General features: G+C 73.7%; 202 protein-coding genes and 2 riboswitches (2 of these 204 only partly in view). Of the genes, 100 read left to right on the plus strand and 102 right to left on the minus strand.

All coding sequences use genetic code 11. The annotated features are described in order from the left end of the window. On the minus strand, positions 1–1,594 hold the 5' portion of the coding sequence (gene gyrB / locus NF338_RS00510) for a DNA topoisomerase (ATP-hydrolyzing) subunit B (RefSeq protein ID WP_264029368.1). It extends 488 nt beyond the left edge of the window; 1,594 of the gene's 2,082 nt are visible here — the first part of the coding sequence; its start codon is at positions 1,592–1,594; its stop codon lies off the left edge, out of view. A gap of 562 nt (positions 1,595–2,156) precedes the next feature. Between gyrB and NF338_RS00515 the strand changes: the two genes are divergently transcribed. Next, the gene (locus NF338_RS00515) at positions 2,157–3,698 is read left to right on the plus strand and encodes a hypothetical protein (protein WP_264028988.1); all 1,542 of its coding nucleotides are present in this window, start codon (positions 2,157–2,159) and stop codon (positions 3,696–3,698) included. Positions 3,699–3,831: 133 nt separating this feature from the next. Here the strand turns inward: NF338_RS00515 and NF338_RS00520 are convergent, their stop codons facing one another. The 5 genes from NF338_RS00520 to dnaA form a co-directional block, all read right to left on the minus strand. Further along, positions 3,832–4,344 carry a DUF721 domain-containing protein gene (locus NF338_RS00520; RefSeq protein WP_264028989.1) on the minus strand — a complete coding sequence of 171 codons (513 nt, stop codon included), beginning with the start codon at positions 4,342–4,344 and terminating at the stop codon, positions 3,832–3,834. Positions 4,345–4,480: 136 nt separating this feature from the next. Continuing rightward, complete coding sequence (gene recF, locus NF338_RS00525; RefSeq protein WP_264028990.1) at positions 4,481–5,788, minus strand: DNA replication/repair protein RecF; 1,308 nt, start codon at positions 5,786–5,788, stop codon at positions 4,481–4,483. Positions 5,789–5,825: 37 nt separating this feature from the next. After that, a complete protein-coding gene (gene gnd, locus NF338_RS00530) occupies positions 5,826–6,731 on the minus strand; it encodes a phosphogluconate dehydrogenase (NAD(+)-dependent, decarboxylating) (protein ID WP_264028991.1) in 906 nt (301 codons plus the stop codon). A gap of 62 nt (positions 6,732–6,793) precedes the next feature. Next, a complete protein-coding gene (dnaN, locus tag NF338_RS00535; protein WP_204538545.1) occupies positions 6,794–7,924 on the minus strand; it encodes a DNA polymerase III subunit beta in 1,131 nt (376 codons plus the stop codon). Between the two features lie 1,035 nt (positions 7,925–8,959). Next, positions 8,960–10,378 carry a chromosomal replication initiator protein DnaA gene (dnaA, locus tag NF338_RS00540; RefSeq protein WP_087470426.1) on the minus strand — a complete coding sequence of 473 codons (1,419 nt, stop codon included), beginning with the start codon at positions 10,376–10,378 and terminating at the stop codon, positions 8,960–8,962. Positions 10,379–10,923: 545 nt separating this feature from the next. Here dnaA and rpmH point away from each other — a divergent pair. From rpmH to NF338_RS00580, 8 genes are all read left to right on the plus strand, one after another. Next, positions 10,924–11,061, plus strand: a complete 138-nt coding sequence (gene rpmH, locus NF338_RS00545) for a 50S ribosomal protein L34 (RefSeq protein ID WP_013885212.1) — start codon at positions 10,924–10,926, stop codon at positions 11,059–11,061. Between the two features lie 6 nt (positions 11,062–11,067). Beyond that, positions 11,068–11,436, plus strand: coding sequence for a ribonuclease P protein component (rnpA, locus tag NF338_RS00550; RefSeq protein WP_264028992.1), 369 nt, complete (start codon positions 11,068–11,070; stop codon positions 11,434–11,436). After that, the gene (gene yidD, locus NF338_RS20950; protein ID WP_318782929.1) at positions 11,433–11,771 is read left to right on the plus strand and encodes a membrane protein insertion efficiency factor YidD; all 339 of its coding nucleotides are present in this window, start codon (positions 11,433–11,435) and stop codon (positions 11,769–11,771) included. Before rnpA ends, yidD begins: the two co-directional genes overlap by 4 nt. 60 nt (positions 11,772–11,831) lie before the next feature. Beyond that, a complete protein-coding gene (yidC, locus tag NF338_RS00560; protein ID WP_264028993.1) occupies positions 11,832–12,920 on the plus strand; it encodes a membrane protein insertase YidC in 1,089 nt (362 codons plus the stop codon). A 38-nt stretch (positions 12,921–12,958) separates the two neighbouring features. Then, entirely contained in the window at positions 12,959–13,486 is a 528-nt protein-coding gene (locus NF338_RS00565) for a protein jag (RefSeq protein WP_264028994.1), read from the plus strand. A 238-nt stretch (positions 13,487–13,724) separates the two neighbouring features. Next, a complete protein-coding gene (gene rsmG / locus NF338_RS00570) occupies positions 13,725–14,387 on the plus strand; it encodes a 16S rRNA (guanine(527)-N(7))-methyltransferase RsmG (protein ID WP_412845932.1) in 663 nt (220 codons plus the stop codon). Between the two features lie 120 nt (positions 14,388–14,507). After that, the gene (locus tag NF338_RS00575; protein WP_318782930.1) at positions 14,508–15,686 is read left to right on the plus strand and encodes a ParA family protein; all 1,179 of its coding nucleotides are present in this window, start codon (positions 14,508–14,510) and stop codon (positions 15,684–15,686) included. Beyond that, the gene (locus NF338_RS00580) at positions 15,683–17,071 is read left to right on the plus strand and encodes a ParB/RepB/Spo0J family partition protein (RefSeq protein ID WP_264028996.1); all 1,389 of its coding nucleotides are present in this window, start codon (positions 15,683–15,685) and stop codon (positions 17,069–17,071) included. The genes NF338_RS00575 and NF338_RS00580 overlap by 4 nt, the downstream gene beginning before the upstream one ends. A gap of 1,430 nt (positions 17,072–18,501) precedes the next feature. On the opposite strand, the gene NF338_RS00585 is transcribed toward NF338_RS00580, so the two are convergent. From NF338_RS00585 to NF338_RS00625, 9 genes are all read right to left on the minus strand, one after another. After that, the gene (locus tag NF338_RS00585) at positions 18,502–18,822 is read right to left on the minus strand and encodes a hypothetical protein (RefSeq protein WP_264028997.1); all 321 of its coding nucleotides are present in this window, start codon (positions 18,820–18,822) and stop codon (positions 18,502–18,504) included. Between the two features lie 179 nt (positions 18,823–19,001). Beyond that, positions 19,002–19,922, minus strand: a complete 921-nt coding sequence (locus tag NF338_RS00590) for a D-alanine--D-alanine ligase (protein ID WP_264029370.1) — start codon at positions 19,920–19,922, stop codon at positions 19,002–19,004. A gap of 204 nt (positions 19,923–20,126) precedes the next feature. Beyond that, complete coding sequence (locus NF338_RS00595; protein WP_318782931.1) at positions 20,127–21,479, minus strand: PLP-dependent aminotransferase family protein; 1,353 nt, start codon at positions 21,477–21,479, stop codon at positions 20,127–20,129. Between the two features lie 78 nt (positions 21,480–21,557). Beyond that, positions 21,558–21,890 (minus strand): thioredoxin, encoded by a 333-nt coding sequence (gene trxA / locus NF338_RS00600; protein WP_087470418.1) that lies wholly within the window; start codon positions 21,888–21,890, stop codon positions 21,558–21,560. A gap of 47 nt (positions 21,891–21,937) precedes the next feature. After that, positions 21,938–22,966: a thioredoxin-disulfide reductase gene (gene trxB, locus NF338_RS00605; RefSeq protein ID WP_264028998.1), complete on the minus strand. Its 1,029-nt coding sequence runs from the start codon at positions 22,964–22,966 to the stop codon at positions 21,938–21,940. Between the two features lie 195 nt (positions 22,967–23,161). Next, positions 23,162–25,027 (minus strand): protein kinase family protein, encoded by a 1,866-nt coding sequence (locus NF338_RS00610; RefSeq protein ID WP_264029000.1) that lies wholly within the window; start codon positions 25,025–25,027, stop codon positions 23,162–23,164. 97 nt (positions 25,028–25,124) lie between these two features. After that, positions 25,125–27,041 carry a murein biosynthesis integral membrane protein MurJ gene (gene murJ / locus NF338_RS00615; protein WP_318782932.1) on the minus strand — a complete coding sequence of 639 codons (1,917 nt, stop codon included), beginning with the start codon at positions 27,039–27,041 and terminating at the stop codon, positions 25,125–25,127. Beyond that, positions 27,038–29,323, minus strand: a complete 2,286-nt coding sequence (locus NF338_RS00620) for a DUF6049 family protein (protein ID WP_264029001.1) — start codon at positions 29,321–29,323, stop codon at positions 27,038–27,040. The genes murJ and NF338_RS00620 overlap by 4 nt, the downstream gene beginning before the upstream one ends. Next, the gene (locus NF338_RS00625; RefSeq protein ID WP_412845774.1) at positions 29,320–30,039 is read right to left on the minus strand and encodes an NUDIX hydrolase; all 720 of its coding nucleotides are present in this window, start codon (positions 30,037–30,039) and stop codon (positions 29,320–29,322) included. The genes NF338_RS00620 and NF338_RS00625 overlap by 4 nt, the downstream gene beginning before the upstream one ends. Before the next feature lie 81 nt (positions 30,040–30,120). On the opposite strand from NF338_RS00625, the gene NF338_RS00630 reads away from it, so the two are divergent. Continuing rightward, positions 30,121–31,656: a CCA tRNA nucleotidyltransferase gene (locus NF338_RS00630; RefSeq protein WP_412845776.1), complete on the plus strand. Its 1,536-nt coding sequence runs from the start codon at positions 30,121–30,123 to the stop codon at positions 31,654–31,656. Between the two features lie 183 nt (positions 31,657–31,839). Here the strand turns inward: NF338_RS00630 and NF338_RS00635 are convergent, their stop codons facing one another. Next, on the minus strand, positions 31,840–33,381 hold the full coding sequence (locus NF338_RS00635) for an MDR family MFS transporter (RefSeq protein WP_264029002.1): 1,542 nt from the start codon (positions 33,379–33,381) through the stop codon (positions 31,840–31,842). Between the two features lie 400 nt (positions 33,382–33,781). Here NF338_RS00635 and NF338_RS00640 point away from each other — a divergent pair, with 400 nt between their 5' ends. Next, positions 33,782–34,999 (plus strand): epoxide hydrolase family protein, encoded by a 1,218-nt coding sequence (locus tag NF338_RS00640; RefSeq protein WP_264029003.1) that lies wholly within the window; start codon positions 33,782–33,784, stop codon positions 34,997–34,999. 24 nt (positions 35,000–35,023) lie between these two features. On the opposite strand, the gene NF338_RS00645 is transcribed toward NF338_RS00640, so the two are convergent. Further along, on the minus strand, positions 35,024–36,406 hold the full coding sequence (locus NF338_RS00645) for an MFS transporter (RefSeq protein WP_264029004.1): 1,383 nt from the start codon (positions 36,404–36,406) through the stop codon (positions 35,024–35,026). Between the two features lie 179 nt (positions 36,407–36,585). Here NF338_RS00645 and NF338_RS00650 point away from each other — a divergent pair, with 179 nt between their 5' ends. After that, complete coding sequence (locus NF338_RS00650) at positions 36,586–38,304, plus strand: glycosyl hydrolase family 18 protein (protein WP_264029005.1); 1,719 nt, start codon at positions 36,586–36,588, stop codon at positions 38,302–38,304. 171 nt (positions 38,305–38,475) lie between these two features. On the opposite strand, the gene NF338_RS00655 is transcribed toward NF338_RS00650, so the two are convergent. Together NF338_RS00655 and NF338_RS00660 are read right to left on the minus strand one after the other, a co-directional pair. Further along, complete coding sequence (locus NF338_RS00655) at positions 38,476–39,567, minus strand: inositol-3-phosphate synthase (protein ID WP_087470409.1); 1,092 nt, start codon at positions 39,565–39,567, stop codon at positions 38,476–38,478. Further along, complete coding sequence (locus tag NF338_RS00660; protein ID WP_264029006.1) at positions 39,564–40,259, minus strand: PadR family transcriptional regulator; 696 nt, start codon at positions 40,257–40,259, stop codon at positions 39,564–39,566. The genes NF338_RS00655 and NF338_RS00660 overlap by 4 nt, the downstream gene beginning before the upstream one ends. A gap of 414 nt (positions 40,260–40,673) precedes the next feature. On the opposite strand from NF338_RS00660, the gene NF338_RS00665 reads away from it, so the two are divergent. The 5 genes from NF338_RS00665 to rplI all read left to right on the plus strand — a co-directional run bounded on the left by NF338_RS00665 (position 40,674) and on the right by rplI (position 45,025). Next, positions 40,674–43,079 carry a penicillin-binding protein gene (locus tag NF338_RS00665; RefSeq protein ID WP_264029007.1) on the plus strand — a complete coding sequence of 802 codons (2,406 nt, stop codon included), beginning with the start codon at positions 40,674–40,676 and terminating at the stop codon, positions 43,077–43,079. 151 nt (positions 43,080–43,230) lie between these two features. Next, complete coding sequence (gene rpsF / locus NF338_RS00670) at positions 43,231–43,521, plus strand: 30S ribosomal protein S6 (protein WP_172819989.1); 291 nt, start codon at positions 43,231–43,233, stop codon at positions 43,519–43,521. 154 nt (positions 43,522–43,675) lie between these two features. Beyond that, the gene (locus NF338_RS00675) at positions 43,676–44,221 is read left to right on the plus strand and encodes a single-stranded DNA-binding protein (protein ID WP_087470406.1); all 546 of its coding nucleotides are present in this window, start codon (positions 43,676–43,678) and stop codon (positions 44,219–44,221) included. Between the two features lie 101 nt (positions 44,222–44,322). After that, positions 44,323–44,559 carry a 30S ribosomal protein S18 gene (rpsR, locus tag NF338_RS00680; RefSeq protein ID WP_021481584.1) on the plus strand — a complete coding sequence of 79 codons (237 nt, stop codon included), beginning with the start codon at positions 44,323–44,325 and terminating at the stop codon, positions 44,557–44,559. Between the two features lie 19 nt (positions 44,560–44,578). After that, complete coding sequence (rplI, locus tag NF338_RS00685) at positions 44,579–45,025, plus strand: 50S ribosomal protein L9 (RefSeq protein WP_087470405.1); 447 nt, start codon at positions 44,579–44,581, stop codon at positions 45,023–45,025. Positions 45,026–45,088: 63 nt separating this feature from the next. Here the strand turns inward: rplI and NF338_RS00690 are convergent, their stop codons facing one another. Then, a complete protein-coding gene (locus tag NF338_RS00690; RefSeq protein ID WP_264029374.1) occupies positions 45,089–46,399 on the minus strand; it encodes an MATE family efflux transporter in 1,311 nt (436 codons plus the stop codon). A gap of 457 nt (positions 46,400–46,856) precedes the next feature. Between NF338_RS00690 and dnaB the strand changes: the two genes are divergently transcribed. Next, a complete protein-coding gene (gene dnaB / locus NF338_RS00695) occupies positions 46,857–49,448 on the plus strand; it encodes a replicative DNA helicase (RefSeq protein ID WP_264029008.1) in 2,592 nt (863 codons plus the stop codon). Positions 49,449–49,625: 177 nt separating this feature from the next. On the opposite strand, the gene NF338_RS00700 is transcribed toward dnaB, so the two are convergent. Then, positions 49,626–50,150: a DUF1992 domain-containing protein gene (locus tag NF338_RS00700; protein WP_264029009.1), complete on the minus strand. Its 525-nt coding sequence runs from the start codon at positions 50,148–50,150 to the stop codon at positions 49,626–49,628. 73 nt (positions 50,151–50,223) lie between these two features. Between NF338_RS00700 and NF338_RS00705 the strand changes: the two genes are divergently transcribed. Together NF338_RS00705 and NF338_RS00710 are read left to right on the plus strand one after the other, a co-directional pair. Then, positions 50,224–50,826 carry a TetR/AcrR family transcriptional regulator gene (locus NF338_RS00705; protein ID WP_264029010.1) on the plus strand — a complete coding sequence of 201 codons (603 nt, stop codon included), beginning with the start codon at positions 50,224–50,226 and terminating at the stop codon, positions 50,824–50,826. Between the two features lie 173 nt (positions 50,827–50,999). After that, entirely contained in the window at positions 51,000–52,925 is a 1,926-nt protein-coding gene (locus NF338_RS00710) for a glucoamylase family protein (protein ID WP_264029011.1), read from the plus strand. A gap of 126 nt (positions 52,926–53,051) precedes the next feature. Here the strand turns inward: NF338_RS00710 and NF338_RS00715 are convergent, their stop codons facing one another. Genes NF338_RS00715 through NF338_RS00725 form a run of 3 tightly spaced genes read right to left on the minus strand, consistent with a single transcriptional unit; the run spans position 53,052 to position 55,671 of the window. Next, the gene (locus NF338_RS00715) at positions 53,052–54,068 is read right to left on the minus strand and encodes a LacI family DNA-binding transcriptional regulator (RefSeq protein WP_264029012.1); all 1,017 of its coding nucleotides are present in this window, start codon (positions 54,066–54,068) and stop codon (positions 53,052–53,054) included. Next, on the minus strand, positions 54,065–54,724 hold the full coding sequence (locus NF338_RS00720; protein ID WP_264029013.1) for a hypothetical protein: 660 nt from the start codon (positions 54,722–54,724) through the stop codon (positions 54,065–54,067). Before NF338_RS00720 ends, NF338_RS00715 begins: the two co-directional genes overlap by 4 nt. Beyond that, positions 54,721–55,671 carry a sugar-binding transcriptional regulator gene (locus NF338_RS00725; RefSeq protein WP_204538474.1) on the minus strand — a complete coding sequence of 317 codons (951 nt, stop codon included), beginning with the start codon at positions 55,669–55,671 and terminating at the stop codon, positions 54,721–54,723. Before NF338_RS00725 ends, NF338_RS00720 begins: the two co-directional genes overlap by 4 nt. A gap of 150 nt (positions 55,672–55,821) precedes the next feature. On the opposite strand from NF338_RS00725, the gene NF338_RS00730 reads away from it, so the two are divergent. The 6 genes from NF338_RS00730 to NF338_RS00755 are packed head-to-tail and all read left to right on the plus strand — an operon-like array spanning position 55,822 to position 62,276. Then, positions 55,822–56,826 (plus strand): ABC transporter permease, encoded by a 1,005-nt coding sequence (locus NF338_RS00730; protein ID WP_264029014.1) that lies wholly within the window; start codon positions 55,822–55,824, stop codon positions 56,824–56,826. Between the two features lie 26 nt (positions 56,827–56,852). Then, the gene (locus NF338_RS00735) at positions 56,853–57,857 is read left to right on the plus strand and encodes a substrate-binding domain-containing protein (RefSeq protein WP_264029015.1); all 1,005 of its coding nucleotides are present in this window, start codon (positions 56,853–56,855) and stop codon (positions 57,855–57,857) included. Between the two features lies 1 nt (position 57,858). Further along, the gene (locus NF338_RS00740; protein ID WP_264029016.1) at positions 57,859–59,418 is read left to right on the plus strand and encodes a sugar ABC transporter ATP-binding protein; all 1,560 of its coding nucleotides are present in this window, start codon (positions 57,859–57,861) and stop codon (positions 59,416–59,418) included. 32 nt (positions 59,419–59,450) lie between these two features. Further along, positions 59,451–60,110, plus strand: coding sequence for a KpsF/GutQ family sugar-phosphate isomerase (locus tag NF338_RS00745; protein WP_264029017.1), 660 nt, complete (start codon positions 59,451–59,453; stop codon positions 60,108–60,110). 2 nt (positions 60,111–60,112) lie between these two features. After that, positions 60,113–61,588, plus strand: coding sequence for a xylulokinase (locus tag NF338_RS00750; RefSeq protein ID WP_264029018.1), 1,476 nt, complete (start codon positions 60,113–60,115; stop codon positions 61,586–61,588). A gap of 40 nt (positions 61,589–61,628) precedes the next feature. After that, on the plus strand, positions 61,629–62,276 hold the full coding sequence (locus tag NF338_RS00755; protein WP_264029019.1) for a transaldolase family protein: 648 nt from the start codon (positions 61,629–61,631) through the stop codon (positions 62,274–62,276). A gap of 100 nt (positions 62,277–62,376) precedes the next feature. Here the strand turns inward: NF338_RS00755 and NF338_RS00760 are convergent, their stop codons facing one another. From NF338_RS00760 to NF338_RS00775, 4 genes are read right to left on the minus strand one after another with little or no spacing between them, the layout of a single operon-like run. Beyond that, positions 62,377–63,546, minus strand: a complete 1,170-nt coding sequence (locus NF338_RS00760; RefSeq protein WP_318782933.1) for a glycoside hydrolase family 1 protein — start codon at positions 63,544–63,546, stop codon at positions 62,377–62,379. 23 nt (positions 63,547–63,569) lie between these two features. Continuing rightward, positions 63,570–64,475 (minus strand): carbohydrate ABC transporter permease, encoded by a 906-nt coding sequence (locus tag NF338_RS00765; RefSeq protein ID WP_264029020.1) that lies wholly within the window; start codon positions 64,473–64,475, stop codon positions 63,570–63,572. Between the two features lies 1 nt (position 64,476). Then, positions 64,477–65,400: a carbohydrate ABC transporter permease gene (locus NF338_RS00770; RefSeq protein WP_047230920.1), complete on the minus strand. Its 924-nt coding sequence runs from the start codon at positions 65,398–65,400 to the stop codon at positions 64,477–64,479. A gap of 15 nt (positions 65,401–65,415) precedes the next feature. After that, on the minus strand, positions 65,416–66,705 hold the full coding sequence (locus NF338_RS00775) for an extracellular solute-binding protein (RefSeq protein WP_264029021.1): 1,290 nt from the start codon (positions 66,703–66,705) through the stop codon (positions 65,416–65,418). 141 nt (positions 66,706–66,846) lie between these two features. On the opposite strand from NF338_RS00775, the gene NF338_RS00780 reads away from it, so the two are divergent. The 3 genes from NF338_RS00780 (at position 66,847) to NF338_RS00790 (ending at position 71,706) form a co-directional block, all read left to right on the plus strand. Beyond that, positions 66,847–67,590, plus strand: coding sequence for a TetR/AcrR family transcriptional regulator (locus NF338_RS00780; protein ID WP_264029022.1), 744 nt, complete (start codon positions 66,847–66,849; stop codon positions 67,588–67,590). Continuing rightward, positions 67,587–71,024 (plus strand): GH36-type glycosyl hydrolase domain-containing protein, encoded by a 3,438-nt coding sequence (locus NF338_RS00785; protein ID WP_264029023.1) that lies wholly within the window; start codon positions 67,587–67,589, stop codon positions 71,022–71,024. The genes NF338_RS00780 and NF338_RS00785 overlap by 4 nt, the downstream gene beginning before the upstream one ends. A 109-nt stretch (positions 71,025–71,133) precedes the next feature. Next, the gene (locus tag NF338_RS00790; protein ID WP_264029024.1) at positions 71,134–71,706 is read left to right on the plus strand and encodes a hypothetical protein; all 573 of its coding nucleotides are present in this window, start codon (positions 71,134–71,136) and stop codon (positions 71,704–71,706) included. 48 nt (positions 71,707–71,754) lie between these two features. Here NF338_RS00790 and NF338_RS00795 read toward each other — a convergent pair whose 3' ends face one another. Then, the gene (locus NF338_RS00795) at positions 71,755–72,555 is read right to left on the minus strand and encodes a class I SAM-dependent methyltransferase (protein WP_264029025.1); all 801 of its coding nucleotides are present in this window, start codon (positions 72,553–72,555) and stop codon (positions 71,755–71,757) included. 42 nt (positions 72,556–72,597) lie between these two features. Further along, on the minus strand, positions 72,598–73,686 hold the full coding sequence (locus tag NF338_RS00800) for a DUF1080 domain-containing protein (RefSeq protein ID WP_264029026.1): 1,089 nt from the start codon (positions 73,684–73,686) through the stop codon (positions 72,598–72,600). A gap of 144 nt (positions 73,687–73,830) precedes the next feature. Here NF338_RS00800 and NF338_RS00805 point away from each other — a divergent pair, with 144 nt between their 5' ends. Next, positions 73,831–74,487, plus strand: coding sequence for a GntR family transcriptional regulator (locus tag NF338_RS00805; protein ID WP_264029027.1), 657 nt, complete (start codon positions 73,831–73,833; stop codon positions 74,485–74,487). 44 nt (positions 74,488–74,531) lie between these two features. On the opposite strand, the gene NF338_RS00810 is transcribed toward NF338_RS00805, so the two are convergent. After that, positions 74,532–74,969 carry a hypothetical protein gene (locus NF338_RS00810; RefSeq protein WP_087470387.1) on the minus strand — a complete coding sequence of 146 codons (438 nt, stop codon included), beginning with the start codon at positions 74,967–74,969 and terminating at the stop codon, positions 74,532–74,534. Between the two features lie 232 nt (positions 74,970–75,201). On the opposite strand from NF338_RS00810, the gene NF338_RS00815 reads away from it, so the two are divergent. The 6 genes from NF338_RS00815 (at position 75,202) to NF338_RS00840 (ending at position 78,942) form a co-directional block, all read left to right on the plus strand. Next, positions 75,202–76,509: a hypothetical protein gene (locus NF338_RS00815; RefSeq protein WP_264029028.1), complete on the plus strand. Its 1,308-nt coding sequence runs from the start codon at positions 75,202–75,204 to the stop codon at positions 76,507–76,509. 24 nt (positions 76,510–76,533) lie between these two features. After that, positions 76,534–76,608: riboswitch (Fluoride riboswitch) on the plus strand. A 42-nt stretch (positions 76,609–76,650) separates the two neighbouring features. Then, positions 76,651–77,211, plus strand: coding sequence for a universal stress protein (locus NF338_RS00820; RefSeq protein ID WP_264029029.1), 561 nt, complete (start codon positions 76,651–76,653; stop codon positions 77,209–77,211). Next, on the plus strand, positions 77,208–77,645 hold the full coding sequence (locus NF338_RS00825) for a FluC/FEX family fluoride channel (protein ID WP_264029031.1): 438 nt from the start codon (positions 77,208–77,210) through the stop codon (positions 77,643–77,645). The genes NF338_RS00820 and NF338_RS00825 overlap by 4 nt, the downstream gene beginning before the upstream one ends. Continuing rightward, positions 77,642–78,019: a fluoride efflux transporter FluC gene (locus NF338_RS00830; protein WP_264029032.1), complete on the plus strand. Its 378-nt coding sequence runs from the start codon at positions 77,642–77,644 to the stop codon at positions 78,017–78,019. Before NF338_RS00825 ends, NF338_RS00830 begins: the two co-directional genes overlap by 4 nt. A gap of 108 nt (positions 78,020–78,127) precedes the next feature. Continuing rightward, the gene (locus NF338_RS00835) at positions 78,128–78,613 is read left to right on the plus strand and encodes an SRPBCC domain-containing protein (protein WP_264029033.1); all 486 of its coding nucleotides are present in this window, start codon (positions 78,128–78,130) and stop codon (positions 78,611–78,613) included. Next, positions 78,610–78,942, plus strand: coding sequence for an ArsR/SmtB family transcription factor (locus NF338_RS00840; protein ID WP_264029034.1), 333 nt, complete (start codon positions 78,610–78,612; stop codon positions 78,940–78,942). The genes NF338_RS00835 and NF338_RS00840 overlap by 4 nt, the downstream gene beginning before the upstream one ends. A 35-nt stretch (positions 78,943–78,977) precedes the next feature. Here the strand turns inward: NF338_RS00840 and NF338_RS00845 are convergent, their stop codons facing one another. The 6 genes from NF338_RS00845 to NF338_RS00870 all read right to left on the minus strand — a co-directional run bounded on the left by NF338_RS00845 (position 78,978) and on the right by NF338_RS00870 (position 83,343). Then, positions 78,978–79,385, minus strand: a complete 408-nt coding sequence (locus NF338_RS00845; RefSeq protein WP_264029035.1) for a PRC-barrel domain containing protein — start codon at positions 79,383–79,385, stop codon at positions 78,978–78,980. After that, entirely contained in the window at positions 79,382–79,786 is a 405-nt protein-coding gene (locus tag NF338_RS00850) for a hypothetical protein (RefSeq protein WP_264029036.1), read from the minus strand. The genes NF338_RS00845 and NF338_RS00850 overlap by 4 nt, the downstream gene beginning before the upstream one ends. After that, entirely contained in the window at positions 79,783–81,012 is a 1,230-nt protein-coding gene (locus NF338_RS00855; protein ID WP_264029037.1) for an NRAMP family divalent metal transporter, read from the minus strand. Before NF338_RS00855 ends, NF338_RS00850 begins: the two co-directional genes overlap by 4 nt. Then, positions 81,009–81,512 (minus strand): hypothetical protein, encoded by a 504-nt coding sequence (locus tag NF338_RS00860; RefSeq protein ID WP_264029038.1) that lies wholly within the window; start codon positions 81,510–81,512, stop codon positions 81,009–81,011. The genes NF338_RS00855 and NF338_RS00860 overlap by 4 nt, the downstream gene beginning before the upstream one ends. A 74-nt stretch (positions 81,513–81,586) precedes the next feature. After that, on the minus strand, positions 81,587–82,240 hold the full coding sequence (locus NF338_RS00865; protein ID WP_264029039.1) for a response regulator: 654 nt from the start codon (positions 82,238–82,240) through the stop codon (positions 81,587–81,589). After that, positions 82,237–83,343, minus strand: coding sequence for a sensor histidine kinase (locus NF338_RS00870; RefSeq protein WP_264029040.1), 1,107 nt, complete (start codon positions 83,341–83,343; stop codon positions 82,237–82,239). The genes NF338_RS00865 and NF338_RS00870 overlap by 4 nt, the downstream gene beginning before the upstream one ends. Before the next feature lie 168 nt (positions 83,344–83,511). Here NF338_RS00870 and NF338_RS00875 point away from each other — a divergent pair, with 168 nt between their 5' ends. Then, positions 83,512–85,518 carry a hypothetical protein gene (locus NF338_RS00875; protein WP_264029041.1) on the plus strand — a complete coding sequence of 669 codons (2,007 nt, stop codon included), beginning with the start codon at positions 83,512–83,514 and terminating at the stop codon, positions 85,516–85,518. Positions 85,519–85,670: 152 nt separating this feature from the next. Then, the gene (locus tag NF338_RS00880; protein ID WP_264029042.1) at positions 85,671–86,324 is read left to right on the plus strand and encodes a chloramphenicol acetyltransferase; all 654 of its coding nucleotides are present in this window, start codon (positions 85,671–85,673) and stop codon (positions 86,322–86,324) included. A gap of 31 nt (positions 86,325–86,355) precedes the next feature. Here NF338_RS00880 and NF338_RS00885 read toward each other — a convergent pair whose 3' ends face one another. After that, positions 86,356–87,372, minus strand: a complete 1,017-nt coding sequence (locus NF338_RS00885) for a zinc-binding dehydrogenase (RefSeq protein ID WP_264029043.1) — start codon at positions 87,370–87,372, stop codon at positions 86,356–86,358. A 200-nt stretch (positions 87,373–87,572) separates the two neighbouring features. Between NF338_RS00885 and NF338_RS00890 the strand changes: the two genes are divergently transcribed. From NF338_RS00890 to NF338_RS00900, 3 genes are all read left to right on the plus strand, one after another. Then, positions 87,573–88,202, plus strand: a complete 630-nt coding sequence (locus tag NF338_RS00890) for a PAS and ANTAR domain-containing protein (protein WP_264029044.1) — start codon at positions 87,573–87,575, stop codon at positions 88,200–88,202. Between the two features lie 90 nt (positions 88,203–88,292). Next, entirely contained in the window at positions 88,293–88,958 is a 666-nt protein-coding gene (locus NF338_RS00895) for a flavin reductase family protein (protein ID WP_264029045.1), read from the plus strand. Positions 88,959–89,017: 59 nt separating this feature from the next. Continuing rightward, positions 89,018–89,782 carry an SAM-dependent methyltransferase gene (locus NF338_RS00900; RefSeq protein ID WP_264029046.1) on the plus strand — a complete coding sequence of 255 codons (765 nt, stop codon included), beginning with the start codon at positions 89,018–89,020 and terminating at the stop codon, positions 89,780–89,782. Between the two features lie 33 nt (positions 89,783–89,815). Here NF338_RS00900 and NF338_RS00905 read toward each other — a convergent pair whose 3' ends face one another. Continuing rightward, the gene (locus tag NF338_RS00905; protein WP_264029047.1) at positions 89,816–90,688 is read right to left on the minus strand and encodes an alpha/beta fold hydrolase; all 873 of its coding nucleotides are present in this window, start codon (positions 90,686–90,688) and stop codon (positions 89,816–89,818) included. A 164-nt stretch (positions 90,689–90,852) separates the two neighbouring features. On the opposite strand from NF338_RS00905, the gene NF338_RS00910 reads away from it, so the two are divergent. Continuing rightward, entirely contained in the window at positions 90,853–92,838 is a 1,986-nt protein-coding gene (locus NF338_RS00910; RefSeq protein ID WP_264029048.1) for a BTAD domain-containing putative transcriptional regulator, read from the plus strand. A gap of 36 nt (positions 92,839–92,874) precedes the next feature. Here NF338_RS00910 and NF338_RS00915 read toward each other — a convergent pair whose 3' ends face one another. Next, positions 92,875–93,447, minus strand: coding sequence for a TetR/AcrR family transcriptional regulator (locus NF338_RS00915; RefSeq protein WP_264029049.1), 573 nt, complete (start codon positions 93,445–93,447; stop codon positions 92,875–92,877). A 76-nt stretch (positions 93,448–93,523) separates the two neighbouring features. On the opposite strand from NF338_RS00915, the gene NF338_RS00920 reads away from it, so the two are divergent. Further along, complete coding sequence (locus tag NF338_RS00920; RefSeq protein WP_264029050.1) at positions 93,524–94,102, plus strand: dihydrofolate reductase family protein; 579 nt, start codon at positions 93,524–93,526, stop codon at positions 94,100–94,102. A 432-nt stretch (positions 94,103–94,534) separates the two neighbouring features. On the opposite strand, the gene NF338_RS00925 is transcribed toward NF338_RS00920, so the two are convergent. The 5 genes from NF338_RS00925 to NF338_RS00945 form a co-directional block, all read right to left on the minus strand. Next, positions 94,535–95,020 carry a hypothetical protein gene (locus NF338_RS00925; RefSeq protein WP_264029051.1) on the minus strand — a complete coding sequence of 162 codons (486 nt, stop codon included), beginning with the start codon at positions 95,018–95,020 and terminating at the stop codon, positions 94,535–94,537. A 54-nt stretch (positions 95,021–95,074) separates the two neighbouring features. Then, entirely contained in the window at positions 95,075–95,908 is an 834-nt protein-coding gene (locus NF338_RS00930) for an anti-sigma factor (RefSeq protein ID WP_264029052.1), read from the minus strand. Continuing rightward, positions 95,892–96,464 (minus strand): RNA polymerase sigma factor, encoded by a 573-nt coding sequence (locus NF338_RS00935; protein WP_264029053.1) that lies wholly within the window; start codon positions 96,462–96,464, stop codon positions 95,892–95,894. Before NF338_RS00935 ends, NF338_RS00930 begins: the two co-directional genes overlap by 17 nt. A gap of 130 nt (positions 96,465–96,594) precedes the next feature. Further along, a complete protein-coding gene (locus NF338_RS00940) occupies positions 96,595–97,317 on the minus strand; it encodes a class F sortase (protein WP_264029054.1) in 723 nt (240 codons plus the stop codon). Continuing rightward, entirely contained in the window at positions 97,314–98,210 is an 897-nt protein-coding gene (locus tag NF338_RS00945) for a DUF4397 domain-containing protein (protein ID WP_412845800.1), read from the minus strand. Before NF338_RS00945 ends, NF338_RS00940 begins: the two co-directional genes overlap by 4 nt. A gap of 281 nt (positions 98,211–98,491) precedes the next feature. Here NF338_RS00945 and NF338_RS00950 point away from each other — a divergent pair, with 281 nt between their 5' ends. Continuing rightward, a complete protein-coding gene (locus tag NF338_RS00950) occupies positions 98,492–103,621 on the plus strand; it encodes a glycoside hydrolase domain-containing protein (RefSeq protein WP_264029055.1) in 5,130 nt (1,709 codons plus the stop codon). 200 nt (positions 103,622–103,821) lie between these two features. Further along, complete coding sequence (locus tag NF338_RS00955; RefSeq protein ID WP_264029056.1) at positions 103,822–104,535, plus strand: hypothetical protein; 714 nt, start codon at positions 103,822–103,824, stop codon at positions 104,533–104,535. Between the two features lie 6 nt (positions 104,536–104,541). On the opposite strand, the gene NF338_RS00960 is transcribed toward NF338_RS00955, so the two are convergent. From NF338_RS00960 to NF338_RS00970, 3 genes are all read right to left on the minus strand, one after another. Further along, positions 104,542–106,215 (minus strand): ATP-dependent DNA ligase, encoded by a 1,674-nt coding sequence (locus tag NF338_RS00960; RefSeq protein WP_264029057.1) that lies wholly within the window; start codon positions 106,213–106,215, stop codon positions 104,542–104,544. Between the two features lie 221 nt (positions 106,216–106,436). Next, the gene (locus tag NF338_RS00965) at positions 106,437–107,444 is read right to left on the minus strand and encodes a cation diffusion facilitator family transporter (protein WP_264029058.1); all 1,008 of its coding nucleotides are present in this window, start codon (positions 107,442–107,444) and stop codon (positions 106,437–106,439) included. Next, a complete protein-coding gene (locus NF338_RS00970; RefSeq protein WP_264029059.1) occupies positions 107,441–107,848 on the minus strand; it encodes an ArsR/SmtB family transcription factor in 408 nt (135 codons plus the stop codon). The genes NF338_RS00965 and NF338_RS00970 overlap by 4 nt, the downstream gene beginning before the upstream one ends. Positions 107,849–108,051: 203 nt before the next feature. On the opposite strand from NF338_RS00970, the gene NF338_RS00975 reads away from it, so the two are divergent. From NF338_RS00975 to NF338_RS00985, 3 genes are read left to right on the plus strand one after another with little or no spacing between them, the layout of a single operon-like run. Continuing rightward, positions 108,052–108,387 carry an ArsR/SmtB family transcription factor gene (locus NF338_RS00975; RefSeq protein WP_264029060.1) on the plus strand — a complete coding sequence of 112 codons (336 nt, stop codon included), beginning with the start codon at positions 108,052–108,054 and terminating at the stop codon, positions 108,385–108,387. After that, positions 108,384–109,112 (plus strand): cation transporter, encoded by a 729-nt coding sequence (locus NF338_RS00980; protein WP_264029061.1) that lies wholly within the window; start codon positions 108,384–108,386, stop codon positions 109,110–109,112. The genes NF338_RS00975 and NF338_RS00980 overlap by 4 nt, the downstream gene beginning before the upstream one ends. 37 nt (positions 109,113–109,149) lie before the next feature. Beyond that, the gene (locus NF338_RS00985; RefSeq protein ID WP_264029062.1) at positions 109,150–110,334 is read left to right on the plus strand and encodes an SLC13 family permease; all 1,185 of its coding nucleotides are present in this window, start codon (positions 109,150–109,152) and stop codon (positions 110,332–110,334) included. Between the two features lie 71 nt (positions 110,335–110,405). Here the strand turns inward: NF338_RS00985 and NF338_RS00990 are convergent, their stop codons facing one another. Continuing rightward, entirely contained in the window at positions 110,406–110,951 is a 546-nt protein-coding gene (locus NF338_RS00990) for a GNAT family N-acetyltransferase (protein ID WP_264029063.1), read from the minus strand. A gap of 240 nt (positions 110,952–111,191) precedes the next feature. On the opposite strand from NF338_RS00990, the gene NF338_RS00995 reads away from it, so the two are divergent. Continuing rightward, a complete protein-coding gene (locus NF338_RS00995; protein WP_318782934.1) occupies positions 111,192–111,851 on the plus strand; it encodes a SigE family RNA polymerase sigma factor in 660 nt (219 codons plus the stop codon). Next, positions 111,848–112,864 (plus strand): hypothetical protein, encoded by a 1,017-nt coding sequence (locus NF338_RS01000; protein WP_264029064.1) that lies wholly within the window; start codon positions 111,848–111,850, stop codon positions 112,862–112,864. The genes NF338_RS00995 and NF338_RS01000 overlap by 4 nt, the downstream gene beginning before the upstream one ends. Before the next feature lie 86 nt (positions 112,865–112,950). On the opposite strand, the gene dapA is transcribed toward NF338_RS01000, so the two are convergent. Next, the gene (dapA, locus tag NF338_RS01005; RefSeq protein ID WP_264029065.1) at positions 112,951–113,844 is read right to left on the minus strand and encodes a 4-hydroxy-tetrahydrodipicolinate synthase; all 894 of its coding nucleotides are present in this window, start codon (positions 113,842–113,844) and stop codon (positions 112,951–112,953) included. Positions 113,845–113,916: 72 nt separating this feature from the next. Between dapA and NF338_RS01010 the strand changes: the two genes are divergently transcribed. Both NF338_RS01010 and NF338_RS01015 read left to right on the plus strand, forming a co-directional pair. Further along, on the plus strand, positions 113,917–114,807 hold the full coding sequence (locus NF338_RS01010) for a LysR family transcriptional regulator (RefSeq protein WP_264029066.1): 891 nt from the start codon (positions 113,917–113,919) through the stop codon (positions 114,805–114,807). 498 nt (positions 114,808–115,305) lie between these two features. Then, positions 115,306–118,707 (plus strand): CARDB domain-containing protein, encoded by a 3,402-nt coding sequence (locus NF338_RS01015; protein ID WP_264029067.1) that lies wholly within the window; start codon positions 115,306–115,308, stop codon positions 118,705–118,707. Between the two features lie 98 nt (positions 118,708–118,805). On the opposite strand, the gene NF338_RS01020 is transcribed toward NF338_RS01015, so the two are convergent. Beyond that, complete coding sequence (locus NF338_RS01020) at positions 118,806–120,092, minus strand: CynX/NimT family MFS transporter (protein ID WP_264029068.1); 1,287 nt, start codon at positions 120,090–120,092, stop codon at positions 118,806–118,808. Between the two features lie 3 nt (positions 120,093–120,095). On the opposite strand from NF338_RS01020, the gene NF338_RS01025 reads away from it, so the two are divergent. Beyond that, positions 120,096–120,776, plus strand: coding sequence for a FadR/GntR family transcriptional regulator (locus NF338_RS01025; protein ID WP_264029069.1), 681 nt, complete (start codon positions 120,096–120,098; stop codon positions 120,774–120,776). 27 nt (positions 120,777–120,803) lie between these two features. Here the strand turns inward: NF338_RS01025 and NF338_RS01030 are convergent, their stop codons facing one another. Genes NF338_RS01030 through NF338_RS01040 form a run of 3 tightly spaced genes read right to left on the minus strand, consistent with a single transcriptional unit; the run spans position 120,804 to position 122,875 of the window. Then, on the minus strand, positions 120,804–121,241 hold the full coding sequence (locus NF338_RS01030) for a VOC family protein (RefSeq protein WP_264029070.1): 438 nt from the start codon (positions 121,239–121,241) through the stop codon (positions 120,804–120,806). Between the two features lie 9 nt (positions 121,242–121,250). Next, on the minus strand, positions 121,251–122,519 hold the full coding sequence (locus NF338_RS01035; protein ID WP_264029071.1) for an MFS transporter: 1,269 nt from the start codon (positions 122,517–122,519) through the stop codon (positions 121,251–121,253). Beyond that, positions 122,516–122,875 carry a hypothetical protein gene (locus NF338_RS01040; RefSeq protein ID WP_264029072.1) on the minus strand — a complete coding sequence of 120 codons (360 nt, stop codon included), beginning with the start codon at positions 122,873–122,875 and terminating at the stop codon, positions 122,516–122,518. The genes NF338_RS01035 and NF338_RS01040 overlap by 4 nt, the downstream gene beginning before the upstream one ends. 72 nt (positions 122,876–122,947) lie before the next feature. On the opposite strand from NF338_RS01040, the gene NF338_RS01045 reads away from it, so the two are divergent. Then, the gene (locus NF338_RS01045) at positions 122,948–123,595 is read left to right on the plus strand and encodes a uridine kinase (RefSeq protein ID WP_264029073.1); all 648 of its coding nucleotides are present in this window, start codon (positions 122,948–122,950) and stop codon (positions 123,593–123,595) included. Positions 123,596–123,644: 49 nt separating this feature from the next. Here the strand turns inward: NF338_RS01045 and NF338_RS01050 are convergent, their stop codons facing one another. Beyond that, positions 123,645–124,136 (minus strand): glutathione peroxidase, encoded by a 492-nt coding sequence (locus NF338_RS01050; protein ID WP_264029074.1) that lies wholly within the window; start codon positions 124,134–124,136, stop codon positions 123,645–123,647. Positions 124,137–124,252: 116 nt separating this feature from the next. Here NF338_RS01050 and NF338_RS01055 point away from each other — a divergent pair, with 116 nt between their 5' ends. The 4 genes from NF338_RS01055 (at position 124,253) to NF338_RS01070 (ending at position 128,219) form a co-directional block, all read left to right on the plus strand. After that, on the plus strand, positions 124,253–125,857 hold the full coding sequence (locus NF338_RS01055; RefSeq protein WP_264029075.1) for an ATP-binding protein: 1,605 nt from the start codon (positions 124,253–124,255) through the stop codon (positions 125,855–125,857). A gap of 88 nt (positions 125,858–125,945) precedes the next feature. Then, positions 125,946–126,518, plus strand: coding sequence for a DUF6993 domain-containing protein (locus NF338_RS01060; protein ID WP_264029076.1), 573 nt, complete (start codon positions 125,946–125,948; stop codon positions 126,516–126,518). Positions 126,519–126,658: 140 nt separating this feature from the next. Further along, positions 126,659–127,453, plus strand: a complete 795-nt coding sequence (locus NF338_RS01065) for a 3-hydroxyacyl-CoA dehydrogenase (protein WP_264029077.1) — start codon at positions 126,659–126,661, stop codon at positions 127,451–127,453. 70 nt (positions 127,454–127,523) lie between these two features. Beyond that, positions 127,524–128,219 carry a DNA alkylation repair protein gene (locus NF338_RS01070; protein ID WP_264029078.1) on the plus strand — a complete coding sequence of 232 codons (696 nt, stop codon included), beginning with the start codon at positions 127,524–127,526 and terminating at the stop codon, positions 128,217–128,219. 24 nt (positions 128,220–128,243) lie between these two features. On the opposite strand, the gene NF338_RS01075 is transcribed toward NF338_RS01070, so the two are convergent. Then, positions 128,244–129,947 (minus strand): PQQ-binding-like beta-propeller repeat protein, encoded by a 1,704-nt coding sequence (locus tag NF338_RS01075; RefSeq protein WP_264029079.1) that lies wholly within the window; start codon positions 129,945–129,947, stop codon positions 128,244–128,246. Between the two features lie 368 nt (positions 129,948–130,315). Between NF338_RS01075 and NF338_RS01080 the strand changes: the two genes are divergently transcribed. Further along, the gene (locus NF338_RS01080) at positions 130,316–131,302 is read left to right on the plus strand and encodes a sugar phosphate isomerase/epimerase family protein (protein WP_264029080.1); all 987 of its coding nucleotides are present in this window, start codon (positions 130,316–130,318) and stop codon (positions 131,300–131,302) included. 58 nt (positions 131,303–131,360) lie between these two features. On the opposite strand, the gene NF338_RS01085 is transcribed toward NF338_RS01080, so the two are convergent. From NF338_RS01085 to NF338_RS01095, 3 genes are all read right to left on the minus strand, one after another. Continuing rightward, on the minus strand, positions 131,361–132,158 hold the full coding sequence (locus NF338_RS01085) for an alpha/beta hydrolase (protein WP_264029081.1): 798 nt from the start codon (positions 132,156–132,158) through the stop codon (positions 131,361–131,363). Between the two features lie 79 nt (positions 132,159–132,237). Further along, a complete protein-coding gene (locus NF338_RS01090) occupies positions 132,238–133,536 on the minus strand; it encodes an MFS transporter (protein WP_264029082.1) in 1,299 nt (432 codons plus the stop codon). Positions 133,537–133,563: 27 nt separating this feature from the next. Beyond that, positions 133,564–134,520 (minus strand): PhzF family phenazine biosynthesis protein, encoded by a 957-nt coding sequence (locus tag NF338_RS01095; RefSeq protein WP_264029083.1) that lies wholly within the window; start codon positions 134,518–134,520, stop codon positions 133,564–133,566. Positions 134,521–134,691: 171 nt separating this feature from the next. On the opposite strand from NF338_RS01095, the gene NF338_RS01100 reads away from it, so the two are divergent. After that, positions 134,692–138,015, plus strand: a complete 3,324-nt coding sequence (locus NF338_RS01100; protein ID WP_264029084.1) for a family 16 glycoside hydrolase — start codon at positions 134,692–134,694, stop codon at positions 138,013–138,015. A gap of 284 nt (positions 138,016–138,299) precedes the next feature. Further along, entirely contained in the window at positions 138,300–140,594 is a 2,295-nt protein-coding gene (locus NF338_RS01105; protein WP_264029085.1) for an MMPL family transporter, read from the plus strand. An 8-nt stretch (positions 140,595–140,602) separates the two neighbouring features. Here the strand turns inward: NF338_RS01105 and NF338_RS01110 are convergent, their stop codons facing one another. Further along, the gene (locus NF338_RS01110; RefSeq protein WP_087470339.1) at positions 140,603–141,109 is read right to left on the minus strand and encodes an FBP domain-containing protein; all 507 of its coding nucleotides are present in this window, start codon (positions 141,107–141,109) and stop codon (positions 140,603–140,605) included. A gap of 683 nt (positions 141,110–141,792) precedes the next feature. On the opposite strand from NF338_RS01110, the gene atpC reads away from it, so the two are divergent. Continuing rightward, the gene (atpC, locus tag NF338_RS01115) at positions 141,793–142,107 is read left to right on the plus strand and encodes an ATP synthase F1 subunit epsilon (RefSeq protein WP_264029086.1); all 315 of its coding nucleotides are present in this window, start codon (positions 141,793–141,795) and stop codon (positions 142,105–142,107) included. 2 nt (positions 142,108–142,109) lie between these two features. Here the strand turns inward: atpC and NF338_RS01120 are convergent, their stop codons facing one another. Further along, on the minus strand, positions 142,110–142,508 hold the full coding sequence (locus NF338_RS01120) for a VOC family protein (protein ID WP_264029087.1): 399 nt from the start codon (positions 142,506–142,508) through the stop codon (positions 142,110–142,112). Positions 142,509–142,585: 77 nt separating this feature from the next. Here NF338_RS01120 and NF338_RS01125 point away from each other — a divergent pair, with 77 nt between their 5' ends. Further along, positions 142,586–142,834, plus strand: a complete 249-nt coding sequence (locus NF338_RS01125) for a DUF2630 family protein (protein WP_264029088.1) — start codon at positions 142,586–142,588, stop codon at positions 142,832–142,834. 20 nt (positions 142,835–142,854) lie between these two features. Continuing rightward, entirely contained in the window at positions 142,855–143,088 is a 234-nt protein-coding gene (locus tag NF338_RS01130; RefSeq protein ID WP_239576567.1) for a hypothetical protein, read from the plus strand. A 79-nt stretch (positions 143,089–143,167) separates the two neighbouring features. Here NF338_RS01130 and metE read toward each other — a convergent pair whose 3' ends face one another. Continuing rightward, positions 143,168–145,690 carry a 5-methyltetrahydropteroyltriglutamate--homocysteine S-methyltransferase gene (gene metE, locus NF338_RS01135; protein ID WP_264029089.1) on the minus strand — a complete coding sequence of 841 codons (2,523 nt, stop codon included), beginning with the start codon at positions 145,688–145,690 and terminating at the stop codon, positions 143,168–143,170. Between the two features lie 32 nt (positions 145,691–145,722). Continuing rightward, positions 145,723–146,718, minus strand: a complete 996-nt coding sequence (locus NF338_RS01140) for a methylenetetrahydrofolate reductase (RefSeq protein WP_087472612.1) — start codon at positions 146,716–146,718, stop codon at positions 145,723–145,725. A 163-nt stretch (positions 146,719–146,881) separates the two neighbouring features. Beyond that, positions 146,882–146,984, minus strand: a riboswitch (SAM riboswitch). A 148-nt stretch (positions 146,985–147,132) separates the two neighbouring features. On the opposite strand from NF338_RS01140, the gene NF338_RS01145 reads away from it, so the two are divergent. Continuing rightward, positions 147,133–147,396, plus strand: coding sequence for a hypothetical protein (locus tag NF338_RS01145; RefSeq protein ID WP_087470335.1), 264 nt, complete (start codon positions 147,133–147,135; stop codon positions 147,394–147,396). A gap of 69 nt (positions 147,397–147,465) precedes the next feature. Here NF338_RS01145 and NF338_RS01150 read toward each other — a convergent pair whose 3' ends face one another. Genes NF338_RS01150 through NF338_RS01165 form a run of 4 tightly spaced genes read right to left on the minus strand, consistent with a single transcriptional unit; the run spans position 147,466 to position 151,596 of the window. Then, on the minus strand, positions 147,466–148,989 hold the full coding sequence (locus NF338_RS01150; RefSeq protein ID WP_264029090.1) for a cation acetate symporter: 1,524 nt from the start codon (positions 148,987–148,989) through the stop codon (positions 147,466–147,468). Beyond that, positions 148,986–149,525, minus strand: coding sequence for a hypothetical protein (locus tag NF338_RS01155; protein WP_264029091.1), 540 nt, complete (start codon positions 149,523–149,525; stop codon positions 148,986–148,988). Before NF338_RS01155 ends, NF338_RS01150 begins: the two co-directional genes overlap by 4 nt. Then, complete coding sequence (locus tag NF338_RS01160) at positions 149,522–150,397, minus strand: LytR/AlgR family response regulator transcription factor (RefSeq protein WP_264029092.1); 876 nt, start codon at positions 150,395–150,397, stop codon at positions 149,522–149,524. The genes NF338_RS01155 and NF338_RS01160 overlap by 4 nt, the downstream gene beginning before the upstream one ends. Then, positions 150,394–151,596, minus strand: a complete 1,203-nt coding sequence (locus NF338_RS01165; RefSeq protein ID WP_264029093.1) for a sensor histidine kinase — start codon at positions 151,594–151,596, stop codon at positions 150,394–150,396. The genes NF338_RS01160 and NF338_RS01165 overlap by 4 nt, the downstream gene beginning before the upstream one ends. A gap of 86 nt (positions 151,597–151,682) precedes the next feature. On the opposite strand from NF338_RS01165, the gene NF338_RS01170 reads away from it, so the two are divergent. Then, positions 151,683–152,645, plus strand: a complete 963-nt coding sequence (locus NF338_RS01170) for an iron-siderophore ABC transporter substrate-binding protein (protein WP_264029094.1) — start codon at positions 151,683–151,685, stop codon at positions 152,643–152,645. 118 nt (positions 152,646–152,763) lie between these two features. After that, the gene (locus NF338_RS01175) at positions 152,764–153,570 is read left to right on the plus strand and encodes a siderophore-interacting protein (protein ID WP_264029095.1); all 807 of its coding nucleotides are present in this window, start codon (positions 152,764–152,766) and stop codon (positions 153,568–153,570) included. Here the strand turns inward: NF338_RS01175 and NF338_RS01180 are convergent. The 5 genes from NF338_RS01180 to NF338_RS01200 are packed head-to-tail and all read right to left on the minus strand — an operon-like array spanning position 153,560 to position 157,755. Beyond that, positions 153,560–154,219, minus strand: a complete 660-nt coding sequence (locus NF338_RS01180; RefSeq protein WP_264029096.1) for a hypothetical protein — start codon at positions 154,217–154,219, stop codon at positions 153,560–153,562. The two genes, NF338_RS01175 and NF338_RS01180, sit on opposite strands and share 11 nt — an antisense overlap. Further along, entirely contained in the window at positions 154,212–154,742 is a 531-nt protein-coding gene (locus NF338_RS01185; RefSeq protein WP_264029097.1) for a hypothetical protein, read from the minus strand. Before NF338_RS01185 ends, NF338_RS01180 begins: the two co-directional genes overlap by 8 nt. A gap of 5 nt (positions 154,743–154,747) precedes the next feature. Further along, entirely contained in the window at positions 154,748–155,209 is a 462-nt protein-coding gene (locus NF338_RS01190) for a hypothetical protein (protein ID WP_264029098.1), read from the minus strand. An 18-nt stretch (positions 155,210–155,227) separates the two neighbouring features. Continuing rightward, a complete protein-coding gene (locus NF338_RS01195) occupies positions 155,228–155,461 on the minus strand; it encodes a YbdD/YjiX family protein (RefSeq protein WP_318782935.1) in 234 nt (77 codons plus the stop codon). Further along, positions 155,458–157,755: a carbon starvation CstA family protein gene (locus NF338_RS01200; protein WP_264029099.1), complete on the minus strand. Its 2,298-nt coding sequence runs from the start codon at positions 157,753–157,755 to the stop codon at positions 155,458–155,460. The genes NF338_RS01195 and NF338_RS01200 overlap by 4 nt, the downstream gene beginning before the upstream one ends. A gap of 259 nt (positions 157,756–158,014) precedes the next feature. Here NF338_RS01200 and NF338_RS01205 point away from each other — a divergent pair, with 259 nt between their 5' ends. The 3 genes from NF338_RS01205 to NF338_RS01215 all read left to right on the plus strand — a co-directional run bounded on the left by NF338_RS01205 (position 158,015) and on the right by NF338_RS01215 (position 162,019). Further along, the gene (locus NF338_RS01205; RefSeq protein ID WP_264029100.1) at positions 158,015–160,690 is read left to right on the plus strand and encodes a hypothetical protein; all 2,676 of its coding nucleotides are present in this window, start codon (positions 158,015–158,017) and stop codon (positions 160,688–160,690) included. Between the two features lie 75 nt (positions 160,691–160,765). Continuing rightward, positions 160,766–161,407, plus strand: coding sequence for a hypothetical protein (locus NF338_RS01210; RefSeq protein WP_264029101.1), 642 nt, complete (start codon positions 160,766–160,768; stop codon positions 161,405–161,407). A 57-nt stretch (positions 161,408–161,464) separates the two neighbouring features. Next, on the plus strand, positions 161,465–162,019 hold the full coding sequence (locus tag NF338_RS01215; protein ID WP_264029102.1) for a GNAT family N-acetyltransferase: 555 nt from the start codon (positions 161,465–161,467) through the stop codon (positions 162,017–162,019). Positions 162,020–162,032: 13 nt separating this feature from the next. Here NF338_RS01215 and NF338_RS01220 read toward each other — a convergent pair whose 3' ends face one another. From NF338_RS01220 to NF338_RS01230, 3 genes are read right to left on the minus strand one after another with little or no spacing between them, the layout of a single operon-like run. After that, on the minus strand, positions 162,033–162,611 hold the full coding sequence (locus NF338_RS01220) for a TetR/AcrR family transcriptional regulator (RefSeq protein WP_264029103.1): 579 nt from the start codon (positions 162,609–162,611) through the stop codon (positions 162,033–162,035). Between the two features lie 2 nt (positions 162,612–162,613). Beyond that, a complete protein-coding gene (locus NF338_RS01225) occupies positions 162,614–163,207 on the minus strand; it encodes a sugar O-acetyltransferase (protein ID WP_264029104.1) in 594 nt (197 codons plus the stop codon). Further along, complete coding sequence (locus tag NF338_RS01230; protein ID WP_264029105.1) at positions 163,204–164,553, minus strand: MFS transporter; 1,350 nt, start codon at positions 164,551–164,553, stop codon at positions 163,204–163,206. The genes NF338_RS01225 and NF338_RS01230 overlap by 4 nt, the downstream gene beginning before the upstream one ends. A gap of 146 nt (positions 164,554–164,699) precedes the next feature. On the opposite strand from NF338_RS01230, the gene NF338_RS01235 reads away from it, so the two are divergent. Continuing rightward, positions 164,700–165,977, plus strand: a complete 1,278-nt coding sequence (locus NF338_RS01235) for a PIN domain-containing protein (RefSeq protein ID WP_264029106.1) — start codon at positions 164,700–164,702, stop codon at positions 165,975–165,977. Between the two features lie 8 nt (positions 165,978–165,985). Here the strand turns inward: NF338_RS01235 and NF338_RS01240 are convergent, their stop codons facing one another. Further along, positions 165,986–166,828, minus strand: a complete 843-nt coding sequence (locus NF338_RS01240) for an alpha/beta fold hydrolase (RefSeq protein ID WP_087470321.1) — start codon at positions 166,826–166,828, stop codon at positions 165,986–165,988. Between the two features lie 110 nt (positions 166,829–166,938). On the opposite strand from NF338_RS01240, the gene NF338_RS01245 reads away from it, so the two are divergent. Both NF338_RS01245 and NF338_RS01250 read left to right on the plus strand, forming a co-directional pair. Next, positions 166,939–167,508, plus strand: coding sequence for a TetR/AcrR family transcriptional regulator (locus tag NF338_RS01245; RefSeq protein ID WP_264029107.1), 570 nt, complete (start codon positions 166,939–166,941; stop codon positions 167,506–167,508). 236 nt (positions 167,509–167,744) lie between these two features. Then, positions 167,745–169,079, plus strand: coding sequence for a ricin-type beta-trefoil lectin domain protein (locus NF338_RS01250; protein WP_264029108.1), 1,335 nt, complete (start codon positions 167,745–167,747; stop codon positions 169,077–169,079). An 88-nt stretch (positions 169,080–169,167) separates the two neighbouring features. Here NF338_RS01250 and NF338_RS01255 read toward each other — a convergent pair whose 3' ends face one another. Continuing rightward, complete coding sequence (locus NF338_RS01255; protein ID WP_264029109.1) at positions 169,168–170,370, minus strand: cation:proton antiporter; 1,203 nt, start codon at positions 170,368–170,370, stop codon at positions 169,168–169,170. 235 nt (positions 170,371–170,605) lie between these two features. Between NF338_RS01255 and NF338_RS01260 the strand changes: the two genes are divergently transcribed. Then, positions 170,606–171,982, plus strand: coding sequence for an 8-oxoguanine deaminase (locus NF338_RS01260; protein WP_264029110.1), 1,377 nt, complete (start codon positions 170,606–170,608; stop codon positions 171,980–171,982). A 49-nt stretch (positions 171,983–172,031) separates the two neighbouring features. Here the strand turns inward: NF338_RS01260 and NF338_RS01265 are convergent, their stop codons facing one another. Beyond that, positions 172,032–172,526, minus strand: coding sequence for a GNAT family N-acetyltransferase (locus tag NF338_RS01265; protein ID WP_264029111.1), 495 nt, complete (start codon positions 172,524–172,526; stop codon positions 172,032–172,034). A 182-nt stretch (positions 172,527–172,708) separates the two neighbouring features. On the opposite strand from NF338_RS01265, the gene NF338_RS01270 reads away from it, so the two are divergent. From NF338_RS01270 to NF338_RS01280, 3 genes are all read left to right on the plus strand, one after another. Next, a complete protein-coding gene (locus tag NF338_RS01270; RefSeq protein ID WP_264029112.1) occupies positions 172,709–174,352 on the plus strand; it encodes a nucleobase:cation symporter-2 family protein in 1,644 nt (547 codons plus the stop codon). A gap of 156 nt (positions 174,353–174,508) precedes the next feature. Next, positions 174,509–175,963 (plus strand): amino acid permease, encoded by a 1,455-nt coding sequence (locus NF338_RS01275; RefSeq protein ID WP_264029113.1) that lies wholly within the window; start codon positions 174,509–174,511, stop codon positions 175,961–175,963. A gap of 89 nt (positions 175,964–176,052) precedes the next feature. Beyond that, positions 176,053–176,697 (plus strand): lysophospholipid acyltransferase family protein, encoded by a 645-nt coding sequence (locus tag NF338_RS01280; protein ID WP_087470316.1) that lies wholly within the window; start codon positions 176,053–176,055, stop codon positions 176,695–176,697. Positions 176,698–176,700: 3 nt separating this feature from the next. Here the strand turns inward: NF338_RS01280 and NF338_RS01285 are convergent, their stop codons facing one another. Next, positions 176,701–177,444 (minus strand): ZIP family metal transporter, encoded by a 744-nt coding sequence (locus tag NF338_RS01285; protein ID WP_087470315.1) that lies wholly within the window; start codon positions 177,442–177,444, stop codon positions 176,701–176,703. A gap of 111 nt (positions 177,445–177,555) precedes the next feature. On the opposite strand from NF338_RS01285, the gene NF338_RS01290 reads away from it, so the two are divergent. From NF338_RS01290 to NF338_RS01300, 3 genes are all read left to right on the plus strand, one after another. Next, entirely contained in the window at positions 177,556–178,896 is a 1,341-nt protein-coding gene (locus NF338_RS01290) for a sensor histidine kinase (protein WP_264029114.1), read from the plus strand. Then, positions 178,893–179,543, plus strand: a complete 651-nt coding sequence (locus NF338_RS01295; RefSeq protein WP_087470313.1) for a response regulator — start codon at positions 178,893–178,895, stop codon at positions 179,541–179,543. The genes NF338_RS01290 and NF338_RS01295 overlap by 4 nt, the downstream gene beginning before the upstream one ends. Before the next feature lie 86 nt (positions 179,544–179,629). After that, positions 179,630–180,790, plus strand: coding sequence for a hypothetical protein (locus tag NF338_RS01300; RefSeq protein ID WP_264029115.1), 1,161 nt, complete (start codon positions 179,630–179,632; stop codon positions 180,788–180,790). 97 nt (positions 180,791–180,887) lie between these two features. Here NF338_RS01300 and NF338_RS01305 read toward each other — a convergent pair whose 3' ends face one another. The 3 genes from NF338_RS01305 to NF338_RS01315 all read right to left on the minus strand — a co-directional run bounded on the left by NF338_RS01305 (position 180,888) and on the right by NF338_RS01315 (position 185,051). After that, complete coding sequence (locus tag NF338_RS01305) at positions 180,888–181,739, minus strand: hypothetical protein (protein ID WP_264029116.1); 852 nt, start codon at positions 181,737–181,739, stop codon at positions 180,888–180,890. A gap of 80 nt (positions 181,740–181,819) precedes the next feature. After that, positions 181,820–182,845 carry an App1 family protein gene (locus NF338_RS01310; protein WP_264029117.1) on the minus strand — a complete coding sequence of 342 codons (1,026 nt, stop codon included), beginning with the start codon at positions 182,843–182,845 and terminating at the stop codon, positions 181,820–181,822. Positions 182,846–182,987: 142 nt separating this feature from the next. Then, complete coding sequence (locus tag NF338_RS01315; RefSeq protein WP_264029118.1) at positions 182,988–185,051, minus strand: cell wall-binding repeat-containing protein; 2,064 nt, start codon at positions 185,049–185,051, stop codon at positions 182,988–182,990. Between the two features lie 239 nt (positions 185,052–185,290). Between NF338_RS01315 and NF338_RS01320 the strand changes: the two genes are divergently transcribed. Continuing rightward, a complete protein-coding gene (locus NF338_RS01320) occupies positions 185,291–185,872 on the plus strand; it encodes a pyridoxamine 5'-phosphate oxidase family protein (protein WP_264029119.1) in 582 nt (193 codons plus the stop codon). Between the two features lie 36 nt (positions 185,873–185,908). Here NF338_RS01320 and NF338_RS01325 read toward each other — a convergent pair whose 3' ends face one another. The 3 genes from NF338_RS01325 to NF338_RS01335 all read right to left on the minus strand — a co-directional run bounded on the left by NF338_RS01325 (position 185,909) and on the right by NF338_RS01335 (position 192,283). Beyond that, on the minus strand, positions 185,909–189,298 hold the full coding sequence (locus tag NF338_RS01325) for a discoidin domain-containing protein (RefSeq protein ID WP_264029120.1): 3,390 nt from the start codon (positions 189,296–189,298) through the stop codon (positions 185,909–185,911). Between the two features lie 342 nt (positions 189,299–189,640). Continuing rightward, a complete protein-coding gene (locus NF338_RS01330; protein WP_264029121.1) occupies positions 189,641–190,951 on the minus strand; it encodes a serpin family protein in 1,311 nt (436 codons plus the stop codon). A 21-nt stretch (positions 190,952–190,972) separates the two neighbouring features. After that, positions 190,973–192,283, minus strand: coding sequence for a serpin family protein (locus NF338_RS01335; RefSeq protein WP_264029122.1), 1,311 nt, complete (start codon positions 192,281–192,283; stop codon positions 190,973–190,975). A gap of 99 nt (positions 192,284–192,382) precedes the next feature. On the opposite strand from NF338_RS01335, the gene NF338_RS01340 reads away from it, so the two are divergent. Further along, a complete protein-coding gene (locus NF338_RS01340; RefSeq protein ID WP_264029123.1) occupies positions 192,383–192,550 on the plus strand; it encodes a hypothetical protein in 168 nt (55 codons plus the stop codon). Positions 192,551–192,566: 16 nt separating this feature from the next. On the opposite strand, the gene NF338_RS01345 is transcribed toward NF338_RS01340, so the two are convergent. From NF338_RS01345 to NF338_RS01355, 3 genes are read right to left on the minus strand one after another with little or no spacing between them, the layout of a single operon-like run. Then, positions 192,567–193,370: a ferredoxin reductase gene (locus NF338_RS01345; protein WP_264029124.1), complete on the minus strand. Its 804-nt coding sequence runs from the start codon at positions 193,368–193,370 to the stop codon at positions 192,567–192,569. A gap of 27 nt (positions 193,371–193,397) precedes the next feature. Then, the gene (locus NF338_RS01350; RefSeq protein ID WP_087470305.1) at positions 193,398–193,997 is read right to left on the minus strand and encodes a sulfite oxidase-like oxidoreductase; all 600 of its coding nucleotides are present in this window, start codon (positions 193,995–193,997) and stop codon (positions 193,398–193,400) included. A gap of 39 nt (positions 193,998–194,036) precedes the next feature. After that, positions 194,037–194,684: a TetR/AcrR family transcriptional regulator gene (locus NF338_RS01355; protein WP_264029125.1), complete on the minus strand. Its 648-nt coding sequence runs from the start codon at positions 194,682–194,684 to the stop codon at positions 194,037–194,039. A gap of 158 nt (positions 194,685–194,842) precedes the next feature. Here NF338_RS01355 and NF338_RS01360 point away from each other — a divergent pair, with 158 nt between their 5' ends. Further along, positions 194,843–196,147: a glycosyltransferase gene (locus NF338_RS01360; protein ID WP_264029126.1), complete on the plus strand. Its 1,305-nt coding sequence runs from the start codon at positions 194,843–194,845 to the stop codon at positions 196,145–196,147. A gap of 20 nt (positions 196,148–196,167) precedes the next feature. After that, on the plus strand, positions 196,168–196,710 hold the full coding sequence (locus NF338_RS01365) for a DapH/DapD/GlmU-related protein (RefSeq protein ID WP_264029127.1): 543 nt from the start codon (positions 196,168–196,170) through the stop codon (positions 196,708–196,710). A 26-nt stretch (positions 196,711–196,736) separates the two neighbouring features. On the opposite strand, the gene NF338_RS01370 is transcribed toward NF338_RS01365, so the two are convergent. The 5 genes from NF338_RS01370 to NF338_RS01390 all read right to left on the minus strand — a co-directional run bounded on the left by NF338_RS01370 (position 196,737) and on the right by NF338_RS01390 (position 200,886). Beyond that, on the minus strand, positions 196,737–197,609 hold the full coding sequence (locus tag NF338_RS01370; protein WP_087470301.1) for an LLM class F420-dependent oxidoreductase: 873 nt from the start codon (positions 197,607–197,609) through the stop codon (positions 196,737–196,739). Between the two features lie 228 nt (positions 197,610–197,837). Further along, positions 197,838–199,280: an L-serine ammonia-lyase gene (locus NF338_RS01375; RefSeq protein ID WP_264029128.1), complete on the minus strand. Its 1,443-nt coding sequence runs from the start codon at positions 199,278–199,280 to the stop codon at positions 197,838–197,840. 70 nt (positions 199,281–199,350) lie between these two features. Next, on the minus strand, positions 199,351–199,977 hold the full coding sequence (locus NF338_RS01380) for a DNA-3-methyladenine glycosylase I (RefSeq protein ID WP_264029129.1): 627 nt from the start codon (positions 199,975–199,977) through the stop codon (positions 199,351–199,353). A gap of 88 nt (positions 199,978–200,065) precedes the next feature. Further along, positions 200,066–200,428, minus strand: a complete 363-nt coding sequence (locus tag NF338_RS01385) for a winged helix-turn-helix domain-containing protein (RefSeq protein WP_264029130.1) — start codon at positions 200,426–200,428, stop codon at positions 200,066–200,068. After that, positions 200,425–200,886: a hypothetical protein gene (locus NF338_RS01390; RefSeq protein ID WP_264029131.1), complete on the minus strand. Its 462-nt coding sequence runs from the start codon at positions 200,884–200,886 to the stop codon at positions 200,425–200,427. The genes NF338_RS01385 and NF338_RS01390 overlap by 4 nt, the downstream gene beginning before the upstream one ends. Before the next feature lie 160 nt (positions 200,887–201,046). Here NF338_RS01390 and NF338_RS01395 point away from each other — a divergent pair, with 160 nt between their 5' ends. Both NF338_RS01395 and NF338_RS01400 read left to right on the plus strand, forming a co-directional pair. Continuing rightward, positions 201,047–202,588: an AAA family ATPase gene (locus tag NF338_RS01395; RefSeq protein WP_264029132.1), complete on the plus strand. Its 1,542-nt coding sequence runs from the start codon at positions 201,047–201,049 to the stop codon at positions 202,586–202,588. A 16-nt stretch (positions 202,589–202,604) separates the two neighbouring features. After that, positions 202,605–204,314, plus strand: coding sequence for a tetratricopeptide repeat protein (locus NF338_RS01400; protein WP_264029133.1), 1,710 nt, complete (start codon positions 202,605–202,607; stop codon positions 204,312–204,314). A 66-nt stretch (positions 204,315–204,380) separates the two neighbouring features. On the opposite strand, the gene NF338_RS01405 is transcribed toward NF338_RS01400, so the two are convergent. Next, entirely contained in the window at positions 204,381–205,253 is an 873-nt protein-coding gene (locus NF338_RS01405) for a TetR/AcrR family transcriptional regulator (protein ID WP_264029134.1), read from the minus strand. A gap of 120 nt (positions 205,254–205,373) precedes the next feature. On the opposite strand from NF338_RS01405, the gene NF338_RS01410 reads away from it, so the two are divergent. From NF338_RS01410 to NF338_RS01420, 3 genes are read left to right on the plus strand one after another with little or no spacing between them, the layout of a single operon-like run. Further along, complete coding sequence (locus tag NF338_RS01410; protein ID WP_264029135.1) at positions 205,374–206,420, plus strand: ATP-binding cassette domain-containing protein; 1,047 nt, start codon at positions 205,374–205,376, stop codon at positions 206,418–206,420. Next, positions 206,417–207,268 carry an ABC transporter permease gene (locus NF338_RS01415; protein ID WP_264029136.1) on the plus strand — a complete coding sequence of 284 codons (852 nt, stop codon included), beginning with the start codon at positions 206,417–206,419 and terminating at the stop codon, positions 207,266–207,268. The genes NF338_RS01410 and NF338_RS01415 overlap by 4 nt, the downstream gene beginning before the upstream one ends. 40 nt (positions 207,269–207,308) lie before the next feature. After that, positions 207,309–207,905 carry a GNAT family N-acetyltransferase gene (locus tag NF338_RS01420; protein WP_264029137.1) on the plus strand — a complete coding sequence of 199 codons (597 nt, stop codon included), beginning with the start codon at positions 207,309–207,311 and terminating at the stop codon, positions 207,903–207,905. Here NF338_RS01420 and NF338_RS01425 read toward each other — a convergent pair. Both NF338_RS01425 and NF338_RS01430 read right to left on the minus strand, forming a co-directional pair. After that, entirely contained in the window at positions 207,871–208,680 is an 810-nt protein-coding gene (locus NF338_RS01425) for a hypothetical protein (protein WP_264029138.1), read from the minus strand. The genes NF338_RS01420 and NF338_RS01425 overlap by 35 nt on opposite strands. Positions 208,681–208,898: 218 nt before the next feature. Next, on the minus strand, positions 208,899–210,926 hold the full coding sequence (locus NF338_RS01430) for a beta strand repeat-containing protein (protein ID WP_264029139.1): 2,028 nt from the start codon (positions 210,924–210,926) through the stop codon (positions 208,899–208,901). Between the two features lie 424 nt (positions 210,927–211,350). Here NF338_RS01430 and NF338_RS01435 point away from each other — a divergent pair, with 424 nt between their 5' ends. Beyond that, complete coding sequence (locus NF338_RS01435; RefSeq protein ID WP_264029140.1) at positions 211,351–214,416, plus strand: esterase-like activity of phytase family protein; 3,066 nt, start codon at positions 211,351–211,353, stop codon at positions 214,414–214,416. 100 nt (positions 214,417–214,516) lie between these two features. Here the strand turns inward: NF338_RS01435 and NF338_RS01440 are convergent, their stop codons facing one another. The 3 genes from NF338_RS01440 to NF338_RS01450 form a co-directional block, all read right to left on the minus strand. Continuing rightward, the gene (locus tag NF338_RS01440) at positions 214,517–214,735 is read right to left on the minus strand and encodes a PspC domain-containing protein (protein ID WP_053370472.1); all 219 of its coding nucleotides are present in this window, start codon (positions 214,733–214,735) and stop codon (positions 214,517–214,519) included. A gap of 97 nt (positions 214,736–214,832) precedes the next feature. Beyond that, complete coding sequence (locus tag NF338_RS01445; protein WP_047231016.1) at positions 214,833–215,369, minus strand: O-acetyl-ADP-ribose deacetylase; 537 nt, start codon at positions 215,367–215,369, stop codon at positions 214,833–214,835. 10 nt (positions 215,370–215,379) lie between these two features. After that, positions 215,380–216,588: a beta-ketoacyl-[acyl-carrier-protein] synthase family protein gene (locus NF338_RS01450; RefSeq protein ID WP_264029143.1), complete on the minus strand. Its 1,209-nt coding sequence runs from the start codon at positions 216,586–216,588 to the stop codon at positions 215,380–215,382. 202 nt (positions 216,589–216,790) lie between these two features. On the opposite strand from NF338_RS01450, the gene NF338_RS01455 reads away from it, so the two are divergent. Next, positions 216,791–217,546 carry a hypothetical protein gene (locus NF338_RS01455; RefSeq protein ID WP_264029145.1) on the plus strand — a complete coding sequence of 252 codons (756 nt, stop codon included), beginning with the start codon at positions 216,791–216,793 and terminating at the stop codon, positions 217,544–217,546. Between the two features lie 9 nt (positions 217,547–217,555). On the opposite strand, the gene NF338_RS01460 is transcribed toward NF338_RS01455, so the two are convergent. Then, positions 217,556–218,650 (minus strand): amidohydrolase family protein, encoded by a 1,095-nt coding sequence (locus NF338_RS01460; RefSeq protein WP_264029146.1) that lies wholly within the window; start codon positions 218,648–218,650, stop codon positions 217,556–217,558. Between the two features lie 196 nt (positions 218,651–218,846). On the opposite strand from NF338_RS01460, the gene NF338_RS01465 reads away from it, so the two are divergent. From NF338_RS01465 to NF338_RS01490, 6 genes are all read left to right on the plus strand, one after another. Then, positions 218,847–219,734: an SIS domain-containing protein gene (locus NF338_RS01465; protein ID WP_264029147.1), complete on the plus strand. Its 888-nt coding sequence runs from the start codon at positions 218,847–218,849 to the stop codon at positions 219,732–219,734. Positions 219,735–219,863: 129 nt separating this feature from the next. Beyond that, entirely contained in the window at positions 219,864–221,162 is a 1,299-nt protein-coding gene (locus NF338_RS01470; RefSeq protein ID WP_264029149.1) for an ABC transporter substrate-binding protein, read from the plus strand. Further along, positions 221,159–222,079 (plus strand): carbohydrate ABC transporter permease, encoded by a 921-nt coding sequence (locus tag NF338_RS01475; RefSeq protein ID WP_264029150.1) that lies wholly within the window; start codon positions 221,159–221,161, stop codon positions 222,077–222,079. The genes NF338_RS01470 and NF338_RS01475 overlap by 4 nt, the downstream gene beginning before the upstream one ends. Continuing rightward, on the plus strand, positions 222,079–223,020 hold the full coding sequence (locus NF338_RS01480) for a carbohydrate ABC transporter permease (protein ID WP_205205620.1): 942 nt from the start codon (positions 222,079–222,081) through the stop codon (positions 223,018–223,020). The genes NF338_RS01475 and NF338_RS01480 overlap by 1 nt, the downstream gene beginning before the upstream one ends. Then, positions 223,017–224,024, plus strand: coding sequence for a carbohydrate kinase family protein (locus tag NF338_RS01485; protein ID WP_264029151.1), 1,008 nt, complete (start codon positions 223,017–223,019; stop codon positions 224,022–224,024). Before NF338_RS01480 ends, NF338_RS01485 begins: the two co-directional genes overlap by 4 nt. Continuing rightward, entirely contained in the window at positions 224,021–224,956 is a 936-nt protein-coding gene (locus NF338_RS01490; RefSeq protein ID WP_264029152.1) for a 1-phosphofructokinase family hexose kinase, read from the plus strand. Before NF338_RS01485 ends, NF338_RS01490 begins: the two co-directional genes overlap by 4 nt. Positions 224,957–224,969: 13 nt before the next feature. On the opposite strand, the gene NF338_RS01495 is transcribed toward NF338_RS01490, so the two are convergent. After that, on the minus strand, positions 224,970–225,827 hold the full coding sequence (locus tag NF338_RS01495; RefSeq protein WP_264029153.1) for a DeoR/GlpR family DNA-binding transcription regulator: 858 nt from the start codon (positions 225,825–225,827) through the stop codon (positions 224,970–224,972). Between the two features lie 143 nt (positions 225,828–225,970). Here NF338_RS01495 and NF338_RS01500 point away from each other — a divergent pair, with 143 nt between their 5' ends. From NF338_RS01500 to NF338_RS01510, 3 genes are all read left to right on the plus strand, one after another. Continuing rightward, positions 225,971–227,287 carry an alpha-glucosidase/alpha-galactosidase gene (locus NF338_RS01500; RefSeq protein WP_264029154.1) on the plus strand — a complete coding sequence of 439 codons (1,317 nt, stop codon included), beginning with the start codon at positions 225,971–225,973 and terminating at the stop codon, positions 227,285–227,287. Continuing rightward, a complete protein-coding gene (locus tag NF338_RS01505) occupies positions 227,284–228,132 on the plus strand; it encodes a class II fructose-bisphosphate aldolase (protein WP_264029155.1) in 849 nt (282 codons plus the stop codon). Before NF338_RS01500 ends, NF338_RS01505 begins: the two co-directional genes overlap by 4 nt. Before the next feature lie 82 nt (positions 228,133–228,214). Beyond that, the gene (locus NF338_RS01510) at positions 228,215–229,150 is read left to right on the plus strand and encodes an endo alpha-1,4 polygalactosaminidase (protein ID WP_264029156.1); all 936 of its coding nucleotides are present in this window, start codon (positions 228,215–228,217) and stop codon (positions 229,148–229,150) included. 43 nt (positions 229,151–229,193) lie between these two features. On the opposite strand, the gene hrpA is transcribed toward NF338_RS01510, so the two are convergent. After that, on the minus strand, positions 229,194–229,373 hold the 3' portion of the coding sequence (gene hrpA / locus NF338_RS01515; protein ID WP_412845844.1) for an ATP-dependent RNA helicase HrpA. The gene runs 4,590 nt beyond the window's last position; 180 of the gene's 4,770 nt are visible here — the last part of the coding sequence; its start codon lies off the right edge, out of view; the stop codon is at positions 229,194–229,196.

Below are 229,373 nucleotides of genomic sequence, written 5' to 3' on the forward strand. Positions count from 1 at the left end.
CGATGCCCGTGCCGAACGCGGTGATGATCGACTGGACCTCCTGGTTGGAGAGGGCCCGGTCGAGGCGCGCGCGCTCGACGTTGAGGATCTTGCCGCGGATCGGGAGGATCGCCTGCGTCCGAGGGTTGCGACCGCGGACGGCGGAGCCGCCGGCGGAGTCGCCCTCGACGATGAAGATCTCGCACTCCTCGGCGCGGTTCGACTGGCAGTCCCGCAGCTTGCCGGGCATGCCGCCCGACTCCAGCAGACCCTTGCGCCGCGTCGCCTCGCGCGCCTTGCGGGCGGCGAGCCGCGCCTGCGACGCCTGGATCGCCTTGCGGATGACGTCGCGGCCCTCGTTCGGGTGCGAGTCGAACCAGTCCGTGAGCTGCTCGTGGACGACCCGCTGGACGAAGGTCTTCGCCTCGGTGTTGCCGAGCTTGGTCTTCGTCTGCCCCTCGAACTGGGGCTCGCCGAGCTTCACGGAGACGACGGCGGTCAGGCCCTCGCGGATGTCGTCGCCCGTGAGGTTGTCGTCCTTCTCCTTGAGGATGCCCTTGTCGCGCGCGTACCGGTTGACCAGCGAGGTCATCGCCGCACGGAAGCCCTCCTCGTGCGTGCCGCCCTCCGTCGTGGAGATCGTGTTCGCGTACGTGTGGACGGACTCGGAGTACGAGCTGGTCCACTGCATCGCGATCTCGACGGAGATGCGCTTCTCGGTGTCCTCCGACTCGAAGTCGATGACGTCGGGGTGGACGAGCTCGACCTTCTTCGCCGAGTTGAGGTGCTTGACGTAGTCGACGAGGCCGCCGTCGTACTTGTAGGTGACGGTGCGGGCCGCGGCCCTCGGCTCTCCCGAGGACGCGGCGTCGCCGTCACCCTCCGAGACGCCGTCCGCGTCCGCCGTCCCGTCGCCTCCCGTGACCTCGTCGCCCGTGTCGAGGTGGGCGGGACGCTCGTCCGTCAGCGTGATGCGCAGGCCCTTGTTGAGGAACGCCATCTGCTGGAAGCGCGCCCGCAGCGTCTCGAAGTCGTACTCGGTCGTCTCGAAGATCCCGGGGTCCGCCCAGAACGTCTGCGTCGTCCCCGTCTCGTCCGACGGCTCGAGCCGCTCGACGGGGGCCACCGGGTTGCCGCCCTCGGTGAACTCCTGGCGCCACGAGTACCCGTCACGACGGACCTCGGACACCATGCGCGTCGACAGCGCGTTGACGACGGACATGCCGACACCGTGCAGCCCGCCCGAGACGGCGTACCCGCCGCCGCCGAACTTGCCGCCCGCGTGGAGGATCGTCATGACGACCTCGAGCGTCGGCTTCCCCTCGGTCGGGTGGATCGCGACGGGGATGCCGCGGCCGTTGTCGACGACGCGGACGCCGCCGTCGGCCAGGAGCGTCACGTCGATCGTGTCCGCGTGCCCGGCCAGGGCCTCGTCCACAGAGTTATCCACAATCTCGTACACAAGGTGGTGGAGGCCCCGCTCCCCGGTCGAGCCGATGTACATGCCCGGACGCTTGCGGACCGCCTCGAGGCCCTCCAGGACGGTGATGTTGCTCGCGTCGTAGCCGCCGCCCGCCGAGGGTGCCGCCTCCGCGGACGCCGTCGGGTCGGAGATGGCGGTGTCGGTGTGGTCTGCCACGGGCAGGACTGCTCCTCGTCGTCGTGCACGCTGCGCCCGCGTTCGTGCGGAAGCGGTCGCTGCTGCTCAAGGGTTCCGGGCCCGCACCACGATCGGCGTCGGCTCCTCCGCGACGGCGGGCGGCCGACCGCGGACGGTTGGCCGCGCCTCCTCGGAAGGGCTGCGCGCACGGGTGGTGAACAGACCCGGAATGACCTCCCCAGTCTACCCGCCACGAGCCGAATTCCGCGGATTGTGGCCCCCCTGGGGGCGACGTCCCGGGCTATCACGACGCTATCCGCGCCCCGTCGTCGAGACTCCTCCACAAAGTTGTCCACAGGTGTTGTCCACCGCTCGGAGAGACGCCTCGGGACGCGCGCAGCAGCCCGGACGCCGGGCTCGCCGTCCAGCTCGTGGGAACGCTCCCTCTGGTGATAAGTCGGGAATCGGCATTTCACGTGGAAAGTGGTCTAATACCACACACAATCATGATTCGCGCGTCGTCCGCGCAGGAGTGATCCGCGTGCGGGCGGCCTCACCCCGAAGGGACCCTCACCTCGTGAAGAGACTCCTCGCGAGCGCTGCGGCGACAGCGCTCGCACTCGGCGGCCTGCTCGTGGCCACCGCGACCCCCGCCTCCGCCCACAGCGGCCAGCCCGTCGCCGACTGCCAGAGCCTCAAGGTCGATCTCTGGGCGTACGCCTCCGGGAACGGGCTCACCGTCGTCGTCGACGGGAAGACGCTCGAGCCGCGCAGCTTCGACGGCCGGTTCTCGAAGACGTATCAGCTCGACCCGACCGTGGCGCACACGTGGAGCGTCGCCGTCGACGCCTCCGACCACGACCGCTACGACGCGGCCTGGGAGGGCACCACCAAGCCGTGCCAGCCCGCCGACGCACCCGTCCAGGTCGGGGTGTACGTCTACCCCAAGCTCGACCCGAAGAGCCCTGCCGCCTGGGAGAACTCCGGCCCGCAGAAGATCGTCACGAGCGACGAGCTCGCCCTGCCCGAGAAGCCGTGGGACAAGACCTGGCTCGTCGCGCCTCTCGACCTGGAAGAGGTTCGCGCCGTCGCGCGCACCATCGTCCCCGACGTCACCACCGAGGACCTGTGCACCGCGTGGGCCGTGCAGCAGGACCTCGTGGACCTGCCCGGCGGGCTCGACGAGCTCCCGACGGACATCCGCTACTCGCCCGACGGCAAGCACCTCGGCGAGTTCCCCGACGGCACGCTCATCTCGTGGGACCACCAGGACCTCGCGAACCTCTTCCCCGAGGGCGCGTGCGACACCCGCGAGCCGGTCGACGAGGAGGTGGTCGCCCCCGCGACGCCGGAGGTCCCCGCCGCGGTCGAGGTGTGCGGCACCGAGCTGACCGGGGAGAACGTCCCGGCGGAGTCCGAGCAGTTCCGCTACACCGCGACCGCCGAGGGCGTCGTCGCCGAGCCGAAGAACTCCTCCGTCGAGTTCTCCGAGGAGACGGCGCAGCTCGGCTACGTCGTCGCCGAGGACGGGCGCAGCGCCCTGTTCCCGGTGGCGGACCTGCTGCCCGCGGAGGAGGAGTGCGCGCTCGTCCCGGGCGCGATCGAGGCGGTCTGCCAGGGCGACGTGCCCTACCTCGGCTACGAGGTCGCGCTGCCCGAGGGCGTCACCGTCGACGAGGAGAACCCCCTCACGATCACGTTCCTGCACCCCAGCGGCGGCGAGGACTACGTCGTCACCGACCAGCCGCTCAGCGGCACCCTCCTGTGGCCCGGCGCCTCGGCCGAGGAGCCGAAGCAGTGGCCCGGGTTCGTCCGCAACGAGGACGGCTCGTACACGGAGACCGAGGGCAACTACGCGTGGACGCGTGACGGCGTGGAGGTCCTCTTCGAGGTGAACCCGTCCTACTCCACGGTCGTCTCCTACCCGCCCGCGACCAGCGCCTGCGCGAACCCGCCCGTCGCCCCGGTGGCGGTCGAGAACGTCGCCGGTCCCGCCGAGCCCGGCGGCCCCGCGCTCGCCACGACCGGCGCGACCGTCGCCGGTGCCGCGGCGTTCGCCGCGCTGCTCGTCGGCGGCGGCGCCCTGGTGTTCTGGCTGCGTCGCCGCGTGCAGTCCTGACCCCGACGTGGTGACCTGACCGTCACCACCCGCGAGGCCCGCCGTGCCCCGGTCACGGCGGGCCTCGTCGTGTCCGAGCACCCCGCACCCGGCGCGGCCCTCGGGACGGGCGCGAGGACGCACCGTCGGGCACTCAGCCCCAGGTGTCGCGCGGGCCGGGTCCGCGGACCGACTTCTTGCCGCGCCGGAAGCTCGGGCCTGCCGGCCCGAGGACCGTCACCGTCTCCACGACGCCCTCGCCGACCTCGCGCGCGAGCCGCTCGAGAAGCTGTGGTGCGAGCAGGCGCACCTGCGTCGCCCACGCCGTCGAGTCCGCCCGCACCACGAGGACCTTGTCCTCGAACGTCTCCGGCTCGCAGTGGTCCGCCACCTGGTCGCCGACCACCTCGCGCCACCGCCCGACGACGCCCCCCACCGACACGTCGGCGACCCAGTCGCGCTCCCGCAGCAGCCGCGCGACGACGTCGCCCAGGAGCTGCGGGTCGCGACCGCCCGGTCGGGCGCCCGACGTCGGCGGGTCGGCCAGGATCCGGCGGCGCGGCTCCTGCCCCGGCCGCAGCCCCTTCGCCCGCGCCGCCGCCTTCGCCCGGTTGAGCGCCTGCCGCGCCACCTCCGCCGGCGGCGTCAGCTCCACGACGTCCCCCACGGGCAGCCCCGTCGCCCGAGGCTCCGCGCTCTCCCCGTCCGTGGCGCCTCGCCGCGAAGGCTCACCGGCGGCGAACGGCAGGGCCGGATCGTGCTCGAGGTGGTCGTCGCCGTGGTGGGACGACGTCGCGCCACCCTCACTCCTCGACACGGCTCACCGTCCCGTCGTGGACGGCGAACCGCGCCCCGTCCAGGAGGGCGGGGACGTCGTCCGGCACGGCCGCGGTGATGATGACCTGGCCCGCGTCCGCGACGAGCTCGGCCAGCCGCTCGCGACGCCGGACGTCGAGCTCGGCGAACACGTCGTCGAGCACGAGCACGGGCTCGCCGTCGGGACCCCACTGGTCCGCCCACAGGAGGGAGTCGAGCCCCGCCGGGGCCCCATCCCTGAGGAGGCGGTACGACGCGAGGCGCAGGGCGAGGGCGAACGACCACGACTCACCGTGGCTCGCGTACCCCTTCGCCGGAAGGCCGCCCAGGGTGAGGACGACGTCGTCGCGGTGGGGTCCGACGAGGTTCACCCCGCGCTCGATCTCCTTCGCCCGCACCGCCCGCATGGCATCCAGCATGCGCCTCTCGAGCGTCGGCGCGTCGGGGAGGCCCGACGCCGGGCCGTCGCCGTCGGTGCCCGGCTCGCCCCGCGTGGGGACACCGTCAGCGGCCCCGTCCGGGTCGAGCGCCTCGTCGACCGACGAGCGGTACGCGGTCTGTGCCTCACCCTGCCCGGCGCTGACCTGCTCGTACGCCTCCGCGACGTACGGCGTGAGGGCCGCGACGAGCTGGAGACGCAGGGCCGTGATCTCGGCACCGAGGCTCGCCAGCCGTGCGTCCCAGACCTCGAGCGTCGCCAAGGGGGACGACGTGCCTTCGGCCGCGTCGTCGTCGGGAGGTGGCTCCGCGGCCGCGGTGGGGCGGGTCGCACGGCGACCCCGGAGCGCGGTCGCTGACTTGAGGAGCGCCCCCCGCTGGCGCAGCACCCGCTCGTAGTCCGCGAGCAGCGCGGCGACGCGGGGGACCAGGAGGACGGCGAGCTGGTCGAGGAACCGGCGGCGACCGTCCGGGTCGCCCTTGACCAGGGCGAGGTCCTCCGGGGCGAAGAGGACGGTCCGCACGATGCCGAGGACGTCGCGCGGCCGCTTCGCGGGGGACCGGTTGATCCGGGCCCGGTTCGCCCGACCGGAGGCGATCTCCAGCTCGACGGTGCTCGCGCGGTCGCCCCGGACGACCCGGGTCCGGACGACGGCACGCGTGGCGCCGGCCCGGACGAGCGCCGCGTCCCCGGCGACCCGGTGGCTCGCGAGCGTCGCCACGTACCCGATCGCCTCGACGAGGTTCGTCTTGCCCTGACCGTTCGGCCCGACGAGGGCGTTCACGCCCGGGACGAGCTCGACGTCGACGGACTCGTACGAGCGGAAGTCGACGAGGGACAGGTGGGAGACGTACATCGCGGGAGGACGTGCCGGGGGAGGGTCGGCCGACCGGTCAGGCCGGGTCGGCGGCCTTCACCGCGTGCCCGCCGAACTGCTGACGCAGCGCCGCGACGGCCTTGAGCGCCGGGGACTGCTCCTGACGCGAGGCGAAGCGCGCGAACAGCGCGGCTGAGATGACGGGCAGCGGCACGGCGTTGTCGATGGCCTCGTCGACCGTCCACCGGCCCTCGCCGGAGTCGTCGACCCAGTCGTCGATCGCGGCGAGCTGCGGGTCCTCCTCGAGCGCCTTGACGAAGAGGTCGAGGAGCCAGGACCGCACGACCGTGCCGCGCGTCCACGCCTTCATCGTGCCGTGCACGTCCTTGACGAGCTCGCCCTTCGCGGCGAGGAGCTCGTAGCCCTCTGCGTACGCCTGCATGAGCCCGTACTCGATGCCGTTGTGGACCATCTTCGCGAAGTGGCCCGCGCCGACCTCGCCCGCGTGGACGAAGCCCTCCTCGCGGGGACCCTCCGGGCGCAGGGCGTCGAAGACCGGCATGGCGGCCTCGACGTGCGTGCGGTCGCCGCCGACCATGAGGCCGTAGCCGTTCTCGAGGCCCCAGACTCCGCCCGAGACGCCGACGTCGAGGTACCCCACGCCCTTCTCGCTCAGCTCGGCGGCGCGCGCCTGGTCCTCGGCGTAGTACGAGTTGCCGCCCTCGATGACGAAGTCGCCCGCGCCGAGCAGGTCGCCGAGCTCCGTCACCACGCCCCGGGTCGGCTCTCCCGCGGGGACCATGACCCACACGATGCGCGGACCGTCGTCGGGCAGGGCCGCGACGAGCTCGGCGAGGGTCGCGACGTCCGACACCTCGGGCCGCGGGTCGTAGCCCACCACCTCGATGCCGGCGGCACGGATGCGCGCCCGCATGTTGTTGCCCATCTTGCCCAGGCCGACAAGTCCGATGCGCGTGACCATGCGAGTCCTCCGGGGTGCGGTGATGAGGTCGAGGCGGTGGTGCGAGAGCGGTCCTCGCGGTGTCAGCCCGCGAAGCGGATCGGCACGAGCAGGTAGCGGTAGTGCGACGAGTCCTCGCCGTCCAGCGAGTCCTGCCCGGTGAACTCCACGGGCTTGTTCGGGTGCGTGAAGCTCAGGCGCACGAAGTCCGTCCCGAGGGCCCCGAGTCCGTCGAGGAGGAACTGCGGGTTGAAGGCCACCGAGATGTCCTCGCCCACGAGCACGGCCTCCAGCGCCTCGGACGCCTGCGCGTCGTCGCCCTGGCCCGCGTCGAGCACGACCTGCCCGTCCGTGAACGACAGCCGGATCGGGGTGTTGCGCTCCGCGACGAGCGACACACGCTTGGCGGCGTCGATGAGCGGCGCCGTCGGGACGACAGCGTGGATCGGGGTCTCGTCGGGGAACAGCCGGCGCACGGCGGGGTAGTCGCCGTCGACGAGCTGCGACGTCGTGTGGCGACCGCCCGCCTCGAAGCCGACGAGGTCCACCCCGGCGCCGGTGTTCAGGCCGACGTTCACGAGGCCCGAGCTGCCGAGCGACTTGGCCACGTCGTTGAGCGTGCGGGCACGGACGAGCGCCACCGCCGAGTAGCTGGGGGTGACCGGCGTCCAGGTGAGCTCCCGGAGCGCGAGGCGGTAGCGGTCGGTGGCGAGGAGCGTGATCTTCTCGCCCTCGATCTCGACCCGGACCCCGGTGAGCAGGGGAAGGGTGTCGTCGCGGCTCGCCGCCACCGTGACCTGTGCGACGGCGTTCGTCAGCTCGTCGCCCGAGACCGTTCCCGTGAGCTCGGGCATCGCGGGCAGGGCGGGGTACTCGTCCACAGGCATGGTGAGCAGCGTGAAGCGGCTCGCTCCGCAGGTCACCGTGACCTTGTTGCCCTCGAGGACGACGTCGACCGGCTTCGCCGGGAGCGCGCGGGAGATCTCGGCGAGCAGACGCCCGGACACGAGCACCGTGCCAGGCTCGCTCACCTCGGCGGGGATCTCCGAGCGGGCCGAGACCTCGTAGTCGAAGCTCGACAGGCCGATCGTCCCGGACGCGTCCGCCTCGAGCCGTACACCGGCGAGCACCGGGGCGGGCGGGCGGGTCGGCAGGGTCCGCGCCGTCCAGGTCACCGCGTCGGCCAGGACATCACGCTCAACCCGGAACTTCATCCCACACCCTCTCGTCCCAACGTCCTGATCGGACTCGATCTTCACATGTGCCGTCCGGCTGCGCCTCGGCGCACGGCTCGTCGTCGGGCTGAGGACGTCCTGACCGCTCGAGGGAAGGCCCGTGGCGGGGGACGCGAGGAGCTCGGGTCGCAGGTCCGCGCACACGTGTCGTGCATGAACCCTACGCGAGGAGGCGGTCGGGAGGAACTGGAACGACGTCGCTGGGGACAGTCCTGTGCACCGACGTCGTCAGGGCATCGTCGCGAGCGTCCGCGGTGTGCCGACGGGCGATCCGCTGGTCGCCGGTGGGACCGTCGGGCAGGGTTGTCGGAGCGGTGGCGCACGTCGGCCGTCGGAGCCTGATGAAGGCGTGTGGAATTCCCCCTTGATAACACTTTCGTCGTCGTCATAGGGGTTGTGGAATGCGTGGAAAACAGGTGTCATCGCAGGTCAGAGGCCGAAACCGCGTGTGGACGAGCTGGTGGTCCCGCTGTGGGAAAGTCGCACGCCCTGTGGGCAACTGATCTGTCCCCACACGTCGTCCACCGACGGGTGCCATGTCATCCACACCTGAGGGCCCGTCGTCCACAGTTATCCACAGACGCATGCACAACCGTGTCATCGGAGAGCCGTCCACAGACTGTGCACGGTGCATCGTTTCCACAGCTATCCCGGGGAAAACCCTCGTCACTCCGCGGGTTGCGGAACGCTGCCGAGCGCTGTGGTCGATCGTCGATCCCTGGATCACGCCAATGTCACAACTCACAGGCGCCTTGTGGATGACTGTGGACAACTCGACCCACACGCTGTGTACGACACGGTGCTGGAGGAGCCGTTGACCGCGCGGAGACGCTCTGGCGAGCGGTATCCACAGGTTGATGCACCTCGGTGGGCATCTCTGTGGATCTGTGCGGAGGACGACACGGCACGGTGTTCCGGGGCACGCGCCGTCCCCGACACGGGTGCCTGTCGACAGCCCGGACCGGACTCCATGGGCGGGCGGTGGTGGGTACGGGCCGCCCACGGCGACGGGCCTCAGCCCCGGCGCTGCTGCTTGATCCTGCTCGTCAGCTCGGTGACCTGGTTGTAGGTGGACCGTCGCTCCGCCATCTGCTCCGTGATCTTGCGGTTCGCGTGCATGACCGTCGTGTGGTCGCGGCCACCGAACTGCTGGCCGATCTTCGGCAGCGAGAGATCGGTCAGCTCACGGCACAGGTACATGGCGATCTGCCGCGCGGTGACGAGGACGCGCGAGCGCGAGCTCCCGCAGAGGTCGTCGATCGTCAGGCCGAAGTACGCGGCCGTCTGGGCGATGATCGCGGCGGGGGTGATCTCTGCGCTGTCCTCGTCGGTGATGAGGTCCTTGAGGACGATCTCGGCGAGCGGGAGGTCGACCTGCTGGCGGTTGAGGTTCGCGAAGGCCGTCACGCGGATCAGCGCGCCCTCGAGCTCGCGGATGTTCGTCGAGATGCGAGAGCCGATGTAGGAGAGGACGTCGTCCGGGGCCGCGAGCCGCTCGTTCGACGCCTTCTTGCGGAGGATCGCGATGCGCGTCTCGAGGTCCGGCGGCTGCACGTCGGTGATGAGGCCCCACTCGAACCGCGAGCGGAGCCGGTCCTCGAACCCGTTGAGCTGCTTGGGCGGCAGGTCCGAGGTGATGACGACCTGCTTGTTGGCGTTGTGGAGGGCGTTGAAGGTGTGGAAGAACTCCTCCATCGTCTGTTCCTTGCCCTGGAGGAACTGGATGTCGTCGATGAGGAGGACGTCGACGTCCCGGTAGCGGCGCTGGAACGCACCGGCCTTGCCCTCGCCGATCGAGTTGATGAAGTCGTTGGTGAACTCCTCGGAGTTCACGTAGCGCACGCGGACGTTGGGGTAGAGGTTGTGCGCGTAGTGGCCGATCGCGTGCAGCAGGTGCGTCTTGCCGAGGCCCGAGTCCCCGTAGATGAACAGGGGGTTGTAGGCCTTGGCGGGCGCCTCTGCGACGGCGACGGCCGCGGCGTGCGCGAACCTGTTCGACGACCCGATGACGAACGTCTCGAAGACGTACTTGGGGTTGAGCCGGCTCGGCTCGGCCTGCGGGCGAGGCGGGGGAGGGGGCGGGAGGTCGGGCAGGCCGTCGTCCGGCTCGATGTACGGCCGCTCCACGGCGGGGCGTGAGGCAGGTGCCACGACCGGGTCCGAGCTGAGCTCAGGGTCGACCGTGATGCCGAAGCGGACGTCGCGGCCGAGGCAGGAGGACATCGCCGTCACGAGCTCGTCGCGCACGCGGGTCTCGAGATACGTCCGGGTCTGCTCGTGCGGCACCGCGATGAAGACCGTGTCGTCGAGGATCGCGAGGGGCTTGGCGAGCCGGATGAACGCGATCTGCCGCGGCGTGATGTCCGGGCTCGCCTCGAGGATGCTCAGGGTCTGCGCCCAGACGTCGGCGATGTTCTCGTCCGGGTTGGCCACGGGCAGTTCCTCACAGGTCGAGGGTGTGCGTCGGCGCGCGGTGCCGACCGTCGAGCGCGCGCTGACGGGCCGGGCGGGGTGCGCCGACGAAGAAAGGTCACGGGTGTGGTGATGCTGAGGTCGATCGTGCCATGGGAACCCCTCGTCCACATAGTTGTCCACAGGCTGTGGGTTATAGGGTGAGCATGGTCTCAGCGCCGTTCCGGTGCCGGTGGCGCCTCGACGCTGCGGTGCTCGTCCGGGGGCACACCTCACCCGTCCTGGTTTGACCTGGAGGGGTCGCTCAGCGTAACGTCAGACAGCCGTTCCAGGTGATCTTGGCGCGCCCGCGTGGAGGAGACTCGACACGAGGCCTCGCGTCGTGAGCTGCCTGCAAGGATCCGGTGCCCCAGCAATGGCCCACTCGATCTGCGTGCCTGGACGACGACCCGAGCGGGCGACCGCACGGCGCACCACCTGAACCACCGACAGGCTCCAACCGGAACCTGTCACTGCATCGTCGAGGACATAGACGGTGTACCTCCCCGACGTTCTTGGAGTACCTCGTGAGCAAGCGGACCTTCCAGCCGAACAACCGGCGCCGGGCGAAGACCCACGGCTTCCGGCTGCGCATGCGGACCCGTGCCGGCCGCGCCATCCTGGCTGCCCGCCGTCGCAAGGGCCGCAGCGAGCTCTCTGCCTGATCCCACGTGCTCCCCGCGGCGCACCGACTGCGCCGTTCCGTCGATTTCGAGCGGGCGGTGCGCCGCGGCGTGCGTGCGGGTAGGTCGACCGTGGTCGTGCACCTCTCGGAGGATCGTGAGGGGGACGCGCAGCCACAGGTCGGCTTCGTCGTCTCCAAGGCGGTGGGGAACGCGGTGCACCGCAACCTCGTGAAGCGTCGTCTGCGTGCCGCGACCGCGTCACGCCTCGACATGCTGCCCGCGCACGGGCGCGCCGTCGTCCGCGCGCTCCCCTCCGCCGCCGCCGCGTCCTTCGCCGTCCTGAGCGCCGACCTCGACAGCGGTCTCGATCGCGCCGTGCAGCGCCTCCAAGAGCGCGCGGGCGTGGATCGATGACGACCACGCACCCGGTCGACGGTCCCGGCGTCACGTCCCCCGAGGATGCCGACGGCCGCGGAGCTCCCGGCATCGTGCGCCGCGTCGTCGCCGTCCTGCGCCGCGTCCCCGCGCTCACTCTCATCGGCATGATCCGGGCCTACCAGTCGGTGATCTCCCCGATGACGGGGCCCACGTGCAAGTACTACCCGTCCTGCTCCCAGTACGCCCTCACGGCGGTGCGTCGTCATGGCGCGCTGCGCGGAACGGGCCTCGCCCTCTGGCGGCTGCTGCGCTGCAACCCCTGGAGCCTCGGTGGGGTCGACGACGTTCCGCCGGCACGACACACGCACTAGACCGCAGCCCGATCACGGGCGATTCACAAGCTTTGTCCGAAGTTGAGGGAGCAGTCACCGATGGACTTCTTCGCGATCCTCTACCCCATCGAGTGGGTAGTCGCCTGGATCATGTACCTGTGCCACCAGGGCCTGACGTACCTGGGGTTCTCCGACGGTCCGGGCCCGGCATGGGTGCTGTCGATCGTCGGCCTGGTCATCATCATCCGTATCCTGCTGATCCCGCTGTTCTTCAAGCAGATCAAGGCCTCGCGCGGGATGCAGATGCTGCAGCCCGAGATGCAGGCGATCCAGAAGAAGTACAAGGGGAAGACGGACCCGGCGTCCCGCGAGGCCATGAGCCGCGAGACCATGGACCTGTACCGCAAGCACGGGACGAACCCCTTCGCGTCGTGCATGCCGATCCTGCTGCAGTCGCCGATCTTCTTCGCGCTCTTCCGTGTCCTGAACGGCCTGGTGCCGATCTCCAACGGTACGGATGACCCGATCGGTCCGATCAACTCCGCCGTCGCGAGCGACATCGAGAGCTCGTCCGTCTTCGGTGCGAAGCTGTCCGACGTCTTCCTTCAGACGAACGACCTGCAGACGAAGATCGTCATCGCCGTGCTCATCGTCGCGATGTGTGCGACGACCTTCTTCACGCAGCGTCAGCTCACGATGAAGAACATGCCGAAGGCGGCGCTCGAGGGCCCGATGGCGTCGACGCAGAAGATGATGCTCTACGTCTTCCCGTTCATCTTCGCCGTCTCGGGCGTCAACTTCCCCGTCGGTGTGCTCGTCTACTGGACGACGACGAACCTCTGGTCGATGGGGCAGCAGTTCTACACGATCCGGCGGATGCCTGCACCGGGCTCCGAGGCCGAGCGCCTGCTCAAGGAGCGTCAGGCCCGGAAGAAGGCCGCGAAGGGCATCGTCGAGGACTCCACGCCCGTCATCGAGCAGCCTCGCGGCCAGCGCCAGCAGCCGAAGCGCAAGGATCGCCAGAAGGGTGTGGCGCGTCCCGCCGGGACCTCCGACCTGGGAGTTGAGGACGCACCGGTGGAGGACGCGCCCGTCGTCGACGACAAGGCCGGGTCGAACGGCGGTGGGAAGCGCTCGTCGTCGCCCGAGACGCCCAAGCCCGCGCCCAAGAAGAAGAAGCAGAAGTAGACCCGCGCCCGAGCGCGCCCGCCGTGAGGAGCACCGTCATGACGCCTACAGAGACCCCTGCGCCCGAAGAGGCCGCCACCGACGAGTCGACGCGCGAGACCACCAGCCTGGAAGAGGAGGGTGAGATCGCGGCGGACTACCTCGAGGAGCTGCTCGACATCGCCGACCTCGACGGTGACATCGACATCGACGTCGAGCACGACCGCGCGGCCGTCGAGATCGTCGCCGACGACCCCGCGGCACTGCGTTCCCTCGTCGGTGACGACGGTGACGTCCTCGACGCGCTCCAGGAGTTGACCCGACTCGCCGTCCAGGCGCGGACCGGGGAGCGGAGTCGACTGATGCTGGACGTCGCCGGCTTCCGTGCTGCTCGTCGCCGTGAGCTCACCGCACAGGCCGAGGACGCGATCTCGCGCGTTCGGTCCGACGGGGTGAAGGTCTCGCTGGAGCCGCTGAACGCATTCGAGCGCAAGGTGATCCACGACGCGGTGGCCGCGGCCGGTCTGCGGAGCGACTCCGAGGGCGTGGAGCCCCAGCGCTACGTGGTGATCTACCCCGCCGACTGACGCAGTCTCGTGTCGGACGCCCTTCGCCCCCCGTTTCACGTGAAACGGGGGGCGAACGTCTTGTACGGCACCCGAGAAGCCGGTGTCGTGTCGGTGGCAGAGGCCTGGCGGCGCTGGCTGGGCGCGCGCGGCCTGGAGAGTGGCACGGTCGACGGGATCACCTGGTGATCGGGCACGCCGTCGGGCGTTTCACGTGAAACGATGTGGCGTGCCCCATCACGAGGAGACAGAGGAGCCGATGCACGGCCTGGCTGACGGCGACGCCGAACCGCAGATCTCGCGGGAGGCGCTGACCGAGTATTTCGGCGCGTCGTTCCCGACCGTTGAACGGTTCGCGGACCGCCTCCGTGAGGAGGGTGAACTGCGGGGTCTCATCGGACCGCGCGAGGTCCCACGTATCTGGGACCGGCACATCCTGAACTCCGCGGCGGTCGTCCCGTTCCTCCCGAAGACCGGTCTCCTCGCGGACATCGGATCGGGGGCGGGCCTTCCAGGGATCGTGATCGCCGCGATGCGCCCGCAAGCCTCCGTCTACCTGGTCGAGCCGATGGAGCGGCGATGTGCCTGGTTGTCGGAGATCGCAGCGGATCTGGGCCTCGCGAACGTCGAGGTGAAGCGTGGCCGTGCGGAGGAGTACCACGGTGCGTTCGAGTGTGACGCCGTGACCTCTCGCGCCGTAGCAGCACTGGACAAGCTGGCGCGGCTCTCGTTGCCGTTGGTGCGACCGGGTGGCGAGATGATCGTCCTGAAGGGCCGCAACGTGGCGCGAGAGATCGAGCCCGCCCGGAAGGTACTTCGACGGCTCAAGGGGGGCGAACCCGAGATCGTGGACGCACCCACGATTCCTGGTGTGGAGACCACCACGGTCGTGCGCATCGTGCGGCAGACTGGGGCACGCTGAAACCGCCCCTGACGTCAGTACGGATGTACTGAAGACACGGGCATGACGAGCGCCCGACATCCACCGATGAGTGGGCCGGACGGCGCATGCTGGGACGCGACGACGGAGAGGATGAGGCGCGTGACGGAAAGCCCTGTCGACCCTGGAGAGCTCCAGGATCGGTCGGCGACGTCTCTCTCGGAGGACAGGGGAGGGGCCCGAAGCACCGGCAACGAGGATGACCGGCGAGCAGCGCTGATGGCGAGCTTGCCGGACACGGACGAGTCGACACCGCTCGCCGCTCAGCTCGCCGAAGATGCTCGGCGTCGCATCGACCTCCAGGGTCGGCGATTCCCACGGCCAGTGTCGACGCGGATCATCACCGTGGCGAACCAGAAGGGCGGCGTGGGGAAGACCACCACGACCGTCAACCTCGCGGCAGGCCTCGCGCTGGCGGGTCTCAACGTCCTCGTCATCGACAACGACCCCCAGGGAAACGCCTCGACGGCGCTCGGTGTCGAACACCGCGCCGGGACACCGTCGGTCTACGAGGTCCTGGTCGACGGAGACCCCCTCGCCAGCGCGGTCCAGCAGTGCCCGGACATTCCCACCCTCTGGTGCGTGCCGGCGACGATCGATCTGTCAGGGGCTGAGATCGAACTGGTCTCGCTCGTTTCACGTGAAACACGGCTCCGTCGCGCGCTCGACGAGTACCTGGCTGGGCGGGAACGAGAGGGCTTGGCACCCATCGACTACGTCTTGGTCGACTGCCCCCCGAGCCTGGGCCTCCTGACCGTCAACGCCTTCGTCGTCGGACGCGAGGTGCTCATCCCGATCCAGTGCGAGTACTACGCACTGGAGGGCCTGAGCCAGCTCCTGAAGACGATCGAGCTCATCAAGTCGCACCTGAACCCCGGTCTGCACGTCTCGACGATCCTTCTCACGATGTACGACGGGCGCACCAACCTTGCGCAGCAGGTCGCGGCGGAGGTCCGGGAGCACTTCCCCGACCAGACACTGCGGACCACAGTCCCGCGCTCGGTGCGGATCTCCGAGGCACCGAGTCACGGGCAGACGGTCATGACCTACGATCCTGGCTCGACGGGTGCGCTCGCGTACCTGGAGGCGGCGCGTGAGCTGACGCAACGCGGCGCGAACAGGCCCGACGATCGCGACCTCGACGCTCTGTCTGGGCGGGACTCGGCGCAGGAGCAGGACTCCACTCCTGTGCCTGACAGCTTGTCCCCGACGGTCCGAACCGAACACGAGTTTGCCGGCACCATCGGTGGTCCCGGCCTGCGGCAGGAGGAACTGCGATGAGCGAGAAGCGTCGAGGGCTCGGTCGAGGGCTGGGTGCTCTGATCCCGACCAGTTCGGAGGGGAAGCGCCCAGTCGACGTCTTCTTCCCGAGCCCGACCGAGGAGCCGGTGCACGACGACGCCTCGAGCGAGGACGCGCTCGCAGCGCCGGTGGAGGACCGCGGTGCGGCCGAGAACGGCGCTGGTCCCGCTCCGGTCGTGACGCTTGTCGCTGACGCCGGATCGGGCCCGGCCGATCTGGACTCTTTGACGTCGCTGTCCGCGCACGACCTTGCCGAGCTGGACGCGCTGAGTACGGGCGCGCGTGGATCGCTCGGTGCGAGCGACGTTGAGGACGAGCGGTCGGACGCGCAGGTGACCTCAACAGACGGTGACGGCGCGACGCCACGTCCCGCCGACAGCGCGGACGACGAGGTTTCACGTGAAACGGCGCCTCAGCCCGAGAACGGAGAGGGATCGGCGGCGTCTGACGCGAAGTCGACCCTGGAGTCTCCCGCCGATGACGAGGATGCCGTCACTGAGGAATGGGCAGGCAGCGCCGCTGCCGACCTCGTCCCCGTCCCTGGGGCACGCTTCGCCGAGGTGCCGACAGCCTCGATCCGTCCGAACCCCCGTCAGCCGCGCACCGTCTTCGACGAGGGTGACCTCGAGGAGCTGGTGGGATCGATTCGCGAGATCGGCGTTCTTCAGCCGATCGTCGTTCGACCGGTCCCCGGAGAGGACGGCTCCTTCGAGCTGATCATGGGCGAGCGGCGGTGGCGCGCGACGCAAGCCGCCGGTCTCGACGTCATTCCCGCGATCATCCGCGAGACGGACGACGCCGACCTGCTGCGCGACGCGCTTCTCGAGAACCTGCACCGCAGCGCACTCAACCCCCTGGAAGAGGCAGCGGCGTACCGTCAGCTGCTCGACGACTTTGGCTGCACGCATGAGGAACTCGCTGAGCGGATCTCGCGCAGTCGCCCGCAGATCTCGAACACCCTCCGGCTGCTGCGTCTGCCGCCCCTCGTGCAGCGACGAGTCGCGGCAGGCGTCCTCTCCGCCGGTCACGCCCGCGCTCTCCTGGGCCTCACTGACGGCGCGGACATCGAACGTCTCGCCCAGCGGATCGTCGCCGAAGGGCTCTCGGTCCGCGCGACGGAGGAGATCGTCGCGATGGGCGGACTGGACGGTGAGCGTCGCGCGCCGCGCGCCCCGCGGGCGGGTCAACGGTCTGCGGCGATCGACGAGCTCGCGCATCGACTCTCGGACCGCTTCGAGACGCGGGTCAAGGTCGACCTCGGCAAGAACAAGGGGCGCCTCACGGTCGAGTTCGCGTCGGTCGAGGACTTGAACCGGATTCTGGACGTGATGGCCCCGGAAGACCCGGGCCTCCTGCGCAAGTAGCCAGATGCGCACTGCCGACGTGCGAGGCGACGTCGGAACCCGGCCGGGACCGCCATGAGGTGCTCGTGAGTATCCGCGGTGGTCCCGGCCTCATGCTGCGCCGCCACGAGGCGGGCTCCCTGCATGTCGTGTGCGCCACGGCACGCGCTGGCGGTGATTCCGGTGCCGGCGGTACACGTGGTCGGTACGCGGGGGAGGGGCGTCGCGGTGCCCTCCGTGCGAGGAGGTCACGACGGCGATCACGCGCACCAATGAGGTGTCCGGCGGGACTGCGGGGCCGAGTTCTCGACCAGCCGAGCTCTCGACCAGCCGAGCTCTCGACCGGTGCGCCCGACCGCCCGGTTCTCGGCACACGTGCGCACCGCGCCCGCCAGCGCGGCAACGTTTCACGTGGAACGTCCATGGAGCGCGAGGCGGTATCCGCTACCTCATCGATCGCCTCGCGTGCGTGTCGACGGCGCGGAGGCCTTCGCTCACTGATCCCACAGACGGCGCGCCGCAATCGCAGAGCCCTACGGTTCGGGGACGACGGGGAAGACGGTTGTCGCGCGGGGCACCGCTCGCACATCACGAGACAGAGTGGGGTACGCGCGGGGAGAAGCATGTTCCACGTGAAACGTCGCGCCCCAGAGGCCTGCACCAGCAAGGGCACGGCGTTTCACGTGAAACGAGCATGCTTCCAGCGCCACCGGGTCGCCCCGGCATGGTTGAGGAGTGGGACCGCGACCGACGCCGGAGTGCCGAAAGCTGCAGCAGCTCCGCGAGCCATCCGCGCGCAATCCTGCTTCCGTGAAAGTGCCGCACACGCCGCTCGGGCGTCGTTCAGGACAGAATGCGCCACCAACGCGAACCGCCCGGCGGAGCACTCGGGGCCGTTGTCGTCGTAGGACGAGCATCGTGTGGCCCGGATTCATCCACCGTGGCCCACGCATGACCGCATCGGACGGCCGCACGGCGGCCTGACGGGCATGCGTCAACGGTGCCGTCGACGGATGAGGTCAGCGTCAGGCTGGCCGCCTCCCCGGACGCGTCGCTCGATGGGTGAACCGTGGAGTTGATTCCTGCCGACCATCGCACTTCCTCGACTCGGCGTCGCGCGATCCGGAGAATGCCCGACAACGGTGTGCGGGGAGGCGGCACGACCGTTCGTCAGGAAGCGGAGCACGCTGCTTCGGCGCGGACTCCGAGCCGTGACCAATGAAGCGTTCGACCAGCAGGAAGACCCGATCACGTCGCGCACACGTGGTCGCCCGCAGGGGCACGACCGGGCGACCGACATACAGCGCGACATGGTCGGGCAGTCCGGTCACCTGTTCAATCAGTGGCGAGGACCGATGGCCTCAAGGACAGGATCACGATGGCCCGACGTTCGGGGGCGGTCCCCTGCCGCCCTCTTCACGTGACCGCGCGACGGAGGGCTCGCCGAGGACTCAACGCCACTTCTCCCACTGTGTGATCGCCTCAGAGGCCGCTGCCGCATCGCCGAGTCGGGTCCACGCCGGCCACGGTGGACTCTCGACACGACCTGTCCAGGTCGGGCGGACCAGTGCGAACGTCTCGTCGACCAGCCTGACGACGACGTCGTCGGAGGACCGGAACCGGGCCTCGATACCTGCGATCCTGCCGGCCAGCTCGTGGTCGGGGCTCAGTTCCAGCTCCAACTCGCGGAGCACCGCGACACAGTTGCGGTCCGAACGTCGTCCCGAGCCAGGACAAAGCCACCATTCGCCCGAAAGCGTGAGCCCCGTCATGCGCCGATCGTGCCCTCTCCCAGTGAGCCGACATGCCGAGTCGCCCTCCGTATCACCCGAGGGGTCGGTGTCGACGACGAGGATCGAGGGCGGCCGGACGAGCCGGGCGGTCGTCGACGTCGACCCGACGTTCCACGTGAAACATGGCGTGCCGTCGCGCATGCGGCACGCGACGAGGCTCAGTGGCGCACGTGGGCGTTGACGAGCGAGCGGTAGAGATGACCCAGGTCGAGGCCGGCAGCCCGCGCGGCCTGGGGGAGGAGGGACGTCTCGGTCATGCCCGGTGCGACGTTGACCTCGAGGAACTGCACGACGCCGTCCGGGTCGAGGATGACGTCGGTGCGGGACAGGTCGCGCAGGCCGAGCGCGACGTGCGCGCGGACCGCCACCTCGCGGACGATGCCCAGCACGTCGTCGTCGAGGCGCGCCGGAGCGAAGTACTCGGTCCGGCCGGGGTTGTACCGCGCGTCGAAGTCGTACGGGCCGGTCGTGACGATCTCGACCGGCGGCAGCGCCTCCGGGCCCTGACCGAGGTCGACGACGCTGACTGCGAGCTCTACACCGCGCACGGCACGTTCGATCAGGGCGACGTCGCCGTAGGCGAAGCAGTCCACCATGGCGCGCGGGAGCTGGTCGGCACGCTCGACGAGGGTGACGCCGAGCGCCGAACCGCCGTGCGTGGGCTTGACGACGAGAGGGAGGCCCAGCCGCGCGACGACGGCGTCCAGGACGGGCTGGGCGCCGAGCTCCCGGAACAGACTCTGGGGGAGGGTCACGTACTCGGGCGTGCACAGGCCTGCACCCAGCACGACGCTCTTCGCGACCGGCTTGCTCCAGGCCGCGCGGCTCTCCCGCGGCCCGGTGCCCACGTACGGCACACCGACGAGCTCGAGCACGTCGCGGATCGATCCGTCCTCACCGCTCGCGCCGTGCAGGAGCGGCCACACCACGTCGGGACGGGACGCGGCGAGGAACGGGAGGAGATCGGCGTCGACGTCGTGGACCGTCACCTCGAGGCCGGCGGCACGCAGACTCTCGGCGACGCGGCGCCCCGACCGCAGCGAGACCTCGCGCTCGTGGGAGAGGCCGCCCGCGAGGATGGCGACGTGCCCGCCCGGGGGGACGGCGTCGTCGGGACGAAGAAGGTGAAGGTGCTGGTCAGGGCGCTGCGTGTCGGTCTTGGCTGCGGTGGCGGCCTCGCCCGTGGCCGCCGGGGTACCCGTGGTCGTGTCCACTGTTGACGGACTCCTGTTCGGTGCCGGCATCGCCCGGTGAGGGCCGCCTCGGCGTCGTGGTGAGGTGCTTCAGGCCAGGTTGGGCGAGGGGTTCTCGACGTCCGTGACGTCGGGGTCGAGCTCGGCGTTGGTCCCGAAGATCTCGACGAGCTCCTGCTCGGCGTTGACGACCCCGGCGAGGCGTCGGACTCCTTCACGGATCCGCTCGGGCGTCGGGAAGCAGTAGGAGAGGCGCACGTGGCTCGAGCCGGTGCCGTCGGCGTAGAAGGCGGTACCCGGCACGTAGGCGACGCGTGCGGTGACGGCGCGGGGGAGCATGGACCGCGCGTCGAGGCCCTCGGGGAGCTGCACCCACGTGTAGAAGCCGCCGTCGGGCACGGTCCAGCTCGCTGAGGGGAGGTGCTCGGAGAGCGCGCCGATCATGGCGTCCCGGCGTTCCCGGTAGAGCTCGCGGAACTGCTTGATCTGGCCCTTCCAGTCGCACGTGTCGAGGTACGCGGCGATCGCGAGCTGCGAGGCGTTGGAGGGACACAGGATCGCCGACTCGCTCGCGAGCACGAGCTTCTCGCGCACGGCGTGCGGCGCGACCACCCAGCCGACCCGGTACCCGGGCGCGAAGGTCTTGGAGAACGACCCGAGGTACAGGACGCCGTCCTCGTCGAGCGAGCGGAGCGCGGGAAGGGTCTGCCCGTCGAAGCCGAGGAGGCCGTAGGGGTTGTCCTCGATGACCAGGACGCCGTACCGCTGGGCGATCTCCAGGATGCGCGGGCGGCGCTCCGCGGTGAGGGTCACGCCGGCCGGGTTGTGGAAGTTCGGCACGGTGTAGAGCAGCTTGACGCGGCGACCGTCCGCAGCGAGCCGGGCGAGCGTCTCCTCGAGGGCCTCGGGGACGAGACCGTGCTCGTCGAGGGGCACGTGCACGACGTCGGCTTGGTACGAGCGGAACACGCCGAGCGCCCCGACGTAGCTCGGTGCCTCGGCGACGACGACGTCACCGGGGTCGACGAAGATCCTGGTCACGAGGTCGAGCGCCTGCTGGGACCCCGTCGTCACGACGACGTCGTCGGGGTGGCACTCGATGCCCTCGAGCCGGACGACGTCGAGGATCTGCTCACGGAGCGTCTCGTCGCCCTGCCCGGAGCCGTACTGGAGGACCGTCGCGCCACGCGTCGCGACGAGGCGCTGCGTGGTGTCGGCGATCTGGTCGAGCGGGAGTCCTTCGAGGTACGGCATGCCGCCGGCGAGCGACACGACCTCGGGGCGGTTCGCCACCGCGAACAGGGCCCGGATCTCCGACGCTCGCATCCCGTGCGCTCGCTCTGCGTAGGCACCGAACCACGGGTCGAGGCGGGTGCCGCTGGGAGCGGGCTGCTGCGGGGGAGGCGTCGGTCCAGTCACGACCCCCAGTGTGGCACGGTGCATCGGGGGATCCCGTGAAGACGCCGGAGGGCGGACCGCGGTGCTCGCGGTCCGCCCTCCGGGGCGGTGGACAGGTGAGGCTCAGACGGCCGTGGCCAGCACGGCGTCGATCTCCTCGGTGAGCGCGCGCTTGGGGCGCGCTCCGATGATCGACTTCTGGAGCTCGCCGCCCACGTAGACGTTCAGCGTGGGGATGGACACGATGCCGTAGGCGCCGGTCGTCTCGGGGTTCGCGTCCGTGTCGAGCTTGGCGATCTTGATCTTGCCGTCGTACTCCTCGGCGAGCTCTTCGAGGATCGGCGCGACCTGGCGGCACGGGCCGCACCACGTCGCCCAGAAGTCGACGAGGACGGGGACCTCGGACTCGAGGACCTCGGCACGGAAGGTGTCGTCGGTGACCGGAACGGTCGGCATGGTGACCTCCTGCGGTAGGACTCGGTGGTGTGTGGACGGTCGCTGCGTCAGGCCTGGAGCTCGGCGAGCGCCTCGGGCAGCTCGTCGGGGTTCGGCGTGGTCGGCGTGCCGGCGAGGTCCTCCAGGCCGGCGGCGTCGGCGAGCTCGGTGAGGTAGCGCTGCGCGTCGAGCGCCGCGGCGCACCCGGAGCCCGCCGCCGTGATGGCCTGGCGGTAGGTGTGGTCGACGGCGTCGCCGCACGCGAACACGCCCTCGAGGTTGGTCGCGGTGGTGCGCCCGACGACCTGGATGTAGCCCTCGTCGTCCAGGTCGATCTGGCCCTTGACGAGCTCGGTGCGCGGCTCGTGACCGATCGCGACGAACAGGCCGGTCGCGGGCAGCTCGCGCTCCTGCCCGGTCACGGTGTCGCGCAGCGTCACCGCCTCGACCTTGTTCTCGCCGCCGATCGCGGCGACCTCGCTGTTCCAGGCGAACTCGATCTTCGGGTCGTTCAGGGCACGGTCGGCCATGATCTTCGAGGCGCGCAGCTCGTCGCGGCGGTGGACGAGGGTGACCTTGTCCGCGAAGCGGGTGAGGAACGTGGCCTCCTCCATCGCGGAGTCACCGCCGCCGACGACGGCGATGTGCTGGTCGCGGAAGAAGAACCCGTCGCACGTCGCGCACCAGGACACCCCGCGCCCGGACAGGCGCTTCTCGTCGTCCAGACCGAGCTCGCGGTAGGCGGACCCGGTCGCGAGGATGACCGCGCGGGCGCGGTAGGTCTCGCCGTTGCCGGTCACGACGGTCTTGACCGGTCCGTCGAGGTCGAGCAGCGTGGCGTCGTCCCACTCGATGCGCGCGCCGAACCGTTCGGCCTGCTTGCGCATGTTCTCCATGAGGTCCGGGCCCATGATCCCGTCGGGGAACCCGGGGAAGTTCTCGACGTCGGTCGTGTTCATCAGCGCGCCACCGGCGGTGACGGAGCCCGCGAGCACGAGCGGGGCCAGCCCCGCACGCGCCGCGTAGATCGCCGCGGTGTACCCCGCGGGACCGGACCCGACGACGATCAGGTTCTGGACGGCAGACTGCTCGGTCACGTGCTCTCCTCGATGCTCGGTGCGTGGCGGCCGACCACGCGAGAGTGTGAACGCCGCCAGGGCGGCTTCTGTTCCACGGTACGGGTGTTCGCGACGCTACGGCGACCAGGCGCACGGTGCGCGCGCCGTCCACGCACCGCGGCGCGGACGGTCCCGATCCGTGGGAGCCCGCCCACCGGTCGCGGCCGGTGGGCGTCAGGAGACGAGGATCTCGTTGATCTCCGCGCGGAACTCCCCGGAAGGGTTCTGCGGCAGCTCGGTGAACCACAGGACGATCGACTCCGCCTCGACCGGCTGGTCGAACGTGAACTCCACGCCGGGAGCGAGCGGTCCGGAGGCGAGGACGGTGCCCTCGGTCGGGGCGTCCGGGCTCGTGGCGCGGATCTCGACGTTGCCGCCCGTGACGGCGGTGTCGAGCACGACCGTCGAGACCGGTGCCTTCTGCTCGAGCGTGACCGAGAACCCGATCCCGGAGCGCAGTCCGGCGAAGTCCGCGGCGTTGTACCGGCGCGAGAACCAGGTCGTGTCGGGCTTCTGGTCGTAGGCGAGCGGGGCGAGCTCGGGGTGCTCCCCGTCGTTGTTCCCGGAGGCGTCGCCCTCGGGGTCGAGGGCCTGGCCGGAGGCGATCACGGGCCGGATGTCCGTCGCCGGGGGGGCCTGCTCACCCTCTGCGGTGCCACCGTCCCCCTCGGACGTGGCCTCGGACCCGTCGCCGGTCTCCTGCTCGCTCGTCTGCAAGGGGGGACGGAAGCCGTCGAACGCGGTGCCCACCGCCCAGACGACGCCCCAGACGACGAGGCCGAGGACGAGCACGAGGACGATCGGGGTGGCGTTGAACCGGCGCGGGCCTCGCCGTCGCGGTGCGGGCTCGCTCCAGGCCTGCGGTGCGTCCGTGGTCGGGGGCACGGGCGGTGGCGCGGCTGCGTACTGGACGGTCGCGGTCCCGGCGTCGTAGCCCACCGGGGGCGGCGGGACCGCGTACGCCGCGGTCGCGGGGTCCGGCGCGGGCGGCGGGACCGATGCCGTGGCGCCGGTGGCGACCCCGGCGGCGTACGCGACGCCGGGACCGGCGGAGCCCGGCACGTCCCCCACGCGGTGGATGCGGCCCGTCGTCGGGCGTCGGACCGGCGGTGCCGGCGGCGGCGTCCCCGGAGGCGCGGTCGTCGCGCCGTCGAACGCCGTGCGGACCGACTGGCGGCTCACGCCCGCCGTCGCCGGCTGCACGAACGAGGGCAGGGCCGCGACGACCGAGACCTCGCCCCAGGGCTCGACCGCGCCGACGACGTCGGCGGGGGAGCGGGGCGCGTCGCCGGCGGGTGGCGCCGTCCACTCCGCCGCCGTGCCGTGCGTGCCCGCGAAGGCGCGCGCGCAGAGCGTGTCGAGCTCGGTGGGGACGTCGGGGCGGACGGCCGAGAGCGCGAGGACCTCGTCGCCCGCGCGCTGCGCCGGGAGGGGGTGGATGGCCTCGGGGGCGATCCAGGGGACGTCCAAGGACGGTCCGGCCCAGCGCGCCGTCATCGCGTAGTAGAGGAGGGCGACGAGCCCGACGGCGTCGGTGCGCGACGTCTGGTCGGCGTCGTGCTGGTCGTGGCCCGCCACGCCCGCGTCGAGGCCGAGGCCCGTGAGGAGGACGCGGCTGCCGTCGACGCGGAGCGCGTCGGGGCGGAGCGCGAGGTGGTGCACCCCTCGCCGCCGGGCGACCTCGAGCGCGGCCGCGGCCTCGCCGACGATCGCGCGCGCCTGCTGCGGGTCGACGATGCCGCCCGCGACGACCTCGCTCAGCGTGATGCCCGTGTAGCGCTCGGTCACGACGTACGCGACGCCGTCCTCCGTCCCGACGTCGAGGACGCGCGTCAGGCGCGGGTCGACGACGAGCGCGGCGCGGCGGGCGGAGTCGAGGGCGTCGGCGACGTGCGCGCCGGAGACCAACGAGATCCGGACGGGTCGGTCGAGGATCTGGTCGTGCGCCGACCATGCCGTGACGTCCGACAGGTCGGACGCGAGCTGCTCGTCGAGCCGGTAGCGCGCGACGAGCAGTGTTCCTGGGGCCACGCCGTTCACCGGACCTCCTCCGTGGGACTCGTGGTCGACACACCATGGTACGCGGGCCCTGATTGCCCGCGTATCACCCGATTGGTTCTCGCTGGGCGCACGCCGCTCATCTCCGCACGAGCCGGCGGACGCGGCCCACGATCGGACCGGCGAGCTGGTCGAGCTCGCGCACCCGCATGAGCTTGAGCCCGCCCGCGTAGACGAGCGCCATCACGGCCCCGGCGACGGACACCACGACGACGGCCTGCCACCACGAGAGCCCGTAGATGCCGTCCGGGCCGTCGCCGGTGACGACGACGAACCCGCGCAGGACGCCCCAGCCTGCGACGGCGCTGACGAGCGCGGCGATCCCGGCCTTGACGTGCAGGCGCAGGATCCGGGCGCCGTCGAGCCCCCGCAGCGTGCGTCGCAGCCCGACGGTGCGCAGCGCGACGGCCACGAGGTTGGACACGCTCATCGCGAGGCCGATGCCCACGACCCAGAGCTGGGGCGCCAGGACCTGCGTCGCGAGCCAGGAGACGCCGACGAGCACGAGCGTGCCCGGGACCTGGATCCAGAAGACGGTCCGGCCGTCCTCGAACGCGTAGTAGACCCACTTCATGAGCACCATGCCGCCCAGGGGGACGAGCCCGAGCGCCATGGCGCGCAGCACCTCGGAGACGGCCGCGCCGGACGCGGCGTCGACGGAGGGGACGAGGAACTTGGTGATCGGCAGGGCGAGGACGACCAGGACGACGGTCGCGAAGACGGTGAAGACGCCGACGGTGCGCACGCCGCGCGAGAGGTCGTGCCGGACGAGCGCGAGGTCGCCCGCGTGCGCCGCGGCGCTCATTCCCGTGAAGAGCGCCGTCGCGATCGACACCGTCACGAGCGAGTGGGGCAGCAGGTAGATCATGAGCGCCTGCGTGTAGGCGGCGTTGCCCGCCACCGCGAGGGCGCCCGAGAACGCGTCGGGCGCGCCCGTGATCAGCCCGGTGACGGCGCCGAGGGTCCCGGGGTCGTCCCGGTACGGCCCGAACGTCTGCGCGAGCGCGGCGCGGGGGGCCTCGCTCGCGAAGCGGGTGGTGAACAGGACCCCGACCTGCTCGAGGAGGACGGCGGCGAACGTCCACAGCGCCACCTGGCCCGCGGACCGCAGACCGATGCCGTGCAGGCCGAACCGCAGGTGCCAGCGGAAGCCGGCCCGCCACAGCGGGACCACGAGGATGAGCGCCTGCGCCGCGACCCCGAGCGTCGCGGTCCCTGCGAGGAGCGCGATCTTGGACCCGTCCCACTGCGTGAGGTCGTCGACGTTGCCCACCGCCGCCGGGCCGTAGATCGCGATGAACGCCCCGAACCCGACGATCGACACCACGTTGTTGAGCACGGGTGCCCACATGAAGGGACCGAACTGGCCCCGCGCGTTGAGCACCTGCCCGAGCAGGGTGTACAGCCCGTAGAAGAAGAGCTGCGGCGTGCACCAGAAGGCGAAGGCGACCGCGAGCGACGTCTGCGGCGCGGTCCACCCCGGCCCCGTGTAGAGCGCGACGAGGATGCTCGACCCCGCGGTGAGCAGCGCCGAGAGCGCGACCAGCACGACGCCGGAGAGCGTGAGCAGCTTGTCGAGCCGCTCCTGCGTGTTGTGCGCGCGGTAGGCGCGGACGATCTGCGGCACGAGGACGGCGTTGAGGACGCCGCCCGCGAGGATCGCGAAGAGGACGTTGGGGATCTTGTTCGCGACGTCGAACGCGTCCGCGACCAGGCCCGTGGTCCCGATCGCGGCCACGAGGAGGACGTTGCGCACGAGGCCGAGCCCGCGCGAGACGAACGTGCCCGACGCCATGAGCGCGGACGAGCGGCCGAGCCCGCCCGTGCGGGGGGCGGGCGCCTCCGTGGCGCCGGCCTCCGCGGTCTCGTCCGGGGTGCCGGGCGCCGCCGGGTCGCCGGGCAGCGCCCCGGACGGGACGACGTCGCGCGTCGTGCCGGGCCGCGTGCCGTGCCCGGCGCCCGCGGGCCGGACGTGGCGGGGCTGGTCGGGGCTCACTCGACGCGCTCCTCGTCCCGGCGGGCGGGCGGCGTGGGCGGCGCGTCCGGTGCCTGCGCCCGGTCCTGCGCGGGCGGCGCCGGCTGGTCCGCCGTGGCGCCCGCCAGACGGCGGGGCGAGCGACCCCGGCGCACGGTGCGCCAGATACCGGCGACGAGCGTCAGCGCGAGGAGGACCGCGATGACCGCGGTGCCGACCGACTCCCAGTCGGCGCGGACGCGCACGATGAACTCCTGCGGCTCCGCGACGCGGACCTGGGGCTGCGCCGCGCTGACGAGCTCGACCTCGACCGTGACGTTCCCGCTCCCGAACCCCTCGACCGGAACGCCCACGCTCGTCTCGGTCGCCACCAGGTCGCCGTCCGCGTCCCGGGTGGCGGCCGGGATCGTCACCGTCCTGCGCTCGGGGGCGCGCAGCCGGGGGTCGTCCGGCCGCAGCACGACCTCGACCGTCGCGTCCTGCTCGAGGGTGCTGCGCACCCGGACGGGGAGGTCCTCCTCCTCGGCGACGAAGAGGAACGGGGCGCGGGTCTGGACGGACAGGCTTCCCTGGACCGCGGTGGACTGCTGCTCCGCGTGCTGGACGGCGAGCGTGCGCGAGGGCTCCGCTGCGCGGAACGCGACGGCGGTCGGCGTGACGAAGCCGGGCTCGAGCGGGCGCGTGATCGTCGTGGGGTCGGCGGCGACCGTCGCGAACGCGGCGAGGTCCGTGCGCGACCGGTCGAGCGCACGGAGCTGGGCGACGGTGATCTCGCCCTCGGGGGCGCCGGAGTCGGGGAGCGGTGCGCGCTCGACGGCGGGCGGCACCGACGCCAGGAGGTCGTCCACCGGGGCCAGGTCGACCCAGGTGGCCGACCGGAGGGCGTCGAGCCGTGCCGTGAAGAGCGTCGGCTCGGCCTCCCAGCTCCGGGGCAGCGCGACGACGACGTGGCGCTGCTCGGCCGGGCGCTCGCGGGCGATCACCGCGGTCTCGGCGAGGATCCGCTGCGTCGCGGTGACGCCCGACCCGTCGCCGGCGGACAGGAGGGCGGTGAGCACCGCGTCGGCGACCAGCGCCTTCACGGGGCCGGCGGCGGTCGCGACCTCGGCGACGCCGGACGGCGTGTAGGTCAGCGACTCGTCCGGTACGAGCCCGCCGGGACCGACGACCGTCGCGGTCGCGCCCGACGCCGCGGCGAGCGTCGTCGTGGCCAGGTCGGGGACGGCGTCGCCCGGCCAGGCGAGGTCGGTCCGCCACCCGGACGCCGGGTCGGTCGGCTCGCCGGACGCCGCGTTCGTGGCCTTCGTGTCGCCCGTCGTCGCGTCGTCGTCGGTCGTCAGGTCCTGTGCGGTGGGGAGCGGGGTCCCCGCCGGCAGCGCGAGACCGGCGTGCGCGAACGCCGCGACGTCCGGGTCGTAGGCGCGCAGCGCGAACGTCGACCGGCCCGCGGAGCCAGCGCTCACGGCGTCGGCCCAGCCGTTCACCGCCGGGTCGGCCGCGACCGCGGCTGCGGCGAGCAGGGCCGGGTCGGCGACCCACGCGACCTCCGGCGTACCGCCGGTCGCTGCGAGCAGGCGCCCGAGGCGACCGTCCGTCCCCACCGCGGCGGAGAGCGCGTCGTCGTAGGCCTGCGGGTCGGGGTCCACCGGGGGGCCGGTCATGGCGGCGACCACGCTCAGGCGCAGCGGGGTCACCTCGCTCGACGGCTCCCACAGGACGAAGGTGCGCTGCACGGCCAGGCGCGCGCCGCCGTCGGACACCGTGAGGGAGATGCCGCGCGGGCCCCAGTCGCTGCCTGCGTTCAGGGTGAGCTCCGCGACCGTCGCGGTGAGCGTGACCTCCGCGCTCTCGCCCGGAGCGAGGGGGGCCTCGAGGCCCTGGCTGGTGACGCCGACCCCGACACGGCCGTCGAGCCCGGTCGTGGTCCAGCTCTCGAGCGCCGACCGGGTGCTCAGCACGCGCCGGTCGACGCCGAGCGCCACCTCGGGCGCCCCGAGCGTCTCCGCGGTCCCGTTGGTCACGCGCGTGGTGACGGTGAGGGTGGCGCCCGGGCCGAGGACGGTCGGCTGCAGCGAGGACACCTCGAGCGTCACCGCGTCCTCGGTCTCCGTGGCGGCACCCGCCGTCGTGCCCGCCGTCGTGCCCTGGGGCGTGGCCGCCGCGGCGAGGGACCCGCCGAGGACGACGCCGACGGTCAGGACCAGCAGGACGACCAGGGCGACGAGGAGGCGAGCGGACCTGCCGAGGAGCGAGGCTGACGCGGCGCCGCCGAGGCGCGCGCCGCTGCTGGGGGAGGGCGTCATGAGTGGTCGGTCGAGCTCCGTGGGGCGGGCGGTGCCGGGCCGCCGCGGCCGTCGTGCGGACGGCCGGGCGAGCGGACGATCGTCCGGGTCACCCTACTCTCGACCACCCCGTGGAACCGCGCCGGTCTGCCCTCGAGGACGCTCTGCGCGACGACGGCGATCCGGCGCTCGTTCGGGTAGGCGAGCCGGTCGGGCAGGTCCGCCACGGGGATCCACGCGACGTCCTCGGCCTCGCCGTCCGGGTCGCCCTCGACCGTGAGGAACCCGCCCGTCGCGCGCAGGAGGAAGTGGTGCACGACCTTGTGCACGCGGCGGTCGTCGCCGGTGAACCAGTAGTCGATGACGCCGAGCGGCTCCTGCACCGCTCCGTGGATGCCCGTCTCCTCCGCGATCTCGCGGACCGCGGCCTGCTCCGGCGTCTCGTCGCCCTCGAGGTGGCCCTTGGGCAGGCACCACTCGAGGCGCCCGCCCCGGTTGCGCCGCGCGATGATCGCCGCGCACAGGTCGCCGCCCGCGACCGTGACGACGAGCCCGCCGGCCGAGACCTCGTCGACGACGGGCAGCGGCGGCGGCGCGGGGGCAGGACGCGAACGCGGGTCGATGCGCAGCGCGTGCCCGCCGGGCGGGGCGGGGACCGGGAGGGGCTGCCCGCGACCGCTGTCACGCCCGCCCGCCGGATCCCTCCGGGGCTCGTGGGCGTGCGCAGGGGTGGACATGTCCCAACTTTACCGAGTGGACGTCGGCTCCCCGGGACCGGCTCCCCGGTGCGGGCGTCGCATCTGGCAGGCTTGGGTGTCGTGCCCCAGCCTTCGTCGTCCCCGCCGTCACCTCCGCCGGCATCTCAGCCGACGCCGCAGCCGACGCCGCAGTCGCTCGAGCTGCAGCGTCGAGCCCTCGCCGTCCTCACCGAGATGGCGCCCGCGGCGATCGAGCTCGGCGAGGCGTTCCGCGCCGCGGGTCACGAGCTCGCGCTCGTGGGCGGGCCCGTCCGCGACGCGTTCCTCGGGCGGGCGAGCAACGACCTCGACTTCGCCACGTCCGCGTCGCCCGACGAGACCGAGGCGCTCCTCGCGCGCTGGGGCGACGCCCACTGGGACATCGGCAAGGAGTTCGGCACGATCGGGGCGAAGCGGTTCGGCCGTGGTGGCCCGGGCGACGACCTCGTCGTCGAGGTGACGACGTACCGCACCGACGAGTACGACCCGACGTCGCGCAAGCCCGTCGTCGCGTTCGGCGACACGCTCGAGGGCGACCTGTCGCGCCGGGACTTCACCGTCAACGCGATGGCGGTGCGCGTCCCGGAGATGACGTTCGTCGACCCCTTCGACGGCCTCGACGACCTCGCGCGCCGCGTGCTGCGCACGCCGATCGCCCCCGAGCGCTCGTTCGACGACGACCCGCTGCGCATGATGCGCGCCGCGCGCTTCGCGGCCCAGCTCGGGTTCGACGTCGACGGCGGCACGCTCGCCGCGCTCGTCCTCATGACCGAGCGCATCGAGATCGTGTCCGCCGAGCGCGTGCGGGACGAGCTCTCGAAGCTCCTGTGCGCGACGTCGCCGCGCCGCGGTCTCGAGGTGCTCGTGGACACCGGCCTCGCCGACCACGTGCTGCCCGAGCTGCCCGCGCTCAAGCTCGAGATCGACGAGCACCACCGGCACAAGGACGTGTACGAGCACTCGCTCACGGTGCTCGACCAGGCGATCGCCCAGGAGACCGGGCCCGACGGCGCGGTCCCGGCCCCCGACCTCGTGCTCCGCCTGGCCGCGCTGCTGCACGACGTCGGCAAGCCGCCGACGCGCCGCTTCGAGCCCGGGGGCGGCGTGAGCTTCCACCACCACGAGGTCGTCGGCGCCAAGATGGTCGCCAAGCGCCTCAAGGCGCTGCGGTACGACAAGCAGGTCGTCAAGGACGTCGCCCGCCTCGTCGAGCTGCACCTGCGGTTCCACGGCTACGGCGACGGCGCCTGGACCGACTCCGCCGTGCGCCGGTACGTGACCGACGCCGGACCGCTGCTCGAGCGGCTGCACCGCCTCACGCGCGCCGACTGCACGACCCGCAACCGGCGCAAGGCCCAGCGGCTGCGCGAGTCGTACGACGACCTCGAGCGCCGCATCGCCGACCTCCAGGAGAAGGAGGAGCTCGACGCCGTCCGCCCGGACCTCGACGGCCAGCAGATCATGGCGATCCTCGGGATCCGGCCGGGGCCGGTGGTGGGGAAGGCGTACAAGCACCTGCTCGAGCTGCGCCTCGACCGCGGCCCGGTCGACGAGGAGACGGCGCGAGCGGACCTCCTGGCCTGGTGGGCCGACCAGCCGGAGTCGTCCACCTCCTGAGCGGCGAGGCGTCCTGTTCGGTCCGGGCGAGACCTCCGGGGCGGTCGTGCCGGGTCTACCATCCGCGCCGCTCGTTCCTCGCGCCGCTCCCGCCAGACCCGCCACGACCCGGCACGACCGCCCCTCCGGCCTCGCCCTCGGCGGTCGCGTCGCCTCCGGGCGGGCGCGCGACGCGGCGAGGACTCAGACGTCGTCGGTGGCCAGGGCGGCCTCGACCTTGACGTCCTCGACCGGTGCGTCCTGCGTGCGGTCCTGCGCGGGGCCGTGGCCGGCGCCGTGGTCCTGCGGCGCGCTGCGACGCAGGAGGAACGAGAGGCCCACGGCCACGAGCATGACGGCCGTGCCCCAGACGAACGCGTCGCCGACCCCCTCGGCCAGCGCCGCCTGCGGTGACGCGCCCGCCTCGCCGTAGGCGATGGAGCGGGTCGTCATGACGGCGACGAACATGGCCGTGCCCGCGGCGCCCGCGAGCTGCTGCACGGTGCCGATCGACGCCGACCCGTGCGAGTACTGGTGCGGTTCGAGCGCCGAGAGCGCGGACGTGAACAGCGGCGTGAACATGAACGCGAGGCCCAGGCTCAGCGTGACGTGCAGCGCGAGGACGAACCACGGCGACGAGTCCGCGTGGATCGTCGTGAACGCGGCGAGGGCGACGGCGACGACGCTCACGCCGGGGATGACGAGCGGGCGCGGGCCCACCCGGTCGTAGAGCCGTCCGACGGTCGGGCCGAGCAGACCCATGAGGAGCCCGCCCGGGAGCACGATGAGGCCGGTCGCGAGCGGCTCCAGACCCATCGCGTCCTGCAGGAACAGCGGCAGGAGGATGAGCGAGCCGAACATGGCGACCATGCCGACCGCCATGATGCCGAGCGGGACGCTGAAGCCACGGTGCGTGAACACGCGGAGGTCGAGCAGCGCGCGGTCGTCGCGCTGGAGGACGAGCTGGCGCCACACGAACGCTCCGAGCGCGAGAGCGCCGAACGCGATGGGCACCGCCGGCGGGACGACGGGCGTGTGGCGCGCGGCCTCGCCGATGCTGGAGAGCCCGTAGACCAGGCCGCCGAACGCGAACGCCGCGAGGACCAGGGAGAACGGGTCGAGGCGCGAGTGCGTACGGTCGGCGACGTCCCGGATGTACAGGAAGCCGAGGACGAGCGCGACGAGCGCGATCGGGAGGACGATCCCGAACACCCACCGCCAGCTCAGCGAGTTGAGGATGAGGCCGGAGAGCGACGGGCCCAGCGCGGGTGCCGCGGCCATGACGATCGAGATGTTGCCCATGACCTTGCCGCGGATCGTCGGCGGGACCAGGGTCATGATCGTCGTCATGAGCAGCGGCATCATGATCGCCGTGCCCGACGCCTGCACGACGCGGCCGGTCAGCAGCCACGCGAAGCCCGGCGAGACGGCGGCGAGCAGCGTGCCCGCGCTGAACAGGGACATCGCGAGCAGGTACGCGCCGCGCGTCCCGAGGCGCTGGAGCAGGAACCCGGTCGCCGGGATGACGACCGCCATCGTCAGCATGAACGCGGTCGTGAGCCACTGGCCCGTGCTGGCCGTGATGCCGAGGTCCTCCATGAGCGGCGCCAGCGCGACGCTCATGGTCGTCTCGTTGAGGATCACGACGAACGCGGAGCCGAGCAGCAGCGCGATGACGAGGAAGTCCGCCCGGGGTAGCCGGTCGACGGGGGCCGCCGAGGTGTCGTGGGTGGGGGAGGCTGTCACGGGGTGTCTCCGCTCGCGTGGGTGGCGGCCCGGGCCCAGGTTCGGACCCGGTCGGGGCAGGGCGGGCTGCGTGGGGGCAGCACGGGAGTCGCGTGCGGTGCACGCGACGACGGTGTCGGTTCTCGGTCGGCGGGGCCACGGGGGATGGGTGACCCGGGACGATCAGCGCGGCCCAGCCACGTCGATCCGTACCCTGTACGACCATCCACCATCCTGCGTTATTCCCGTCCGACGTGACGACCTCTTTTCGCTCGCGGACTCATCGGTGCTGCCGACAGCAGAAGCCGTGGTCGTGCCGCGTGAGGTGATCGGGGGAGGTGCGACCAGAAGAGGACGGCGGGTGACCGCTACCCGGCCTAGCGTCGAGGACGGACCCGCACCCCGACACCGGAGGCCCCTGATGGAGTTCCGACCGTTCACGATCGACGTCCCGCAGGTCGAGCTCGACGACCTGCGCGAGCGCCTCGCCCGCACCCGCTGGCCCGCCGAGCTCCAGGAGCATGGCTGGGAGCGCGGCACCGAGCTGTCGACGATGCGTCGCCTCGTCGCGCACTGGGTGGACGGGTACGACTGGCGCGCGCAGGAGGCGCGTCTGAACCGCTTCCACCACCTCGTCGCCACGATCGCCGGCCGCGACCTCCACGCGATCCACGAGCGTGCGGTGCGCCCGGACGCTCCGGCGATCCTTCTGCTGCACGGCTGGGCGGACTCGTTCTACCGGTTCGCGCACGTCGTCGACCGCCTCACGGGCCGCGATCCCGCGGTCGGCCCCGACGAGCCGGTGTTCGACGTCGTCGTCCCGTCGCTGCCAGGCTTCGACTTCTCGGACCAGCCCGAGGCCGGGACGGTGAGCGGCGCGCAGAGCGCCGAGGTCGTCGCGAGCCTCATGGCGGGCCTCGGCTACGACCGCTACCTCGTGCACGGCGGCGACTGGGGCGGTGTCGTCGCGCAGGAGGTGGCGCGCGCCCACCCCGACCGCGTCGTCGGCCTCCACCTCACCGACGTCCCGTTCCCCAACCTGTTCCTCGTCGACCGCGACACGGCGAGCGAGGGGGAGCGCGCGATGTTCGCCGCGGTCGACGCCTGGGGCGAGACGCACGGCGGGTACGTCGGGATCCAGTCGTCGCGCCCGCTCACGCTGTCCTACGGTCTGAGCGACTCGCCCGTCGGTCTCGCCGCTTGGCTCGTCGACCACTTCGGCCACCTCTCCGACACCCTGCCGTCCGACGACGACCTGCTCACCAACGTGATGCTCTACTGGCTCGCCAACTCGATCCGCTCCTCGATGCGCCTCTACAACGAGGGGCTCGACGGCGACTGGGGCGGTGAGTCGGGGGGCGACGCAGGGGACGACGCCGCATGGTCGGGCGGGGAGGGCGCCGACGCCGCATGGTCGGGCGAGGAGAGTGCCGACGCCGGCTGGTCGCAGCGCATCGACGTGCCGACGGCGGTCGCCGTCTTCCCGCGCGACATCTCGCAGCCTCCGCGCGAGTACGCGGAGCGGTTCTTCGACGTCCGGCGGTTCACCACGATGCCGCGCGGCGGGCACTTCGCCGCGCTCGAGGAGCCGCAGCTCGTCGTCGACGACCTCCGGGCCTTCGCCTCCGAGCTCGGCTGAGCCCGACGGTGCGGCCGGGCCCTGTCAGGCGCCCGGTCGCCCGGCCGGGACGTCGTCGGTGGCCGACCCCTCGTCGGGCGCGCCGGCCTCGGGGGCCGGCCGCGCGCCGTCGGGCACGACGGCGTCCCCCGCCCCGGCCGGGGTCCGCGCCCCGCGCGTCCACATCACGAGCGCGGCGAGCGCGTAGGCGACCGCGAGGGCGACGAACACGCCGCGCGACCACCCCGTGTCGGGGAGCGTGAACGCTGCCAGGGCGGCCGCGCCGACGAACGCCGCGTTGTACAGGACGTCGTAGAACGCGAAGGCCCTGCCGCGGTACTCGTCGTCGGTGTCGCGCTGGACGATCGTGTCCACCGCGATCTTGGTGCCCTGCGCGGCGAGCCCGAGCAGGGCGGCGCCCGTGTACACGACCGCGCGCGACGGCGTCGTGACGAGGAGGAGCTGGCTCGCCGCGGCGAGCAGCAGCATGATCGCGATCCACACCTGCGGGCCCGTGTACCGGGAGAGCGTGGGGGTCAGCACCATGGCGCCAGCACCGCCCAGGCCCGTCAGGCCGACGACGATCGCGAAGGTCGCCATGCCGGCCGTCTGGCTCCCCGCGTCGAGGAGGTTCCGGGCGATGAGGATCGACGCGATGAAGACCACGCCGTAGAGGAAGCGGTGGGTGGCCATCGCGAGCAGCGCCTGGCCCGGGGTGCGGCGCGCGACGAGGTACCGGGCGCCGTCGGCCAGGCCGCGCGCGACCTTGACGATCTCCGACCGGATCGCCGACTCGGCAGGGCGTTCCGGGCCGAGCTGCGTGCGGCCGAGACGCAGCGCGAGCAGCGACGCGATCCCGAACACGAGCGCCGCGCACACGAGCGCGGACGAGTCCTTGACCCGGCCCGGCTCGAACGCGAGCCCCAGGACGAACCCGATCCCGCCCCCGACGAACGCCGCACCGGCGCCCAGCGTCGGGGTCAGGGAGTTCGCGGTGAGGAGCAGCGGACCGTCGACGACGCGCGGCAGGCCCGCGGACAGGCCCGCGAGGAGGAAGCGGTTCACCGACAGCGCCGCGAGCCCGAGGGCGTAGATCCACCCGCTCACGCCGCCCGAGAGCATGAGCGCCGCCATGCCCAGCGTGATGACCACGCGGACCGCGTTGCCCCAGGCGAGCACCTGTCGGCGCTGCCACCGGTCGAGGAACACGCCCGCGAACGGCCCCACGATCGTGAACGGCGCCAGCATCACCGCGAACGCGCCTGCGATCGCCGCCGCGGTGCCCTGCGACTCGGGCGAGAAGAACAGCAGCGACGCCAGGCCGACCTGGAACATGCCGTCACCCGCCTGCGACACGAGCCGGACGGCGAACAGCTTGCGGAAGCCGCGCAGCCGCAGCAGCGCTCGCAGCTCGGCGACGACACTCACCCCTCAACCCTAGGCGGTCGACGCGGTCGGCCGGGACGTCATCGACGGGCCCGGCCGACGACGTCCCGTTCTCGCATCCTGGGAACGTCTGGGCAAGAACCATTAGGAAGGTTACCTTTGTGTTTTCGTCACGACCCGCCACAGTGGCCGGGCCCAGAGAAGCAGCGAGGCATTCTCGAATGACACGAACCCCCAGGACGGCAGCCGCAGGGCTCGCCTTCGCAGCGACGGCGGCGCTCGTCGCCGGCACGGTCGGCACGGCGTACGCCGCACCCGCGACCGCCGGCGGAGACGGCGCCAACGGCTACAAGACCGTCGGCTACTACCCCGCGTGGGACGCCGGCAACGAGGACGGCTACCAGGTGGCCGACCTCCAGACCACCGGGGCGGCGTCGGACCTGACGCATCTCAACTACGCGTTCGGCAACGTCACGACCGACCTGGTCTGCGACATCACCGACCGGGAGGACCCCGTCGACGGCGGGCTCCAGGGCGACCCCCTCAACGACTACGTGCAGCTCAAGCCGGCCGGGCAGGCCGTCGACGGCGTCGCGGACACCGCCGACCAGGCGCTCGCGGGGAACTTCAACCAGCTCAAGAAGCTCAAGGAGGCCAACCCGGGCCTGAAGGTCCTCATCTCGCTCGGCGGCTGGACCTGGTCGGACAACTTCTCCGACGCCGTGTCCACGCCGGAGAACCGCGAGCGGCTCGTCGAGTCCTGCATCGACGTGTACTTCCGCGGGAACCTGCCCGTCGTCCAGGACGCGGAGAACGGCACCAAGGGTGGCGACGGCGTCGCCGCCGGTATCTTCGACGGCGTCGACTTCGACTGGGAGTGGCCCGGCGCGACAGGCGAGCACCCCACGCCGCGACCCGAGGAGGACGCGGAGAACTTCGTCCAGTTCGCGCAGCTCCTGCGCGCCGAGCTCGACGAGCTCGGCACCGAGACCGGCGAGGACTACCTCCTCACCGGCTTCGCACCGGCCGGCTGGGCCCCGCGCACCTATGGTGGCTGGCTCGACCCGCGCTTCGTCGAGGCGCTCGACTTCATCAACGTCCAGGGCTACGACTACCACGGCGACTGGAACACCACCCGCACGGGTCACCAGGGCAACCTGCACGTCTACGAGGACCCGACGACGGGGGAGCCCGCCAACTGGGGCCTCGCCGCCGACGGTGTCCTCGGCGCATACCACGCCGCCGGGTGGCCCAAGGAGAAGCTCGTGCTCGGCATGGCCGCGTACGGCTACGGCTGGAAGAACGTCACCGACCCGACGCCCGGTGCCGCGGCGGACGGCGCGCTCCCGTTCACGTACTACTCGGAGATCAAGGCGAAGGGCCTCCCGGAGTACTACGACGAGGTCGCCGGACAGGGCTACTTCTACGGCGACGGCGAGTGGTGGACCGCGGACACCCCGCGGTCCGTGACGGCCAAGGCCGAGTACCTCGCCACCAACGGCTACGGCGGCGGCTACTTCTGGGACCTCGCCGGTGACGACGACAACGAGCTCCTCGGGACCCTCCGAGGCACGTTCGAGATCGCCACCCCCGGGCCCCTCGTCCCCGCCGACGCGGCAGCCCCCTGGTACGCGACCGGCGTGTACACCGCGGGAGACGTCGTCTACCACGACGGCGTCGAGTACCGCGCCGCGTGGTGGACCCGGAACCAGGAGCCCGGCCAGCCGAACGGCCCCTGGCGCGCCATCGGCGGCGCCGGCACCGCCCCCGCCGGAGAGGCACCCGCGTGCGGCGACGCCTGGGACGCCGACCGCACCTACACCACGGGCGACGTCGTCACCCGCGCGGGCGTGAACCACACCGCGCAGTGGTGGACCACCGGGTCCCAGCCCGGCACCGATGCGTACGGCGCCTGGGACGCGGGCAGCCCCTGCGTCTGACGCACAGCGCCACGAGCGAGGCCCCTGCCGATCATCGGCAGGGGCCTCGCCCGTGTCTCGACCTGCGATGCGCTCCAGGTCAGCGCTCGACGTTCTTGGTCGCGCTGACCTTGCGCTCCGTTCCGGGCGAGCGCCTCGTTCCTCGGCCCTCACCCTGCACTGCGCTCCAGGTCAGCGCTCGACCTCACCGGCGATGAAGGCCTCCAGCTGCGCACGACCCTTCGTGTCCTCCATCTGGACCGGCGGGGACTTCATGAAGTAGGTCGAGGCCGAGAGGATCGGGCCGCCGACGCCGCGGTCCTTGGCGATCTTCGCGGCGCGCACGGCGTCGATGATGATGCCCGCGGAGTTGGGGGAGTCCCAGACCTCGAGCTTGTACTCGAGGTTCAGCGGGACCTCGCCGAACGCGCGGCCCTCGAGACGCACGTACGCCCACTTGCGGTCGTCGAGCCACGCGACGTAGTCCGACGGGCCGATGTGGACGTTGCGGTCCTCCTTCTTGCCGCCGAGCGGGCCCTCGAGGTTCGAGGTCACGGCCTGCGTCTTGGAGATCTTCTTGGACTCCAGGCGCTCACGCTCGAGCATGTTCTTGAAGTCCATGTTGCCGCCGACGTTGAGCTGGTACGTGCGGTCCAGCACGACGCCGCGGTCCTCGAAGAGCTTGGCGAGCACGCGGTGCGTGATCGTCGCGCCGACCTGCGACTTGATGTCGTCGCCGACGATCGGCACGCCGGCCTCCTCGAACTTCGCGGCCCACTCCGGGTCGGACGCGATGAAGACGGGGAGCGCGTTGACGAACGCCACGCCGGCGTCGATCGCGGCCTGCGCGTAGAACTTCGCGGCCTGCTCGGAGCCCACGGGGAGGTAGCAGACGAGCACGTCGACCTGGGCCTCGCGCAGCGCGGCGACGACGTCGACCGGCTCCGCGTCCGACTCCTCGATCGTCTGCGCGTAGTACTTGCCGATGCCGTCGAGGGTCGGGCCGCGCTGGACGGTCACGCCGAGCGGCGGGACGTCCGCGATCTTGATCGTGTTGTTCTCCGAGGCGTTGATGGCCTCCGAGAGGTCGAAGCCGACCTTCTTCGCGTCGACGTCGAACGCCGCCACGAAGTCCAGGCTCGACACGTGGTAGTCGCCGAACTGCACGTGCATGAGGCCCGGGACGGTGGCGCTCGGGTCGGCGTCACGGTAGAAGTGCACGCCCTGGACGAGGGACGATGCGCAGTTGCCTACGCCGACGATGGCGACGCGGATGGAGGTCATCCTCGCTCCTTGGTGTTCGTTGTTCCAGGGTCCTCGGGACGCCTCGCGCCGTCGGGCTCCTGCTCGGATGGTTCCGCAGGATGCGGGGTGCTGCTGGTCCGCGCACGGGTGGTGCTCCGGGAGTGCCCGAAGCTCCGGTCGCGCTCGGTGGTGATGAGACCGTCGAGCCAGCGCACCTCGCGCTCGACCTGCTCGAGTCCGTGACGTTGCAGCTCGAGCGTGTACTCGTCGAGCCGCTCGCGGGTGCGAGCCGCGGACTCCCTGACCGCCTCCAGCCTCTCCGTGAGCCGGGTGCGCCGGCCCTCGAGGATGCGGATGCGGGTCTCGGCGTCGGTCTGCGCGAAGAACGCGAACCGGACGTCGAAGCTCTCGTCCTCCCACGCGGCCGGCCCCGACGAGGCCAGCACGCTCTGGAGGTGCTCCTTGCCCTCGGCCGTCAGCTCGTAGACGATCCGCGCGCGCTTGCCCGAGAGGGCGGGCGCGAGCGTCGACTGCGCCGCGGACTGCTCCGTGCCGGTGATGAGCCCGCGGGCCACCAGCGACTTGAGGGCGGGGTACAGCGAACCGTAGGACAGCACGCGGAACGACCCGAGCATGAGGTTGAGCCGCTTGCGCAGCTCGTACCCGTGCAGCGGGGACTCCTTGAGGAGGCCGAGGATCGCGGTCTCGAGCACCGGTGTCTTGCTGCGCACGAACCCACCTCCTGACGCACCTCGGGCGTGCCGCGACGGGCTCGCTGTGACCTGATGATCGACTCGATGTATCGAGTCGATACATCGACAGGTTAGGTCGTCTCGATGCGTCGTGCAATCTTCGGGGAGTGTCGCGCATCGCGCCACAGATGTGAAGGACCCGCGGAGGCGGCGGGACGCCACGGCGAATCAATGGCGCACGATCGCGCTGTCAGTGCTGCAGACCCTTGTCCCGACAGGGCGACGCCCTATTGTTCAGGGTGGTCCGGCGTGTGCCGACCCCGTGCCCGACGACGTCCCGCGCCCGAGGCGGGGACGCGCCGTCGGGCAGGTGGTCCGCTCGCGGCGGGCCACGAGCAGGTCCGCGGACGACGTGGAGCCGGCTTCCCGTTGCCCCCCAGAGGAAGGTAGACCGTGGCGCGATCCACGAGGACGAACGGACGGACGACCCCCCGCGGGCGCCGTCGGTTCTTCAACTACCCGCGCTCGCACGTCAAGAGCTTCCGCCGCTGGCTGCCGTCGTGGCGCGTCGTCGTCGGGACCATGCTCACCGGTGTCGCGCTCGTCGCGGGCGTGCTCGTCGCGGCGTGGGTCACGACCGACGTCCCGACGAAGCTGCCGAGCGTCGGGGCGCAGACGTCCACGGTGTACTGGGGCGACGAGACGACCGAGATGGGGACGTACGCGGTCGAGAACCGCGAGATCGTCGACTACGCGTCACTGCCCGACTATGTGGGCAACGCCGTCGTCGCCTCGGAGGACAGCACCTTCTGGACCAACTCCGGCGTGGACTTCCGAGGCATCGCACGTGCCTTCTACAACAACCTCAAGGGCGGCGGCCGCCAGGGCGCCTCGACGCTCACGCAGCAGTACGTCGAGCGGTACTACACGGACACCGTCACGGACTACGCGGGCAAGGCCCGCGAGGCGATCCTCGCGCTGAAGATCACGCAGAAGCAGAAGAAGGAAGACATCCTCGGGAACTACCTGAACACGATCTACTTCGGCCGCGGGGCGTACGGCATCCAGGCGGCCGCGCAGAAGTACTACGGCGTGAACGCGGCGGACCTGACGATCTCCCAGGCCGCGATGATCTCGGGCATCATCCCCAACCCGACGAACTGGGACCCCGCGAACAACCCCGAGCAGGCGCAGCACCGCTGGGAGCGGTCGCTCAAGAACATGCGGGACGACGGCCACATCGACAAGGCCCAGTGGGACGAGGCGATCGCGGCCGGTTTCCCGGAGCCGATCCCGTACGTGAAGTCGGACAAGTACGCCGGGCCGACCGGGTATCTGCTCGCCATGGTCGAGAAGGAGCTGGCGAGCGAGGGCATCGACATCTCGGAGGCCGACCTCACGAGCAAGGGCTACAAGATCACCACGACGATCGACCCGGCGATGCAGCAGGCCGCGGTCGCGACCATCGACTCCCTTCCCCAGGAGGGCCGCGGCGACGACAACCCCGTCTCCCCGAACCTCCGGGCAGCGCTCGTGTCCATCGACCCGAACGACGGCTCCATCCGTGCGCTGTACGGCGGTGCCGACTTCCTCCAGAACCAGTACAACAACGCGACGCTCGGCGCCGCTCAGGGCGGATCGACCTTCAAGCCGTTCACGCTCGTCGCGGCGCTCGAGAACGGCCACACCCTCGACGAGCGCTATGACGGCAACTCCCCGCTCACGTTCGAGGGGGCGAACGACGGCGGCGACTGGAAGGTCCGCAACTTCGGCGACGCGTCGTACGGGAACATCGACCTGGTCAAGGCCACGGCCAACTCGGTGAACACCGTCTATGCCGAGCTCAACATCGAGACCGGGCCGGAGAAGACGGCCGAGGTGGCGCACCGCCTGGGCATCGACGAGGACACCGAGGTGCAGGGCAACGCGGCGAACGTGCTCGGCACCGCGACGGTGACGCCGCTCGAGCTGACGAACGCGTACGCGACCATCGCAGCCGGAGGACAGCGGGCGACCCCGCACATCGTCGCGAAGGTCGTCGACGCACGCGGAAACGTGAAGTACCAGGCGCCCGGTGCGGACAAGCGCGTCGCCGAGTTCAACACCGACACGATGGCGGCGACGCAGTACGCGTTGTCCCAGGTCGTCGAGCAGGGCTCGGGCGAGCCCGCGAAGGCGCTCGGCCGCCCGGCTGCCGGCAAGACCGGTACCTCGAACGAGAACAAGTCGGCCTGGTTCGCCGGCTTCACGCCGGGGCTCGCGACCGTCGTCGGTCTGTACCAGACCGGCCCGAACAACGAGCAGGAGCAGATCACGCCGTTCGGGCGCTGGGCCGACATGCGCAACCCCGAGATCACGGGTGGTTCGTGGCCGGTCGAGGCGTGGACGTCGTACATGCAGGCCGCGACGGCGAACCTGCCGGTCGGCGAGTTCCTCACGTACACGCCGCCCAAGCCGCAGCCGACGGAGACGCCCACCGAGACCCCGACGGAGACCCCGACCGAGGACACACAGCCGGAGGAGCCGGTCGAGCCGGAGCAGCCGGAGAACGTCACCGTTCCGGGTGACCTTCAGGGACGGACCGTCGACGACGCCAAGGCGGCGCTCAGGGCGCTCGGGCTCAAGTGGGCGGTCACCGAGGAGTTCTCGAACGAACCGCGCGGGGTCGTCATCAAGGCGGGTTCGGCGGGTGCGGAGGTCCCACCCGGTTCGACGATCGCCCTCGTGGTCTCCAAGGGAACGGACCCGGGTCAGCAGCCCGAGAACCCTGACCCGACCGAGACACCGACCGACCAGCCCACCGAACCCGGCTCCGGGAACGGGAACGGGAACGGCGGTGGACCGGGCGGAGGCGGCTGACCCGGCCGACCGCAGATTTCCAGGGGCCCGCGCCGAGCGGGTACCCTGGGGAGCTGCCGTCCGCTCGTCGGACGGCAGCAGCACGAATGCATGAACCCTCCTGTCACGGAGAGACCGTGACCGCGAAGACCAGAGGAGGTGGGTTATCCGCATGCGTCAGTACGAACTGATGATCATCCTCGACCCCGAGATCGAGGAGCGCACCGTCGCCCCGTCGCTCGACAAGTACCTGTCGGTCATCAAGACCGACGGCGGCTCCGTCGACAAGGTGGACATCTGGGGTCGTCGCCGCCTGGCGTACGACATCAAGAAGAAGTCCGAGGGCATCTACGCGGTCGTCGACTTCACGTCGACCTCCGACACCGCCAAGGAGCTGGACCGTCAGCTCGGCCTCAACGAGGTCGTCCTGCGGACCAAGATCCTGCGCACGGACGCTCGCTGATCCTCCCCGCGTCCCCCGTTCGACCGTCCCGCACCGGGACGCTCCACGCCGTAGCGCGTGTGGGCGCCGCGTGATGGGATGAGCGACGCGAGAACGTTACGAGCGAGGCGCGCGGCGCCGTCGACGACACAGACGACACACGAAGGAGCTGGCCATGGCAGGTGACACCGTCATCACGGTGATCGGGAACCTCACGGGAGACCCGGAGCTGCGTTTCACCCCCTCGGGTGCGGCGGTGGCCAACTTCACGGTGGCGTCGACGCCGCGGACCTTCGACCGCCAGTCGAACGAGTGGAAGGACGGGGACACCCTGTTCATGCGCTGCTCGATCTGGCGCGAGGCCGCGGAGAACGTCGCGGAGTCGCTGACGAAGGGCATGCGCGTCATCGCGCAGGGCCGCCTCGTCCAGCGCTCGTACGAGACCCGCGAGGGGGAGAAGCGCACCGTCGTCGAGCTGCAGGTGGACGAGATCGGTCCCTCCCTGCGCTACGCCTCCGCGAAGGTCACCCGGGCCCAGCGCTCGGGTGGCGGTGGCGGCGGCTTCGGCGGCGGTGGCGGCTACGGAGGTGGCGCCAACTCCGGCGGTGCCTCCGGTGGCGGATTCAGCTCCGGCGGCGGTCAGCAGCAGAGCGACGACCCGTGGGCCACGGCTGGCCCCGCGTCGTCCGGTGGTTCGTTCTCCGACGAGCCCCCGTTCTGATCGCCCGCCACTCCCAGAACACACACCCGTCCCCGCGGGTGCCGTGCCGTTCGTCGGCACGGACCACGCGCGGGGATCGCACCTTGTAGAGGAGCAACACCATGGCGAAGCCTGTGGTGCGCAAGCCCAAGAAGAAGTCCAACCCGCTGAAGTCGGCCAAGATCGAGTCGGTCGACTACAAGGACACCGCGCTGCTGCGCAAGTTCATCTCCGACCGCGGCAAGATCCGTGCGCGTCGCGTGACCGGCGTCTCCGTCCAGGAGCAGCGCCAGATCGCCCGTGCGGTGAAGAACGCGCGCGAGATGGCGCTGCTGCCGTACACGTCGACGGCTCGCTGAGCGGGAAGGGAGAGAACTCATGGCCAAGCTGATCCTGACCCACGAGGTCACCGGTCTCGGTGAGCCCGGCGACGTCGTCGAGGTGAAGGACGGGTACGCCCGTAACTTCCTCGTCCCGCGCAAGCTCGCCACGCCGTGGTCCAAGGGCGCCGAGTCCGAGATCACCGCGATCCGCAAGGCGCGCAAGGCCCGCGAGATCGCGTCGCTCGACGACGCGAAGGCGATCCGCGACTCGCTGCAGTCGAAGCCGGTCGTCGTCGAGGCGAAGGCCGGCGCTGCCGGTCGCCTCTTCGGTGCCGTGACGACGGCGGACATCGCGTCCGCCGTGACCGCCGCGGGCGCGTCGGTCGACAAGCGCAAGATCGAGATCGGCCAGCCGATCAAGGCGACGGGGGACTACACGGTCTCCGTCCGCCTCCACCCGGAGGTCTCCGCGACCCTCGCGGTGAAGGTCGTCGCTGCCTGATCTGCTGCTGAGCAGTCCTCGAAGGCCCGGTCCCTCCTCGGAGGGGCCGGGCCTTCGTGCTGCTCACGCCGTGCCGGTGACCATCCAAGCGCTGCCCCGGGCGCGGAGTCCGGTGGTGACGGCGCGAGCGGCCATGAAGACCCCCGCGAAGGCGAGCCACAGCCACGCGAGGCCCGCTGCGCCGTCGGGCGCCCAGTGGCGGACGGCGAGCGCGAACGGCACGTAGACCACGAGCGTGAGCATGCCCGCCCAGGCGAGGAAGCGGCCGTCCCCGGCGCCGATGAGGACGCCGTCGAGCACGAACACCCAGCCCGCCATGGGCAGGAGCAGCCCGCACACGGCCATGCCGACGGCGACGGCGGCGCGCACGTCCGGGTCGGACGTGAAGAGCAGCGCGAACCACCAGCCGCCCGCGGCCATGACGACTCCGAGGGCCGCGCCCGCCGCGACGCCCCATTGGAGCGTGCGGCGCAGGACGGCGCGGACGCGCGGGACGTCGTCGGCCCCGAGTCCGTGGCCGACGAGCGCCTGCGCGGCGATGGCGAGCGCGTCGAGCGCGAACGCGGCCAGGCCCCAGACGGAGTTCACGACCTGGTAGCCCGCGAGCGTCACCTCGCCGAGCCCGGTTGCGACGAAGACCGTGAGGAGGATCGCGAGTCGCAGCGAGAGGGTGCGGACGAAGAGCGGCGCACCGGCGCGCGCGTTGGACCAGATGCCGCCGGCCGCGGGGCGCAGGGACGCGCCGTGGCGGCGCGCGCCGCGCACGACCACGACGACGAGCACCGCGCCCATGGTGAGCTGCGCGACGGCCGTCCCGATGCCCGAGCCGGCGATACCGAGGCCCGCACCGTAGACGAGGACGACGTTGAGGACCGCGTTGAACGTCGCGCCGCCTGCCGCGACCCACAGGGGCGTCTTCGTGTCCTGCATGCCGCGGAGCACACCCGTGGACGCGAGGACGAGGAGCATCCCGGGGAGGCCGAGGGCGGACCAGCGCAGGTACACGACGGCGTGCTCGGCCACCTCGCCCGTCCCGCCCATCGCCCCGACGGCCCAGGGCGCGGTCGCCCACAGCGCGGCGGCGAGGAGCACGCCGAGCCCGACGGCGAGCCACAGGCCGTCGACGCCCGACTGGAGCGCCTCGCGTGTGTGCCCGGCGCCGATGCGCCGGGCGACGGCGGCCGTGGTCGCGTAGGCGAGGAAGACGCACAGCCCGACGAGCGTGACCAGGAGCGTCGAGGCGAGGGAGAGGCCGGCGAGCTGCGCGGTGCCGAGGTGGCCGACGACGGCGCTGTCGACGAGGACGAAGAGCGGCTCCGCGACGAGCGCGCCGAGGGCGGGGACGGCGAGCGCGAGGATCTCGCGGTCGAGCAGGGAGCGGGTGCGGCGACCTGTGGACGACGGCGTGGGGTCGGGTGGCGTCCGGGTGTCGCCGACGTGGCCGGGCGGTGTCCGGCGTGTCGTCGGCGTGTCGTCGGACTTTCTTTCTTCCACACCCCTGAGGGTAGTGACGAGGCTGGTCAGAGGCCGCTCAGGCTGATGTACACAGGGAGATCGTGACGTTGTCCACACCGTTATCCACCGGGTGTGCACAGTGACGGGGACTGTGTCCACAGGTTCGGGGGTCGCTGTCCACCGGGCGTGCACAGGGCCGTTTGCGGGGTGTGGAACCGCGATCTAGTGTCGCGTGGTCGTGCTTGTCGGAGGCGGGAGGCGCGGTCACCGGGACAGTCGTGTGGGTGGCCCGCTGTAGAACACGTGTACGACGAAGGTTTGTCCCGGTCGCGCGGTCCCTCGTGGGGCGTGGCGGCTTCGGGGGAGCGAGGGGCGCATGTCGATCGAGGAGCTCGAGGAGAGCTACGGGGGCCCGGGGCCGTCAGGTTTCGACCGGACGCCGCCGCAGGACGTCGCGGCGGAGATGAGCGTGCTCGGTGGCATGCTGCTGTCGAAGGACGCCATCGCCGACGTCATCGAGCAGATCCGTGGCTCCGACTTCTACCGTCCCGCGCACGAGGTCGTCTACGAGGCGATCATCGACCTCTACGGCCGCGGCGAGCCCGCCGACGCCATCACCGTCGTCGCGGAGCTCACCAAGCGCGGCGAGCTGCAGCGCATCGGCGGCGCCCCGTACATCCACGACCTCATGGCCGGCGTCCCGACCGCTGCGAACGCCGGGTACTACGCGCGCATCGTGCGCGAGCGCGCGGTGCTCCGGCGCCTCGTCGAGGCCGGCACGCGCATCGTCCAGCTCGGCTACGCGACCGATGGCGGCGACGTCGACGAGATCGTCAACAACGCCCAGGCCGAGGTCTACGCCGTCACCGAGCGTCGGACCACCGAGGACTACCTCCCGCTCTCGGAGATCCTCGGTCCGACGTTCGACGAGATCGAGGCTGCGCAGGGGCGCGGCGAGGGCATGACCGGCGTCCCGACCGGCTACTCCGACTTCGACCGGCTCACCAACGGCCTGCACCCCGGTCAGATGATCGTCGTCGCTGCGCGACCTGCTATCGGCAAGGCCCTCGCGCTCGACACGCCGCTCCCCACGCCGTCGGGCTGGACGACGATGGGTGACGTCGCCGTCGGCGACCTGCTCGTCGCCGCGGACGGGACGCCCACGCGCGTCGTCGCCGCGACCGAGGTCATGGTCGACCGCCCGTGCTACGAGGTGGAGCTCGACGACGGCACGGTGATCGTCGCGGACGCGCAACACCAGTGGGTGACCTCGACCCGCGCCCAGCGACGCGCGGTGCGCGCCGGCGAGACGCCTGAGTCGTCCGTGCGCACGACCGAGGAGCTCGCCGCCACGCTCCGGACCGCGACGGCCGACAAGCGCGCGAACCACTCCATCGTCACGGCAGCGCCCCTCGACCTGCCCGACGCGGACCTCCCGATCCATCCGTACGCACTCGGGGTGTGGCTGGGTGACGGCAGCTCCCGACGCGCCGAGTTCACGTCCGCCGACCCCGAGATCGCGATGCGGATCGAAGGACTTGGGTACGTCGCACAGGCGAAGGGCAGTGCGGAGGGCCGCGCGCGGGCGTACAACATGCTTCTGCCCGAGGCCGAGCCTCTGGTCCGAGAGTGCATCGTGTGCGGCACCGAGTTCACACCCAAGAGGGCAACCCTCTTGGCATGCGGAAAGGCGTGCGCAGCGCGTTCGCGCGGCATGGAGCGTCCGGCGCTTCCGACGTGCCCCGACTGTGGCAAGCCCGGCTGGGGCTTCCGACGGTGCCAGGAGTGCCACTCCGCGAACGGCACCATGGGCGGTCGGCTCCGGACGCTCGGGGTGCTGTCGAACAAGCACATCCCGGCTGCGTACCTCCGCGCGAGCGAGTCCCAGCGCCGGGAGCTCCTGGCGGGGTTGCTCGACACGGACGGCACCGTCATGCCGCAGGGCAGCGTCCAGATCAGCCTGACGAACGAGCGTCTCGCGCGCGAGACGCGTGAACTCATCCTGTCGCTCGGGTACCGCACGGGGTGGTCGACGAAGACCGTGAAGGGGCGGACCGCGGCGTCGTCGACGGCGTACACGATCACGTTCACGACCGAGGACGACGTGTTCTGGCTGGAGCGCAAGCGCCTCGTCCACAAGGAGCGTCGTCGTCCGGGCACCGCGCGGCTCACGTCACGGTTCGTCGTCGACGCCCGCCGGGTCGAGTCTGTGCCGGTGCGCTGCGTCGAGGTCGACCATCCCTCGCACCTGTACCTGGCAGGACGATCGATGGTGCCGACGCACAACTCCGTGCTCGGCATCAATGTCGCGACTCACGCCGCGGTGCACCACCAGATGGCGTCCGTCATCTTCTCCCTGGAGATGAGCCGCAACGAGATCACCATGCGTCTTCTTGCTGCCGAGGCGCGCGTGCCGCTGACGCGGATGCGGTCCGGGAAGATGGACGAGCAGGACTGGCAGAAGCTCGCGTCGACCATGGGCAAGGTCGCGGAGGCGCCGCTGTTCATCGACGACTCGCCGAACATGTCGCTCATGGAGATCCGGGCGAAGTGCCGGCGCCTCAAGCAGCGGCACGACCTCAAGCTCGTCGTCATCGACTACCTCCAGCTCATGAGCTCCGGCAAGCGCGTCGAGTCGCGTCAGCAGGAGGTCTCCGAGTTCTCGCGTGCGCTCAAGCTCCTCTCGAAGGAGCTCGAGGTTCCGGTCATCGCGATCTCGCAGCTAAACCGTGGTCCGGAGCAGCGCGGCGACAAAAAGCCGCAAATGAGTGATTTGCGCGAAAGTGGATCCATCGAGCAAGATGCTGACGTTGTGATCCTTTTGCATCGCGAAGATGCGTACGAAAAAGAATCACCGAGGGCGGGGGAGGCGGATCTCATTGTTGCCAAGCATCGAAATGGTCCGACCGACACCATTACCGTCGCTTTCCAGGGTCATTATCAGCGGTTCGCTGATATGCAGATGTAGCGAGCGCCTGCGCACGCTTCATCGCTAGCAGGCGGCGGTCGGTGGTGACATCGAGATGCGGCCGTCCCTGCGCAGAGATTCCTCGTCGCCGAGGGGCGGATCCTGTGCGATTGATCCGACGCGTCAAGACGATCCGGCACCCGCGCCGAGCTGTTGGCCAATGGTCGGCGACGGCACCTACCGGCGCCACCGACGGAAACGTCGACGGCGGGGAGGCTTCTTCTCGCCCGTCTCCACGGCTGCTGCCGCCCGTGCCTCCGCGGCGCGTGCCGCCCGGCGCTGTGCCCATGCGGCGACGGTCTGGTCGACGTCCCGCGGCATGGTGACGAGCGGCGGGCCGGCGGGTGCTTGGTAGCGGCCGCGGAGGACGCGGCGGTTGAACTCCTCGACCTCGTGGCGCACGTCGTCCTCGACCCAGATCTCGTCGAGGCGTTCGTCGAGCGCGGCGTCCTCCCTGCGCAGCTCGATGGAGGGTGGCAGCACCACGAGCCGCTCGCGCTTGACGAGGTTCTTGAGCCACCAGTCGGGGTCGTAGCGGTCGGGCATGGGGAGCGGCTTGCCGCTGCCGGGCAGGTCGTCGAACTCGCCGCGTTCGATGGCCTTGCGGACGTGCATGTCGGCCAGCAGGGCGATCGCCACCTCGTGGTCGATGGCGACGGCGTACGGGTTGAAGAACGCGGGGGACGGGTACGGGTCGGCCATCGTCTCTCCCTCCCAGGGTTTGCCATACAACTGTATTGTGTCACGCGTACCGCCAGAAGGAAGGGAGCCCGGGGTGCCGAAGCTGGTGGACCACCAGGAACGTCGCGAGGCGCTCGCGCGGGCGCTGTGGCGGGTCGTCGACCAGCACGGCTGGACGAAGGCCACGATGCGCGAGGTCGCGAGCGAGGCCGGGGTCTCGCTCGGGCACGTGCAGCACTACTTCGCGTCGCGCGCCGGGATGCTGACCTTCGCGATGGAGTTCGCCGCCGAGCAGACCGCGGGCAGGGTCGCGCGGGGACTGGCCGCGCTCGACCAGCCCCCGCACCCGCGGGACGTGCTCCGGCTGGTCCTCGTCGAGATGCTCCCCCTGGGCCCCGACGCGCGGGCGTCGAGCCGCATGAGCGCCGCCTACGTCCTGGAGGCGCTGCACGACCCGGCGCTGCGCGAGCGGGCGAGCCTCGGGCTCCGCGACGGCCGCGCGATGGTCGCGCAGCTCGTCCGCGAAGCGATCGCGCAGGGACGGATCGCACCGGACCGCGACCCGGACGTCGAGACCGACCTCCTCCTGGCGCTGACCGGGTTCACTCCGCTGCTCGAGCTCGAGGTGATCGAGCCGCGGGCCGCGCTGGCCGCCATCGACCAGCACCTGGACCAGCTCTTCGCCCGAGCGTCCTGATCGCGGCTGCCGCGACGCGGCACGGGGAGAGGCTGCGCGCGCACGTTCGCCCGGTGCGGCGTCGTCGCGCGACGCGGCCTCCGTTGACCCCGTCCGGCACCCGGGCTACTCTCTGCGCCCCCATTCGGAAAGTGGGCCCGAAATTTCGGGGTCCCGACACGAAGGAGTGCCTGATGGATGGAACGACCACGACCGCCCGGAGCGGCGCGCACCGCCGCCGCGGAGCCGCGCTCGTCGCGGGCGGACTCGTCGGCGGGCTGGCCCTGGCTGCCGGCCTCGCCGCACCCGCTGCGGCGGAGAGCGTCCCGGCGGCGAGCGTCCCTGCGAAGGCGACGCCCGGCGTCGGGCCGTCCGGCCTGACCGGCGCGCAGCGCGCGACGCTGGAGACGTACCTGGAGGACACCTACACCTCTCTGGTCGCCATGACGGACGAGGAGACCGGCCTGCCCGCGGACAACATCGAGGGCGACCTGGACCCGGCGTCGAGCAGCGCGTACACGTCGCCGACGAACATCGGCGGCTGGCTCTGGTCCACCGTCGTGGCCCGCGACCTCGGCCTGGTCGACGCCGACCAGGCGCGCGACCGCCTCGCGACGACGCTCGACACCGTCGCGTCGCTGGACCGGCACGACGCGAGCGGGATGTTCTACAACTGGTACGACCCCGCGACCGGCGACCGGGTCGAGACGTGGCCGGACAGCGGCGACGTCGTCCACCAGTTCCTCAGCTCGGTGGACAACGGCTGGCTGGCCGCGGGCCTGCGCGTCGTCGCGGAGGCGGAGCCGAGCCTCGCGGACGAGGCGCGCGCGATCTACGACGACATGCACTTCGGCGCCTTCTACAACCCGGACGCGCGACCGGACCTCGGCGTCGGGCTGTTGCGCGGCGGGTTCTGGGACGAGGAGCCGCCCGGCTGCTCCGTGGCGGGCGACTACCTCGGCACGGGCACCGACGTCTACTACACGTGCCACCACTACGACACGACGGTCTCCGAGACACGCATCGCGACCTACCTCGGCATCGCCGAGGGCGAGGTGCCGCCGGAGGCGTACTACGCGAGCCACCGGACGTTCCCGGACACGTGCGACTGGTCGTGGCAGGAGCAGAAGCCGATCGGCGAGACGCGCGAGCACCTGGGCGTCCCCGTCTTCGAGGGCGCGTACCGCTACCGCGACATTGCGGTCGTGCCGGGCTGGGGCGGCTCGATGTTCGAGGCGCTCATGCCGGACATGCTGGTGCCGGAGGCGGAGTGGGGCCCGACGTCGTGGGGCGTCAACCACCCGCTCGTCGTGCGCGCGCACAAGGAGCACGGTCTCGACGAGGCGGGCTACGGGGCATGGGGCTTCTCGCCCGCGAGCAACCCGTCCGGGGGCTACGCCGAGTACGGCGTCGACGCGATCGGGCTCCGCTCCGACGGCTACCTGTCCGACGGCGAGACCGACGTCGACCTCGGGTTCGACGGCTGCCGCGAGGCGACGAACCCCGCGCCGGAGTTCGGCGACGGCGTCGTGACGCCGCACGCGTCGTTCCTCGGGCTCGCGTACGACACCGAGGGTGTGCTCGACAACCTCGCCCACCTCGCCGACGACCTCGGCGCGTACGGGTCGGGCGGGTTCTACGACTCGGTCGCCGTCCGCTCGGGCACCGTCGCCGAGCGCTACCTGTCGCTCGACCAGGCGATGATCGTCGCCGCGATCGGCAACGTCCTCGACGACTCGCGCCTCAAGGACTACTTCGTCGACGACCAGCTCGAGCAGCGGCTGCGCCCGCTCATGGCGGCCGAGACGTTCTCCGCCACGGCCGACCTCACGCCCGGCGTGGGCGCCGACGTGCAGGTCCAGGCACGCTGCCTCGGCCACCGGGCGGCCGTCGCCGTCCGGGCGACGAGCACGGGGGACGGCCGCGCGGACGTCACGCTCGCCACGCCCTACGGGTCGCGGTCGTTCGACGACGTCGTCCCGCACCGCAGCACCTACCAGTCGTTCGCGGCGCGCACGGCGGAGATCCCGTCCGGCACCGCGACGGTGACGGTCACGTCCGACGACGGGTCGACGACCCAGGAGCTGTCCTACCGCTACGCGGGCGTCTCCTGCGGCTGACCGGCCGCCTGCTCGCCGGTCGACCGGCGAGCGACGACGGGAGGGACGCGGACCGTGTCCCTCCCGTCCGTCGTGGTCCCGGCGTGCGCCGGGGCGCGTGCGTCCGGACCGCGCGTCAGGGCCGCGTCACGACCGCGGGGGAGCGGTGGACTCGCGGACGACGAGGCTCGTCGCGAGCTCGGTGCGCAGCGTGTGCCCGCTCGCGGTGCGCGCGCGGTGCACGAGCCCGACGGCCGAGGCGCCCATCTCGACGAGCGGCTGCCGGACGGTGGTGAGCGGCGGGTCGGTCCAGGGCGCGACGGGGAGGTCGTCGAACCCGACGAGCGAGACGTCGCCCGGCACGGACAGCCCCGCCTCGCGCAGCGCCCGCAGCGCGCCGAGCGCCGTGTCGTCGCTGCACGCGAAGATCGCGGTCGGGGGGTCGTCTCGGGCGAGGAGGCGCTGCGTCCCCTCGTAGCCCGCGGGGACGCCGTACGTGCTGAGGCAGACCAGGTCGTCGTCGACGGGCACGCCCGCCTGGATCATCGCGGCGCGGTAGCCGGCGAGCCGCGCGATCGCGTTGTCCTGCTCCGGGACGCCGGTGATCGTCGCGATGCGCCGGTGCCCGAGCGCCAGCAGGTGCGCCGTCGCCTCGAGCGCACCCTGGAAGTTCGCGGCGCCCACGCTGAGCACGTCCTCCGGCGGCCGACGGCGCGGGTCGACGACGACGAGCGGCACCCCGGCCGCTGCGAGCGTCGCGCGTGCCTCGGCGTCGGGGACCGCGACGACGCTCACGAGCCCGTCCGTGCCCCGGGTCAGCGCGTGCCGGACCCACGCGCCGCAGTCGTCGGGGTCCAGCTCCACGGACAGCACGACGTCGAGGCCCAGGCGTCGCGCCTCGGCGACCGCGCCGCGCACGACCGCCTCGGACCACGGACCCTCGAAGTCGACGATGCGGACGTCGACGAGTCCCGTCCGCCGGGGAGTGGGAGGCCGGATCTCGTAGCCGTGGCGCCGCAGGACTGCCGCGACGCGCTCGCGCGTCGCGGCCGAGACGTCGGGCCGTGCGTTGAGCACCTTCGACACCGTCGGGACGGACACCCCGGCATCGGCCGCGACGGCGGCGAGCGGGACGCTCCGCCCACCGGGCTGCGCGGTGCTCATCCGGCTCCCTCGTGCCTGCCCGCCGGGGCGACCCCCGTGGCGCGTGCCGCCGCGAGCCAGCCGTGCGGGTCCTCGCTCGCGACGAGGTCCGTCCCGGACACGAGCCACGTGGCTCCGGCGCGGAGCGCCTGCGGGACGATCTCGCGCGTGACGCCGCCGTCCAGGCCGACGGCGTGACCCGGGCCGGCGACCTGCCCGACCGTGGCGAGCGCGTCGACCTGGAACGTCGAGCCGGCGTGGCCGGGGGTGATCGACATGACGAGGACGTCAGTCCCGGGCGCGACCTCCGGCACCTCGACGCCGGGTGAGAGCGCGACGCCGGCGCGCGCACCTCGGGCGCGGGCGCGGTCGAGGGCGGTGCGCCAGTCGCGGGTGCCCGCGTGGACGACGACGAGCTCGCAGAAGTCGGTCCAGCGGTCGACCTCGCGGAGCGGCTCCTCGACCATGAGGTGCGCCTCGGCGGCCAGCCCGCTGCCCGCGGTCACGGCCGCCGCCTCCGCGGCGGTGAAACCGCCCGCGGCGGCGTAGCGCCCGTCGGTGCGGTCCCAGTGGACGGTGCGCAGCCCGGCGCGCGCGAGCCGGTCGGCCTCCGCGGCGACGCGGTCGCGCGGCGTGGACCAGAACGACGCGGCGACCCGGGTGCGGGGGGCGCTCATCGGTCCGTGCCGCGCGCGACGGGCGGGAGGTCGAGAAGGGCCTCGGCGCAGCGCTGCTCGGTGACGAGCGCGGAGACGAGGCCGGACCGCGTGACGGCGTGGACGGCCGCCGCCTTCTCGTGCTCGGCGGCGACGGCGATCACCTTGGGCACGCGGGCGAGCTGGCGCGCGGAGATCGAGAGGCACCGCTCGGCAAAGTCGGGGACGAGGTCGCCCTCGGCGGTGAGGAGGATGCCCGCGATCTCGGCGCGGACCCCGCGTGCGGTGAGGTCGTCCCGCTCGTCGCGCCCGAGGACCTCGCGGAGCTGGGAGATCGGCGGGTCCCACGAGCCGATCGCGACGACCGCGACGTCGACCCGGTCGAAGAGCGAGAGCGCACGGGCGATGTCGGGCTGGCGGCGCAGCGTGGCCGCGGTCGCCGCGTCCTCGACGACCAGGGGCGCGAAGATCGCGTGCGCGTCGCCCCCGGCGCGCAGGGAGACGCGGCGGATCACCTCGACGGGGGAGTCGGACAGGTCGGAGCCGACCGCGCCCGTGAGCTGGACGACGGTGACGGGGGGCAGCGCGGTGAGGCGCTCCGTCATGGCGGTGAGCGTCCGCCCCCAGGCGAAGCCGAGGGTGTTCCCCGGGCGCAGGGACCGCGTGAGCAGCTCCGCGGCGGCCGCGCCGACGTCCTCGCGCAGCTCGGACACGGTGTCGCGGCCCTGGACCACGAGGCACTCGTCCAGGCCGAGGTGCGAGCGCAGGCGCGCGGAGAGGGCCGGGTCGACGACGCCGGCGTCGTCGATGGTGATGGTCACGATCCCGGCCTCGAGCGCCTGCTCGAGCATCCGGGCGACCTTGAACCGTGAGACGCCGAGCTCCTCGCCGATCTCGACCTTGGAGGCCGAGTCCACGTAGTAGCGGCGGGCCACGTGTGCGAGCTCGTGGCGCGAGAAGTCCGTCATGTCACCCATTCTTGCTCATCTGAGCGCTCGTCTGCGCATGTGTTACCGATCTGTGATCGAGGCGCGTTGCTTGTGACCTCGTGGTGTCCATACTATCGACATACGAGCAATCGAGTGCTCATATGAGCATCGCAAGGAGGCGAGAAGTACATGTCGCGACGACGCGTCCCCGACGAGGTCGGGATCGCGGGGATCTTGGTCCTCGTGGTGGTGGTGATGAGTCTGCTGTCCCCGAACTTCCGCACCGCCGGGAACTTCGAGGTCCTGCTGCTGAACGGTGCCGTGGTGGCGCTGCTCGCGCTGGGCCAGACCTTCGTGCTGCTCACCGGTGGCATCGACCTCTCCACGGGGTCCAACCTCGCCCTCACGGGCATGGCCGCGGCGCTCGGGATGCAGGCCGGCCTGCCCTGGTGGGCCGCCACGCTCCTCGCGCTCGCCGTCGGCGTCGCGGTGGGCCTCGTCAACGGGATCTTCGTGCACTACCTGCGCCTGCCCCCGTTCATCGCGACGTTCTCGATGTTCGGCATCGCCGGCAGCATCCCCATGATCCTCACGGGCGCGGCGTCGGTCACGGTGCGCGACCCGATGTTCGCCTTCCTCGGGCGCGGCGGGGTCTTCGGCATCCCGACGCCGATCCTCATCGTGGCGCTCGTCGCCGTCGTCTTCAGCGTCCTCCTGGCGCGCACGAGCACGGGCGTCCACATCTACGCGCTCGGCGGCAACAAGGAGACGGCGCGGCTCGCGGGCATCCACACCGGGCGCACCACGCTCTTCGTCTACGCGGTCTCCGGCCTGTGCGCCGCGCTCGCCGGCGTCGTGACGACCTCGCGCCTCATGGTCGGGTACCCGTCCGCCGGGTCGGGCAACGAGCTCTTCTACTCGATCGCCGCCGCGGTGGTCGGCGGGGTGAGCCTGTTCGGCGGGGTCGGCTCGATCGGCGGCGCGCTGCTCGGCGCGGTGCTCATCGCGACCGTCTCGAACGGCATGAACGTCGTCGGCGTCGACAGCTTCTGGCAGCCGCTCGTCATCGGCGTGATCATCCTCGCCGGCGTCAGCCTCGACACCTACCGCCGCTCGCTCTCGACCACCGGGGGGAGAGGCCGCCTCTTCCTCCAGCTCCTGCAACCACGGCGCGCCTCGCGCGCCACGTCCTGACCCCCACCGCTCGAAGGAGAGTACTCATGCGACGCAAGATCATCGTCTCGGCCCTCGCCGTGACCGCCCTCGCCCTCGCGGGCGCCTGCTCCGCCGTCGACACCGGCACCGGCGACACGAGCGGGAGCGGCTCGACCGACCAGGCCGAGGCCACGCTGCCCGCGTCGTGCGACGGGGAGAACCCGTACGTCGCGGTCAGCCTCCCGAACCTCACCAACCCGTACTACGTGGCGATGAAGCAGGGCTTCGAGGACGGCGGCGCCGCCAACGGGTTCGACGTCGAGGTCCAGGTCGCGAACGACGACGACGCCCAGCAGCTCGCCCAGGTCGAGGCCATGCTGCAGAAGGACCCGTGCGCGCTCGCGCTGAACCCCGTGAAGTCGGAGCCCGCCGCCGGGATCGTCAAGGCGGCGAACGACGCCGGCGTGCCGGTCTTCACCGTGAACGTCATCGTCGACGAGGACGCGCTCGCCGCCCAGGGGGCGACGATCGTCCAGTACCTCGGCGCGGACAACGAGGCGGGCGGCCGCGCGATGGGCGAGAAGGTCCTCGAGGACCTGGGCGCCGACGCCGCGCTGAGCATCGGCTTCATCACCGAGCCCGACGAGCGCCCGGTCGTCATCCGTGACGAGGGCTTCACCGACGCCGTGTCGGCCAACCCGAACGCGGAGGTCGTCGCCAAGGTCGACGGCAACGTCAAGCCCGACGACTCCCTGCGCGTCACGGGCGAGATGCTCCAGGGCAACCAGGACATCAACGTCATCTGGGCCTCGACCGGCCCCGCCGTCTACGGCGCGCTGCAGGCGCTGGGCAACCGCACCGACGTCGCGCTCTACGGGTTCTGCGCCTCGGAGGAGCCGCTCACCGAGGTGTACCGCGGGTGCGTCGCGCAGGAGCCGGAGAGCTACGGCACCCAGGTGACCGAGCAGATCCGTGCGTACGTGGACGGCGAGGACGTCGAGCCGGAGATCCTCCTGCCGCTCAAGGCGTTCACCGTCGGCGAGACCCCCGCGCCGGGGGAGGTCGGCTGACATGACCGACGTCACGACGTCGGTCCCGCGGGGCGCCGCCGAGGGCGGCGCCCTGCGGGCCAGCGGGATCGTCAAGAGCTTCTCGCACGTGCGCGTGCTCAAGGGCATCGACCTGACGCTCGCGGCGGGCACGGTCACCGGGCTCGTCGGGCACAACGGCGCCGGCAAGTCGACGCTGCTCCGCGTCCTGGCCGGGGCGCACCCCGCCGACGAGGGCACGGTGACCGTGGACGGCGACGCGCTGCCGCAGGGCTCCCCGACCGCCGCGCTCGACGCGGGGATCTCGACCGTCTACCAGGAGCTGTCGCTCCTGCCGAACCTCACGGTCACGCAGAACGTGTTCCTCGGCCGCGAGCTAAACCGCGGGGGAGCGCTCGACCGCCGCGCCATGCGCGAGCAGTCCCGCGCGCTCGCGGACCGGTTCGGTCTCGCGGTGGACGTCGACCGCAAGCTCGGCGCCTACCCCGTCGCGACCCGCCAGCTCCTCGAGATCGCCGTGGCCGTGGCACGCGACGCGCGCTACCTGCTGCTCGACGAGCCGACGACGAGCCTCGAGGGCGCGCAGGTCGAGCGCTTCCTCGAGACCGTACGCGACCTGGCCCGCACCGAGGGCCTCGGGATCCTGCTCGTCGACCACAAGCTCGACGAGCTGTACGCGGTCGCCGACCACGTCGTCGCGCTCGTCGACGGCGAGGTCCGCATCGCCGGCCCGGCCGGCACGGTCGACCGGCAGGCGGTCGTGCACGCGATCGCCGGGGACGAGGCAGTCGCCTCGACGGGCGGGGTCACGGAGGCGGCGCACCGCACCGACGTCGTCCCGCTCGACGCGGGCGCGCGCCCGTCCCTCGTGGTGCGGAGCCTGCGCACGCCCGCGCTCGCCGACGTCAGCCTCGCCGCCCACCCCGGCCGCGTGCTGGGGGTCTACGGGCTCATCGGCGCCGGCCGCACCGAGCTGCTGCGCACGCTCGTCGGCCTCGACAAGGTCCTGGCCGGGAGCATCGAGCTCGACGGCGCGCTGTACCGGCCCGCGACCCCCGCCGAGGCCCAGCGGCGCGGGCTCGTCTACCTGACCGAGGAGCGCAAGGTCGACGGCATCGTCGGCGGGCTGGACGCGACGACGAACGTCGTCCTCCCGGTCCTCGACCGGTACCGCCGGCTCGGCCTGCTCGACAAGCGGCGGATGCGTCGCGAGGCGACGGCCCTCATGGACCGCATGCAGGTCCGCGGGGACCGCGAGGGACCCGTCGAGCGCCTGTCCGGCGGCAACCAGCAGAAGGTGCTGCTCGCCCGGGTCCTGGCGCAGGCGCCCCGCGTGCTGCTGCTCGACGAGCCGACCAAGGGCGTCGACATCGGCGTCAAGACCGAGATCCACCGGCTCCTGCGCTCGCTCGCGCACGACGACGGGCTCACGGTCGTCGTCGTGTCCAGCGAGGAGGAGGAGATCCTCGAGCTCGCGGACGACGTCGTCACCCTCACGGAGGGCCGGTGCGACGGCGACGTCGTCGCGGCCGGCGACCTGTCCTCCGTGGACCTGCGGCACGCGGCCTGGAGCGCCGCGTGACCTCACCGAGAACCCCTGGACGAGGAGTACCCATGACCATCCCCGACACCACGACGCGGCGCCGTGCCGCCGTGCTCGAGACCGCCCGGGCCGTCGTCGCGCACGAGGCGCAGGGGGTCGCGGCGAGCGTGACCGACCTGGGCGACGTGTTCCTGGACGTGGTCCAGCGGGTGTACGAGTGCACGGGCAAGGTCTTCGTCACCGGAGCCGGCACGTCCGGCGCGGTCGCGCGCCGCATGGCGCACCTGCTCTCCGTGTCCGGCACCCCGTCGGTGTTCATCTCGGGCGCGGACGCGCTGCACGGCACGATGGGCGCGATGGCCCCGGGCGACATCCTCGTCGCGATCTCCCGCGGGGGCGGGAGCGACGAGATCAACGACCTGGTCGTGCGCGCCAAGGAGCGCGGCGTCGACACGGTCGTCGCGGTCACGGCGGACGCCGCCTCGCGCCTCGCGCGGAACGCGGACGTCGTGGTCGAGCTGACGATGATCCCCGGGATCGACCCCGGCGAGGTCATCGCGATGGGCTCTACCCTCGTGACGGCAGCGTGGGGCGACGCGCTCGCCGTGGTCCTCATGCGGATGCGCGGGTACTCGTGGGCGAACGTCCTGCACTCGCACCCCTCCGGGGCGGTCGGCAAGATCGACGAGGCGCCCCAGGAGCTGCCGCCCCTCGAGCCCTACTGGAAGTAGCCATGGACCTTGTCGCAGGGGTCGACTCGTCGACCCAGTCCTGCACCGTCGAGCTGCGCCGCCGGGACGACGGCGCGCTCGTCGGGACCGCCTCCGCGCCCCATCCCCGGACCGCACCTCCCGTCAGCCGGCAGGACCCGCGGGACTGGTGGGCCGCGTTCCGGGCCGCGTTCTCGGGCGCCCTGCGCGACGCCGACGCCGACCCGGCGCAGGTCGTCGCGCTCGCCGTCGGCGCGCAGTGCCACGGGCTCGTGCTCCTGGACCGGAGCGGGGAGCCGCTGGCCCCCGCGCCGCTGTGGAACGACACGACGGCGGGCCCGGCGGCGGCGCGGATCGCGGAGGAGTACGGGCTCGAGCCGTGGATGCAGGACGTCGGGATGGCGCCGTCGTCCGCGCTGACGATCATGAAGCTCGCGCACCTGGCGGAGACCGACCCCGCGCTCCTCGGGCGCGTCGCGCACGTCCTCGTGCCGCACGACTACCTCACCTACCGGCTCACCGGGTCGACGGTCACCGACCGGTCCGACGCCGCCGGGACCGGCTACCTCGACGTCCACCGCGGCGTCTGGCGGCCCGAGCTCCTGGAGCGCTTCGTCACGCCGGACGTGGCCTGGGCGGACGTCCTGCCGACCGTCCTCGGGCCCGACACCGCGGCCGGGACCGTGCGCCCGGACGTCGCGGCCGAGCTCGGGCTCGGGCCGGGCGTCGTCGTCGGACCGGGCGGGGGAGACCAGCACCTCGCCGCCGTCGGGCTCGGCCTCGTCGAGGGCGACCTCGGGGTCTCCCTCGGCACCTCCGGCGTCGTGCTCAGCCCCCGCCGCACGTCGGTCGTCGACCCGCTCGGCACGGTCGACTCCGTGTGCGACGCGACCGGCGGGTACCTGCCCCTCGCATGCACGCTCAACGCCGCCAAGGTCACCGACACGTTCGCGCGGCTCCTCGACGTCGACCACGCGACCCTGGAGCGGCTCGCCCTCGCCGCCCCCGTCCGGGGGGAGCGGCCGACGCTCGTCGCCTACCTCGACGGCGAGCGCACCCCGCGGCGACCGGGCGCGACCGGCGTGCTCGGCGGGATCACCGGCGAGACCACCCGGGAGGACCTTGCGCTGGCCGCGTTCGAGGGTGTCGTCGCCGGCCTCGTCGGGGCGGCCCGCGCGCTCGAGCGCGTGGGCGTCGACACGAGCGGGGAGGTCGTCGTCAACGGCGGGGGCGCCCGGTCGCTCGCGTACCGGCAGGTCCTCGCCGACGCCCTCGGCCGCCCCGTCGTGCGTCGCGCGGCCCCCGAGGCGACGGCGCGCGGGGCGTGCGTCCAGGCCGTCGCCGTCCTCGCGGGCGCCACCGTCGCGGACGTCGCCGCGTCGTGGGCGCCCGCCGTGCTCGACGCCGTCCCGCCCCGCGACGTGCCCGCGACGATCGACGCCCCCTACTACGACCTGCTCGCCACGGTCGCGGACCGGCCCCGGCCGGCCGCGCCCTGACCGCACCACCGCGGCCCGACCGCACCACCAGGGAGAACGCATGCTGTACATCGACTCCGCCGACCGCGACCAGGTCGAGCGGCTCCTCGCGACCGGCCTGTTCGCCGGCGTCACCACGAACCCGACGATCCTGTACCGGTCGGGGCTCACGGTCGACGACGTCCCCGCCGTGTACCGATGGGCCCGTGCGGCCGGGGCCGGGACGGTCTTCCTCCAGGCCGTCGGCCCGGACGAGGCGGCGCTGGAGACGCACAGCCGGGAGCTCGTCGACCTGGGGCCGGACGTCGTCGTCAAGCTGCCCGCGACCCGCGACGGCCTCGCCGTCTCCCGCCGGCTGACGCGCGAGGGGGTGCCCGTGCTGGTCACGGCGGTCTACCACGCGTCCCAGGCGCTCCTCGCGGACGCGGCCGCCGCGGGCTGGGTCGCGCCCTACGTGGGGCGGATGGGCGACCTCGGGCTCGACGGCGTCGAGCAGACGGTCGACCTCCACGCGACGCTGCTCGCCTCGGGTCGGGGTTGCCGGGTGCTCGCCGCGAGCCTGCGCGACACGACCCAGGTCGCGGCGCTCGCGGCCCGCGGGATCGAGGACTTCACGCTGTCCACCGCGCTCTGCTCGGCGCTGCTGGAGAACCCGGACACCGTCGCCGCGGCGGCACAGTTCGAGACCGACGCCCGCGCGGCGGGGTGACGACCTCTCCGGACGGACGACGACGCGGGGCGGGGACGTCGTCCCCGCCCCGCGTCGTGACCTGCAGGAGAGTGCGGTGCGCGGCCGTGACCGCGTCGCGTCAGTCGTCGAGCGAGACCGTGCCGCGCGCGACGCCGCCGAGCCAGCCGAGGCTGGGCTTGGGCGTGCGCTCGAAGGTCTCCGGGTCCCACGCGACGAGCCCGAACGTCGGGGCGAACGAGCCCCACTCGTAGTTGTCGAGCAGCGACCAGTGCAGGTAGCCGAACAGCGGCAGACCCGCCTCCATCTCGGCGTGCAGCGCGCGCAGGGCGTCGCGCGTGTAGTCGATGCGCCGCGCGTCGTCGGCCGTCGCGATGCCGTTCTCGGAGACGAGGACCGGCAGGCCGGTGATCTCGTGGCCGAGGCGCGCGGCCTCCGCGATGGCGGCCGGGTAGTACTCCCACCCGGTGAGGGTCTTCTCGGAGTCCTCCGGGGCGGGCAGCGGGCCGTCCACGGTGATGCGCGTGCGCGTGTAGGCCTGGACGGCGATGAAGTCGTCGCCCTTCGCGGCCTCGAGGAAGACGGTCTCGCGCGGGTAGGCGTACTCGCGCAGGACCTCCTCGGCGCCCGGGTCCGCGAAGAACTGCTGCGGCGCGACGGGCCACCCGACCGGCACACCGACGGTCCGGACGAGCTCGACGGCCCGGCGGTGCGCGGCGATGAGGTGCTCGGTCGCGACCGGGTCGGGCGCGTGCATGGTGCCCGCCTGGAGCTGCTCGGCGCCCTTGGCGGCCGTGATCATCATCGCGAGGATGTTCGGCTCGTTGATGGTGAACACGTGCGACGCGCGGTCGAGCAGCGGCAGCACGTGCTCGACGTACCGCGCGAACCGCTCGACGGACCTCGGGTCGGTCCAGCCGCCGTCCTCCGCGAACCAGCGCGGCGACGTGAAGTGGTGCAGCGTGATGAGCGGCGTGACGCCGTGCTCGAGGCAGCAGTCGACCATGCGGCGGTAGTGGTCGACCTCGGCGCGCGAGAAGCGGCCCTCGGCCGGCTCGATGCGCGCCCACTCGATCGAGAACCGGTACGAGGTGAGCCCGGACTCGGCGAGCAGCCGGACGTCCTCGGCGTACCGGTGGTAGGAGTCGGCGGCGTCGCCCGACGGCTCCGCGAGCGTGGAGGCGGGGTCGACCTCGCGCGCCCACCAGTCGCTGTTGACGTTGTTGCCCTCGATCTGGTGGGCCGCCGTCGAGGCGCCCCAGACGAAGTTCTCGGGGAAGGTGATCGACACAGGTACTCCTCGTCGGTCGCCGGTCACTTGATGCCGGTCATGGCGATGCCCTGCACGAAGTAGCGCTGCAGGAACAGGAACAGGATGAGGATCGGCGTCACGACGAGCACGGACCCGGCCATGAGCAGGCCGTAGTAGGTGCCGTTCGAGCCGACCGAGTACAGCGAGAGCGCGACCGGGAGGGTGTACATGTTCTCGGTCTGCGCCACGACCAGGGGCCACAGGAAGTTGTTCCACGACCCGAGGAACGTGAGGATGCTCAGCGTCGCGAGCGGCGGGCCGCACTGCGGCAGCACGATGCGGAAGAAGATCCGGAACTCGCCGGCGCCGTCGATCCGGGCAGCTTCGATGAGCGCGTCCGGGATGCCGAGCATGAACTGCCGCATGAGGAACACGCCGAGCGGTCCGGCCAGGAACGGCAGGATGAGCGCGGGGTAGGTGTTGACGAGCCCCATGTTGGACACGAGCACGAACATCGGGACGAGCGTGACGACGCCCGGGACCATGAGCGTGAGCATGACGAGGGCGAACAGCACGCGCTTGCCGGGGAAGCTCATCTTCGCGAGGGCGTAGCCGACCATCGAGCAGAAGATGATGTTGCCGAGCACCACGGCGACGGCGACGACGATCGAGTTGGTGAAGTACTGCCCGTAGTTGAGCTGGGAGAGCCACCGCTCGTAGTTGTCGAGCGTGGGGTTCTGCGGCCACCACGTGATGGGGCGCTGGAGGAGCTCGCCCTGCGTCTTGAAGCTGCCCAGCGCCATCCAGATGAACGGCATGAGGGTCAGGAGCAGCCCGACGACGAGCGCCGTGTACGTGGCGCCGCGCGACCACCGGATCGGGCGGCGCGGGCGGCGCCGCGTCGTCGTGGTGGCCGTCCCGGGCGTGCCGGGCGTCGCGGGGGTGGTCCGCGAGGACGTGACGGTCATGTCAATCCTCCTTCGACCGCAGCAGGCGGAACTGGACGGCGGCCAGCGCGGCGATCAGCGCGAACAGGACGTACGCGGCCGCGGAGGCGAACGCGTAGTTGCCGTAGCCGAACTGGTTGTAGACGTAGTAGCTGATGGTCAGCGTCGAGTTGACCGGGCCGCCCTTGGTCATGACGAAGGGCTCCTCGAACACCTGGAGGAAGCCGACGGACAGCAGCACCGCGCCGAGCAGCAGGGTGGGGCGCATGAGCGGGACCGTGATGGAGCGGAAGCGGCGCCACGAGCCGGCGCCGTCGACCTCGGCGGCCTCGTAGACGTCGCGCGGGATCGCCTGCAGGCCGGCCAGGAAGATGATCATGAGCGTGCCCATGTTGCGCCAGGCGGCCATGACGATGATCGACGGCATCGCCGTCGCGCTGTCGTTGAGCCAGTCCGGGCCGTCGATGCCGACCCAGCCGAGCACGGTGTTGACGAGGCCGGAGTCCTGGAGGATGAACCGCCAGACGACCGCCACGGCGACGATCGACGTCACGACGGGCGTGTAGAAGCCGACGCGGAAGACGCTGCGGAACTTCTCGATGCCCGAGTTGAGAGCGACGGCGAGTGCGAGCCCGAGCACCATCGTCAGCGGGATGCCGACGAGGACGAAGTAGAAGGTGTTGAGCAGCGCCTTGCGGAACAGCTCGTCCTGGAAGACGCCGGTGAAGTTCTCGAGCCCGACGAAGTTCACCGCGAACGGCGTCTTGATGTCACGGATCGTGAGGTCCGAGAACGACATCCCGAACGACGCGAGCAGCGGCCCCAGCATGAAGACCGCGAAGACCGCGACGAACGGGAGAGCGAACAGCCAGGCGACGAGCGCTTGCCGTCGCCGGTGGACGGCGCCGGCCGTACGCCGGCGCCGTCCCTCGGTGGTGGTGGTCATGACTGACGGGCCCTGTTACCAGCCGAGCCCGAGCGTGTCGGCCTTGGCCTGGATCGCCTTGGCGGCGTCCTCGGACGTGACCTGACCGTTCGCGACCTTCTCGGCCTCGGTCTCGATCGTCGCGGAGAGCTCGTCCCAGCTCGGCACGGTCGGCGGGGCGATCGTGTTGTCGAGCTGCTCCTGGAGCACCTGGGTGCGCGGGTTGGACGTCAGCGGCTCGTAGTCCCACGCGGTGGTGAGGGCGGGCAGGTCGCTCGTGGCGTCGAACCAGGCCTGCTGCGTCTCGGGCTGAGCGAGCCAGCGCACGAGCTTCCAGGCGCCGTCGGCGTTCTTGGCCTCGGCGAACACGCCGAGGTGGGCACCGCCGATGTACGAGTCGTTGTTCGCGGAGCCCGCGGGCACCGGGACGGTCGCGACGTTCTGCTCGACCCAGTCCTCGCCCTGCAGGTCGGCGAGCACGTTGACCATCCACGGGCCGGAGATGAACGCCGGGTCGGAGCCGTCGACGAATGCGCTGTTCTGCGAGTCGCCGTAGCCCGACAGCGGGGACAGGCCCTCGGTGAAGAACGACGCGTAGTAGTCGAGCGCGTCGATCATCGCCTGGTTGTCGAGGTCGAACGCGTCGCCCGCCTCGTTGAGGACCGAGCCGCCGGCCTGCGAGTAGAACGGCAGGATGACCTGCGTGGAGTCCTCCGCGTCGCCCATGGGGAGCTGGAGGCCGTAGGTCGAGCCGTTCGCCTGCATGGCCTGGGCGAAGGCGGTGAGCTCCTCCCACGTCGTGGGCGCCTCGACCCCGGCCGCCTTGGCCAGGTCGGAGCGGTAGTACAGGACACGGGTCTCGACGTACCACGGCACGCCGTACTCGACGCCGTCCGCGACGGTGGACGCGGCCGCACCCTCGACGAAGTCGGCGCTGTCGACGAGGCCGTCCGGGACGGGCGCGAGGCCACCGGTGGCGACCATCGTCGGCATGAAGGACGAGCCGATCATGATGGCGTCGGGCACGGTGCCCGCGGCGACGGCGGTCTGGAACTTCGTCATGACGTCGGCCCACGGGATCGTGGTGACCTCGACGTTCGCATCGGGGTTCTCGTCCGTGAATCCCTGGACGAAGTCGGGCAGCTTCTCGCCCTCCTCACCCATCGCCCAGATCGTGATGTCACCCTCCGCGGGGGCGTCGTCGACCGTCGTGGTGGACCCGGCACCGGTCTCACCACCCGTCGACTCGTTGTCCGCACGACCGCACGCGGTCAGGGCCAGGAGTCCGACGACGCCGATGGCGACCGCCTTGCGTCCGAGCTTCATGAGCAATCCTCCTCATCGAGCAGTCGGCTCGTCTGGTGTGAGCCGCTGTGGAAACTACCTTAGCGTGCGCTCGGTTAGTATTTTCAACCGGGGCGTCCAGGCCGTACCGTTGGCGCCGAGAGACTGGCGAAGGAGACGGTGATGAACGAGAGCGACTCCGCAGGTGGCGGCGCCACGACGGAGACGGCCGGGGGCTCGGGCAACCGAGGGACGACGACGACCGCGACCCGCGGCACGACGGCGGCCGGGCTGCCCGACCGGCGCATCGTCCGGGGCGAGCAGCGCCGCCGCGAGATCCTGCGCACGGCCGTCGAGGTGTTCGGCGAGCAGGGCTTCCGCGGCAGCTCGCTGCGCGAGATCGCGGCGCGCGTCGGCATCTCCGAAGCCGGGCTCCTGCACCACTTCGGCAGCAAGGCGGGCCTCCTGACGGCGACGCTCGAGGAGCGCGACCGGCGTGACCTCGTGCGCCGCACCGAGGACGAGGCCGCCGGCGCGGACCTCCTCACGACCATCCGCGACCAGGTGCGGCGCAACGCCGAGACGCCCGGCCTCGTCTCGCTGCACGTGGTGGTCGCCGCCGAGGCGACGGACACCGCCCACCCGGCCCACGACGTCGTGCGCGACCGCTACCGCGCCCTGCGCCACCAGGACGACACGCGCTTCCAGGACGCCGTCGCACGCGGCGAGCTGCGCCCCGAGGTCGACCCGCAGGCGATCGGCCAGCTCTTCTCCGCCGTCATGGACGGCCTGCAGCTCCAGTGGCTGCTGGACCCCGACAACGTCGACATGGTCGCGCTCTTCGACCAGTTCCTCGCGCTGCTGCGCCCCGAGGACACGACCCCCGCAGCACCCGAGACCCGCACCACCGAGCAGGAGACCGCGTGACCCTCACCGCCAGCCCCGCACGCACGACCCCCCTCGCGGGCGCGACGCTCGCCTCGGGCGAGTTGACCGTCGAGCTCACCGGCGGGGGTGACGTGCGCGCCGTGAGCACGGGCGGCCTGCTCGTCAACCAGTACCTGCCGGGCGAGCACGACCGCATGCCCGGCGGCGTCCTGCTGCGCGCGACCCGCGCGGACGGCGGCGTCGAGGTCGCGCGCCTCACGGGGTCGTCACCCGCGGTGACGTCGGTCGAGGTCGGGACCGACCGCGTCGTGTGGTCGGGCGAGGCGCTCGGGCTCGCCACGCGCGTCGCGCTGACGCTCGACGGGCGCACGCTCGTCTGGCGGGTCGACCTCACGGCCGGGCCCGCCACGCCTGCGGACGTCCGCTACGACGTCGTGCACGCGCAGGACCTCGCGCTCGCGCCGCCCGCCGCGGCGCTGTCGAGCGAGCCGTACGTGTGCCAGTACCTGCTGCACCGCGCGATGGAGCACCCCGACGCGGGCACCGTGCTCGTCAGCCGGCAGACCATGTCCGCCCAGCCGCGCCTCCCGCTGGCCGTCGCGTTCCTCGTCGAGGGCGCGGTCGCGCACCTCACGGACTCGCTCCAGGTCTTCACGGCGCGGTCGCGGCGCGACGGCGTCCCGCACGGCCTGCTCGGGCCCGTGGACTCCGGCGTGCTCCAGTACGAGTACGCGATGCCGACCCTCGTCTCGCGTCCGCTCGACCTGTCCGGCGGGACGGCCCGCGTGCACGCGGTGACCGTCGTCGACCCCGACGCGCCGGGCCCGCTCGCCGCGCACCTCGACGAGGTGTCCGGCTGGGCCGCGGCCGCCGTCGCCGCCGCGGCGGACGAGCGCTCGACCACCCCGCTGCCGCGGACCGGGTCGGTGCTGCGCGACGCGCCGCTCCTCGCGGGCGACGAGCTCGGCGAGGCCGGGCTGCTCGCCGCCGTCGGGCTCGACGCCGACGACGTGCTCCTGCCCGAGCGCGACGCCGACGGCACGCTGCTGTCCTTCTTCACCGCCACCGGGACGCACGTCGTGGACGCGCGCAAGGACACGGTGACCGAGCGCTCGCACGGCCACGTGCTCAAGGCGGGCGACGACGTGCTGCCCACCGACGACGTCCTCTCCACGACGGCGTTCGCGCCCGGGGTCTTCGCCTCGCACGTCGTGCTCGGCAACACCACGGCCAACCGGCTCGCGACCGTGCACCGGCACCACCTCAACCTGCTGCGCAGCAGCGGGCTGCGCGTGCTCGTCGACGACGGCCGCGGCCCCCGGCTGCTCGGCCTGCCGTCCGCGCTCGTCCTCGACGTCGGCGGCGTCCGCTGGGTCTACGAGACGCCGCTCGGCCGCGTCGACGTGCGGACCGTCGCGCACGACCGCGAGAACCGCATCGACGTGGACGTGCGCTGCGAGCAGCCCCTCCACGTCACGGCGACGCTCGAGCTCGACGACGAGGCCGGCGGCTGGGTCGTCGAGCACGTGGCCCCGGCGGCAGGCGTCGGCGAGGCCGTCGTCGTGCACCCGGTCCCGGGCGGCGACGTCGACGCGCACTACCCGGACCTGCGGTACGTCGTGGCGTCGAGCGCCCCGGTCGCGCTCGACACCGAGACCCCCGCGGGCACGTCCGCCGGGACCGCGCGCCGCCTCACGAGCGCGACCGACTCCGGCGCGCTCCGGATCGCGATCGCCGCCTCGCTGCGGGGACCGGACGCCGCGCTCGCCCTCACGGGGTCGGCGCACGACCCGCTCGCGGACCTCGACGCGACGCTCGCGGGCCACCTCGCGACCGTCCGCGGGGTCGTGCGCGGCCTGCGGTTCGCGCCGCACGCGGAGCTCGAGACGCAGGAGCTCGACCTGCTCGTGCCCTGGTACGCGCACGACGCCCTGATCCACTTCCTCGTCCCGCACGGCCTGGAGCAGTACTCGGGCGCGGCGTGGGGCACGCGCGACGTGTGCCAGGGACCGTTCGAGCTCGCGCTCGCAGGCGGGCGGCACGACGTCGCGCGCGCGATCGTGCTGCGCGTCCTCGCGCACCAGCACACGTGGGGCGAGTTCCCGCAGTGGTTCATGTTCGACGCGTACGGCGAGCGCTACAACGACTCCTCGCACGGCGACGTCGTCGTGTGGCCGCTGTTCGCGCTCGCGCAGTACCTCGACGCGAGCGGCGACCTCGCGGTCCTCGACGAGCCGGTCCCGTTCTGGGACCACGCGCACCGGCGCCCCGCCGCGTCGGGGCCCGACGCCGCGGCGACCGTGCGCGACCACGTCGCGCGCCTGCTCGACCACCTCGACCGCGACCGCCTGCCCGGCACCGCCCTGCCCGCGTACGGCGAGGGCGACTGGGACGACACGCTCCAGCCCGCCGACCCGCGCATGCGCACGGACCTCGCGTCCACGTGGACGTCCGCGCTGCTCGTGCAGGCGGCCGACCTCCTCGCCCGGGTGACGTCCGGCAGCGACGACCACGTCGCGCTGTCCGCACGCGCCGGGACCCTGGCCGCCGAGGTGCGCGCGGACCTGCGCGAGCGCGCGCTCGTCGACGGCGTCATGGCCGGGTACGTGCGCCACGGCGCCGACGGCGACGAGCTCGTCATCCACCCGTCCGACACCGTGTCCGGGATGCGCTACCGCCTCATCCCCATGACGCAGTCGATCATCGCGGGCATCCTCACGCCCGAGGAGGCGGAGGACCACGAGCGCCTCGTCGTCGAGCACCTGCACTTCCCGGACGGCGTGCGCCTCATGGACCACCCGGCCGCGTTCGACGAGGGCGTCCCGCACACGTTCCTGCGGGCCGAGCAGGCGGCGAACGTCGGCCGCGAGATCGGGCTCATGTACGTGCACGCGCACATCCGCTACGTCGAGGCGCTCGCGGCCCTGGGCCGCGGCCGCGCGCTCGACGAGCTGCTGCGCATCAGCCCCGTCGACCTGGGCCGCCGCCTCGCGCACGCCGCGCCGCGCCAGCGCAACGCGTACTTCTCGTCGAGCGACGCCGACTTCCCGGACCGCCAGAGCTTCGCGCGCGACTTCGACCGGCTGCGCGACGGCACGGTGGGCGTGCGCGGCGGGTGGCGCGTGTACTCCAGCGGGCCGGGCATCTACCTGCGCCAGCTCGTCCAGGGCGTGCTCGGCCTCACGGAGCGCTCGGGGTCGTCCGGCGCGCTCGTCGTCGACCCCGTGCTGCCCGCGGCGGCCGACGGCCTCGCCGTCGACCTCGAGCTCGCCGGACGGACGCGCCGGGTCGTCTACCGGGTCGTCGAGCCCGGCCAGGGCGTGCGGGTGCGTGCGGGGTCCGACCTCGGCGCGCTCGTCGACGTCCCCACGACCCCGCGGGCGGGTGAGTACCGCGAGCGCGGCGTCGTCGTCGCGACGGGCGACCTGGGTGACGCGACGCTCGTCGAGATCACGGTGCCCGCGGGGTCGTAGGCCGCGAGATCTCGCCGTCCCGAGCCGTTCCCCGCGCGTGGGTCGGAGGCGCTAGCCTTCGGACCACGCCGCCGTCGGGACGGCGACACCCGCGACGAAGGAACACGCCGTGAGCCAGCCTCCGTACCAGCAGCACCCGGGCGGCGACGCCCAGCAGCCCCCGCAGGCCCCCGGGCCGTACGGGCAGGGCCAGCCCGCCTACGGGCAGCCGGCCGCCCCGGGTCCGTACGGGGCGCAGGCGCCCTACGGTCAGGGCCAGCCGGCGTACGGCCAGGTCGCGCAGCCCGAGCAGCACCAGCCGGCCTACGGGCAGATGGCGCCGCAGGCTCCTCCCGCGGCGCCGTACCCGCCGCAGGGCCAGCAGCCCTACGGGGCGCCGTACCCGCCGCAGGGTCAGCCGCCGTACGGCGCGCCCTACGGCCAGCCCGGCTACGGCGCGTACGCGCCCGCCGGCCCGCAGCCGATGACGTGGCGCACGATCCTCGCGTACGTGTTCAGCCCGATCGCGGTGTTCTTCCTGCCGATCGTGTTCGGCGTGCTCGCGATCGTCTTCTCGGCGATCGCGGTCCGCCGGAACGAGAAGACGGCGAAGATCGCGCTCGGGGTCGCGATCGCGTGCACCGCGGTGGGCTTCATCCTGGGCGCGATCAGCGGCTACCAGGCGGCCAGCCAGTACTTCTGACGGCCGTCCGGGCGGCTGGGTCGGGCCGCCCGGGTCAGCTCGCCCGGGTCAGCTCGACCGGTGAGCCACGACCAGGTGGCGGGTCGAGTGCGCCACGAACGGGGTGGACGTCGTCCCGTCGTCGCGCGCGCCCACCCGCACCCGCGCGTCGAGGTCCTCGAGCACGCTGCGGTAGCGGTCGACGGTGAAGTCCGGGACCCACCACACGCACTTGCGCAGGAGCCAGACGACGGCCCCGACGTCGTGGAGCTCCATGCGGCACGTCGCCGTGCGGAGGTCGACGACGTCGAGACCCGCACCGCGCGCCTGCCGAGCCTCGTCCTGCGGGTCCCGGCCGCGGCGGGCCTCGGGCTGCGGGCCGAGGAACGCCTCGATGAGCTCGAACGCCGAGCCCGGGCCCACGTGCTGGGCGAGGTACGTGCCGCCCGGTCGCAGCACGCGGTGGATCTCCGACCACGCCGGGGCGACGGGGTGCCGCGCGGTGACCAGGCCGAACGACGTGTCGTCGACCGGGAGCACGCCGTCGACCGGGACGACGACGCGCCCTCCCCACGGGGCGAGGAGCGCGCGGGCGCGCGCGGCGTTGGGCGGCCAGCCCTCGGAGGCGACGACCGTCGTGGGGACGGGGTCGCCGCGGTCGACGGCGGAGGTCAGGGCCTCCGCCAGGACCTCCCCGCCGCCGGTGTCGAGGTCGAGCGCCGCGTCGGCCCGTGCGAGGTGCTGCGACAGGAGCGACACGAAGCCCCACGGCGGGCGCTCCTCGGTGGCGCGGCCGTCGAGCCAGCCGAACCCCCAGCCGGTGACGTCCGCCTGCTCGGCCTCGGTGATCAGCTCGTCGAAGGGTCGCACGGGCCCACCCTCACAGACGGGACGGGTCGCCGCCCGCCCTTTTCAGCCGCAGTCGACCCCGGCGTACGGCGTCTCGACGACGACCGGGCCGTCGTCGCCCGCGACCGTCAGCGTGGCGGTGCCCGCCTCGACCGACGCGGCCCGTGTGCTGAACGCCTGGTAGGCGTTGCGGCCCGGCTGGACGCCGGCGAACGAACGCTCGCCCGTGGCCGCGCCGAGGGTGAGGTCCACGGCGTCCTGCCCGACGTTGAGCGCGCGCACGGCGACGTGCGCCGTGCCCGCCAGGCAGCGCGCGTCGACCTCGACGTGGACGGGCGGGAGCTCGCGGACCCGCACGTCGCGGTAGGTGACGACGTCGGGCGCGGACCCGTGCGCCTGGAGACCGACGTACCCGACGAGGCCGCGGCTGCTCGAGTCTGGGTCGAGCGGGCGGTCGGGGAACGGGACGCCGGGGAGGTTCTCGTATTCGTTGATGACGACGCCGTCGCGGATCACCGTGTAGTGCTGTCCGACGACGCGTACCTCCAGCTCGTTCCACGTGCCCTTCGCGGTGGGTCGGGCGCGGTCGAGGCCGATGTCGGCGAACCCGTAGACGGACCCGGTCTTGCGGGGGTCGTTCGACCCGCCCTCGGGAGAGTCGTTGACCTGGATCTCGTGCCCGCAGTTGACGGCGATCCACGAGAGGTTGCCCGTCTCGTTGCCGTTGAACGTCGTCGGGCACCCCTCGACGGGACCGGACAGGTCCGGGAACCGGACCTGCACGCCGCTGTTGGCGCGCGCGTCCCCGGGCGCGTCGTCGCGGAACTGTACGACGAGCGAGAAGTCGCCGTACTGGCGGACCGGGTACCAGAGGGTGCCGAACCCGCCGCCCGCGCCCGCCCGGGAGCGGATCGTGCCGTCGTCGAGCAGGTCGAACCCGCCGTCGCCCGCGTACTCCCAGGCCTCGAACGATGCCGCGGTGCCGTCGAAGATCACGTCGTACCCGTCGTCGGGCGCCGCGGTCTCCTGTGCCGCGGGCACGACCGCCGCGGCCGGCGCGGCGAGCGCGACCCCGACGGCGAGCGCGGCCGCCCCGGCGAGGCGGGCACGGTGCGCCCGGTGGAGGACGGGGGGACGGGTGGTGCTCGACATCGGAACTCCCTCGTTCGACGCGTGTCCCTCCACCCTCGCACGGATGCCGTGCGCTCTCCACGGAACGGGGAGCGGGCGCGCACCCGGGGCCGCGCGGCGTCCGCACCCGCATGCGCGCGTCGGGCACGGTGGGAGAATCGACCGGTGGCCGGAGCCGAGGAGCGAGTGCTGGAGTCCGCACGGGTCGCGGCGACGCTCCGCGACGAGATCCTGGACGGGGCGCGTCTCCCCGGGTCCCGGCTGGTCGAGCGGGACCTCGCGGCCGACTTCGGCGTGAGCCGCATCCCCGTGCGCGACGCGCTCAAGGCGCTCGAGGGGGAGGGGCTCGTCGTGCTGCGGCCGCACACGTGGGCCGTGGTCCGGGAGTTCTCCGACGCGGACCTCGCCGACCTCGACGAGGTCCGGGAGGTGCTGGAACCGCTGGCGTTCCGCCTCGCGGCCGAGCGCCACGGCCCGGAAGGGCTGGACCGGCTGCGGAGCGCGCTCGCGAGCGAGCTGGAGGGCGCGCGCACGGCCGACAGCGTCGGGTCGCGCCGGTCCGCGGCCGACTTCCACGAGATCGTGACCGACCTCGCCGACAACCAGCTCCTGCGGGACATGATGCAGGGCATCCGCAGCCGCGTGCGCTGGGCGCTCTCGCAGCACGACGACCTCGCGCACGTCACCGAGGAGCACGCGGAGCTCTTCGAGGCGGTCGCGTCGCGCGACGGCGAGCGCGCCGCCGCCCTGGCCGAGGCGCACGTCGACAGCAGCCGTCGTCAGCGCTCCGCGCACGTCGCAGCGCTGCGCTCGGGGGACTGAGCCGGTCGCTCGTCGCGGACCTCGGCGTGCGCCGCTGGCCCGGATCAGACGGGTCCGGCGGTCCCCTCGTGCGACGTCGCCGGGCGTGCCGGGATCTCCACCGCCTTCTCCCACGACCCGACCAGCCGGCCGTCGCTCGTCTCGAGGCGGAACGGCGCGAGCGGGAGGTTGCCGGCCCGGCGGCGTGCGCGGAGCACGTCGATCGCGTCCTCGTCGCTGTCCGCGCCGAACGGCTCCCCGCGGCGTGCGCCCGTGGCGGTGACCACGCGGTAGCTGGTCATGCTGTCGTCGTCGTGGTGGACCTCGTCGGCGAGCGCGGCGACCTCCTTGGCGACCTCGAGGTTCGGCAGCGCGACCCAGGTGCGTTCGGGGCCGTCGAGCGTCCAGGTGTCGGCGTCGTCGCGCCGGATCACGTACTCGCGCGACGCGTTGCGGGCACGCCAGGTCGCGTCGTCTACGGCAGTCCAGGTGAGCATGTTCATGAGCGCTGGTGCGGGTCGGACGGCGGTCCGGTCTCTCGTCGGTCGAGCGGTAGTTCCCCCTGTCCGTCGTCCGGTGACCCACCGGCAGCGTACGCTGCCCGCCCCACGGGCGTGTCCACCCTGGGGAGGAGATCACCCGCCGGTCACGTCACACGGCGTGGACGGGCGGTGCGGAAGGCGCCGGGCGCTCCGCTACCCTGCACGAGCCGCCCGCGACGAGAGGACCCGTCCGATGTCTCACCCCACCGACCCGAACGAATCGGTCGACGACCACACCGTCATGCGGCCGCCGCGGCGGTACGGGGACGACGGCGGGGCGGGCCCGGGCGGGCAGGCGCCCCCGCCGCCCGGCTACGGGTACCCCCACGCGCAGGTGCCGTACGGCACCGACCCCTACGGCACGGGCGGTCGCCGGGGGCCCGGTCAGCTCGGGGACCCCCACGCGACGCTCCCGCCCGCGGAGACCGGGGCGACCTGGCCGCCCTCGGGTACCGCGCCCGGCTACGCGCCGCCTCCGCCGCCCGGCACGTACCAGGGCCCCCCGCCTCCTCCCGGCCCGACCGGCACCCCGACCGCTCCGTACCCGACCCCGTCGGGCCCCGCCTACGGCGCGCCGGACGACGCGACGGTCGTGCCGGGGCCGCCCGTCCCGCCGTCGGACCCCTACGGCTTCTCCCCGTACGCGACGCCGCCCGGGCGCGGCTCGCGGAAGTGGCTCGTGCCCGTCCTCGCCGGCGTGGGCGCGTTCGTCCTCGTCGCGGGCGGCCTCGGCGTGTGGCTGGCCGTGCGCGACGACGCCACGCCTGCCCCGGAGCCGACCACCGCGGAGCAGGCCCCCGCGACGGACGCCCCGGAGGAGCCGGAGGCGACGGACGAGCCCGAGGCGACCGAGGAGCCGGTGGACACCGACGTCACCGACGACGACCCGTGGCTCGAGCAGCAGTACCGCGCGGGGGCGGAGATGGACCCGGAGTCGGGCCCTGCGCTCGCGCCGATGTCGTGGGACTACTTCTCCGACAACGACTACCTCGTCAACGAGGACCGCATCGCGCTCGTGGCGCGGCGCGACTTCGCGTGCGACGACCTTCCTGCGATCCCCGCGATCGAGGCGCTCGCGGGCTCGTGCCAGGCCGGGTTCGAGGCGCGCGTCGTGTCCGACGACGGACCGACCCTCGCGCTCGACCTGGTCCTGGTGGACGTCGGGTCGGAGGAGGAGGCCGAGCGCGTGGCCGCCGCCTTCAACGACGCACCGGAGGGCGACCCCCTCGCCGACACCTCGGGACCTGCGCACCCGACCCTCGCCGCCGCGGTGCCGCAGCCGGGGTTCCAGGGCTCGTACGCGCTGCTCGACGACGGGAACTCGCCGGGGGTCATGCTCAACACCGGGACCGTCGTCATGCTGTACCGGCTCGGCATCGACGACGGGCTGGAGCGCGACCAGATCCTGCCGGTCGCGCAGGCCGTCGGGTTCGTCATCACGGACCACGAGCTCGCCAAGTCGTTCGGTGAGAAGAAGTGGCTGGACACGAAGGCCGGCTGAGCGGTCGACGGCCGGGCTGGGTACCCTGGGGGCGGTGATGGATCCCGCCGGGGCGTAGCCGCCCGAACCGCCGCCAGGGCTGATGGTTCCTGTCTCGTCGCGCGTCGGCGGGCAGGGTGCTGCCCGCGGGAAGAGGTCCGTATGAGAGCCAGACCCGTGCCGCAGCCCGCGCTCGACCGCATGGTCCCGTTCGCCGGGCACCCCGTGGTCGTGGGCGTCGTGCCGGGCGGCGACCCGCTGGTCGTCCGGACGGCCGCGGCCTGGGCGGTGGCTGCCGGGTCCCGCGTCGTCGCCGCGTACGCCGACACCTCCCGCCACGTGGTCGAGGAGCACCCCGACGGCTCGGTGACGCACGCGCCGCTCGACCCGGACTCTGCCGACGACTCCTGGCAGGGCGTCGAGGCGCGGTTGCGGGCCGAGGTGGGGGAGGGGGTGCAGGGCCTCCAGGGCGACGGCGCGGTGGAGTGGGACCTGCGCTACCTCGCGGGCCGCCCCGACCGCGCGCTGACGCACCTCGCGCGGGCGGTCGACGCCGCGGTGATCGTCGTGGGGACGCGTGCCCCCGGGTCGACGGCGCACCTGCGCGAGCTCGTCGAGGGGTCCGTCGCGGCGCACCTCGCCCACCACCAGCACCGGCCGGTGCTCACGGTCCCGCTCGCGGTCGTGGACTGGAAGGAGCTCCGCACGCCGTGGGAGAGGTGAGACGACGGACCCCGCTCCTCGCGCTCGCGGGCCTCGTCGCGCTGGGCGGAGCCGTCGGCACGACGGCGCGCGCGCTCCTCGAGCAGGCGTTCGCCCCCGGGCCCGGGTCGTGGCCGTGGACGACGTTCTGGATCAATCTCCTCGGGTCGTTCGTGCTCGGCGCGCTGCTCGAGACGCTGCTCCGGTTGGGCCCCGACGCCGGGTGGCGGCGGGGCGTCCGGCTCGGCTGCGGGACGGGCGTCCTCGGCGGGTTCACGACGTACTCGACGTTCGTCGTCGAGGTCGAACGGCTCGCGAGCGGGGGGCACGCCGCGCTCGGCGCCGCGTACGCGCTGGGGAGCGTGGCGCTCGGCGTCGCGGCCGCGGTGGGCGGGGTCGCGCTCGCCGCGGCGGCCCGACGCCGCCTCGTCGCCCGGGGCGGTGGGGCGCGGTGACGGGCGTCCCGGAGCTGGTGCTCGTCGCCGTCGCGGGCGGGCTCGGTGCGGCGTCCCGGTTCCTGCTCGACACCCTCGTGGCGCGGCACAACCGCTGGTCGACGCCGCTGGGGACGGTCGTCGTGAACGTCACCGCGTGCTTCCTGCTGGGGCTGCTCACGGGCTGGGGCGGGACGCACCCGGGGCACGGCGACGTCGCCGCGGTGCTCGGGGTCGGGTTCCTCGGCGGCTACTCGACGTTCTCGACGGCGTCGGTCGAGGGCGCACGCCTCCTGCTCGCGGGCCGCGGCGTCGTCGCGCTGGCGCACGCGCTCGGGATGCTCGTCGTGTGCGTCGCGGCGGCGGTGGCGGGGATCGCGCTCGGGGGAGCGTGAGCGGGTGACCCGCACGTCTGCGCAACCGAAGGGTTGCGTTCAGCCGGACAGTGTGCAACTCTGAGGTTGCATATGTGCCCGTTTCCTTCCCCACGGAGAGGTTGCACCATGACCAGCATCAACGAGCCGGCCGTCGTCGACACCGAGGCGTACACCGTCTCCCGCACCGTGACGATCGAGGCCACGCCCGAGCGCGTCTGGGCGGCGCTCACGCAGGAGGACCTCATCAGCGGCTGGTTCGGCCAGCGGACCGAGCTGCGCGACCTGCGCGTCGGCGGCGAGGGCGTGTTCAGCTGGCCCGACGTCCCCGACGTCCAGGTGCGGATCGAGGAGTACGACCCCACGACGGCGTTCGCGTTCCGCTGGGGGACCCCGGTCGGGCAGGTCATGGACGAGACCAGCTCGACCGTCGCGCGCTTCACGCTCGAGCCGCAGGGGTCGTCGACCGTCCTGCGCGTCGTCGAGACCGGGTTCGACCTCGTCACGGACACCGCAGAGCGGCTCGAGAGCCACCAGCAGGGCTGGACGAGCGAGCTCGACGAGCTCGTCGCGCTCCTCGAGGGGGCGCTCGCGGTCGACGGAGGTCGCGCGTGAGCGCACCCGCGACGGAGCTCGCGCCCGTGTTCTCGGCCCTCGCGGACGACACGCGGTGGCGGATCCTGCAGGAGCTCGGCAGCGCGGACCTCTCGGCGTCCGCGCTCGCCGAGCGCCTGCCGGTGAGCCGCCAGGCCATCGCGAAGCACCTCGCCGTGCTCGCGGAGGTCGGGCTCGTCGAGTCCGTGCGGGTCGGCCGCGAGGTCCGCTACCGCGCGGTCGGGGCCCGGCTGGAGGAGACCGCCCGCGCGCTCGAGGCCATCGGCGCGGCGTGGGACCGCCGGCTCGCGGCGATCAAGCGCATCGCGGAGTCGCCGTCACGAGCGTGAGATCACCGCGGGAGGCCTCGCCGCCCCCCCGGCGCTCAGGGGAGGGCAGCGTCCTCCTGGCGGTACCCCGCGGCGAGGCGGACCTCCTCGTGCCCGACGGCGGCGACGTCGTCCCACGGCACGAGGAACGTGCCGCGGTGCCGGTGGCGGACGAGCTGCGGGACCGGCCACGGAGCGGTGACGCCCGTGCGCTCGTACCCGAGGAACGACGCGCCCGTGCGCGGGCTCACGAGGACCCCGACGACGCGTGCCCGACCGACACGGTCCCGCCGCCGGACGCTCGCGCTCAGCGCCCGGTCCTCGGGGTGCGCGTCGTCGGGGTCGCCGTCGGACGGGGCGTCGTCGGGCAGCGTGTCGAGCGCGAGCCGGACGTCCACGAGGAAGCCGAGGTCCTCGCCGTCGGGCCCGACGACGCGCGCGTCGAGCAGGTCGCCGAGGATCACGACCCCTCCTCGGGATCGTGGCGTCCGCCCGGGACGCGGCCGACGACGTGCTCGCGCAGCCAGTCCTCGGTCCAGTGCAGGTCGAGCGAGTCCGCGCGGACGGTGAGCTCGATCGCCGTCCCCACGTGCCCGACGTCGGACCACGGCACGCGCTCCCAGCGCGACGCGGGCGGTCGGCCGCCGAGGAGGCGCGTCACGAGCACCGGTCCGGTGAGGATCGCGCCGACCTCCGCCGGCTCGCCGGGCACGGCGTCGCGCGCGGTGCCGACCGCGGCGACGAGCTCGAGGTCGTCGACGGTCGTGACCGGCTCGCCGTCGACGTCGAGCACCTGGCGGCTGAGCAGGTGCAGGCGCGCGTCCACGACGCGCACCCCCGTCGGCGTGGAGGCGTCCCGGCTCATGACCCCGCTCCCGTCGCGATCATCAGGGGTATCGCCGCGACGGCCGCGACGACCACGATCACCAGGTACACCATGCCCAGCGCGTTGGTCGCGCGCCCGTTGACGTGCTCGCCCATGTACTCCGGGTCGTTCGCGACGAGGAGGATCGGCACGTACGTGAGGGGCAGCGCGACGGCCGAGAACACGACCGACATCTCGGTGACGGCGACCGGGTCGACGCTCGTCATGAGGATCGCGACGGCCAGCAGGAGCGCGACCACCATCGTCACGTGGAAGCGCGCGGCGCGCGCCGGGCGGCGGAACTTGCCCCACGACCAGCCGAGGTACTGCGCGAGCGTGTAGCCGCTCGACAGCGCGGTCTCGAGCGCGGCGCCGAACGTCGCCGCGACGATCCCGACGATGACGACCGCGAGCAGCAGGGTCCCGCCGGCCTCCGCCACGGGCAGCATGATCTGCGACAGCGACGACACCTCGATCCCCGCCGGCAGGAGCACCACGGCCGCGCACGCGGCGATCGCGACGGACAGCAGCCCGCCGAGCGGGAACCCGACGAGCACGTTGACCCGGTTCTGCGCGAGGTCCTTCGCGGTCCACCCCTCCTCGACGGCGCCGGACGAGAAGAAGAACACCTCGTACGGCGTCATCGCGGCCCCGAACAGCGCGACCGCGTAGTACCAGTAGGTCGCGACGTGCTCCGTCGCGGGCGGCGACGGCGGCACGGCCTGGCGCAGCAGCTCGCCCCAGTCCGGGCCCAGCAGGAAGAGCGCGACCCCGAACCCCACGAGCAGCAGCCCGAGCAGGCCCGCGACGTTCTCCATGATCTGGAACTTCACGCGCCACAGCACGAGCCAGACGGCGAGCGCCGCCACCGGGATCCACAGCCGCGGCTCGACGCTGCTCGCGAGGTGCAGCGCGAGCGCGATGCCGCCCACCTCCGCCGTGAGCGTGAGCAGGTTGATCGCGAACGACGCCGCGAGGTTCGCGCCCGCCGCGCGGGGGCCGAGGCGCTCGCGGATGATCTCGAACGTCGCGCGCCCGCTCACGGGCGCCACGCGCCCGGACATCGACGCGAACAGGCAGATGCCGACGACGCCCACGACCACGACCCACACCAGCGACAGGCCGAAGCGCGACCCGACGACGGCGTTCGTCAGCAGGTCCCCGATGTCGACGAAGCCGCCGATCGCCGTGAGGATGCCGAGCGCGACGCCGAGGAGCTGCTTCACGCGCCACCCGCCAGTGCCAGTGCCGTGTCCACGTCGTCGGCGGCGCGGGAGAGGTCGGCCTCGAGCTCCGACGCCGTGAGCGGGACGGCGCCCGCCTCCGAGAGGTCGCCGCCCGCCTCCCGCGCGACCCAGGCGCGCGCCGCGACGACCTCGCGCGTCGCGTCCGCGACGGCCACGAGACCGGCGTCGCGCTGCGCCGACGAGACGTCGTCGGGCGGGACGAGGGTCGTCAGCGCGGTGGTGGACTCCGCGAGCACGCGCACCTGGTCGAGCACCGCGGCGTCCGCGACGGGCGTGGTGACACGGTCGGCGTCGAGCAGGCGCACGGTGAGCCGCGTCGTCTCGACCGCCGACCCCGCCTGGGCGAGGGCGTCGGCCACGGCGGCGGTCGCCTGCCCGGGGTCCTGCCGGCTCACGGTGCAGCCCGTCGTCCCGAGCGCGATCGCGAGCGCGAGGCTCAGCAGAGCCCCGCCCCGGGCGGTGCGCGCGCGACGTCCCACGTCAGCGATGCTCCCGCCGGGGGCGGCCGCTCGCACACGGACGACCCGTCGTGACGGGTCGTCGCCACGCGGGGTCACCGTGCGCCGAGGCCCGCCTCGTGCGCGAGGATCGCGGTCTGCGTGCGGTTCACGGTGCCGAGCTTCGTCATGGCGTGCGCCAGGTAGGCCTTGACCGTCGACTCCGCGAGGTACAGCCGTCGGGCGATCTCGGCGTTGGAGAGCCCGTCCGCGAGCGCCCCCACCACCTCCCGCTCCTGCGGCGCGAGCGCGTCGAGCCGGCGCCGCGCGTCGGCGCGCCGGGCGGGCACGTCGTCGCCCGCGGCGGCGAGCAGGTGCCGCGCGACGGCGGGGGAGAGGATCGCGTCGCCCGCGACCGCAGCCCGGATGCCGTGGTGGAGCTCTTCGGGCGTCGAGTCCTTGAGCAGGTAGCCGACGGCGCCGGCGCGCAGGGCGGGCAGCACGTACTCGTCGCTGAGGAAGCTCGTCAGCACGACGACGGCGGTCTCCGGGTGCTCGCGGTGGACCGTCACGAGCGCGTCCAGCCCGTCCATGACGGGCATCTGCATGTCGAGCAGGAGGGCGTCGGGATGCAGCTCGCGGACGAGCTCGACCGCTCGGGCGCCGTCGCCGCCCTCGCCCACGACCTCGAGGTCGGGCGCCGTCCCGATCAGGCGGACCACGCCGGCGCGCAGGAGCGCCTCGTCGTCCACGACGACCACGCGGATCATGGCGTCCTCCTCGGGAGCGTCGCCCGCAGCCGGAAGCCGCCCGGGGGCGTGGGTCCGGACTCCAGGGTGCCGCCCAGGAGCTCGACGCGCTCGCGCAGCCCGGTGAGCCCGAAGCCGCCGGTCGTGAGCCCGGTGGGCGGGCGGGTGGACGGGCCGTTGTCGACCGTGACGCGGACGCCGCCCGCGACCGTTGCCACCTCCACGGTGGTGTCGGCGCCCGGGGCGTGCCGGACGGCGTTCGTCAGGCCCTCCCCGACGACGCGGGTCACCGTGCGGTCCACGAGGTCGGGCGGGTTCGACGGCGGCGCGGAGACGTGGACACGGACGGGCTGGCCGGCGGTGCGTGCCTCGGTGGCCAGCGCCTCGACCGCGGCCGGACCGGGGGCGCCGGCCTCGTCCGTCGCCCCGTTCGCGCCCTGCGCGGGCTCGGGTGCGTCCGCCGCGAGCGCCGTGAGCACCTGCCGCATCTCGGCGAGCGCCGCACGGCCGCTCGCGCCGATCTCGTCCGCGAGACGACGGACGTCGGCGTCCTCCGTCGTCGTCGCGAGCACCTCCGCCTCGACGACGGCGTAGCTCACCCGGTGGGAGACGACGTCGTGCAGCTCGCGGGCGAGCCGGGCTCGCTCGGCGGCCCGTGCCACCTCCTCGGCGCTCGCCGCGGCCCGGCGGTCCGCCTCGGCACGGGAGCGTTCGGCCCGTCCCGCGACGTACGCGAACAGGGTCATCAGCGTCGCGACCCAGAGGGTCGTCGGTCCCGACGGCTCGGCCGTCGCACGCCATGCCGGCCACGTCGCGGCGACGACGCCGAGCACCGCGGCCCCGCTGGTGCGGGCGGACCGGACCTCGGTCCCCACGGTGTAGAGCGCCGCGAGGGTCGCGACGGCCGGGGAGACGAACGACAGCGCGACGCACGCGCCCAGGACGGCGAGGGGGTACCGCCGCCGCACCAGGAGCAGGGCCGACGCCGCGAGCTGGGCGGCGACCTCCGCCCCCGCCGACGCCCACCCCAGCCCGGACGACGCCCGCAGCACGACGAGGAGCGCCCCGGCGACCCCGCTGGACACCGCGACGAGGACGTCGGCCCGCGAGACCTGGACCCCCACGTCGCTCAGGCTAGCCACGGCCGGCTGACCAGGCCCGCGGAGGACGTCGCAGGAGTCGACTTTCGGAGGTAGTCGTCGCCATCGTTCGGGCGTGCCGGAGAGGTGCTCCCCGGGCGGAACGTGGAGTCATCGGGAAACACCCGCCACGACAGTCAGAGGAGCTCCACCATGAAGGTTCTTCGCACCGCCACCACGACCGCCGTCTCCGCCGCCCTCGTGCTGGGGGCTCCGCTGGCCGCGTTCGCGAACGACGGCGAGGCCCCGGCCCCCGAGGCGACCGCCCCGGAGGCCACCGCCGCCGACGCCCCCGCCGAGGAGGCCGCCCCGGAGCCGGCCCCCGCGCCCGAGGCGCCCGAGGCGCCCGAGGCGGTGACGACGGACGCGGCCCCCGCACCGGTCGACCCCGTCGTGGCGCCCGCCGCGGAGGCACCGGCCGCCGAGACCGACGAGCCCGCCGCGGAGAGCGCCGGCGAGACCGTGACCGACGACGTCGTGGAGGGACTGCCCGGGGACGTCACGGTCGACCCGGTCGTGCCGGACGGCGAGGCCGAGGACGCGAGCGCGGCGGCCGAGGCGTCGACCGACGCTCCCGCGGGCGCGGACGTCGCGACCACCCTCGCCACGGCCGCCACCGCGGGCCTGCTGGGCGCGACGCAGGCCGCCTACCCCGACGCCGAGTACGAGCCCCACTGGCACGACGGCTACTACGAGGGGTTCCCGTGCGACTACTGGTACTTCCAGGAGCCGGCCGAGGGCGGCTCCGGCAAGGACTGGTCCGGGTGGTACGGCCAGCCGCAGCTGCACATCCTGCACCACGAGCTCGTGGACGAGGACGGCACGACGCACATGGTGTATGACCGCGACATCGCCGGGTCGTGGTGGCACGCCTGGAACGGCGAGGTCGCCAAGGCCGACCCGGAGGGCATGCACTGGGGCGACACCGACGCCCAGCAGACGATCCTCGTCAACGGGTTCACGGGTGGGCCCGACATGACGGCCCGCGCCGCGAACGCCCGCGACCTGCTCGACCGCGCCGGGGTGCAGTCCGAAGCCTCGGCCGTCGACGACACGACTGCGGAGTACACGGCGTACGAGGCGACCCAGTTCGCCGTCTGGTACTTCTCGACCGGGCACGATGTCATGGGGCTGTTCTTCGACGTCGACGACGCCGGGCACGTGACGGTGAGCGACTTCGCCCAGCAGCAGCTGGACAGCAGCTGGTCCTGGGGGCAGAGCGACCGTCGGGCGACCATGCAGACGGCGGCCTGGCTCATCGAGAAGGCGCTGACGGAGAACGTCGTCATGCCGCAGCCCGGCTTCGTCTCGAACGGGTTCGTCCGCAACGCCGACGGCTCGACCGACTACGGGTTCACCGCCTCGCTCGTCGGTGGCACCGGTGACGTGCACGTCGAGCTGCGCACGGCCGACGGGTCAGCGATGCCCGCGGGGGTCGTCCTCGTCGACGCCCACGGCAAGCCCGTGAGCTCGGTGACCCCCGGCCAGAAGGTCTACGTCCGGGTCCCGGCCGGGACGGACGTGGCGAGCCTGCCTGCGTTCCAGGTGTGGGGCTCCGCCGAGGGCACCACCAAGGGCAGCCCCAACTTCTACACCGGCCAGGACATGAACAGCTCGGTCTGGGACGATGCCACCCAGTCGTGGATCAGGACTGGCCAGCAGCACTGGCTCATCGGCCTCGGGGGGCTCGACAGCGTGTCCGTGGCCTGGGACTGGATCGGCGTGACCCTCGCGGACGAGCCGGAGGACCCGACGGACCCGACGGACCCGACGGACCCGACGGACCCGACGGACCCGACCGACCCGACCGACCCGACCGACCCGACCGACCCGACCGACCCGACCGACCCGACCGACCCGACCGACCCTGCGGACCCGGCCGACCCGGCTGACCCGGGACAGCCCGTCGAGCCGACGGCGCCGATCTACGCCGACGGCACCGGCCGCGTGGTCACGGCCGGGGCATCGTCCGACCCGGCGAACCTCGGTCTGACGGACGCGCAGCCGGTCGCCGAGGTCGAGCAGGCCGCCGCGCAGCGTGACGCGCTCGCGACGACCGGGACGGACGCCAGCGTCCTCGCCGCCGGGGCGTTCATCGTCCTGGCCGGCACCGGCCTCGTCCTCGCCTCGCGGCGTCGTCGGTCCGCCGACGCGCGCTGACGGCGGCCGCGCGGGCCGGACGGCCCGCACGCCCGGTCCCGCACCCACGGTGCGGGGCCGGGCGTCGTCGTGCACGGGCAGGCGCGGCGTCGGTGCGCCTGCCGAGCCGAAAAGCCCGTGCCGGAGGCGCGTCGTGCTGACAGGCTCGGGGGGTGGACCACCCCGTACCGATCGACCTCGAGACCTGGCCCCGCCGCGAGCACTTCGAGCACTTCCTCCACGCGTCGCCGTGCACGTACGCGATGACCGTCGAGCTGGACGTGACGGCGCTCGCGGCCGCGCTGGCCGGGTCGTCCCGCAAGACCTACGTCGCGCAGGTCTGGGCGCTCGCGACCGTCGTGAACCGGCACGAGGAGTTCCGCCTGTGCCTCGACGACGCGGGCGCCCCGGCGGTCTGGCCGGTGGTGCACCCGGCGTTCACGGTCCTCAACCCGGAGCGCGAGACGTTCTCGGCCGTCTGGGCGCCCTACGACCCCGACTTCGACGCGTTCCACCCCGCGGCGTCGGCGCTGCTCGCCGAGCACCGGACCGCGACGACGTTCTTCCCGCAGGGCGCGCCGCCGCCGAACGCCTTCGACGTGTCGAGCCTGCCCTGGGCGTCGTTCACGGGCTTCACGCTCGCGATCCGGGACGGCTGGCGGCACCTCGCGCCGATCGTCACGCTCGGGCGGTACGTCGAACGGGAGGGGCGGACGTTCCTCCCGCTCGCGGTCCAGGTGCACCACGCCGCGGCGGACGGGTTCCACACCGCGCGCCTCGTGACCGAGCTGCAGGAGCTCGTCGACGACCCGTCGTGGCTCGGCTGACTCCGGACCCGCGCCCGCGCGGGCCGGGTCGTCACGGGCGCAGCAGGGACTTGATCGCGCGGCGCTCGTCCATCGCGGCGTAGCCCTCGGCGGCGTCGTCGAGGGGGAGCTCGAGGTCGAACACGCGCGCGGGGTCGATGCGCCGGTCGAGGACGAGGTCCATCAGCTCGGGCAGGTACTGGCGTACCGGCGCCGGGCCGCCCGACCAGTGCACGTGCCGGTAGAACATGTCGACGACGGGGAGCTCCACGCCGTGCGGCAGCCCGACGACGCCGACGTGCCCGCCGGGACGCACCGACCCGAGCGCCTGGGCCACGGACTCCGGCGTGCCGACGGCCTCGACCACGCCGTGCGCGCCGAGCCCGTCGGTGAGGTCCAGGACGCGCGCGACGCCCTCGTCGCCGCGCTCCGCGACGACCTCGGTCGCGCCGAACGCCCGCGCGAGCTCCTGGCGGGGCGCGTGCCGGCTCATGGCGATGACCTGCTCCGCCCCGAGCTGCGCGGCGGCGAGGACCGCGAGCAGGCCGACGGCGCCGTCGCCCACCACCACGATCGCCCGGCCCGGTCCTGCCTCGGCCGCGCGGGCGCCGAACCAGCCGGTGCCCAGCACGTCGGACGCGGTGAGCAGCCCGGGCAGGAGGTCGTCGTCGGGGCGCTCGGCTGTCGCGACGAGCGTCCCGTCGGCGAGCGGGACGCGCAGCAGCTCGGCCTGGGCGCCACGCACGGGCTCGCGGTGCACGCACGACGTCTGGTAGCCGGCGCGGCAGATCGGGCACGTGTTGTCGGACGCGAAGAACGACCCGACGACGAGCTGCCCTGGACGCACGGTCCGGACGTCGGCGCCCACCTCCTCGACGGTGCCGACGTACTCGTGGCCCATCGCGACGGGGTGCTCGATCCGGTTGACGCCGCGGTACGTCCACAGGTCCGAGCCGCACACGCACGCGGCCTCGACACGCACGATCGCGTCGGTCGGTGCGAGCAGGCGGGGGTCGTCGCGCTGCTCGACGCGGACGTCGTACGGGGCGTGGATGACGGTCGCGCGCACGGTGGCTCCCCTCGGCGGGCGGACGGGACGCCGTCGAGCCTACGACTGCCGGCCCGGGCCCGCTCGGGCCGTGCGTCAGGGCTCCTCGTCCGGCTCTCCACCGCGCCGGCGGCGGGTTGCAGAAACGCCGCGCCGGACTAGAGTCCCGGTCTGAGTCTGGACCTGGCTCACGACCCGCTGAACGACGACGGAGACGACCCATGTCCCTGGAGGATCACGCAACCCTGCACCCGCTGTCCCTCGGCGACGACACGACGCTGGGGCAGTATCGGGTCGACCTCGCGACCGACACCTGGTGGTGGTCGGCCGAGACGTACCGCCTGCACGGCTTCGAGCCGGGCGACGTCGTGCCGACGACGTCGCTCGTGCTGGCCCACAAGCACCCCGACGACCGCGACCGCGTCCGGGACGTGCTGGAGCGCGCTCGTCGCGACGGCGCGCCCTTCTCGAGCCTGCACCGGATCATGGACGCGCGGGGGAGGGAGCGCGTCCTCGTCGTCGTCGGCCAGGGCCGGCGCGACCCCGGCACGGGTCGGGTCGTCGAGCTGCTCGGGTACTTCGTCGACGTGACGCGACCGGTCCGTGCGCAGGGCGGGCGGCAGGCGCAGCGGGACATCGCCGCCGCGGCCGACAGCCGGGGGCCGATCGAGCAGGCGAAGGGCGTCGTGGCCACGGCGTTCGGCGTCCGGCCCGACCAGGCGTTCGCGCTCCTCAAGCGCGCGTCGAACGAGCGCAACGTGCGCCTGCGCGAGCTCGCGCAGCAGGTCGTCGAGGAGGGCACGCGGCCCGACGACGACCGCGTCGACCGGGTCGCCGTGCTGCTGTCGTAGGCGCTGCTGCCGGAGGCGCTGCCGTCGGGCCTCGGACGCGACGTCCGACGGCCGCCAGACGGCGTGCCCGCGCCCGGTCAGGCTGGGGTCATGACCACCACCTCGACCCGTCCCGCGCCGTCTCACGTCGTCATCGACCCGGGGATCCTGTACTTCGGCACGCCCGTCGCGCTGCTCAGCACGGTCGGCGCGGACGGCCACGTGAACCTCGCCCCGATGTCGTCGGTGTTCTGGCTGGGTCGGACGGCGGTGCTCGGCCTCGGCGCGCGCTCGCAGACGGCGCTCAACCTCCTTGCGACGCGGGAGGTCGTGGTGAACCTGCCCTCGACGGCCGAGGTCGACGCCGTCGACCGCCTCGCCCTGACGACCGGGCGCGACCCGGTCCCGGACCGCAAGGCGTCCGTGGGCTACCGCTACGAGCCGGACAAGTTCGCCCGCGCCGGGCTGACACCCGTCGCGTCGGACACGGTCGCGCCGCCGCGCGCCGCGCAGTGCCCCGTCGCGGTCGAGGCGCGGCTCGTGCACGCGCACCCGCTCGGTCGTGACGACGCCGCGCGCGCCGGGTCGCTCGTCGCGTTCGAGGTGCGCGTGACCCGGGTCCACGTCCACGAGAGCGTCCGCGTGCCGGGCACCGCGCACCGCGTCGACCCCGAGCGCTGGCGCCCGCTCCTCATGAGCTTCCAGCGGTTCTACGGCCTCGGGCCCGAGGCGCACCCGTCGCGCCTGGCGACGATCGACGAGGACTGGTACCGCTGAGCAAGCGGGCGCACGAAAACGTGCTGACGTCGGACCGGCGTCCGGCCTACGGTGCCGGGATGGGACGATCCACGCTCGTACGGCTCGCGCACTCCGACCACCCGATCGCGTCGCCGCTGAGCGATGGGCGCGTCGACGACCTGCTCCGCCGGGCGGTGGGCGGCCGGGGGAGCGTCCTCGACCTCGGGTGCGGCGACGGGACCTGGCTCCTGCGGGCGCTGCGGCAGAACCCCTCTCTCACCGCGGTCGGGGTGGACACGTCCGACGTCGGGTTCGAGCAGACGCTCGCCCAGGCTGCCGCCGCGGGCGTCGCGGACCGGCTGACGCTGGTCCAGGGCGACGCGCAGGAGTACGCGGGCGACGCGCCGTTCGATGCCGTGCTCAGCGTCGGCGCGGCCTACGCGTTCGGGGGCCTCGGCCCCACGCTCGACGCCGTGCGCGGCCACCTCGCGACTGACGGCCTCCTCCTGCTCGGCGACTGCTTCTGGCCCGCGCCGCCCACGCAGGCCGTGCTCGACGGCCTGGGCGGGGCGTCGGCGGACGAGTACCTCGACCTGCCCGGCACCGTCGACCTCGTGACGCGGCACGGGTGGGCGACGGTGCACGGGCACGTCAGCACGCAGGAGGAGTGGGACGACTACGAGTGGGCGTGGACGGGCGCGCCCGCCCGGTGGGCGGTCGAGAACCCCGACCACCCCGAGGCGCGCGAGGTGCTCGCCGCGGTCGAGAAGCACCGCGACGGCTGGCTCCACGGGTACCGCGGCGGGCTCGGGTTCGTCACGCTGCTCCTGCACCCGGGTCGCGCCGCCGTGACGGGCGGCTGAGCGGGCCGCGGCGGGACGGCCCGCGCGGGGAGGTCAGCGCCGGCCGAGCGCCCGCACGACCGCCGCGACGTCGGCCGGAGCCTCCTCGGCCATGAAGTGCCCGGCCGTCGTCGTGAGGTGCTCGAGGTCCGGTGCCCAGCGGCGCCAGACGCCCGCGGCGTCGTACCCGAGCTGCGCGCCCCAGTCCTGCTGCACCACGGTGACGGGCATGGCGAGCCGGTCGCCGGCGTCGAGCGACGCCTGGTCGTGCTCGACGTCGATCGTCGCGGTCGCGCGGTAGTCCGCGACGATCGAGTCGACGGCGTCCCGGCTCGCTGCGAGGTAGTGCGCCCGGACGTCGGCGGGGATCGCCGCGGGGTCCCGGGTCCACGCGTCGAGGAAGGACCCGAAGAACGCGTCGGCGCTGCCCCGGATCATCGCCTCGGGAAGGCCCGGGGGCTGCGCCATGAGGTAGAGGTGGAACGCGACCGCCGCCTCCACGCCGTGCAGCACGCCCCACGTGTCGAGCGTGGGCACCACGTCGAGGATGCCGAGGTGGCTCACGCGGTCCGGGTGGTCGAGACCGGCGCGGAACGCGACGAGCGCGCCGCGGTCGTGGCCGACGAGGACGAACCGGTCGACGTCCAGCGCGTCGGCGAGCGCGATCACGTCGTTCCCCATCGTGCGCTTGGCGTAGACGTCGGGCGTGGTCGCGGCGGGCTTGGCGCTGTCGCCGTAGCCGCGCAGGTCGGGCACGACGACGCGGTGGTCGCGCGCGAGGTCGGCGGCGACGTGCCGCCACATGTGGCGGGTCTGGGGGAAGCCGTGCAGCAGGACGACGGGCGTGCCCTCGCCCGCGGTCTCCGCGCGCAGCGCGACGCCGGGCGCGACCTCGACGGTGCGGGTCTCGAAGCCGGGGATGTGCATGGGTGGGTCCTCTCTCGGGGCGGAGTGGCCGTCCCGGGTCCTGCCCGGGCGGCTCGTCGCCATCCTTCGAGCACCGGATCAGCGACCGATCAGTGCCGGGTGCCGCCGGACGTGCGCACGCCGCCGTATTCGTCGCCGTGCCACGGCGCAGCGAGAATGGCGGGGTGGTGGAGCTGCGCGTCGAGGTGCTCGGGCCCGTCCGGCTGCTGCGCGACGGCATGGAGGTCGACCCGGGCGGGCCCCGTCAGCGCGAGCTCCTGGCGCGGCTGGCGGCCGCGCGCGGTCGTCCGGTGTCGTTCGAGCGGCTCGCGGCGGACCTGTGGGACGACGACGTGGAGCACGATCTTCGCGCCCGGCGCGGTGCTCTCGCGACGTTCGTCGGAGACCTGCGCCGCCGCCTGGAACCCGAGCGGGCACCGCGCACGCGGCCGCGCGTGCTCGTCACCGAGCACGGCGGCTACGCGCTGCGGCTCCCGGAGGGCGCGCTCGACGCGGCGCGCCTGGAGGCGGCCGTCGCCCCGGTCGGTGGACGCACGACGCACGGTCCGGTCGTCGACGCGCCCGGTGCCACGCCGGGGCTCGGGGCCGGGGACGCGCCGTCGGGCACGCGCGCGCTGCGGGACGCGGTCGCGACGTGGCACGGGGAGCCGTACGCCGACCTGCCGGACCGCGCGTGGGTGCGGACGGAGCGGCGGCACCTCGCCGAGGTGCACGCGCGGGTGGTCGAGCTGCTCGCCGAGGCGCTGCTCGCCGACGGACGCCCGGGGGAGGCGGTCGCCGCGCTCGACCCGTACGCCGCCGCGCACCCGTGGCGCGAGCACGCGTGGGTGCTCCTCGCGCTCGCGCTGTACCGCGAGGGGCGCCAGGCGGACGCGCTCGACGTCGTGCGCCGGGCGCGCCGTCGGCTCGCCGACGAGCTCGGCCTCGACCCGGGACCGGAGCTCGCGCGTCTCGAGCGCGACGTGCTCGACCAGGCGCCGTCGCTCGACGGCCCGACGCCGGGCCCTCGCCTCGCGGTCACGGCCCCGACCTCGCGCACGCACCTGCGGTCCACGGTCGACGTCGCGCGCACGCTCGCCATCGCCGGGGGAGACCACCTCGCGACCGCGCAGCAGCAGCGGGTCGCCGCGGCGCTCGCGGCCGAGGCGACGGGCGACCCCGTACTCACCGCGCGCACCGTCACCGCCTACGACGTCCCGGCCGTCTGGACACGGAGCGACGACCCCGACGCGGCCGGCGCGATCGTCGGCGTGGCGCGGCGCGCGCTGCACCGCCTGGACCCCGACGCGGCACCGGTCCTGCGGGCGCGGCTGCTCGCCGTCGTCGGGATCGAGCACCGGGGGACGCGCGACGCGTGGGCGTGGGCCGCGGCGGAGGACGCGGTGGGCGTCGCGCGCGACGTCGGCGACCCGGGCACGCTCGCGCTCGCGCTCAACGCCCGGTTCCTCCAGTCGTTCCAGCGGCCGGGCGCGGGCGCCGAGCGGGAGGCGACCGGGGCTGAGCTCGTCGCGCTCTCTGCCGCCCACGACCTGCCGACGTTCGCGATCCTCGGTCACCTCGTGCGGCTGCAGGCCGCAGCGGGGGCCGGGCGGTTCGGCGACGCCGACGCCCACGCCGCTGCGGCCGAGGGCGTGGCCGCGGAGTACGAGTCGCCCGTGGTCCCGATGCTCACGGCCTGGTACCGGGCGATGCGCGACGCCGAGACCGCGCCGCCGGACGCCGCGGCGCGCGCCTACCGCGCCGCCGACGACCTCCTGGCGGGCGTGCGCATGCCGGGAGTGCGGGACGGGCTGCTCCCGCTCGCGCTGGTCACGGTCCGGCTCCGGCACGGGCGCCCGCTCGCGGGCGTGGCCGACGCCGGCCCGTACGCGCCGTGGGTCGAGCCCCTCCTCGCGCTCGACGCGGGCGACCGCGAGACCGCTGCCGACCTCGCTCGTGCGGCCCCCGAACCCCCGGCCGACCACCTGCGCGAGCTGCGCTGGGCGCTCGTCGCGGAGGCCGCCGTCCGGCTCGGGGACACGGCCCTCGCGCGGCGAGCACGCCACGCGCTCGCGCGCGTCCCGGACGAGCTCGCCGGCGCGGGCTCGGGACTCGTGTCCGCCGGGCCGGTCCGCGCGTGGCTCGACCGTCTCGACGGTCGCCGCACGTAGGCAGGTCCCCCCGGGACGCGTAGGCGACGAGGCGGCTCAACGCTCCGGGAGCAGCCCCGCCACGAGCGCGTCGATGACGTCGTCGGTCGCGATGTCGGGGTCGACCGGTGTGGTCAGCCGGTCGAGCAGGAGCCCGTCGATCGCGTAGTGGAACAGGGCGATCTCCTGGGGTCCTCCTGGCAGCCCGGCCGAGCGGTTGAACTCGACGTCGGCCTCGAATCCCGCGCGCAGCCACGTCCCGAGCAGCGCGGCGAGCTCGGGGCGGCGGCCCGACTCGAGCCGCAGCTCGAACAGGGCCCGGGTGACGTCGGCGTCCGCCGACAGCCGGCGCACGATGTCGCGGAGGTAGTCCGCGAAGAGCGCCCGGTCCGGCTTCTGGGCGGCGCGTCGCTCCAGGTCGTCCGGTGTGGGCGCGAGGCGTTCGCCGATGCGCTCGAACAGCCCCGCGACGAGGGCGTCCCGGCTCCGGAAGTAGTTCGAGGTCGTGCCCGTCGGGACGCCCGCCTCGTCGTCGACCGCGCGGTGCGTCAGACCGCGCGATCCCTCGCGCGCGAGCACGGCGATGCCCGCGTCCGCCAGGGCGCTCCGCCGTGTGGAGTTCTTCGCCATGCGCCGACGGTATCGCAACCACTGCATCTGTTGTAGTCTCCAGACGACCACTTCACCTGTAGTAGTTGGAGAGATGATGCGAGAACTGACCTACTACGTCGCCGTCAGCCTCGACGGGTACATCGCCGGCCCCGCCGGCGAGTTCGACACCTTCCTGGCCGAAGGGGACCACATGGAGCCGATCTGGGAGCGGTACCGCGGGACGGCGCCCACCGACCTGGCAGAAGCCGTCGGCTTCTCGGTCGCCGACGGGCCCTTCGACACGGTCCTCATGGGCTGGAACACCTACGCCGTCGGACTTCCCGACCACCACCTGCCGAACCCCTACCGCCACCTGCGGCAGGTCGTCTTCACCCGGACGCACGAGGCGCCGGAGGGGAGCGAGGGGGTGGTGTTCACGGACGCCGACCCGGTCGCGACGGTCCGCGCGCTGAAGCGGGAGCAGGGCAAGGGCATCTGGTTGTGCGGCGGGGGCGCGCTCGCCGCGGTGCTGGCCGACGAGATCGACCGGCTCGCGCTCAAGGTCAACCCGGTCATGCTCGGGGCCGGGGTGCCGCTGTTCGCCGAGCGTGCCTACGCACCCCGCTCGTGGCGACCGACGAGCACGCAGACCTTCAGCTCCGGCGTGACGTTCGCGGAGTACGTCCGGGCTTAGGCGAGGACGAGGGGCACGTCCCGCTCACCAGGTGGCTGGGTCCATGGACGGTCGTCCGCTCGGCGGGCTCGGCGACGCGGGCCCGTACGCGCCGTGGGTCGGGCCCCTCGTCGCGGGCGACCGAGAGACCGCCGCGGACCTCGCCCGCGCGGCCCCCGAGCCCCCGGCCGACCACCTGCGCGAGCTGCGCTGGGCGCTCGTCGCGGAGACCGCCGTCCGGCTGGGGGACGCGGGCCTGGCGCGGCGTGCCCGGCACGCGCTCGCGCGAGTGCCCGACGAGCTCGGCGGGGGAGGCTCGGGCCTCGTGTCCGCCGGGCCGGTCCGTCCGCACGCGGCTCGACCGGCTCGACGGTCGCAGACTCTAGTCGGCTCCGTCCCGCGATCCTGTGCGGCTCCCTGCCGGCGCACGACCTCGTTCGGCGCTCCCGTGCGTCACAGCGTCCAGCCGATGCGGCCCTCCGTCGGGCCGCCGCACGCCTCCGAACCCCCGACGCGGACCATCTCGACCGACCGCTCGGTCTCGGCGAGGACGGCTCCGCTCCCGTCGAGCGCGCGGAGCCCGACCGGGTTCGTCGTGCCGAAGACCGTGAAGGTCCACGTGTCACCCTCGCGCGCCGGCGTCGGCACGAGCTCTGCCGCATCAGGACCTGACGACAACGGCGGTCGCCAGACCTCGTCGTCGCCGTCGCGCAGCTGAAGGTGGGCCACCCAGGCCGTGTCCCCCGTCAGCACCACCTCGAGGGTGCTGGAGTAGGCCATCGCCGGGCAGTCCCGGGCACCGCCGGAGAACCGTGACACGAGGACCACGACGACGACGAGAGTCCCGACGACGACGGCAGCCGTCCCGGCCCAGACCGGTAGTACCGGCCGCCGACGGCGTCCCGGTCCGGTCTCCTCGTCGACGTCTCGCTCGTCCATGAGCACCCCCTCGTCCGAACCTGCCACGCGATCACGGCGCGGCACGGATGTCGCCTACACGTCGAGCGGCCCCCGGACGACGGAGTCGCCCGAGTGCGCGGGGTCGCCGTCGAAGTGCTCCTCGGAGACGTCGACCACGGGGAACTGCGCGAGGTCGAGGCCGTCGGGAAGGTCGAACCGGCCCTCCCCGCCGTCGAGCACGCCGAGGCTGACGAGGCCGCTGAGGTCCTCGGCGAGGAGCCACACCTCGCGGTAGGTGCCCTCGGGCACCGGGGCGTCGACCGTCACGACGACCTGGCGGCGTCCGTCGGGTCGCTCCTCGACGCGCGCGTCGCCGGTCGCACCCTCCCAGTCGGGCAGCGGGTCGAGCGTCGCGCTGGCCACCGTCGTCTCCGGCGGCTCGGCCTCGCGCCGCTCCCACAGCACCCCGCCGGCGACGCCGACGAGGAGCGCGGCGGACGCCGCGGCGACCGGTACCCAGACCCGCCTACGGCGCGGTGCCAAGGGCACGACGACGCCGGGCGTACCCGCGTCGTCCCGTCCCGCGTCGCGCTCGCCCGGCTCGTCTAGCCGGGCGTCGTGCGACCGCGCCGCGTCGCGACCGGGGGCCGGGGCCGCGGTCGGTGCGGTGGGTGCGGTGGGTGCGTCGAGGTTCGCGCTCGTCGAGGTCAGGCCGAGCTCGGCGTGGATCGCGGACCACACCGCGGGGGACGGCTCGACGAGCTCGTCGGGCGCCTCTGCGCCGTCGAACGCGTCGGCCACGCGCGCGAGCCGGGCGGCGGCGTCGGCGCACTCCGCGCAGGAGGCGAGGTGCGCGCGCGCGTCGTCGTCGAGCACGTCCTCGCCGAGCGCGAGGAGCGCGAGGGTCTCGTCATCGATGTGCTGCACCGTCCACCTCCAATCGGTCGCGCAGCCGGATCAGGCTCCGTCGTACGTGGCTCTTGACCGTACCCAGCGGGAGGCCGAGCTCCTCGGCGATCTGCACGTGCGTCAGGTCGCGGAAGAACGCGAGCTCGAGGATCGTCCGGCCCGGATCGCCGAGCCGCCGCAGCTCGTCGGAGAGGAGCACGCGGTCGGCGACGCGTCCGACGTCGGCGTCCTCGTCCACGGCGGGCCGGGGGCCCGTGGCGGCCGCCTGCTCGGACCGGCGGACCCGAGAGCGTGCCTCGTGCGCGTCGGCGACGGTGTGCCGCGTGATCCCGACGAGCCACGCGGGCAGCCGCGCGCGGTCGGGGTCGAACCGCGACCGGCCGCGCCACGCCGCGACGAACACCTGCTGCGTCACGTCCTCGGCGTCGGCACGCGTGCCGAGCGACCGCAGGGCCATCGTGTGCACGAGCGAGGACCACCGCCGGTAGGCCTCGGCCAACGCGCTCTCGTCGCCGTCCGCGAACGCACGGCCGAGGCGCCACAGGTCCGGGTCGGGCGTCCCGGTCTCGGTCACGTTCAGGGCGGGTCCTCGAGGGTCGGCGCCGACCGCGCGGGCGGCAGCGGCGAGCGGGTAGCAGCGATCGTAGCGCCGGGGCGCCCGCACGCTCGCGGGGCGCCGCGCGGGTGCCGGCCGGGACGCGGCGTCACCGGGCGGGCGCCGCGGTCACGACGACGTTGTCCGAGTACGAGCGCCGGTCGCGGTCCCACGCGCCCCCGCAGGTCACGAGCACGAGGCGGCGCTCGCCCGTGCGGTCGAAGAGCTCGTCGAGCGGGACGTCGGGCTTCGGGACGCTCCGCACGTCCGTCACTGTGTAGGTGTACGAGGCGCCCGTCGCGTCGACGACGTCGACGCGCGCTCCCGTCGTGATCTCCGCGAGCCGGGCGAAGGGCCCGACGCCGTCCGGGTCGTCCACGTGGGCCGCGACGACAGTCGTGCCGGCGGGGCTCGCGGGTGCCGGGCCGAACCGGTACCACGCGGCGACGTCCCCGCTGCCCGGCAGGGCCATCCGCCCCTCGGGGTCGACGCCCGTCGGCTCGACGGGGAGGTCGACGTCGAGGTCCGCGACGACGACGCGCGTCGGCGCGGGCGGCGCGGGGGCGGGCATGTCCCGGGCCGGTCGCACGGGGACGTCGGGCGCGGGGCCCGAGGTACCGCCTGCGGTCCCCGCTCCGTCCCGGTGGGGGACCGGGACGGGCGGGGCGTCGGCCGTCGGTCCGAGGAGTCCGTCGGCCGGCTCGTCGGCGGACGGCGGGGAGCATCCGCCGACGACCGCTGCGGTGACGAGCACCGCCCCCAGGAGGGTCAGGAGCCCGGCCCGCGCACCCCGGACGGGGTGCGCGGGACCGGGGATCGTGCGCTGCGTCATGCGTCCCGGTCGCTCCGGACGGGGTGCGTGGCCTGCGCGTGCTGCTCGCGCCAGGCGCGCGCGAGCATGACGACCGCCGCGACGAGCAGCAGCCCGAACAGGGACGCGCCGAACGCGATCGCGACGCCCGTGGCGGTGCTGCTCGGTGACTCGGCCGCGAGGCCGGAGAGACCGGCGGGCACGCCGGACGGCGACGAGTGGAGCCCTTCGACCGTCTGCGTGGCCAGGGCGAGGTTGCCCGCCTCGAGGCTGCCCCACGCGTAGGCGATCGTGTTGACGCCCTCGGCGACCGTGAGGTCGGCCGGCCCGAGCACCGGGTCGGTCGTGCCGGCGGCGGCGATCGAGGCCGAGACGGTACCGGCCGGGAGGTCGAGCACGGCCTCCTTCGGGTTCTCGAGCCCCGTGACGACCGCGGTACCGCCCGCGAGCACGTCGACCGCGGGTGCCGCCGCGACGTGGCGGACTGTCAGCCGGCCCTGGCCCGCCGCCGTCGGCTCGGTCGAGTTGGTGAAGAGCGTCGCGGTCGGCGCTCCGCCCGCGTCGAGGTGCGCGACGGCCGTGTAGCTCGTCCCGGCCGCGAGCTCGAGGTCGACCGGGCCGATGACCGGCGAGCTCGTGTCGGTCGCGTCCGGCGCGGTGATCGCGACGCTGTACGACCCGGCCGGGAGGTCGAGCGGGCCGGCGAGGTCGCCCGGCTGGAAGTCGTCGAGCGTGAGCTCGTCGTTCACCCAGACGTCGACGGGGGTGTCGGGCACGCCGTGCAGGACGGACAGGGACGCGCCGTCGGCGGTGGCGGCGTGGGCGGGGAGCGCGAGAGCCCCCATCCCGGCGAGGGTGGTGGCGAGGGTGGCTGCGCCCGCGAGCGCGGCGCTGCGTCGTGCGGTGCGGTGCATGGGGTCCTCCGGTTCTCGGCCCGGTCGGTGCCGGGCGCTCGGGCAGTTGACACCCCCTCTTCCGGCGGGGAGGCGGGTACGGATGCACCGTCGTGCCGCGAGCTTGGGCACGGCCCGCTGGACGGGCGCGGAGCAGGACGCCGACCGGTGTCGGGGCAGGGAACCGCACCCGTCGAGCAGGTGAACTTCGCGGGCGAGGTCTTGAGGCGGCCCGGTCCGCCACGTACCGTGGGCGCGGCGAGGCGGAGCAGCCTCGGCACGACCCCCCAAGGAGAGCTTTCGTGGCCAGACCATCTGCCGCGCGTCTTGACAGCGCTGTCGGACGACGCGGGGCCAGCCCGACGTCCGACCCCCACCCCCGACGAGGCCGCCGCAGCCGGCTCGGCGGAGCCCTCGCCGGGGCTCTCGCCGCCGCCCTCGCCGTCGGCGTCCTGCCGCCCGCCTCCGCGGTCGCGGCCCCCGCGGCGCCGACCGCGGAGAGCGACCTCGCGTCGCTCGTCGACGTGTTCGTCGGCACCGAGGGCGACTACGGCAACGACATGCCGGCCGCGCAGGCGCCCAACGGCCTGGCCAAGGTCAACCCGCGCACGACGCCGGGGCGGAACAACACCGGGTACGACTACGCGCAGTCCAAGATTTCGGGCTTCACGCACACCAACCTCGACGGGGTGGGGGGCTCCGGCGGCGGCGGTGACATCCTCGTGGTCCCGACGTCCGGGTCGTACACTGCGCGGCCCGGCACGGGCACCTACGCGCACCCGTTCTCGCACGACGACGAGCAGGCGGGCCCGGGCTTCTACTCCGTGGGGCTCGGCAACATCGCGGGCAAGGACGGCGCGATCGCTGCCGCGCCGGGCACGATCGAGGCCGAGGTCGCCGCGACCACGCGCTCGGGCGTGCACCGCTACGCGTTCCCCGAGGGCTCGACGCCGAGCCTCGTCGTCGACCTCGAGACCAACAACACGAGCCGCCGGTCGTCCTCGGTGGACGTCGAGACGCGGGCGGACGGCGCCGTGGAGCTGTCCGGGCAGGTCACCGGCTACTTCTACAACGCCGCCTACACGCTGTACTACACCGCGCGGACGCTCCAGCCCGCGACGGTGCAGACGTGGGGCGACGACGACAAGCTCGTCGACGCGACGTCCCAGGACGGCGTCGACACCGGCGCGATCCTCACGTTCGACCCGGCCGACGCGGGGGACGTCGGCCTCCAGGTCACGCTGTCGCCGGTGAGCGTCGAGCAGGCGCGGATCGACCAGCAGGTCGAGCTCGGTGAGCTGTCGTTCGACGCGGTCCGCGACCGCACGCGCGCGGAGTGGAACGCGACGCTCGGGCGGGTCGCGATCGACGCCTCGACGGCGACGGACCCGACCGGTGAGCTCCAGAAGCTCTTCTACACGCACCTGTACCGCATGTTCGCGATGCCGATGAACGCGACGAGCACGTCGGGCACGTACCGCGGCGTCGACGGCGCGGTGCACGCCGCGCAGGGCTTCACGTACTACGACTCGTGGGCCACCTGGGACGACTTCCGCAAGTTCTCCGTCATCGCCTACATCGACCCGGCGCTGTACCGCGACATGGTGCAGTCGCTCGTCTACCTGTTCGCCGACGCCGAGGCGACCGGCACGGGCAGCGGCCTCGGCGGGTTCGTGCACTCGGTCCCGACGGTCCGCTGGGAGCGGTCGTCCGTCGTGGTCGCGGATGCGATCGCCAAGGGCTTCGACGGGTTCGACCGCCTCGACGAGGCGTACCCGGCGCTGAAGCGGCTCGTGGGGCAGTACAGCGAGGACGAGCTCCAGCGCGGCTACGTGGCGGGCAACCCCGGCGCGTCGGTGCAGCGCGGCTACGACCAGTACGGCCTGTCCGTGATCGCGGACGAGCTCGGCCTGGCCGACGAGGCGCAGACGATGCGCGAGCAGGCGTCGTGGCCGATCGAGAAGCTCACCAAGCCGGGCGCGTGGACCGCGGCCGACGGCACGCAGGTCGGCCTCCTCACCCCGCGCGCCGCCGACGGCTCGTGGCAGAGCGCCGACTACGCGAAGTTCGAGGCCGCGAGCCTCTACCAGGGCACGCTCTGGCAGTACCACTGGTACGACGCGTACGACATGGACGCGCTGGTCGAGGCGATGGGCGGCCCCGAGGCGGCGCGCCTCGCGATGCGCCACATGTTCGGCGAGCACGCGCCGGACGACGGCAAGGCCATGCTCCACTCGAACGCCAACGAGATCGACCTCCAGGCGCCGTACCTCTTCAACTACACGGGCGAGCCGAGCCTGACGCAGAAGTGGGCGCGCGCGATCTACACGAAGGAGACCTGGAACCGGTACATCGCGACCGGCTCCTCCAGCGCGGTCCCGAGCGGCGGCGGGGAGTTCACGCCGCCCGTGAAGACGAAGGTCTACCAGCTCGACCCGCGCGGCATGCTCCCCACGATGGACAACGACGCCGGCACGATGTCGACGATGTTCGTCGCCGCGGCCGTCGGCCTGTTCCCGGTGACCGCCGGGTCGTCCGAGTTCCAGGTCGGGTCGCCGTTCTTCGACTCCACGACCATCACCTACGACGACGGCAGCGCCTTCACGGTGAGGGCCGACGGCGTCTCCGAGGATGCGTTCTACGTCCAGTCGGCGACGCTCGACGGCGCGCCGTTCGGCAACACGTGGGTCGACTACGCGACCGTCATCGGGGGCGCGGACCTCGCGTTCCGCATGGGCGAGCAGCCGAGCGACTGGGGCACGGACACCGAGCCCGCGTTCTCGATGAGCACCGCCACCGACGAGCCCGCCGAGGGCCCGCGTGTCAGCGCCGACCCGACGACCGTGCAGACCGGCGACGGCGGCGCGCTCGACGCGATCGTGACGCTCACGCTCGACGGCGCGCGGTTCGCCGCGTCCGCCGGCACGGACCTCGTCGCGAGCGGCGCGGCGAACGTCGTCGGCCTGCCCGACGGCGTCACGGCGGCCGTGACGGTCGCGTCGCCGACCGCGCTCACCGTCTCCCTGACGGGGACGGCGTCCGCCGACGCGCGCTTCTACGTCCACCTGGGCGACGGCGCGCTCGCCGACGGCGTCGCCGCGTCGTCGCTGCGCGGTCAGGGCGTCTCGGTGCTCTCCCCGCTGCGCCTGTCCGTGGCGTCCGCCGAGCGCGACGCGCTCGCCGGGCTCGTCGACGATGCCGTGCTCGTGCGGCACGGCAACTACTCCTCGGTGACGTTCGACCGGTTCTCCACCGCGCTGACCCAGGCGCAGGACGCCCTCGCGGACGAGGCGGCGACGAGCATCGCGCTGCGGTTCGCGGCCGACCGGCTCGGCGCGGCGATCGACGCGCTCGACCTCACGGGCGGCGGCTACCGCACGCTCGAGGCCGAGCAGTCCGAGGCGTGGTCCGGCGGGGAGCTGAAGAACGAGGCGAACAGCTCGTCCGGAAACCTCGGCGGCGTGCGCTCCGGGTCGTGGGTGCAGTACCGCGACATGACCTTCGAGACCGCAGCCGGGGACACCCCGCCGCGCTTCCTCACGGTCCGGTACGACACGAGCTTCGCCCCGACGGACACGCCGAGCACCGTGCGGGTGCACGCCGGCGACGTGAACGGCCCCGTGGTCGCGACCGTGGACCTGAAGGGCACGAGCGGCTGGGGCAAGTACACCGAGGTGACGGCGGAGCTCGGCGACGTGCAGGCGCTCGTCGACGCGAAGGCCGTCACGTTCGAGCTGCTCGCGCCGTCGGGCCGGAGCTGGGTCGGCAACTTCGACTGGTTCCGGTTCAGCGCCGAGGACCCGGCGGCCCCGGGCCAGCCGGGCGAGTCGCCGACGGTGACGATCGAGGCCGAGGACTGGACCGCGAGCTCCGGTCGCGGGCTCAAGAAGGAGTCCTCGACGTGGACGAGCGGGCCGGTGACGAACGTCGGCGGGACCGCGGACGGCGACTGGATCGCCTACGGTGCGGTCGACCTCGGTGAGCTCCCGCTCGGCGAGCTGTCGGTCCACTACGTGCACAACTCGAACCGGTCCGGGAACAACTCGGCGCTGTCGGTGTACCTCGACGCGTTCGACCCGGCGAACCCGGGCGAGCCGTTCGTCACCGTGCCGCTGCCGACGACCGGGTCGAGCTGGACCGCCGACGGCACGGCGACCGTCGTCCTGCCGGAGACGGTGCAGGGGACGCACGAGGTGTTCGTGCGCCTGTCGACCGAGGCGTACGCCGACCACCCGTACGTCGCGAACCTCGACAGCCTGACGTTCGCGCCGGGCGGCCCGACGTCGGTCGTCGTCGAGTCCGAGGCCTGGACCTCGAACTCGGGTCGCGGGCTGAAGAACGAGAACTCGACGTGGACGAGCGGTCCGGTGACGAACGTCGGCGGGACCGCAGACGGCGACTGGCTCGCGTACGGCGAGATCGACCTCGGCTCCGCCGCGCTCGACCAGCTCTCCGTCCACTACGTGCACAACTCGAACCGGTCCGGGCGGAACTCCGCGCTGTCGGTGTACCTCGACGCGTTCGACCCGGCGAACCCGGGCGAGCCGTTCGTCACCGTCCCGCTCGCCAACACCGGGTCGAGCTGGACGACGGACGGGACCGCCGTCGTCGACCTGCCCAGCACGGTGCGCGGCAAGCACCAGGTGTGGGTGCGCCTGTCCACCGAGGCGTACGCCGACCACCCGTACGTCGCGAACCTCGACAGCATGCGGTTCTTCACCGACGCCTACGAGGTCGAGGTCCCACCGACCGACACCGCGGCGCTCGCCGCGTCCGTCGAGGACGCGGAGGCGTTCGAGGCGGAGATCGACCGCTATGGCCGCATCGACGCGGGCGTCTTCTCGCGCGAGCTCGCGGGTGCGCGCACGCTGCTCGGTACCGACGGCGCCACCCAGGCGCAGGTCGACGAGCGGGCGCGCCGCCTCGGGCTGGCGACCGACCAGCTCGTGCCGGCCGAGCGTCGTCGGCTCGAGAACCTCGTGACGAGCGCGGAGGCCCTGACCGACGAGGGGTACAGCCCCGAGTCGTGGCAGGCGTTCCGCACGGCGCTCGCCGCGGCGACCGAGACCCGGGACGACGAGGCGGCGTCGGACGAGGCGCTGCGCGACGCGCGCCTCGCGCTCCAGGGCGCGATCGACGCCCTGGAGGAGCCGGCCGACGTCGAGCTCGTCGAGGTCACGCTCAGCCCGCGCTGCCTCGCCGGCAAGCCCTACGTGGCGGTCCGTGCGGACAACGTGTCGGGCGGAGCCGTGGACGTCGAGATCGCCTCGGCGCTCGGGGCGAAGACGTTCGCGGCCGTCGCGCCGGGGGCGAACGCCTACCAGTCGTTCGCGGCGCGCGGCGTCACCGGTGACCTCGTGGTCACCGTGACCGCCACCGGCCCCGACGGCGAGCAGACGGTCGAGCAGACGGTCACCGTCCCGACCTGCTGACCGCACCCGACGTGCCCGTGTCACGGCCTCGTGCCGTGACGCGGGCACGCGCGTCTCTCGGGACGGGAGGGGCTCGGGTGTGCGGAAGAATGCGCGGGAGTCGGTCTCGGTCGAGGGGCCGGGACGGGGAGGCGTGCGATGGCGGTCGTCGGGTTCGGAGCGCCGGGTCGCGGCGCGGTGCGGGTCAGGACGGTGCGCCCGTGAGCCCGCGCGGCGGCTGGTGGCCGTTCGGTAGGCGCGGGCACGGCGAGGAACGGCCCTCCGCCGAGCAGGCCGCCGCAGCCGAGGCGCAGACGCGCTTGCTGGGCGTGCTGGCGCGGGAGCTGGCGGCGGCCCAGACCGAGCCGTGGGACGGGCTGTCGTACCTGGCGTTCGTGGTGGCCGACCGGACGCAGGAGCACGTGTCGATCCGTGGCGGATGGCCCCCGCCCCGGGCGCAGAAGCCGACTTCCCCGACGTTCGCGGAGGCCCTCGCCGAGCTGCGTCGCGTCACCGCCCCGCCCGGGCTCGGCGCCTGGTTCTCCGTCTCGTTGACGGTGCGCGCCGGCGGCGCGGTCGACGCGTCGTACGACTTCGACAGCGAGCCCGGCTTCCTGCCCCCGGCGGGACCGGAGGACTTCGCCCGGGACCTCGAGCGGTTCCCGCGGTCGGTCGAGACACAACCGTCCTGGTTGCGCGAGCGGCTCTCGTGGGCGCGGCTGACACGGGATCAGCGGTTGCGCGCCGAGGCCGGGGTGGCTGCGCTCCACCCGTACCCGCCGCCACCCGGCGGCCAACGGCGCCTGTTCACTGTCGCCGTGACCCCGGACGGTGTCGTGGACGTGCTCGATCATCAGTCCGCCCGGCGTGCGCTCGTCGACCGGGACGGCGCCGTCCAGCTTGTCCAGACGGACCCGTCGGTGCGCCCGTCCTGAGCGCGGCTACCGCGCGAGCGCGCGGACGGCGTCGATCGTGTCGGCCTCGTCGGCGGTCTTGTCGTCGCGGTACCGGAGCACGCGCGCGAACCGGAGCGCGAGGCCGCCGGGGTAGCGGGTCGAGCGCTGGAGCCCGTCGAACGCGATCTCCACGACCTGCTCGGGCCACACGTGCACGACGTACCCGTCGTCGGACGTCTCCAGCTCTCGGAAGCGGCGGGTCTGCCACTCCAGCATCTCGTCCGTCATGCCCTTGAACGTCTTGCCGAGCATGACGAACCCGCCGTCGGGGTCGCGCGCGCCGAGCCAGATGTTCGACAACCACCCGCGGCGACGCCCCGAGCCCTGCTCGACCGCGAGCACGACGAGGTCGAGCGTGTGCCGCGGCTTGACCTTGACCCACCCCGCGCCGCGCCGCCCGGCCGCGTAGGGGGTGTCGAGCGACTTCACGACGACGCCCTCCTGCCCCTCGGCCACCGCGCCCTCGAAGAACGCGGCCGCGGCGTCGCGGTCGTCGGTGACGAGGCGCCGCACGGCGTGGGGGCCCGCCACGTCGTCGAGCACCGCGAGCCGGTCGCGCAGCGGCTCGTCCAAGAGGTCCCGGCCGTCGACGTGCAGCACGTCGAAGAAGAACGGCGACAGCTCGAGCGACGCCGCGAGCTCGACCTCCTCGGCGGCGCTCCGCTCGCCCTGCGTCGCGGAGCGGGCCGCGGTCTCCTGGAAGGGGCGCGGGACGCCGTCGGGCCCGACGACGAGCGCCTCGCCGTCGAGCACGAGCGCCCGGGCCGGGAGGGACCGCGTCGCGGCGACGATCTCCGGGACGCGCTCGGTGATGTCGTCGAGCGAGCGCGTGTAGACGCGCACGTCGTCGCCGTCGCGGTGCACCTGGATGCGGATCCCGTCGAGCTTCACGTCCACGGCGACTGCGGTGCCCGACGGCGGGTGCTCACCCCCGGCATCGTCGTCGCCGTGCTCGTCGGCCGCGCCGGGTCCGGCGCCGAGCTTCTCGAGCGCGGCGCCGACGTCGGGCGCTGACTGCGCGAGCATCGGCCGGACGGGGCGGCCGACCGTGAGCCGGAACGTCGCGAGGGCCTCGGTCGCGGCCTCGGGGCTCCCGGCCGTCAGTGCGGCGCGCGCGACCGGTCCCGTCGCGCCCGCGAGCATGACCGCGCGGCGCACCGCGTCGGCAGGGACCTCCGACGCCTCGGCGACGGCGTCGACCACCACGGAGTCCAGCGCGCCCTGCCGCAGCTCGCCCGAGACGAGCCCCGCGAGGAGCGACTGCTCGCGCGCCGTCGCGGCACCGAACAGCGCGCCGGCCTCGGCCTGCCGTGCGGTCGCGGAGCCCGGTCCGGAGAGGCCGGCCATGCGGGCGAACGCGGCGTCGACCGCGGTCAGGGTGAGGCTCGGCTCCTCGGCCGGGGTGGGCAGGTCGCGCAGCGAGCGCCACCCGAGTCCCGTGCGCCGCTGCCGCAGCTCGCCCGCGAGGTACGCGACGGCGATCTCCACCTCGTCGCGCGCGCTCCGGCCGTCGGTACCGTCGGCGTTGCCGGCGGTGCCGGCCGTGCCGACGTCGGCGGCGACGCGGCGCAGCAGGTCCGCGATGGCCGCGCGCTTGGCGAGGCGCGAGCGTGTGGCGGCGACGGCGTCGGACGTGGCGGCGACCTCGGCGAGCAGCATGCTCCATCCTCACGCCGACCACCCACGCCCGCCCGCGCTCCCTCCACCCCTGAACCGGGGGTTCCGCGCGAGCCCCCGCCCCGCCCGGCGTCGAACCCGGGTCTGCGTGGCACATCGGGTCGCCGATCACGCGAAACCCCGGGTTCGGCGGCAACGCGTAGCCGTGAACCCCGGGCTCGGCGGCGAGGCGCGGGCCTGTACCCGGCGGGGGCGGCAGCCGGTCAGCGGGTGGGCGCCACCACGACGTCGACCGTCCCGACCGACGGCAGTGCGCGTCGCAGCGCCGTGTCGGCGGCGGCCGTGACCTGGTCGGCGGCGGCGACCGGCGTCTGCGGCGGCACGAGGACCCGCGCCTGGACGGCCAGGCGGTGCCCCGACCAGCGCAGGCGGACGTCGTCCACGCCCTCCAGCCCGTCCACGCCGTCGAGCGCGTGGCGTGCCCTGTCCGTGAGGTCCGGGTCGACGCCGTCGAGGAGCCGGCGCCCGACGTCGCGCGCGGTGCCCCACAGGAGCACGAGGATCGCGACGGTGATGAGCAGCCCGACGAGCGGGTCCGCGAGGGGGAGGCCCGCGAGGACGCCGAGCGCGCCGAGCACGACCGCGAGGGACGTGAACCCGTCGGTGCGCGCGTGCACGCCGTCCGCGACGAGCGCGGCCGAGCCGATGCGGCGCCCGACGCGGATGCGGTACACGGCGACCGCCTCGTTGCCCGCGAAACCGACGACCCCCGCGGCGATCACCCAGCCCAGGTTGTCCACAGGCTGGGGATCCGCGAGGCGTCGCACCGACTCGACGCCCGCGACGACCGCCGAGAGGGCGATCATCGCGACGATGAACAGCCCCGCGAGGTCCTCGGCCCGGCCGTACCCGTGCGTGTACCGGCGCGTCGCGGCGCGGCGCCCGAGCACGAACGCGATCCACAGCGGCACGGCCGTGAGCGCGTCGGAGAGGTTGTGGACGGTGTCCGCGAGCAGCGCGACCGAGCCGCTGACCGCGACGATGCCGAGCTGCGCCAGCGCCGTCGCGCCGAGCACCACGAGCGACACCTTGACCGCCCGGATGCCCTGCCCGCTCGCGACGAGCTCGTCGTCGATCGAGTCGGCCGCGTCGTGCGAGTGCGGCACGAACACCTCGTGCAGCCAGCCGCGCAGCCCACCCGGGTGAGGATGGTCGTGGTCGTGGTCGTGGTCGTGCTCGTGCTCGACGGCGGCCGGGCGGGTCGTGCTCAACGCCGCACCTTGGCGTCCCCGGCGGTGGGGGAGGACCCGTCGAGCGCGCCGTGCGCGTCGTCGGCGTGGTGCGCGGGATGGTCGTCCACGGCGTGCTGCGCCTGGAAGACGGCCTGGGTCACGAGCGTGCGCGCGTGCTCGTCGACGAGCGAGTAGAAGACGCGGTTGCCCTCCTGGCGGGCGCGGACGATGCGGCCCCAGCGGAGCTTGGCAAGGTGCTGCGAGACCGCCGTCGGGGACTTACCGACGATCTCCGCGAGCGCGTTGACCGGCAGCTCGGTGTCGCGCAGGGCGAGGACGATCCGGACCCGCGTCGCGTCCGCGAGCAGCGAGAACACCTCGGCCGCGAGCTCGACGTACTGGCTCTCCACCCCGAAGGTGCACGCCTTCGTATCTTCACGCATACGCAGATACTAACGGAGCCTGCGCCACCACGGTGCCGAACCCGGGGTTGCTCCCCACAGCCGCCCCGCCCTGAGGAGCAACCCCGGGTTCGACGGGCCGGGTGCTGGGTGGGTGCCGGGTGGGTCGGGGGCTGGGGCCGCGACGAGGTGGTCGCGCTTGGTACAGGGTTTCCTGAATACAGGATTACGTGTACTGTCGGCGCATGGTCGAGACGGTCACGCTCACCCACACCGCGGCGCTCGCGCGGCTGGGGCACGCCCTGTCGGACGAGACGCGCACGCGCGTCCTCCTCGCGCTGCGGGAGGCCCCGGCCTACCCGTCCGACCTCGCCGATGCGCTCGGCGTCTCGCGCCAGGTCATGTCCAACCAGCTCGCGTGCCTGCGCGGGTGCGGGCTCGTCGAGGCGATCCCCGACGGCCGTCGCACCTGGTACCGCCTCGCCGACCCCCACCTGGCCCCCGCCCTCGACGACCTGCTGCGGCTCGTCGTCCAGGTCGACCCCACGTGCTGCGGCCCCGACGGGTGCACGTGCGCATGACGTCCGTCTCGATCGGCCCCACACCTGCCGCCCCGTCCGCCGCGCGTCGTGCGGTCCTCGAGCGGAGGGTCCGGTGGGTCGTCGCGGCGACGATCACCTGGAACGTCGTGGAGGCGATGGTCGCGATCACCGCGGGCCGCGTCGCGTCGTCGGCCGCGCTCGTCGGGTTCGGGCTCGACTCGCTCGTCGAGGTGCTGTCCGCCGCCGCGGTCGCGTGGCAGTTCGCCGCGCCCGACCCGCACCGGCGCGAGCGGACCGCGTTGCGCGTCATCGCCGTCTCGTTCTTCGGCCTCGCCGTCTTCGTGTCCGTCGACGCCGTCCGGTCGCTGCTCGGCGCGGCCGAGCCCGCGCACTCCGCCGTGGGCATCTGGCTCGCCGCGGTGAGCCTCGCCGTCATGCCGTTCCTGTCCTGGTTCGAGCGCCGCACGGGCCGCGAGCTCGGGTCGGCGTCCGCCGTCGCGGACTCGAGGCAGACACTCCTGTGCACGTACCTGTCCGCGGTGCTGCTCGTTGGGCTCGTGCTCAACGCGACGCTCGGGTGGTCCTGGGCCGACCCGCTCGCCGCGCTCGTCATCGCGGCCGTCGCGGTCAAGGAGGGTGTCGAGGCGTGGCGTGGGGACGCGTGCTGCGCCCCCGTCTCCGCGCTCGTCGGTGAGGCCGAGGCTGACACCTGCGCCGACGGGTGCTGCGCGCCTCGGGGAGACGGGCCTGCCGCCGCGCCCTGAGCGTACGTCGCCGTGCCGCGGGCCCTACGATCACGACGTGAACGCCTCGGGAGGTCCGGCGCGCCGCCGTGTGCCGCTGTGGCTCGTCGCGGCGGTGGTGGTCGTCGTGCTGCCCGCGACGGGGCTGCTCCCCGCGACGGACGCGCGCGAGCTGCTCGTCCGGACAGGACCCGTGCTCGTGTTCCTCCTCGCGATCACGGTCGTCGCCGAGCTGTGCGCGGGCGCGGGCCTGTTCGACGCCGTCGCGGCCCGGGCGGCGCGGCTCGCCGGGGGGCGGCGGCTCGTCCTGTGGGGGCTCGTCGTCGTCCTCGCGACGGCGAGCACGGTCGTGCTGTCGCTCGACACGACGGCGGTGCTCGTCACGCCCGTCGTGCTCGCCCTCGCCCGACGTACGGGCACGCGGCCCCTGCCGCTCGCGCTCACCGTGCTCGCGCTCGCCAACACCGCGTCGCTGCTCCTGCCGGTCTCGAACCTCACGAACCTGCTCGCGTCGCACCGGTTCGGCGCCGGGTACGTCGGGGTGATGTGGGCGCCCGCGCTCGCGGTCCTGGCCGTGACCGTCGTCGTGCTGCTGGTGCTGCACGGTCGCGACCTGCGCGGGCGCTTCACGCTCGCGGGCGGCGGCCCGACGCCCCCCGACCGGCTGCTCCTGCGGCTCACCGCCGCGGTCGTCGTGCTCCTCGCGGTCGCGTTCGCGCTCGAGCTGCCCGTCGCGCCGACGGCGCTCGCTGGAGCGGCGGTGCTCGCGCTCGCGACGTGGTGGCGACGGGTGAAGCCCCTCGTGCCCGTGCGGGAGATGCTGCCGTGGCGGTCCGCACTCGTCGTCGCGGCGCTGTTCGTGCTCGTGGAGACCTGGCACGCGCACGGGCTCGGCGACCTCCTCGCCACCGTCGCGGGCACGGGCACGGGACCGGGCGACCTCGCGCAGCTCGCCGCGACCGGCGTCGTCGCCGCCAACCTGGTGAACAACCTGCCCGCGTTCCTCGCGCTGCTGCCCGCGGCGGGGGAGAGCGTCGACCGGCTCGCGACGCTCCTCGTCGCCGTGAACGCCGGGCCGCTCATCACGCCGTGGGCGTCGCTCGCGACCGTGCTGTGGTGGCAGCAGTACCGCCGCCACGCGTTCGAGCACGGTCCCCCGCCCGCGTGGCACGTGGTCCGGCAGGGCCTCGTGCTCGCACCTCTGGCCGTCGCGGCAGGGGTCGCGGTCGTCGCGCTCGGCTAGGCAGAGGGTGGGCCCGGCGCCCTGGTGCGTGGGCGGTGGTTCGCCGTCGTGCTCGCGGCGCGCGACTCACGTCACAGGCGCTCGAACGGGGCGGCATAGGTGAACCGGCCCGCGTACTCGTCGCGCCACGCGCTCAGGGTGCGCGCCTGGAAGTAGTCCCCCCACGCCGGCTCGGGAGCCTCGATCCCCAGGGCGCTCGCGGGCACGAACCCGAACCGGGAGTAGAGGGCCGGCTCCCCGAGCAGCACCACGACGGGCTCTCCGAGAGCGTCGGCCGCACCGAGGATGGTGTGCACGAGGGCGGAACCGACCCCGCGCTGCTGGTGGTCGCGACGGACGCTGAGCGGACCGAGCCCCAGCGCCGGCCGGTCCGCGAGCCGCCCGCGGGTGGCGACGACGTGCCCGACCACCTGCGGGTCGGGGCGCCCGGTCTCGGCGACCAGCGACAGCTCCGGGACCCACCCGCTGTCCTCCCGCAGCCACCCGACCAGGGTGGCCTCGCCGGGCGCGCCGTCGGGCTCGACCGGTGGGGCGGAGTGCCCGACCGCAGAGAAGGCGTCCGCTGTGACCGCCCGGATCGCCTGGACGTCGGACGGGCGCTCGCGTCTGATCAGCATGCCGACACACTCGACGGGTGCGCGCCGGGAGGCAACGGGTTTTTCGCCGCCGGATCGCCGACCGTCGTCCTTCTGAGGCATCAGGTCTCCGGGGCGATCTGCCCGTCGTGCCCGGGCCCCTGTCGGCGGGCTCGGCTCGGGGAATCTGCCGGAACCGTCGTCGCTGCGTCCCCACGGCGGGAGGGAACGCGCTGCCCGACTCAACCTTTCCGTGACGACGGACGTGTCACAGTCATGACCGTGAACGCACTCGCCGTCTCCGAGGACGACGACGCGCCCGACGTCGGGCCACCAGACCAGATCACCCTCGTCCGGGTGGCGGCCGACCCCGAGCAGGAGTTCGCCGCCTTCATGGCGGACGCAGCACCCCGGCTCGCCCGCACCGCCTGGCTGCTGTGCGGTGACGCCCACGTCGCCGACGAGCTGGTCCAGCAGGCGCTGACCAAGACCTACCTGCACTGGAGGACGGCCCGCGAGCGGGACCCGTTCGCCTACGCGCGGCAGGCTCTCGCGACGTCGCGCATCGACCAGTGGAGGCGGCGGCGGCGCGAGGTGCTCGTCGCGACCGACGACGTCCCCGAGCACGCGGAACGGTCGGTGCCCGTGGAGACGCACGCCGAGCGGGACCGTCTCGTCCGAGCTCTCGCGACGCTCACGCTCCGGCAGCGCCGCGTCGTCGTGCTGCGCCACCTCGTCGGGATGTCGGCGCGGGAGGTCGCGGACGACCTCGGCGTGTCGGTCGGCACCGTGAAGTCGACGGCGTCCCGCGGGCTCGCGCAGCTCCGGTCGGTGCTGTCCGCGGCGGACGCCGTCGACGTCCGGCACCCGTCCGCCGGTGTCAGCGGTGCTCGCCACCCGTCGTCGTCGCGCGTCGAACCCACCGAGGGGAGCCTTTCGTGAACGCCACGCTGCCTCGCCCCGACGAGGACTTCGCCCGCACCCTGCGCGACCGGCTGGACGCCGCCGCACCCACGGTCGTCGTCGACACGTCGCGCGTCGTCCCGGCTGCGCGGCGCGCACGCCGTCGGCGGCGGGTGACCGCTCTCGTCGCGTGCGCTGCCGTGCTCACGGCGGGTGTCGGGTGGGTCGCCCAGCCGTGGGCCGATCGGGAACCCCAGGTCCTGCCCGCCACGGACCTGCCGTCCACCCCGCCCGATGCCTCGCCCTCCCCGGTCGATGCACCTCCCACGCTCGGACCAGGCTGGCCCGACGCGCCGTACTGGCACCTTCGTCGCGAGATCCACGAGGTCGAGAGCAACGGGGACGAGCGCGTCAACGTCCTCGACGAGTGGTTCGGCAACGACCGGCCGGGACTGGCGATGAACGACGGCGACCTCGAGTCCGCCATCGGTGTCGGCCTGCATCCCTGGGGGCGGGAGATGCTCCTGGACGGTGAGCGCGTCGATCTCGGCTGGGGCACGTTCTACGCGCTCCCGACCGACCCCGCCGAGCTCGAGGCCGTCCTGCGCGACAACGTCGCCGTCCTGTACCAGCAGCCGAACCCGCGCGAGGACGCGGTGCTCCAGCTCGCCGTCTCCTTCCTCGGGGGCACCCCGGCTCCTCCTGCCCTGCGGGACGCGCTGTGGACCGTGATGACGAACCAGCCCACGGCCACGGCGCTCGGTGAGGTCCGCGACAGGCAGGGACGCGTCGGCGTGGGGTTGGAGTCGGTGGTCACCACCGGGGGCGAGGGGGACGAGCCCGTCCAGACCCAGTTCGCTCGGTACGTGTACGACCCCGTCGAGCGCCGACTCCTGGAGGTCTCGGGAGCGGTCACCTCCGGGCAGCCTGAGGACTCCGGCGAGGTCGTGCTCACCTCGTGGGACACCTACCTCGAGGAGGGGCCCGTCGACGTGCTGCCCAAGGAACCGCGCCTCGAGGACAGCCCCTGCCGCTCCTGGGAGGACTGCTGATCCTCGCCACCCACGCACGACGACGGCGCCGTCACCGGGCCGGTGCGGCGCCGTCGTGCCGAGGTGGCGCCGGACGGACCGGCGGGTCAGTACACCGAGGCTGCCGGTCGAGCCTCGCGGGACGCGAGGGCCGCCGAGATCGCGGCCGGGGACGCGGGGAGGAGCGGGAGCCGCACGCGCGGGCTGGCGATGCGGCCCTCGGCGGCGAGGACGGCCTTGATCACCGCGGGGTTGGGTTCGGCGAACAGGGCACGCGTGAGCGGGACCAGCGCGTCGTGCGTCGTGCGGGCCCGTCCTGCCGGGCCGTGTCGCCAGGCGCTGACGAGCTCCGCGTAGGCGCGCGGCGCCACGTTGGCGCTCGCGGTGACCGCCCCCCGAGCCCCGAGGGAGATCAGCGGTCCGATGAACAGGTCGTCGCCGGCCAGCACCGACACGTCGGGTCGCAGGGCGCTCAGGAACGCGACCGTGGTGTCGTCGATCGAGCCCACCGTGTGCTTGAACCCGGCCACGCCGGGCAGGTCGGCGAGCCGGAGGAGCGTGTCCGCCGTCAGGCTGAGGCCCGTCCGGTACGGGACGTGGTAGACGACCAGCGGGACGGGGCTCGCCGCAGCGAGGCGCCGGAAGTGCTCGACGACGCCCTCCTGGGAGGGGCGCGTGTAGGCGGGGACCGTGACGAGCGCGGCGGACGCCCGGGGGTCGAGGTCCGCGATCAGGTCGACGGACGCGGCGGTGCTGCTCGTCCCCGTGCCGACGACGAGCTGCCGGTCGCGTCCCGCGCAGACCCCGGCGCAGACGTCGACCACCTGGCGGGCCTCGGCGCGGGTCAGGGCCGCCGGCTCCCCGGTCGTGCCCAGGGCGACGACGCCCGCCGCGCCCTCGTCGAGGACCGTGGCGGCGAGCGTCGCGAGCGCGTCGAGGTCGAGGCGGTCGTCGTCGGTGAACGGGGTGACCAAGGGGACGTAGAGGCCGGTGAGCTCCATGGCGGCCACTCTGGGCCGGGCGCTACCGTCGGGTCCAGTTCATGTTCGTGTCGTATGCCGTAAGTTCTCCTTATGCTCGACGTCCGCAGGCTCCGGCTGCTCCGTGAGCTCTCGCAGCGGGGGACCATCGCCGCCGTGGCCGAGGCGCTCGCCTACACTCCCTCGGCCGTGTCGCAGCAGCTCTCCGCGCTCGAGCGCGACGCCGGGGTGCCCCTCCTGGAGCGGTCGGGCCGCCGGGTGCGGCTCACCGCGGCCGCGGTGACGCTCGTCGAGCACACGGAGAGGATCCTCGAGGTCCTGCGCGAGGCCGAGGCCGACCTCGCCTCGGCCGCCACGACCCTCCGCGGGACGCTGCGCATCGGCGTCTTCCCGACGGCCGTGCCGACCCTGCTCACGCCCGCCGTCGTGCGCCTGAGCTCCGACCACCCGGGGCTGCGGCTCCTGGTCTCCGAGCTCGACCCCGCGACGGTCCCCGCCGCGCTGCGCGGGGACGCGGTCGACGTCGCGCTGGTCCAGGAGTACGACCACGTCCCGCTCACGGTCGGCCCGGGCGTCGAGACGGAGCCGCTGCTGGAGGAGACGGTCCACCTGGCCGCCCTGGACGCGGGGTCGCTCGCCGACCGTCGGGACGCACCCTGGATCGCCGGCACGCCCGGGACCCTGTGCCACACGCTGACCGTCAGGGCCTGCGAGGCGGCGGGCTATGCCCCCGCCGTCCGGCACCACGCGGACGACTTCGGCGCGGTCCTCGCGCTGGTGGCCGCCGGGCAGGGTGTCGCGCTCGTCCCGGACCTCGCGGCCGGGAACCCTCCCACGGGCGTGGTCCTCACGCCGCTCGCCATCCGACGTCGGACCTCGCTGGCCTACCGCCGCGGGTCCCGGTCGCACCCGGAGGTCGCCGCCGCACGCGAGGCGCTGCACGCGGCCGTGGCGGCGGCCGGTCTCACCCGCACCACCGGGTAGCAGCACAGGGTCGGCGTCCACCGGTGCTCGTGGCGAGAGCGCCCGACCGCATCGGCACCCGGGGTCGTCCTGGAGCACGCACCCGCTGCCGGCACCGGCACGCGTCCCCGGTCTTCGCTGGCCGTGCAGCGCCTCGTCGCGCGTCGGCGCCTCCGACTCGGCATCCGCGCTGCGCCCACCCTTGACGCCCCGGATGTCCGTCTCGTAACGTCCGTACTGCACGACGCAAGAAGTTGACAGAAGTCCAGCACAAAGCAGTGCACACGCTGCAACTCTCGAATGCCGCCACGGGTCCGACCGGTGACCATCCCTGACGGGTCGTTCGTGGCACACCGGCTGACCGGTCTCGACCTCTGGGTCGATCCCGGTCCGACCCTGAACCAGCCCTGACCCGACCCACCCGTGACGGTGGCGCGGCACCAGCACGGTCGCGCCCGCCGTCGGGCACCGCTGCCCGCGGGTGGACGAGCCCGCCCTGGCGGGAGAACGAGGACGTTCATGAGAACCCCCTGGAAGCACACGGTCGTGGCAGGCGCCGCGGTGGCGCTCGTCGCGCCGCTCGGCGTCGTCGCCGTGGCGCACGCCGCGGACGCCACCAACCTGGCGCTCGGCAAGCCGATCGCCGCGTCGTCGGTGACGCAGACGTACGTCGCGGGCAACGCGAACGACGGGAACGCGAGCTCCTACTGGGAGGGCGCGGGCGGCCAGTACCCGTCGCACCTCACCGTCGACCTCGGGGCGGAGGCCGACGTCGACCGCGTCGTCGTCACGCTGCCCCCGCCCTCCGTGTGGTCGTCGCGCACCCAGACGTTCAGCGTGCTCGGGCGCTCCGACGGCGAGACGTCGTTCCGGACGCTCAAGGCGTCGGCGGCGTACGGGTTCGACCCGGCGACCGGCAACAAGGTCGAGATCCCCCTCGACGTCGAGGTCGACGAGGTGCGCCTCGCGTTCACCGGCAACTCCGGCGCGGGCAACGGCCAGGTCTCCGAGCTGCAGGTGTGGGGCACGCCCACGGGCGGCACCGACCCGACGGACCCCACGGACCCGACCGGCCCGACGGACCCGACCGGCACCAACTACGCGAAGAGCCGCCCAGCGACGGCGTCGTCGACGGAGTGGCAGTTCGTCGCGGCGAACGCGGTCGACGGCAGCGCGACCACGTACTGGGAGGGCGCGGGCGGGCAGTACCCGTCGACGCTCGACGTCGCGCTCGCCGCGCCCACGCAGCTCAGCAGCGTGCGCGTCCGGCTCAACCCCGACGGCGCGTGGGGCCCGCGCACGCAGACGTTCTCCGTGTGGGGTCGCACCGGCACGGGCACCTGGCAGGAGCTCAAGGCGTCCGCCGGCTACGCGTTCGCACCGGGCAGCGGCAACCTCGTCGACGTCCCCGTGACCGGGACGGCGACCGACGTGCGCCTGCGCTTCACGGGAAACACGGGCGCGGGCAACGGCCAGGTCGCGGAGCTCGAGGTCTACGGCGCCCCCGCGCCGAACCCCAACCTCACCGTCACCGCGGTGACCGCGTCCCCGGCGTCGCCCACGGCGACGACCCCCGTGACGCTCACGGCGACGGTGAAGAACACGGGCGACCGCGCGTCGTCGGCCACCACGCTCGACGGGAAGCTCGGCGGGTCGACCGCGGGCTCGGCCCCCGTCGCCGCGCTCCAGCCCGGCGCGAGCGCGCAGGTCCAGGTCGCCGCGGGCACCCGGCCCGCGGGCGAGTACACGGTCGGTGCGGTCGTCGACCCGGCGAACACCGTCGTCGAGCAGGACGAGACGGACAACGCGTTCACGGCGACGGCCAAGCTCGTCGTCGGCGAGGCGCCCGGGCCGGACCTCGAGGTGGTCTCCGTGTCGTCGAACCCGGCCAACCCGGCCGTCGGCTCGGCCGTGACGTTCTCGGTCCAGATCCGCAACCGCGGCAACCAGCCCGTCGCGGCCGGCTCGGTGACGCGCGTCGTCGCCGGGTCCACCACGCTCAACGGCACGACGCCGGCCGTCCCCGCGGGCGCGACCGTCACTGTCACGCCGAGCGGCTCGTGGACCGCGACGAACGGCGGGGTCACCGTGACCGCGACGGCCGACGCCACGGGCGTCGTCGCCGAGACGAACGAGGACAACAACACCGGCACGCTTGCCGTGACCGTCGGGCGCGGCGCCGCCGTCCCGTACACGACGTACGAGGCCGAGGACGGCCAGTACACGGGCACGCTGCTCCAGACCGACGCGCTCCGCACGTTCGGGCACACGAACTTCGCGACCGAGTCGTCAGGCCGCGAGTCCGTGCGCCTGACCAGCACGGGCCAGTACGTCCAGTTCACGTCGACGAACGCGACGAACTCGATCGTCGTGCGGAACTCGATCCCCGACGCCCCCGGGGGCGGGGGCCAGGAGAAGACCATCAGCCTCTACGCGGACGGCCAGTTCGTGCAGAAGCTCACGCTCTCCTCCAAGCACGCCTGGCTCTACGGCACGACCGACCAGCCCGAGGGTCTGGTCAACACCCCGGGCGGCGACGCGCGCCGGCTCTTCGACGAGTCGCACGCGCTGCTCGGGCGGTCGTTCCCGGCCGGCACGGTGTTCCGGCTCCAGCGTGACGCGGGCGACGACGCCGCGTTCTACGTCATCGACCTCGTCGAGCTGGAGCAGGTCGCGCCCCCGCTGAGCAAGCCCGCGCAGTGCACGTCGATCACCGAGTACGGCGCAGTGCCGAACGACGGGCTCGAGGACACCGCCGCCATCCAGGCCGCCGTCACCGCGAACCAGAACGGCGACATCGACTGCGTCTGGATCCCGGCGGGGCAGTGGCGCCAGGAGAAGAAGATCCTCACCGACGACCCGCTCAACCGCGGCATGCACAACCAGGTCGGCATCAGCGACGTGACGATCCGTGGTGCGGGCATGTGGCACTCGCAGCTCTACAGCCTCATCCCGCCGCACCTCGCCCCGGGGGTCATCAACCACCCGCACGAGGGCAACTTCGGGTTCGACATCGACGACAACGTCCAGATCTCCGACCTCGCGATCTTCGGGTCCGGCACGATCCGCGGCAACAACGCCCAGGAGGAGGGCGGCGTCGGCCTCAACGGCCGGTTCGGCAAGGACACGAAGATCAGCAACGTGTGGATCGAGCACGCGAACGTCGGCGTGTGGGTCGGGCGCGACTACTCGAACATCCCCGAGCTGTGGGGCCCGGCGGACGGGCTGCAGTTCTCCGGCATGCGGATCCGCAACACCTACGCGGACGGCATCAACTTCAGCAACGGCACGCGCAACTCGCTCGTCGTGAACTCGACCTTCCGCAACACCGGTGACGACGCGCTCGCCGTGTGGGCCAACCCGTACGTCAAGGACCGCACCGTCGACGTCGGGCACTCCAACACGTTCCGCAACAACACGGTCCAGCTCCCGTGGCGCGCCAACGGCATCGCGATCTACGGCGGCTATGACAACTCGATCGAGAACAACCTCGTCTACGACACGATGAACTACCCCGGCATCATGCTGGCGACCGACCACGACCCCCTGCCGTTCTCGGGGACGACGCTCATCGCCAACAACGGGCTCTACCGCACCGGCGGGGCGTTCTGGAACGAGGACCAGGAGTTCGGCGCGATCACGATCTTCCCGCAGACGCACGACATCGTCGGCGTCACCATCCGCGACACGGACATCGTCGACTCCACCTACGACGGCATCCAGTTCAAGAACGGTGGCGGGAACATGCCGGACGTGAAGATCACGAACGTCCGGATCGACCAGTCCAACAACGGCTCCGGCATCCTCGCGATGGGCGGCGCCCGCGGCAACGCGATCCTGTCGAACGTGACCGTCACGAACTCGCGTGACGGCGACGTCGCCAAGGAGCCCGGCTCGCAGTTCACGTTCACGGGCCAGTAAGGCCTCGCCGAACACGAGGTTGGTGTCGTTATCGGCCGGATAACGACACCAACCTCGTTCTCGGCGCGGGGGAAGGTCGTGGTCGCGGGGCCTGGCGCTCAGCGCAGCGGCAGCTGGTCGGCGACCGGCTCCGGGGGCACCGTGTCCTCCACGTAGCGGGGTCGGCAGGCGAACCAGCCGCCGACCACGCCGGGGACGGCGGTCGCGGCGAGCACGAGGAGCGGGACCGACCACGACCCGGTCGCCTCGCGCAGCAGGCCGAGGCCGATCGGGCCGAAGCAGGCCAGCGCGTACCCGAGACCCTGGACGAAGCCCGACACGGCCGACGCGGTCTGCGGCGTCCGGGTCCGCCGGTTGATGAGGGTCATGCACAGCGGGAAGGTGCTCACCCCGATCCCGAGCGCGCACATCCAGAGCACGGTGCCGTCGAGCGGGGACAGGAGCAGGCCGAGGTACCCGGTCACGAGCACGACGGCGCACGCGACGACCACGACGAACGGGTGCGCCAGCCGCGTCGCGAGGTGCGGCACGACCAGCGCGGCGGCCATGCCCCAGGCGGAGTAGAGGGCGACCATGGTGCCGCCGAGCGCGGCGCTGCCGCCCGCGTCGGTGAGGACGGCCGGGACCCAGGTGATGATCCCGTAGTTCGACCACGAGATCGCCGCGAACAGGACGACGAGGCCCCACACGGTCGACGACCGGCCGATCCGCGGCCTCGCGGACGCGGTGGCCGCCGCGGGCGCGTGGTGGTCGGCGGGCAGGCGGGTCGCCAGGACGAGCCAGACGACGGCGGCCAGCGCCGCGGGTCCCGCCCAGATCCCGACGGAGAACCGCCAGCTGGTCGCCTCGGCGACCGGGACGGCCAGGAGCGGGGCGACGAACTGCCCCGTCTGCATGAGGATCAGGTAGAGCGACGTCCACAGGGCGATCCGGTCCGGGAACCACGCCTTCACCAGGGGGACGATCACGACGTTCGCCGCGCCGATCCCGGCGAGGGCCAGCACGGTCGACACCACCAGCCAGGTGGTCGACGGGGAGACGGCGCGCAGGACGAGCGACAGGGCCGTCAGCCCCAGCGCGACCGTGGCCGTGCGCTCGAGGCCGAACCTGCGCGTGACCACGGGGGCGAGGAACCCGAAGAGGCCGAACGACACCGCGGGCACGGTGCCGAGCAGCCCGGCCACGGCCACGCCGTAGCCGAGGTCGGCGCCGATGATCTCCAGGAGCGGGGTGAACCCCGTGACGGCCGTCCGGAGGTTGATCGCCGTGAGCGCGACGGCGAGCCCGGCCCACAGGGTGAGGCGGACTCGCCCTGCGGGGACGCGGGTGGGGGAGAGTGTGGCCATGAAGAACTCCGCTGTGAGGTCGGCCGACGATAGGATCATGGGATGAATCCTGAGCAGTCTGACACGCGCGAGCCGCTGCGTCGAGTAGGGCTCATCGACCAGGCGGCGGCACGGTTCCGCGACGAGGTGGTCTCCGGGCGCTGGCCCGTCGGCGAGCGCATCCCGACCGAGGTCGCCCTGGTGGCGGAGTTCGGCATCGGGCGGAACACGGTCCGCGAGGCGCTCCAGTCGCTGGTGCACGCGGGCCTGCTGCGCCGCGAGCAGGGGCGCGGCACGTTCGTCATCTCCCGCTCCGAGCTGACCGGCACCCTCGAGCGCCAGCTCGCCGGGGGGAGCCGCCGTCACTACCTGGAGCTGCGCCTCGCCCTCGACAGCACCGCGGCGTCGCTCGCCGCCGCGAGCCGCACGGACGCCGACGTCGTGCTGCTGCGCGAGCTGCGCGACCGGCGGGAGGAGACGTGGTCGACCGACGACCCCGACGCGCGCGCGAGCGCGGACCTCGACCTGCACCGCGCGATCGTCGAGGCGACGCACAACCCCCTGTACGTGACGCTGTACTCGAGCATGCTCGACGTGTTCGCCGTCCACATGCGCGACGAGGAGAACGAGGACGAGGACGCCGCACACCGGCACCACCACGAGCTGGTCGAGGCGATCGCCGACGCGGACGCCGACCGCGCCGCCGCGGCGGTGGCCGCCATCATGGACCCGTTCCTGCGCTGAGCCGCGGCGCGGCAGCGGGGCCCGCGGTCAGTCCAGGCAGAACTCGTTCCCCTCGACGTCCTGCATGACGATGCACGACTCGTCCTCCTCGTCCGCGACCATCACGCGCAAGCACGTCGCGCCGAGGGCGACGAGCCGGTCCCGCTCGGCCTCGAGCGTCGCGAGCCGCTCGGCGCCCACGAGGCCGGTACCGACGCGCACGTCGAGGTGCACCCGGTTCTTGACGACCTTGCCCTCCGGGACGCGCTGGAAGAACAGGCGCGGGCCGACCCCCGTGGGGTCGCTGCACGCGAACCACGCGTCCCGCCGCTCGGGCGCGAGCGCGGCGTTCGCGTCGTCCCACGTCGCGAAGCCGTCCGGGGGCGACGGCGGGACGTAGCCCAGCACCTCGCACCAGAACCGGGCGACGCGCTCCGGCTGCGCGCAGTCGAACGTGAACTGGACCTGCCTGACCGTCGTCGTCATCCCGCCACCCTAGGCGTGCGGGCCCTCCCGGTCGGAGGGCATTTCCGTCACCGTCGCGTCCGTCACTGCCACGTCCGTCACCGGCGCGTCCGTCACCAGCGTGGTCGGCGCCGCAGGGAACGTGCGCCGCGCGACGAGGACCACGACGAGCGCGACGGCGACGATCCCCGCCCCGACGAACGGGACGACGTCGAGCCCGGACCGCGCGAGGACGAGCGCGCCGAGCGCGGCGCCCCCGCCGATGCCGACGTTCGACGACGCGTTGACGAGCGCTCCCGTGAGGTCCGGCGAGGCCCCGTGCGCGCGGATCGCCGCCGCCTGGAACACCGGAGCGACGGCGCCGAACCCCGCGCTCCACACCCCGATCGCGACGAGCACCCCAGCGGTCGCGGGGAACGCCAGCCCCACCGCGAGCATGCCCGCCACGACCGCGACGAGCGTGACGACCGTCGTCCGGCGCGGCCGGTGGTCGAGGCGCGCGGCGGCGAACGCCGTGCCGACGAGCCCGAGCGCCCCGAGCACGAGGAGCGCCGGGCCGAGCGCCGACTCCTGCAGGCCCGCACCCAGGAGCAGGAGCGACACGAAGGTGTAGACCGTGTACTGGCCCAGGTAGGTGAGCGCGTTGGTGGTCGTGGCCGCCGCGAGCGCCGAGCGTCGGCTCGAGCTCGTCGCGTCCGACGGCGGGGCGCCGCCCCCGGGCACGGGGGGCAGCAGGAACGCGATGAGCACCGTGGCCAGCGCGCACGCGCCCGCGAGCACGCCGAACGCGGGGCGCCAGCCGATCGCGGTGCCGAGCGTCGTCGTGAGCGGCACGCCGAGCACGAACCCGACCGCCGCGCCCGCGGTGACGAGCGAGAGCGCGCGCCCCGTGAGGTGCGGCAGCACGAGCCGTGACGCGTACCCGATGCTCACCGAGAAGAACACCGCGTGCGACGCGCCGCCCAGGGCCCGCGCCGCCGCGACGACGCCGAACGTCGGCGCGACGGCGACGAGCACGTTGCTCAGGGTGTAGAGCACGAGCGTCGTGAGCAGCAGTCCCTTGCGCGGGAGCCGGGCCGTCCCGAGCGTCAGCGGCACCGCGAGCGCCGCGACCATGACCGCGTACGCGGTGACGAGCAGTCCCGCGACGGACTCCGTGACGCCCAGGTCAGCGCTGAGGAGCGGCAGGAGACCGACAGGCACGAGCTCGGTCGTGATGGCGACGAACGTCGCGAGGCCCAGGGCGACGATGCCGCCCGTGGCCTCGCGCACCGTGCCCGGCCGGAAGGGCGCGGTCATGCGTCCGTCTCGACCTGCAGGGTCGTGTGGGAGTTCTCCAGGCCCTCGACCATGACGATCGTGCACGCCGTGACCCGGCCCTTCCACCGCGCCGCGACCTCGAGGTCCGCGCGCGGCTCGAGGGGGTAGCGGTTGGCCGTGAAGCTGTTGCCCCCGTTGCCGTGCGGGGACGCGTGGACGTGGTTCATGTACCGGATGCCGGTGTCGAGGTCGACCACGACCGGGTGCGCGAACGCCTCCGACTGGCTGAAGCCCTTGCGCTTGCGCTCGGGCCGGGTGTCGGCGAACTCGGTGACCTCCACGGCGTGCCCGACGGGCAGGGGTGCGGGGTAGTTGAGGGCGACGGTGCGCAGCATGCGTCCACCCTAGGAGCCCGACCTGCCGGACGTCCCCGGGGAGGCCGCCGCGCGATCTGGCATCCTGACGCGGTGCGCGTCGAACCGGTGACCGAGGACGTTCTCGTGGACCGGGTCGTGAACCTTGCCCTCGGGTTCCGGAGCGGAGACCAGGCGGCGGTGCCCGACGGCGCGGTCCGACTCCTCGTCGACGGTCACCCGTCGACGCGCCCCGAGGTGCTCGCGGACCTGCTGGTCGCGCCCCTGCGGGCTGCCGGCCGACCGGTCGCGAGGGTGCGCGTCCAGGACTTCTGGCGACCCGCGTCGCTGCGGCTCGAGCACGGGCGCGAGGACCCGGACACGCTGCTCGACGCGTGGATCGACGTGGCGGGCCTCAACCGCGAGGTGCTCGACGCCGTCGGCCCGGGCGGGACCGGGCGCTACGTGCCGAGCCTGCGCGACCCGGGTACGAGCCGGTCGACGCGCGCGGCGTACGTGGACGCGGAGCCGGGGCTCGTCGTCGTGCTCGACGGCGCGCTGTCCCTCGGGCGCGGGCTCGCCGTCGACCTCTCGGTCCACCTGGCGCTGCGGGCGCCGACGCTCGCGCGCCGTACCGCGGCGGAGGACGCCTGGACGCTCGACGCGTACGCGCGCTACGAGCGGGAGGTGCGCCCCGCGGAGGTGGCCGACGTCGTCGCGCGGGTCGACGACGCGCGGCACCCCGCGCTCGTCGTGCGCTGACGCGCGCCGGGGAGCGCCGCGCGCCGAGGGCCGCCCGCGAACGGCGCGCTCAGCGCGGCAGGTGCGTCTCGACGAGGTCGACGATCGCCGGGTCGTCGGGGAGGGTGCGGGGTCGGAAGCGGTGGACCTCGCCCCCGGGCAGCACGACGAACTTCTCGAAGTTCCACGTGACCCGCCCGGCCTTGCCCTCGGCGTCCTCGGCCTTCTTGAGCTCCTGGTAGAGCGGGTGGGCGTGGCGTCCGTTGACGCGCACGCGGTCGACCACGGGGAACGTCACGCCGTACGTCAGCGAGCAGAACTCCTGGATCGCCTCGTTGGTACCGAGCTCCTGGAGGAACTGGTTGCTCGGGAACCCGATGACGGTGAACCCGCGGTCGCGGTACTTCTCCTGCATCGCCTCGAGCGTCGCGTACTGCGGCGCCAGGCCGCACCGCGACGCGACGTTGACGACGAGCACGACGTCGTCCGCGTGCTCGCGCAGGGTGTGCGTCGTCCCGTCCATGGCGTCGAACGGGATGTCGTAGAGGTCGTCGTTCTTCATGCGGTCTCCTCCGGTGCTCGACCCTGCGAATATGCCATACTTCTTCAGTCGGACGAGCGAGGATGACAACTATGGCATATCCGCTGTTCCATGAGCGTGGTCCACGGGATGTACCGATGGTCCTCGACCCTGGGGACTTTACCTCTGCGTTCCCAGCGGAGACGGAGTCTGTCGAGTTCAAGCAGGGTGTGCCTGAGGTCAAGATCGCCGAGGCCGTGACGGCGTTCTCCAACACGGACGGTGGAGTCGTTCTGCTGGGCGTCGACAACAGTGGTCGCGTCACGGGTATCGCCACCGATGGCGAGATGCAGGCCCGCGTCCACAGGATCGTGGCCCGTGTCCACAGCCCTGGGCGATACGAGGTCCGGGAGCTGCTCGTCGGCGAGAAGCGGGTCTTGGTGCTTGCTGTCCACCGTAGGCAGGAAGGCTTCGCCCAGATGCACGACGGGCGCATTCTCGTGAGACGTGGAGCGATGAACACTGCCCTGTTCGGTGAGGAGATGACGCGGTTCGTCTCGCAGCGTGCGCTCACCCGATTCGAGTCGACCGCGACGTCGGTTCTCGCCAAGGACGCCGACTCTGGGCTGAGGGAACAGATCGCACAGGCATTCGGCTGGTCGGGTGCCATGATCACCGAGCGGCTCGCAGAAGCGGGCCTTGTGCACGGGACGGGTGAAGGTGCTGCGCTCACTGTCGCCGGAGTCCTCTACCTCTGCGAGCGGCCTGCCGATCACCTCGGGAAGGCCTATGTCGAGCTCTTCAGATACCGCGATGCGACGGACGTCTATGACCGTCGAGTGGAGTTCGACGGTCCTGTGCACCACCAGGTGGAGGACGTCACGAGAGCCGTCGTCGAGGAGCTCGGGTCGGACGTCGTCGTGATCGGAGTCCACCGGCACGAGTTGCCCCGCATTCCGGAAAATGTCCTTCGAGAGGCCGTCGCCAACGCGGTAGCGCACCGGACCTATGAGAACTCACGGCAGCCGGTCCGTGTCGAGATCCGTCCGGACCGAGTCGTCATTCGCTCCCCCGGGGGACTTCCGGAGCCGGTCACCCTGGAAAACATGCGGGAGCAAAACGCCGCGCGAAACATCCACCTGATCAAGGTGCTCAGGCGTTTGCGGCTCGCGGAGGACGCGGGGCTCGGCGTCGACGTCATGCAGGACGCGATGGAGGCGGCCATGCTGGAGCTGCCGGAATTTGGTGCAGACGCGTCACACGTGGTCGTCACGCTCCGGCTCGGAAGCACCGTCACACCACAAGAGCGCGCGTGGCTCGCCGAGGTCGAGCTTCGTGGTGAGATCCGGAATCCCGATCGAGTTCTTCTTCTTCACGCTGCGCGGGGGGAGCTCCTGACGAACACATCTGTTCGAGAGTTGCTCGGGGTCGACAGCACTCACGCCAGGTCAGCGCTGCATCGCCTGCGCGATCTCGGATACCTCCGCCAGAGTGGGCAGCGGGGCGGGGCCTCCTACGCGCTCGCGCGGGAACTCGGGCCCCCTGCTGGTCTCCAGCTCGATGCAGCAGAGCTTGAGCAGCTGGTCCTCGCCATGGCCGCTGAAGGTCCGCTCACGAACGAGAGCGTGCGGATGAGAACCGGGCTGGACCGTGCGCAGGCGCTGTCCGTGCTGTCGAGACTGGTGGAGAGCGGTGCGCTGCATCGGGTCGGTGAACGCCGCGGAACCTCGTACGTTCTCCCACCGTCTTTCTCGGACCTCTAGCGGCGCGCACCGAGCCTCGCTGGTGGAGGTTTCGTGACCGTTGGGCCAAGCGGTCGCAGTCGACTGCCGGAGCGATGAGACTCGCGGCATGACGACACTGCGCCCCCATGGACCCGACGACGCAAGTGACGGCACGTCGCGCCTCGGGAGCGCGGTCGTCGGCGTGGTCGTGGGGCTCGTCATCTTCGCGTGCGTGGGCGTCGTGGGGTACTTCCTGTTCGTGGGGGTCGCCATGGAGCGGTGGGCAGACTCGTACAACGCGTCCGCGCCCGAGGTCACCGAGACGGCCGAGGACACGACCGCCGTCGGGCAGGAGACCGGGCTCGACGCGTCCAACGAGGCGTACCGGCAGCGGGCGGGCACGCCCGAGAGCGACGCCGAGGCGGCGCTCTCGGTGCCCGCCGTCCAGGCCGCGCTCGACCCGGTCGCCGACGGGTCCGCCGTCGGGGGCGACGAGGTCTCGGCCGCGCTCGTCGCGGCGGGGTTCGAGAACGTGCAGGTCGTGGACAGGAACGCCTTCGGCGACGTCGTGCCGGTCGTCGGTGTGGGGGTCGCGGTCCCCGGCGGCTGCGTGTACGGGGCGGTCGCGCCGGACGCCGTGACGCTCGACGCGGGCGGCCCGATCGCCGACGGCGGGTGCCTGGAGATGCCGTCGCACTGACGTCCTCGCAGGGCCGCCGGGAGATCGGCTCGTGCGTCCGAGACCGACCTTCGGTGGGTCGATCTCGCGACCTGCGGGTCGACCTGGGTACGGTCAGCGGGGCGGGCGACGGCGCCCGCGCGGGTGACGGAGGGTGAGACATGCGGATCGAGGGCACGGTCGCCTTGGTGACGGGCGGGGCCTCGGGCCTCGGGCGCGCGACGGCGGAGGGCCTGGTCGCGGCGGGAGCGCGGGTGGTCCTCGCGGACCTCGCGTCGTCCGACGGCGTCGCGGTCGCCGGTGCGCTCGGGGACGCCGCGCGGTTCGTCCCCACGGACGTGACGAGCGAGGACGACGTCGCGCGGGCGCTCGACGCGGCGGACGACCTCGGCGGTGCGCGCGTCGTCGTGAGCTGCGCCGGGATCGTGCTCGCGCAGCGCGTCCTCGGGAAGTCCGGCGTGCACGCCCTGGACGCGTTCCGGCGGGTCGTGGACGTCAACCTCGTGGGGACGTTCAACGTCGTCCGGCTCGCGGCCGAGCGCATGCTCGCGCTCGACCCGCTGGGTCCCGCCGGGTCTGACGGTGCGGACTCTGCGGGGGAGGAGCGCGGCGTCGTCGTGCAGACCGCGTCGGTCGCGGCGTTCGACGGCCAGGTCGGGCAGGCGGCCTACGCGGCGTCCAAGGCGGGCGTCGCGGGCCTCACGCTGCCGCTCGCGCGCGACCTCGCGCAGCACCGGATCCGGGTCATGACCATCGCGCCGGGCATCTTCCGCACCCCGATGATGGCGTCGCTGCCCGAGGCGGCGCAGGAGTCGCTCGGCGCGCAGGTGCCGCACCCGAGCCGGCTCGGGCGGCCGGAGGAGTACGCGCACCTGGTGCGCGCGATCGTCGAGAACCCGATGCTCAACGGCGAGGTGATCCGCCTCGACGGGGCGATCCGCATGGCGCCGCGCTGAGCGCACGGGCCGCGCCGCGGCGCGGCCCGCACGGACCGCGGGCGACCGCCCGCACGAGAGGAGAAGGACGATGCCGCCGTACACGACGGCGACCGACTTCCGCGCCGACCTGCTCGCGCGCGCGAGCGCGGCCCAGCGCCGCGCCTACACGCGGTACTTCCCGGGCGACGACACGCTCGCCGGGGTGCGCATGGGCGACGTGTTCACGCTCGCGAAGAGCGCGCTCGACCTGTCGGTGGACCAGATCGAGCTCCTGCTCGAGGACCGGGTCCACGAGGTCCGTGCGGGCGGCTGCTCGATCATGGGCAAGTCGGCGACGGCCCGGCGCGTGACCGTCGAGCGGCACGCGGAGCTCGTCGAGCTCTTCCTGCGCCGTCACGACCGGATCGACACGTGGGACCTCGTCGACCTCACCGCGTACCAGGTGCTCGGGTCGTGGCTCCTCGACCGGCCACGCGACGTCCTCGACGACCTCGCCCGGGCACCGGACTGGCCGCGCCGACGCTCCGCGATCGTCGCGACGGCCGCGTTCCTGCGGCGCGGCCAGGTCGACGACACGTTCCGGCTGTCCGAGGTCCTCGTCGACGACCCCGAGCCCTACGTGCAGAAGGGCGTCGGGTGGATGCTGCGCCACGCGGGCGACGTCGAGCCCGAGCGGCTGCGGACGTTCCTCGAGGACCACGCCGCGACCATGCCGCGCGACGTGCTGCGGGCCGCGGTGGAGAAGCTGCCGCCAGCGGAGCGCAAGGAGTGGCTCGCGCGCTGACCGGAGCCGCGCGGACCCGCCGGCTCAGCCCAGCCGGGTGACGGTCGCGTCCCCGCGGTCCGCGCGCAGCAGCCGGCCCTGGGCCGCGACGTACCACGACCCGGTCGTCGCGTCGCCGCGCCACTCGACGTCACCGTCGCGGAGGTCGAGCGCGACGAGCCGCACGGTGTCCTCGCCGTCCTCCGCCCAGGTCGTCACGACGAGCAGCGCCCGAGCCCCGTCCGTGAACGCCTGCGTGACCATCGACATCGGGGCAGGGGTCGTCGGGCCGTCGGGGCCGGGCGAGGTCAGCGCCGCGGTGTCCCGGGTCCAGAGGACGCGTCCGGTCTCGACGTCGACGCCGACGACGACCAGGCCCATGTCCTGGAAGACCACGGCGGTGCCGCCCGCCACGACGTACGCCTGGCTGGGAGCGTTCAGGTCCGCGCTCGCCCACCGGCGGCTCCCGGTCGCGTCGTGAGCGACGAGGTCGGTGACCTCGCGCATGAGGACGAGGTCGTCCGCCGTACCGTCCGTCGCGCTCGGGACGAGGACCGCCCCCGGGGGCTCCCAGCGGACGTCGCCCCCGGGCTCCAGCACGACCGGGGGTCCTGGCGAGGCCGCACCGTCAGCGGTAGAGCCTCGGGATGTCGCTCGGTAGAGCGCGCCGTCGGGAAGTCGCGAGAGCGTGTCGGCGGGCGCTCGCGGGTCGTCGACACGCGTCCCGTCGGCCGTGAACCAGGCGTCGACCCCGCATCCCCGCACCACGAGGAGCCCTGCGCCCCGGACGAGCGTCGCGCCGTCGAGCTCGGCGTAGGTGACACCCTCGACGTCGGAGTACTGCCGGCACGACCCCTCCTCGGCCACGAACGGGACCTCGTGCTCCCAACGGACCTGACCCGTCCTCGCGTCCTCCAGCGTGACGACGGCGGGGCGGCCGGCGGAGAGGTCGGAGGGCACGCCGGTCGTCTGGTCGACCGTGACGCGCGGGCTGTCGACCGGCGCCTCGCCGGCGCGGCGGAACCGGGCGACGGTCCCGTCCGGGCCCGGCGCGGACCAGCCGCGCGTCGCGTCCAGCGTGCGGGTCTCGGCGTTCCCCTCGGCGTCGATCACGGTGACCTCGGCACCCTCGGCAGCAGGGACCGGCTGGTCCGTGAGCGGCGTGATGGTGGTCATCGCCTCGAGGGGCGAAGGGACGTCGTCCGTCACGCACACGAGCTCGTCGTCGGGAACCGGGGCCGTCGAGGAGAGCACGAGCTCGCTGCCGCACCGCGAGGCGGGCGGGAGCGGCACCGTCCACCGGACCTCGCCGGTGTCGAGGTCGTGGGCCACCGCCTCGTCGTCGCGCACGAGGACGAGGAGACCCGGCAGCGTGGCGGGGGTCCCCGCCGTCTGCGCCGGCACGGTCCAGAGCTCGGCCGGCACGGACGGGAGGGGCTCGACGCCGCCGACCGAACGTCGCACCGCCTCGAGCGACCCGCTCGACGACACGGCGTCCACGACGATCATGGCGCCCACGACGACCACGCCCGCGGCGGCCGCCACGAGGGCTCGTCGTCGGCGCCGCCGTCGTGCCGCGGCGGTCGTGCGATGAGCGTCGGGGCCCGTGCTCGCGGTGTCGCCGTCCGGGGAGCCAGGGCCTGCCGACGCGCCCGGCGGGTCGCCGTCGGGCCCCGCGTCCGCGGCGTGCTGGCCCTCCTCGAGCTCGAAGGCGACCCGGCCGTGGTCAGGACGTCGACGTCGTGGCATGGGCCGATCCTAGATTCGCGCTGCCTGGCCCCGTCCCCGGTCGGCATCGATGAACTTTCGACTTTTGATTGACACCCGACAGAAGGCTCGTAGGATGACGACCGGGTGGTAGGGAGAGCCCGCCCGACGAACCGGTGTGGACGCGCTCCTCCGGCACGACGACGTGCGGAGGACTCGCTCGAGGACGAGACGAGGAGGGTCAGACGCAGGGCGCTGTTCGGCCCTGACCAGGGCGGACGACGAAGCGGGCCGCCCGAGGACCTGTGGTCGGCGACGACGAGCACGAGTGCCGCTGACTCGCTGCCGACCTGCACCACCGCGGTGCGACTCGCCCGAGCCGCACCGTCACATCCCTCGAAGGAGAGACGATGAGCAAGTCTCAGATGACGCGCCGCAGCCTGATCAAGGCGCTCGCGACGTCGTCCGTGGCCGTGGGCCTCGGTGCCGCCGTCGCCCCGGTGGCCAACGCAGCCCCGGCTCCCACCGCAGCCGGGCCGCTCGCGGCCGCGGGCAACGGTCGCCTGGTGCCCCCGGGCAAGATCGGCATCCAGCTCTACTCGATCCGCGACAAGGTCTCGAGCCTCGGGTTCCGGACGGTGTTCGAGCAGCTCGCCGACATCGGCTACTCGGAGATCGAGTTCGCCGGCTACACCCAGGGTCAGGTCGGCGCGATCACCCCGGAGGAGATCCGCCAGCTCCTCGACGACAACGGGCTGCGCGCCGTCGGCTCCCACGTCGGCATCAACGCGCTGCGCACGGACCTCCCGCGCCAGCTCGAGATCGCGAACATCCTCGGCATGCCGCACGTCGGCACCGCCAACGCCCCGTCGAACGTCAACACGGTCGACGGGTACCGCGCCGCCGCGGACGAGTTCAACGCCTGGGGTGCCCAGGCGAGCGCCGCTGGGCTCAAGCTCTACCAGCACAACCACGCGGGCGAGTTCGCCTTCGCGACGGACCGGCCCGAGGTGCGCCTCTACGACGTCTTCTTCGACAACACCGACCCCCGCCACGTGTTCCTCGAGATGGACGTCTACTGGGCCTTCGTGGGCCAGTACCGCTTCCCCGGCTTCGAGCCCATCGACTACGTGCGCAACAACCCGCACCGCTACCCGCTCCTGCACCTCAAGGACGGGGCGCGCAACGAGGCGAACCCGAACGGGTTCGACATCATCGAGTTCGACGCGGGCGACCTGCCCTACCGCGAGTTCCTCCGCGCGACGAAGGCACGCGGCACGCGCTGGGGCATCTGGGAGCAGGACAACGCCCCGACGACCGCCGTCCCGCCGAACCCGGTCGACTCGTTCGGCAACGCCCGGCGCAGCTACACGTCGATCCTCGGCCTGCGCGGCTGAGGCACCGAGCCTCGAGGGCCCCGTCCGCGGCTGCGCGGGCGGGGGCCCTCGTGCGTGGTCAGACGTCGCGGGCGAACGCCCGGAGGTCCGCGAGGACCCCGGGCGCTGCGTCGCCGCCGAGGAACCCGTGGCTCGCGCCGGGCACCTCGACGAGCTCGCACCGGACGCCGTCGCGCGCGCACGCCGCGGCGAGCGTGCGCGCCTCGGGGAGCAGTGCGTCCTGGTCCCCGACCGCGAGGAACGTCGGCGGCAGCCCCGACGCGTCGAGGTCGAGTCGCGGCGCGTCCGCGAGGTCCTCGACCCGGGTCCAGGCGCGGAACGACTCCGCGGACAGCGCGGCGTCGGGCCCGCCCGGGCGGTCCGGGTCGAACGATGCGAGCGTGAGGTCGAGATTGGGGTTCGTCAGCGCCAGCCATGCCGGGGCGAGCGGCGTGCCGTGCGCCCGGTGCGCGGCGGCGACGGCGACCGCCCCGCCCGCCGAGTCGCCGAACAGGGCGAGGCGCCCGACGCCCTCCGCGGCGAGGAGCGCGAGCGCGACGAGCGCGTCCCCGGCCGCCTCGGCGAGCGTGCCCTCGGGCGCGAGCCGGTAGTCGACCGAGACCACCGGCGCCGCGAGCGCCGTCGCGACGCGGCGGCACGAGGCGTCCTGCAGCTCCAGGTCCCCGAACAGCCCGTACCCGCCGTGCAGGAACACGACCGCGACCTCGGCGTCGTGGTCCCTGGGCACGTAGCGGCGCAGCCCGACGCCGTCGCGCGCCTCGTCCCGGACCGTCCCCACGAACGGGTGCCGAGGCCGGGCCAGGGCGCGCTCGCGCGCCTCGCGTCGCAGCGTCGCGACCTTCTCGGTGAGCTCCACGGGCCGATTCTCGGTCATCGCGCCCGACGTCGCGGGCCGAGGCGGGAGGACCACGGCGCTCCCTCGTGGAGCCGGGGTGCTACCTCGTGGGCTCGGGGTCCTCGACGGGCACCGCGGCCACGGGCCGGGGCGCCGGGCGGGGGAGCGGGCGCACCTGGCCTGCCACGGCGAGCGACAGGACGGTCGCGGCGCAGATCACGAGGAGCATGTGCCGTGCCCCGACCTGGTCGACCATCAGGCCGAGCAGCGGCGGCGCGGTGAGCATCGCGACGGTCGAGAACGACGTCGCGACCGCGACGCGCGGCGCGGCGTGGGCGGGGTCGTCGGACGCCGCGGCGATGGCGACGGGGTTGGCGAGCGCCGCGCCGCAGCCCCACAGCACGATCCCGACCCACGCGAGCGGGAGGCTCGGCGCGAGGCCGAAGACGAGCAGCCCGACGAGCGCCGAGACGCCCGACGCACGCAGCACCGACACGCGCCCGAACCGGTCGATGAGACCCGTCCCGGCGAACCGGAACACCGTCATCGCGCCGACGAACGTGCCGTACGCGACCGCGCCGAGCGCCTCGCGCACCTCGAACCCGTCGACGACGGCGATGGAGAGCCAGTTGCCCGCCGACCCCTCCGACAGCGACGACGCGAGCAGCACGAGCCCGATGAGGAGCGTGCGCGGCTCGCGCCACGCGGCGAGCGCGGCGCGCACCCCGGCCCCGCGGCGGGGAGAGGTGGCGGCCGAGGGCGCGGCGCCGTCGTCGACCCGGTCGGGAGCGAGCGCGGTCGCGGGGGCGATGAGGACGGCGCGCGTCACCGTGACGGCGAGCGTCACGACGAGGATCTGCGCGGTGATGCCGACGTGCGCCCACGAGAACACGGCGGCGACGAGGGCGCCGCACGCGGCGCCGATGGAGAACGCGGCGTGGAAGTGGGGCAGGATCGCCCGCCCGACGTGCTGCTCGACGGACGCGGCGCAGATGTTGATCGGCACGTTGGTCAGGGCGCCGCACACGCCGTTGAGGAACGCGCCGGCCGCGAAGAGGACGACGCCCCCCGTCCCGGTGCCGAGAGCGACCAGCCCGAACCCGACGACGTTCCCCACGGTCGCGACGACGAGCGTCGTGCGGCTCCCGAACCGTGCCACGACCGCGCCCGCGGACACCACGGACACGAGCGAGCCCAGGCCGCCGACGACGAGCAGCAGGCCGAGCTGGCTCGCGGTGATCCCCAGCGCCTCGCGGACCGAGGGCAGGCGGCTCATCCACGACGCGCCGATGACCCCGAACAGCCCGAACTGCACCATGAGCGCCCAGCGGGCGCGCGAGACGACCGCGCGGTCCGTCAGGGCGCGGTCGGACCCGGAAACTGGTGGGGTTGTTGACACTTGCCCCAGTCTACGGACCGGCCGAGGTCAGAGCCGGACGGTCCCCGCGACGCACGTGACGCTCGCGCCGCCCACCCAGACCGTCCCGGAGCCGTCGCGCTCGACGTGCACGCGCCCGGCGCGACCGAGCGCCGCGCCCTGGGTCGCGACGTAGCGGTCGGGGAGGCGGCCGTCGCGCACGAGCCACTGCCCGACGACGGCGTTGAGGCTCCCGGTGACGGGGTCCTCGGGGATGCCCATGGCGAGCGCGAACCCGCGGACCTCGACCGCCGCGCCGTCGGGCCCGCCGTCGTCGGCGTACAGCCCGGCGACGCCGACGGAGAGGTCGGGGTGCTCGACGCGCAGCCGCGACCAGTCGGGCGCGAGCCCGGCGACGCGGTCGGCGGAGTCGAGCAGCACGACGCGCCAGCCCGGCCCGTTGTCGAGGACGCGGTGGTCGAGCACGGCGTCGTCGGGGACGCCGAGCGCGGCGACGATCGCCGCGAGGTCGCCGGCCGGGACCGGCTCGTCGGCGAGCAGGTCGGGCGCGGCGAACGCGATCCGGCCGGTCGCGGACGTCCCCTCGTCCGCCTCGCCGTCCGGCCCGGCGGTGACCGGCGGCTCGCGCCGGATCGTCACCAGGCCGACGCCGCACTCCTGCACGACGACGTCGCTCGCCCGGGGCTCCCCGCCGGCCTCGAGCCACGCGTGGCAGGAGCCGAGCGTCGGGTGCCCGGCGAAGGGCAGCTCGCCGCCGGGGGTGAAAATCCGCAGGCGGTAGTCGGCGCCGCCGGCCGCACCCTCGCTGCTGGGCGGGAGGAGGAATGTCGTCTCCGAGAGGTTCGTCCAGCGGGCGAACGAGGCCATCTGCTCGTCGGTGAGCCCGTCGCCGTCGAGCACGACCGCGACGGGATTGCCGAGGGTCGGGGTCTCGGTGAACACGTCGACCTGCGCGAACGGCCGGGACGCGGTGCTGTCGGCGATGTCGCCGTGGCGTGCGCTCATACCTCTGAGCGTACGTCCGGGCAGGCCAGAGCACTTTTGTCGATCGTAAGTCGGAAGTTGTAGACACATCGATAGAACGAGGGCTAGCCTGTCCAGCGTTGTCATCGACGGAGCCGGGCAGGGGTTACGCTCCGTGGACTCGAAGTCCGACCGAGTATTAAGGGAGCAACGATGCTCGAACGCACCAGCCTGCCGGTGTCCCGCCGGATCAGGTACCGACGCGGCGCGGCCGCCCTCTCCCTCGGCGCCCTGGTCGTCGCGGGCTGGGCCGTCCCCGCCGCCGCCGACCTCCCCGAGCAGGAGCCCGGCGTCACGCTGCGCACCTTCCAGCTCGCGCAGAACCCCGGGTCTGTCTGCACCCTCAAGTCCGGCCAGACCCCCAACGTCGACAAGCTCATGCCGACGATCGACTGGTCGACCGCCGAGCAGTTCGGCGCGGAGGACAACTTCATCTCGCAGGCGCTCGCCAACCTGCACGTCCCCGCCGACGGCCAGTACCAGTTCCGCGTCACCAACGACGACGGTGCCCTCGTCTACATCGACGGCCAGCTCGTCGTCGAGAACGACGGCCCGAACGACTCGACCTCCGTCGAGGGCGCCGCGACCCTCACGGCGGGCGTGCACGACCTGCGGGTCGACTACTACGAGGGCAGCGACAAGCAGCGCCTCACGCTCGCCTGGAAGACGCCGGGCAGCTCGACGTTCGAGGTCATCCCGACGTCGGCGCTCAGCACCGAGGCAGGCGTCGTGCGCGTGACCGCGCCCGGCTACAAGTACTGCGAGGGCGCCACCGACACGGCCGGCGACGGCCTGCGTCTGGACGCGGTCAACCCCAACTACGACCTCGTCGACCTGCGCCCCGCGGGCTTCGAGCCCAAGGTCTCGGGTCTGGCGTTCACGCCGGACGAGAAGCTCGCCGTCGTGACGACGGGCGAGGTCAGCTCCGGCGGCTGGCGACCCGACCCCGTGTCCGGCGAGGTGTACCTCCTCGACGGCGTCGTGGGCGCGGACGGCCCCGAGGACGTCACGGCGACCCTGGTCGCGGACGAGCTGCTCAACCCGATGGGCATCGAGGTCGTCGAGGACTCGATCTTCGTCTCGGAGCGGTACCAGCTCACGCAGCTCACGGACCCTGACGGCGACGGCTTCTACGACACGCACACGAAGATCGCGGAGTGGCCCGACGGCGGCAACTTCCACGAGTTCGCGTTCGGCCTGATCCACGACGAGGACTACTTCTACGTCAACCTCTCCGTCGCCATCGACAACGGCGGCGCGACGACCAACCCGCAGCCCGGCCAGAACCGTGGCACGTCGATCAAGATCGACCGCGAGACGGGCGAGGTCACGTACGTGGCGGGCGGCCTGCGCACGCCCAACGGCATCGGCTTCGGCCCCGAGGGCGCGATCTTCGGGACGGACAACCAGGGCGCGTGGCTCCCGGCGAACAAGCTGGTCCACATCGAGCAGGACAAGTTCTTCAACCACTACACGAACCCCGCGGGGCTGTTCGACGCGAACCCCGTGTCGCCGCCGGCCGTGTGGCTCCCGCAGAACGAGATCGCCAACTCCCCGGGCAACCCGGTCCTCATCCAGGACGGCGAGTTCGCCGGCCAGATGCTCGTCGGCGACGTCACGTACGGCGGCATCCAGCGCACGTTCCTCGAGAAGGTCGACGGCGAGTTCCAGGGTGCGGTCTTCCGCCACACCGCGGGCCTCGAGGTCGGCGCCAACCGCACCATCTACGGGCCCGACGGCGCGATCTACGTCGGCGGCACCGGTGAGGGCGGCAACTGGGGCGAGTCCGGCAAGCTCCGGTTCGGCCTCCAGAAGCTCGTGCCCGTCAACGAGGACTCCTTCGACATGAAGGAGATGCGCGTGGTCGAGGGCGGCTTCGAGATCGAGTACACCGACCCGGTGTCCGACGAGGTCGTCGAGAAGCTCGCCGACGCGTACCAGGTCAAGCAGTGGCGCTACGTGCCGACGCAGCAGTACGGCGGCCCGAAGGTCGACGAGGAGCCCCTCTTCGTCACCGACGCGACGGTGTCCGAGGACCGCACGACCGTCACGCTGAAGATCGACGGTCTCAAGCCCGGCCACGTCGTCTACATCCGCTCGCCGCGCCCGTTCGCGTCCGCGGAGGGCACCGAGCTCCTCAGCACCGAGGCCTGGTACACGCTCAACTCGCTCCCCGGCTACGTCGCCCCGGCCGACCGCGGCTGGTACGAGGCGGAGCTCGCGCAGCCCCTCGGCAGCTCGAGCATCGGCTCGGACCACAGCAACTACTCGGGCTCCGGCTTCGCCGCGGGCATGACGAGCGTCGGCGCCGGTCGCACGTTCTCCGTGACCGTCCCCGAGGCGGGCACCTACCCGGTCAACGTGCGCTACGCCAACGGCATCCACCCGTACACGACGCTGCGCGCGAAGAACGTCTCGCTGCACGTGAACGGCCAGGACCTCGGTCAGTGGAACTTCCCCACGACGGGCAGCTGGAAGGACTGGGGTGTGCTGACGCGCAACCTCGAGCTCCAGGCCGGAGTCAACACCATCACGCTCGCGTACGAGACCGGCGACGAGGGCAACATCAACCTCGACGTCCTGTCGATCGGCGAGAACCCGGACATCTGCAGCCCGGGTGAGGTCGAGGACGGCTACACCGCGATCTACGACGGCACCCTCGCGAGCCTGCAGGAGGGCTGGCGCATGGCCGGTCCGGGTGGCTTCGGCCGTCAGGACGACTGCTCGATCCGCGGTGCGGGTGGCATGGGCCTGCTCTGGTACGACCAGGAGCTCGGTGACAGCTACAGCCTGAAGCTCGACTGGAAGCTCACGAAGGACGACAACGGCGGCGTGTTCGTCGGGTTCCCGAACCCGGGCGACGACCCGTGGGTGGCCGTCAACAAGGGCTACGAGATCCAGATCGACGCGACGGACGCCGACGACCGCACCACCGGCGCGGTCTACACGTTCCAGGGCGCCGACGAGGCAGCCCGTGACGCTGCCCTCAAGCCGGTCGGGCAGTGGAACGCGTACGACATCCGGGTCGAGGGTGACCGCATCCGCATCTACCTCAACGACGTGCTCGTCAACGACTTCACGAGCACCGACCCCGCGCGACTGGTGAACAGCTTCGTCGGCATCCAGAACCACGGCAACGGCGAGATGGTCAACTACCGGAACATCCGGTTCAAGGAGCTGACCGACGAGCCGGTCGAGGAGCTCGCGATCTCGACGACGGTCCAGACCCGCTGCATGGCGGGCAAGGTCTACGTCGCGGTCCGTGCCACGAACGACGACACGGTGCCGGCGGACATCACGCTGACGACGCCCTTCGGGACGAAGACGGTGACCGGCGTCCAGCCGGGTGCCTCCGCGTACCAGTCGTTCGCGACGCGCTCGGCCTCGGTCGACGCGGGCACCGCCCAGGTGGCCGCGACGGGTGGCGACCTGACGTTCCAGGCGGACGTCGCCTACGAGGCCGCGAGCTGCGGCTGACGTGAGACCCCGGGGCGGGCGGCGTGAGCCGTCCGCCCCGGGACGGACCGGGCGGGGGCGGCAGCACGAGCCGTCCCCGCCCGTCCCGTCTCACCCCTTCTCCACCTCGGTGATCCCGAGGTGCGCCCTTCGCACGGGCGGAGCGTGGTCCGACGGCGCTCCCACCCTCGCGTAGGGTGCTCACCTCACCCCCCGGCCTCGCGGACTCGCGCGGCCAGCACGAACCCTGGTACGGCCCTGCGCGACTCTCTCCGCACGACGTCCCTCGACGAGGAGGACTGCCCATGGCGCTCGGACGCCTCCTGCACCGGACCGGACGGTTCGCCGCGCGCCGCCGCGGTGTCGTCCTCGGGGTCTGGGCGGTCCTCCTCGTCCTCGGCGCGGTGCTCGGCGGCGCCGTCTTCGACAAGACCACCGACGTCGAGCCCGCGCCGCCCGGCAGCGCCTCCGCCCTCGCGGCCGAGCGCCTCGACGAGCTCTCGCCCGAGGGCGAGACCGTCGTCGCCGTCCTGTCCGGGCGCGACTACTTCTCCACGGAGCTGATCGCCCAGGCGAGCGACGTGATGCACTCCATCCGTGCGATGCCGGGCGTCGTCGAGGTGTTCGACGCCTACACCGGCGGCGGCCTCATCGCCGACGACGGCCAGGGCTCGCTCGTGATCGTCGAGCTCGACCCCGCGCTGTCCGACGACGACGCGCTCGCCCTGGCGCACCAGGTTGCCGACGCGCTCCACACCGTCGACACCCCCGAGGTCCTCGTCGGGGGCGCGCTCCTCGCGGAGGAGGCGTTCGTCGACCAGGCGATCACCGACGCCGCGGTGGGCGAGGGCGCCGCGATCGCCGTCCTGCTGATCGTGCTCGTCGTCGTCCTCGGCGGCCTGCGCGCGGGCCTGGTCCCGCTGCTCTCCGCGCTCGCCGCCATCGCGGTCGCCCTCCTCGTGCTGAGCGGCCTGCTGGGGGTCGTCCCCGTCAACGAGTTCGCCGTGAACGTCGTGACGCTGCTCGGCCTCGGGCTCACGGTCGACTACTCCCTGCTCGTCCTGGCGCGCTTCCGCGAGGAGCGTGCCGAGAACCCGGGCCTCCCGCTCGGCGAGCTCGTCGGGCGCACGCTCGCGACGGCCGGACGCGCCGTGCTCGCGTCGGGGCTCGCCGTCGCGATCGCCCTGACCGGCCTGCTCCTGCTCGGCGACTCGCTGCTCTCCGGCATGGCCGTCGGAGGCGCGATCGTCGTGCTCGTCGCGACCGCCGCCGGGCTCACGCTCGTGCCCGCGCTCGTCGCGACGTGGCACCGCGCCATCCCCGCCCCAGGCGCCCGCACCTGGTCCCACCCGTGGACCGGGCGTGGTGGCGCCGGGACGCTCGGCCGCCTCGCGCGCACCGCCCAGCGGCACGCCGTGCTCGTCACGCTCGGCGCGACGGCCCTCCTGCTCGCGCTCGCCGCGCCGCTCGGCTCGATGACGCTCGGCAGCTCCGAGGTCCACTCCCTGCCCGCCGACGCCGAGGCGCGGCTCGCCGCCGACGCGTCCACCTCGCGCTTCGCCGACCTCGGCGTCACCCCGATCACCGTGCTCGTCGAGGCGCCCCGCGGTGACGAGGCCGCGTCCGCCTACCTCGACCGCGTCGCGGCCCTGCCCGGCGTCGAGGACGCGATGCAGGACACCGACTACCCGCCCGAGGTCCTCGTCGTCGACGTCACCCCCGACGTCGGCGAGGGCGGCGACGCGACCGCCGCCGAGGCCCAGGACCTGCTGCGCGCGATCCGCGCGATCGACACCGGCGACCTCGACGTGCACGTCGCCGGCCCGGCCGCCGAGGTCGTCGACACCCAGGAGCACCTCGCGCAGCGCCTCCCGCTCGCCGCGGGCGTCGTCGTGCTCGCGACGTTCGCGCTCCTCTTCCTGCTCACCGGCTCGCTCGTCGTCCCGCTCAAGGCGCTCGTGCTCAACCTGCTCACGCTCGCCGCGACGCTCGGCGTGCTCGTCTCGGTGTTCCAGCACGGCGTCGGCGCCTCGCTCCTCGGGTTCGAGCCGTGGGGCGCGCTCGACGTCACGACGCCCCTGCTCATCGGCATGCTCGTGTTCGGCCTGTCCACCGACTACGAGGTGTTCCTCCTCGCGCGCACGTCCGAGGAGTGGCGCGCCCGCACGCCGGGGGAGGACCCGCGCGCCGCCAACGACCGGGCCGTGCTCCGCGGCATCACCGCGACCGGCCCGGTCGTCACGACGGCCGCCGTCGCCATCGGCATCGTGTTCCTCGGCTTCGCGGCGGGCGAGCTCGTCGCGATGAAGGAGGTCGGCGTCGGCATGGCCGTCGCCGTGCTGCTCGACGTGACCGTCGTGCGCGGGCTCCTGCTCCCGGCGACCATGACGCTTCTCGGGCGATGGAACTGGTGGCCGTCGTGGCGGGACGGTTCCGAGGGTTCAGCCCGGGCGAAGGCTCCGCGGGGGCGTGGCGGGTCTTCCATCCGCCGCTCGTCCTCGCCGCTCCCGGCTGAGCATTCATCGCCCACCACGACCCGCCACACCCCCGCTCCGCCCTCGCCCTCGTCTTCCGCCTCACCTTCCGGTCCGCCGAGGTAGAAAGCTGGTCAGGCGTCGCGCATGACCTCGGTGACGAAGCGGGCGGAGCGCTCGCGGAGGCCGTCGACGCGGAGCTCGACGAACAGCTCGCGCATCGACTCGTCGTCGCCGATCTCGCTGCGGGTCGGGGTGCGGCGCACGTTCTGCGAGCAGAGGAACTGCGTGCAGATGAGGGTGCCGACGGTGTTGCCGCGGCGCCCGGAGGCTCCGGCGCGACGGGCGACGTAGAGACTGACGTCGTCCGTCACGACGACGTCCTCGCACCACGCGCACACGGCACGCTTGCGCATGCCGCCCGTCTTGGCGTCCGTGGAGCGCAGCAGGATGCCGCGCGGCTCGCCGTCGACCACGACGACGGCGTACGCGAGCAGCGGCGCCTTGCGGTCGCGCCACCCGAGGTAGTCGAGGCGGTCCCAGTCGAGCGTGTCGAGGTCGGGGAGGGTCGCCTGCGCGGCCTCCCGCTTGGAGGCGTTGACGAACGACGCGCGGATCTGCTTCTCGGTCAGGGGGATCATGGGTTCACGGCTTCCGTGTCGGTACGGTCCCACCCTGCCCGACGGCGTGCTGCGGCGCAGTCGGTCGGCCGACGACGCGGGGTCGCGGTGGCCGCACGACGGCGCCGCCCGGTCGGGGCGGGGAAGGCGGGGATGACGGCATGCCCGCACCGTCGTCGGAACCCGCTGAGTGCTGAGCATCGGTCGTGCTGGGGTCCGTGCGGCGACGGACAGCCACCACTCGCACGAGGTGAGACGCCGGAGTCGACGTCGGGCCGAAGAGCTCAGCGGGTGACGGTGCGGGAGGGGAGAGCGCCCGAGCAGGCCGCCATGGCCACCTCGCAGCCTGCGGTGCCGTGCATCCGCGTCTCCTCGTCCCGTGCGGTGCGCCGTCCGGCGCGACCTGATCCGTGGTCGTGCCCGTCCGGCACGACGAACGGCTGCCCTCGGCAACCGTCACCTTCGATGGTGCGCCCCGCACACCGCCCCCGTCAACGTGATTCCGCTCGCGCGACGCCGTCCGGCCGCCGAGCCCGGGGTTCTTCCCCAGGGTGCGCCTCGCATGGGGAGCGACCCCGGGTTCGGCACCGCGGGCCGCGCCCGGTGACCTCTGGCGTCCGGAACGGGACGAAAGGCGTCCGGTTCGGACGGTCTCGGGCGCGAGACTCGGAGGCTCCGCCATCCGTCGTCGAGGAGGATCCTCCGTGCCCGTCGCGCCGTCACCGTCCGAGACCGCCGCACCGGTGGAGGAGCGCCTGGTGTCCGTCGAGGTGGTGGTGCCGTCCGGGGTCTTCTGGTCGGGGCGGGCGCGCAGCGTCACGGTGCCGTCGGTGTCCGGGACCCTGGGGATCCTCGCGCGGCACCAGCCCGTCGCGGCGACCTTGAAGGCCGGGCGCGTGCGGCTGCGCACGCCCGACAGCCCGACGGCGGAGCTGCGCATCGGCGGCGGCTTCGTCGTGGTCGACGACGACGAGGTGACGATCCTCGCCGACGACGCGACCTGGGTGCAGGCGCGGTAGCCCTACGCGGGGTCGGCCGTCGGGCCGAGCTGCACGACGACGATCCGGTGCCCGTCGGGGTCGTGGACGTGCGCGAACCGGTCCCCGGAGTCGGCGTCGGCGTCCGGCCCGACGAACGGCTCGACCCCCACGGCGGCGAGCCGCGCGAGGGTCGCGTCGAGGTCGTCGACGTAGAGCACGAGGTTCGGCAGCCCGTGGCGCACGAGGGGCGCGCCGCCCGCGGGGAGCGGGACGAGCCACAGCCCGGGCTCGTCGACGCGACCCGGTCCGACGTGCAGCAGCGGGAAGCCGTCCGTCTCGCCGCGGAACAGCGTCCCGAACCCGAACCCGTCCGCCCAGAACGCGGCGCTCGCGTCGAGGTCGTGGCACAGCAGGACGGTGCGGCCGATCGTCGTCGTCATGGGCCCGAGCCTAGGACGTCGGACGTGCCGCCCGACCGCCCGGGCGCGCGTGCGCCGTCGGGCATACCGTGGTGCGCATGACCAGCGACGGCGGCATCCGCAGGACGATCGGCGACCTCGTGGCGCAGGAGCGCGAGCTCCGCGAGCAGCTCGCGCACGGCGAGATCACCGGTGGGCAGGAGCACGAGCGGCTGCGCGCGATCGAGGTGGAGCTCGACCAGTGCTGGGACCTGCTGCGCCAGCGCGACGCGGCCCGCGAGTTCGAGAGCGACCCGGATGCCGCGACCGTGCGCGACCCCGGTACCGTGGAGGGGTACCTGGACTGACCCGCACCGAAGGAGCCCTTGTGAGCACGCAGGACACGCAGCAGATCCCCACCGGCACCGAGGGGCGCGACGTCGCGGACCGTGCGGGCGCCGTCGCCCGGTTCGTCGTCGCCTTCGCGCTGTTCGTGGGCGGGCTCGTGCTCATGGGCTCGGGCATGTCGGGTGTGGACGGCGGCGTGTGGCTGTTCGTCGGCGGCCTCGCCGCCTGCACGCTCGCGTTCGCCCTCCCGATGTCGGGCGCCGCGGAGCGCTGACCCACCCGCTGACGTAGTGCTCCGGTCACGCGAGGTAGTACCGGGTCAGGACCCCGGTACTACCTCGCGGACTGCGGTACTACTGCGCGAGGGTCGCGCGGACCGCAAGCGCCGCGGCGACGAGGTGCTCGAGGGACGGCACGGTCTCCTCGTAGCGGCGGGTCTTGAGGCCGCAGTCGGGGTTGACCCACACGACCGTCGGGTCGATCGACTTCACGGCGAGCTCCAGCAGCTCCGTGACCTCCTCGGCGGAGGGCACGCGCGGGCTGTGGATGTCGTAGACGCCCGGCCCGATGCCGCGCGCGTACCCGGCGTCGCGCAGCTCCGGCACGATCTCCATGCGCGAGCGCGCCGCCTCGACCGACGTCACGTCGGCGTCGAGGCCGTCGATCGCGCCGATGACCTCGCCGAACTCCGAGTAGCACAGGTGCGTGTGGATCTGCGTCGCCGCCTCCACGCCGGACGTCGCGAGCCGGAACGAGCCGACCGACCAGTCGAGGTACGCGGGCTGGTCGGCCTTGCGCAGCGGCAGCAGCTCGCGCAGCGCGGGCTCGTCGACCTGCACGATCCCGATGCCCGCGGCCTCCAGGTCCGCGATCTCGTCGCGCAGCGCGAGGCCCACCTGGTTCGCGGTGTCGCCGAGCGGCTGGTCGTCGCGCACGAACGACCACGCGAGGATCGTCACCGGTCCGGTGAGCATGCCCTTGACGGGCTTCTCGGTGAGCGATGCCGTGTACGACGACCACTCGACCGTGATCGGCGCCGGGCGCGTCACGTCGCCCCACAGGATCGGCGGGCGCACGCAGCGCGACCCGTACGACTGCACCCAGCCGTTCGCCGTGACCGCGAACCCGTCGAGGTGCTCCGCGAAGTACTGCACCATGTCGTTGCGCTCGGGCTCGCCGTGCACGAGCACGTCGAGGCCCAGCTCCTCCTGGAGCGCGACCACGCGCGCGATCTCCTCGCGCATCGCGGTCGTGTAGTCCGCGTCCGCGAGCTCGCCCTTCGTCCACAGCGCGCGGGCGCGGCGGATCTCCGGGGTCTGCGGGAACGAGCCGATCGTCGTCGTGGGCAGCGGCGGCAGGTTGAGGCGCTCCTGCTGCGCGGCCGCGCGCTCGGCGTACGCGCCGCGCGCGAAGTCCGCCTCAGTCAGCGCGGCGGCGCGCTCGCGCACCGCCGGCACGACGACGCCGGTCGCCGCGACGCGTGACGCCACCGCCGCGCGGGACGCCTCGATCTCCGCCGCGACGGCGTCGCGACCCTCGGTCAGCGCGCGGGCGAGCGTCGCGACCTCGCCGACCTTCTGGTCCGCGAACGCGAGCCAGTCGCGCAGGCGCGGGTCGAGCGTCGTGCCCGACGCCGTCCCCGCCTCGGCGAACGTCTCGTCCTCCACGTCGTGCGGCACGTGCAGCAGCGACGTCGACGTCCCGACGACGACCGCGCCCGCACCCAGGCCCTCGACGGCCTCGACGACCTCGAGCTTCGCCGCGAGGTCCGCGCGCCACACGTTGTGCCCGTCGATCACGCCCGTGACGAGCGTCTTGCTCGCGAGACCGGGGACGCCGCCGTCGGCCGCCGTCGGGACGGCGCCCTTGACGAGGTCGATCGCGATCGCCTCCACGTCGGTGCCCGCGAGGAGCGCAAGCCCGTCCCGCGCGTCGTCGCCGTCGGTCTCGGGCCTGGCCTGCAGCCCGCCGAACGGCGTGGCGACGAGGATCGCGGGCCGCGCGTCCTTGGCCGAACCCGGGATCTCTCCCGACCCGGAGGTCTCCGTGGGGAGCGACCCCGGGTTCGGCACCGGGCGGAGGTCGGTCGCGAGGGTGCGGTAGGCCGACTCCACCGCTGCCGCGAGCTCCGTGAACGGCACGTCGACCGAGTCGGTGACGAGGATCGGCTCGTCGAGCTGGACCCACGGGGCGCCGGCCGCGGCGAGCGCGCGCAGCAGGTCGGCGTAGGCGGCGACGACGTCGTCCAGGCGGTCGAGCGGCGAGTAGCCCGCGGGGGCGTCGTCGGCGGCCTTGGAGAGCGCGAGGAACGTCACCGGCCCGACGACGACGGGCCGCGTCACGACGCCCGCCTCCTTCGCCTCGACGAACTCGCGCACGACGCGGTCGTCGACGAACCGGATCGGGGTGTCCGGGCCGATCTCGGGCACGAGGTAGTGGTAGTTCGTGTCGAACCACTTGGTCATCTCGAGCGGGGCGTCGTCGCCCTGGCCGCGCGCGACGGTGAAGTAGCCCGCGAGGTCGAGGCGACCGGTGCCGTCCTGGCCGGTGCCGAGGAGCGACGCGAACCGCGACGGGACCGCCCCGAGGGAGGCGGCGACGTCGAGCACCTGGTCGTAGAAGGAGAACGAGCCGGGGACCGACGCGTCGTCGGCACCGAGGCCGAGTTCGACGAGCCGGCGCACGGTCGCGAGGCGCAGCTCGCGGGCCGTGGCCTCGAGCTCGTCGGCGCTCGTGCGCCCGGCCCAGAACGCCTCGACGGCCTTCTTGAGCTCGCGGCGACGCCCGATGCGGGGGTAGCCGAGGACGATACCGACAGGGAGATCGGCTCGCGAAGCGGCCTGAATCTGGGTAGGGGAGGGTACGGAAGTGGCCATGATCGAAACCTCTTGCTGGTCCGGAGGACCGGTCAGACGGGCGTGCCGTGCGTGGCGGCGCTCGTCGTGGGCAGGGAGGTGCCGGTGACCCACGGCCCGCTGGCCAGGTCCGGGACGAGCGGGGCGGCGGCAGCGCTGGCGCTGCCTCCCGTCCCGGCCGACCCGCCGCCGAGGTGGACACCCTCGAGCAGGTCAAGAGCGGCGCGGTGCTTGTTGAACGTGTACACGTGCAGACCGGGCGCACCCGCGTCGAGGACGCGCTGCGCGAGGTCGACCGAGTACGCGATCCCGTAGGCGTGCTGCGCCTCCGGGTCGGGCAGGGCGTCGAGCGCGTCCAGCAGGTGCTGGGGCGCGCGCACGCCCGTGAGCTCCTCGACGCGGCGGAGCCGCGCGGGCTCCGTCGTGGGCAGCAGCCCGGCGAGGATGGGGATCGTCACGCCGGCCGCGCGGGCCTCGGCGACGAAGTCGGTGTACGACGACGCGTCGTAGAACAGCTGCGTGATCGCGAAGCTCGCGCCGGCCTGCTGCTTCTGCCACAGGCGGCGCACCTCCTGCGTGCGCGTCGTGCCGGCGGCGGGGTTGCCGTCGCAGAACGTCGCGACGGCGATCGTCAACGGGCGCGCCGCGCCGCGCAGCGCCGCGGCCGGGTCGGCCGCGCAGCGCGACGCCTCGACCTCGCGGAGCAGCGCGACGAGCTCGGTCGACGACCGCACGCCGTCGGGCGCGGGCTGCCAGTCCGGCTGGTCGCGCGGCGGGTCGCCCCGCAGCGCGAGGAAGCTCCGCACGCCCTCGTCGAGGAAGTCGGAGATGACCTCCTCGACGTCCTCGCGCGACGCCCCCACGCACGTGAGGTGCGCGATCGGCAGGACCGGCGTGCCCTGGAGCAGACGGCCGACGACCTGGCGCGCGGTCGCGCGGTCGGTCCCGGCGGCGCCGTACGTCACGGAGACGAAGTCGGGGTGCGTCGCGACGAGTCGCCGTGCCGTCTCCCAGAACTTCGGCGCCGCGTCCGGGCGGCGCGGGGGCATGAGCTCGAACGAGACCGTCGGCCGTGCCGCCCCGCCGTGGGCCTGCCCGACGGCGTCCGCGACGCTCACGACGTCGCCTCGTCCGGGGTGCGTGCGTGCGCGACCGCCGTCGGGCACGGGCTGCCCGGACGGTGCGCGAAGGATGCCTCTGAGACCATTAGTCGCTCCATCGACCCTGGCGTTAGCACCTTTGTCCTCGGGAGGCTTCCGTCGGCGGGTTGCTGCGGTGTCGTCGAGCCAGGACTCTCGACCGCTCTGGATGGTTGCCACGATCCTACGACCCATCCGACATGCGGTCGAGCGCGCCCGCCAGGTGAGACGCACGGAGCGCGTGTCGGCACGACCCCCGAGCGATGGCCCCCGTCTAGGGTGAGGCGCGCCCCTCCGACCGACACCGAGCCCAGGAGCCCAGCCGTGTACGCCACCCCGACCCGCCCGATGACGCAGGACGAGCTCGACCGGATCTGCCGGGTGTGGGCCGACTGCGGCAGCGACGACCCCACCGACCGGTGGCTCGAGCTGTGGGACGGCGGCGACGCCGACGACCACCCGGAGCAGCGCGACGCGATCGTCGCGATCGCGCGGGAGGTCGGGCTGGAGGCCGCGGTCGAGGACGGCGTCCTGCGCGTGCAGAAGACGCAGCAGCTCCACGACGAGATCGGCGCGCGCTGGATCTGACCGGGTCAGGGCTCCTGCGCTGCAGATCTCACGCCTTCTCCGCGACAGCTTTCAGGCCCCACGCCGTCGTCAGCGGCGGCGGAGCTCCGGGACGTGCAGACGCCGGAGGAACCGGTCGGTGCGCAGGGGCGGGCCGTGGCGGTCGAGGAGCGACACGACGACGACGGTCGCGGTCGCGAGGGGGATGGTCCAGGCCGCGGGCTGGGCGAGCAGGGCGCGCACGACGCCGGGGACGCCGTCCGCCGTCGTGCCGGACGAGCCCGTCCCGTAGCCCGCGGCGACGAGCGCGGACGAGGCGAGCAGCGCCGTCGCGCACAGGACGGACCCCACGACCATCCCCGCCACCGCGCCGCGCGCGGTGAGGCGGCGCCACCACACGCCGAGCAGGATCACGGGCGACAGCGCGGAGGCGGCGAACACGAACACCGTCCCGACGCTCGTCACGAGGCCCTGCGGGATGGTGACGAGCGCGAACGCGAGCGGGATGAGCGTGCACGCGACCGCGGACCAGCGGAACGACCGCACGGTCCCGCCGAACAGGTCCTGGCTCACGACGCCGGCGAGCGCCACGACCAGCCCCGACGACGTGCCGAGGAACGCGGCGAACGCCCCGGCGACGACGAGCGCGGCGAGCAGCTCGCCGCCGAGGCCGGGCACGAGGCGGGTCGGCAGGGTGAGGACCACGGTGTCGGCGACGCCGGGCGCCGCGAGGTCGGGCGCGACGACCCGCGCGACGAGCCCGAGCGTGCTGGACACCATGTAGAACACGCTGATCATGACGAGCACGACGACGGTCGTGCGGCGCGCGGAGCCGCCGTCGGGCGACGTGTAGAAGCGCACGAGGACGTGCGGCAGGCCGGTCGTGCCGAGCAGCAGCGCGAGCAGGAGCGACACCGTCGCGTAGGCGTCGAGGCCGCCGGGACCGGCGTCGTGCGGGAACACGGCGGCGGGGTCGAACGTGACGATCGCGCCGCCAGGCTCGAACGCCCCGCCGAGCGCCATGAGGACGAACACGAGGGGCAGCGCGAGCGCCGTGAGCTTGACCCAGAACTGGAACGCCTGGACGAACGTGATGGAGCGCATGCCGCCCGCCGCGACGACCGCGCTCACGACGACCGCGATCCCGACCGACCCGACCCACGGCGGGACGGGCGCGGCGCTCGTGATGACGAGCGCCGCGCCGTGGAGCTGCGGCACGACGTACAGCCACCCGATGACGAGCACGAGCACGCTGGTGACGCGGCGCGCGACGACGGAGTCGAGCCGGGCGTGGACGAAGTCGGGGATCGTGTACGCACCGCTGCGGCGGAGCGGGCCCGCGACGAACAGCAGGACGAGCAGGTACCCGGCCGCGTACCCGACGGGGAACCAGAACGCCTCGGCGCCGGAGAGCAGCACGAGCCCCGAGAGGCCGAGGAACGTGCCCGCGGACAGGTACTCGCCGCTGATCGCCGACGCGTTCCACACCGGCCGGACCGTGCGCGACGCGACGAAGAAGTCGCTCGTGGTGCGCGAGATGCGCAGGCCGTAGAACCCGATGAGCCCGGTCGCGAGCAGGAGCAGCCCGATCGCGACGAGGGGCAACGCGCTCACGGGACGCCGCCGTCGTCGGGTCCTGCCTCCGCCGGGCCGGCCTCGGTGGCCCCGACCGATCCCTCGGCGAGCGCGCGGTACCGGCGCTCGTTGCGCGCCGCCGCGACGGCGAACACGACCGCGAACGCGACGATCACCGGGTAGAAGCCGTACGCGTGCACGAGCCACGGGAGCGGGACGCCGAGGATCACCACCGCGTCCAGCGCGGGCACCGCGCTCATCGTCACCGTGAGCAGCGCGACGACCGCGAGGAACGAGACGACGCACGCGAGCCCGAGCCGGAGCTGGGCCCGCACGAGGCCGCGCGTGTAGTGGGCCGCGGCGTCGTCGGGTTCGTCGGGACGACCTCGCGGGGCGCCCGACGGCGAACCACCGGCCGGGGCGTCGGGCCGTGGGTCCGTCGACCGGACGCGCACGCGTCCCCGACCGAGCGCTGCGTCGGCGTCCGAGTGCTGCGTCCCGGGACGCAGCACTGGAGCGGGGACGCATCCGTCGGCGGGCGGGGTCGGGGCCGACGACGGGTCCGGGTCGCTCACGACGGACCCCGGTGCGGGCCGAGCAGCGCCTCGCGCACCGCCGGGACCATGCGGCGGCTCACCGGGACCTCGTGGCCCGCGACGACGAGCGCGGGCTGCGCCCCGCCGAACCGCGCCGCGGTCACGGCCGCGCGGTCCACGAGGTACGACCGGTGCACGCGCAGGAAGCCGGCCGGGGCCCACCGCTCCTCCAGGTCGGACAGCGGCTCGCGCACGAGGAACTGCTCGGCGTCCGTCACGAGGCGCGAGTAGTCGCCCTGCGCCTGCACCCACCGCACCGCGCTGCGGCGGACGAGGCGCGTCGTCGTCCCGACCGTCACGACGAGCGTCTCGTCCTCCGGCGCCTCGCGCCCCGGGGTGGCAGGTGGGGCGGCGGCGCTCGCGGACGGTGACCCTCCGCCGTCGGGCATGCCCCAGGCCCCGACGCCGACCCCGGCGCCGCGCCCGGCGCGGTCCGTGACGCGCTCCACGACCCGGTCGACGGCGCGGGTCAGGCGCTCGCGCCGCACAGGTTTGAGCACGTAGTCGACGGCCTCGACGTCGAACGCCTCGAGCGCGCGGGCCTCGTCGGCGGTGACGAACACGACGGCGGGCCGGTCGGCGAAGCGGGACAGCGCGCGGGCGAGGTCGAGGCCGGTCAGCCCGGGCATGTGGATGTCGAGGAACGCCGCGTCGACCGTGCGCGAGGAGAGCTCGCGCAGCGCCTCCGAGCCGGTCGCGACGCCGAGCACGGTCCGCACGCGCGGGTCGCGCCGCAGCAGGGCGACGAGCTCGTCGAGCACGGGCCGCTCGTCGTCGGCGACGAGCACGTCGAGCCCGACGGCGGCCGGGTCCTCGGGCGCCGGGCCGGGGGTCGGGTCGGTGCCGGTCACGGCACGCTCACCTCCGTCTCGTGCAGGGGCTGGGAGCGGGGCACGCGCAGGCGCACGAGCGTTCCGGAGCCGGGGGCGGTCTCGATGTCGAGCGCGTGGTCGTCGCCGTAGAGCTGGCGCACGCGCCGGTCGACGTTGCGCAGGCCTACGTGCTCGCTCCCGCGCGAGGTGAGGAGCTCGCGCACGACGGCCGGGTCCATGCCGACGCCGTCGTCCTCGACGGTGATCTCCGTCTGGGTGCCCTCGTCGCGTGCGGTGATGACGATCGTCCCGCCGCGCTCCTGGGGCTCCAGCCCGTGCCGGACCGCGTTCTCGACGAGCGGCTGCACCGACAGGAACGGGATGACGGTGGTCAGCGACTCGGGCGCGATCTGCAGGGTCACGGCGAGACGCTCGCCGAACCGGGCGCGTTCCAGCTCGACGTAGGAGTGGATGGAGCGCAGCTCGTCCGCGAGCGTCGTGAAGTCGCCGCGGCCGCGGAACGAGTAGCGCGTGAAGTCGGCGAAGTCGAGCACGAGGTCGCGCGCCCGTTCCGGGTCCGTGCTGATGAACGACGCGATGGCGCCGAGCGCGTTGTAGACGAAGTGGGGGCTGATCTGGGCGCGCAGCGCGCGGAGCTCGGCCTGCGCGAGCGCGGTGCGCGACGCCTCCAGCTCGCCGAGCTCGAGCTGGGCCGAGCACCACTGCGCGACCTCGCCCGTCGCGCGCACGAGCGGCGGGCGGACCGTGCCGGCGAACGCGACGACGACGCCCGCGACGCGACCGCCCGCGACGACCGGCGCCCCGACGGCGTCCGCGACGTCGCCGCCCGCCTCGTCGCCGTTCTTGTGGTCCCGGCTCTCGACGTGGCGGCGACCGGTGGCGAGCACGCGCTCGGCGACCCGGCGCGCGTCGGGCTCGAGCGTCGTGCTGCCGTCGAGCGCGACGGCTCCCTCGGCGGTGACCACCGCGAGCGCGTCCGCGCCGAGGAGCTGGCGCAGCGAGCGGGCCGCACGGCCGACGTCGTCGCCGTCGAGCCCGCCCCGCAGGTGCGTCGCCGCGCGCGACGCGAGGTGCAGGGTGCGGAACGTCGCGCGGTCCGAGTCGCTCCCGAGCTCGCGCGACCCGCGCGCGAGCCGCCACGCGAGCACGAGCCCGAGGGTGAGCAGCACGCCCACGACGAGACCGGCGACGGCGCCGGCGAACACGGGCCCGGACATGCAGCGATCGTAACCAGCGTCACGCACCGCCCTGTGGCCCCCGAAGGTAAGGTGAGGCAACCCTACGGAAGACGAAGGAACCCCCTGTGCCGATCTCCCGGACCTCATCGTCCAGCCTCCGCGGACGCCGCGGCGCCCTCGCCGGTGCGCTCGTGCTCGCCTCCGCCCTGCTCGCCGCGTGCTCGTCCGCGCCGGAACCCGCGCCGACCGCGACGGAGGCCGCCACCGCCGCGGGGTACGCCGTCGAGCACGCGCGCGGGACCGCCGAGCTCGCGGCGGCGCCGCAGCGCGTCGTGACGCTGGAGCCCGTGGAGACGGACACCGCCGTCGCGCTCGGCGTCGTCCCGGTGGGAGCGGCCGTGCTCAGCGTCGAGGCCGGCGTGCCGGCCTACCTCGGCGAGGAGGCGCAGGCGATCGAGGTCGTGGGCACGGTGCCCGAGCCGAGCCTCGAGGCCATCGCCGCGCTCGAGCCGGACCTCATCCTCGGCACGGAGTCGCGCCACGCCGACCTCTACGACCAGCTCGCGGGCATCGCGCCGACGGTGTTCATGGCGACGCAGACCGACCCCTGGCAGGAGAACGTGCTGCTCGTGGGTCGTGCGCTCGGCCGGGAGACCGACGCCCAGGCCCTGCTGGACGCCTACGACGCGCGGTGCGCCCAGCTCCAGGAGGACTACGACGTCAGCGGGACGGCGCAGCTCCTGCGCCCGCGCGACGGCATCGTGTCCGCCTACGGGCCGCGGTCGTTCGCGGGCAGCACGCTCGAGTGCGTCGGGTTCTCGACGCCGGAGCAGGACTGGGGCGAGGACATCTCGGTCGACCTCTCGCCCGAGCGCGTGACCGAGGCCGCCGCCGACCTGGTCCTCGTCTCGGCCGCCGACCCCGCCGACCCTGCTGCGGTCCCGGCCGAGATCCCGCTCAGCGCGGGGTCGTTCCCCGACGTGCGCGTCGTCGACCAGTCGTACTGGATCAGCGGTGTCGGCCCGCTCGGTGGTCAGGCCGTGCTCGACGACGTCGAGCAGTTCCTCCAGGACCGTGCCGGGTCCTGACCGGCCGGCCGGGCCCCCGGTCACGGTCGGGAGCCCGGCCGGGAGCGCGGTCGGGGGCGAGGCCGGCTGCCGGTTCCACCGGTCGCCCAACGTCCTCTTCCCGACGACGGTCGCGCGCGTGCACGACGTCGGACCGCGCCTGGTGCGCGTGACCCTCGCCGGCCCGGACCTGGCGGGGTGCGCCGACGTCGGGCTCGACCAGCGCGTGAAGATCCTGCTGCCCGGGCCGGGGACGGACCTGCTCGCGCGGCGTGCGGGGCTCGCGGGCGAGAGCGCGTGGCGGCGCGAGTGGTCCGCGCTCGACGACGACGTACGGCCGGCGATGCGCTCGTACACGCCCGTGGCCGTGCGGCCGCAGGTCGCCGAGGTGGACCTCGACCTGTACCTGCACGAGCCCGCGGGACCGGCGAGCGCGTGGGCCCGCCGCGTGGCGCCCGGGGACCGGGTGCTGCTCTCGGCGCCGCACGCGCGGTTCGGCGTGACCGACCACGGCACGCAGTGGGACCCGGGGCCCGCCGTCGGGCACGTGCTCCTCGTGGCCGACGAGACGTCCGCGCCCGCGGTACGCGGGATCCTCGCGAGCCTCGGCCCCGACGTGCGGGCGCACGTGCTCGTCGAGGCCGACGACCCGGCGGACGCCCCGCTCGGGGACGCGCCCGAGACCGTGCGCGTCGAGCACGTGCCGCGGCAGCAGCGCGGGCGCGAGCGGGCCGTGCTGGGCGCGGTCCGGGACTGGGCCGCGGAGCACGGGCTGTCTGCGGCCGAGGCGGGCACCGGCTTCTACGCGTGGTGCGCGACGGAGAGCGCGACCGTCGCGCAGGTCCGCGCCGAGCTCGTGGCGGCGGGGATCGAGAGGTCGCGCGTGCACGCGCAGGGCTACTGGCACGACCGGTCCCAGCGTGCCCTCGCGCCGCTCAGACGATGATCGCGACCACGACGACGAACAGCACCACGAGGACGAGGAGCGTGCCGAGCCCGACCAGCAGGGCGAGCGCGACCGGGTGGGCCTGCGGCCAGGGCACGAGCCGCCGGTCGAACGCGCGGAGCTGCGCCGGCGTGACCGGCTGGTGCCAGGGCGTGAGCGGGACGCCGCGGCGCGCGAGGTCGAGCGCGACGGTCGAGAGCTGGTCGCGGTCCCACATCTGCCCGACGAGCAGGAGCAGCCGCTTCGTCGGGGCGACGACGATGAGATGGTGCGTCGCCTCGGCCATGCCGAACGCCATGCGGTCCACGGTGACGACGCGGTCGACGTCCGCGACCGTGAACCGCTTCGTCCGGCCCCAGCCGTGCACGGTGTACGTTCCGTCGCCCAGGACGATCCGCGCGCGGTCGACCATGCGACGCCCGATCGCGTACGTCAGCGGGATCATGGACAGCGCGAAGGCGAGGAACCCGACGGCGAGCGCCAGGTTCCCGCTCGTGATCGCCGCCGGGAGCTGCGCGAGACCCACGAGCGGCGCGAGGATCGAGATCAGCGCCATGTTGGAGCGCAGCACCTGACGCTTCGCGGCGTCGCCCATGGCCAGCTCGATCAGGGGCGGGGCCGTCGCGCGCCCGGCGGTCGGCTCAGCCACGGCGGAAGAGCTTTCGCCCGGTGGCCGGGTGCAGGGGCGACCCGGCGGGGATCTCGACGGCGTTCGCCCAGACCGGGACGTCGTCGGGGCGCAGCGCCCCGGCGCGGACGGCGCGGTCGCGCAGACCGCGCGCGACGGCGGCGAGGCTCTCGCGGCACGAGAACGCGCCGTCGACGAGGGACAGGGCGACGGCCGTGGCGGGGGCCTGACCCGTTCCCGGGTCGAGGCGCCCGACCGTCGCGACGGCCTTGCCGTGCGAGACGAACGCCGTCGCGCGCGGGGTGACCCAGCGCAGCACGTCGAGGTCGTCGAGGAAGAAGGCGCGACCGGCGCCCCCGATCTCCCACAGCGCCGCACCGCCCTGGTGGGCGGCGTCCGAGGCGCGACGCTTCCAGCGCTGGGCGCCGAACGCCTCGGCGACCCACCCGGCCGCGGTCGACGGGTCGGTCGCGAGCACGACCGAGACGGTGGGGATCTGACCCCGCGGCGGGTCGAGCGTGATGGGGACGGGAGGGCGAGCCACGCCCGTCACCGTAGCCGGTCCGGGTGGGGACTCTCGCCGAGGCCGGTGAGCGCCCGGAGCAGGACGGCGTGACCGGCCCGCGAGGCCCCGGGCAGCCAGACGGCGAAGACGGCCCCGAACGCGAGCGGGAGGAGCGCGACGCACCACGCGACCCCGTTCTGGTAGACGGCGCCGAGCGTCGCGAGCCCGGCGGCCGCGGCGAGCCAGATCGCGACCAGGAGGAGATCCAGCCCGCTCGGCGCGACCGCCCCGCGCACCCGGACGCCGTCGGGCTCCTGGGTGAGACGGGCTCGCAGCACGCTGTGGCCGCTCGCGTGCGCACCGCTGGCCCAGCGGCGCGCGACGAGCACGTCGCCGCGCACGCGGACCCGGACCTCCTGCCCGCGGCGCGGCAGCTCTGTGGCGCGGCGCCGGACGTCGGCGGTCGAGACCCGCGGGAGGAGCAGGTCGAGGGGGACGCGGAGCACGGCGCCGAGCATAGGTCGTCAGCAGCAGCGCGACCCCGGGTTGGCGTCCTGCTCGGCGTGGCGCACGCGCCAGAACTCGCGCTCGGTCATCACGACCCCGCCCGGGTGCAGCGCGCGCTGGTGCGCGGCGTAGGTCGCGTACGCGTCGTCGCCCATGACCTGCCGCACGTACCAGCGGACGGCGCGGAGCCCCGCCACGACGGTCGCGCGGACCGTCGTGGCGGGACCCTGCGCGTCCTGCCGCACCGTCACCGGTGCCCCGTCGCGGCAGGACGCTTCTCGGGCGGCAGCGCCGCCCACTCCTTCTGGATCGCCTTCTCGGCCTTCGTCGCGACCAGGTCCGCCGGGGCGAACCGGCGCGACGCCACGGGCGGGTCCTCGTGGTTCGTGCCGCCGCCGTCGCGCAGCGCCTTCGCGGTCACGAGCACCGAGGTGACGATGACGACGATCGCGAGCACGACGAAGACGATCGACAGCGTGCCCTGGACGAACGTGTTGCGGACGACCGCCTCCATCGCCTCGACCGAGCCGGCCGTGCCGAAGGACGTCTCGCCCGCGGCGAGCGCGTCCTGGAAGGCGTTGTGGTTGGCCCAGTACCCGACCGCGGGCACGGGGGAGAAGATCTTCTCGATCGACGCCCAGATGGTGATGACCGCGGTGAACGCGAGCGGCGCCGCGACGATCCACAGCCAGCGCTGGTAGCTGCGCCCCCGCTTGGCGACGATCGCCAGCACGACGGCGAGCGCGATGGCCGCGAGGAGCTGGTTGGCGATGCCGAACAGCGGGAAGAACGTGTTGATGCCGCCGAGCGGGTCGGTCACGCCGAGGTAGAGGATCGATCCCCACCCGGCGACCATGATCGCGGTGCACAACCACACGCCGGGTCGCCACGTCACGTCCCGGAACTTCGGCGCCACGTTGCCGATCGTGTCCTGGAGCATGAAGCGCGCGACGCGCGTGCCGGCGTCGACGGCGGTGAGGATGAACAGCGCCTCGAACATGATCGCGAAGTGGTACCAGAAGCCCATCATCGCGGTGCCGCCCACGAGCTGCTGCATGATGTGCGCGAGGCCCAGGGCGAGCGTCGGGGCGCCGCCCGTGCGGGACACGATCGACGGCTCGCCGACCGCCTCGGCGGTGGACGTGAGCATGTCCGGCGTGAGGTTGACGCCCATGAGCCCGAGCCCGTTGACGAAGGCCACGGCCCCCTCGACGGTGCCCCCGGTCGCGCCCGCGGACGAGTTCATCGCGAAGTAGATGCCGCGGTCGATGGAGATCGCGGCGACGAGCGCCATGATCGCGACGAACGACTCCATGAGCATGCCGCCGTAGCCGATGAAGCGCGTCTGGCGCTCCTTCTCGACGAGCTTGGGCGTCGTGCCCGACGCGATGAGGGCGTGGAACCCGGACAGCGCACCGCACGCGATCGTCACGAAGAGGAAGGGCCAGAGGGCGCCGGACACGACCGGGCCGGTCTCGCCGCTCGCGAACTCGCTGATCGCGGGGACGGTGATCTCCGGCCGCACGACGATCACCGCGACGGCGAGGACGACGATGACGCCGACCTTCATGAACGTCGACAGGTAGTCGCGCGGCGCGAGCAGGAGCCACACGGGCAGGACGGCCGCGACGAAGCCGTAGACGATCACGCCGACGGCGATGGTCGTGCGGTCGAGGGTGAAGAGGTCGGCTCCCCAGGCGGTGTCGGCGATCCAGCCGCCGCCGATGATCGCGGCGAGCAGCAGGACGAAGCCGATGACGGAGACCTCGGTGATCTTGCCCGGGCGGAGGTAGCGCAGGTACACGCCCATGAACAGCGCGATGGGGATCGTCATCGAGACGGAGAAGACGCCCCACGGGCTCTCGCCGAGCGCGTTGACGACCACGAGCGCGAGGATCGCGACGATGATGATCATGATGAGCAGCGACGCGACGATCGCGGCGGTGCCGCCCACGCGGCCGAGCTCCTGGCGCGCCATCTGGCCGATGGTCCGCCCGCCGCGGCGCATGGAGAAGAACAGGACGAGGTAGTCCTGCACCGCGCCCGCGAGCACGACGCCGACGATGATCCAGATCGTGCCCGGCAGGTAGCCCATCTGCGCGGCGAGCACCGGGCCGACGAGCGGGCCCGCACCGGCGATGGCGGCGAAGTGGTGGCCGAACAGCACGTGGCGGTCGGTCGGGACGTAGTCCTTGCCGTCCTCGCGCGACTCGGCGGGCGTCGCCCGGCGGTCGTCGGGGCGCGTGATGTAGCGCTCGATGACCTTGGAGTAGAAGCGGTACCCGATGAGGTACGTGCACACGGCGGCGAACACGAACCAGATCGCGTTCACCGTCTCGCCGCGGACGACCGCTAGCATCACCCAGGCGATGCCGCCCAGCAGCGAGATCGCGGCCCACAGGGCGATCTTCTGCGGCGTCCAGCGGGTCCGCGTCTGCGCTCCGGGGACGGAGTCGGGCACTGCGGTGGGGGGCAGCGACGGGTCCGGCACGATCTCCGGCTCGTCGGGGGCGGCGTTCCGCGCCGCGCGGGTGTCTGTCGTCATCGAGCCTCTCCAGGGTCGCGTCGTTGCGTCCGACCTCGGAAGGCTAGGGAGCCCGCGAGGGGGTGATCCAGGTCACGTCGACCGGCGGTCGAGGTGTGCGACGAACGGTGGCCGGCGTGCGACGAACGGCACCGCGCCGGACCGTTGCCGGACGCCGGGCGCGCCGTGGCGCCCCGGGTTAGCGTCGGGTGACGACCCGCGCCCCGAGCCCGCAGGAGTGTCCGTGCCACCGTCCCCGCGTTCCCTCGACCGTGCCTCCGTGGCGGCCGTGCTCGCGCTGACGGTCGTGCTCGCCGTCCTGGCGGCCGTCGCGGTCACGGGCGGCCGCGCCGCCGCGGCGCAGGCCGAGACCGGTCGCCTCTCGCTCTTCAAGCGGATCGAGAACCTGGACACCGGATCCTCGGAGGGACGCCGCGAGCTGTGGACGATGCACGCGGTGAACGTCACGACGGGCGCGACGATCGAGGGCGACGGGCTCAACGGCGTGCAGTCGCTCGAGGTCCCGGCGGGGACGTACCGCCTCTCCGAGTCGGGCGGCGTGGCCGGCTACCGGTTCCAGAACTGGAACTGCGGCGGGGCGGACATCCTCGACCCGACGCCCGAGGTCGTCGTGCCTCCCGGCGGGTCGGTCCAGTGCACGGTCGACAACGAGGCGGTCCGCCCGAGCCTGACGCTCGTCAAGGAGGTCGAGGGCGGCACCGCGTCGCCGGCCGACTGGACGCTGCGCGCGCAAGGACCCGAGTCGGTCGCGGGGCCGTCCGGCAGCCCCGCGGTGACGGGCGTGCCGATGCGGATCGGGCAGTACACGCTGTCGGAGGAGGGCGGACCGGCCGGGTACCGGAGCGAGGGCTGGACGTGCGACGGCGCCCCGCTGTCGGGGGACGTCGTCACCCTCGACCTGGGGCGGTCGGTCACGTGCACGGTCCGCAACGTGTCGGGCGCGGGCGGTGGGGCGGAGCCGACGCTCACGCTCGTCAAGGAGGTCGTCGGCGGCCCGGCCGGCGCCGAGGACTGGACGCTCGGCGCGACCGGGCCGCAGTCGATCTCGGGCGTGAGCGGCGACCCGGAGGTGACGGCGGCAGGCGTCGTGCCCGGCGAGTACGCGCTCGGGGAGCAGGGCCCCGTCGGCTACGCGGGAGCGTGGTCCTGCACGGGCGCCGCGGCGGGCGACGGCGCCGGCGGGAGCGTGACGATCGCCCCGGCCGAGCACGTCACGTGCACCGCGACCAACACGTGGCAGGGCGGGGTCCTCACGCTCGTCAAGGAGATCGAGGGCCCGACGACGGCCGTCCCCGGGGACTGGACGCTCACCGCGGCGGGCGAGGGCACCACCGTCTCGGGCTCGAGCGGATCGCCGGACGTCACCGGAGTGGACGTCCCGCCCGGTGACTACGCGCTCTCCGAGGCGGGCTGGACGGGGTTCGACCCGGGACCGTGGCGGTGCACCGGCGGCACGCTCGACGGCTCGGTCGTCAGCGTCCAGCCCGGCGCGACGGTCGTGTGCACGGTGACGAACACCGTCGTGCTGCCGCACCTCACGCTCGTCAAGGAGGTCCAGGGTGGACCGACCGTGCCCGCCGACTGGTCGCTCGCGGCGACGGGGCCGCAGGCCGGGGGCGGGACGGCGACGATCACGGGCCCGTCCGGCGGGGTCGAGGTGTCCCACGTGCACGTGGGCGCCGGCGAGCACACGCTCGCGGAGCTCACGACCCTGCCCGACCACGAGTCGGGGGAGTGGGTGTGCGAGGGGGCGACCGGCCAGGCGGGCGACGTCGTGACGATCGCGCCGGACGACGACGTGGTCTGCACGGTGACGAACACCTACGTCGGCTCGACGCTCACGCTCGTCAAGGACGTCGTGGGCGGGTCCGCCGACCCGGCCGCGTGGACCCTCACCGCGACCGACGCGGCCGGGGACGCGGTCGTCGAGGGCGGGAGCGGGACCCCCGCGACGACGCAGCGGCACCTGCCCGCCGGCGACTACGAGCTCGCGGAGACGGGAGGGTTCGGCGGGTACGACAGCGAGGGGTGGTCGTGCACGGGAGACGCGACGCTCACGGGCGCGACGGTGTCGCTGCCCGCGGGAGGTGTCGCGACGTGCACGGTGACCAACGTCGCGCAGCTCCCGCACCTCACGCTCGTCAAGGAGCTCGACGACCGCGGGTTCACCGGCGAGGTCGACGCCACGGAGTGGACCCTCTCCGCCGAGGGCGCCGGGCTGTCGGCCTCGGGCCCGACCGCGAGCGCCGCTGTCTCGCACGTGAGCGTCGAGCCCGGGCGGTACGCCCTCGCGGAGAGCGGCGGGCCCGAGGGGTGGACCTCGCTCGGCTGGAGCTGCGAGGGTGCGCGCGTGGCGGGGTCCACGGTGATCGTCCCCGCGGGGGCCGACGTCGTGTGCACGGTGACGAACCACTGGCTCGCCGGCACGCTGACGCTCCACAAGGAGGTCGTCGACGATGCGGCCCCGGCCGACGACTGGGAGCTCACCGCCGCGGGACCCACCCCGTTGTCGGGTCCCGACGGCAGCCTCGACGTGACCACCGTCCCCGTCGCCGAGGGCGCCTACGACCTCTCGGAGTCGGACAGCGAGTGGGTCTACGAGCAGGTGGCGTGGGCCTGCGACGGCGGCGAGCTGGTCGACGACACGGTCCGGGTCGGCGACGGTGCCGACGTCACGTGCACCGTCACCAACTCGGTCACCGGCCCGACGACGCCCACCGAACCCGGCGAGACGTCGCCGCCCACGGACGGGCCGACGTCGGACGTGCCCGGGCCGGACGCGATCCCGACGCCCGGTGCGACCCCCGGCGAGGAGGACCTCGCCACGACCGGCTCGGCCGTCACCGGGCTGCTCGCCACAGCGCTCGCGGCCCTCGTGCTGGGCGGGGTCCTGCTCGCGCTGCGACGGCGCCGTGCGCGTGACGACGCGGGCTGACGCGGGCTGACCGCGCCGAGGCCGGCGTGCCGTGGTCACCGCGCGCGACCGTGCCGCGCGGGCTACGGTCCTGACGTGGCCGACGAGGAAGCGGACAGCAAGGGCGGCCGGTCGTGGCGCGAGACCGTGACCGTGGTGCTGCTCGCGGTGACGGCCGTCCTCACGGCGTGGAGCGGGTTCGAGGCGAGCAAGTGGGGCGGCGAGATGTCGATCGCCTTCTCGCGCGCGTCGACCCAGCGCATCGAGGCGTCCACGGAGCGCGCGCACGCCGACACCGCCCGGTCCATCGACCTCCAGGTGTTCAGCCTGTGGCTCGAGGCGTACGCGACCGGGGACACGGAGCTGGAGGAGTTCACGCGCGCGCGGTTCACACCCCACTTCCAGCCGGCGTTCGACGAGTGGCTCGCGTCGCGCCCCCTCCAGAACCCTGACGCCGCGCCGAGCCCGTTCGCGCTCGACGCCTACGTCCCGCCGGGGGCGGTCGAGGCGGTCGAGGCCGACGAGCGGGCGGACGCCCTCTTCGCGCAGGCGCTCGTCAACAACCAGCGGGGCGACAACTACACGCTGACGACCGTGCTCTTCGCGCTCGTGCTGTTCTTCGGCGCGTTCGCGGGGCGGTTCCGCTCGGAGCGCGCGTCCTGGGCCATGGTCGGCCTCGCGTGCGTGGTCCTCGTCGTCGGCGTCGTCCTCCTCGCGACCTTCCCCAAGATCGTCTGACACCGCGGTCCCCAGGGCACCTGGGGCCTCGTAGCCTGGGCCTCGTAGCCTGGGGCGATGCAGACCCTCACGACAGCCCGGCTCACCCTCCGCCCGTGGCAGCCCGACGACGCCGACGCCGTCCTGGACATCTACTCGCGCTGGGACGTCATGCGGTTCATCGGCGTGACGCCGCGCGTCCTGGAGCACCGCGACGAGGCGCTGGAGCGGGTCGAGCGCTGGGCCGCCGCCGACGACGGCACGCACGGGGTCTGGGCCGTCGTCCCGCGCGAGGGCGAGGGCGCGGGCCTGCCCGACGCCGCGCCCGTGGGGACCATCCTGCTCAAGCCCATCCCGGCGTCCGGCACCGGCGACCCGCTGCAGCCGTCGGGCGACACGGAGATCGGGTGGCACTTCCACCCCGACGTGTGGGGCCGCGGGTACGCGTCGGAGGCGGCGGCCGCCGTCCTGGCGCACGCGTTCGAGCGGGGTCTCGACCGGGTCGTCGCGGTGACGCATCCCGACAACGCGGCGTCCCAGGCGGTGTGTCGCCGGATCGGCATGACCCACCGCGGCACGACGGACGCGTACTACGACACGACCTGCGAGCTGTTCGACGTGACCGCCCCCTGACGGGAACGCCCCGTCAGGGCACCCGCGTGAGGCGCCGGACCGCGCCGAGGACGTCGACGTCGTCGTGCGGCTCGGTGTCGAGCGCGCGGTGGATGGTCATGCCCTCGATGAACGCGTCGAGCACGCGGCACGTCGCGGGGTCGAAGTGGCGGCCGAGCGCGTCGCGGCTGCGGCGCATCCAGTCGTTCGTGAGGGTCCGGTAGGCCGGGTCGCGCGCCGCGAGCGTGTAGAGCTCGTGCGACAGGACGAGGTCGCGCTGGGTGGCGAAGACGTCGTGCGTGATGAGCGTCGTGACCGCCTGCACGGCCTCCTCGGGCGTGCGGGCGTCGCTCATGCGCCGCTCGAACTGGGCGGCGGCGTCGCGCGTGAACCGGCCGAACGCCTCGCGCAGCAGCTCGTCCATCCCGGCGAAGTGGTACGTCATCGACCCGAGCGGGACGTCGGCCGCGGCCGCTACGCGCCGGTGCGACGTGCCCGCGACGCCGTGCTCGGCGACGACGTCGAGGCACGCGTCGATGATGCGGTCGCGCCGCTCCGGGTCGTGGCGGCGGGCGCGGGGCGTCGTCCCGGTCGGGGCCTCAGGGGCGCTCATGGTCAGATGTTCTCGCGGATCGCCCGGGCCGGGTTGCCCACCGCCACGACGTTCGCGGGCAGGTCGCGCGTCACGACGGAGCCCGCGCCCACCACCGTGTTGTCGCCGATCGTCACGCCCGGGCACACGATCACGCCGCCGCCGAGCCACACGTTGTCGCCGAGCGTGATGGGCTCGGCCGCCTCGAGCTTGTCGCGCCGAGGCTGCGGATCGACGGGGTGGGTCGGGGTGAGGAGCTGGACGTTCGGCCCGATGAGGCAGTCGTCGCCGATCGTGATCGCCGCGACGTCGAGCGCGGTGAGGCCGGAGTTGACGAAGGTCCGGGCGCCGAGGTGCACGTTGCTGCCGAAGTCGACCGCGAGCGGCGGCTTGACCCACGACCCCTCGCCGAGCGACCCGAGCAGGTCGGCGAGGATCTCGCGGGCGTGGGTGTCGTCGCCGTCGCCGTCGAGGACGGCGCGGTGGAACGCGTCGACGAGGCGCATGCCCCGGTGGACGCCGCGCGCGATCTCCGGGTCGTCGGCGACGTACAGGTCGCCCGCGGCCATGCGCTCGTAGCTCGTGCGGTCGTCGCCGGCGAAGTAGTCGGTGGTCATGCGGTGGTGGCCTCCTCGGGCGCGGTCGTGCGGCGGTCGTGGTCATCATGCCGGGCGGGGGACGGCGCACCGTCGTGTTCGACGCGGCCCGGCCTGCCCGTGGAGCGCCGTCGCGGGGCGAGCACGCCGGCCAGGAGCACGACGACGAGGCCGGCCAGCGGCAGGACGAGCAGCCCGGCGCGCAGGCTCGTGGCGTCGGCGACGAGCCCGACGATCGGCGGGGACAGGAGGAACCCGAGGCGCATGAGCCACGACACGAGGGTGAGGCCCGTGCCCGCGCGCAGGCCAGGGAGCTCGTCGGCCTGCTGCATCGCGGCGGGGACCAGGGTCGCGACGCCGAACCCGGCCGCGGCGAACCCCGCGATCGTGCCCGGGACGGACGGGAACGCGAGCGCGAGGCCCGTGCCGAGCAGGACGAGCGCGCCCCCGGTCCGGGCGACGGCCCGCTGGCCGAAGCGGTCGACGAGGCGGTCGCCGACGAGCCGGCCGACGAACTGCGCGCCGACGAGCGCGACGAACCCGGCGGCGGCGAGCGTCGCCGGGGCGCCCAGCGACCCGGAGAGGTAGACCGCCGCCCACGTGCTGCCCGCGTCCTCCACGAGCGTGCTCGCGACGGCGACGAGGACGAGCGCCGCGAGGACGGCGACGGTGCGCGTGCGGGACGTGCGCGCGGCGGCCGCGGCGGCGGCCTCGGCGCTGGTCGGGACGCCCGGGGAGGCGAGCGCCCCGGCCTCGCCCGCGACGTCGTCGGGCACCTCGCCGTCCAGCCCGGGCAGGCACGAGCGCAGGGCCACGAGGGCGACGACGGAGAACAGCGCGCCCGTGATCGCCAGGTGCACGGCGAGCGGCAGGTCGAGCGCGATCGCGGCGGCGGCCATGCCGCCGCCGACCACGGCGCCGACCGACCAGAGCGCGTGGAAGCCGTTGATGATCGAGCGGCCGTAGCGGCGCTGCACCCGCAGGCCGTGGGCGTTCTGCGCGACGTCGGTGAACGCGTCCATCGCGCCTGCCGCGAACAGCGCGACGACGAGCAGCGGCAGCGCGGGTGCGAGGCCCGCGAGCAGCAGCCCGGCCGCGGTGAGCACGGTGCCGGCGACCGCGACCCGCGCCGACCCGAAGCGGCGCACGAGCGCTGCGGCGGCGAGGCCCGCGGTGATGGCCCCTGCGGGGAACGCGGCGACGGCGAGCCCGTAGGTGGCGTTCCCCAGGTCGAGCCCGGCCTTGATCTCGGGGTAGCGCGGCACGAGGTTCGCGAACAGCGCGCCGTTCGTGAGGAACAGCGCGGCGACGGCGACGCGGGCGCGGCGGACGTCGAGCGCGGGTCGAGCGAGGGCGGAGGACGACATGCGGACGATCGTACGCACGATGCGTACGCTCGTACACATCCGCGGGCGGTGCCGAACCCGGGGTCGTTCCCCGGATCGGCGCCGAGGTGGGGAGAAACCACGGGTTCGGCGGGGCGGGGGCGGCGTCTGCACCTAGGCTGGCGGGCATGGACACCGAGGAACGCCTGGCCGTCTTCATCGACTACGAGAACCTCGCGCTCGGCGCGCGCGAGCACCTGGGCGGCATGACGTTCGACTTCGGGCCGATCGCCGACGCGCTCGCGGTGCGCGGGCGCGTGGTCGTGCGGCGCGCTTACGCCGACTGGTCGTACTTCGACGAGGACCGCCGCTCGCTCACGCGGCACCAGGTCGAGCTCATCGAGATGCCGCAGCGCATGGGCGCGTCGCGCAAGAACGCGGCCGACATCAAGATGGTCGTCGACGCGATCGAGATGGCGTTCGAGCGCGACTACATCTCGACGTTCGTCATGTGCACGGGGGACAGCGACTTCTCCCCGCTCGTCCACAAGCTGCGCGAGCTCAACAAGCGCGTCATCGGGGTCGGGGTCGAGAAGTCGACGTCGCGGCTCCTGCCCCCCGCGTGCGACGAGTTCCTCTTCTACGACCGCCTCGAGGGTGTCGACGTCCCCGACGAGCCGGAGCCCCGATCCGTGCGTGGCGGGCGCGCCTCGGGCGGGACGACGTCGGGCACGGGCAAGGCGAAGCGCGGCGGCGGGCGCTCGACCGGGCGCCGCAAGGCGACCGAGATCGCCGAGCCGGAGGTCGAGACGCCGGCCGCGGCGGCGCTCGCGGAGCTGGGCGAGGCCGTCGGGCGCACGACCCGCCGCGGCGAGCCCGTCGTGACGGAGAGCGACGAGGTCGACGTCACGACGACGTCGGTCACCGAGGCGCCCGAGGCGGTCGAGACCTCGGCGCCTGCCCCCGAGGCCGACGACGAGGCGCCGTCCGGCGAGGACCTTCCCATGGAGGTGCGCGTCGCGCAGACGCTCGCGGACCTGGAGGCGTCGACGAGCGGCGCGGTGACGGCGTCCGTGCTCAAGCGCACGCTGCTGCGCAAGGACCCGACGTTCAGCGAGGCCGACTACGGGTTCCGCAACTTCGGTGAGTTCCTGCGGTTCCTGGCCGACCGGAGCTTCGTCGAGCTCGCGCCCGGGCCGGCGACGGGTGACCCCGAGGTGTCTCTGCCGGCCCAGGGCGACACCGACCAGGCGTTCGCCCTCGTGCGCGAGGTCGTGCAGGAGGAGGGCGGCTCGGCCGTCCTGTCCGGGCTGAAGAACGCGATCCGCAAGAGGCGCCCGGACTTCAGCGAGAAGGCGCTCGGCTACCGCGGGTTCCTGCAGTTCTGCAAGGCGGCGCAGGCCGCCGGCGCCGTCGACCTGGCCTGGGACGACGACGCCGACGACTACCGCGTGTCGGTCGCCTAGCGGCTCGCCTAGCGGGCGACGAAGGCGAGCAGCGCCTCGTTGACCTCGGCGGCGTGCGTGACGAGCAGCCCGTGGGGCGCGCCCTCGACCTCGACGTACTCGGCGTCCGGCACGAGCTGCCGGAAGCGACGCCCGGTCGCGTCGATCGGGAGGATGTTGTCCTTCGTGCCGTGGAGGATCAGCGTCGGCTTGCCGGCCGCGCGGACGGCCTCGACGTCGGCCCGGAAGTCCTCGATCCACGTGGGCACGACGGCATACGCGGCGACGGGAGCGGAACCGATCGCGGTGATCCAGCTCGCGCGCACGGTGTCCTCGCTGATGCGCGTCCCGAGGTTCTCGTCGAGGTTGTAGAAGTTCTTGTAGAAGTCGGTGTACCAGGCGTACCGGTCGGCGCGGGCGGCGTCGACGATCCCGTCGAACACCGACTGCGGGACGCCCTCGGGGTTGTCGTCGCGCTGGACGAGGAACGGCTCGAGGGACGCGAGGAACGCGAGCTTGGCGACGCGCTCGTGCCCGTGGTTGTGCACGTAGCGGGCGAGCTCGCCGGTGCCCATGGAGAACCCGACGAGGATCACGTCGCGCAGGTCGAGCGTCTCGAGGACGGTGTTCAGGTCGGCCGCGAAGGTGTCGTAGTCGTACCCGCTGCCGACCTTGCTCGACGCGCCGAACCCGCGGCGGTCGTACGTGATGACGCGGTGGCCGGCGTCGATCAGCTCGCGCTTCTGGAGCTCCCAGCTGTGCCCGTCGAGGGGGTAGCCGTGGATGAGGACGACCGGCTGCCCGGTGCCCTGGTCCTCGTAGTAGAGCTCGATGTCGGTGGAGTTCTCCTGCCCGACGGTGATGTACCCCATGGTCGTGCTCCCTTCGCGGAAGTCGGGAGAACGGTCGTTCTCCCGTTGGTCGCTACACTAGAGAACGATGGTTCTCTCTGCAAGAGGGGCGTGGTGAACAGGAGATGACGATGCTCGACGACGCGAGCGCTCGCACGCTGGTGGTGGCTGCCGCCGACCGGCTGTTCTACGCGCGCGGCGTCCAGTCCGTGGGGATGGACGCGGTCCGCACCGAGGCCGGGGTGTCGCTCAAGCGCATCTACGCGCTCTTCCCCTCCAAGGACGACCTGGTCGTCGCGGTGCTGCGGCACCGCACCGAGCAGTGGGACTCGGGGATCGCGCGCGCGGCAGCCGGTGCGACCGCGCCGCGCGACCGGCTGCTGGCCGTGTTCGACTTCCTCGACGCGTGGTTCCGCGAGGACGGGTTCCGCGGGTGCGCGTTCATCAACTCGTTCGGCGAGCTCGGCGCGACGTCGCCCGCCGTCGCCGCGGCCGTGCGCGAGCACAAGGAGTCGTTCCAGCGGTACGCGCGCGACGTCGCGCGCGAGGCCGGCCTGCCCGACGACGTCGCGCTCCAGGTCGTGCTGCTCGCCGAGGGTGCGCAGACGACGGCGGCGATCACGCAGGACGCCGACGTCGCGCGCCAGGCGCGCCGGGCGGCCGAGGCGATCCTCGACGCGGCGGTCCCGGCGACCGCCTGAGCCCGCGGGCGCGTGCGCGTGGGGAACCGGCGCCGGTGCCCGGCACTTCCTGAGGATGGATGTGGGAGCGATTCCACGACACGCCGAGAGAGCGCTTGCTCGCGCGTACGGCACCCCCGTAGGTTCGCGGACGGAGGGCCGAGGAACGGCCCCCGCCCGGTGCAGAGTCGCGCCGAGAGCACGTCGCGCACCGTGGCGAGACGCAGGCGGCAGCCGCCGCCGGACCTGGAGGATCGATGGACCTCGCACGTCAGCGTTCACCCCGTCCCACGCCCCTGCGGGGCGCCCGCCCGCGACCCGGCCGGCCACGACGTCGTCCGGCCCCGCGCCTCGGCGACACCGCGCGCCGCGTCCTCGCGGGTGCGGTCGCGGCGCTCACCGTGAGCGCCGGGGCGCTCGTGGCGGCTCCCGCCGCGACGGCGGCCCCGGGCGACATCATATGGTCGGACGAGTTCGACGGCGCCGCGGGCTCGGCCCCGAGCTCCGCCCGCTGGAACCACGAGACGGGCGCCGGCGGGTGGGGCAACGCCGAGCTCCAGAACTACACGACGTCGCGCGCGAACTCCGCGCTCGACGGGCAGGGCCACCTCGTCATCACCGCACGGCGCGAGGCCGACGGGTCGTACACGTCCGCGCGCATGACGACCCAGGGGAAGTACCAGCCGCAGTACGGGCGCGTCGAGGCCCGCATCCAGATCCCGCGCGGCCAGGGCATCTGGCCGGCGTTCTGGATGCTGGGCGGCAACCTCCCCGGGGTCGGCTGGCCGACGTCGGGCGAGATCGACGTCATGGAGAACGTCGGCTTCGAGCCGCACCGCGTGCACGGCACGGTGCACGGGCCGGGGTACTCCGGCGGCGCCGGCATCACGGGCATGTACCAGCACCCGCAGGGCTGGTCGTTCGCCGACGACTTCCACACCTTCGCCGTCGACTGGAAGCCCGGCGAGATCACCTGGTTCGTCGACGGCCAGCAGTTCCACCGCGTCACGCGCGCGAGCGTCGGCGCCAACGCGTGGGTGTTCGACCAGCCGTTCTTCCTCATCCTCAACGTCGCGGTCGGCGGACAGTGGCCCGGGTACCCCGACGGCACGACGCAGCTCCCCCAGCAGATGAAGGTGGACTACGTGCGGGTCTACGACAACGGCTCGGGAACCTCGAACCCGAACCCCGGCGGCGGCCTCCCGACCGGGACCGGGACGATCCGGATCGCGAACGGGTACTGCCTCGACGTCCCGTGGGGCCAGACGCACGACGGCAACCGCGTGCAGATCGTCCCGTGCAACGGCAACGCCGCCCAGTCGTGGACGCGGGGGAGCGACGGGACCATCAGGGCGCTCGGCAAGTGCCTCGACGTGAGCGGCAGCGGCACGGCGAACGGGACGGCGGTCCAGCTCTGGACGTGCAACGGCACGAACGCGCAGAAGTGGGCCTACGACGCGGGGGCGAGGACGCTGCGCAACCCGCAGGCGGGGAAGTGCCTCGACGCCGAGGGCGGCAACCCGCTCTACGAGGGCCAGCGGTTCGTGATCTGGGACTGCCACGGGTCGACCAACCAGCAGTGGACCTTCTGAGCCGTCCGCAGCCGAGCGATGCGTCCGCGTGCGAGCGCTGCGTCCCCGGACGCATCCCTCGCGCGCGGACGCATCTCTCGCCGGAGGGTCATCCGGTGCCTCGTTCTTCCGTCGGGGCCGCGGTGTCGTCGACCTCCGTGGGGCGCGGGCCCAGCCGGCTCGCGACCATCGGGAGCACGATCACCGACAGCACGCCCGCGCCGACGAGCGCCGCGCCCACGCGTGACGTCATCGCCCCCTGCTCGACGGCGATCTCCGTGAGGGCGACGAGCAGCGGCAGCGCGGTCGCGGCGTAGAGCGCGGTCTGGACGCGCTCGACCGACGGCAGCTCGCGTCGGAACCACAGCAGCACCGGTCCGCCCCGCACGACCACCATGAGCGCGAAGAACGTCAGCGGCAGCAACGGCGACGCGACGATGGAGTCGATGTCCAGGCCCATGCCGGAGCTGACGAAGAACACCGGCACGAACACGCCCCACGCGACCGCGTCGAGCTTCTTCTCCAGCGCCTCGACGTCGCCGGGCGCCCAGCGCCGCAGGACCATGCCGCCGACGAACGCGCCCAGCACCGCGTCGAACCCGAGCCCCGCGGCGAGCGCGAGCAGCGCGACGAGCAGCAGGACGGTGAGGCGCAGGGTGCTCTGGCCGGTCCCGTGCTCGGCGTTGCTGAAGAGCTTCCCGCCACCGAGCGTCCCCAGCCGGCCCAGCCGCCCCGGGAGCGCGGACAGCGCGATGGCGACCACCGCGAACAGGACGAGCAGGATCGCCGCGACGCCGCTCTCGCGCGTGCCGAGCAGCACCGCCATCGCGACGATCGGCCCCAGCTCACCCACCGCCCCGACCACGAGCACGGCCCGCCCGAGCCGCGACCCGAGCTGACCGCCGTCGCGCAGGATCGGGAGCACGACGCCCAGCGCGGTGGTCGTGAGCGCGATCGCCCCGGCCGCGACGCGGTGCGGCGAGCCGTCGCCCACGAGCACCAGCACCAGCACCGCGCCGACGACGAGCGACGTCAGCCACGCCGCCCCGGCGCGTCGCCCGATGCGCTGGCGCAGGAGGTTCGGCTCGAGCTCGTACCCGGCGAGGAGGAAGAGGAAGCCCATGCCGAGGTCGGAGAGGAGCGTGACGTCGGCGGGCGTCGCGAGGTCGAGCGCGGACGGCCCGATGAGGATGCCGCCGAGCAGCAGCACGACGACCTGCGGCACCCGCGACCGCACCGGCATGAGGCCCGCGAGGAGCGGTGCGAGCAGCGCGACGACGAACACCGGGACGAGCGGGGCGTAGACGTTCACGGGTGGGCTCCGGGTGGTCGGTGGACGGCGGGTCCCAGGATCCCGCAGCGCCCCGGCTCGCGCGCGGCGGGACGGGCCCGATGTCGTCGTGCCGGTTGACGACGCGTCGTGCCCCGGCCTACGGTCGGCGCAGCCGCGGGTTCCCGCGGCCCTGGATCGGCAGACAGGACCACTGAGCCGGCGCACCGTGGCGCCGGAGCCGCGCCCCGGTGAGCACGAGCCACCAGGAGGCACCATGACCAGTCCGTCAGCCAGCACCCGCACCTGGGTCCGCGACCCGCTCGGCGTCTTCACCGCGAACGACTCCCCCGACGCGCCGGACGCGCGGGGCGGGGTCGTCGTCGAGGACGGGGTGATCGTCGAGGTGGTCGCGGCGGGAGCGCAGCCGTCCGCCCCGGTCGACGAGACGTTCGACGCGTCGCAGCACGTGCTCACGCCGGGCCTGATCAACACGCACCACCACTTCTACCAGACGCTCACGCGCGCCTGGGGACCGGTCGCCGACGCCCCGCTCTTCCCCTGGCTGCAGCGCCTGTACCCGGTGTGGGCGCGGCTCACGCCGCGCGACCACGAGCTCGCGACGACCGTCGCGCTCGCCGAGCTGCTGCTGTCCGGCTGCACGACGGCGGCTGACCACCACTACGTGTTCCCGGCCGGTCTCGACGACGCGATCGACCTCCAGGTCGCCGCGGTGAAGCGGCTCGGGATGCGCGCGACCCTCACGCGCGGGTCCATGACGCTCGGTCAGGACGACGGCGGCCTGCCCCCGCAGTCGGTCGTGCAGAGCCTGGACGTCATCCTCGCCGACTCGCAGCGCCTCGTGGAGAGCTACCACGAGCGGGGCGCCGGGGCGCAGGTCCAGATCGCGCTCGCGCCGTGCTCGCCGTTCTCGGTGACGACCGACGCGATGCGCGAGAGCGCGGCGCTCGCGGAGGACCTCGACGTCCGCCTGCACACGCACCTCGCCGAGACGATCGACGAGGAGGACTTCTGCCGCGAGCGGTTCGGGCTGCGCACGGTCGACTACCTCGAGTCGGTCGGCTGGCTCACGGACCGCGCGTGGCTGGGCCACGGCATCCACTTCGACGACGACGAGGTGCGCCGCCTCGGGGCCGCGGGGACCGGCGTCGCCCACTGCCCGACGTCGAACATGCGCCTCGCGTCCGGGATCGCCCGGGCCGTGGAGCTCGAGGACGCCGGTGCGCCCGTCGGGCTCGGGGTGGACGGCTCGGCGTCGAACGACGCCTCGACGATGATCCTCGAGGCGCGCCAGGCGCTCTACCTCCAGCGCCTCAAGTACGGCGCCGACATCCCCGTGACCCGCGCGCTCGGCTGGGGCACGCGCGGGTCGGCGCGCGTCCTGGGCCGGGACGACGTCGGCGTGCTCGCCGTCGGGAAGCAGGCGGACCTCGCGCTGTGGTGCCTCGACGAGCTGCGCTTCTCCGGCTCCCACGACCCGGTCGCGGCGCTCCTGCTGTGCGGCGCCGAGCGCGCGGACCGCGTCATGGTGGGCGGCGAGTGGCGCGTCGTCGACGGCGCGGTCCCCGACCTCGACCTCGGCGCCCTGGTCGCCGAGCACTCGGCGGCGGCCCGCCGCCTCGTCGCCGGCTGACGCTCGGCCGAGCGGGGACGTGCCCGGCCACCGGCCGGGGCGTCCCCGCTCAGAGCTCGCGGTAGTAGTGGACGACGGGGAGGGCGGTGAAGCCGCGAGACTCGTACAGGGCGCGCGCGGCGTCGTGCCCCGGGTCGCCGCCGGTCCAGACGTTGGCGTACGCGCACCCGGCGTCGCGCAGGTGCTGCAGCGCGGCGTCCACGAGGAGCCTCCCGATGCCCTCGCCCTGCGCGTCGGGGTCGACGGCGATGATCTCGAGGTCGCCGGTGCGGGCTCCCTCGGCAGGGGGCTCGCCGACCACCGCGGTGGCGAACCCGACGACTCGGTCGGCCCGCTCCGCGACGACCGTCGTCGCGGGGTGCTTCTCGCACGCGCCCCGCACCTCCGCCTCCTGGCTGCGCCGCCAATCAGGGTAGGCGAGCCCGTAGAGGCGCTCGCCGAGGATCGCGCGCCACGAGACGAAGGCGTCCTCCCACGCGCGCAGCGACAGGTCGACGACGGCGTCGAGGTCCGTGGGGCGGTAGGGGCGGAGCGTGGCGGTCACGGCTGGAGGCTACGGAGCCAGGCGGGCAGGTGCCAGTGCTGTGGTGCGGCCGGCGACCGAGGGCCGTCACCGCAGGCCACGTGCGAGTTGCCGGGAGGGGCTTGACACGCGTCACACTTGGCGTTCGAATGGTGGAAGTAGTTTTCCGCCAAGCGGAACGATAGCTGACGAGGAGGTCCGCTATGAACGCGCGAGCCACGAGGGCCACGGACGGCGCCGAACGTCGTCCGGTACGCCCCGAGGACGAGCGGCTGCCCATCGGGTCGACGTTCGGGTACGGGTTCCAGCACGTGCTCACCATGTACGGCGGCATCATCGCCCCGCCGCTCATCGTGGGCGGCGCCGCCGGGCTGACCGGGGCCGAGATCGGGACGCTCGTCGCGGCGTCCCTCTTCATGGGCGGCCTCGCGACGATCCTGCAGACGCTCGGCATCCCGTTCTTCGGGTCGCAGCTCCCGCTCGTGCAGGGCGTGTCGTTCGCGGGCGTGTCGACCATGGTCGCGATCGTCAACGGCGGGGGAGGGATCCCCGGGGTGCTGGGGGCCGTGCTCGTCGCGTCGGCGGTCGGCCTGCTCATCACGCCGTTCTTCGCGCAGATCATCCGGTTCTTCCCCCCGGTCGTCACGGGCGTGGTCATCACGACGATCGGTCTGACGCTCATGCCCGTCGCGGCGAACTGGGCGATGGGCGGCAACGCGAGCGCGCCCGACTACGGCTCGGTGAGCAACATCGGCCTCGCCGCTCTGACGTTCGCGATCGTCATCCTGCTGTCGAAGGTGGGCAGCGGCACGATCTCGCGCCTGTCCATCCTCATCGCGATCGTCGTCGGCACCCTCATCGCCCTCGCGCTGGGCAAGGCGGACTTCTCCGGCGTGGGCGACGGACCGGTCGCCGCGTTCCCGTCGTTCCTCGGCTTCGGCGCCCCGACGTTCGAGATCGCCGCGATCATCTCGATGCTCATCGTCATCCTCGTGACCCTCACCGAGACGACGGCGGACATCATCGCCGTGGGCGAGATCGTCGGCACGAAAGTGGACCGCAAGCGCATCGCGAACGGCCTGCGCGCCGACATGGCCTCGTCCGTCGTCTCGCCGTTCTTCGGGTCGTTCACGCAGTCGGCGTTCGCGCAGAACGTCGGGCTCGTGGCCATCACGGGCGTGAAGTCGCGGTTCGTCGTGGCGGCGGGCGGCGCGATCCTCGTGGTCCTCGGCCTCCTCCCGGTCCTGGGCCGCGTCGTGGCCGCGGTCCCGACGCCGGTCCTCGGCGGTGCGGGCGTCGTGCTGTTCGGCTCCGTCGCGGCATCCGGCATCCGCACGCTCGCGAAGGTCGACTACTCCCGGCCGATGAACCTCATCATCGTGGCGGCGTCGATCTCGTTCGGCATGATCCCCATCGCCAAGCCCGACTTCTACGACCAGTTCCCCACGTGGTTCGGCATCATCTTCCACTCGGGCATCAGCTCCGCCGCGGTCATGGCGATCCTGCTCAACCTGCTGTTCAACCACGTCAAGATCGGCAACCCGCCGGACCCGTCCGTGTTCGCCGCGGGCGCCGAGCACGGTGCGAGCGCGGTGGACGAGGACGACCTCGACGACCTCGAGGACGACGGCGTCATCAACGGATCGACCCGCCGGCCCGCGGCCACCGACACGGTCCCGCCGGCGGAACCCGCGGCGAACCCCGCGCCCGTCGCGGGCGCGCAGCAGGTCGACGGCGCGCCCTCCCCAGCGCCCGAGGCGGCGCCCGCGGGTGGTGCCGCCGACGGCGAGAGCACGACACCCCGGCAGCACGCGGTCGCCCCGCTCCCGCGGACCGCGACCCCGTAGACGCACCTGCCGAGCAGGCACAGCGTCGTGCCCGGCGCCGCCCCGCACCCGAGCGACCCCCTCGCGCCGGGTGCGGGGCGCCGTCGTGCCCGGGCCGTGTAGCGTCGTGGGTCGGCGTCGAGCACGACGCCGGCACCCCGACCGCAGGACCGCACCATGAGCACCCCCACGCCCGAGCCCCCGGCACCCACCGAGAGCCGGGCACCCGCCGAGAGCCCGACCTCCGACCACCTCGGCACCGGGCTGCGGACCCGGCACCTGACGATGATGGGGCTCGGCTCCGCGATCGGGGCGGGCCTGTTCCTCGGCTCGGGCGTCGGGATCGCGACCGCCGGGCCCGCCGTGCTCGTGTCGTACGCGATCGCGGGCGTCGTCGTCATCCTCGTCATGCGGATGCTCGCCGAGATGGCGAGCGCGCGGCCCGCGAGCGGGTCGTTCTCCGTGTATGCGGAGGAGGCGCTCGGGCCGTGGGCCGGGTTCCTGCTGGGTTGGCTCTACTGGTTCATGCTCGTCATGGTCCTCGGCGCGGAGATCACCGGCGCTGCGCGCATCGTCACCGGCTGGTACCCGGACGTGCCGCAGTGGGGCGTCGCGCTCGCCGTCGTCGTCGTGTTCGCGGTGATCAACCTGTGGGGCGTGCGGCAGTTCGGCGAGCTGGAGTTCTGGTTCGCGTTCGTCAAGGTCGCGGCGATCGTCGGGTTCCTCGTCGTCGGCGTCCTGCTGGTCCTCGGGCTGCTGCCCGGGACCGACCCGGTCGGCACGGCGAACCTCCTGGGCCACGGCGGCTTCGCGCCCGAGGGGTGGGGCGGGATCGCCGCGGGGCTGCTCGTCGTCGTCTTCGCGTTCGGGGGCATCGAGATCGTCACGATCGCCGCCGCGGAGGCGCGTGAGCCGCGCACCGCCGTCGCGCGCGCGACCCGCAGCATCGTGTGGCGGATCCTCGTGTTCTACCTGGGCTCGGTCGCGATCATGGTGCTCGTCCTGCCGTGGGACTCGCCGCTGCTGGCCGAGAGCCCGTTCGTCGCGGTGCTCGACCTCGCCGGGCTCCAGGGGGCGGCGCGCGTCATGGAGGTGGTCGTGGTGATCGCGCTGCTGTCGGCGTTCAACGCGAACGTCTACGGCACGTCCCGCATGGCGTACTCGCTCGCCGGGCGCGGCGACGGGCCCCGAGCCCTGCGGCGCGTGTCCCGCCGTGACGTGCCGTGGGTCTCGGTGCTCGTCTCGGTGTTCTTCGCGCTCGTCGCGGTCGGGCTGAACTGGCTCCTGCCCGAGGCGCTGCTCGGCATCCTGCTCAACGCGGTGGGCGCGGCGCTGCTGGTCGTGTGGGTCCTCGTCGCTGTCTCGCAGCTCCGGCTGCGTCGCCGGATCGAGGCGCAGGCGCGCGCGTCGGGCGAGCCGATGACGTTGCGCATGTGGGGCTTTCCCTGGCTCACGTGGGCCGTGCTCGCGGGGCTCGCGGCGCTCGCCGTCCTCATGCTGACCGACGACTCCGCGCGCGCCCAGCTCCTGTCCACCGCCGGCCTCGTGGCCGTCATCCTGGCCCTCTACGCGGTGACGCGCGGCGGCCGTGCACGCCGTGTCGGGTCGGCGGAGCCGCGCCGGGACACGTGAACCGGAGGCGACCCGAGGTGACCTGCGCGGACACCGGGGCCGACCACCGCGTGCACGGACGTGCGCCGACGACGGTGCACAATGAACGGATGACCTACCGCGTCCTGAGGCTCATCCTGTCGCTGCTCGCCTACGTGCTGCTGCGGCCACAGGTGACCGGACGCAACAACATCCCGCGCAACGGGGCGGTCATCCTCGCGAGCAACCACCTGTCGTTCATCGACTCGATCCTCATCCCGATCGTCGCGCCGCGGCACGTCACGTTCCTCGCCAAGGCCGAGTACTTCACGGGCCGCGGGCTCAAGGGCCGGCTGTCGCGGTGGTTCTTCACGACGATCGGCATGATCCCCGTCCAGCGCGACGACCCGCGCGCCGGGCAGCGCTCGCTCGAGGACGCCCTCGAGGTGCTCCAGCGCGGCGGCGCGTTCGGCATCTACCCCGAGGGCACGCGCTCGCGCGACGGCAAGCTGCACGCGGGTCGCACCGGCGTGGCATGGCTGGCGCTCGCGGGCCACGCCCCGGTCGTCCCCGTCGCCGTGCGCGGCACGGACAAGGTCCAGCCGATCGGCAAGCGGATCCCGCGCCTGCACCGCGTCCAGGTGCACTTCGGCAAGCCCATCGACCCGCAGCGCCAGATCACGGCGGGCACCAAGCCCGCGCAGGCGCGGCGCGAGCTCACGGACGAGGTCATGGCGTCGATCCACCGCATGAGCGGCCAGGACCTCGCGGCCTGACGCTCAGAGCGAGCTCAGCCCGAACGCCGTCGCGAAACCCAGCACCGTGACGAGCCCGGTGACCGGGCCGCCGAACTCCGTCGCCTCGGGGATCATCGTGTCGACGAGCATGGTGAGGAGCGCCCCGGCGGCGAACGCCTGCGTGATCGCCACGACCGCGGGCGACGCGCCGTCGAGCGCGACGTAGCCGATCCCGGCCGCGAGCGCCGAGACCAGGGTCGTCGACCCCCACAGCACCCAGAGCCGCGACGGCTTCGTGCCCGCCTTGAGCAGCCCCGACGTCGCGGACATCGCCTCGGGCAGGTTCGAGACGAACACGGCGGCGAGCATCGCGACGCTGACCCCGCCGCCGCCGATGAGGGTCGCGCCGAGCACGACCGACTCGGGGATGCCGTCGAGCACCGTGCCGAGCGCGATCGCCGCGCCCCCGGTCCCGCCCGCCGCCTGGACGGACTCCGCCTGCACGCCGGTGGACCGCTTGCGGCCCTCGCCGCCCATCCGGTCGATGATTCGGTCGCCGACGAAGAACGTCAGCGCGCCGCCCGCGAGGCCCGCGAGCAGCACCAGGCCGCTCGCGTGCGTCGACGCGTCCTCGACGAGGTCGTACGCGACCGCGCTGATGAGGACGCCCGACCCGAACGCCATGATGAGCCCGACGAGCCGCTGGCCCGGCGGCCGCCAGAAGACCAGCGCCGCGCCGAGGAGCAGCGACGACGCGCCGACGAGGCCCCACCAGAACCCGAGCATGCGCCCATTGGACCAGCGGCCGGGCGGGACCGCGCGGGGACGGGCGGCCGGCTCGTACGGTTCCCCCGGCCGGGGGAGGCGCGCCCCGCCCGGTCCCGGGAGACTGGGGCCATGACGCCCGACGACGCCCGCCCGACCCGCGCGGCGACCGCGCCGGGGCGGGGCGGGTGGGGACGGGTCGTCGCACCGCTGCGCAGCGCGACCACCGTCCGGGCGGGCGTCTACCTCGTGGTCGGCGGCGTGGTCGCCGGCGCGTACGTGACGCTGGTCGCCGGGTTCGTGCAGATGTTCGCCTCGCTGCAGACGCCGCGCGTCGCGATCCTCGTCCTGGCGCTCGTGTCCGCGGTCCTCGTGAGCACGCCGCCCTTCCTGGCCACGGTGCGCTCGCTGGAGATCGCGGCGGCCCGGACGTTCCTCGACGTCGACGTGCCGCTGCCCGCGCCGGGGGCGCCCGCGCCCGGTGCGGCCACGCGCTGGCGCGCCGCGGCCTGGTACGGGCTGCACCTCACGCTCGGTGCCGCGGTGCTCGTCGTGGTGCTGTTCCTCGTCCCGGTCGCGACGCAGCTCGTCCTCTCCGCGACGGGCGTCGAGCCGGTCCTCCTCACCGACTGGCGGCCGTGGGAGGCGCTGCCCGCGTGGACGTGGCTGGTCACCGCGGTGCTCGCGCTGCTCGCCGTCCCGTACGCCGTCGCGCTCGCGCGCGCGGTGCTGCGGCAGGCGGCCCTCCCGCTCCTCGGGCCCGACCAGACGGAGCGCATCGCGGAGCTCGAGGCCGCGGCCGACCGCGACGCCGAGCGGGGCCGGCTCGCGCGCGAGCTCCACGACTCGGTGGGCCACGCGCTGACCGTCACGACGCTCCAGGCGGCCGCGGCCGCCCGCCTCCTCGACCGCGACCCGGTCGCCGCGCGTGCCGCGCTCGCCGCGATCGAGGAGACGGGCCGCACCGCCATGGCGGACCTCGACCACGTGCTCGGCCTGCTCCGTGCGGACGGCGCCTCGGCCACGGGCGGCGCCCCGCGCGCGCCCGTGCGCAGCCCGGCGCGCACGCTCGAGGACCTCGACGTCCTGCTCGACGACGCGCGCCGCACCGGGGCGGACGTCCGGCGCACGGGCGGCGACGGACGGGTCGACGTCCCGCGCGCGGTCTCGCAGGAGGCGTACCGCGTCGTGCAGGAGGCGCTCACGAACGCGCTCCGGCACGCCCCGGGCGAATCGGTCGCCGTGGGCGTGGCGCGGGGTCCGGGCGGCGCGCTCGTCGTCGAGGTGCGCAATCCGCTCGGGCCGGGCACGCGTCGTCGGGCACCCGACGGTCCGGGTCGCGAGCGCCGCGGCCTCGCGGGGATGCGGGAGCGGGCCCACCTGCTGCGCGGGGAGGTCTCAGCAGGGCCCGCGCCCGACGGCGGCGCGTGGGTCGTGCGCGCGACGTTCCCGCTGGCAGGATCGGGCGGATGACCGACGGGACGACGCGCGTGGTGCTGGTGGACGACGAGCCTCTGGTGCGTACGGGACTGCGGGTCATCCTCGACGCCGAGCCCGATCTCGAGGTCGTCGGCGAGGCGGGCGACGGGGCGGAGGTGCCGGGGGTCGTCGCGCGGGCGCGACCCGACGTCGTGCTGATGGACGTGCGCATGCCGCGCGTCGACGGCATCGCGGCGACGCGCGCCCTCCTCGCGCGGGGCGACGCGCCCCGCGTGCTGGTCCTCACGACGTTCGAGAACGACGACCACGTGCTCGACGCGTTGCGCGCGGGCGCGCACGGGTTCCTGCTCAAGCGCGCGCGGCCCGAGGAGGTCGCGCAGGCCGTGCGGGTCGTGGCGCGTGGCGAGTCGCTCCTGTTCCCCGACGCGGTGCGCCGGCTCGCGACGGCGCGACCGCCCGCGGGCGACGAGCTGCGCGCCGCGCACCTCACCGAGCGCGAGGGCGAGGTGCTGCGGCTCGTCGCGCAGGGGCTCTCGAACGCGGAGATCGCGGGCGAGCTCTACCTCGGCGTCGAGACGGTGCGCACGCACGTCGGCAACGTCCTCGCCAAGCTCGGGGTGCGCGACCGCACCCAGGCCGTCGTGCGCGCCTACGAGTCGGGCTTCGTCCGGGCCGGCTGAGCGGCTGCGAGCGTTCCCCCGCACGGGGGAGCGACGTCGTCGTCGCGGGTGATCCGGCGCGGCGTGCCGGACGCGAGGGTCGAGTCATGAGCACACGAACCCCGCCCCCGTCCTCCGTCACCACGCCGTCCGGCCCGCGCACGGTCGACGTCGGTTCCCTCTCCGGTGCGCCGCCCGGTCCCGGGGCGCACGCGTCCCGCGGGCGGTGGATCGCCCCGACCGCCGCGGCGTGGTGGGTGGTCGGGGGAGTCGCGGCCCTCGTCGTCACCCTGGCGGGTGGCACGCTCGCGGTGGGCGACGCGAACGACCTGTCGTTCGGCGCCCTGAGCGGGGTCGCTGGCGCGACGCTCACGCCCTGGGTCGCGGTCCTCGCCCTCGTCGGCGCGGCGACCGCGCTGCGGGCGTGGCTCGGGGGTCGGCACGGCCCCGTCGCCCGGGCCGACCGTGCGCTGACCGTCGCGGCGACCGCGCTCGTCTCGGCCGGGGTGCTCGCGCTCACCGACGCGTCCATCCTGGCGCGGCTGGGGTACCTCCCGGTCACGCTCGTCATGGCGCCGTTCGACCCCGTGATCCGGGCCGCGTTCCAGGACTTCCTCGGCGCGGGCCCGCTCACGCAGCTCGCGCTCCTGGCCGGCGCCGCCCTGCTCGTCGCCTCGACGTGGCGGTTCGTGCGCCGCGGGGTCGGTGCGTGCGCGTCGTGCGGGCGGCGGCACGACGGCCACGACCCGGCCTGGACGACGCCCGCCGCCGCGGCGCGCTGGGGCCGGACGGCCGCGCTCGTCGCCGCCGCGATCCCGACGTTCTACGCGGTGACCCGCATCGCCTGGGTCCTCGGCATCCCGCTCGGCTTCTCGGCGGAGAACGTCGCCCAGCTCGCGGGGCAGGACGGCCTGGTCGCGGCGCTCGGCCTGGGCGGCTTCGCGCTCGTCGGTGCGGTGCTCACGCTCGGACTGTTCCAGCGCTGGGGCGAGGTCTTCCCCCGCTGGATGGTCGGGCTCGCGGGTCGCAGGGTCCCGGTCGGGCTGGCGGTCGTCCCGGCGACGATCGTGGCGGTCGCGGTGCTCCCCGCCGGGCTCTCGCTCATCGTGATCGGGCTCGGTGAGAGCCGGCTGGCGCTGACCGCGGACTCGTGGGGCGCCGTCGGCCCGACGTTCCTGTGGCCGGTGTGGTCCCTCGCCCTCGGCGCGGCGACCTACGCCTACTGGCTCCGCCGCCGCGGCACGTGCCGCACCTGCGGCCGCGGTTGAGCCGACCCCGCTCCGCCGACCACGACGCCGCTCCGCGTCGAGCACGACGTTGCTGTCGTTATCAGCCCGATAGCGACAGCAACGTCGTGCTCGGCGGCTACTGGGGCTCTACCGGGCCGTCCTGGCCCGCCACCAGGTCGCCGCACGTGGTCTCCTGGGCGGTCGTGACCACCGGGTCGTCCGGGGCCGCGTCCTGGGCGACCGTCTCCTCCTCGCCGTTCGTGGCGGTCTTCGCGCCCGCGTCGAGGTCGACGAAGGTGCGGGACACGGTGAAGGACGTGCCGTCGTCGGACACGGCGTTCAGGCCCGCGAGGTGCAGCCCCCCGTCGACCTCCGTGCAGCCGACGCCCGTGCCGAACCCGGTGAAGCCCTTGTCGAACGTGTACTGCTCGCCCTGGGCGTTCTGCGTCGGGGTCACGGCGCAGTCGGCGGCGGAGAACAGCAGGACCTCGCGGCCCGTGTCGACGAGCGCGATCGGTGCCGTGGCGTCGCCCGCGGCGACGAGCTGGACGATCGCGCTCGCCGCGACGGGGCTCGCGGACTCGATCGGGGCGGAGAACGTCGCGCCCGACGCCGTCGTGATCCCGAACGCGCGGCCCGCGCCGCCGGTCAGCCACGCGGTGTCCGGGCGGCCGTCGCCGTCCACGTCGACGATCTCGTGCGTGCCCGCCCCCGCGGGGACGCCGTCGCCCGCCGCCGGGCACCCCTCGGCGGCGGGCGTCGACGTGTCGTCGGTCGGCGTGCCCGTGTCCGTCGGCGACGGGTTCGGGGACTCCGTCGCCGTCGGGGTCTCCGCCGCGGGAGCGTCCTCCGTCGGGCGGTTGACGAGCCACACGACGACACCGATCACCACCACCGCGACGATCGTGAGCACGATCCACGGCCAGGTCCGTCGCGGCCGCTCGGGTTCGGGTTCGGGCGTGGGGAAGGGCAGGTCGGGCGTCGTCATTCCCTCAGGCAATCACCCGCGACGACGCGTGGCACCCCGGCACGCCGCGATGCCCGGCGAGCAAGGACACCCGCAGGCTCTCAGCGGCGCAGGACCCGGGCGAGGGCGCGGGTGAGGGCGGCGCCGTCGGGGCCGTGCGCCGTCGGGACGCCGCGCACCTCGCCGGGCAGGCTGCCGGGCGCGGGCAGCGGCGAGCCGTGGGCGAGGACCTGCTGCGCGGGCGTGAGCTCGCGGATCGCGACGGCCGCGACGTGGTCGGGGTGCCGGCGCGCGGCGCGCGCGTAGATGTCCGGGTCGTGCTGGCCGTCGTCGCCGACGAGCAGCCAGTCGACGTCCGGCAGCTCGCGGAAGAGGCGGTCGAGCGAGGTGTCCTTGTGCTCCGGGCCGCTGCGGAACCAGCCGGTGTTCGTCGGTCCCCAGTCCGTGAGGAGGAGCGGGCCGGGCGGGAACCCGTGGCGCTGGAGGAAGCGGCGCAGGTTCGCGGCGGTGTTCCACGCGCCCGTCGACAGGTAGACGAACGGGGTGCCGGGGCGCGACGTCGCGATCCCGCGGTAGAGCGCGGCCATCCCCGGCACGGGCACGCGCGCGCTCGAGTGCCGGACGAACGTGTTCCAGGCCGCGATGAGGGGGCGCGGGACCGCGGTCACCATCGCGGTGTCGTCGATGTCGGACACGACGCCGAGCCGGCGCCCGTCCGCGACGACGAGCACGCGGCCCGTCGCGACCGCGCCCGACGACGGGCGGAACGTCACGTCGTGCCAGCCGGGGGCGAGCGCGACGTCGATCGTCGCGTCGAGGTAGCCGCTGCGGTCGGAGACGAGGTCGACCGTCGCGTCGCCGACGTGCACGCGGACCTCCTCGCGCGGCGCGGGGGCGGTGAAGAAGTAGCGCCAGCCGCGCCGGTCGGCGGACTCGCGCTCGTGCAGCGCGGGGTCGAACGCGGGGCTCGCGAGGAGCACGCGCGCGAGCACGCGCACGCGCCGCGGGGTGCCGTACCCCGCGAACGGCTCGACGCGGGGGCGCCACCCGCGCGCCTTCTGGAAGCGGGAGACGACGTCGCGCCACCGGTCCTCGATCCGGGCCGCCCGGTGGGGTCGCTGGGTCACGGCGTGCTCGGTCGGGGTCGAGGTCATGGGGGCGCGGCGGTCTCCGGTCGACGTCGGGGGCTGGTTCCCACTGTGTCACACCCCGGTGACGCCGCACCGTCGGGACGCGACCGCGTCCCGGTGCGCCGTGAGCGCCGTCTCGTCAGACCTTCGACTTGCGGTACCCGGCCGCGACCGCGGCAGCCTCCGTGGTGAAGCACTCCTCCGGGTTCGTGTCGGCGTAGGACCGCCCACCGGGGACGTGGTAGATCCACTCGCCGGAGGAGGAGTGGTTTCCCTTGATCGGAGCCCAGGACGGGCAGTTCCGGATGTCCACCGGGGGCGTCCGCTGCGGGTAGACGACGGTCGCCGTGGAGGAGGACGTGGCCGACGCGGACACGTACCCGGACCTCGCACCCGTGACACGCACCGAGATGCGCTTGCCGTGCTGTCCTGCGGTCACGGCCAGCGTGGATGCGGTCGCTCCGGAGATCGTGGCGCCGTTCGCGAGCCACTGGTAGGAGAACGACGTCCCGGCGGTCCACGTGCCCGGCCGCGCGGTCAGCGTGGACCCCACGACGGCCGAGCCCGCGATGGTAGGCGCCGACGAGGACATGCATCCGAGGTTCGCCGCCGCGGCGTCGCTGACCGCACCGGCACCGCCCATCACGACCCGCTTCGACGCGCCGAGCGAGGCGACGGCGTTGCGCGTCGCCTCGGGAGTGCACGCACGCGAGGTGACGTACAGCGGGGCGGCGAGACGGCCCGCGAGGGCGGCCCCGGCGAGCGCGTCGGGAAAGTCAGTGCCGGTCGCGAGGAACACCGTGGTCGTCGACCCGGGCGGGAAGTACGCCTGGTTGACGAGCGCCGCGGTGTCGTACCGAGACGCTCCGCCGTAGCGGGAGACGGCCATCCCGTCGGCGCGGAGCTGGTCCGCGATGCCCGTGCTGACGGCACCGGAACCTCCGGCGATCGCGACACTCGTCACGCCGAGCCGGTGCAGCGTGCTGAGCGTCGCGGGACTGACGCGGGGCTGGAGACCGTCGACCAGGATCACCGGGACCTGGCGCGCTCCGGCTGCTCCGGTCGCGGCGAGCGCGTCCGGGAAGGACCGTCCGGTCGCGATGATCGCGTGCGCCGAGGTCGGGAACGTCGCGTCGACGATGCCGAGGCCGGTCTCGTAGCGAGACGCCCCGCCCAGCCGAGTGGCCGGGGCGATACTGCGGAGCGTCGAGAGCACCGCGTCGCTCACCGCACCACGACCACCGACGACGTAGATCTTCTTCGGTGCGAGCCGCACGATCTCGGTCTGTACCGCCGCGGCGAGCGAGCCGGGCGGCGTCAGCAGGAGGGGGCCGCCGACCCGGGCGGCCGCCGACGCGGCGGACAGGGCGTCGGGGAAGTCCGACCCGGTCGCCACGAACACCGCCGGCACCCCGGCCGCGTATCGCTTCGACGCCTGGAGCGCGGTCTCGTACCGTGTCGAACCGGACAGGCGGGTCGTCCCGTCGGCGAAGGGGGCGATCACGGTCTGCCCCGGATCCACCGGGGGCTCCGGGACCGCTCTGATCATCGTGGCGGGGAGCGTCACCACCTGCGCTCCGCAGCCTCCGGACAGGGCGGACGTGAGCGCGTCCATCTCCCGCTGGTCCACGGCGAGCGACCACCGGTACTTCACCAGGGCCCACGCGGTGACGTACTCGCAGCGGTTCCCGACGTCGGTGGGCTGCCACTCAGCCGGGTCGTGGTCCGACTTCGCCTGGTTCGACGCACCCGAGACGGCTGCGAGCGCGTACGGGACGTCGAGGTCGTTCGCAAAGGCCCGCCTCTGCTCGTCCGTCCACGCGGAAGCGCCGGATCGCCAGGCCTCGGCGAGCGCGACGACATGGTCGACCTGCAGGTCCTCGATGCTGGTCGTCGTGACACCGTCGTAGACCGACACCCACGAGCCGCCGGTCAGCGTGCACGAGCCGGAGACGGTCGGTGGGGTCACGGCCTCGGCGACGAGCACTTCGTAGCGGGTGTTGCAGCCGTCCCCGTCGGCATCGATCCAGTGCTCGAACCGGTCCCGGTCGTACGACGGGGAGGTCGTCTCGGTGGCGACCGTGAGCAGACCAGGCAGGTCTGCGGCCGCGATGGTCGAGGCGACGACAGGCTGGACTCCGACGAACGTCGACGTGACGAGCGAGAGCGCGGCGACGAGGCCGACGCGCGCAGGGGTACGCATGGTGTGCACTTCTTTCCAGGACCCCCGCCGCTGTTGCTCGGAACTCTATCGGGACCGCTGGACGAGGCTCTCAGTGCGAGCGGGTGAACTCGTCGACCCGTACTCGGCGCGGGCACGGGTCCCTGGGACGGTGCACGGGGCTCTGGTCGAACGCGCGAGGGCCCGACGGGGACGACCGATGAGTTCCCGGCCAGCGGGCGGTCCACCCCGACGTCCGACGAGCCTCGACAGGAGCACCCATGACCGAGACGCCTGCCCCGACCGTCGACCACGGCGACCTGCTCGCCGCCTACAGCACGCCGGAGGCGCCACGGGTGCCGTGGTCCGCCGTCCGGGAGGCGCTCGAGCGCGCGGGGGTGTCGTGGGTGTCGACGGTCCGGCCCGACGGGCGGCCCCACGTCACGCCGCTCCTCACCGTGACGGCCGACGGAGCGCTGTTCTTCTGCACCGGCCCCGACGAGCGCAAGGCGCGCAACCTCGCGGCGAACCCGCACGTCGTCCTCACGACCGGGGCCAACCGGTACGAGGAGGGCATGGACGTCGTGGTGGAGGGCGACGCGGTGCGCGTCACCGACGACGCGGTCCTGCACCGCCTCGCGGAGCGGTGGCGCTGCAAGTACGACTGGCACTTCGAGGTGCGCGACGGCGCGTTCTGGGACACGCCGGGCGGCGGCGGGGAGGCGTACGTGTTCGCCGTGCGGCCGGACGTCGTCTTCGCGTACGCGCGTGGCGCCGAGCACACGGCGATGCGGTGGCGGTTCGGCGCCGACGCGCCGTCGACCGGCCTGGGTGCGGCACGCGCACCGCAGCCCGCCCCGTGAGGGCGGGCTGCGGCGTCGAGCGGGTGCGGACGGACGTCAGTTGCGCGTGATGGTGAAGGTCGACGTCGTGTTCTCGATGTCCCGGAAGTTGCCCGAGAACGTGAGGTTGGTGAACGTCGCCGTGCCGACCGCCGGGCCCTGGCCCGCCTCCGGCATCGGGTTGGCCCAGATGCCGTAGCCCGACTTGGCGTCGTACTTGTCCCCGCTCTTCTTCGCCCCCGTGATGGTGACGTTGGTGAAGGTCGGGTTCTGGAACGTGTTCTGCGGCTGCCCGCCGACGTAGTTCGTCTGGAACATGATCCCGGAGTACGTCGGGTCGATGACGTCGAGGTTGTTCACCTGGATGTTCCCGAACGACTTGGACGCCGAGAACATCCACACGGCCCCGAACACCTGGTCGCCCCAGAAGTGCCCGCCGGAGCGGACGACGGTGAGCCCGTCGAACACGGTGGGCGCGGGTCCGAAGCCCTCCATCGGGTACCCGAAGTCGAGCGAGCTGATCGTGACGCCCGAGTAGACGAGGGTGTCGGCGATGTAGATGTTGCGGAACGTGTTGTCCTGGCCGCCGTAGACCGCGAGGCCCGCCGCGCGCCACGTGTTGGTGGACGTGAGGTTCTCGAACACGTTGCCGCGCTGCCCGCTGCCGCCGTTGTCGGTGGCCGCGAAGAGCGCGAACGAGTCGTCGCCCGTGCCGCGCGCCTGGTTGTTGTGCACGTGGTTGTTCGCGCTGCCGTTGGTCATGTTGATCGCGTCCGCGAACGTGTTGCGGATGCGCGAGTTCGTGACCTCCGAGTCGTCCATGTTGGACGCCCAGAACATGCAGATCATGTGCTCGACCCAGATGTTGTCGATCGTCATGTCCTTCACGTTGGCGAAGTCGAACACCTTGCCCGGGCCGTCGATGCGCGACGTGTAGTTCCCGAAGTACGCGAAGTCGCGGAACGTGGAGCCGTTCGCGCTCGCCTCAGCGCGGAAGCCGACGTCGGTGTTCTCCTGACCCTGCGGCGCGAAGAACCGCGTGAACCACGGCCCGGCGCCGACGACGTCGACCCCCTTGCCGTACACCTGGAACTTGCTCGACGTCTGGTAGTCGCCGGCGGGCAGGTAGACGCCCTTGAGCGTGCCCGTGGCGTCCATGCGGACCTTGTCGAGCGCCGCCTGGACGTCCTGGTGCGTGAAGCCGGCGGGCTGCGTGTACTGCGCCGGGTTCGGGTTCGCCTGCGGCGTCGCGAGCTCGAGGTCGACGAAGTCGATCGCGTACTGGCTCGTGTTGCCCGCCGTCTTCTGGAGGCGGATCTTCGAGCCCGCCGGGACGGTCGTGCCGAGCAGCGTGCTCGCCTCGTCGTAGACGTGCCGCGGCGCGCCCTGGCCCGGCTGGTTGCCCGGGTTGGTCTCGTTGCCGTACAGCCACGCGTAGCGCGAGGTGAGGTCGATGTTCTTGAGGAACTGGCCGTCGACGTAGATCGCGAGGGTCGCGTTCGTCCCGCCGCCGCCCGCCGAGTCGGGGATGGAGAAGCGGGTCAGCAGGGTGTTCGTCGGGGCCTTGGTGGTCCACTCGACGTACGCGCCGGTCTGGTTGAGCGTCACCGCGCGCCGACCCGAGGCCTCGCCCGCGAGGTCGCCGACGACGCGGTTGGGCGCGAGCACGGTCGCGCCGCCGCCCGTGACGCCGTCCTCCGCCTCGTACGTGTCGAACGGCAGGTTGGCGCCGCGCCCGACGAACAGCGGGCGCGTCGCGGTGTTGTTGGCCTGCTTCGCGGCGACCTCGGTCGAGTCCGGCGCGGCGACGACCTTGACGTCGTAGTTGCCGTTCGCGGCGGTCCACGTGCCGAGGTTGACGCTCGCGCTGCTCGCGCCCGCGGCGATCGCGCCGCTCGCGGAGCCTGTGAGGGTGCGCACGACGGCGCCCGTCGCCTTGTTCGTCACGGTCACGGTGAGGCCGTGCGCGGCCGTGGAGGTCGCGACGTTGCCCTGGTTGGCGATCGTCGCGGAGAACGTCACCGTGCTGCCCGCGGCGGGGTTGCTCGGCGACCACGTGAGGGTCGGGACGAGGTCGGAGCTCGGGACGGCGGTGACGACGAGCGGGGTCGGGTTCGCGTACCCGTTGTTGCCCTCGTTCTGCTCGGCGACCGTGCCGCCCGCGTCGGCGACCGCGCCGATGGTGTAGCTCGCGGCGGGGCGGGCGCCGACGTCGGCCGTGACGGTCGCCTGGGCGCCTGCCGCGAGGCCGCCGACCGGCTTGGTCGCGACGGTCTGGCCGTTCAGCGTGAACGCGACGTCGGTCGCGGCGGACGCCTGCGTGCCGATGTTCTTCACGACGGCCGACAGCGTGATCGCCTGCGACTCGAGCGGCGAGGCGGGCGTCGCGGTGACGCTCGTGACGACGAGGTCCGGGTTGGGCGCGGCGGTGCCGAACACCTGGAGCTCGGCGACCTGGCCGTTGCCGGACCCGGTGTTCCCCGTGAACCGTAGGCGCACGTCCTTGGCCGTGCCCGTGACGGGGACCGTCACGGTGTTCCCCGTGCTCGGCGAGAACGCGTAGCCCGCCGACGGCTTGAGCGTCTGCCACGCGCCGGTCGTGGTCGCGCGGCCCTGGACCTCGAAGGTCTGGGTGCGCGGGCCCCACGCGGACGCCGGCGGCAGCTTGACGACGACGTTCGTGAGCTGCGTCGCGGAGTCCAAGGACACGGTGAGCGTGCTCGGGTACTGGCCGCCCGCGCCCTCCCAGTAGGTCGAGGTGCTGTCGTCGTTCGCGTTCTTCGCGACGAACTGCCACTCCGTCGACGACCCCTCGATCGGCTTGTTCAGCGCGAGGTTGGTGCCGGTCGGGGGCTCGGGGTCGCCCGGGTCGCCGGGGCCGCCCGGGTCGGTGCTGCCGGCCGTGCCGCGCACCTCCAGCTCGGAGAGCTGGCCCGCGGGCCAGCCCGTGTTCGCGGTGATCTGCACGCGCACGTAGCGGGCGGACGTGTCCGGCACGTCGACCGTCACGGTGTTCCCCGACGCTGGGTTGAACGCGTACGCCTGCGACGCCTTGATCGTGGCGAAGCTCGAGCCGTCCGTGCTGGACTGCACGCTGAGGGTCTGGTTGCGCGTCTCCCAGCCCGTCGGGAGCTTGAGCACGAGGTCCTCGACCGTGGCGGCCGCGCCGAGGTCGACCTGCGCCCACTGCGGGAACGAGTTGTTGGTCGACTCCCAGTAGGTGCCCTGGTTGCCGTCGGTGAGGTTGCCGGACAGGTACGGCGAGTTGTTGCTGCTCGCGGCCGTCGGCTTCCCGGCGGACAGCACGGTGGGCGCTGCCGTCGCGGTGGTCGTCAGACCGAGCGGGACGAGCAGGGCCGTCGCCGCCGCGGTCGCGGCGAGCAGGCGGAGCCGGCGCGGCGGCGCCCCGGCGGGTGTGCGGTTCGACGTGCTGGGTCGATGTCTCATCGATGTCCTCGATCTCCCGTCGTCGTCGACGGGCGTCAGGCCGCGCCGAGCGCGACCCCGCACCGGACCGGACGCCCGGGTCGGAGGACGGGCCACGGCGCACGTCCGGCGGGGCCGGCTGGCTCGGGTCAGTACCTTCGAGAATTGCGGTCCCGCTGTGCCGCACCGCACAACGGAGTGTTGATTTCTTGCATCAACACGCAAGAACGCTACTGCCGGGTGAAGGAGGCGTCAAGAGATGTCGCAAGCGCCCGCTTCGTCCGCTCGGACGACGGGGGAGAACCCCGGTCCCGCGACGGAGGACCGGGGTTCTGCTGGGGCGAGCGAGAGGTGCCGGGCGGGTCAGTGGCGGGGGTCGCGGATCGCGGCGGTGAACAGCGGCCAGCCCGTCTCGGAGTGGGAGACCGAGAAGAGATAGGGCCGGTCGACGCGGAAGGCGAGCGGGACGACCTCGGCCTCCGACGACATCGCCTGTGCGCCGAGCTCCGTCACGGCCGCCGCGACGGTGCCCTCGGCGTCGACCTGGAGCATCGCCTGCTGCTTCGCCTGCGACACGAACAGGTCCGCGTCGCTGATGCCGCGGAGGTCCGGTGGGTCGACGGGGTCGAACAACCCGCCCAGCCCGGCGGCGGCGAGCGCGGGGCGCAGGTCCGTCGGCCGCTCGACCGGGATGTCGAGGGTCGGCATCGTCAGCGCCACCCGCTGCGGCGTCGCGGCGTCGAGCGCCTCGCGCAGCGCGGCCGTGCGGGTCGGCGTGACCGTCGCGGGGTCGGTCCCCTCTGGAGGCAGGACGACGTCCGCGTGGAACCCGTCGACGTAGGGGAGGCGCAGCCCGCGCCAGCCGTCGTGCTCCGCGTACGCCCACGACTCGGTGAGCGACAGCGACTCGACGTCGACCCCCTCACCGGTCGGGAGCACGAAGGGCGAGGGCCGGGTCTCGCCCTCGTCGAACGGTGCTTCCCACCGCGCCGCGAAGAGCACGGCGTTCTGGAGCACGAGGCGGAGGTCGATGTCCGGTTCGATCGCGCTCTTCTCGATCAGCCCGCCCGTGTGGAACCGGACCCAGTCGCTCAGCGGGGCGATGCCCGACGCCGTCCCGAGGTCCGTGTGCAGGACCCCGGCGTCGTAGCCGGTCGCGAGCGCCTCGAGGTACGTGTCGTGGACCTGTGCCTGGTCGTCGAGGACGACCTGGTTCGCGACGTGCACGAGCGGGGTCTTCGGCAGCTCGTCCTTCTGCACGAGGGCGGGGTCGCCGTCGTAGTCCTGGAGCGCCGCGAGCAGGGCGTTGACGGCGTCGGTCCGGTCCTGCCCGGTCGCGCCGAGCGCGGCGTCGAGGGACGCGGCGGTCTCGCCCCGTGCGCCCTCCGCGAGCATCGAGAGGGCGACGACGGCGCTCGCCGGCGACACGACGACGTTGCCCTCGCGCGAGGCCGCGTCGAGCATGGTCAGGCCGAGCTCCTCGGTCGCGCCGACCACGTCGGGCGCGGCGTCCGCGTCGGAGACCGAGACGACGTGGCGCGCCGCATCGGCGGTCGCGAGGGGCAGGTCGGGCCCGGCCGGGACGCCGGTCGCGCACGCGGCGACCAGCCCGACGACGGCGGCCGCCGCTGCGACGCCGGCACCGGTCCGGGCCCTGCTCGTCCGGGGAGCCATGGTGCTCTCGCCGTCCTCTCGTCAGTGGCGGGGGTCGCGGATCGCAGCGGTGAACAGCGGCCAGCCCGTGTCCGTGTGCGACACGGAGAACACGTACGGCCGGTCGATGCGCAGCTCGACGACGTCCTCGATCATGGGCGCGGACTCGACGCCGGCGACGACCTCCGTCACCGCCGCCGCGACGGTGCCCTCCTCGTCCACGCGCAGCACCGCCTGCTGCCACGCCTGCGTCACCGTCAGATCGTCTTCGTCGCTGATGCCGGTCAGGTCCGGCTGTTCCAGCAGGTCGCCGAGCCCGGCCGCGGCGAGCGCGGGCTTCAGGTCGAGCGGTGCCTCGGCGTCGACGTCGAGCGTCGGGAGCGTGAGCGCGACGCTGCGGGGCGAGGCGGCGTCGAGCGCCGCGCGCAGGTCGGTGCTCGTCTCCGCCGCGAGCGTCGCCGGGTCGACGCCGTCCGGCGGGAGCACGACGTCGGCGTGGAAGCCCTCGGTGTACGGGAGCCGGACGGCCTGCCACCCGTCCACCTCGGCGTACCGCCAGTCGTGCTCCTGGTGCATCGCCTCGGCGTCGACGTGGGTCCCGTCCGCCAGGACGAACGGGCTCGGGCGGGTCGCCTGCTCCTCGAACGGCGACGACCAGCGCGCCGCGAGCAGCGCCGCGTTCTGGAGCGCGAGGCGGGAGTCGGTGTCGGGCTCGACGGCGGACTCCTCGATCAGCCCGCCCGTGTGGTGCCGGACCCACCGGTCCAGCGGTTCGAGGCCGGCCTCCGAGCCGAGGTCGGTCTCGAGCACCCCCGCGTCGTACCCGGCGGCGAGCGCCTCGAGGTACGTGTCGTGGACCTGTGCCTCGTCGTCGAGCACGACCTGGTTCGCGACGTGCACGAGCGGGGTCTCCGGGAGCTCGTCCTTCTGCACGAGGGCGGGGTCGCCGTCGTAGTGCTGGAGCGCCGCGAGCAGGGCGTTGACGGCGTCGGTCCGGTCCTGCCCGCTCGCGCCGAGCGCGGCGTCGAGCGAGGCGGCGGTCTGGCCGCGCGCGCCCTCCGCGAGCATGGACAGGGCGACGACGGCGCTCGCCGGCGACACGACGACGTTGCCCTCGCGCGGGGCCGCGTCGAGCATCGTCAGGCCGAGCCGCTCGGTCGCCTCGACGACGGACGCCGTCGCCGGAGCGTCGGCGACGGTCACGACACGACGCTCCACGTCCGCGGTCGTGATGGCGGGCGGCTCGCCCGACGCCGTGGCGCACGCTCCGAGCACCAGGGTCGCGAGGGTCGCGACCCCGAGCGGAGCAACCGCGCGCCGCTTGCCGGGTCGACGTCTCGCCCGGTTCCTCATGCCGCCCCCTGTCGTGGAACTGCCGTGGCGCACGCGCGCCACGCTCACGACCTGACTATGTCGCGCCGCGGGCCAGGCTTGCACCGGTAGGGTCCGCGCATGGGACTCGGTCCGATCTACCCGCTGCTGATCCTGCTCTACGTCGCGGTGCTCGCGACGGTCGCCGTGCTGGTGATCTGGGCGCTGATCCTCACGATCCGGCTGCTGCGCAGCGTCCTCGCGGAGCGCGACGCGCGTGCGCGCGCCGGCTGGACGCCGCCGGTGTAGCTCCTCGCGTCCTCCGTCAGTCTCCGGCGGGACCGAAGCGCTCCGTCTTGACCCGGGCCGGGTCGTGGCCGAGCGAGACGAGCTGGCGGGCGACGGCCTCGACGAACCCCGTCGGCCCGCACACGAAGCACGCGGGCTCGATCTCGGCCGGCCAGCCCCACGCCGCGAGGTCGCGGCGTTCGAGGCGGCCCGGTCCACGCATCGCGCCGAGCGGCGCCGATCGGGTGAACACGACCTGGGTGTCGAGCCCGTCGTGCGCGGCGGCGAGCCGGTCGAGGTCCGCGACGTAGAGGCGGTCCTCGGGGCGGCGGACGGAGTAGACGAGCCGGAACGGCGTCCGGTCGCCCGCGTCGCGGCGCGTCCGCAGCATCGCCATGAGGGGCACGAGCCCCGACCCGCCGGCCGCGAGCAGGACCGGTGTCCCGGCGTCGTGCTCCGGCGACCAGACGAACCAGCCGCCGACCGGCCCGCGCAGCTCGATCGCGTCCCCCACCGCGAAGACGTCGGTGAGGTACGTGGAGACCTCCCCGCCGGGGACGCGCTGCACGGTGACCTCGACGCGCGCGGGGGAGCCGTCGTGGGGCACGCTCGCGCGCGTCGCCGCACTGCCGATCGAGTAGCTGCGCTCGGCGGTGTAGCCGTCCGGCGCGGTGAGGCGCAGGTCCACGTGCTGACCCGCCAGGTGCCCGGGCCAGGCGGGGACCTCGAGGACGAGCGTCCGCGCGGACGGGCTCTCCTCCCACGCGTCGACGAGCGTCGCGACCTGCCAGCGCGACGGCGTCGCGTACCGCGCGCCGAGGCGGACGGGCGCCTCGGTCATCGCGCGACCGCGATCGACCCGCGGGCGCTAGTCACCCTGGTACCTCTGCTCGCGCCACGGGTCGCCGAGGTCGTGGTAGCCCAGGCGCTCCCAGAAGCCCTGCCTGTCCATGGGCATGAGCGTGATGCTGTTGACCCACTTGGCCGACTTCCAGAAGTACAGGTGCGGAACCAGCAGCCGGGCCGGGCCGCCGTGCACCGGGTGCAGCGGGGCGCCGTCGAACGTGTGCACGACCCACGCCTTGCCGCCCAGCAGCTCCGCGACCGGGAGGTTGGTCGTGTACCCGCCGTAGCAGCCGATCATCGCGAAGTCGGCGGTCGACTCGACGTCGGCGAGGAGCGTGTCGAGCGAGACGCCGCGCCACGACGTCCCGAACTTCGACCAGCGGGTGACGCAGTGGATGTCGACGGTCGGCTCGTCCTGGGGGAGCGCCATGAGGTCCGACCACGACCACGCGTGCGTCGTGCCGGTCTCGGTCGTGACGTCGAGCCGCCAGGTCGCGGTGTCGACGCGCGGTGTGGGCCCCGCCGAGAGCACGGGGAACCCGGTCTCGACGTACTGGCCCGGCGGGAGCGCCACGCCCTGCGGGCGCGGCCGGCCGTGGAAGCCGGGGGTGAGCGTGCTCATGGCACACGGTAGGCGCGGTGACCGACGGCGCGCCAGGGCTCAGGCGTCGGCGTCGTCCTCCGGGGGCGCCGCGACGAGGCGTACGACGCCGTCGCGCAGCCAGGCGCGGTACCGCTCGCCCGACCAGCCGGCGCCCGCGACGAAGTGCGTCCAGCCCTCGGGCGCGAGGAGGTAGGACAGCGACTCGGCCGCCTCGTCCCGCGGGGCCCGGGGGCGGAACCCGTGCGCGGCGAGCACGTCGACGCTCGCTCGCAGGTCCGTGCGTCGGCGTTCGAGGAGGGCGTCGAGCTCCGCGGCGACGGCGTCGTCGGAGCGCGCCGCCGAGGTGAAGGCGGACCACAGGCCGGCGACCCGCTCGTTCGCCGCCGCGACGAGCGCGACGAGGCCGTCGAGGAACTCCCCGGGGTCGGTGGTGCCGGCCACCGAGCGTCCCTCGGGGCGCTCGCCCAGGGACTCCTGGCCCTCCGACCCGGCGAACGTGAGCTCGAACGCGGCGAGCAGGAGGGCGCGCTTGGGTCCGTGCGCCTTCACCGTCTCGAGCGAGACGCCCGCGCGCGCGGCGACGCGCGCGAGCGTCGTGCGCTCGTAGCCGTGCTCGGTCAGCTCCTGCGCGGCGGCGCGCACGACTCGTTCGCGCGTGCGCGCGGCCTGCTCGGCGCGGAGGTCGGACGTGTAGGCACGAGGCACCACTATTGACTACCCCTTCAAGGTGATGAATACTCCTGACGGTTGCTCGATCTTCTCACACGCCGACTCCCCTCCGGCTTCCTCCGCGCAGACGGCCCGGTCCTGCGCCTTCCCGTCCGACCGGCGCGACCCCGCGCCGCCACGAGAGAGGCACCACGATGGCCACCGTCCTGCTCTGCTCCACGCCTGTGCACGCCCACGTCACCCCGCTGCTCGCCGTCACCCGGGCGCTCGTCGCCCGCGGCCACGACGTCAGGTTCCTCACCGGCGCCCGGTTCGCTGCCGCCGTCGAGGCCACCGGGGCCGAGCACGTCCCGCTCCCGGCAGCGGCCGACTTCGACGACCGCGACCTCGCCGCGGCGTTCCCCGGGCGCGCGGGGCGTACCGGGCTCGACGCGATCCGGCACGACATGCTGGAGATCTTCGTGGCGCCGGGCGCGGCGCAGCACCGAGCGGTGCTCGCCGCTCTCGCCGAGCGCCCGGCCGACGTCGTGCTCGTCGAGCCCCTGTTCCTCGGGGCGATGCCGCTCGTCGCGGTGCCCGCCGACCGCCGTCCTCCTGTGCTCGCGCTCGGGATCTTCCCGCTCGGGCTGAAGAGCGACCACACCGCGCCGTTCGGGCTCGGGGTGCTGCCCGCGCGCGGCCCGCTCGGCGTCCTGCGCAACCGGGCGCTGCACCGCTTCGTCGAGCGGGTCGCGTTCGCCGCCCCCCAGCGTGCCGCGGAGGACATGGTGCGGGTGGCGGGCGGAGAGCCGAGCGGCACCTTCTTCCTCGGGTGGCTCGCCGACGCCGACGCCGTCGTGCAGCTCACCGTCCCGGAGCTCGAGTACCCGCGGCCCGACGTCGCGACCCCGGTCCGGTTCGTCGGCCCGCCGCGCCCGGCGCCGCGGACGAGCGACCGCCCCGAGTGGTGGGGCGACCTCGACACCCGCCGGCCGGTCGTGCACGTCACGCAGGGGACCGTCGCGAACGAGGACCCGACCCAGCTCCTCGTCCCCACGCTGCGCGCGCTCGCGGGCGAGGACGTGCTCGTCGTCGCCGCGACCGGCGGCCGACCCGTCGCGGCGCTCGGGCCGCTCCCGGCGAACGCGCGCGCGGCCGAGTACCTCCCGTACGACGCGCTGCTCCCGCGCACCTCGGTCCTCGTCACGAACGGCGGCTACGGCGGGGTGCACCACGCGCTGCGGCACGGCGTCCCCGTGGTCGTCGCGGGCAAGACCGAGGACAAGGCGGAGGTCGCCGCGCGCGTCGCGTGGACCGGTGCGGGCGTGCGGCTGCGGACGAGCACCCCGCGACCCGGCCAGGTCCGGCGCGCGGTGCGTCGTCTGCTCGCCGACCCGTCGTACGCCCGCGCGAGCCAGCGCCTCGGCGAGCGCATCGCCGCCTCGCCGGGCGAGACCGGCGTGGTCGACGTCGTCGAGGAGGTCGTCGCGGCCCGCGAGGCGTCGCGCGCCGTCCGCTGACCCGGGGGCAGGATCGGGGGATGCCCAGCGACCTGCTCATGCGCATCCACGGCCCCGAGTTCCGCGCCATGTCCGAGAGGGTGCTGCGGGCCACCGAGCTCACCTCGCGGCTCAACGTCCTCCCGTTCGACGACGAGGACGGGCGCGCGCGGCTGTTCGAGCAGATCCTCGGCCATCCGCTGCCCCCGCGCGTGACGATCTACCCGCCGTTCTTCACGGACCACGGGCTGCGCCTCGACCTGGGCGAGCGGGTCTTCGTCAACCAGAACTGCACGTTCCTCGACTACGCGGGCATCCGGCTGGCCGAGCGCGTCATGGTCGCGCCGCGGGTCACGTTCGTCACCGTCGGGCACCCGGTCGACACCGACGACCGCAAGGTCTGGCTCACCGGCGGCCCGATCGACGTGCACGAGAACGTCTGGATCGGCGCCGGAGCGACGATCCTGCCCGGCGTGACCATCGGTCGCGACGCGGTCGTCGCCGCCGGCGCGGTCGTGGCCGACGACGTCCCGGCGCGCAGCCTCGTCACGGGCACCAAGGCGGTCGTGCGGCGCACGTGGTGAGCGGTCGTCCCGGGCCGGAGGGCGACTCAGAGGTCGGCGACGTGCGGGACCGCCGGCGCGACGGCGTCGCGCACCCACGCGGCGAGGGGAGTCGTCGGCGGGCGCAGGATCACGGTGTCCACGCCGAGCCCGGCGAGCGGGCGGACGTCGTCGACGAACGCCGCGACGTCGCCGCGCAGCAGCGCCTCACCGCCGTGCAGCACCGTTACCCGGATCTGGGCGGGGTCGCGCCCGACGTCGTCGCAGTGCCGGCGGAGCACGTCCAGCTTGTGCGCCACGTCCTCGGGCGACGTCGCGAAGAGGTTGCACGCGTCCGCGTACTGCGCGACGAGCCGCAGCGTCTTGCGCTCGCCCGACCCGCCCACCATGATCTCCGGCGTGCTCAGCGGGAGCGGCGAGCACAGCGTCTCCGCGAGCTGGTAGTGCACGCCCTCGTAGGGGCCGTTCGCCGCGGGGTCGTACATCTGCCGCGCGATCTGCAGCGTCTCCTCCAACCGCTCGAACCGCTCCTTGAGCGGCGGGAACGGGACACCGAGCGCCGCGTGCTCGCGCTCGTACCAGGCCGCGCCGATCCCGAACGTCGCCCGGCCGCCCGAGAGCACGTCGAGCGTCGCGACGGTCTTGGCGAGCAGGCCCGGGTAGCGGTACGTCACGCCGGTGACCAGCGCGCCGAGCCGCACGGTCTCGGTGCGGCCCGCGAGGTAGCCGAGCGTCGTGTAGGCCTCGAGCATGGGGTCCGACGGCGGCAGGCCGGCTGGCTCCATCTGGAACCAGTGGTCCATCACGGAGATCCAGCCGAGGCCCGCCTCCTCCGCCGCGGCGGCCGTGTCCCCGAGCTCGCGGCGCAGGGCCGAGGGCTCGACGGAGTCGAATCGCATGAGGTGTGCACCGAGTCGCATGCCTCGCATCGTTCTCCTTCGAGCGCGCTCGAAGTCAACCCCGGCGGGCAGGTGCGGTGAGCACTCGACCCGTCGGTCGTGCCGGAGCCTGCGCTTGCTTCGCTGCGCTCCGGCTCAGCACTCGATCTGTCGGTCGTGCTGAAGCCTGCGCTTGCTTCGCTGCGCTCCGGCTCAGCACTCGAACTGTCGGTCGTGCTGAAGCCTGCGCTTGCTTCGCTGCGCTCCGGCTCAGCACTCGATGACGTTGACCGCGAGGCCGCCCGTCGAGGTCTCCTTGTACTTCGTCGACATGTCGACGCCGGTCTGGCGCATCGTCTCGATGACGGTGTCGAGCGAGACGACGTGCGAGCCGTCGCCCTGGAGCGCGAGGCGAGCCGCGGAGACGGCGGTGCACGCCGCGATGGCGTTGCGCTCGATGCACGGGACCTGGACGAGCCCGCCGACGGGGTCGCACGTGAGCCCGAGGTTGTGCTCCATCGCGATCTCGGCCGCGTTCTCCACCTGGGCCGGGGTGCCGCCGAGCACGGCGCAGATCGCGCCCGCGGCCATCGAGCACGCCGAGCCGACCTCTCCCTGGCAGCCCGCCTCCGCGCCGGAGATGGACGCGTTGCGCTTGTAGAGCGCGCCGATCGCCGCGGCGGTGAGGAGGTACGTGCGCATGGCACGACGCCGACGCGCGGGGTCTGCGGCGACGCCCGGGTGGGTGCGCAGGAAGTGCCGTCCGACGGCAGGGATGATCCCGGCGGCGCCGTTCGTCGGGGCGGTGACGACGCGACGCCCGTCCGCGTTCTCCTCGTTGACGGCCATGGCGAACGCCTGGAGCCACTCGATCGTCGTGTCGGCACCGCGCTCGTCGGCGAGCTCGAGGCGTTCGCGCTGCGCCCGCGCCCGACGCCGGACCTGGAGACGACCGGGCAGCACGCCGTCGCGCTCGAGCCCGGCGTCCACGCACGCGCTCATGGTGTCCCAGATCCGGTCGACGCCCGCCTCGACCTCCGCGGCGGGGCGCAGGGCGGACTCGTTCGCCCACGCGACGGCCGCGACGGACGTGCGCTCGCGCTCGCACAGCGCGAGGAGCTCGGCCGCGTTGGCGAACGGGAACGGCACGCCCGACGGCTCGGTCCCGGGGTCGATCGCCTCGCCCGCGAGCTCGGCGCCGAGCTGCGCGGCCTCGTTCGCGGCGGCGGACTCGAGCTCGGCGGCGGTGAGCACGAAGCCGCCGCCCACCGAGTAGTACGCCTCCTCGGCGATCGAGGTGCCGCTCGCGTCGAGCGCGGTGAACCGCATGCCGTTGGGGTGGCCGGGCATGCGGGTCAGCGGCGCGAGGCGCACGTCGTCGCTCGTCATGGTGACGCGGTGCCGGCCCAGCAGCGCGACGGGCGCGCCGTCGCCCAGCTTCTCCCACGAGCCGGGGACCCGGGCCGGGTCGCACGTCTCGGGGTCGAGGCCGAGCAGCCCGGCGACGACGGCGTCCGGTGTGCCGTGGCCGACGCCCGTCGCCCCGAGCGACCCGCACAGCACGACCCGCAGGCCGGCGACCTCGCTCAGCGCGCCGCGGTCGTCCAGCGTCGCGACGAACGCCCTCGCGGCCCGCATCGGCCCGACGGTGTGCGAGCTCGACGGGCCCACACCGACGGAGAAGAGGTCGAGGACCGACACGTACGCGCTCATGGGGACCATGGTCGCACCTCGTCCCACGATGCGGGCAGTTTTTGCTATAGCGAATGCTCGCGGCGCCCGGTCAGCCCGGCGCGCCCAGGACGACCGGGCAGGTCGCGAGGTGGTCGTCGACGAGCCCGCACGCCTGCATCGCGGCATAGGCGGTCGTCGGCCCGACGAACCGGAACCCGTGCTTCTTGAGCGCCTTCGAGAGCGCGGTCGACTCTGGCGTGAGCCCGGGTACGTCGCCCCACGTCGCAGGGCGCTCGCGGCGGGCCGGAGGCGCGAACGACCAGATCAGCTCGTCCAGCGTGCGCCCGCTCTCCTGGAGCGCCAGCAGGGCGTGCGCGTTGTCGATCGTGGCGGTGATCTTCTGCCGGTTGCGGATGATGCGGGCGTCGCCGAGCAGGCGTTCGACGTCGGCCTCGTCGAACGCTGCGACGGCCACCGGGTCGAACCCCGCGAAGACCTCGCGGAAGGCGGGGCGCTTGCGCAGCACGGTGATCCAGGACAGGCCGGACTGGAAGCCCTCGAGCGCCAGGCGCTCGAACAGCGCCGTGTCCCCGTGCACCGGGACCGCCCACTCGGTGTCGTGGTACTCCTCGTAGAGCGGGTCCCCGTCGCCGAAGCAGCGGGCGCCCGGCTGCGGGGCGGCGGGCGCGTCGTCGGGCACCGCGAGGGGCGTCGACGCGGTCGTGTCGGTCGTCATGCGTCCACTCTGCCCGGTCCCGCCGACACGGAGGCACCCTCCGGCGCCCCCTGTGGACGGGGACCGCGGTGTCCGGGTCTGTGCACGGTCAGGTTCCCGGGGGCGTCGCGGGAGGCAGCCGGAGGTCCGCGATGGCGCGCAGCGCGTCGAGGTGGGAGACGAGAGCGGCGCGGCCGGTGCTCGTCAGCCGCACCCACGTGCGTGCGCGCCGGCCCGAGCGCTCCTTGGAGATCTCCACGTACCCCGCGGACTCCAGCACGGTGAGCTGCTTGGACAGCGTCGGGTCGGAGAGCTCGATGGTGTCGCGCAAGGTCTTGAAGTCCGCCTTCTCGACTCCGGACAGCGCCGCGACGACCGACAGGCGCACGGGGGAGTGGATCACCTCGTCGAGCGTGTGCCGCGGGTGGTGCTCGACGGCGTCGCCCGCGGCGACGTCGCGCTCGGCGGTCATGCGGTCGCCGCGGTGTCGCGCGGCGCGGGCAGCCACGCGGCGAGGAGCAGGGGGACCGCGCTGACGAGTGCGGCAGGGACCCAGAACGCGGCGTCGCCCGCGAACCGGTCGAGCCCGACGAAGAGCGTCGCGCCGTAGACGACGGCCCACCCGCCGGCGCCGAGGACCAGGCGACGGCGCGTCCCGGCGGCCATGCTCCCCTGGCGCGCGGCCCACGTGACGCCCGCCGTGACGATCACGGCCCAGGCGCTCATGCCGACGACGAACCCGATCCGCCCGCCGAGGCCCAGGGCGAGCACGAGGCCGACGCCCGCCGCGGCCCAGCCCGTGAGGTAGAGGCGGACCCAGCGCCAGCCCTGGGTCCGCGTCGACGTGGCGAGCCGCGCGGCGTGCTCCAGCGCGGAGGAGGCCTCGGCCGGGCTGGGGGCGGGGCGGGCGGTCGTCTCGTCGGTGCTCATGTATGCCATCCAAGCATCTAATTTCCAGCATGGCAACTATTTGCCTCGGGGAGTTGTGCCGATGGTCGGGCGTCACCGGTCCGGGGCACACTGTTCCCGGCCGGTCGCGCTCACGGGCGCACCAGCGCCGTCGTCCCGTCCGCGCCACCGAGGAGCACCCATGTCCGACGCCCTGGCCGCGCTCGCCGCCGCCGTCGCGGCGGCGCCGTCGAGCGCCCCCTTGCGCGTCCACTACGCGAGCCTCCTGCTGGCCGCCGGCCGCCCGGTCGAGGCGCTCGAGCAGGCGAGCGCCGCGCTCCGGATCGACCCGGCCGACGGCGAGGCGCTGCGCCTCGTCCAGGACTCGGCCGTCGCCGCGGCGACGGGAGCCCGTCCCGCGGCCGACCCGTCCGCAGCGGGTCCCGCCGCGCCGTCGGACGCGGTCGCCGGGCTGCACGCGCCGACGTCCGCGCCGGGCGGCCGCGACGACGGGATCATCACGGGCGTGCCGTCCGACGCGACGGTCCCGCGCGCGCCGGGCGCCCCTGTGCCCGGCACCCCGGTCGCTGGGGCCCCCGCCGACCCTGTCTCGCCCGCCGCACCGGGCCCCGCGGCGCCGTCGGGCATCGACTGGGACCGGCTGGAGCACGAGGTGGGCGTCCACGTCCCGGCACCGTTCGTCGAGACGCCGGTCGTCGAGGCGCCTGGGCAGGCGCCCGCCGTCCCGCCTGCCGGGCCGGGCGCAGCGCCCCGCGTGGAGGACGACGTCGTCCCGCCCGCACCGGGCGGCGAGCCGTTCCTCGTCCCCGCGCGCGACGACGCCCCGGACGACGGGTCCGGCCTGCTCGAGGTCTCGCGCGAGACGGTGACGCTCGCGGACGTCGGTGGCCTGGAGCCGGTGAAGCAGCGCATCCGCGAGGCGTTCCTCGAGCCGATGCGGAACCAGGCGATCGCCAAGGCGTTCGGCAAGTCGCTGCGCGGCGGGCTCCTGCTCTACGGGCCGCCCGGGACCGGCAAGACGTACATGGCCCGGGCCGTCGCGGGCGAGCTCGGGGCGCGCTTCCTCACGGTGACGCTCGCGGACATCCTCGACAAGTACATCGGGGAGAGCGAGCAGAACCTCCACGCGCTGTTCCAGAAGGCGCGACAGCTCGCGCCCGCCGTGCTCTTCCTCGACGAGGTCGACGCGATCGGCGGCAAGCGCGCGCAGTACTCCGGGTCCTCGGGCATGCGGACCGTCGTCAACCAGCTCCTCCAGGAGATGGACGGCATCGGCTCCGACAACGACGGGCTGTTCGTCCTCGGCGCCACGAACCACCCGTGGGACGTCGACACCGCGCTCCTGCGTCCGGGGCGGTTCGACCGCGTCGTGCTCGTCCTGCCGCCCGACGAGCCCGCGCGCGAGGCGATCCTGCGCCACCACCTCGCCGGCCGCCCGGTCGCTGGGATCGACCTGCGCTCGGTCGTGCAGCGCACCGACGGCTTCTCCGGCGCCGACCTGGAGCACCTCGCGGCCACGGCGGCCGAGAAGGCGATGATGGACTCGATCGCGTCTGGGCAGGTGCGGCCGATCACCATGGCCGACGTGGACGCGGCGCTCGCCGACGTGCGTCCCTCGACGACGGCGTGGCTCCAGTCCGCGCGCAACGTCGTCACGTTCGCGAACAACGACGGCCGCTACGACGACCTCGCCGCGTACCTGCGCGCGCGACGCATGCTCTGAGCCGGCGGGCCCGACCGTGAGCACCACGACCGACCCGCGTGCCGTCGCCTCGCGCGCGGAGCTGCTCGTCCAGATGGGGCGGCCCGAGCGCGCGCTCGACGAGGTCGACGACGCGCTCGCGAGCCTGCCCGACGACCCGCGCCTGCTCCTCGCCGCCGCCTGGGTCCGGCTGCACCTCCAGCGGTCGGCGGAGGCGCTCCCGCTCCTGGAGCAGGTCGTCGGCGCGCAGCCCGCGGCCGACGGCGCGCTGTACCTGCTCTCGATCGCGCGGCAGAACACCGGCGACGTGGCCGGGGCGCGCGACGCCGCGGCCAAGGCGCTCGAGCTGGACCCCGACGACGCGCGGTACCACCTCCAGCTCGCCGACACGCACCTGTCGGGCCGGGTCCGTGGTGCCGACCGGAGGCTCGCGCGCGAGCGCATCGACTCGGCGCTCGGGCTCGCCCCGGAGGACCCTGACCGGCTCGTGCAGGCCGCGCGGCTCTGGTCGCGCCTCGGCGACGACGACCGGGCACGCACGCTCGTGCGCCAGGGCCTCGCCGTCGCCCCGGAGCACGAGGACCTGCTCTACCTCGACGCGGCGCTCGCGCTCGACGCGGGACGCAGCGCGAAGGGGTACAGCGGCGTCCTCGCGATGAACCCCGAGCACGCCGAGGCCGGCTACCTGCTGCACCTCAGCGTCTGGCAGCAGGTCCTGCGCCTCGTCGAGATGCCGGTGCTGCTCGTCGGGGCGGTCGCGCTGGTCGTCGCCTTCTCGATGAGCGACTCCTCCGTCGGCAGCGTCCCGGTCTGGGGGATCGCCGTCCTGCTGTGGACCGGGATCACCGCGCTGCGCGTGCTGCCCGTCCTGCTCCAGGTGCCGCGCGGGCTGCTGCGTCGCACCCTGCGCCGGACGCCGTTCCGCGGCGGGACCGTCGCCGCCGTGGTGGTGGGCTGGGTGGGCGTGCTCGCGGGTCTCGCCCTGCTCTACGTGGTGCGCGACGCGGTCGTCGTGCGCTGGTTCCTCGTCGGCCTGGGCGTCGTGCTCGCGGTCACGACCGTGACCTCCGCGGTCCTGCACGCGGCCATGCTCACGCAGACGCGGGACCTCGGGTACCTCCCGCCCGGTCCGACGGGGGCGGCCCGCATCGCCGGCCTGCGGTCCGGCCTGCGCGGCGCCGTCGTGCGGCGCACGGTGGTCATGGGCCTCGTCGCGATCGTGGTGGCCGCGATCGGCCCGGGAGGGTTCGCGCGCGGCGACGCCCGGCCCGTCGCGGCGCTCGCCGGCGTCGCGTTCGTCCTGCCGGTCGCGGTCGGCCTGGGGGTCGCCTGGCGGGTGGCCGCCCAGCAGCGCGCGGCGTCGGACGAGCGCCCGGCCGTCAGCGCCGGCGGGGCCATCCGTGCCGGGCTGGGTGCGGCGGTCCTCCTCGTCACGACGCTGCTCCTCGCGCTCGGCGGGGTGGCGGCGCTCGCCGCGCTGCCCGTCAGCCCGGGCGAGCACGACGCGGACGGCCGCTACGTCCAGGCGCCGAAGGCCCCGCGCGACCCGGACTCGGACGTCCAGGAGTGCGCCGGCCGCCCCGCGGCGCGTCTCTCCTGCATCCAGGAGAACAACCGGATCCGACAGGAGGAGCTGCGCGACCGGATGGAGGACGTCGACATCCCGAGCATCGACGTCCCGACGCTCGACCTTCCGGACCTGCCCGAGGTCCAGGTGCCGGACGCCCCGGTCCAGCCGACCCCCTGACGAGGTGAGGCACCGGGCGAGCGGGTGGGGCGCCGCCCCACCCGCGGATCCGGCACCGTGCGGCGGTCAGCCGTGGGCGACGCCGCGGGCGGCGGCGCGCCTGGCGACGAACGCCTCGATCCCGTCGAGGAGGATGTCGAGCCCGAACCCGATGTCGCTCTCCCAGTCGTCGGGCTGGGCCTCGGCCGGTGTCCACGCGGCGAGCGCCCCGGTCAGCGCGGGATAGGTCTCGGGGTCGACGAGCCGCGTGAGCACGAGCTCGTAGTCGGCGTACGGGTTGGCGGCCGCGACCGCGTCCTGGTCGAGCTCGGCCGCGGGGGTGTCGGCGGGGAGGCCCTGGGCGCGGCGCACGGCCTCGGCGGCCGCACGCCGGGTCTCGACCTGCACGCGGCCCTCGCCGAGCACGTGCTGCGCGAGGAGCCCGACGATCTGGAGCTTCTCGTCCGTGGTCAGGTCGAGCGGAGCGAGGATCGCGAACGCGCGGTCGATCCAGCGCAGGCGGTTCGGGCCCACCTGCGCGGTCGTCAGCGGCAGGTCGAGGAACCAGGGGCGCGCCAGGACGCCCGCGATCTGCGCGCGCGTCCAGGCCCCGAGCCCGGCGCGCCAGTCGCCCTCGTCGTACGGCGGCAGCGCGAGCACGTCCGCGGCGGCGTCGGCCATGAGGACGAGGAGCTCGTCCTTGCTCTCGACGTAGCGGTAGAGCGCCATCGACGAGTACCCGAGCGACTCGGCGACGCGCGCCATGGACACCGCGGGCAGCCCCTCGGCGTCGGCGAGGTCGACGGCGGCGCGCACCACCTGCTCGACGGTCAGCGCGGGCTTGGGGCCGCGTCGCGGGGCGGGGCCGCGACCCCACAGGCGCGCGATCACGGGCGGCAGCTCCGTCCCGGGGGTCGGTCGATCGGCGCTGCGCGCCTCGGTGGGGTCGGTCGCGGTCATCTCGTCATCCTCCCGCGGGTCTTGACCGCCCGCGAAATCGTGTCTACCGTACGCAGAATAGTAGGTGTCATAAACAGTTTTTGTGCGACGCGGTTCGCTCGCCCGATCCAGGGAGTCCTCATGCCCGCACCTGACGTGCTCGTGCGTGCCGACGGCCTGCGCAAGAGCTACGGCTCCGCGCGCCGGCCCGTGCGCGTGCTCGACGGCGTGGACCTCACGCTGCACCGCGGCGAGGTCCTCGCCCTCCTCGGCCCCAACGGCGCGGGAAAGACCACCACCGTGCGCATCCTCGCCACGCTCCTGCGGCCCGACGGCGGTACTGCCACCGTCGCGGGCCACGACGTCGTGCGCGACGCGGCGCGCGTGCGCGGGCTCATCAGCCTCACCGGTCAGTACGCGGCGGTCGACGAGAAGCAGTCGGGCCGCGAGAACCTCACGATGATGGGTCGCCTCGCGCACCTGCCGCGCCGGGCCGCGCGAGCCCGCGTCGACGGACTCCTAGACGCGTTCGACCTCGCCGCCGCCGCCGACCGCCGCGTCGGCACGTACTCGGGCGGCATGCGCCGTCGGCTCGACCTGGCGGCCGGGCTCCTCACCCGCCCCCAGGTCATGTTCCTCGACGAGCCCACCACCGGCCTCGACCCCCGCAGCCGCCAGACCATGTGGGAGGTGATCCGCGGCGTCGTCGCCGACGGCACGAGCCTGTTCCTCACGACGCAGTACCTCGAGGAGGCCGACCAGCTCGCCGACAGCGTCGCGCTCGTCGACGACGGCCGCGTCGTCGCCGAGGGCTCGCCGTCCGACCTCAAGCGCCGCGTCGGCGACGCGAGCATCGAGCTCACGTTCGCCACGCCTGACGAGGCGGCGCGGGTCGGGTCCGCGCAGACCGTGGTGGCCCTGGCACCTTCCCGGCCCACCACTCTCGGTCCCGACCGCGCGGACTTTCGTCCGACCGCTCTGCGCGTCCCGACCGACGGGTCCGTCGAGCACGTGCGCGACGTCCTCGCCGCGGTGGCGGCGACCGGCGTCGAACCGGTGCGGTGGGAGGTGCGCGAGCCGACGCTCGACGACGTGTTCCTCACGCTCACCGGCCACGCCGCCCGCACGCGCGGCCGGGACACCGAGCCCGGGGCCGTCCCCGCCGACCGCGAGGAGACCGCAGCATGACCGCCCCGACCGTCGCCGCGCCGTCGGGCACGGCCGCGCGGCTTCCCGCGCCCACGCCCAGGCCGGGCCGGCACGTGCTCGCCGACGCCGGGACGATGGTCGCGCGCTCGTTGCGGCTCGTGCGCCGCGAGCCGGACGAGCTGGTCCTCGCGCTCGTGCTGCCGGTGATGCTCATGATCCTGTTCGTGTACGTGTTCGGCGGCGCGATGAGCGTCGGCACGGACTACGTCACGTACGCGACGCCGGGGATCATCCTGCTGTGCGCGGGGTACGGGGCGTCGAACACGGCGATCGCCGTGGAGCAGGACATGTCCGGCGGCATCATGGACCGCTTCCGGTCGATGCCGATCGCGAGCTGGACGGTGCTCGTGGGGCACGTCGTGGCGAGCGTCGTGAAGAACCTCGTGACGACGGCCGTCGTGCTGGGCGTCGCGTTCCTCATCGGCTTCCGGCCCGACGCGGACGCGCTCGAGTGGCTGGGGGCGGTCGGGGTCGTCGCCGCGTACGTGCTGGCGATCACGAGCATCGCGGCCTTCGTGGGCGTGCTCGTGCGCTCGCCCGCGGCGGCCGGGGGGTTCAGCTTCTTCATGCTGTTCCTGCCGTACGTGTCGAGCGCGTTCGTGCCGCCGGAGACCATGCCGTCGTGGCTGCGCGGGTTCGCGGAGCACCAGCCCGTCACGCCGGTGATCGAGACGATCCGCGGGCTGCTCGTCGGCCTGGACTCGACGGGCGCGCCGGTCACGGACCTGGGCCCGACGGCGGCCCTCGCCCTCGCGTGGTGCGCCGCCCTGGTCCTGGTGTTCCTCGGCGCGGCGGCCGCCGTGTTCGCGCGCCGTCGTCGCCGGTAGACCGCCCGTGCGACGACCACACCCGGAGAGCAGGGACCGCATGATCGAGATCAGGCGTGGCGACGAGCTCGGCGAGAGCAGCCGACGGCGGATCACCGAGGTGCTCGTGCGCGGCTTCGCGGACGACTTCGCGTACTTCTCGAAGGACCCGCGCGTGCTGGCGGACGCGTTCGCGCACATGCTCGTCCTCGAACGGTTCTACGTCGCGGTCGTCGACGGCGAGCCCGCCGCCGTCGCCTCGGTCACCGAGGGCGCGCAGGAGTGCTTCGCCCCCGAGAGACGTCCCTTCCGGGACGCGTTGGGTCGTGTCCACGGCGCGATCAGCTACCGGATCGTCCGGAGCCAGTTCCTGGGCGCGTACGACGGCGCGCGGGACGGCCTCGCCGAGGTCGGCTTCGTCACGACCGCGCCGGAGCACCAGGGCCGGGGTGTGGGTACCGCGCTCCTGCGCCACCTGATGGAGCTGCCGTACGACGAGCTCGTGCTGCGCGACATCAAGGACACCAACGCTCCCGCGCTCGGGCTCTACCGCAAGCTCGGGTTCGTGGAGACGGGGCGCCGCCCGGTGCGGTTCTCCCGACGGGCGGGGTTCTCGGCGTACGTCACCATGAGCCGCGCCCGGGACGTCGCGTCGTGACCGCGGCCGGTGCGGCGAGCCGCCCGGCGAGGGGGACGAGGGCCTGGACGGCCAGGCTGGCGGCCAGCGCGACCGAGAACGCCACAACGACACCGAGGCGTTCCACGAGGAGCGCGACGAGGAGGCAGAACACCGCGAACCCGGTGAGGCCGGCCAGCAGCCCGCGCAGGAGGCGGACGGTCTCGGCCGACCCGCGCTGCGCGAGCGCGAAGGCGGCGACCACGCTCGACGCGATCGGGAACGGCGCGAGCACGCCCGTCATCGCCGGCCCGAGCGCGCCCGACGCGGTGGTGACGGCGAGGACGAGCGCCGCCGTCGTCGCGGCCCGGGCGGGAAGGTCCCACCAGGGCGACGGGACGGTCGATTCCGGAGGGCCCGGCGCGTCGGGCGGCATGACGCGGGACGCGCCCCAGAACGTCGCGAGCGCCACCACGAACGCGATCCCGGCGGGAAGCGTCAGCCGGGCGAGGGCGACGTCGGCCACGAGGCACGCGGCCCAGGACGCCGCGAGCGCACCGGGCCACCCCGTCCGGCGGGAGCACCAGCCGAACACCACGGCGAACAGCGCGAGCGACGTGAGGCCGAGGAGCGCCGAGGAAGCGGCGGCGGCGCCGAACGCGGTGCCGTGGTCGAGCGTCGTGATGAGCAGGATCGGCCCGGCCACGACGGGCAGCCCGACGAGCACCCCCGTGAGCCGCGCGCCCCAGCGCCGTCCGGCGAGCGTGGACGCGACCACCAGGGCAGGCGCCAGCACGAGCTTGAGGAGCAGCGTCACGCGGTCACGGTAGCCCGTGCCGGTCCGGTGGCCCGTGCCGGGTCCGTGCCGGGCGACCGACCCGGGCCTGCGGTCGGCGCGCACGAAGAAGGGCGGCAGTCCCGGAGTCCTGTCCACCGGGACCGCCGCCCGCGAGGGCGACACCGTCGACGTGAAGCCGCCCTCGAGCCGAGGGCCGGGCGGTGAGGAGGGGCCGCCCGGCCGTGCGCGACGGTCGGTCAGACCGCCGCGAGCCGACGGCGCAGCCCGAGCCCGACGCCCGCGACGCCCGCGAGCACGGTCCCGCCGACGAGCGCCGACATGCCGAGCGACACCCGTCCGACGGGGCTGTTCTCGACGCTGTCCTTGAGCTCCGTCGTGCCGTCGGAGAGGGTTCCCGTGCCGTCGGAGAGCGTGGCGGCGCCGTCGGCGATGCGGGTGCTGCCGTCGTGCAGGTCCGCCGCGCCGTCGGCGAGCGTCGTCGTCCCGGCGTGCAGCGTCGTCGAGCCCTCGGCGAGCGCGGCGTTGCCCGCCGCGAGGGTCGTCGCGCCGGTCGACAGGGTCGTGAGCCCGTTCTGGAGGCGCAGCGTCCCGTCCTCGAGCCGGGTCGTCCCGGCGGACAGGTCGCCCGCGCCCGTGCGGAGCCGCACCGTGCCGGCGGCGAGGTCCGCCGCGCCGGTCGCGGCCTTGGCCGTCCCCGCCTTGAGCTCGGCGGCACCGGTGGCGAGATCCGACGTGCCCGTGGCGAGCTCGGAGGTCTTCGTCGCGAGGAGCGCGCTGCCGCCGCTCACGCGCCCGGCGCCTGCGGCGAGGTCGGCGTTGCCGTCGGCGACCTTCGAGGCGCCGGCGCTCAGCTCGCCGACCTTCCCGTGGAGCGTCGCGGCACCCGTCTCGAGCTCGCCGATCTTGCCGTCCAGGGTCGTGGCGCCGGTGGCCAGCGCGTCGATCCCGCCCGCGAGCTGGACGTCGATGCCGGTCCGGAGCTGCTGGACCCCCGCTGCGAGACCCGGCTGGGCGGTGGTGCCCTCGCCGAGGCCCGCGCGGAGCCGCGCGAGCCCCGTGGTGAGCCCGGGTCGCTCCGGGGTGCCGGTCCCGAGGCCGGCCGAGAGCTGGTCGATGCCGGCGGTGACGTCGGCCGCCCCCACGGAGAGCTCGCCCGCGCCCGACGCGAGCCGTCCCGCGCCGCCCGCGATCTGCGCGGACGCGCCGGGAGCCGACTCGGTGCCGTTGCCCAGGGCGCGGAGGTTCGCGGCGATCGTCCCGAGACTCTCCGGAGTCGCCGCGACCTCGCCGCGCGCGATCTTGTCCAGCTGCGCCGCGAGGCCGTCCAGGTTGGTCCCGACGGTCAGGGCGGAGCGCTGGAGCTCGCCGGCGGAACCGCGCAGGCGGTCGGCGCCTCCGCCGAGGGCGGCCACGCCGTCGCGCGCCTGGGTCGCTCCACCCCGCAGCTGGTCGACCCCACCCTGGATCGTGCCGACGGCGGTGTCGACCGCGGAGACCCCACCCGCAAGACGTGCCGCACCGGCAGAGAGCTGGGCCCTGCCCTGGTCGAGCGCCTGGACGCCCCCTCCGAGGCTCTCGCGCACTCCTGTCCGGAGCGCGGTCGTCCCTGCGGCCAGGGTGCCGGCCCCGGTCGCGAGCCGGTCGGCGCCGGACGCGAGGTCGGCGGAGCCGTTCGCGGCGCGGGCGGCCCCGGCGCTCAGGTCGCCGGCGCCCGTGCTGAGGTCGCCCGCTCCCGTGGCGATCTGCGACGCGCCGTCGGCGGCACGCGCGTTGCCGGCGGCGAGGCGGGCCGCCCCGGCGTCGAGGTCCTTGCTGCCGGTGGCGAGGCGTGCCGCTCCGCTCGCGGCGTCGCCCGTCCCCGCGGCGAGGCGGGCGGCTCCGGCGTCCAGCTCGTCCGCTCCGGCGGCGAGCTCGGTCGCCCCGTCGAGCGCGGTGGTGCCGCCCGCGGCGAGCTGGGCTGCGCCGTCGGAGGCCTTCTGGGCCCCGGCGACGAGGTCGCTGGCGCCGTCCTCCAGGTCGCCGGCTCCGTCGGCGAGGCGCTGGGCGCCGGCCTGGGCCTCGGCGGTGCCGTCGGCGAGCGTGGCCGCGCCGTCGGAGAGCTGCGCGGCGCCGTCGTCGAGGCGGGTGGCGCCGTCGGCGACCTTGCCGTTGTACACGAGCAGGAACGCGATCAGGCCGGCCACCGCGAGGGCGAGCACGGCGAGCGCGACGGACGTGAGGACCGTGTGGGTGCGCGACGGTCGGGGAGAGGCGTGCTGCGTCATCGGTCGTCCTTCCTCGCGCCCGGCGTCGTCGCGGGGCGGTCGGCAGAGGGGAGAGGAGCGGGGAAAGGGGCGAGTCGTGCTCGCCCGGCGTGGGAGTGGGAGTGCGCCGGGCCTGCCCCGCCTACGTTGGCGGGACGTGGAGTAGCAGGTAAATCCCGAACGACGCTAGCAACCGTCCGGCAAGGGCGGACAGCGAGTACTAGGTACTTTCGCCGTCACGATTCGGTCACGGGGCCGAAGTATCAGGTACTCCGCTGCCAGACCTGTCGCCCGGAGCAACTGGCGCCCGCGCCGGGGCCCTCGCAGGCTCTCGCGAGCGGTGCCGCGCACTGTTCATCCGACGGCCACCCGTCGGCCCGGATCCGGTCGCCGCCACGCCACCGCGGGCCACCACCCTCTGCTCGACCCTCGTCGAAGGAGAGACATGTCAGCCATCCCTGAGCAGGCCGCTCAGCGCACCACGGCGCACACCCCCGTGCGCGCCCGGGCCCGCCGCACGCGCCTCGCCGCGCTCGTCGCCACGGGCGCGACGCTCACCCTGGGTCTGGGCGCGCTGCCCGCGCTCGCCGCGGCGCCCGCGCACCCGGCCGGCGCGGTGGCGTCGGCCCCGACGGCGGCGCTCGGCCTCGCGACGGACGCCGCCTGGACGGCCCCCGCCGCGGACGAGACGTTCCACCGCCTCGCCACGTACCCCGTGTTCCAGAACCGCCCGGCCGGCGAGGACGCCGCCGCCGAGACGGTCGCCGAGATCTCGGCGGTGAGCGAGGACGGGCGCACGGTCGTCCACACGGACGCGCTCGCGCGACGCATCGGTTTCCTCGACATCACGGACCCGAGCGCGCCGCAGGGGCTCGGCACGCTGAGCCTCGCCGAGCTCGGCTCGGAGCACGACGAGCCGACGTCGGTCGCGGTCGTCGGCGGGTACGTGCTCGTCGTCGTGGACACGTCCGTGAGCTTCACCGAGCCGAGCGGGCGCCTCGACGTCGTCGACCTCGCCACGCGCGAGCGCGTGCGGTCCCTCGACCTCGGCGGTCAGCCCGACTCGGTCGCCGTCACGCCCGACGGCTCGCACGCCGTCGTCGCGATCGAGAACCAGCGCGACGAGGAGGCGACGCCCGAGGGTGCCGACGAGGGCGACCTCCCGCAGCTCCCCGGCGGCTTCCTCCAGATCCTCGACCTGCCGGGCGACGACCCGGCCGCCTGGTCCACCCGCGCCGTCTCCTTCCTCGACGAGGCCGGTGCGCCGCTCCCCGTCGTCGAGGCGGCCGGACTCGACACCCCGCAGGACCCCGAGCCCGAGTACGTCGCCGTCAACCCGGCGGGTACCAAGGTCGCGGTGACGCTCCAGGAGAACAACGGCGTCGCCGTCGTCGACCTCGCCACGGGCGAGATCGAGACCGTCTTCTCCGCGGGTGCGGTCGCCGTGTCGGGGATCGACGTGACGAAGGACGGCGTGATCGACCAGACCGGGTCGATCCCGGCGACGCCGCGCGAGCCCGACGCGATCGGCTGGCTCGACGACGCGCACGTCGCGACCGCGAACGAGGGTGACTGGAAGGGTGGCTCGCGCGGCTGGTCGGTGTTCGACGCCGCGTCGGGCGAGGTCGTCTGGGACGCGGGCGCGGAGCTCGAGCGCCTCGCGGTCCGCGTCGGCCTGCACACGGAGGACCGCGCGGGCAAGAAGGGCGTCGAGCCCGAGGGCCTGGCCGTCGCGACGCTCGGCGGGACGCGCTACGCGTTCGTCGGCTCGGAGCGCTCGAACTTCGTGGCCGTCTACGACGTCTCCGACCCGAGCGACCCGCGGTTCGTCCAGGTGCTCGCGACGACGAACGGTCCCGAGGGTCTGCTCGTCGTGCCGGGGCGCGACCTGCTCGTCGTGTCGAGCGAGGAGGACGACGCCGGTGCGGGCGTGCGGTCGGCCGTCACGGTGTTCGGGCGCGGCGCGCAGTGGGCCGACGGCGCGGGGTCGCCGCAGTTCCCCAGCGTCGTCTCCGCGGACGCGACCGAGGGCCCGCAGGCCGGCGCCCCGATCGGCTGGGGCGCGCTCGGCGCGCTGAGCGCCGACCCGACGGATCCCCAGCGCCTGTGGACGGCGACCGACGCCGCATACTCCACGACGCAGCTCCTGTCGCTCGACGTGCGCGGCTACGGCGCCGGCTCCCCGGCCGTCATCGACCGGACCGTGCCCCTCACGCGCGACGGCGCCCCGGTGGGCCTCGACGTCGAGGGCGTCGCGGCACGCGCCGACGGCGGGTTCTGGCTCGGGGTCGAGGGCGCGAAGGGCGCGGAGAACGCGATCGTGCGCGTCGACGCCGCGGGCGCGGTCGTCGAGTCGGTCGCGCTCCCCGAGGGCGTCGCCGCGGGTCTCGGCAAGCAGGGCATCGAGGGCGTCGCGGTCGCTCCGGCGGTCTCGACGGCCGACGGAGCCGCGGGCGCGGGCGAGCAGGTGTGGGTCGCGCTCCAGCGGGGCCTGACCACCGACGAGGGCGGCACCGCGGGCACCGCGCGCCTGGGCCGCTACGACGTCGCCTCGGGCACGTGGGACTGGTTCGCGTACCCGCTCGAGCAGACCACGACGGGCGGCGACTGGATGGGCCTGAGCGAGGTGACCGTCGTCGACCACGACACGCTCGCCGTGATCGAGCGCGACAAGCTCAACGGCCCCGCCGCCGCGGTCAAGCGCGTCTACGCGGTCGACGTGCCGGCCGTCGCCGTCGGGGCCGCGTCGACGACGCCGGTCCCGGTGACCAAGACGCTCGCGCACGACGTCCTGCCCGACCTGCGCGCCACGAACGGCTGGACGCAGGAGAAGCTCGAGGGTCTCACGGTCGGCGGCGACGGCGCGGTCTGGGCGATCACCGACAACGACGGCCTCGCCGACGCCACGGGCGAGACGGTGCTCCTGCACCTCGGCGCGGCGTCGGACGTGTTCGAGGGTCACCTCGACGGCGAGAACCCGGGCGGTCCGGGCGAGCCCGGCGAGACGCCCGGCGCGGGCGAGGAGCCGCCGTCGTCCCCGCTGCACACGGTCGGCGCGGACGACCTCACCGATGCGAACCACGGCGGCGTCGCGCTCTCCCCGGCGCGCGTCCGCGCGGGCGAGCAGGTCACCGCGACGGCGGAGGGCTTCGCGCCCGGCGAGTGGGTCTCCGCGACCCTCTTCTCCACGCCTGCGGACCTCGGGATGTACCGCGCCGACGCGTCGGGCACGCTCACCGCGACCGTGACCGTCCCCGCCGACGCCGCGGCGGGCGTGCACCGCTTCGCGCTCGTCGGGCAGGTGGACGGCCGCGTCCTGTGGACGGAGCTCGAGGTCCTCGCGGCGGACGGCGCGCCCGGCGGGTCGAACGGTGAGGGGTCGGGCCGTCCCGACGGGCTCGCCACGACCGGCGCGCACGTCGGCGCGATCGTGGGCCTCGCGATCGTGCTGGTCGCGGGCGGCGCGACGATCGTCGTCGCCCGGCGCCGCATGCGCGGCCTCCCGGGCTAGCGGGCGCCGCACCACGCCGAACCCGGGGTTGCGGGCGGTCTCGGACTCGAGACCACCCGCAACCCGGGGTTCGACCGTCCGGGTGACCGGCGCGACCGGGTCAGTCGCGGTCGTTGGGCATGAGGGCCCAGAGGATCAGGTAGGCGATGACCTGCGGGCCGGGGAGCAGGATCGAGACCGCGGCGACGATGCGCACGACGGTCGGGTCCCACCCGAACCGGCGGGCGATCCCTGCGCACACGCCCGCGATCATCCGACCGTGGCGCGGCCGGGACAGGGTCGGCCGGAACGAGGCTGCGGAGGCGTCTGAGGTGCTCATACCTCGACGGTAGGAGAGCGCCCGTCGCGGCGGTATCGGGAAGTCCCCCGAACCGACCCTGATCCTCGGGACACGGACCCTGACCCTGACCTCTGGTTCAACGCCCGAGCGCGGCCTCGAACGCCGCCAGGGCGCGGGGCGACGCGAGCGCGAACGTCACCGCCGTGACGCCGTCGCCGGGGTCGGCGCTCGGACGGGCGGCGGACCACCCGCGCACGGCCCCGACCGCGACCCGCGCGACGTCGTCGACGTCCCAGCCGTAGACGCCCGCGCTCACGGCGGGGAAGGCGACGGTCGCGGCGCCGAGGTCGGCGGCGACGTCGAGCGAGCGCGTGAAGCACGACGCGAGGAGCGCGGGGTCGGTCTGGCCGCGGTGGCGGTTCGGTCCGACCGTGTGGACGACCCAGCGGGCGGGGAGGTCGTAGGCGCCGGTCGCGACGGCGTCGCCGACGGGCAGACCGTCGGGGAGGGTCGTGCGCCGGATCCGCCGGCACTCCTCCAGGAGCCCGGGACCGGCGGCGGCGTGGATCGCGCCGTCCACGCCCCCGCCGCCGAGAAGCGACGAGTTGGCGGCGTTGACGATCGCGTCGACCGTGAGCGTCGTGATGTCGGCGAGCCGGGCGTCGAGGTCCATCGTCACATCGTCAGTCGCGCGAGACCACGACGCTCGCGCTGTGGCCGCCGAAGCCGAACGCGTTGACCAGCGCGTGGCGGGCGGTCGTGTCCCGGGCGGTGCCGTGGACGACGTCGAGGTCGATCGCCGGGTCCAGCGCGTCGAGGTTGAGGGTCGGCGGCACGCGTCCGTCCCGCACGGCGAGCAGCGCGACGAGGACGCCGAGCGCGCCGGAGGCACCGAGCAGGTGGCCCGTCGCGCCCTTGGTGCTCGTCACGGGCGGGGGCATGCCGAGCGCCGCGTGCAGGGCGTCCGACTCGTTGACGTCGCCCACCGGCGTCGACGTCGCGTGCGCGTGGACGAGGCCGACGTCACCGGGGGAGAGACCCGCCGCGCGCAGGGCCATCCCGATCGTCCGGGCCTGGTTCTCCGGGTCCCCGCCGACGATGTCGAACGCGTCCGACGTCAGCGCGGCCCCGGCGACGACGCCGTGCACCGCGGCGCCGCGCGCCCGCGCGTGCTCCTCGCTCTCGAGGACGAGGAGCGTCGCCCCCTCGCCCATGACGAAGCCGTCCCGGTGCACGTCGAACGGGCGCGACGCGCGCTCGGGCTCGTCGTTGCGGGTCGACATGGCGCGCGCCGCGGCGAACGCGGCGAGGGAGAAGGGCCGGACGCCCGCCTCCACCCCGCCGCACACGACGACGTCCGCCGACCCGGCGAGGATCATCTCGCGGCCCATCGTGATCGCCTCCGACCCCGCGGCGCACGCGCTGATCGGCGCCCGCGCGCCCGCCTTGGCGCCCAGGTCGATCGACAGCCACGCCGCGGGACCGTTGGCCATGAGCATGGTGACCGTGTGCGGCGAGACGCGGCGGGGCCCCTGCTCGTCGAGCACGTGGGACTGGTCGAGCGTCGTCGCGATGCCGCCGTTCGCGGACCCGACGACGACCGCGAGGCGCGTGGGGTCGACGTCGGGCGACCCCGCGGACGCCCAGGCCTCGCGGCCCGCGACGAGCGTGAGCTGTTCCGCCCGGTCCGTGCGGCGCGCCTCGCGCACGGCGAGCCCCTCCGCGAACGCGTCGTCCACCCGCGCCGCGATGCGCACGGGCAGGTCGGCGGCCCAGTCCTCCTTGATGGCGTGCACCCCGGGCTCTCCGCGCAGCAGCGCGTCCCAGGTGTCGCTCGCGGTGAGCCCGACCGGGGTCACCGCCCCGTAGCCGGTGACGACGGCTCGTGTCATGGTGTCCCCCTACCTGCGGGCGTCGCCTCGTCGGACGACGGATGTGGTCGATGGGTCCCATTTCAAGACATCCGTATGGGGTTTGTCTTGTCCGACAGTGTGACAGTGCGCACGCTGTCACTCACCACGAGTGAAGCGGCGGGTCGGTCATCCGACCACGGAGGGCCAGCAAGCACGCGTCCGGTCGGCACACATTCGGGACATGAGGGAGAGCAGCGTGGGTCGGGCTGGGTGGGCGGTCGGCGCAGTGGCGGCCGTCGTGCTGGGGCTCGCGGGCTGCGCGACGGCGGACGGGCCGGCGGGCGGGACCGGGGGCGAGGGGTCGTACCGGTGCTGGGAGACGGCGGTCCCCGACGACGTGCCCGAGTCAGGCGTGACGGCGGACCGCCTCAGCGAGGACGGGCGGGCCGCCCTCGACGGCATCGAGGTGCCGCCGATCGACCCTGCCGAGTGGACCGTCGTCGAGGACGGTGCCGAGCGGGTCGCCCTCCTGCGCGAGCTCGACGAGCCCGAGGACCTGGGCGCGGGCGACGTGCGCACCCACGAGATGCTGGTGATCGAGTGGACCGACGCGCCGAACCTCGACCCGTCGCCCACGTGGTTCCTCACCGCCGCGCAGACCTGCGCCCTGCGTGCCGACCTCGGTGGGCTCGGCACCGCGACGCTCACCCTGGACCCGGACCACCCGCCGATGCCCGACGCGCGCGAGCTGCACCTGCTCGTCACCGAGATGGCGTGCAACAGCGGGGAGGACGCCGAGGGTCGGGTGCGGCTGTCCGCGCTCGCCGTGCGTGACGACGCCGTCGCGGTGACGGTCGGCGTCGAGCCGCGTGACGGTGCAGCGGACTGCCCGAGCAACCCCGCCACGGCGTTCGTCGTCGAGCTCGACGAGCCCCTCGGCGACCGCGTCGTGCTCGACGCGTCGGTGCACCCGGCGCGGGAGGTCGTGCTGCCCTGACCCCGGGGGTCAGGCCCCGTCGAGGCCGAGCACCCGGCGCGCGTTCCCCGCGTAGAGCGCCGGCAGGAGGTGCGCCGGGAGGTCTGCTCCCGAGATGGCCCACCGGCCCTGCGGCGGGACGGGGTCGCCGGGGGCGTAGGAGAAGTGCTCGTCGGCCGTCTCGAGGAACCGGAAGTGCGTCTCGAGCTGTTCGCGGGACAACGGGAACGCGTCGGTGCCGAACAGGACCCGGTCGGGGAAGTCCTCGACGAGCCGGCGGAAGCGCCGCGGCTGACGCCCGAGCTCGCCCAGCCGGCCCGCGACGTCGACGACGAGGTTCGGCGCGGCCCGCAGGAGCCGGGAGACGTGGTCGAGGTCCTCCGCGACGCAGCCGACGTGCGCGCCGACGTAGGTGGTCCCCGGCGTCGCGTCGAGCAGGCGCTCGAACGCGTCGAGCAGGTGCTCGAACGACGGGAAGCGGGACCGGTCGGCGAACGACCACGACGGCTGCGCGGCGAGCTCGTCGACGCGCTCGTTGTACCGGTCCAGCGGGTCGAAGAACGCCTTCGGGTCGGCGACGTGGATCAGGACGGGCAGCCCGAGCTCGCCCGCGAGCGCGAGCGTCTCGACGACGCGGGGGTCGTCGGGCGCGACGAGCGCGCCGTCCAGGCCGGTGACGGTCAGGCCGAGGTTCTTCCACACCTTGAGCCCGCGGGCGCCGCGCGCCGCGGCGTCGCGGAGCTGGCGCTGCACCGCGCGCTCGCCGCCCGCGTGGGCGAGCGCCGTCCAGTCGACCTGGCAGAAGGTGAGGAACCGGCCCGGGTGCGCGCGGTCGTACCGGTCGAGGTTGGCCTCGAGCTCGTCGCCCCACAGGCCGTCGAGGTTGACGACCGTGCGCACGTTCGTGCGGTCCAGCAGGTCGAGCAGCACCGGGACGTCGGGCGCGCACCAGTCGGTGGTGAGCCAGCGGCCCAGGTGGTTGTGGACGTCGACGGCGGGCACCGCGGCCCGGGGGACGTCGGTCCGGGGGAGCCGCACGCGGGCACGCGGCTCCCAGTCGGCGAGCCGGAGGTCGGGTGCGGGAGGCGCGGGGTGCGGGGCGGCGTGGTGGAGGGGGTCGGTCACGTCTCCGAGCATCGGTCCCGCGCGCGCAGATTTCACGGATGTTACGCGAATCGATCATCCAGAGTGAGTGAATGTGCCACTCTGCGTGACTATCGCGCAGACGGTGAGCAGGATCGTGGGCATCGGGTCCGCGTCGCGCGGCACCCACCCACCGCTGGACCCGGGGTCACGACCCCGCCGACGACAGGACAAGCACGTGAGCCCGAGCGCCGTCACCGAGCGAGAGATCCACAGCCAGCCCGAGGTGTGGGCCAAGGCCCTCGCGGGCGGCCCCGCCACCGGCTCCGTGCTCGGCGCGCCCGGCGAGCGCGTCCTCGTGCTCGGGTGCGGGACGAGCGCGTTCGTCGCCGAGGCGATCGCCGTCCTCCGCGAGGACGCCGGCCTCGGCGAGACCGACGCCGCGTACGCGTCGGAGTGGCACCCGACGCGGCCCTACGACCGCGTGGTCGTCATCAGCCGCTCCGGGACCACGAGCGAGTGCCTCGAGGCGCTCGCGGCCGTCCCCGCCGGCACGCGCACCGCCGCGGTCGTCGGGGTCGCCGGGACGCCCGTCGCCCTCGCGGCGGACGACGTCCTCGTGCTCGACCTCGCGGACGAGGAGTCGGTCGTCCAGACGCGGTTCCCGACCACCGTGCTCGCCGTCGCCCGCCAGACGTTCGGGGAGAACCTCTCCGACCTCGTCGAGCAGGCCGAGCAGGCGCTCGCGGCGCCGCTGCCCGTCGAGCCGGGCGCGTTCGAGCACTTCGTCTTCCTCGGCCGCTCGTGGGCCTACGGCCTCGCGCAGGAGGCGGCGCTGAAGATCCGCGAGGCGGCGCAGGCGTGGTCCGAGTCCTACCCGGCGCTCGACTACCGGCACGGGCCCGTCGCCGTCGCCACCGACGCGACGCTCGTCATCCTGCTGGGCGACGACGACCCGGCGCTCGCCGAGGACGTGCGGCGCACCGGCGCGACCGTCGTGCACCTCGCCGGGGACCCGCTGGTCCAGCTCGTGCAGTGCCAGCGCCTCGCCGTCGCCCTCGCGACCGACCGCGGCCTCGACGCCGACGCGCCGCGCCACCTCACCCGCTCCGTCGTCCTCGGCTGAGGACGACCCGCGACAGCCCGTCACCGACGGGGACGCAGTACCCGGACACTCGACGAAGAGACCGCCCAAGAGACAAGGCCGACAATGTTCCGTCATCCCACCCGCCGCCGTCCCGCCCGTCCTCTCACCGTGGCCCGGGGAGCCGCCGGAGCGGTCGTCGTCTCCGGCGCGCTGCTGCTCGCGGCGTGCTCGTCCGGGACCCAGGGCGCCACGACCCTCGACCCCGAGGCCGACGTCACGCTCACGTGGTGGACCGGCCAGGCCGACCAGGCCCAGACCATCCTCACGGGCCTCGCCGAGGAGTTCGAGGAGCTCCACCCCAACGTGACGATCGAGGTGTCGTCGGGCGCGCCGTCGACGGAGGACCTGCTGCAGAAGCTGTCGTCCTCGTTCGCGGGCGGCACCTACCCGGACATCTCCTACGCGTTCGGCTCCTGGGCGAGCGAGCTCGCCGAGTCGGAGCGCACGCTCGACATCACCGACCAGGTGAGCGACCCCGACGTCGGCTGGGACGAGTTCTCGGGGGCCGCCCGCGCCACCGCCCAGCCGGACGGCGAGACGACGATCGGCTTCCCGGCCGTGGTCGACAACCTCTCCCTCCTGTACAACAAGACGGTGTTCGACGCCGCCGGCGTGGACTACCCGACCGAGGACTGGACCTGGGACGACTTCCGCGCCGCGGCGAAGGAGCTCACGGACCCCGCGACGAGCACCTACGGCTACGCCTACGGGGTCTCCGGCTCCGAGGAGACGACGTGGCAGTTCTGGCCGCACCTGTGGCAGCGGGGCGGGGAGATCCTCGACGAGTCCGGCACGACCGCGACGTTCGACTCCGACGCGGGCGTGGACGCGCTGACGTTCCTGCGCGACATGGCCGTCGAGGACGGGTCGGTCTACCTCGACCAGACCGACACCAAGTTCACGCAGATCTTCGCGAGCGACCAGATCGGCATGGTCACGTCGGGGCCGTGGACGCTGTACGACCTCCAGGTCGCGGGCACGCAGTACGGCGTGGTCCCCCTGCCCGCCTACGAGGGCGAGCACACGACGATCTCCGGCGCCGACCTCTGGGTCCTGTTCGACCACCAGGACGCGAACCGTGAGCACTGGTCCTACGAGTTCACGAAGTGGCTGACCGACCCCGAGCAGGACGTGCGCTGGAACGTCGTCTACGGCAACCTCCCGCTGCGCGAGAGCGAGATCGACTCTCCCGAGTTCCAGGCGCAGGTCGCGGCGATGCCCGGCCTGGACGTCATGGCGCAGAACAGCGAGAACGCCACGATCCCCCGCCCGACCGTGCCGGGGTACGTGAACCTCTCCGAGGCGGTCGGCACGGCTGTCTCGGAGGTCCTCCAGGGCAAGGGCGAGCCGCGCGAGGCGCTCGAGCGCGCCGCCGCCGAGTCGAACGACGCGCTGGCGGACCAGTGACGACGACGCTCGCGCCCACCCCCGTCCGGCGGGCCCCGCGGCGCCGCCGGACGGGGGAGGCGCTCGCCGGGTGGGGCTTCGTCACCCCCGCGACGCTCCTCGTCGTCGGGCTGTCGATCTTCCCCGCGGTCTGGGCCTTCCTGCTGTCGTTGCAGGACTGGAACGGCTTCTCCACCCCGGAGCCGGTGGGCGCGGACAACTACCGGCGCATGCTGACGGACGCCGAGCTGGGCGCCGCGGTGGGGCACACGCTCCTGTACACCGCGCTGTTCGTCCCGGCCTCGCTCTTCCTCGGGCTCGGCCTCGCGGTCGCGCTCAACCGCCGGCTCGTCCTGGTCGGGGTCTACCGCACCCTCGTGTTCCTGCCGTTCGTGGTCTCCGCGGCGGCCACCGGCATCCTCACGACCTACCTGTTCAACCCGCAGTTCGGGTTCGTGAACAACGTGCTGCGCGTCCTCGGCCTCCCGCAGCAGGGCTGGCTCGAGGATCCGTCGCAGGCGATGGTCGTCATCACGATCATGTCGTTGTGGGGGCAGGCCGCGTTCACGACCGTCATCTACCTCGCCGCGCTCCAGGACATCCCGGTCGAGCTGGCGGAGGCCGCCCGCGTGGACGGCGCGAACCGGTGGCAGTCGTTCTGGCACGTGACGTTCCCCCAGCTCGCGCCGGTCACGGTGTTCGTCGCGATCTGGCAGACGATCCAGGCGATCCAGCTCTTCGACCTCGTCTACACGACGACGCGCGGCGGCCCGCTCGGGTCGACCGAGACGGTCGTGTACTACCTGTGGAAGGCGGCGTTCAAGGAGCTCGAGTTCGGGTACGCGTCAGCCGTGGCGTACGGGCTGTTCGCCGTGACCCTGCTCATCACCATCGCCGTGACGCTCTACTCCCGCCGCACGAAGGTTGGTGGACTCTGATGCCGACGACCGTTCCCGGACCCGCCGCGTACGCCGCGGCGCCCGGCGGACCGCAGGCGGCGCCGCCCGGCGCCCCGGACGGCCCGCCCCCGGCTTCCACCACCGCCACCGCCGCGCCGCGGCGTCGGCGGCGACGCACCTGGCTCTGGCACCTGCTGCTCGTGCCCGTCGCGGTGCTGTTCGCGACGCCGTTCGTGCAGATGTTCCTCACGTCGCTCACGCCCGAGGCGGAGATCAACCGGTTCCCCCCGCGGTTCTGGCCCTCGCAGCTCACGCTCGACGGCTACGTCAAGCTCTTCACCGAGACGGACGTGCTGCGCTGGACGACGAACACCGTCCTCGTCTCGGTCGTCGCCGTCGCGTCCCACATCGTGCTCTGCTCGCTCGCCGGGTACGGGTTCGCGCGGCTCAAGTTCCCGGGCCGCACGTTCGGGTTCCTCGCGATCATGGCGACGATCATGATCCCGACGCAGCTCCTCATGGTCCCGACGTACGTGCTCTTCGCGCGCATCGGCATCATCGACACGCTCGCCGCCGCGATGGTCCCGTGGCTCGCGTCGGCGTTCGGGATCTTCCTCATGCGCCAGTTCTTCCTGTCGCTCCCGCCCGAGCTCGAGGAGGCGGCCGTCCTCGACGGGTGCTCCCGGCTCTCCACGTTCTGGCGGATCATCCTCCCGCTCGCGAGGCCCGCGCTCGCGACGCTCGCGATCTTCACGCTGCTCGGCTCGTGGAATGACCTCGTCTGGCCCCTCATCGCGATCAACGACCCGTCGTCGTTCACGCTCCAGCTCGGGATCACGAACTTCCAGGGCGCGCGCCGGACCGACTGGTCGCTGCTCATGGCGAGCAACGTCGTCGCGACCCTGCCGCTGGTGCTGTTCTTCCTGTTCGCCCAGCGCCAGTTCATCGCCACCATGACCTTCACCGGAGTCAAGGGATGACCACGCCCCACACCCTGCCCGACGGACCCGACCGGACCGCTGCACGACCCGTCGTCGTGGTCGGGGACGCGAACGTCGACCTCGTGCTGCGTGGCGACGTCGTCCCGCGCTTCGGCCAGGCCGAGCAGCTCGCGGACTCCGGCGACCTCGTCCTCGGCGGCTCGGCGAGCATCGCGGCCGCCGGCGTCGCGCGCCTCGGGGTGCCGACGACGCTCGTCGCGCGCGTCGGTGCGGACACGTTCGGCACCTTCACCCTCGACGCGCTGCGCGCCGCCGGGGTGGACGTGTCCGCCGTCGACGTCGCCCGCGACGAGGCGACGGGGCTCTCGGTCATCCTCTCCACGCCCGACGACCGGGCGATCCTCACGGTCCCGGGGACGATCCCGACCCTCACGGGCTCGCACGCGCTCGCCGTGCTCGACGGCTGGCACGGGCCGCCCGGCGTCGTCCACGTCGCGTCGTACTTCCTCCAGCCGCGACTCGCCGCGGACCTGCCCGCCGTCCTCGCGACCGCGCGCGAGCGGGGGTGGACGACGAGCCTCGACACGAACTGGGACCCCGCCGAGCGCTGGACCGGGCTCGCGGACGTGCTGCCCCACGTGGACGTGCTGCTGCCGAACCGCAACGAGCTGCGCGCCGTCGCGGGCGTGCTCGGACCAGGTCCGCAGGACGCGGCGCACACCGGCGACCGCGACGTCGTGCTCGCCCGGGCGGTCGCGGCGCGCGGCCCCCGCGTCGTGGTCAAGGACGGCGCGCGCGGCGGGTGGTCCGTGGGACCGGCCGGAGCCGTCGTGCGTGCGCCCGGGCTCGCCGTGGAGGTGGTCGACACGACCGGGGCCGGTGACAGCTTCGACGCCGGATACCTCGCGGCGCTCGCGCACGGGATCGAGGACGAGACCGAGCGCGTGCGCTGGGCCGCCTGTGCCGGCTCCTTGTCGACGCTCGGCCCGGGCGGCACCGGGGCGCAGGCCACGTTCGCCGCGCTGCGGGCCGCGCTCGCATGATCTCCGCGCTCGCCCTCAGCCCGTCGCTCGACGTCACGTACGTCGTCGATGCGCTCGAGGGGATCCAGCGCCCGCGCGAGGTCCGTCGCGTCGGCGGAGGCAAGGCGCTCAACGCGGCTCGTGCCGCCGCGACGCTCGGCGCCCGCACGGCGGCGGTGGCGGTCCTCGCCGGGGGGTCGGGCGAGGACGTCGCGGCCGGGGCGAGAGCCGACGGCGTGGACCTGCACGTCGTGCCGGGAACCCACCCGACCCGCACGTGCGTGTCCGTCCTGGCCGCAGAGACCGGTGCGCTCACCGAGATCTACGAGAGCGCCGTCCCCGTGGAGCCGGACACGCTCGACCGCGCCGTGGGGCTCGCGCTCGACCTCGCCGCGCGAGACCGCGGGTGGTGGCTGCTGTCCGGCGGCCTCCCCGGCACGATCGCGCCGAGCGTGGTCGGCACCGTCGTCGGCCGGCTGCGGGCTGCGGGTGCCCGCGTCGCCGTGGACAGCCACGGTCCGGCGCTCGCGGGTGCCGTGGGCGAGGGGCCGGACCTGGTCAAGGTGAACCGGGTCGAGGCGGCAGAGCTGCTGGGCGTCCCCGAGGACACCCCGGGGCCAGCGCTCGTCACCGGGATCCGCGACCGGTCGGGCGGCCTCGTGGTCGTCACGGACGGCGCAGAGGGGGCGTGGGCGAACGACGGCACGAGCGTCCTGCGCGTGCGGCTCGGGGGCCACGTCGGCCGCTTCCCGGTGGGCAGCGGCGACTCGTTCCTGGGCGGGATGCTCGTCGCGCTCGACGCGGGAGCGTCCCTCGCCGAGGCGGTGGCGCTCGGTGCCGCCGCGGGCACGGCCAACGCCCAGGTCCCCGGTGCGGCCGTCCTGGACGCGGACCTGGCCCGCCGTCTCGTCGGCGAGGTCACGGTCGAGACCGTGGCGCTCCCGGTGCCGTAGACCCGCTGCGGGGTCAGCGCTGCGCGGTCGGCCCCTCGGTCGGCCGCACGGCCGCGACCGGACCGTCGTCGGGCACGACCTGGACGTCGACGCCGGCCGCGGCGATCGCGTCGAGCGCGGCCGGGTCGGCGGACGAGTCCGTCACGAGCACGTCGATCTCCTCGAGGTCCGCCATCTTGGCGAGCGTCACGCGCCCCACCTTCGAGCCGTCCGCGACCACGACGACGCGCTCGGCGTGCGCGACCATCGCGTGGTTGGTGCGCGCCTCCGTCTCGTCGTGCGTCGTCGCGCCACCACGCACGCTGATGCCGTCCGTGCCCAGGAACGCGGTGCCGACGTTGATCGCGTTGAACGTGTGCTCGGCGAGCACGCCGACGGCCTCCAGCGAGCTCGACCGGACGAACCCGCCGGTCATGATGACCTGCAGGTTGCTGCGCGCGGCGAGCTCGGTCGCCGTCGTCAGGGCGTTCGTGGCGATCGCGAGGTCGGGTCGCGTCGCCAGGGCGCGCGCGACGGCCGCCGCCGTCGTGCCGCCGCTGATCGCGACGGAGTAGCGTCCCGGCGGGAGCAGCCCGGCGGCGTGCTGCGCGATGCGCAGCTTCGCCTCGCGGAACCGGGAGTCGCGCAGGAGCACCGGGACCTCCGTCGTGGGGTCGAGGGCGCGCACCCCGCCGTGCGTGCGCAGCACGAGGCCCTGCTCCTCCATGTCCGCGAGGTCGCGCCGCATCGTGGCCGAGGACACGCCGAGCTCGCGGACCAGCTCCGTGAGGCGCGCCGTGCCGTGCTCGTTGACGTACGTCAGCGCCCGCATCATGCGGTCGCTGCGCTTGTGGGAGATCGCGCGGGGCGCGGCGTCGGGTGCGACGGACATGCGCTTCCTTCCGGCGGTTGCGGGGCGGGTGTCCGACGCTCTCGGCAGCGGACGAGGCAAATCGCTCAGTCAAAGTGAGTGTTATCAGCGAAATCTGATCGTATTCTTGCACAGTGCGCTCGACGGCGCCCAGGATCGTCGACATGGTCAGCATCGCGTTCGTCGGCGCCGGGAGCGTCGTCTTCACCCGCCAGCTCGTCGCCGACATCCTGCGCTACCCGGAGCTCGCCGACGCCCGCCTCGTGCTGCACGACATCGACCCCGAGCGGCTCCGCGTCGCCGAGGGCACCGCGCGTCAGGTGAGCCGCCAGCTCGGGGCGTCGGCCACCGTCGAGGCGTACGCCGAGCGTCGCCGGGCCCTCGACGGTGCCGACTTCGTCGTCAACATGATCCAGGTCGGCGGCATCGACGCGACGCTGAAGGACCTCGAGATCCCCGCGCGCCACGGCCTGCGCCAGACCATCGGCGACACGACCGGCGTCGGCGGCGTGTTCCGCGCGCTGCGCACGTTCCCGGTGCTCGAGGGCATCGCGGCCGACATGCGCGAGCTGTGCCCGCAGGCGTGGCTGCTCAACTACACGAACCCGATGGCGATGAACGTGTGGTGGGTCTCCACCGTCGCTCCCGACCTCAAGGTCGCCGGGCTCTGCCACTCCGTCTACTGGACGGCGCACGACCTCGCGGAGCTCGTGGGCGTCCCCGTGGAGGAGACGCGGTACCGGGCCGCGGGGGTCAACCACCAGGCGTGGCTGCTCGAGTGGGAGCACCAGGGCGAGTCGCTGTACCCGCGGCTGCGCGAGACGATCCGCCGCGACCCCGGGCTCGAGCGTCGCGTCCGGGTCGAGATCTTCCGTCGCCTCGGCTACTACCCGACGGAGACGAGCGAGCACTCCTCCGAGTACCTGCCCTGGTTCCTCCGCTCCGACGAGCAGATCGAGCGCTACCGCCTGCAGCCGCTCGAGTACGTCGGCATCAGCCGGGAGAACGTCGCGGAGTTCGAGGCGGCGCGGCGGGCGCTCGCGGCCGGCGAGGACCTCGCGCTCGAGGACGGCGCGAGCGAGTACGCGCCCCAGATCATCCACTCGCTCGTCACCGGGACGCCGCGCGAGGTGCACGTCAACGTCCCCAACCACGGGCTGATCGACAACCTGCCCCAGGGCGCGGTCGTCGAGGTCCCGGCGGCGGTCGACGGTGACGGCCTGCGCCCCGTGCCGATGGGCTCGCTCCCGGCCCAGTGCGCGGCGCTCAACCAGCCGTACGTCTCGGTCGGCGCGCTCACCGTCGAGGCGGCGCGCACCGGCGACCCTCGGCTCGTGCGCCAGGCCGTGCTCATGGACCCGAACGCGTCCTCGACCCTCACGCCGGAGCAGATCTGGGTCCTGTGCGACGAGCTCGTCACGGCGCACGGCGACCTGCTCCCCGAGCCGCTGCGCGCCCTCGTGCCGGCAGGTGCCCTGTGACCCTGGCCGCGACGGGCAACCTCGTCGCTGCGGCGGCGCGCGACGGCGGCGCCGTGCTCGCGTTCAACGTCATCACGCTCGAGCACGCCGAGGGCATCGTCGCCGGCCTCGAGGACGCCGGGGCACCCGGCATCCTGCAGATCAGCGAGAACGCCGTCCGCTACCACGAGGGCCGCATGACGGCCCTGGTCGCGGCCTGCCGCGAGATCGCCGTCGCGGCGCGCGTCCCCGTCTCGCTGCACCTCGACCACGTCCAGGACGTCGACCTCGCGCGCCAGGTCGTCGACCAGGCGTGGCGGCTCGGGATCACGTCGATCATGGTCGACGCCGCCCACCTCGACTACGCGGACAACGTCGCCACGACGCGCGACCTCACCCGGTCGGCGCACGACACCACGCTGTGGGTCGAGGCCGAGCTCGGCGCGATCGGCGGCAAGGACGGTGCGCACGCGCCCGGCGTGCGGACCGACCCGTACGAGGCGGCGTCCTTCGTCGCCGCGACCGGTGTCGACGGGCTCGCCGTCGCCGTGGGCAGCTCCCACGCCATGACGAGCACGACCGCGGAGCTCGACCTCGACCTCGTCGAGCGGATCGCCGCCGAGGTCCCCGTCCCGCTCGTGCTGCACGGGTCGTCCGGCGTGCCCGCCGCGATGCTGCGCGACGCCGTCGCGCGCGGGATCCGGAAGATCAACGTCGGGACCGCGCTCAACGTCGGCTACACGCGTCAGGTGCGAGACTTCCTCGACGCGAACGACGGGGTCACCGACCCCCGCAAGTACCTCGCCCCGGCGCGAGGGGCTGTGCGCGACGCCGTCGACCGGCTCTGCACGCAGGTGTTCGCCTGACACCTCGGACCGTCCTGCATCTCCTGATCGGCACCCCCACCATGGCGCGCGGGCAGCGCGTCACGACGAGAGGAACGAGCACATGAGACGAACGACGACCGGCCTGGCCCTCGGCTCGGCGCTGGTGCTGACCGCGTGCGCGGGCGGCCCCGCCGTCGGCGGCACGAGCCCCGTCCCGGACACGGCGCGCACGACCTCCACCGACGCGACGACCCCCGCCGCGGTCGAGCTGCCGCCCACGAGCGGGATCCTCGACTACCAGCTCGGCGGCGCGTACGACCAGGTCGACGCGGGATCCGGGCCGGTCGCCCCCGACGTCGTGGTGCGCGACGCGACGGCAGCGCCGCTCCCGGGCGCGTACAACGTCTGCTACGTCAACGGGTTCCAGACGCAGCCCGACGACGCCGACCTCTGGCTCGACCACGAGGAGCTCCTGCTGCACGACGCGGGCGGGGAGCTCGTGATCGACCCCGACTGGCCGGACGAGTTCGTGCTCGACCCCTCGACCGCCGCGCAGCGGGACGGGATCCTCGACCTCCTCGGCCCGGTCGTCACCGGGTGCGCCGACGACGGGTTCGACGCCGTCGAGATCGACAACCTCGACACCTGGACCCGGTTCGACCAGATCGACGAGGCCGGCGCGCACGCGCTAGCGACGGCGTACGTCGGTCTCGCGCACGACGCCGGGCTCGCCATCGCCCAGAAGAACGCCGCGGAGATCACGCAGGTCGCGCACGACGACCTCGGCTTCGACTTCGCCGTGACCGAGGAGTGCGCCGTCTGGGACGAGTGCTCCGCGTACACCGACGTGTACGGCGACCACGTGCTGCAGGTCGAGTACCCCGGCCCGCTCGCGGGCGAGGGCCTCACGTTCGCCGACGTCTGCGCTCTCGGCGACCGCGCACCCCTGACCGTGCTGCGCGACCTCTACCTCGTCACGCCGGACACGGACGTGAGCGGGTTCGACCCCGTCGAGGAGACGGGCGAGCCGTACTCGTACGTGTTCGAGACCTGCTGACCGCGGGGCGGCGGGCGGCGCCCACGCCGTTCGCCGCCCCGCGTCACCAGCCGTCAGGGGCGAGGAGCTTGCGGATGCGCTTCTCGCTCACCGGGCCGTCGGTGCCGAGCTGCTGCGCGAAGAGCGACACCCGCAGCTCCTCGACCAGCCACCGCACCTCGGCGAGGTCCGCGGCGCGGACCGGGTCGGCCGGGCCCTGGGCGTAGGCGGCGCGGGCGCGCTG

The organism is Cellulosimicrobium sp. SH8 (assembly GCF_025818875.1).
Classification (GTDB): Bacteria; Actinomycetota; Actinomycetes; order Actinomycetales; family Cellulomonadaceae; genus Cellulosimicrobium; species Cellulosimicrobium cellulans_D.

What these genes read in the sequence shown, in the direction of transcription:
- recF (WP_264028990.1), bottom strand. Translation starts at nt 5,788, where the DNA reads ATGTACGTCTCCCACCTGTCCCTCGTCGACTTCCGCTCGTACGAGTCC.
- gnd (WP_264028991.1), bottom strand. Translation starts at nt 6,731, where the DNA reads ATGGTCACGCGCATCGGACTTGTCGGCCTGGGCAAGATGGGCAACAAC.
- dnaN (WP_204538545.1), bottom strand. Translation starts at nt 7,924, where the DNA reads ATGAAGTTCCGGGTTGAGCGTGATGTCCTGGCCGACGCGGTGACCTGG.
- yidD (WP_318782929.1), top strand. Translation starts at nt 11,433, where the DNA reads ATGACGACCACGCACCCGGTCGACGGTCCCGGCGTCACGTCCCCCGAG.
- yidC (WP_264028993.1), top strand. Translation starts at nt 11,832, where the DNA reads ATGGACTTCTTCGCGATCCTCTACCCCATCGAGTGGGTAGTCGCCTGG.
- NF338_RS00565 (WP_264028994.1), top strand. Translation starts at nt 12,959, where the DNA reads ATGACGCCTACAGAGACCCCTGCGCCCGAAGAGGCCGCCACCGACGAG.
- rsmG (WP_412845932.1), top strand. Translation starts at nt 13,725, where the DNA reads ATGCACGGCCTGGCTGACGGCGACGCCGAACCGCAGATCTCGCGGGAG.
- NF338_RS00580 (WP_264028996.1), top strand. Translation starts at nt 15,683, where the DNA reads ATGAGCGAGAAGCGTCGAGGGCTCGGTCGAGGGCTGGGTGCTCTGATC.
- NF338_RS00585 (WP_264028997.1), bottom strand. Translation starts at nt 18,822, where the DNA reads ATGACGGGGCTCACGCTTTCGGGCGAATGGTGGCTTTGTCCTGGCTCG.
- NF338_RS00595 (WP_318782931.1), bottom strand. Translation starts at nt 21,479, where the DNA reads ATGCACCGTGCCACACTGGGGGTCGTGACTGGACCGACGCCTCCCCCG.
- trxA (WP_087470418.1), bottom strand. Translation starts at nt 21,890, where the DNA reads ATGCCGACCGTTCCGGTCACCGACGACACCTTCCGTGCCGAGGTCCTC.
- NF338_RS00620 (WP_264029001.1), bottom strand. Translation starts at nt 29,323, where the DNA reads ATGACGCCCTCCCCCAGCAGCGGCGCGCGCCTCGGCGGCGCCGCGTCA.
- NF338_RS00625 (WP_412845774.1), bottom strand. Translation starts at nt 30,039, where the DNA reads ATGTCCACCCCTGCGCACGCCCACGAGCCCCGGAGGGATCCGGCGGGC.
- NF338_RS00640 (WP_264029003.1), top strand. Translation starts at nt 33,782, where the DNA reads ATGGAGTTCCGACCGTTCACGATCGACGTCCCGCAGGTCGAGCTCGAC.
- NF338_RS00650 (WP_264029005.1), top strand. Translation starts at nt 36,586, where the DNA reads ATGACACGAACCCCCAGGACGGCAGCCGCAGGGCTCGCCTTCGCAGCG.
- NF338_RS00655 (WP_087470409.1), bottom strand. Translation starts at nt 39,567, where the DNA reads ATGACCTCCATCCGCGTCGCCATCGTCGGCGTAGGCAACTGCGCATCG.
- rpsF (WP_172819989.1), top strand. Translation starts at nt 43,231, where the DNA reads ATGCGTCAGTACGAACTGATGATCATCCTCGACCCCGAGATCGAGGAG.
- NF338_RS00675 (WP_087470406.1), top strand. Translation starts at nt 43,676, where the DNA reads ATGGCAGGTGACACCGTCATCACGGTGATCGGGAACCTCACGGGAGAC.
- rpsR (WP_021481584.1), top strand. Translation starts at nt 44,323, where the DNA reads ATGGCGAAGCCTGTGGTGCGCAAGCCCAAGAAGAAGTCCAACCCGCTG.
- rplI (WP_087470405.1), top strand. Translation starts at nt 44,579, where the DNA reads ATGGCCAAGCTGATCCTGACCCACGAGGTCACCGGTCTCGGTGAGCCC.
- dnaB (WP_264029008.1), top strand. Translation starts at nt 46,857, where the DNA reads ATGTCGATCGAGGAGCTCGAGGAGAGCTACGGGGGCCCGGGGCCGTCA.
- NF338_RS00700 (WP_264029009.1), bottom strand. Translation starts at nt 50,150, where the DNA reads ATGGCCGACCCGTACCCGTCCCCCGCGTTCTTCAACCCGTACGCCGTC.
- NF338_RS00710 (WP_264029011.1), top strand. Translation starts at nt 51,000, where the DNA reads ATGGATGGAACGACCACGACCGCCCGGAGCGGCGCGCACCGCCGCCGC.
- NF338_RS00715 (WP_264029012.1), bottom strand. Translation starts at nt 54,068, where the DNA reads ATGAGCACCGCGCAGCCCGGTGGGCGGAGCGTCCCGCTCGCCGCCGTC.
- NF338_RS00720 (WP_264029013.1), bottom strand. Translation starts at nt 54,724, where the DNA reads ATGAGCGCCCCCCGCACCCGGGTCGCCGCGTCGTTCTGGTCCACGCCG.
- NF338_RS00725 (WP_204538474.1), bottom strand. Translation starts at nt 55,671, where the DNA reads ATGACGGACTTCTCGCGCCACGAGCTCGCACACGTGGCCCGCCGCTAC.
- NF338_RS00730 (WP_264029014.1), top strand. Translation starts at nt 55,822, where the DNA reads ATGTCGCGACGACGCGTCCCCGACGAGGTCGGGATCGCGGGGATCTTG.
- NF338_RS00735 (WP_264029015.1), top strand. Translation starts at nt 56,853, where the DNA reads ATGCGACGCAAGATCATCGTCTCGGCCCTCGCCGTGACCGCCCTCGCC.
- NF338_RS00740 (WP_264029016.1), top strand. Translation starts at nt 57,859, where the DNA reads ATGACCGACGTCACGACGTCGGTCCCGCGGGGCGCCGCCGAGGGCGGC.
- NF338_RS00745 (WP_264029017.1), top strand. Translation starts at nt 59,451, where the DNA reads ATGACCATCCCCGACACCACGACGCGGCGCCGTGCCGCCGTGCTCGAG.
- NF338_RS00750 (WP_264029018.1), top strand. Translation starts at nt 60,113, where the DNA reads ATGGACCTTGTCGCAGGGGTCGACTCGTCGACCCAGTCCTGCACCGTC.
- NF338_RS00755 (WP_264029019.1), top strand. Translation starts at nt 61,629, where the DNA reads ATGCTGTACATCGACTCCGCCGACCGCGACCAGGTCGAGCGGCTCCTC.
- NF338_RS00765 (WP_264029020.1), bottom strand. Translation starts at nt 64,475, where the DNA reads ATGACCGTCACGTCCTCGCGGACCACCCCCGCGACGCCCGGCACGCCC.
- NF338_RS00770 (WP_047230920.1), bottom strand. Translation starts at nt 65,400, where the DNA reads ATGACCACCACCACCGAGGGACGGCGCCGGCGTACGGCCGGCGCCGTC.
- NF338_RS00775 (WP_264029021.1), bottom strand. Translation starts at nt 66,705, where the DNA reads ATGAAGCTCGGACGCAAGGCGGTCGCCATCGGCGTCGTCGGACTCCTG.
- NF338_RS00780 (WP_264029022.1), top strand. Translation starts at nt 66,847, where the DNA reads ATGAACGAGAGCGACTCCGCAGGTGGCGGCGCCACGACGGAGACGGCC.
- NF338_RS00800 (WP_264029026.1), bottom strand. Translation starts at nt 73,686, where the DNA reads ATGTCGAGCACCACCCGTCCCCCCGTCCTCCACCGGGCGCACCGTGCC.
- NF338_RS00810 (WP_087470387.1), bottom strand. Translation starts at nt 74,969, where the DNA reads ATGAACATGCTCACCTGGACTGCCGTAGACGACGCGACCTGGCGTGCC.
- NF338_RS00815 (WP_264029028.1), top strand. Translation starts at nt 75,202, where the DNA reads ATGTCTCACCCCACCGACCCGAACGAATCGGTCGACGACCACACCGTC.
- NF338_RS00820 (WP_264029029.1), top strand. Translation starts at nt 76,651, where the DNA reads ATGAGAGCCAGACCCGTGCCGCAGCCCGCGCTCGACCGCATGGTCCCG.
- NF338_RS00835 (WP_264029033.1), top strand. Translation starts at nt 78,128, where the DNA reads ATGACCAGCATCAACGAGCCGGCCGTCGTCGACACCGAGGCGTACACC.
- NF338_RS00850 (WP_264029036.1), bottom strand. Translation starts at nt 79,786, where the DNA reads ATGAGCCGGGACGCCTCCACGCCGACGGGGGTGCGCGTCGTGGACGCG.
- NF338_RS00865 (WP_264029039.1), bottom strand. Translation starts at nt 82,240, where the DNA reads ATGATCCGCGTGGTCGTCGTGGACGACGAGGCGCTCCTGCGCGCCGGC.
- NF338_RS00875 (WP_264029041.1), top strand. Translation starts at nt 83,512, where the DNA reads ATGAAGGTTCTTCGCACCGCCACCACGACCGCCGTCTCCGCCGCCCTC.
- NF338_RS00890 (WP_264029044.1), top strand. Translation starts at nt 87,573, where the DNA reads ATGTCCCTGGAGGATCACGCAACCCTGCACCCGCTGTCCCTCGGCGAC.
- NF338_RS00895 (WP_264029045.1), top strand. Translation starts at nt 88,293, where the DNA reads ATGACCACCACCTCGACCCGTCCCGCGCCGTCTCACGTCGTCATCGAC.
- NF338_RS00900 (WP_264029046.1), top strand. Translation starts at nt 89,018, where the DNA reads ATGGGACGATCCACGCTCGTACGGCTCGCGCACTCCGACCACCCGATC.
- NF338_RS00905 (WP_264029047.1), bottom strand. Translation starts at nt 90,688, where the DNA reads ATGCACATCCCCGGCTTCGAGACCCGCACCGTCGAGGTCGCGCCCGGC.
- NF338_RS00915 (WP_264029049.1), bottom strand. Translation starts at nt 93,447, where the DNA reads ATGGCGAAGAACTCCACACGGCGGAGCGCCCTGGCGGACGCGGGCATC.
- NF338_RS00920 (WP_264029050.1), top strand. Translation starts at nt 93,524, where the DNA reads ATGCGAGAACTGACCTACTACGTCGCCGTCAGCCTCGACGGGTACATC.
- NF338_RS00925 (WP_264029051.1), bottom strand. Translation starts at nt 95,020, where the DNA reads ATGGACGAGCGAGACGTCGACGAGGAGACCGGACCGGGACGCCGTCGG.
- NF338_RS00940 (WP_264029054.1), bottom strand. Translation starts at nt 97,317, where the DNA reads ATGACGCAGCGCACGATCCCCGGTCCCGCGCACCCCGTCCGGGGTGCG.
- NF338_RS00945 (WP_412845800.1), bottom strand. Translation starts at nt 98,210, where the DNA reads ATGCACCGCACCGCACGACGCAGCGCCGCGCTCGCGGGCGCAGCCACC.
- NF338_RS00960 (WP_264029057.1), bottom strand. Translation starts at nt 106,215, where the DNA reads ATGCTGCTCGCCGAGGTCGCCGCCACGTCCGACGCCGTCGCCGCCACA.
- NF338_RS00970 (WP_264029059.1), bottom strand. Translation starts at nt 107,848, where the DNA reads ATGCGTGAAGATACGAAGGCGTGCACCTTCGGGGTGGAGAGCCAGTAC.
- NF338_RS00975 (WP_264029060.1), top strand. Translation starts at nt 108,052, where the DNA reads ATGGTCGAGACGGTCACGCTCACCCACACCGCGGCGCTCGCGCGGCTG.
- NF338_RS00980 (WP_264029061.1), top strand. Translation starts at nt 108,384, where the DNA reads ATGACGTCCGTCTCGATCGGCCCCACACCTGCCGCCCCGTCCGCCGCG.
- NF338_RS00990 (WP_264029063.1), bottom strand. Translation starts at nt 110,951, where the DNA reads ATGCTGATCAGACGCGAGCGCCCGTCCGACGTCCAGGCGATCCGGGCG.
- dapA (WP_264029065.1), bottom strand. Translation starts at nt 113,844, where the DNA reads ATGGAGCTCACCGGCCTCTACGTCCCCTTGGTCACCCCGTTCACCGAC.
- NF338_RS01010 (WP_264029066.1), top strand. Translation starts at nt 113,917, where the DNA reads ATGCTCGACGTCCGCAGGCTCCGGCTGCTCCGTGAGCTCTCGCAGCGG.
- NF338_RS01015 (WP_264029067.1), top strand. Translation starts at nt 115,306, where the DNA reads ATGAGAACCCCCTGGAAGCACACGGTCGTGGCAGGCGCCGCGGTGGCG.
- NF338_RS01020 (WP_264029068.1), bottom strand. Translation starts at nt 120,092, where the DNA reads ATGATCCTATCGTCGGCCGACCTCACAGCGGAGTTCTTCATGGCCACA.
- NF338_RS01025 (WP_264029069.1), top strand. Translation starts at nt 120,096, where the DNA reads ATGAATCCTGAGCAGTCTGACACGCGCGAGCCGCTGCGTCGAGTAGGG.
- NF338_RS01030 (WP_264029070.1), bottom strand. Translation starts at nt 121,241, where the DNA reads ATGACGACGACGGTCAGGCAGGTCCAGTTCACGTTCGACTGCGCGCAG.
- NF338_RS01035 (WP_264029071.1), bottom strand. Translation starts at nt 122,519, where the DNA reads ATGACCGCGCCCTTCCGGCCGGGCACGGTGCGCGAGGCCACGGGCGGC.
- NF338_RS01040 (WP_264029072.1), bottom strand. Translation starts at nt 122,875, where the DNA reads ATGCTGCGCACCGTCGCCCTCAACTACCCCGCACCCCTGCCCGTCGGG.
- NF338_RS01050 (WP_264029074.1), bottom strand. Translation starts at nt 124,136, where the DNA reads ATGAAGAACGACGACCTCTACGACATCCCGTTCGACGCCATGGACGGG.
- NF338_RS01055 (WP_264029075.1), top strand. Translation starts at nt 124,253, where the DNA reads ATGGTCCTCGACCCTGGGGACTTTACCTCTGCGTTCCCAGCGGAGACG.
- NF338_RS01060 (WP_264029076.1), top strand. Translation starts at nt 125,946, where the DNA reads ATGACGACACTGCGCCCCCATGGACCCGACGACGCAAGTGACGGCACG.
- NF338_RS01065 (WP_264029077.1), top strand. Translation starts at nt 126,659, where the DNA reads ATGCGGATCGAGGGCACGGTCGCCTTGGTGACGGGCGGGGCCTCGGGC.
- NF338_RS01070 (WP_264029078.1), top strand. Translation starts at nt 127,524, where the DNA reads ATGCCGCCGTACACGACGGCGACCGACTTCCGCGCCGACCTGCTCGCG.
- NF338_RS01075 (WP_264029079.1), bottom strand. Translation starts at nt 129,947, where the DNA reads ATGCCACGACGTCGACGTCCTGACCACGGCCGGGTCGCCTTCGAGCTC.
- NF338_RS01080 (WP_264029080.1), top strand. Translation starts at nt 130,316, where the DNA reads ATGAGCAAGTCTCAGATGACGCGCCGCAGCCTGATCAAGGCGCTCGCG.
- NF338_RS01095 (WP_264029083.1), bottom strand. Translation starts at nt 134,520, where the DNA reads ATGAGCGCACGCCACGGCGACATCGCCGACAGCACCGCGTCCCGGCCG.
- NF338_RS01100 (WP_264029084.1), top strand. Translation starts at nt 134,692, where the DNA reads ATGCTCGAACGCACCAGCCTGCCGGTGTCCCGCCGGATCAGGTACCGA.
- NF338_RS01105 (WP_264029085.1), top strand. Translation starts at nt 138,300, where the DNA reads ATGGCGCTCGGACGCCTCCTGCACCGGACCGGACGGTTCGCCGCGCGC.
- NF338_RS01110 (WP_087470339.1), bottom strand. Translation starts at nt 141,109, where the DNA reads ATGATCCCCCTGACCGAGAAGCAGATCCGCGCGTCGTTCGTCAACGCC.
- NF338_RS01120 (WP_264029087.1), bottom strand. Translation starts at nt 142,508, where the DNA reads ATGACGACGACGATCGGCCGCACCGTCCTGCTGTGCCACGACCTCGAC.
- NF338_RS01125 (WP_264029088.1), top strand. Translation starts at nt 142,586, where the DNA reads ATGACCAGCGACGGCGGCATCCGCAGGACGATCGGCGACCTCGTGGCG.
- metE (WP_264029089.1), bottom strand. Translation starts at nt 145,690, where the DNA reads ATGGCCACTTCCGTACCCTCCCCTACCCAGATTCAGGCCGCTTCGCGA.
- NF338_RS01140 (WP_087472612.1), bottom strand. Translation starts at nt 146,718, where the DNA reads ATGCCCCCGCGCCGCCCGGACGCGGCGCCGAAGTTCTGGGAGACGGCA.
- NF338_RS01165 (WP_264029093.1), bottom strand. Translation starts at nt 151,596, where the DNA reads ATGTCCGGGCCCGTGTTCGCCGGCGCCGTCGCCGGTCTCGTCGTGGGC.
- NF338_RS01200 (WP_264029099.1), bottom strand. Translation starts at nt 157,755, where the DNA reads ATGACGACAGACACCCGCGCGGCGCGGAACGCCGCCCCCGACGAGCCG.
- NF338_RS01215 (WP_264029102.1), top strand. Translation starts at nt 161,465, where the DNA reads ATGCAGACCCTCACGACAGCCCGGCTCACCCTCCGCCCGTGGCAGCCC.
- NF338_RS01220 (WP_264029103.1), bottom strand. Translation starts at nt 162,611, where the DNA reads ATGAGCGCCCCTGAGGCCCCGACCGGGACGACGCCCCGCGCCCGCCGC.
- NF338_RS01225 (WP_264029104.1), bottom strand. Translation starts at nt 163,207, where the DNA reads ATGACCACCGACTACTTCGCCGGCGACGACCGCACGAGCTACGAGCGC.
- NF338_RS01230 (WP_264029105.1), bottom strand. Translation starts at nt 164,553, where the DNA reads ATGTCGTCCTCCGCCCTCGCTCGACCCGCGCTCGACGTCCGCCGCGCC.
- NF338_RS01235 (WP_264029106.1), top strand. Translation starts at nt 164,700, where the DNA reads ATGGACACCGAGGAACGCCTGGCCGTCTTCATCGACTACGAGAACCTC.
- NF338_RS01240 (WP_087470321.1), bottom strand. Translation starts at nt 166,828, where the DNA reads ATGGGGTACATCACCGTCGGGCAGGAGAACTCCACCGACATCGAGCTC.
- NF338_RS01245 (WP_264029107.1), top strand. Translation starts at nt 166,939, where the DNA reads ATGCTCGACGACGCGAGCGCTCGCACGCTGGTGGTGGCTGCCGCCGAC.
- NF338_RS01250 (WP_264029108.1), top strand. Translation starts at nt 167,745, where the DNA reads ATGGACCTCGCACGTCAGCGTTCACCCCGTCCCACGCCCCTGCGGGGC.
- NF338_RS01260 (WP_264029110.1), top strand. Translation starts at nt 170,606, where the DNA reads ATGACCAGTCCGTCAGCCAGCACCCGCACCTGGGTCCGCGACCCGCTC.
- NF338_RS01270 (WP_264029112.1), top strand. Translation starts at nt 172,709, where the DNA reads ATGAACGCGCGAGCCACGAGGGCCACGGACGGCGCCGAACGTCGTCCG.
- NF338_RS01275 (WP_264029113.1), top strand. Translation starts at nt 174,509, where the DNA reads ATGAGCACCCCCACGCCCGAGCCCCCGGCACCCACCGAGAGCCGGGCA.
- NF338_RS01280 (WP_087470316.1), top strand. Translation starts at nt 176,053, where the DNA reads ATGACCTACCGCGTCCTGAGGCTCATCCTGTCGCTGCTCGCCTACGTG.
- NF338_RS01285 (WP_087470315.1), bottom strand. Translation starts at nt 177,444, where the DNA reads ATGCTCGGGTTCTGGTGGGGCCTCGTCGGCGCGTCGTCGCTGCTCCTC.
- NF338_RS01290 (WP_264029114.1), top strand. Translation starts at nt 177,556, where the DNA reads ATGACGCCCGACGACGCCCGCCCGACCCGCGCGGCGACCGCGCCGGGG.
- NF338_RS01295 (WP_087470313.1), top strand. Translation starts at nt 178,893, where the DNA reads ATGACCGACGGGACGACGCGCGTGGTGCTGGTGGACGACGAGCCTCTG.
- NF338_RS01300 (WP_264029115.1), top strand. Translation starts at nt 179,630, where the DNA reads ATGAGCACACGAACCCCGCCCCCGTCCTCCGTCACCACGCCGTCCGGC.
- NF338_RS01305 (WP_264029116.1), bottom strand. Translation starts at nt 181,739, where the DNA reads ATGACGACGCCCGACCTGCCCTTCCCCACGCCCGAACCCGAACCCGAG.
- NF338_RS01315 (WP_264029118.1), bottom strand. Translation starts at nt 185,051, where the DNA reads ATGCGTACCCCTGCGCGCGTCGGCCTCGTCGCCGCGCTCTCGCTCGTC.
- NF338_RS01320 (WP_264029119.1), top strand. Translation starts at nt 185,291, where the DNA reads ATGACCGAGACGCCTGCCCCGACCGTCGACCACGGCGACCTGCTCGCC.
- NF338_RS01325 (WP_264029120.1), bottom strand. Translation starts at nt 189,298, where the DNA reads ATGAGACATCGACCCAGCACGTCGAACCGCACACCCGCCGGGGCGCCG.
- NF338_RS01330 (WP_264029121.1), bottom strand. Translation starts at nt 190,951, where the DNA reads ATGGCTCCCCGGACGAGCAGGGCCCGGACCGGTGCCGGCGTCGCAGCG.
- NF338_RS01335 (WP_264029122.1), bottom strand. Translation starts at nt 192,283, where the DNA reads ATGAGGAACCGGGCGAGACGTCGACCCGGCAAGCGGCGCGCGGTTGCT.
- NF338_RS01340 (WP_264029123.1), top strand. Translation starts at nt 192,383, where the DNA reads ATGGGACTCGGTCCGATCTACCCGCTGCTGATCCTGCTCTACGTCGCG.
- NF338_RS01345 (WP_264029124.1), bottom strand. Translation starts at nt 193,370, where the DNA reads ATGACCGAGGCGCCCGTCCGCCTCGGCGCGCGGTACGCGACGCCGTCG.
- NF338_RS01350 (WP_087470305.1), bottom strand. Translation starts at nt 193,997, where the DNA reads ATGAGCACGCTCACCCCCGGCTTCCACGGCCGGCCGCGCCCGCAGGGC.
- NF338_RS01360 (WP_264029126.1), top strand. Translation starts at nt 194,843, where the DNA reads ATGGCCACCGTCCTGCTCTGCTCCACGCCTGTGCACGCCCACGTCACC.
- NF338_RS01365 (WP_264029127.1), top strand. Translation starts at nt 196,168, where the DNA reads ATGCCCAGCGACCTGCTCATGCGCATCCACGGCCCCGAGTTCCGCGCC.
- NF338_RS01370 (WP_087470301.1), bottom strand. Translation starts at nt 197,609, where the DNA reads ATGCGACTCGGTGCACACCTCATGCGATTCGACTCCGTCGAGCCCTCG.
- NF338_RS01375 (WP_264029128.1), bottom strand. Translation starts at nt 199,280, where the DNA reads ATGAGCGCGTACGTGTCGGTCCTCGACCTCTTCTCCGTCGGTGTGGGC.
- NF338_RS01380 (WP_264029129.1), bottom strand. Translation starts at nt 199,977, where the DNA reads ATGACGACCGACACGACCGCGTCGACGCCCCTCGCGGTGCCCGACGAC.
- NF338_RS01385 (WP_264029130.1), bottom strand. Translation starts at nt 200,428, where the DNA reads ATGACCGCCGAGCGCGACGTCGCCGCGGGCGACGCCGTCGAGCACCAC.
- NF338_RS01390 (WP_264029131.1), bottom strand. Translation starts at nt 200,886, where the DNA reads ATGAGCACCGACGAGACGACCGCCCGCCCCGCCCCCAGCCCGGCCGAG.
- NF338_RS01395 (WP_264029132.1), top strand. Translation starts at nt 201,047, where the DNA reads ATGTCCGACGCCCTGGCCGCGCTCGCCGCCGCCGTCGCGGCGGCGCCG.
- NF338_RS01405 (WP_264029134.1), bottom strand. Translation starts at nt 205,253, where the DNA reads ATGACCGCGACCGACCCCACCGAGGCGCGCAGCGCCGATCGACCGACC.
- NF338_RS01410 (WP_264029135.1), top strand. Translation starts at nt 205,374, where the DNA reads ATGCCCGCACCTGACGTGCTCGTGCGTGCCGACGGCCTGCGCAAGAGC.
- NF338_RS01415 (WP_264029136.1), top strand. Translation starts at nt 206,417, where the DNA reads ATGACCGCCCCGACCGTCGCCGCGCCGTCGGGCACGGCCGCGCGGCTT.
- NF338_RS01420 (WP_264029137.1), top strand. Translation starts at nt 207,309, where the DNA reads ATGATCGAGATCAGGCGTGGCGACGAGCTCGGCGAGAGCAGCCGACGG.
- NF338_RS01430 (WP_264029139.1), bottom strand. Translation starts at nt 210,926, where the DNA reads ATGACGCAGCACGCCTCTCCCCGACCGTCGCGCACCCACACGGTCCTC.
- NF338_RS01435 (WP_264029140.1), top strand. Translation starts at nt 211,351, where the DNA reads ATGTCAGCCATCCCTGAGCAGGCCGCTCAGCGCACCACGGCGCACACC.
- NF338_RS01440 (WP_053370472.1), bottom strand. Translation starts at nt 214,735, where the DNA reads ATGAGCACCTCAGACGCCTCCGCAGCCTCGTTCCGGCCGACCCTGTCC.
- NF338_RS01445 (WP_047231016.1), bottom strand. Translation starts at nt 215,369, where the DNA reads ATGGACCTCGACGCCCGGCTCGCCGACATCACGACGCTCACGGTCGAC.
- NF338_RS01450 (WP_264029143.1), bottom strand. Translation starts at nt 216,588, where the DNA reads ATGACACGAGCCGTCGTCACCGGCTACGGGGCGGTGACCCCGGTCGGG.
- NF338_RS01455 (WP_264029145.1), top strand. Translation starts at nt 216,791, where the DNA reads ATGAGGGAGAGCAGCGTGGGTCGGGCTGGGTGGGCGGTCGGCGCAGTG.
- NF338_RS01480 (WP_205205620.1), top strand. Translation starts at nt 222,079, where the DNA reads ATGCCGACGACCGTTCCCGGACCCGCCGCGTACGCCGCGGCGCCCGGC.
- NF338_RS01485 (WP_264029151.1), top strand. Translation starts at nt 223,017, where the DNA reads ATGACCACGCCCCACACCCTGCCCGACGGACCCGACCGGACCGCTGCA.
- NF338_RS01490 (WP_264029152.1), top strand. Translation starts at nt 224,021, where the DNA reads ATGATCTCCGCGCTCGCCCTCAGCCCGTCGCTCGACGTCACGTACGTC.
- NF338_RS01495 (WP_264029153.1), bottom strand. Translation starts at nt 225,827, where the DNA reads ATGTCCGTCGCACCCGACGCCGCGCCCCGCGCGATCTCCCACAAGCGC.
- NF338_RS01500 (WP_264029154.1), top strand. Translation starts at nt 225,971, where the DNA reads ATGGTCAGCATCGCGTTCGTCGGCGCCGGGAGCGTCGTCTTCACCCGC.
- NF338_RS01510 (WP_264029156.1), top strand. Translation starts at nt 228,215, where the DNA reads ATGAGACGAACGACGACCGGCCTGGCCCTCGGCTCGGCGCTGGTGCTG.